At 38.6% G+C, this 223,768-nt stretch carries 183 protein-coding genes, 1 tRNA gene and 3 pseudogenes (1 of these 187 running past the window's edge); 120 read left to right on the top strand and 67 right to left on the bottom strand.

Going from position 1 to position 223,768, the window contains the following annotated elements:
• Positions 1-104 precede the first annotated feature (104 nt).
• The 4 genes from HRT55_RS16865 (at position 105) to HRT55_RS16850 (ending at position 3,749) form a co-directional block, all read left to right on the top strand.
• Positions 105-581, top strand: coding sequence for a hypothetical protein (locus HRT55_RS16865; RefSeq protein WP_291623080.1), 477 nt, complete (start codon positions 105-107; stop codon positions 579-581).
• 109 nt (positions 582-690) lie between these two features.
• Entirely contained in the window at positions 691-1,092 is a 402-nt protein-coding gene (locus tag HRT55_RS16860; protein WP_291623078.1) for a hypothetical protein, read from the top strand.
• Between the two features lie 967 nt (positions 1,093-2,059).
• Complete coding sequence (locus HRT55_RS16855) at positions 2,060-2,998, top strand: hypothetical protein (protein WP_287206680.1); 939 nt, start codon at positions 2,060-2,062, stop codon at positions 2,996-2,998.
• 118 nt (positions 2,999-3,116) lie between these two features.
• Positions 3,117-3,749, top strand: a complete 633-nt coding sequence (locus tag HRT55_RS16850; RefSeq protein ID WP_287206679.1) for a hypothetical protein — start codon at positions 3,117-3,119, stop codon at positions 3,747-3,749.
• Between the two features lie 362 nt (positions 3,750-4,111).
• On the opposite strand, the gene HRT55_RS16845 is transcribed toward HRT55_RS16850, so the two are convergent.
• Both HRT55_RS16845 and HRT55_RS16840 read right to left on the bottom strand, forming a co-directional pair.
• On the bottom strand, positions 4,112-6,943 hold the full coding sequence (locus tag HRT55_RS16845) for a choice-of-anchor U domain-containing protein (RefSeq protein WP_291623074.1): 2,832 nt from the start codon (positions 6,941-6,943) through the stop codon (positions 4,112-4,114).
• A gap of 471 nt (positions 6,944-7,414) precedes the next feature.
• The gene (locus tag HRT55_RS16840; protein WP_291623072.1) at positions 7,415-8,959 is read right to left on the bottom strand and encodes an alpha-L-fucosidase; all 1,545 of its coding nucleotides are present in this window, start codon (positions 8,957-8,959) and stop codon (positions 7,415-7,417) included.
• Between the two features lie 480 nt (positions 8,960-9,439).
• Between HRT55_RS16840 and HRT55_RS16835 the strand changes: the two genes are divergently transcribed.
• Complete coding sequence (locus tag HRT55_RS16835; protein ID WP_291623070.1) at positions 9,440-9,796, top strand: hypothetical protein; 357 nt, start codon at positions 9,440-9,442, stop codon at positions 9,794-9,796.
• Positions 9,797-10,046: 250 nt separating this feature from the next.
• On the top strand, positions 10,047-13,229 hold the full coding sequence (locus HRT55_RS16830; RefSeq protein ID WP_291623068.1) for a DNRLRE domain-containing protein: 3,183 nt from the start codon (positions 10,047-10,049) through the stop codon (positions 13,227-13,229).
• A gap of 328 nt (positions 13,230-13,557) precedes the next feature.
• Here HRT55_RS16830 and HRT55_RS16825 read toward each other — a convergent pair whose 3' ends face one another.
• A complete protein-coding gene (locus tag HRT55_RS16825; RefSeq protein WP_291623066.1) occupies positions 13,558-13,827 on the bottom strand; it encodes a hypothetical protein in 270 nt (89 codons plus the stop codon).
• A 91-nt stretch (positions 13,828-13,918) separates the two neighbouring features.
• On the opposite strand from HRT55_RS16825, the gene HRT55_RS16820 reads away from it, so the two are divergent.
• Positions 13,919-14,815, top strand: a complete 897-nt coding sequence (locus tag HRT55_RS16820) for a GntR family transcriptional regulator (RefSeq protein ID WP_291623065.1) — start codon at positions 13,919-13,921, stop codon at positions 14,813-14,815.
• 198 nt (positions 14,816-15,013) lie between these two features.
• Entirely contained in the window at positions 15,014-15,412 is a 399-nt protein-coding gene (locus HRT55_RS16815) for a PAS domain-containing protein (protein WP_291623063.1), read from the top strand.
• Between the two features lie 147 nt (positions 15,413-15,559).
• Here the strand turns inward: HRT55_RS16815 and HRT55_RS16810 are convergent, their stop codons facing one another.
• From HRT55_RS16810 to HRT55_RS16760, 11 genes are all read right to left on the bottom strand, one after another.
• Entirely contained in the window at positions 15,560-17,080 is a 1,521-nt protein-coding gene (locus HRT55_RS16810) for a sulfatase-like hydrolase/transferase (protein WP_291623061.1), read from the bottom strand.
• Between the two features lie 104 nt (positions 17,081-17,184).
• On the bottom strand, positions 17,185-18,678 hold the full coding sequence (locus HRT55_RS16805; protein WP_291623059.1) for a sulfatase-like hydrolase/transferase: 1,494 nt from the start codon (positions 18,676-18,678) through the stop codon (positions 17,185-17,187).
• Between the two features lie 365 nt (positions 18,679-19,043).
• On the bottom strand, positions 19,044-19,397 hold the full coding sequence (locus HRT55_RS16800) for an L-rhamnose mutarotase (RefSeq protein ID WP_291623057.1): 354 nt from the start codon (positions 19,395-19,397) through the stop codon (positions 19,044-19,046).
• A gap of 211 nt (positions 19,398-19,608) precedes the next feature.
• Positions 19,609-20,586, bottom strand: coding sequence for a sugar kinase (locus HRT55_RS16795; protein ID WP_291623055.1), 978 nt, complete (start codon positions 20,584-20,586; stop codon positions 19,609-19,611).
• Positions 20,583-21,233 (bottom strand): bifunctional 4-hydroxy-2-oxoglutarate aldolase/2-dehydro-3-deoxy-phosphogluconate aldolase, encoded by a 651-nt coding sequence (gene eda, locus HRT55_RS16790; protein WP_291623053.1) that lies wholly within the window; start codon positions 21,231-21,233, stop codon positions 20,583-20,585. Before eda ends, HRT55_RS16795 begins: the two co-directional genes overlap by 4 nt.
• Positions 21,227-22,753, bottom strand: a complete 1,527-nt coding sequence (locus HRT55_RS16785; protein WP_291623051.1) for a mannitol dehydrogenase family protein — start codon at positions 22,751-22,753, stop codon at positions 21,227-21,229. Before HRT55_RS16785 ends, eda begins: the two co-directional genes overlap by 7 nt.
• A 21-nt stretch (positions 22,754-22,774) precedes the next feature.
• Entirely contained in the window at positions 22,775-24,289 is a 1,515-nt protein-coding gene (locus HRT55_RS16780; RefSeq protein ID WP_291623049.1) for a UxaA family hydrolase, read from the bottom strand.
• A gap of 183 nt (positions 24,290-24,472) precedes the next feature.
• Positions 24,473-25,303 (bottom strand): amidohydrolase, encoded by an 831-nt coding sequence (locus HRT55_RS16775; RefSeq protein WP_291623047.1) that lies wholly within the window; start codon positions 25,301-25,303, stop codon positions 24,473-24,475.
• A 112-nt stretch (positions 25,304-25,415) separates the two neighbouring features.
• Positions 25,416-26,432: a zinc-binding alcohol dehydrogenase family protein gene (locus tag HRT55_RS16770; protein WP_291623045.1), complete on the bottom strand. Its 1,017-nt coding sequence runs from the start codon at positions 26,430-26,432 to the stop codon at positions 25,416-25,418.
• A 302-nt stretch (positions 26,433-26,734) separates the two neighbouring features.
• Positions 26,735-27,229, bottom strand: coding sequence for a carbohydate-binding domain-containing protein (locus HRT55_RS16765; protein ID WP_291623043.1), 495 nt, complete (start codon positions 27,227-27,229; stop codon positions 26,735-26,737).
• A gap of 28 nt (positions 27,230-27,257) precedes the next feature.
• The gene (locus HRT55_RS16760) at positions 27,258-27,557 is read right to left on the bottom strand and encodes a hypothetical protein (protein WP_291623041.1); all 300 of its coding nucleotides are present in this window, start codon (positions 27,555-27,557) and stop codon (positions 27,258-27,260) included.
• A 302-nt stretch (positions 27,558-27,859) separates the two neighbouring features.
• Here HRT55_RS16760 and HRT55_RS16755 point away from each other — a divergent pair, with 302 nt between their 5' ends.
• The 3 genes from HRT55_RS16755 to HRT55_RS16745 all read left to right on the top strand — a co-directional run bounded on the left by HRT55_RS16755 (position 27,860) and on the right by HRT55_RS16745 (position 31,867).
• Positions 27,860-29,569, top strand: coding sequence for a sulfatase (locus tag HRT55_RS16755; protein WP_291623040.1), 1,710 nt, complete (start codon positions 27,860-27,862; stop codon positions 29,567-29,569).
• A gap of 193 nt (positions 29,570-29,762) precedes the next feature.
• On the top strand, positions 29,763-30,524 hold the full coding sequence (locus HRT55_RS16750) for an ABC transporter substrate-binding protein (protein ID WP_291623038.1): 762 nt from the start codon (positions 29,763-29,765) through the stop codon (positions 30,522-30,524).
• Positions 30,525-30,781: 257 nt separating this feature from the next.
• The gene (locus HRT55_RS16745; protein ID WP_291623036.1) at positions 30,782-31,867 is read left to right on the top strand and encodes a family 20 glycosylhydrolase; all 1,086 of its coding nucleotides are present in this window, start codon (positions 30,782-30,784) and stop codon (positions 31,865-31,867) included.
• Between the two features lie 548 nt (positions 31,868-32,415).
• Here HRT55_RS16745 and HRT55_RS16740 read toward each other — a convergent pair.
• Together HRT55_RS16740 and HRT55_RS16735 are read right to left on the bottom strand one after the other, a co-directional pair.
• The gene (locus HRT55_RS16740; RefSeq protein ID WP_291623034.1) at positions 32,416-34,029 is read right to left on the bottom strand and encodes a transporter substrate-binding domain-containing protein; all 1,614 of its coding nucleotides are present in this window, start codon (positions 34,027-34,029) and stop codon (positions 32,416-32,418) included.
• Between the two features lie 15 nt (positions 34,030-34,044).
• Positions 34,045-34,689 (bottom strand): response regulator transcription factor, encoded by a 645-nt coding sequence (locus tag HRT55_RS16735; protein ID WP_291623032.1) that lies wholly within the window; start codon positions 34,687-34,689, stop codon positions 34,045-34,047.
• 493 nt (positions 34,690-35,182) lie between these two features.
• Here HRT55_RS16735 and HRT55_RS16730 point away from each other — a divergent pair, with 493 nt between their 5' ends.
• The 3 genes from HRT55_RS16730 (at position 35,183) to HRT55_RS16720 (ending at position 40,979) form a co-directional block, all read left to right on the top strand.
• Positions 35,183-37,936, top strand: coding sequence for a TonB-dependent receptor (locus tag HRT55_RS16730; RefSeq protein WP_291623030.1), 2,754 nt, complete (start codon positions 35,183-35,185; stop codon positions 37,934-37,936).
• 98 nt (positions 37,937-38,034) lie between these two features.
• Positions 38,035-39,039, top strand: coding sequence for a LacI family DNA-binding transcriptional regulator (locus tag HRT55_RS16725; RefSeq protein WP_291623028.1), 1,005 nt, complete (start codon positions 38,035-38,037; stop codon positions 39,037-39,039).
• Positions 39,040-39,281: 242 nt separating this feature from the next.
• Positions 39,282-40,979 carry a beta-N-acetylhexosaminidase gene (locus tag HRT55_RS16720; RefSeq protein WP_291623026.1) on the top strand — a complete coding sequence of 566 codons (1,698 nt, stop codon included), beginning with the start codon at positions 39,282-39,284 and terminating at the stop codon, positions 40,977-40,979.
• 164 nt (positions 40,980-41,143) lie between these two features.
• Here the strand turns inward: HRT55_RS16720 and HRT55_RS16715 are convergent, their stop codons facing one another.
• A complete protein-coding gene (locus HRT55_RS16715) occupies positions 41,144-42,073 on the bottom strand; it encodes a DMT family transporter (protein WP_291623024.1) in 930 nt (309 codons plus the stop codon).
• Positions 42,074-42,221: 148 nt separating this feature from the next.
• On the opposite strand from HRT55_RS16715, the gene HRT55_RS16710 reads away from it, so the two are divergent.
• The 6 genes from HRT55_RS16710 (at position 42,222) to HRT55_RS16685 (ending at position 47,868) form a co-directional block, all read left to right on the top strand.
• Positions 42,222-43,100 carry an AraC family transcriptional regulator gene (locus HRT55_RS16710; protein WP_291623022.1) on the top strand — a complete coding sequence of 293 codons (879 nt, stop codon included), beginning with the start codon at positions 42,222-42,224 and terminating at the stop codon, positions 43,098-43,100.
• A gap of 147 nt (positions 43,101-43,247) precedes the next feature.
• On the top strand, positions 43,248-43,517 hold the full coding sequence (locus HRT55_RS16705; protein WP_291623020.1) for a hypothetical protein: 270 nt from the start codon (positions 43,248-43,250) through the stop codon (positions 43,515-43,517).
• Positions 43,518-43,815: 298 nt separating this feature from the next.
• Positions 43,816-44,301 (top strand): hypothetical protein, encoded by a 486-nt coding sequence (locus HRT55_RS16700; RefSeq protein WP_291623018.1) that lies wholly within the window; start codon positions 43,816-43,818, stop codon positions 44,299-44,301.
• Positions 44,302-44,500: 199 nt separating this feature from the next.
• Complete coding sequence (locus HRT55_RS16695) at positions 44,501-45,202, top strand: hypothetical protein (RefSeq protein WP_291623016.1); 702 nt, start codon at positions 44,501-44,503, stop codon at positions 45,200-45,202.
• Positions 45,203-45,257: 55 nt separating this feature from the next.
• A complete protein-coding gene (locus HRT55_RS16690; RefSeq protein WP_291623014.1) occupies positions 45,258-46,256 on the top strand; it encodes a transposase in 999 nt (332 codons plus the stop codon).
• A 754-nt stretch (positions 46,257-47,010) separates the two neighbouring features.
• On the top strand, positions 47,011-47,868 hold the full coding sequence (locus HRT55_RS16685; protein ID WP_291623013.1) for a helix-turn-helix domain-containing protein: 858 nt from the start codon (positions 47,011-47,013) through the stop codon (positions 47,866-47,868).
• Positions 47,869-47,991: 123 nt separating this feature from the next.
• On the opposite strand, the gene HRT55_RS16680 is transcribed toward HRT55_RS16685, so the two are convergent.
• Positions 47,992-48,648 carry an HDOD domain-containing protein gene (locus HRT55_RS16680; RefSeq protein ID WP_291623012.1) on the bottom strand — a complete coding sequence of 219 codons (657 nt, stop codon included), beginning with the start codon at positions 48,646-48,648 and terminating at the stop codon, positions 47,992-47,994.
• A gap of 622 nt (positions 48,649-49,270) precedes the next feature.
• The gene (locus tag HRT55_RS16675) at positions 49,271-50,320 is read right to left on the bottom strand and encodes an HD domain-containing phosphohydrolase (RefSeq protein ID WP_291623011.1); all 1,050 of its coding nucleotides are present in this window, start codon (positions 50,318-50,320) and stop codon (positions 49,271-49,273) included.
• A gap of 578 nt (positions 50,321-50,898) precedes the next feature.
• Here HRT55_RS16675 and HRT55_RS16670 point away from each other — a divergent pair.
• Together HRT55_RS16670 and HRT55_RS16665 are read left to right on the top strand one after the other, a co-directional pair.
• Positions 50,899-51,498 carry a sulfatase/phosphatase domain-containing protein gene (locus HRT55_RS16670; protein ID WP_291623010.1) on the top strand — a complete coding sequence of 200 codons (600 nt, stop codon included), beginning with the start codon at positions 50,899-50,901 and terminating at the stop codon, positions 51,496-51,498.
• Positions 51,499-51,692: 194 nt separating this feature from the next.
• On the top strand, positions 51,693-52,907 hold the full coding sequence (locus tag HRT55_RS16665; RefSeq protein WP_291623009.1) for an EAL and HDOD domain-containing protein: 1,215 nt from the start codon (positions 51,693-51,695) through the stop codon (positions 52,905-52,907).
• 66 nt (positions 52,908-52,973) lie between these two features.
• Here the strand turns inward: HRT55_RS16665 and HRT55_RS16660 are convergent, their stop codons facing one another.
• The 5 genes from HRT55_RS16660 to fucP form a co-directional block, all read right to left on the bottom strand.
• Positions 52,974-53,777 carry a hypothetical protein gene (locus HRT55_RS16660; protein ID WP_291623008.1) on the bottom strand — a complete coding sequence of 268 codons (804 nt, stop codon included), beginning with the start codon at positions 53,775-53,777 and terminating at the stop codon, positions 52,974-52,976.
• A gap of 76 nt (positions 53,778-53,853) precedes the next feature.
• Positions 53,854-55,263 (bottom strand): sulfatase, encoded by a 1,410-nt coding sequence (locus HRT55_RS16655; protein WP_291623007.1) that lies wholly within the window; start codon positions 55,261-55,263, stop codon positions 53,854-53,856.
• 272 nt (positions 55,264-55,535) lie between these two features.
• Positions 55,536-56,765 carry a malic enzyme-like NAD(P)-binding protein gene (locus HRT55_RS16650; protein WP_291623006.1) on the bottom strand — a complete coding sequence of 410 codons (1,230 nt, stop codon included), beginning with the start codon at positions 56,763-56,765 and terminating at the stop codon, positions 55,536-55,538.
• A gap of 359 nt (positions 56,766-57,124) precedes the next feature.
• Positions 57,125-58,645, bottom strand: a complete 1,521-nt coding sequence (locus HRT55_RS16645) for a sulfatase-like hydrolase/transferase (RefSeq protein ID WP_291623005.1) — start codon at positions 58,643-58,645, stop codon at positions 57,125-57,127.
• Positions 58,646-58,866: 221 nt separating this feature from the next.
• Positions 58,867-60,285: an L-fucose:H+ symporter permease gene (gene fucP, locus HRT55_RS16640; protein WP_291623003.1), complete on the bottom strand. Its 1,419-nt coding sequence runs from the start codon at positions 60,283-60,285 to the stop codon at positions 58,867-58,869.
• Between the two features lie 315 nt (positions 60,286-60,600).
• On the opposite strand from fucP, the gene HRT55_RS16635 reads away from it, so the two are divergent.
• The 5 genes from HRT55_RS16635 to hflX all read left to right on the top strand — a co-directional run bounded on the left by HRT55_RS16635 (position 60,601) and on the right by hflX (position 68,106).
• A complete protein-coding gene (locus HRT55_RS16635; RefSeq protein WP_291623002.1) occupies positions 60,601-61,995 on the top strand; it encodes a DUF1800 domain-containing protein in 1,395 nt (464 codons plus the stop codon).
• Complete coding sequence (locus HRT55_RS16630) at positions 61,995-63,260, top strand: DUF1501 domain-containing protein (RefSeq protein ID WP_291623001.1); 1,266 nt, start codon at positions 61,995-61,997, stop codon at positions 63,258-63,260. Before HRT55_RS16635 ends, HRT55_RS16630 begins: the two co-directional genes overlap by 1 nt.
• Before the next feature lie 165 nt (positions 63,261-63,425).
• Positions 63,426-65,630, top strand: coding sequence for a multiheme c-type cytochrome (locus HRT55_RS16625; RefSeq protein WP_291623000.1), 2,205 nt, complete (start codon positions 63,426-63,428; stop codon positions 65,628-65,630).
• Between the two features lie 377 nt (positions 65,631-66,007).
• On the top strand, positions 66,008-66,298 hold the full coding sequence (locus tag HRT55_RS16620; protein WP_291622998.1) for a hypothetical protein: 291 nt from the start codon (positions 66,008-66,010) through the stop codon (positions 66,296-66,298).
• 440 nt (positions 66,299-66,738) lie between these two features.
• A complete protein-coding gene (gene hflX, locus HRT55_RS16615; RefSeq protein ID WP_291622997.1) occupies positions 66,739-68,106 on the top strand; it encodes a GTPase HflX in 1,368 nt (455 codons plus the stop codon).
• 179 nt (positions 68,107-68,285) lie between these two features.
• Here the strand turns inward: hflX and HRT55_RS16610 are convergent, their stop codons facing one another.
• Positions 68,286-68,534, bottom strand: a complete 249-nt coding sequence (locus HRT55_RS16610) for a DUF3297 family protein (protein ID WP_291616507.1) — start codon at positions 68,532-68,534, stop codon at positions 68,286-68,288.
• Between the two features lie 410 nt (positions 68,535-68,944).
• Between HRT55_RS16610 and HRT55_RS16605 the strand changes: the two genes are divergently transcribed.
• The 3 genes from HRT55_RS16605 (at position 68,945) to HRT55_RS16595 (ending at position 71,684) form a co-directional block, all read left to right on the top strand.
• On the top strand, positions 68,945-69,778 hold the full coding sequence (locus tag HRT55_RS16605) for a MoxR family ATPase (protein ID WP_291622996.1): 834 nt from the start codon (positions 68,945-68,947) through the stop codon (positions 69,776-69,778).
• Positions 69,779-69,785: 7 nt separating this feature from the next.
• Complete coding sequence (locus tag HRT55_RS16600; RefSeq protein WP_291622995.1) at positions 69,786-70,958, top strand: VWA domain-containing protein; 1,173 nt, start codon at positions 69,786-69,788, stop codon at positions 70,956-70,958.
• 189 nt (positions 70,959-71,147) lie between these two features.
• Complete coding sequence (locus HRT55_RS16595; protein ID WP_291622994.1) at positions 71,148-71,684, top strand: DUF3750 domain-containing protein; 537 nt, start codon at positions 71,148-71,150, stop codon at positions 71,682-71,684.
• Positions 71,685-71,942: 258 nt separating this feature from the next.
• Here the strand turns inward: HRT55_RS16595 and HRT55_RS16590 are convergent, their stop codons facing one another.
• Both HRT55_RS16590 and HRT55_RS16585 read right to left on the bottom strand, forming a co-directional pair.
• Positions 71,943-72,716: a hypothetical protein gene (locus HRT55_RS16590; RefSeq protein ID WP_291622993.1), complete on the bottom strand. Its 774-nt coding sequence runs from the start codon at positions 72,714-72,716 to the stop codon at positions 71,943-71,945.
• 244 nt (positions 72,717-72,960) lie between these two features.
• On the bottom strand, positions 72,961-73,311 hold the full coding sequence (locus HRT55_RS16585) for a hypothetical protein (protein ID WP_287204355.1): 351 nt from the start codon (positions 73,309-73,311) through the stop codon (positions 72,961-72,963).
• 675 nt (positions 73,312-73,986) lie between these two features.
• On the opposite strand from HRT55_RS16585, the gene HRT55_RS16580 reads away from it, so the two are divergent.
• From HRT55_RS16580 to HRT55_RS16545, 8 genes are all read left to right on the top strand, one after another.
• On the top strand, positions 73,987-78,162 hold the full coding sequence (locus tag HRT55_RS16580; RefSeq protein ID WP_287204354.1) for a response regulator: 4,176 nt from the start codon (positions 73,987-73,989) through the stop codon (positions 78,160-78,162).
• A gap of 68 nt (positions 78,163-78,230) precedes the next feature.
• Positions 78,231-79,547, top strand: a complete 1,317-nt coding sequence (locus tag HRT55_RS16575; protein ID WP_287204353.1) for an AAA-like domain-containing protein — start codon at positions 78,231-78,233, stop codon at positions 79,545-79,547.
• Positions 79,548-79,559: 12 nt separating this feature from the next.
• Entirely contained in the window at positions 79,560-82,499 is a 2,940-nt protein-coding gene (locus tag HRT55_RS16570) for an AAA-like domain-containing protein (protein WP_287204352.1), read from the top strand.
• A 399-nt stretch (positions 82,500-82,898) separates the two neighbouring features.
• Positions 82,899-84,593, top strand: coding sequence for a sulfatase-like hydrolase/transferase (locus HRT55_RS16565; protein ID WP_287204351.1), 1,695 nt, complete (start codon positions 82,899-82,901; stop codon positions 84,591-84,593).
• A gap of 376 nt (positions 84,594-84,969) precedes the next feature.
• Complete coding sequence (locus HRT55_RS16560; RefSeq protein ID WP_287204350.1) at positions 84,970-85,728, top strand: hypothetical protein; 759 nt, start codon at positions 84,970-84,972, stop codon at positions 85,726-85,728.
• Between the two features lie 106 nt (positions 85,729-85,834).
• A complete protein-coding gene (locus HRT55_RS16555; RefSeq protein ID WP_287204349.1) occupies positions 85,835-86,356 on the top strand; it encodes a DUF4136 domain-containing protein in 522 nt (173 codons plus the stop codon).
• 63 nt (positions 86,357-86,419) lie between these two features.
• Complete coding sequence (locus HRT55_RS16550; RefSeq protein WP_287204348.1) at positions 86,420-86,785, top strand: hypothetical protein; 366 nt, start codon at positions 86,420-86,422, stop codon at positions 86,783-86,785.
• Between the two features lie 127 nt (positions 86,786-86,912).
• Entirely contained in the window at positions 86,913-87,083 is a 171-nt protein-coding gene (locus HRT55_RS16545; RefSeq protein WP_291622992.1) for a hypothetical protein, read from the top strand.
• Between the two features lie 415 nt (positions 87,084-87,498).
• On the opposite strand, the gene HRT55_RS16540 is transcribed toward HRT55_RS16545, so the two are convergent.
• Together HRT55_RS16540 and HRT55_RS16535 are read right to left on the bottom strand one after the other, a co-directional pair.
• Complete coding sequence (locus HRT55_RS16540; protein ID WP_291623096.1) at positions 87,499-89,580, bottom strand: S9 family peptidase; 2,082 nt, start codon at positions 89,578-89,580, stop codon at positions 87,499-87,501.
• Positions 89,581-89,887: 307 nt separating this feature from the next.
• Positions 89,888-91,846: a DEAD/DEAH box helicase gene (locus HRT55_RS16535; RefSeq protein WP_291622991.1), complete on the bottom strand. Its 1,959-nt coding sequence runs from the start codon at positions 91,844-91,846 to the stop codon at positions 89,888-89,890.
• 240 nt (positions 91,847-92,086) lie between these two features.
• On the opposite strand from HRT55_RS16535, the gene HRT55_RS16530 reads away from it, so the two are divergent.
• Positions 92,087-92,776 (top strand): hypothetical protein, encoded by a 690-nt coding sequence (locus tag HRT55_RS16530; protein WP_291622989.1) that lies wholly within the window; start codon positions 92,087-92,089, stop codon positions 92,774-92,776.
• Positions 92,777-92,952: 176 nt separating this feature from the next.
• On the opposite strand, the gene HRT55_RS16525 is transcribed toward HRT55_RS16530, so the two are convergent.
• A complete protein-coding gene (locus tag HRT55_RS16525) occupies positions 92,953-93,891 on the bottom strand; it encodes a LysR family transcriptional regulator (protein WP_291622988.1) in 939 nt (312 codons plus the stop codon).
• A gap of 201 nt (positions 93,892-94,092) precedes the next feature.
• Here HRT55_RS16525 and HRT55_RS16520 point away from each other — a divergent pair, with 201 nt between their 5' ends.
• Both HRT55_RS16520 and HRT55_RS16515 read left to right on the top strand, forming a co-directional pair.
• The gene (locus tag HRT55_RS16520; RefSeq protein WP_291622987.1) at positions 94,093-94,644 is read left to right on the top strand and encodes a DUF4136 domain-containing protein; all 552 of its coding nucleotides are present in this window, start codon (positions 94,093-94,095) and stop codon (positions 94,642-94,644) included.
• A 59-nt stretch (positions 94,645-94,703) separates the two neighbouring features.
• Positions 94,704-95,441: a hypothetical protein gene (locus HRT55_RS16515; RefSeq protein ID WP_291622986.1), complete on the top strand. Its 738-nt coding sequence runs from the start codon at positions 94,704-94,706 to the stop codon at positions 95,439-95,441.
• Between the two features lie 74 nt (positions 95,442-95,515).
• On the opposite strand, the gene HRT55_RS16510 is transcribed toward HRT55_RS16515, so the two are convergent.
• Positions 95,516-95,656, bottom strand: a complete 141-nt coding sequence (locus HRT55_RS16510) for a hypothetical protein (protein WP_291622985.1) — start codon at positions 95,654-95,656, stop codon at positions 95,516-95,518.
• Here HRT55_RS16510 and HRT55_RS16505 point away from each other — a divergent pair.
• Positions 95,651-95,902 (top strand): hypothetical protein, encoded by a 252-nt coding sequence (locus HRT55_RS16505; RefSeq protein ID WP_367241222.1) that lies wholly within the window; start codon positions 95,651-95,653, stop codon positions 95,900-95,902. The genes HRT55_RS16510 and HRT55_RS16505 overlap by 6 nt on opposite strands.
• Before the next feature lie 319 nt (positions 95,903-96,221).
• Positions 96,222-96,890, top strand: a complete 669-nt coding sequence (locus tag HRT55_RS16500; RefSeq protein ID WP_291622984.1) for a hypothetical protein — start codon at positions 96,222-96,224, stop codon at positions 96,888-96,890.
• Between the two features lie 169 nt (positions 96,891-97,059).
• Here the strand turns inward: HRT55_RS16500 and HRT55_RS16495 are convergent, their stop codons facing one another.
• On the bottom strand, positions 97,060-97,764 hold the full coding sequence (locus HRT55_RS16495; RefSeq protein ID WP_291622983.1) for a DUF3334 family protein: 705 nt from the start codon (positions 97,762-97,764) through the stop codon (positions 97,060-97,062).
• Positions 97,765-98,329: 565 nt separating this feature from the next.
• Between HRT55_RS16495 and HRT55_RS16490 the strand changes: the two genes are divergently transcribed.
• The 4 genes from HRT55_RS16490 (at position 98,330) to HRT55_RS16475 (ending at position 102,348) form a co-directional block, all read left to right on the top strand.
• Positions 98,330-99,229, top strand: coding sequence for a diguanylate cyclase (locus tag HRT55_RS16490; protein WP_291622982.1), 900 nt, complete (start codon positions 98,330-98,332; stop codon positions 99,227-99,229).
• A 219-nt stretch (positions 99,230-99,448) separates the two neighbouring features.
• Positions 99,449-99,586, top strand: coding sequence for a diguanylate cyclase (locus HRT55_RS16485; RefSeq protein ID WP_291622981.1), 138 nt, complete (start codon positions 99,449-99,451; stop codon positions 99,584-99,586).
• 345 nt (positions 99,587-99,931) lie between these two features.
• On the top strand, positions 99,932-102,136 hold the full coding sequence (locus HRT55_RS16480; protein WP_291622980.1) for an EAL domain-containing protein: 2,205 nt from the start codon (positions 99,932-99,934) through the stop codon (positions 102,134-102,136).
• A 65-nt stretch (positions 102,137-102,201) separates the two neighbouring features.
• Positions 102,202-102,348, top strand: coding sequence for a hypothetical protein (locus tag HRT55_RS16475; RefSeq protein WP_291622979.1), 147 nt, complete (start codon positions 102,202-102,204; stop codon positions 102,346-102,348).
• 61 nt (positions 102,349-102,409) lie between these two features.
• On the opposite strand, the gene HRT55_RS16470 is transcribed toward HRT55_RS16475, so the two are convergent.
• Positions 102,410-103,021 (bottom strand): TetR/AcrR family transcriptional regulator, encoded by a 612-nt coding sequence (locus HRT55_RS16470; RefSeq protein WP_291622978.1) that lies wholly within the window; start codon positions 103,019-103,021, stop codon positions 102,410-102,412.
• A gap of 154 nt (positions 103,022-103,175) precedes the next feature.
• Between HRT55_RS16470 and HRT55_RS16465 the strand changes: the two genes are divergently transcribed.
• A complete protein-coding gene (locus tag HRT55_RS16465) occupies positions 103,176-105,242 on the top strand; it encodes an NADPH-dependent 2,4-dienoyl-CoA reductase (protein WP_291622977.1) in 2,067 nt (688 codons plus the stop codon).
• A 70-nt stretch (positions 105,243-105,312) separates the two neighbouring features.
• On the opposite strand, the gene HRT55_RS16460 is transcribed toward HRT55_RS16465, so the two are convergent.
• Both HRT55_RS16460 and HRT55_RS16455 read right to left on the bottom strand, forming a co-directional pair.
• Positions 105,313-106,515 carry an iron-containing alcohol dehydrogenase gene (locus HRT55_RS16460; RefSeq protein WP_291622976.1) on the bottom strand — a complete coding sequence of 401 codons (1,203 nt, stop codon included), beginning with the start codon at positions 106,513-106,515 and terminating at the stop codon, positions 105,313-105,315.
• A 98-nt stretch (positions 106,516-106,613) separates the two neighbouring features.
• Positions 106,614-108,140, bottom strand: coding sequence for an aldehyde dehydrogenase (locus HRT55_RS16455; RefSeq protein ID WP_291622975.1), 1,527 nt, complete (start codon positions 108,138-108,140; stop codon positions 106,614-106,616).
• A gap of 223 nt (positions 108,141-108,363) precedes the next feature.
• Here HRT55_RS16455 and HRT55_RS16450 point away from each other — a divergent pair, with 223 nt between their 5' ends.
• The 10 genes from HRT55_RS16450 (at position 108,364) to HRT55_RS16405 (ending at position 121,327) form a co-directional block, all read left to right on the top strand.
• Positions 108,364-109,404 (top strand): AraC family transcriptional regulator, encoded by a 1,041-nt coding sequence (locus HRT55_RS16450; RefSeq protein ID WP_291622974.1) that lies wholly within the window; start codon positions 108,364-108,366, stop codon positions 109,402-109,404.
• Positions 109,405-109,606: 202 nt separating this feature from the next.
• Positions 109,607-109,697 (top strand) — tRNA-Ser (locus tag HRT55_RS16445).
• Positions 109,698-110,195: 498 nt separating this feature from the next.
• Positions 110,196-112,238: a CTQ-dependent lysine 6-oxidase LodA gene (gene lodA, locus HRT55_RS16440; protein ID WP_291622973.1), complete on the top strand. Its 2,043-nt coding sequence runs from the start codon at positions 110,196-110,198 to the stop codon at positions 112,236-112,238.
• Position 112,239: 1 nt separating this feature from the next.
• Positions 112,240-113,415, top strand: a complete 1,176-nt coding sequence (lodB, locus tag HRT55_RS16435) for a lysine-epsilon-oxidase maturase LodB (RefSeq protein ID WP_291622972.1) — start codon at positions 112,240-112,242, stop codon at positions 113,413-113,415.
• 352 nt (positions 113,416-113,767) lie between these two features.
• Entirely contained in the window at positions 113,768-114,748 is a 981-nt protein-coding gene (locus HRT55_RS16430; RefSeq protein ID WP_291622971.1) for a DUF1186 domain-containing protein, read from the top strand.
• A 116-nt stretch (positions 114,749-114,864) separates the two neighbouring features.
• On the top strand, positions 114,865-116,643 hold the full coding sequence (locus HRT55_RS16425; protein ID WP_291622970.1) for a DUF885 family protein: 1,779 nt from the start codon (positions 114,865-114,867) through the stop codon (positions 116,641-116,643).
• Positions 116,644-116,838: 195 nt separating this feature from the next.
• On the top strand, positions 116,839-117,360 hold the full coding sequence (locus tag HRT55_RS16420; RefSeq protein WP_291622969.1) for a tRNA-uridine aminocarboxypropyltransferase: 522 nt from the start codon (positions 116,839-116,841) through the stop codon (positions 117,358-117,360).
• A gap of 113 nt (positions 117,361-117,473) precedes the next feature.
• Complete coding sequence (locus HRT55_RS16415) at positions 117,474-119,186, top strand: B12-binding domain-containing radical SAM protein (RefSeq protein WP_291622968.1); 1,713 nt, start codon at positions 117,474-117,476, stop codon at positions 119,184-119,186.
• A gap of 177 nt (positions 119,187-119,363) precedes the next feature.
• On the top strand, positions 119,364-120,011 hold the full coding sequence (locus HRT55_RS16410; RefSeq protein ID WP_291622967.1) for a redoxin domain-containing protein: 648 nt from the start codon (positions 119,364-119,366) through the stop codon (positions 120,009-120,011).
• Between the two features lie 398 nt (positions 120,012-120,409).
• Entirely contained in the window at positions 120,410-121,327 is a 918-nt protein-coding gene (locus HRT55_RS16405; RefSeq protein ID WP_291622966.1) for a LysR family transcriptional regulator, read from the top strand.
• A 171-nt stretch (positions 121,328-121,498) separates the two neighbouring features.
• Here HRT55_RS16405 and ppiC read toward each other — a convergent pair whose 3' ends face one another.
• The gene (ppiC, locus tag HRT55_RS16400; RefSeq protein ID WP_291622965.1) at positions 121,499-121,777 is read right to left on the bottom strand and encodes a peptidylprolyl isomerase PpiC; all 279 of its coding nucleotides are present in this window, start codon (positions 121,775-121,777) and stop codon (positions 121,499-121,501) included.
• Between the two features lie 107 nt (positions 121,778-121,884).
• Positions 121,885-122,007, bottom strand: a complete 123-nt coding sequence (locus HRT55_RS16395; protein ID WP_291622964.1) for a hypothetical protein — start codon at positions 122,005-122,007, stop codon at positions 121,885-121,887.
• 73 nt (positions 122,008-122,080) lie between these two features.
• Here HRT55_RS16395 and HRT55_RS16390 point away from each other — a divergent pair, with 73 nt between their 5' ends.
• The 3 genes from HRT55_RS16390 (at position 122,081) to HRT55_RS16380 (ending at position 125,511) form a co-directional block, all read left to right on the top strand.
• Complete coding sequence (locus tag HRT55_RS16390; protein WP_291622963.1) at positions 122,081-123,094, top strand: DUF1611 domain-containing protein; 1,014 nt, start codon at positions 122,081-122,083, stop codon at positions 123,092-123,094.
• A gap of 6 nt (positions 123,095-123,100) precedes the next feature.
• Entirely contained in the window at positions 123,101-124,108 is a 1,008-nt protein-coding gene (gene dgcA / locus HRT55_RS16385; protein WP_291622962.1) for an N-acetyl-D-Glu racemase DgcA, read from the top strand.
• A gap of 401 nt (positions 124,109-124,509) precedes the next feature.
• A complete protein-coding gene (locus HRT55_RS16380; RefSeq protein WP_291623092.1) occupies positions 124,510-125,511 on the top strand; it encodes an isoaspartyl peptidase/L-asparaginase family protein in 1,002 nt (333 codons plus the stop codon).
• 193 nt (positions 125,512-125,704) lie between these two features.
• On the opposite strand, the gene HRT55_RS16375 is transcribed toward HRT55_RS16380, so the two are convergent.
• Positions 125,705-126,418: a hypothetical protein gene (locus tag HRT55_RS16375; protein WP_291622961.1), complete on the bottom strand. Its 714-nt coding sequence runs from the start codon at positions 126,416-126,418 to the stop codon at positions 125,705-125,707.
• A 663-nt stretch (positions 126,419-127,081) separates the two neighbouring features.
• Here HRT55_RS16375 and HRT55_RS16370 point away from each other — a divergent pair.
• The 6 genes from HRT55_RS16370 (at position 127,082) to HRT55_RS16345 (ending at position 132,444) form a co-directional block, all read left to right on the top strand.
• Entirely contained in the window at positions 127,082-128,575 is a 1,494-nt protein-coding gene (locus HRT55_RS16370; protein ID WP_291623090.1) for an acyloxyacyl hydrolase, read from the top strand.
• A 166-nt stretch (positions 128,576-128,741) separates the two neighbouring features.
• Positions 128,742-129,938 carry a tetratricopeptide repeat protein gene (locus tag HRT55_RS16365; protein WP_291622960.1) on the top strand — a complete coding sequence of 399 codons (1,197 nt, stop codon included), beginning with the start codon at positions 128,742-128,744 and terminating at the stop codon, positions 129,936-129,938.
• A gap of 29 nt (positions 129,939-129,967) precedes the next feature.
• Positions 129,968-131,005: a M20/M25/M40 family metallo-hydrolase gene (locus HRT55_RS16360; protein WP_291622959.1), complete on the top strand. Its 1,038-nt coding sequence runs from the start codon at positions 129,968-129,970 to the stop codon at positions 131,003-131,005.
• Between the two features lie 13 nt (positions 131,006-131,018).
• On the top strand, positions 131,019-131,153 hold the full coding sequence (locus HRT55_RS16355) for a hypothetical protein (RefSeq protein WP_291622958.1): 135 nt from the start codon (positions 131,019-131,021) through the stop codon (positions 131,151-131,153).
• A gap of 185 nt (positions 131,154-131,338) precedes the next feature.
• Positions 131,339-131,794, top strand: coding sequence for a disulfide bond formation protein B (locus HRT55_RS16350; RefSeq protein WP_291622957.1), 456 nt, complete (start codon positions 131,339-131,341; stop codon positions 131,792-131,794).
• A gap of 8 nt (positions 131,795-131,802) precedes the next feature.
• Entirely contained in the window at positions 131,803-132,444 is a 642-nt protein-coding gene (locus tag HRT55_RS16345; protein ID WP_291622956.1) for a thioredoxin domain-containing protein, read from the top strand.
• A gap of 28 nt (positions 132,445-132,472) precedes the next feature.
• Here HRT55_RS16345 and HRT55_RS16340 read toward each other — a convergent pair whose 3' ends face one another.
• From HRT55_RS16340 to HRT55_RS16325, 4 genes are all read right to left on the bottom strand, one after another.
• Entirely contained in the window at positions 132,473-133,363 is an 891-nt protein-coding gene (locus HRT55_RS16340; RefSeq protein ID WP_291622955.1) for a LysR family transcriptional regulator, read from the bottom strand.
• A gap of 34 nt (positions 133,364-133,397) precedes the next feature.
• On the bottom strand, positions 133,398-135,155 hold the full coding sequence (locus HRT55_RS16335; protein WP_291622954.1) for a Na+/H+ antiporter NhaC family protein: 1,758 nt from the start codon (positions 135,153-135,155) through the stop codon (positions 133,398-133,400).
• Between the two features lie 367 nt (positions 135,156-135,522).
• Entirely contained in the window at positions 135,523-136,734 is a 1,212-nt protein-coding gene (gene gltS / locus HRT55_RS16330; protein ID WP_291622953.1) for a sodium/glutamate symporter, read from the bottom strand.
• Between the two features lie 136 nt (positions 136,735-136,870).
• Positions 136,871-138,148 carry a diaminopimelate decarboxylase gene (locus HRT55_RS16325; RefSeq protein WP_291622952.1) on the bottom strand — a complete coding sequence of 426 codons (1,278 nt, stop codon included), beginning with the start codon at positions 138,146-138,148 and terminating at the stop codon, positions 136,871-136,873.
• A 336-nt stretch (positions 138,149-138,484) separates the two neighbouring features.
• Here HRT55_RS16325 and HRT55_RS16320 point away from each other — a divergent pair, with 336 nt between their 5' ends.
• From HRT55_RS16320 to HRT55_RS16300, 5 genes are all read left to right on the top strand, one after another.
• Positions 138,485-143,245, top strand: a complete 4,761-nt coding sequence (locus HRT55_RS16320; protein ID WP_291622951.1) for an NAD-glutamate dehydrogenase — start codon at positions 138,485-138,487, stop codon at positions 143,243-143,245.
• Positions 143,246-143,653: 408 nt separating this feature from the next.
• Positions 143,654-146,554 (top strand): TonB-dependent receptor, encoded by a 2,901-nt coding sequence (locus tag HRT55_RS16315; protein ID WP_291622950.1) that lies wholly within the window; start codon positions 143,654-143,656, stop codon positions 146,552-146,554.
• Positions 146,555-146,685: 131 nt separating this feature from the next.
• On the top strand, positions 146,686-147,972 hold the full coding sequence (locus HRT55_RS16310; protein WP_291622949.1) for a M14 family metallopeptidase: 1,287 nt from the start codon (positions 146,686-146,688) through the stop codon (positions 147,970-147,972).
• Between the two features lie 8 nt (positions 147,973-147,980).
• Positions 147,981-149,639, top strand: coding sequence for an amidohydrolase family protein (locus HRT55_RS16305; protein ID WP_291622948.1), 1,659 nt, complete (start codon positions 147,981-147,983; stop codon positions 149,637-149,639).
• 393 nt (positions 149,640-150,032) lie between these two features.
• The gene (locus tag HRT55_RS16300; protein ID WP_291622947.1) at positions 150,033-152,516 is read left to right on the top strand and encodes a response regulator; all 2,484 of its coding nucleotides are present in this window, start codon (positions 150,033-150,035) and stop codon (positions 152,514-152,516) included.
• 86 nt (positions 152,517-152,602) lie between these two features.
• Here the strand turns inward: HRT55_RS16300 and HRT55_RS16295 are convergent, their stop codons facing one another.
• Positions 152,603-152,851: a hypothetical protein gene (locus HRT55_RS16295; protein ID WP_291622946.1), complete on the bottom strand. Its 249-nt coding sequence runs from the start codon at positions 152,849-152,851 to the stop codon at positions 152,603-152,605.
• A gap of 197 nt (positions 152,852-153,048) precedes the next feature.
• The gene (locus HRT55_RS16290; RefSeq protein WP_291622945.1) at positions 153,049-153,975 is read right to left on the bottom strand and encodes a LysR family transcriptional regulator; all 927 of its coding nucleotides are present in this window, start codon (positions 153,973-153,975) and stop codon (positions 153,049-153,051) included.
• A gap of 129 nt (positions 153,976-154,104) precedes the next feature.
• Between HRT55_RS16290 and HRT55_RS16285 the strand changes: the two genes are divergently transcribed.
• The 6 genes from HRT55_RS16285 (at position 154,105) to HRT55_RS16260 (ending at position 162,885) form a co-directional block, all read left to right on the top strand.
• Positions 154,105-155,562, top strand: a complete 1,458-nt coding sequence (locus HRT55_RS16285; protein WP_291622944.1) for an NAD-dependent succinate-semialdehyde dehydrogenase — start codon at positions 154,105-154,107, stop codon at positions 155,560-155,562.
• Positions 155,563-155,666: 104 nt separating this feature from the next.
• On the top strand, positions 155,667-156,956 hold the full coding sequence (gene gabT / locus HRT55_RS16280; protein ID WP_291622943.1) for a 4-aminobutyrate--2-oxoglutarate transaminase: 1,290 nt from the start codon (positions 155,667-155,669) through the stop codon (positions 156,954-156,956).
• Positions 156,957-157,215: 259 nt separating this feature from the next.
• A complete protein-coding gene (locus HRT55_RS16275; protein ID WP_291622942.1) occupies positions 157,216-159,378 on the top strand; it encodes a CapA family protein in 2,163 nt (720 codons plus the stop codon).
• A 329-nt stretch (positions 159,379-159,707) separates the two neighbouring features.
• Entirely contained in the window at positions 159,708-161,246 is a 1,539-nt protein-coding gene (locus tag HRT55_RS16270) for a PAS domain-containing methyl-accepting chemotaxis protein (RefSeq protein WP_291622941.1), read from the top strand.
• Positions 161,247-161,536: 290 nt separating this feature from the next.
• On the top strand, positions 161,537-162,358 hold the full coding sequence (locus tag HRT55_RS16265) for a zinc-dependent peptidase (RefSeq protein ID WP_291622939.1): 822 nt from the start codon (positions 161,537-161,539) through the stop codon (positions 162,356-162,358).
• Positions 162,359-162,525: 167 nt separating this feature from the next.
• Positions 162,526-162,885: an STAS/SEC14 domain-containing protein gene (locus HRT55_RS16260; RefSeq protein WP_291622937.1), complete on the top strand. Its 360-nt coding sequence runs from the start codon at positions 162,526-162,528 to the stop codon at positions 162,883-162,885.
• A 159-nt stretch (positions 162,886-163,044) separates the two neighbouring features.
• Here HRT55_RS16260 and HRT55_RS16255 read toward each other — a convergent pair whose 3' ends face one another.
• Positions 163,045-164,250, bottom strand: a complete 1,206-nt coding sequence (locus HRT55_RS16255) for a LanC-like protein (protein WP_291622935.1) — start codon at positions 164,248-164,250, stop codon at positions 163,045-163,047.
• Positions 164,251-164,438: 188 nt separating this feature from the next.
• Between HRT55_RS16255 and HRT55_RS16250 the strand changes: the two genes are divergently transcribed.
• The 11 genes from HRT55_RS16250 (at position 164,439) to HRT55_RS16200 (ending at position 171,670) form a co-directional block, all read left to right on the top strand.
• Positions 164,439-164,816, top strand: a complete 378-nt coding sequence (locus HRT55_RS16250) for a VOC family protein (protein WP_291622933.1) — start codon at positions 164,439-164,441, stop codon at positions 164,814-164,816.
• 466 nt (positions 164,817-165,282) lie between these two features.
• Positions 165,283-165,507, top strand: a complete 225-nt coding sequence (locus HRT55_RS16245; protein WP_291622931.1) for a hypothetical protein — start codon at positions 165,283-165,285, stop codon at positions 165,505-165,507.
• A gap of 152 nt (positions 165,508-165,659) precedes the next feature.
• Positions 165,660-166,031 (top strand): VOC family protein, encoded by a 372-nt coding sequence (locus HRT55_RS16240; protein ID WP_291622929.1) that lies wholly within the window; start codon positions 165,660-165,662, stop codon positions 166,029-166,031.
• 67 nt (positions 166,032-166,098) lie between these two features.
• Complete coding sequence (gene folE, locus HRT55_RS16235) at positions 166,099-166,641, top strand: GTP cyclohydrolase I FolE (RefSeq protein ID WP_291622927.1); 543 nt, start codon at positions 166,099-166,101, stop codon at positions 166,639-166,641.
• Entirely contained in the window at positions 166,641-167,441 is an 801-nt protein-coding gene (locus HRT55_RS16230) for an SDR family NAD(P)-dependent oxidoreductase (protein ID WP_291622925.1), read from the top strand. Before folE ends, HRT55_RS16230 begins: the two co-directional genes overlap by 1 nt.
• Entirely contained in the window at positions 167,414-167,764 is a 351-nt protein-coding gene (locus HRT55_RS16225; protein WP_291614618.1) for a dihydroneopterin aldolase, read from the top strand. The genes HRT55_RS16230 and HRT55_RS16225 overlap by 28 nt, the downstream gene beginning before the upstream one ends.
• The gene (gene folK / locus HRT55_RS16220; protein ID WP_291622923.1) at positions 167,764-168,177 is read left to right on the top strand and encodes a 2-amino-4-hydroxy-6-hydroxymethyldihydropteridine diphosphokinase; all 414 of its coding nucleotides are present in this window, start codon (positions 167,764-167,766) and stop codon (positions 168,175-168,177) included. Before HRT55_RS16225 ends, folK begins: the two co-directional genes overlap by 1 nt.
• A 140-nt stretch (positions 168,178-168,317) precedes the next feature.
• Positions 168,318-169,535 carry an EAL and HDOD domain-containing protein gene (locus HRT55_RS16215; RefSeq protein ID WP_291622921.1) on the top strand — a complete coding sequence of 406 codons (1,218 nt, stop codon included), beginning with the start codon at positions 168,318-168,320 and terminating at the stop codon, positions 169,533-169,535.
• 105 nt (positions 169,536-169,640) lie between these two features.
• Positions 169,641-169,931: a DUF3817 domain-containing protein gene (locus tag HRT55_RS16210; RefSeq protein WP_291622919.1), complete on the top strand. Its 291-nt coding sequence runs from the start codon at positions 169,641-169,643 to the stop codon at positions 169,929-169,931.
• Positions 169,932-170,164: 233 nt separating this feature from the next.
• Positions 170,165-171,109, top strand: a complete 945-nt coding sequence (locus HRT55_RS16205) for a carbon-nitrogen hydrolase family protein (RefSeq protein ID WP_291622917.1) — start codon at positions 170,165-170,167, stop codon at positions 171,107-171,109.
• Positions 171,110-171,265: 156 nt separating this feature from the next.
• Positions 171,266-171,670 carry a hypothetical protein gene (locus HRT55_RS16200; protein ID WP_291622915.1) on the top strand — a complete coding sequence of 135 codons (405 nt, stop codon included), beginning with the start codon at positions 171,266-171,268 and terminating at the stop codon, positions 171,668-171,670.
• Positions 171,671-171,708: 38 nt separating this feature from the next.
• Here the strand turns inward: HRT55_RS16200 and HRT55_RS16195 are convergent, their stop codons facing one another.
• Positions 171,709-172,710 (bottom strand): tRNA (adenine(22)-N(1))-methyltransferase TrmK, encoded by a 1,002-nt coding sequence (locus HRT55_RS16195; protein WP_291622913.1) that lies wholly within the window; start codon positions 172,708-172,710, stop codon positions 171,709-171,711.
• Positions 172,711-173,102: 392 nt separating this feature from the next.
• Here HRT55_RS16195 and HRT55_RS16190 point away from each other — a divergent pair, with 392 nt between their 5' ends.
• From HRT55_RS16190 to HRT55_RS16170, 5 genes are all read left to right on the top strand, one after another.
• Entirely contained in the window at positions 173,103-175,037 is a 1,935-nt protein-coding gene (locus tag HRT55_RS16190; RefSeq protein WP_291622912.1) for an EAL domain-containing protein, read from the top strand.
• 667 nt (positions 175,038-175,704) lie between these two features.
• Positions 175,705-176,667, top strand: a complete 963-nt coding sequence (locus tag HRT55_RS16185; RefSeq protein WP_291622911.1) for a hypothetical protein — start codon at positions 175,705-175,707, stop codon at positions 176,665-176,667.
• Between the two features lie 281 nt (positions 176,668-176,948).
• Positions 176,949-178,238 carry a sphingomyelin phosphodiesterase gene (locus HRT55_RS16180; protein ID WP_291622910.1) on the top strand — a complete coding sequence of 430 codons (1,290 nt, stop codon included), beginning with the start codon at positions 176,949-176,951 and terminating at the stop codon, positions 178,236-178,238.
• Positions 178,238-179,194, top strand: coding sequence for a chromosome segregation ATPase (locus tag HRT55_RS16175; protein ID WP_291622909.1), 957 nt, complete (start codon positions 178,238-178,240; stop codon positions 179,192-179,194). The genes HRT55_RS16180 and HRT55_RS16175 overlap by 1 nt, the downstream gene beginning before the upstream one ends.
• Positions 179,195-179,506: 312 nt before the next feature.
• Positions 179,507-179,671, top strand: coding sequence for a hypothetical protein (locus tag HRT55_RS16170; RefSeq protein WP_291622907.1), 165 nt, complete (start codon positions 179,507-179,509; stop codon positions 179,669-179,671).
• A 263-nt stretch (positions 179,672-179,934) separates the two neighbouring features.
• On the opposite strand, the gene HRT55_RS16165 is transcribed toward HRT55_RS16170, so the two are convergent.
• Positions 179,935-180,843, bottom strand: a complete 909-nt coding sequence (locus HRT55_RS16165) for a LysR family transcriptional regulator (protein ID WP_291622906.1) — start codon at positions 180,841-180,843, stop codon at positions 179,935-179,937.
• 91 nt (positions 180,844-180,934) lie between these two features.
• On the opposite strand from HRT55_RS16165, the gene HRT55_RS16160 reads away from it, so the two are divergent.
• From HRT55_RS16160 to HRT55_RS16150, 3 genes are all read left to right on the top strand, one after another.
• The gene (locus HRT55_RS16160; RefSeq protein ID WP_291622905.1) at positions 180,935-181,309 is read left to right on the top strand and encodes a nuclear transport factor 2 family protein; all 375 of its coding nucleotides are present in this window, start codon (positions 180,935-180,937) and stop codon (positions 181,307-181,309) included.
• Positions 181,281-182,180: an alpha/beta fold hydrolase gene (locus tag HRT55_RS16155; protein ID WP_291622903.1), complete on the top strand. Its 900-nt coding sequence runs from the start codon at positions 181,281-181,283 to the stop codon at positions 182,178-182,180. The genes HRT55_RS16160 and HRT55_RS16155 overlap by 29 nt, the downstream gene beginning before the upstream one ends.
• A gap of 102 nt (positions 182,181-182,282) precedes the next feature.
• Positions 182,283-182,672 (top strand): RidA family protein, encoded by a 390-nt coding sequence (locus tag HRT55_RS16150; RefSeq protein ID WP_291622901.1) that lies wholly within the window; start codon positions 182,283-182,285, stop codon positions 182,670-182,672.
• 630 nt (positions 182,673-183,302) lie between these two features.
• On the opposite strand, the gene HRT55_RS16145 is transcribed toward HRT55_RS16150, so the two are convergent.
• From HRT55_RS16145 to HRT55_RS16100, 10 genes are all read right to left on the bottom strand, one after another.
• Positions 183,303-184,580, bottom strand: coding sequence for a tyrosine-type recombinase/integrase (locus HRT55_RS16145; RefSeq protein WP_291622900.1), 1,278 nt, complete (start codon positions 184,578-184,580; stop codon positions 183,303-183,305).
• 349 nt (positions 184,581-184,929) lie between these two features.
• Positions 184,930-185,670 (bottom strand): hypothetical protein, encoded by a 741-nt coding sequence (locus tag HRT55_RS16140; RefSeq protein ID WP_287204332.1) that lies wholly within the window; start codon positions 185,668-185,670, stop codon positions 184,930-184,932.
• Positions 185,671-185,673: 3 nt separating this feature from the next.
• Positions 185,674-186,453, bottom strand: a complete 780-nt coding sequence (locus HRT55_RS16135) for an AAA family ATPase (RefSeq protein ID WP_287204333.1) — start codon at positions 186,451-186,453, stop codon at positions 185,674-185,676.
• Between the two features lie 245 nt (positions 186,454-186,698).
• The gene (locus HRT55_RS16130; protein WP_287204331.1) at positions 186,699-187,250 is read right to left on the bottom strand and encodes a hypothetical protein; all 552 of its coding nucleotides are present in this window, start codon (positions 187,248-187,250) and stop codon (positions 186,699-186,701) included.
• Between the two features lie 109 nt (positions 187,251-187,359).
• Positions 187,360-188,196 carry a hypothetical protein gene (locus tag HRT55_RS16125; protein WP_287204330.1) on the bottom strand — a complete coding sequence of 279 codons (837 nt, stop codon included), beginning with the start codon at positions 188,194-188,196 and terminating at the stop codon, positions 187,360-187,362.
• 115 nt (positions 188,197-188,311) lie between these two features.
• Positions 188,312-188,509, bottom strand: coding sequence for a hypothetical protein (locus HRT55_RS16120; RefSeq protein ID WP_287204329.1), 198 nt, complete (start codon positions 188,507-188,509; stop codon positions 188,312-188,314).
• Positions 188,510-188,545: 36 nt separating this feature from the next.
• Positions 188,546-189,766 (bottom strand): protein kinase, encoded by a 1,221-nt coding sequence (locus tag HRT55_RS16115; protein WP_287204328.1) that lies wholly within the window; start codon positions 189,764-189,766, stop codon positions 188,546-188,548.
• Positions 189,767-189,769: 3 nt separating this feature from the next.
• Complete coding sequence (locus HRT55_RS16110) at positions 189,770-190,912, bottom strand: HNH endonuclease (RefSeq protein WP_287204327.1); 1,143 nt, start codon at positions 190,910-190,912, stop codon at positions 189,770-189,772.
• Between the two features lie 3 nt (positions 190,913-190,915).
• On the bottom strand, positions 190,916-191,449 hold the full coding sequence (locus tag HRT55_RS16105) for a cold shock domain-containing protein (RefSeq protein ID WP_287204326.1): 534 nt from the start codon (positions 191,447-191,449) through the stop codon (positions 190,916-190,918).
• A gap of 56 nt (positions 191,450-191,505) precedes the next feature.
• Entirely contained in the window at positions 191,506-192,114 is a 609-nt protein-coding gene (locus tag HRT55_RS16100; protein WP_287204325.1) for a bifunctional 2-polyprenyl-6-hydroxyphenol methylase/3-demethylubiquinol 3-O-methyltransferase UbiG, read from the bottom strand.
• A 173-nt stretch (positions 192,115-192,287) separates the two neighbouring features.
• Here HRT55_RS16100 and HRT55_RS16095 point away from each other — a divergent pair, with 173 nt between their 5' ends.
• Positions 192,288-192,593 carry a hypothetical protein gene (locus tag HRT55_RS16095; RefSeq protein WP_287204324.1) on the top strand — a complete coding sequence of 102 codons (306 nt, stop codon included), beginning with the start codon at positions 192,288-192,290 and terminating at the stop codon, positions 192,591-192,593.
• A gap of 6 nt (positions 192,594-192,599) precedes the next feature.
• On the opposite strand, the gene HRT55_RS16090 is transcribed toward HRT55_RS16095, so the two are convergent.
• From HRT55_RS16090 to HRT55_RS16075, 4 genes are all read right to left on the bottom strand, one after another.
• Positions 192,600-192,806: an antitoxin Xre/MbcA/ParS toxin-binding domain-containing protein gene (locus tag HRT55_RS16090; protein WP_287204323.1), complete on the bottom strand. Its 207-nt coding sequence runs from the start codon at positions 192,804-192,806 to the stop codon at positions 192,600-192,602.
• Positions 192,755-192,943 (bottom strand): hypothetical protein, encoded by a 189-nt coding sequence (locus HRT55_RS16085; RefSeq protein ID WP_287204322.1) that lies wholly within the window; start codon positions 192,941-192,943, stop codon positions 192,755-192,757. Before HRT55_RS16085 ends, HRT55_RS16090 begins: the two co-directional genes overlap by 52 nt.
• Positions 192,944-193,013: 70 nt before the next feature.
• On the bottom strand, positions 193,014-195,062 hold the full coding sequence (locus HRT55_RS16080; protein ID WP_287204321.1) for an ATP-dependent helicase: 2,049 nt from the start codon (positions 195,060-195,062) through the stop codon (positions 193,014-193,016).
• On the bottom strand, positions 195,059-196,033 hold the full coding sequence (locus tag HRT55_RS16075) for a hypothetical protein (RefSeq protein ID WP_287204320.1): 975 nt from the start codon (positions 196,031-196,033) through the stop codon (positions 195,059-195,061). Before HRT55_RS16075 ends, HRT55_RS16080 begins: the two co-directional genes overlap by 4 nt.
• A 704-nt stretch (positions 196,034-196,737) precedes the next feature.
• On the opposite strand from HRT55_RS16075, the pseudogene HRT55_RS16070 reads away from it, so the two are divergent.
• Positions 196,738-196,899, top strand: a pseudogene (locus HRT55_RS16070) (ATP cone domain-containing protein); the annotation flags it as partial.
• Positions 196,900-198,219: 1,320 nt separating this feature from the next.
• Here the strand turns inward: HRT55_RS16070 and HRT55_RS20970 are convergent.
• Positions 198,220-198,387 (bottom strand): annotated as a pseudogene (locus tag HRT55_RS20970) (phage/plasmid replication protein); the annotation flags it as partial.
• Between the two features lie 332 nt (positions 198,388-198,719).
• Here HRT55_RS20970 and HRT55_RS16065 point away from each other — a divergent pair.
• Positions 198,720-198,848: a hypothetical protein gene (locus HRT55_RS16065; protein ID WP_287204319.1), complete on the top strand. Its 129-nt coding sequence runs from the start codon at positions 198,720-198,722 to the stop codon at positions 198,846-198,848.
• A 121-nt stretch (positions 198,849-198,969) separates the two neighbouring features.
• On the opposite strand, the gene HRT55_RS16060 is transcribed toward HRT55_RS16065, so the two are convergent.
• Complete coding sequence (locus HRT55_RS16060; RefSeq protein ID WP_287204318.1) at positions 198,970-199,206, bottom strand: hypothetical protein; 237 nt, start codon at positions 199,204-199,206, stop codon at positions 198,970-198,972.
• Between the two features lie 492 nt (positions 199,207-199,698).
• Here HRT55_RS16060 and HRT55_RS16055 point away from each other — a divergent pair, with 492 nt between their 5' ends.
• The gene (locus tag HRT55_RS16055; RefSeq protein WP_287204317.1) at positions 199,699-199,863 is read left to right on the top strand and encodes a hypothetical protein; all 165 of its coding nucleotides are present in this window, start codon (positions 199,699-199,701) and stop codon (positions 199,861-199,863) included.
• A 370-nt stretch (positions 199,864-200,233) separates the two neighbouring features.
• On the opposite strand, the gene HRT55_RS16050 is transcribed toward HRT55_RS16055, so the two are convergent.
• The gene (locus tag HRT55_RS16050; protein WP_291622895.1) at positions 200,234-200,821 is read right to left on the bottom strand and encodes a YopT-type cysteine protease domain-containing protein; all 588 of its coding nucleotides are present in this window, start codon (positions 200,819-200,821) and stop codon (positions 200,234-200,236) included.
• Between the two features lie 385 nt (positions 200,822-201,206).
• Between HRT55_RS16050 and HRT55_RS16045 the strand changes: the two genes are divergently transcribed.
• From HRT55_RS16045 to HRT55_RS15955, 19 genes and pseudogenes are all read left to right on the top strand, one after another.
• On the top strand, positions 201,207-202,040 hold the full coding sequence (locus HRT55_RS16045) for an SGNH/GDSL hydrolase family protein (protein ID WP_291622893.1): 834 nt from the start codon (positions 201,207-201,209) through the stop codon (positions 202,038-202,040).
• A gap of 410 nt (positions 202,041-202,450) precedes the next feature.
• Positions 202,451-203,932 carry a class I adenylate-forming enzyme family protein gene (locus HRT55_RS16040; protein ID WP_291622891.1) on the top strand — a complete coding sequence of 494 codons (1,482 nt, stop codon included), beginning with the start codon at positions 202,451-202,453 and terminating at the stop codon, positions 203,930-203,932.
• A gap of 1 nt (position 203,933) precedes the next feature.
• Positions 203,934-205,064, top strand: coding sequence for a hypothetical protein (locus HRT55_RS16035; RefSeq protein ID WP_291622889.1), 1,131 nt, complete (start codon positions 203,934-203,936; stop codon positions 205,062-205,064).
• Between the two features lie 8 nt (positions 205,065-205,072).
• On the top strand, positions 205,073-206,119 hold the full coding sequence (locus HRT55_RS16030) for a hypothetical protein (protein WP_291622887.1): 1,047 nt from the start codon (positions 205,073-205,075) through the stop codon (positions 206,117-206,119).
• Positions 206,116-207,003 (top strand): hypothetical protein, encoded by an 888-nt coding sequence (locus HRT55_RS16025; protein WP_291622885.1) that lies wholly within the window; start codon positions 206,116-206,118, stop codon positions 207,001-207,003. Before HRT55_RS16030 ends, HRT55_RS16025 begins: the two co-directional genes overlap by 4 nt.
• Positions 206,996-207,496 carry a hypothetical protein gene (locus tag HRT55_RS16020; RefSeq protein WP_291622883.1) on the top strand — a complete coding sequence of 167 codons (501 nt, stop codon included), beginning with the start codon at positions 206,996-206,998 and terminating at the stop codon, positions 207,494-207,496. Before HRT55_RS16025 ends, HRT55_RS16020 begins: the two co-directional genes overlap by 8 nt.
• On the top strand, positions 207,496-208,557 hold the full coding sequence (locus HRT55_RS16015) for a hypothetical protein (protein ID WP_291622881.1): 1,062 nt from the start codon (positions 207,496-207,498) through the stop codon (positions 208,555-208,557). Before HRT55_RS16020 ends, HRT55_RS16015 begins: the two co-directional genes overlap by 1 nt.
• A complete protein-coding gene (locus HRT55_RS16010; RefSeq protein ID WP_291622880.1) occupies positions 208,554-210,491 on the top strand; it encodes an NAD(P)/FAD-dependent oxidoreductase in 1,938 nt (645 codons plus the stop codon). Before HRT55_RS16015 ends, HRT55_RS16010 begins: the two co-directional genes overlap by 4 nt.
• Complete coding sequence (locus HRT55_RS16005) at positions 210,491-211,444, top strand: alpha/beta hydrolase (protein WP_291622878.1); 954 nt, start codon at positions 210,491-210,493, stop codon at positions 211,442-211,444. The genes HRT55_RS16010 and HRT55_RS16005 overlap by 1 nt, the downstream gene beginning before the upstream one ends.
• Positions 211,441-212,742: a hypothetical protein gene (locus HRT55_RS16000; RefSeq protein ID WP_291622876.1), complete on the top strand. Its 1,302-nt coding sequence runs from the start codon at positions 211,441-211,443 to the stop codon at positions 212,740-212,742. Before HRT55_RS16005 ends, HRT55_RS16000 begins: the two co-directional genes overlap by 4 nt.
• A gap of 78 nt (positions 212,743-212,820) precedes the next feature.
• The gene (locus HRT55_RS15995; protein ID WP_291622874.1) at positions 212,821-213,069 is read left to right on the top strand and encodes an acyl carrier protein; all 249 of its coding nucleotides are present in this window, start codon (positions 212,821-212,823) and stop codon (positions 213,067-213,069) included.
• A gap of 101 nt (positions 213,070-213,170) precedes the next feature.
• On the top strand, positions 213,171-213,896 hold the full coding sequence (locus HRT55_RS15990) for a hypothetical protein (protein ID WP_291622872.1): 726 nt from the start codon (positions 213,171-213,173) through the stop codon (positions 213,894-213,896).
• A complete protein-coding gene (locus HRT55_RS15985; RefSeq protein ID WP_291623086.1) occupies positions 213,896-214,627 on the top strand; it encodes an ABC transporter ATP-binding protein in 732 nt (243 codons plus the stop codon). The genes HRT55_RS15990 and HRT55_RS15985 overlap by 1 nt, the downstream gene beginning before the upstream one ends.
• Complete coding sequence (locus tag HRT55_RS15980; RefSeq protein ID WP_291622870.1) at positions 214,620-215,381, top strand: hypothetical protein; 762 nt, start codon at positions 214,620-214,622, stop codon at positions 215,379-215,381. The genes HRT55_RS15985 and HRT55_RS15980 overlap by 8 nt, the downstream gene beginning before the upstream one ends.
• A gap of 4 nt (positions 215,382-215,385) precedes the next feature.
• On the top strand, positions 215,386-216,612 hold the full coding sequence (locus tag HRT55_RS15975; RefSeq protein WP_291622868.1) for an FtsX-like permease family protein: 1,227 nt from the start codon (positions 215,386-215,388) through the stop codon (positions 216,610-216,612).
• A gap of 14 nt (positions 216,613-216,626) precedes the next feature.
• A complete protein-coding gene (locus HRT55_RS15970; protein WP_291622866.1) occupies positions 216,627-217,439 on the top strand; it encodes an outer membrane lipoprotein-sorting protein in 813 nt (270 codons plus the stop codon).
• Positions 217,440-217,448: 9 nt separating this feature from the next.
• Positions 217,449-218,726 carry a hypothetical protein gene (locus tag HRT55_RS15965; protein WP_291622864.1) on the top strand — a complete coding sequence of 426 codons (1,278 nt, stop codon included), beginning with the start codon at positions 217,449-217,451 and terminating at the stop codon, positions 218,724-218,726.
• A 53-nt stretch (positions 218,727-218,779) separates the two neighbouring features.
• A complete protein-coding gene (locus tag HRT55_RS15960) occupies positions 218,780-220,666 on the top strand; it encodes an acyl-CoA dehydrogenase (RefSeq protein WP_291622862.1) in 1,887 nt (628 codons plus the stop codon).
• A 138-nt stretch (positions 220,667-220,804) separates the two neighbouring features.
• A pseudogene (locus HRT55_RS15955) lies at positions 220,805-220,876 on the top strand (YaiI/YqxD family protein); the annotation flags it as partial.
• Between the two features lie 38 nt (positions 220,877-220,914).
• Here the strand turns inward: HRT55_RS15955 and HRT55_RS15950 are convergent.
• The 3 genes in view from HRT55_RS15950 to HRT55_RS15940 are tightly spaced (at most 25 nt apart) and all read right to left on the bottom strand, a layout consistent with a single transcriptional unit that may run on beyond the window.
• Positions 220,915-222,171: a hypothetical protein gene (locus tag HRT55_RS15950; RefSeq protein WP_291622860.1), complete on the bottom strand. Its 1,257-nt coding sequence runs from the start codon at positions 222,169-222,171 to the stop codon at positions 220,915-220,917.
• Between the two features lie 25 nt (positions 222,172-222,196).
• Positions 222,197-222,820 carry a hypothetical protein gene (locus tag HRT55_RS15945; RefSeq protein ID WP_291622858.1) on the bottom strand — a complete coding sequence of 208 codons (624 nt, stop codon included), beginning with the start codon at positions 222,818-222,820 and terminating at the stop codon, positions 222,197-222,199.
• A protein-coding gene (locus HRT55_RS15940; protein WP_291622856.1) for an ATP-binding protein crosses the window boundary here: on the bottom strand, positions 222,813-223,768 show its end. It continues 2,824 nt past the right edge of the window; 956 of the gene's 3,780 nt are visible here — the last part of the coding sequence; its start codon lies off the right edge, out of view — the gene reads right to left on this strand; the stop codon is at positions 222,813-222,815. The genes HRT55_RS15945 and HRT55_RS15940 overlap by 8 nt, the downstream gene beginning before the upstream one ends.

Below are 223,768 nucleotides of genomic sequence, written 5' to 3'. Positions count from 1 at the left end.
CACATATATTATGGCTCTGGTTTGTAAAACTAACCCACGGTCAGAGGCTAGCACCTCGTGGGGAGTCATTGTGTCTATGTGTCACATCTAACACGGAGAGTAGTTTGAAAAATCCTACAGGGACAAAAAATAATCATCGTGGCACTTTTTTAATGAATGGTGGTTTAACCCATGTGAGGTATGATCACAAAAGTCGTCCATCCAAAATTGATATTAAATGCCCAAATTGTAGTTCTTTAGCAATTGCTAAAGATGAAGAAGTAGGTGACTCTTTATTTGTCGGTGATATGTCATCAAGCTTTAAAGGCTCACCATTTTCAATTACATGCACATCATGTATGTACCGCAAAAAGAGGTTAGCGTATGAAGAGCTAACTGAACCTTACTTTCAGTTTGAAGGGCGCGGTGAGATTCTTTGGGCATGGAATCGTGAACATTTAGATATGATTTATAAATATTTAAATGGCGTACCGATCAAGGAACATGACTATGAGTTTTATCACACATATATTCATGGTGATTGGAAAAAATATAAAACAACTTATTTAAAAACAATTAGTAAAGGTTTAAGTGACACATAATAAACAAGTCATTAAAGCAGGACAAAAAACAGTTGGTTTTTGCTCGTGCCTCGCTTATTTTAACCCACTATTTTATTGCCTCTTAATGAGGCGTTGGTAAAGGATTATCGTGAATTATTCTAGGATAGTGTTATTTTCAATAAGTATTTACTTTTTATTGGTACTAGCATCAACAATTGCCACATTAGCAGTTGGGGCTGGTGATGCGACTCAAAACACTTCTTTTCTTGTTACACTAGAGATTTTAGGTTTCATCATATCTTTGCTCGTGTATGTATATCTTGCTTATAAGCAAGCAGCTAAAACCTATCAACATGCTTTTTACGCTTTTCTCCTTTTCTGGATTATTAATTTAGGTTCTAGTTGGTTAATGAATATCTTTCTAGACATACCTCTTTTGGCACTAGCGTTCTTATTTCCTTTTTTACTTAGTGTAATTGCGGTTTTATTGGGTACAGTTCTAGGCATTCAGTTACGCCAGAAATTAAGTAATGGAATGGTCCAACTATAAGTCATTCAAAAGGACAAAAAACAGTTGGTTTTTTCTCCTTCGTCGCTTATTTTAACCAACTATTATTTGCCTCTTAGTGAGGCTATATTTTTCTCAAGGATTGTGAAATTTGAAACTTTTGGTGATCATACTAGGTATTGTTACTTCTGTATTTCTAAATGGTGAATGGTTAACTATTCAAAATGAAAGTTGGGTTTTATTATTTGTCGACTTTACTAACTTAGTATTCGGTCATGACGGTTTAAGCAGAAATATAGAAACAGTCCTCTTAATTATTTGGTTACAGTTACCCCTTATTTTTGTTTTTACATTAATGTGCGCGTTTCTAGTAAATAAACTACAAAATCAACGGTATTATATATATTCCTTTTTAGGCACAACAATTTTAGTTTTCTTCATACTACCTAGTTTACCTATTTTAAGCTCTTTGCTACCTAAGTTAGGCGGTATGCGTTATTTCAATGTATTTACCAATATGTTTTTATATCTGGTATTGTTTGTAAGTATCAGTTTTGTAATACAAAAATATAACAAGAAAATCAACAAGGACACGTAACAGTTGGCTACGTTTCGCTTCGCTACACATTTTAGCCAACCATTACTTAGCCTGTTATTTAGGCGTTATCGATACAAAATCTAATCCAAAGCGTTATTTTGTGCCTTTAATCTAATGTCCGCAATGTGGTAAAAGTGAGCCTTAGATTTTAACCAATGAATAGTGACAAAAAGTTTACCGCTAATGACTTCTTGGTGCGCATTCCAGACGTTATACTTTAAATCTTTGCCATATATTTTCTAATGCTTACTTCTATATTGCATTGATTCGTTTCAGTAACAAAAAATAAAGGCGTTAGCGTTTTAAATTAAAGAGTTTTACGATAGGGTGTAAAATAATCGAGTAGATGGGGATTACTGAGACATTTACATAATATACTGTTTACTGTTATGAGGATCGCAATTAGCTACTATGGCAAATAAAAAAATCAGGGCATATGCCAAGAGTGACTCAGACAACTTCATTAAAGATGAGCGTGGACGAACAAAGTTTTTCTATATTTGGCAAGTTCTGAAACTAAAAGAAAACGATATATTCGAATTTAATAAGTTAACTTTCTTTAGTACTCAAATAGACGAAAGTAAGCGTGCTCGAATGACGCCTGTCATTAAAGGTTTCTTTAGATATATTGAAAATTCAAATGGAGGAGTCGTTTCTGGAGATGGAGAATCTTTATCTCATTCTATTGCGATACTTGTGTTATCTGAATTGGATTCGATTAATTTTGTTTTTGGAAAAGTTGAATCAACGTTTCACTTTTCCGAAATCAAGACAGAAGATCTGAAAATTAGATTTGAAAATGGTCGATTCTATTTCCCTGATCTAGTAGGTTTCTTCTCCAATAACAGTGAGTATAGTGAAAAATGGGGAGGGAAAGTAGCAATCGAGGTTAAAGTTACTCATGGTTGTGAGCCTGAAAAAACGCAAGATTTCTTGAACCATAACATTCCTATCATTGAAATATACATAACTGAAAAGCTTAGATTCCAAAAGGAGTTGAGTAAGCAACCTTTTGATGAAAATGATTTAGAGCGCTACTATAATTTTTTAACCGGAATCTTTAGCAAAAAAGTATACGGTAAGGTGTTAGTTGATCCTTCCTCTGAATCGTACAATAAAAAATTAATTTCTTATGAACAACAGAAGAATATTAAAACAAAAAAATTACTCGCTAGTGAAGCAGAAAAATCTGACTTGTTAAATCAAAAATTAATTATTAGTAATGATGGTATTCGTAAATACAAAGATACCTTAGATGCCAAAAATATTAAGCTCAAAGAATACGAAGTAACACTTAAAAATTTAGATAATCGCACTTTGTTACAGAAGTTCTTTGATGTGTTTAAATAATCTCATAACAAGTTCCTTAAACGGAAAATTGATAGTGGGCCATCGTTTCGCAATTATAGCCAACCATTTTTATCCGCTTAACGAGGCGTTGGTACATTATTGAGTTCAGGAAATACAGATGGGCGAAAAAATTTCAGAAATCGAATATGCACACTATACGAGTAGATTTGGCCCAAATATGTTTTATGGGCTAATTGAAGTGATAGAAAGCAATATTAAAGACTATAACAATTTGGTATGCCACGATTATCCCGAAGGAAATGTTAGTTCAACAAAAAAGGACTACATAGACGCAACAGTTTTTGAAATTGCGGTAAGTATGTCTTATACCAACCTGCATTCTTTCTTTGTTGAAGAATATAATTTTTACGTTGAAGGTAAAAAACCAAAGCATTTGAAGACTGTAATTTCTAAGCTTATTGAATGTCACGGTATAGAAGTTCAAGATCAAAGTAAATTCTTAAGAGGTTTAGAGTTACTTAGAAGACTTAGAAACAGAATCTGCCATGATATAGGCCGTGTAGAAAGTGATATGGGCGACTTTGGTGGGGATTCAGATTTTGACCTAAAAAAGGAGTGCGATAAATTTTTTGGGGCTGAGTTTTTTTACAACGAAAAGTCCTATTTTACCAGCTCTCCTGAAAATTCAGTTAGGTTAGTAAAGTACTTTTCAAACTTTGTTGTTAAATATTGTGATGCTGTCGTTGATAAAAAGAGCTCTTTAAGAGAGTGTACAAGTGTCAGCGCATAAAATTCCTAACACATGCAATCTGACCTCCGGCACTGTTACTTTTTGTACAAAACAAAACAAAACAAAACAAAACAAAACAAAAAACGCCAGTAGCCTCCGGCAGTTGATGTGGGCGTTATCTATACAAAATCTAATGCAAATCAACTTATTCCTTACATAGCTTAATGTCCGTTTTGTGGTAACAGTGAGCCTTAGCTGGTAATCAAATGACCAACTAAAAACAGGACACTGCTAAGGACTTCTTGGTGCTACAGCTGCCTTAAGCTAAACCCATTTAAACATAAATTACAAAGCAAAAAAAAGCTGGTGAATAAATTCTCCAGCTTTAATACTTTTATGTTGGTTAAGAAATAATATTTACCTTATTTTTTTAACTTTCTTCTACCTAACGAGATTAAACCTAATAAAGCTAATAAGCCTGCAGAGAATGAACCACCGCCACTTGCTCTAACTTGTGAATCTGCAACTGGAATATTAAAGGTTACTGCATTTGCTGCACCTTTGTCATCAGTCAACTCAACAGTAATGTTATTGTCACCAATATTGGCTTTAAGTGGCGTACCAGATAACTGACCCGTTTCACTTACTTTTAACCAGTGTGGTCCACCTACTTTAGTAACTGTGAAACTGTCACCATCAGCATCAGTGATTAGTTCAGCAAGACTTGCAGAATAAGCTTCATTTCGTGAAGCTGCGGCTAATTCCACTGCTGCAAGTTTCGGTGCATTGTTAAATGCTACTGAGACTTTAACTTCAGTTTGAGCTGTTTGCGCTTTGTTATCCATAAAGCTAATCGTGGCAGTGTAATCACCACTCGCGACTTTAGATAAGTTTGCTGAAAGAGCGCCAGTCTCATCAACGGTTAACCAAGCAGGACCTTCATCTTTAGCAAAGGTCAATGTGCTTATATCTGCACCACCAACATGCGTAGTTAGGTCAGCTGTTAAAATAACATTACTGCCTTCGTTAACATTAGTTGCGGGCAATTCAATGCTGTCAGCACTCCATTCAATCACAGTATAAGATTCAGCTAAAACACCTGGATCTTCAATGATGCCATTTTCAGTGCCATCAGCATCATAAATATCGCCATCTTTAATGGTTAATTGAATACAGTTATCGTTCTCTTGTAAGCCTAAACCATGGTCATAAAGTGCATCATTTGGGGCAGGGCAATTACCATTCTCATCTTTAGCTGCAGAGGCTATGGTGTTGTCTGCATCACTAATAAAGGTTACCCAGCCACCTTTTGGTGTGTATTTACGGTACTCAGTCTCTTTGGTGATAATAATATTTTTAGGTAATGGATAAACAACCGGAACAGCAGCACCACTAGCTAAACCATTAACGGTAAAGTTAAATAAACTAGTACCTTCAACGGGTAAAAAACCTGAATCTGAGGTATCTAAATCACTATAACGAATTGCTAAGTCTTCAGAAGTAATAATGGCTGAGTCAGCTGAAATACCTTTAGCATTTGCAACAGTACCAAGAGAAAGTGTCAAGCCGGGTAAAGTTTGTAGAGGCTTTTGTTCTGCTGATAGCGGTAACTGCGTTGTATCTGGGTTGCCATCCAGGTAATCAACAATGCCGTCGCCATCAGTATCGTTAAAACCTTCATCAGTATCTAGGATACCATCACCATCAGTATCTTCACCGGCCACTAGTTCAGGAAAAACTTCTTTGATTATTCTGATATTTGCAGCAAGTAAAGTAGCGAATTTTTCTGATGTATTATCTTCAATTGCACTCACATTTAAGGCGTAATCACCAGACAGCTCTTTCGGAGAAAATACAAAGTCTTTAGCTGTTGCGCCTAAATCAACACTCGTTTCTGGCCAAGTAACAGTATGTAAATCTTCATCATTAAAATCGAAAACATCGACAGTTACCGTTACGTCACCTTTAGCTGCATCAATAGAAGGAATGGCTACCACATTAGCAGCACTAATCGTTGCTATAGTTACACCGCCTTGCGTTAAGGTTAACGTTAAACTTGGAGGTAAATTACCATCAAATGTGGTGACAGTAACGGTTTCATTATTTGCTTGCACGTTAGATACGGCAGTTAGTGTTAAAACGGCTGTTTGTGTACCTTGTGCATCATTAGCAAGGGTAATAGCAACACTTTGTCCATCAGCATAATTATCAGCTGCAAAGGTTAATGTACCGTTAGTATCACTAGTGGCATCACCAGCAATGGTATAACCAATACTGGCTGGGTAACTTACTGCAGGGCCTGACAAAGCCACACTCGCACTAGCTGTTTCACCAGGTGGTAGCTCTAATGTCACAGGCTGAGTTAATACAACCAGTGGCGTAATATTAACCGTAACTTCTTTGGTGGCTTGGTTACCGGCGATGTCGGTTGCTTGTAAAGTTACCGTATGAGCACCTGAAATAAAGCTGCTGTTGCCAATAATTGTCGCAGTAATCGCGCCATCGGTATCATCGGTAGCAGTAATATTTACTAAAGAGCTAATATCTGTATTTGTACCCGTGGCATTTATTTCAATTGGGGCAATGTCGGTAAATACTGGTGGTGTTGTATCGCTGGCAGGGGCAAGTTTAGTAGTAATTAATAAGTGGGGTCTAACATTCGCAGTATTCACAAATTTACCGCCAACATATTTTCTATCAACAAGTTCTGTTTTTTCTTCCATATCAATGTTGAAGGTATAAGTGCCTGCGCCAGAGACAGCTGAAGTAATATCAAACTCAGGAGTATCACCGGGTTGAATTGGAAAATTAGACTCGTCAGCAGGTAAAAAGGATGTTGTGGTTGCTTCTATCTCAGCACCTGGAATTCTGTTCCCAACTACAAAAGGGTAGGTATCTTCATTAACTACAGCTTCATCCCACACTACATCAGGTTCGGTAACCTCAGAAATATAAGTATCAGGTATTGCTTTACCGCCACCAGGCACTTTAAGTTTTAATATAACCTTATCAATAACTTCACCGACAGGTAAGGTGGGAATAACAAATTGAACGAATGCTGAAAAGTGCTTATCAATTTTTATTGATGATTTACCACCGTGGACACTTTTTTTGTCAACGCTTGGTAAAGGAAGAATTACCCAAGTATCTTGTACACTACCAATAGGTGCTAATTCGGTAGCCATAGCGCCTTGTTGAGATAGGCCTGTTAAAATAGCCGCAGCCACCAGTGATTTGTAATGCATTTTCTTCATGTTGTTCCCCAATTCATTAGTAATTTCACGCAGTTTACTTTGGTGAAAAATTTAAATTCTTTAGGCAGCTAAGTTAATTATAACACTGCCGTAAACTTCTTTTTATTATTAGGAGGCTAACTTTCGTTAACTTTATACTTTTGTTTTTTGCTACTTGATTATATTTGCATGAGGTGTTTTTTGTAAATAAAGTTCAAAATCAGGTTAACCATAAACAAAACAACTGTCAATAACAAAGCTGGCGTAAATTTACATAATCTTTACGTATCTTTACAAGTTCCTTGTATTTTAAAGCTTTATTATTAGTATGTTTTTATGCATGTATCGGGAATGCTTCTGTTTAAAGTAAATAATAACCTTTAAATGGCTGTGTATTTGGCAGGGGGTAATAATGAAAATAGAAAAAGCCAGTAAAATACTGGCTTTTTCTTATTCTGCAGAGAGCTTCTTGCTAGCATATTATAAGCAGCGTTAGTTAATTTTAAATACCATCGCCATACTCTCTATTTGGTTTGCAGGTACTGTGATCTGCAAACCTTTATCAGTTAGTGTCCATGTTAACGTTTCATCAGCGCCTAATGCCGTTACTTTTGAAATATTGGTGGTATTTGGTAACTTACCTTTAGCAAATGCGGTTAACGTTATTTTTTTATTAGACTCAGGTGAGCCTAATATGATGGCATAAATGCTATCGCCTTTGCTGGTATAGCGAACATCTTGGTTAGTATATTTAACCTTGGCAAATTCTCTATGGTTTTTAAAGTGGCCTACTGGCTCTTTGGTTGGTCCTTCCCCAAAAGTATACCAAGGGCGGGTTGCAAATATTGCTTCACCGTATTTATCTAACCAAGCGCCCATTTTTAAAAGTACCGCTTGTTGATTTTCAGGGATTATGCCATCGGATTTTGGTGAAACATTTAACAGCATGGTGCCGTTTTTACTGACCACATCAATAAGTACATGCAAAACATCTTTTGCTTTTTTTACACGTAAGTTTTCAGTGTATGACCAACTGCCTTTACTGATGGTTTCATCGGTCATCCACGGTTGAGCGCCGATGTGATTCTTGCGCGACTTTTCTAAGTCATCAACACTAAACGACAAGGGTAAATCGTTTTGCTTGCGGATAATCACCACTTCTTTATTTAACTTTTTCGCTTCATTTAAATAATAAGCAACAAACTTTTTTCGGTATTGCTCGGGTACTAAATGTAACCAAGAATCAAACCAAATAATGTCGGGCTGATAGTTATCGATAACTTCTTTTAACTTACCAAACCAAATTTTCTCATTCCACTCTTCTTCCACGATATTGCCATACAGTAAAGCAAGCTCTGGATCGGTACTGGCTGGTGGTGTGTTTTCATAATAAGGGTAGTGAGTGCCGCCAAATCGTTCACCAGGCTTGTTTTCTTTTTTGTTAGTTATGGAATTGTAACGTTGTAAGTTTTTTGAATGGTGAAAGGTGGTAATAAACTTCATACCTTGTGCGGTAATCGCCTCTTTTAGCTCGCCAGTCACATCAACTTTTGGGCCTCTGTCCATTGAGTTCCAGGGTGTTATTTCACTGTCCCACATGGCAAAACCGTCATGATGCTCAGTCACTGGACCGGCAAATTTAGCGCCGGCTTTTTTAAATAATTTTGCCCAGGCTACCGCATCGAAATATTCACCTTTAAATAGGGGGACAAAATCATGGTAGCCAAAGTCATTTAATTCACCATAAGTCTCTATATGATGTTTATACTCTTTACGATTTTTAAAGTGCATGTTTCTTGGATACCATTCACTGCCAAATGCTGGTACTGAATAGACGCCCCAATGCAGATAAATGCCGAGTTTAGCATCTTGATACCACTGTGGTGCCGCTTCATGTTTTGCTAAAGAGTCCCAGCTTTGTTCATAACTAGGCGGTAAGTCAGGGCTATTTATTTGTTGTACTTTAGTGGTTGCTGAACACGATAGCATTGTGCAGCATAACAGAGTGCTTGTTATTGTTTTTATTTGGTTTTTCATATTTCACCTGAGTAAAAATAGGGGGGGGTGTAAGGCAGTTCACGCCATTTATATAGCGCTACCATTTGTGCAAAAACACACTTTAATCGGTTATTATAGGTAAAAAACATAACTTATTTAAGGTTGAAAAACTAGACCAGATAGGATGAATAATGATAAATAAATGCGATGGGCCAATTAATTGTTACTGGTTGGGCGAAATTTGAGCAGAAAGCCTATGCAACCAGAAAAATTAAGAGGTATGCAATAAGCAGCTCGAGAATGACTAAAGCATAATTAAACCATCATTAAGGTAAGGCTAGGTAACTGATTGATTTAACTGAACCTCTAATGTTCTATGTAATCTATTTGGTAAGTCACCCATAGTCTTATGGTGTGTTTTATATTTAAAAAGCACTTTTTAAAGGTGTTTTTATTTGTTAAGTTAACAGTGTTTACATTAAAACTATTATTCTTAAAAACATTATTAACAGGTGTACCATGGCTAAGATTACAACATTATTACTAAGCGCATTATTATTTATTTCAACCGCAGTTTTTGCTGTTTCTACATCAGATAAAGCAGTGAGTAGCGCTAAGAAAAAAACCGCTGACTTTGTTCAGGTTGTCGAGTTAAATGCAGGTGAAGAAGCGCAAGTTTATAAAGTATTGTTAGCCAAAGAACAAAATACTTTAGCTGCAATGACAGATTATAAAGGTGATAAACAGGCCTTTAAGGCGGCAACTAAACCTTTTAATAAAAATAGTAATCGTCAAATAAAAGATATAATTGGCAAGGATAAAATGCAAACTATGAATCAATACTATAAAGCGCAAAGAGCTGCTGATAAAAATTAACTGATCATTATTTATCGATAACCCGAATAACTAATAAAAACCTAGCTTATTAAGTAAGCTAGGTTTTTTTATGTTTGTTTACTCATTTTATCTGTTTTAAAGCATTACATAGTTAATGACATAGTAAGTTTTGTAGACATTAACTTTACAATAACTCACAACTGATTATTATATATAGGAGTCACTTTGTGTTTTTTGTTAATAATTACCATCAGCAAAAAACAATCGTAATAGTTAAACCGAGGTAGATATGATAATCAATAAGAATGCCGCTAATAATAAAGAAAGCGGTCGACATAAGAACCCAGTCAATAAATATACTTTCACTGAATACGGTAAAGCTGTTATCTGTGCTGCACTTTTCTTTTCTACGCCGTCATCGGCCGGTGAGTTATTTGTTGCTAGTAACGGTGTCGATAACCTAACCAGCAATGATGGCTCTATTCTCCAACCTTGGGCATCATTAAACTTTGCCTTAACTCAGGTAACAGCTGGCGATAGTATTAATATTCGCAAAGGTAGTTACCATGAGAAAATCACTCAAGGCAGCATTAGTGGTACAGCACTTAATCCTATTATTATCCAGTCTTATAACGGTGAAAAAGTCACCTTTGATGGCACAGTTGCAGTGAGTACAATTGCGACTGGCAGCTGGGTTCAACATGCTGGTGACATCTATAAGTTACAGCTCAACGAGCCAACATGGCAGTTGTTTGTTAATGACGAAATGATGGTGAATGCTCGTTGGCCCAATGCCCGTTTTGATGATGACAGTGTTTACAGCCGAGCTGTCTGGGCTAAAGGCCTTGATGCCAGCACTACTAATGGTCATATAGATACCGATCCAAGTGTTCATAACTTAGCGGCTGAAAATATCGATGTTACTGGTGCTGTTGTTATTGCTAATACTCGCCATTTTGACACTTACACCCGTGAAGTTACTGCCCATAGCGCTGGCAGTAATGCTTTTGATCATGGCACTACAACGTTTTTTTGGGGTAGTAAAAGTTATTATTTCTTGCAAGGGGCGCTAAGCCTACTCGATCAAGATAAAGAATGGCATATCGATGCAGGTAACAATATGGCTTATCTTTGGGCGCCAAATGGCGGTATACCTACCGGTGACATTCGTGCCCGTACGCAACAATTTGTTATTGATGCCAATAACTGGAACTATGTAACTATTAAAGGTTTGGATTTCTTTGCAACTACCATAGAGCTGACCTCGAGTGAGTCAATCACCATCGAAGATTGTAACTTTAATTACAGTGGTGTTTCTAAGCGCGCTTTAGGTGAATTTAACGCTAAAGCCTCAATGTTGCGTTTAACCAATGGCGCAGGGCAGGGTAACTTTGTTTTGCACAATATTTCCATAACAAACTCTGACTCGCAAGCTTTTCTAATAAAAGGTGATAACAGCCTAGTAGAAAACTCTTTGTTTGAAAACATAGATTGGGCAGCAACAGAAGCATACTCGCCCAGTGCGAGTATTGTTTTTCATGGTAATAATACTCTGCTTAGTCGAAATACCATTCGTAATGCGGGTACTTCAGAAACTATTGCTACAGCACTTAATGGCTCAGGTACTAACAGCAGTATTACCGCACAATACAATGACATTTATCATACTGGATATGCGCAAAGTGATGGCGCACAACTACAAATCCGCATTGATGCCCAAGATGGTACAGTAGTTCACCATAATTGGCTGCACGATACACCTAAATATGGCTTTCGTTTTGATGCGCCCATCCCGCCACCGTCATGGGGTAAAAATGGCTTTTCACATCATAACGTAGTGTGGAACAGTAGTGGTGCAAACCCTAAAGGTATAGATGACAGGCATTATAATAATCTATTATTTGATAACACTAATATTGATTTAATCGTCTTAGATGATATTGCTGATAATGGCGATAAAAGTAATGAATTCACTAAAACCATTAACAATGCTTCGGACTCTATTTCAGGGCACCGTATCAGTGAACTTGCTATTCCCGGTATTGTGACGAGTAATTTTAATGGTGTTAACGAAACCACAGTGTTAAAAACCTTGTTACGTGACCCAACGAACCACGATTTCCGACCTGTAGCTGGCTCTAGTTTAATAGATGCAGGTGAAGTAATTAGCGACGCCGACTTTAGTCACCCTACCCAAGGTGGAGCACCCGATATTGGTAGCTACGAGGCAGGAAATGACAACTATTGGATCCCGGGTCGTCAGTTAAACTCAGCCACATATCCCATTCCATTTGATGCAGGTAGCACTACAAAAACAGATGCTGATTTAATGTGGCGTCATAGTTATACCGCAATGTCTTATGATGTCTATTTTGGCACGAGTGCAGATTCATTAACCGCAAAAGGTAAGCAAACTAATAATATTTTTTCTCCTGGTATTTTAACTGTTGGCGAAACCTATTACTGGCGAGTTGATGCTGTTACTCCAAGTGGCACAATAACCGGTGATGAATGGAGCTTTACCGTTGAGGCCTCGCCAGTATTTACTTCGTTTAATCCAGTTGCTGATGCTTATGTTGATGATAATGCTCCAGATAGCAATAAGGGTAATGACTCTGTAATTCGCCTTGTAACTCCACTAGCCGCAGGAGGTGCTTATGAACAGCGCTTTGGTTTCTTGAAGTTTGATGTTGATGTGCCGGGGACTATTATATCGGCCAAACTTAAGCTTTATAATGAAGGTACTAAAAGTCGTGGTGTTAATGTTCATAGTGTCAGTGATACCCGTTGGGATGAGGCTAGCATCACTTGGAATAATCAACCTGTTATCGGGGCTGCTATTGTCAGCGCAGATGTTCTGGAAAACAGTTGGCAAGAATTTGATTTAACAGGGCAGGTTACTAGCAACGGATTGTTATCTTTAGCTTTAAAACGTGATGCCAATGATTCGCGTCGAGAGCTGGTATCTAAAGAAGGTGGTAATAAACCTGAGCTGATCATTGAATATAAAGTGCCTGTTGCTAATGTTAATAGCGCGCCAGCATTTACTGATGCGAGCTTTAGTAAGGTAAACGGTACTGAAGCAGCCGCATATTCTGCCTCTCTTGCTGATGATGCCAGTGATATGGATGGAGACTTAATCACTTTTGTTATAGTTTCAGGACCCGAGTGGTTGCAAGTTTCTGCTGAAGGAAGCTTGTCTGGGGTACCTGCGTCAACAGATATTGGAGAAAATAGCTTTGTTGTTAAAGTGACTGACAGTAAAGGCGCTTCGGCAACAGCCACCTTGACTATTACCGTAGCAGCTAGCGAAGTTGACACAGGCACTGATGACGGAACGGGCTCAGGCACTGATGATGGAACGGGCGTAAGCACAGACGATGACAGTGCTAGTGAATCTTCAGGTGGTAGTATTTATTACTTAGCTGGTTTGTTGTTGCTTATGTGTGTATACCGTCGTCGTATTTATTAACCAACTTATTGGGCTTGGCATAATCGATATTTAAAATTGTATAGAGTTTTAGATCTTTAGTGTTTTAACAACTAGAAGGCCAGGCTAGTGATAGTCTGGCCTTTTTACTTTTATGGCACGGGTAGTTATAGCTTATTAAAGTTGTTGCTAGGCTAAGGAATATCGCTATAAAAATTAATTTAAGCGAATAAAAAAGCCATGCACTAAATTAGTGTATGACTTGTTAATAGTATTTTCTCAGTTAAGGGAAGTTACGTAACTTAAATCGCTTAGCTCAAGAAAAGATTAAGTATATATAGCTTAAGCTATTTAACGCCTTTACCCGCAGCTAACGGCTTTCTTCTATAAGCAAAACAGCAAAGGCAAGTGAAAACATTGCCATGCTTGTTGGCTCTGAAACAGTAGCATCAACCTTTGTTCCTGCAAAATTTTCCCGCTGACGGTAGTGTGGAATTATCAAACTAATAAAGGTCAGCTGCAAATCGATGGTGCAAGTATTCAACTTTGACCAAAAGCAGCTGATGGCTAAATCAATCGCTATACCTGACTTATTGATAATAGTTAGTTGTTTTTGTCTAATGCGAGATAAAAACAACAATTATTATCAATACATTCATATTTATGATGTTACTATTAATAAACAACAGTAAGTTTAGATAAATTGTTTTTATAATACATAGGATATGATAATGCAAAGTCACCTGATTCAAACCACTACTAACAATATCTTAAAGTCGATTTCAGAGTTTGATGATGTTAATGCCATCATATTAAAAGACAATACCTTAGCTAAAAAGCTAAATGTTAGTCGTACTACCATTAGAACGTCATTAAAGGAACTTGAGAAAAAAGGTGTTATTGAAATTAATGATAATCACAAGGTTGTCGTGCGCGCTCCTGTTGAAACTGATTATTTTGATACCAGTGATGGTGTCTCTTCAAAAGAAGAAATTATTGAAAAGTACTTTTTAGACCTAATCAATCATGGAAAATTGTTGCCTGGTGATAAGTTTTCTGAATTAGAGCTAGCTAAGTCTTCGGGCTGTAATACCATTACGGTTAGAGAATTTTTGATTAAGTTTTCACGCTTTGGTTTGATCGAGAAAAAGCCTAGAGCTAAATGGAAAATGGTCAAGTTTGATGAAAAATTCGCTCTGGAGTTAGTTGAGTTCAGGCGTATTCTAGAAATGAGTTCGATAACTAAATTAATGGCTATGCCTACTGATGATGACGTATGGCAAGAGCTAGCAGAACTTCTTGATAGGCATGTTGAAGTATTAGCGGAGGTAGAAAACCGTTATACCGAATTGAGTGAACTAGATCGTAAATTTCACTTTATTGTACAACGGGCCTCGGGTAACCGATTTTTCATGCAATTTTTTGATGTGGTATCACTCATCTGTCATTACCACTACCAGTGGAATAAAGGCGATGAATTAGAGCGAAACAAAGTTGCTTTAGAAGAACATGTTGCCATTATTACCCAATTGTTAGCACATAATACTTCGGGTGTTTTAACTGCCATGGAAACTCACCTAAATACCGCCAAGAAAACACTACTACGTTCAGCTCATGGCTTAGAATAAATATTTTCAACAATATATTTTTAATGGTATATAGGTAAATAAAAAGGGCGTTCGCCCTTTTTTTGTGTCAGTCTAAAAAGACACAACGAATATAGTTCAACCCGCTAAGGTTTAACTGGGCTATTTGTTATTAGATTTACCCAGTAACCAATATTGAATATGCTTAATGTAGAGCAAATAATTAAGGTGGATGATCGAGTGATTACAGAAAACCCTACAGACTTTATTAAAAATTCCAATATTGGCATCCATACTGTTTCACCTGAAGGCATAATTAACTATGCTAACCAGCATGAATTAAATATATTGGGCTACACAGAAGAAGAATATGTTGGTCATCATGTGTCTGAGTTTCAATTCGACAAGTCATGCTTAGATCTAATGATGAATAAGCTGGCGAAATTAGAAGCTTTTACTAACTTTCCAGCCATGGTATATGGTAAGAAAAAAATAAAATATATCTTATATAATTCAAGTGTTTATGAAGCTGACGGTGAATTCATTCATACCCGATGTTTTGGTAACGAAATATCCGAAAATGTTTATCATGCCTGTGTACTTGAATATAAGAGATTACTTATCAATAGGACGGACTAGTTATTATCGTCTGCTACAAAAAAGCCCCTAGAGGGCTTTTTTTTCAAATAAAGAAAATGCTAGAGGGGGCATTAGCTGACCTAATCACAAATATGATAGGGCAGCACTCATATTTAAAGAATTAAATAAAACATGATCTACTACAGCTTAACCGCCAAGCTTCTTATCACCAAGATAGCTCTCATCGTAGCGTTTATAATCTTGATGATTATATAAATGCTTTTCGATGATTTTTGGTTTCGCTAATGATTTTAACACACGCTTACCTGACTTTGTCTGCCAGTGATCATGTTCACGTGTTAGTGGTGGCAAGTTCTTTAAAATATCATCAAACTTTGCTCGTGCTTTAGCATGCTCAGGTTTACCGTCTACTAACTCATAGCCAAAACCAAAGCGATTCTCACCTGTGTAATAAAAACGGCCACGGGGCATACTCATTATTGGATTGACTACTTCAAGCATGTAGCTTTTGGTACGTAATAATTGTGAGGTTGCCGCATAACCATAAATCCACTGACGGTGTTCATCCGTTTCGCCTTGGTAAAAAGGTACGAGACTTTTACCGTTAAATGTATGGCCTTTAGGAACAAAGTCCCATGCGTTTGCGTAATCAATTAGGGTAGGGGCAATATCAGAAAAATCTGATAACTCGTCAGTAAGGCCGCGTTTTTTGATACCTGCACCGGCGACAATTTGAACGACATGAGAGCCACGTTCTACACCACGCGTTTTAGCGGTTACCGCTGTGCCATTGTCAGATAAGAAAATAATAACCGTGTTATCCGCAATGCCTAGCTCATCAATTTTGTTAACAACTTCACCGACTTTTAAATCAAGGTATTCAATTAGAGAGACAAATCTTGCTTGGTTTTCACCTGGGATTTTGTCTTTTTTCTTGATACGACCTTGTCCTAAAAGACCTGGCTTACCTCTAAGTGGGTTAGTTGGCATACCGGTACGAGTGCCATGAGGCGCAACAGTTGGCCAGTAAGCTAAAAACGGTTTGCCCGCTTTTACATTTTTTTCCATAAATTCCATAATGAAATCAGCTTCAATATCAAGGCTGAAATCTAAAGGCTTGGTATCAAGTAACTTGCCATTTTTTACATAACCTGGGTGCCAGTAGCGAGAGGTGGTTTTTTTGTCTTCCATTAAACCAGTAAACTTAGGCGAGCCTTTAAGCTTAGCTATTTCATTTGGGCCTTCCCATAACGCATGCTCATCAAAAGCGAGTACGTCTTCATAAGGCATTTGCATGCCAGCATGCCATTTACCGGTAATGCCGGTAGCGTAGCCAGCATCTTTTAAAATACGACTAAAAGGCACGTTGTCGCTGTACACTTTTTTACGGGCATTGCCGAGCCAGATTTCGTTGGTATAAACGCCGGTAGTTTGGGCGTACCGCCCGGTCATAATTTCAACACGAGAAGAGCCACATTTTGCCGTAGCATAAGTGGTTTTAAACTGTATGCCACGCGCGGCTAGTTTATCTATATTGGGCGTATTAGCAGCGCCTTCATGGCCATAAGCACTAAACATATCAGGGCTAACATCATCAGCTAAAATAAGTAATATGTTAGGACGTTCATCGCTTGCGTGAGCGGCAATTGCTGACAGGCTCAGCACTAAAGCGCTAATGCCTGTTAAGGTTTTCTTTAGAAAATACATCTTGATTCCTTTATCTGACTCTCTTATTAACGTATAAAAAACTAATCGTTATTCGATATTATTTATTCGTGATTTTTATTCGATTGTACCTGGAAATCTAACCGCTACTGTTTCCACACTTGTGATTTTACTGTCACAGGTTTATCCCAACTTAATGCTTGTCTTTTACGGTATTTAGGATCGTTATCACGTTTAGGTTGCGCTTGGGCAACTTTAATTAATGCTGCTTTTGCGGCAATAATTTGTGGGTCATTACTGTTGATTAAGTTAATTTTTTCTTCAGGATCCGTTTGCAAGTCAACCAGTTTTTTATAAGTTAGTGGTTGTGTGGCATTAACAAATAGTTTGTATCGTTTATCGCGAATTACTCGGTCTCTAAAGACAAACTTGTTTTCAATACCTTGCTCTGACACTTGTGCTTCATTCATGCCACCCATAGAAAGTATAGAGCTACGTGAGCCGTCTTTTTGCTTGTTAAGAATATAGGGCGCGAAAGACTTGCCATCGAGTTGGTAATCGCTTGGGATTTTGGCATCAGCTAAGTCGGCAAAGGTTGGTAAAATATCAGTAAAATCGATTAAGGTATCACTAACTACACCTGTTGGTATTAGTCCTGGTGCACTGATGATAAAGGGTGAGTTAATACCATTTTCTGTGGTTTTTTGTTTACCACCGCGTACTTTACGACCATTAAGTGTGCCCACTAGGCTCTTATTGGTACCGTTGTCAGTTGTCCAAATAATAATAGTATTTTCACGTTCACCCATCTCTTCAAGACGTGTGATCATTTTAGCTAAAATATAATCAGCATACTCAACCATGGCTTTATGCTTGTCGAGCTTAGAGCCAAGCTTGCCTGCGAGCTCTGGTTTATGCGGGGTGCTTGTATAAGGCGCATGGGGTAAGTTCATGGCAAAATAAGCAAACCAAGGTTGCTCTTTATTTTCTTTAATAAAGTTTAATAAAAACTCTGAAAAAATATCTTCGCCAAATTCACCTGGATAAGTTTTGCTACCTTTTTTGGTGTGGATGTAAGGGTCCCAATAACGCTCGGCACTGGCAGGTACACCCGCTTCATAACCTGTCCACATGGCATAATCATCAAAACCGTGTTTGGTCATGGCTTCAGGCTCGATACGAAAATCGTTAACCTGCCATTTGCCCGCAGCCGCCGTTGCATATCCTGCACCTTTCATTATTCTTGCAACACTTTGGTTCTGCTGCCAATCTAAATAACCTTGGCCCCAGCGAGGTGAGTCCCAGTGGTTTACCCAACCATTGCGATAAGGATATTGGCCAGTGATTAAAGAAACACGCGACGGCGTACATTGTGGATGTGACCAAACATTATCAAAACGAATGCCTTGCTTTGCAAGTTCATCAATATTAGGCGTAGATATATCTTCAGCGCCATAAGCACTGATCCACTCTTTGCCTAAATCATCGGCCAGAATAAAAAGTATATTTGGTTTGTTGGGGGTCGTTGTTGCCTTGTTAGCGTTCTCTTGTGGATTAGCTTGTGCATTAACGCTTGATGAGAGTATCAATGAAGTGCAAATGCCTAATGAAATAATCAACTTGCTTTTGAAAGGGACCATTACCTTACCTTAATCATGTATAATATAGTGTGCATTATTTATAAAGTACATTATTGATTTGTGTGCATTTTGTCAATAGATGTTATTGAACTATACTTTTTGTTTGTCTCAAATTAGATGCTTGTAACTGATTTATATGGGTATTGTCTATTTTGTGGGTTATGTAAAGTAGTGTAAAGCTTGCTGGCAGTATTGCAGAAAAGTTAGATATTATGGCAGGAGAAGTCATTTGCTAGTAAAAATAGTGAAGATAAAAAAAAGAGAGTGCAATAGCACTCCCTTATATATGTTTAATCTCTTTAGAAAGCTTTAAGGCATTTAGAGCCTTTATTTTATAGGGCCGTTGCCAGTGAGCGGGAGCTAATTTATGGTTGCTCAGTAAGTTTAAATATCTCTTCCATCGGTAACCATTTTTCGCCATCTTTTGCCCATGGCAGTGCTTGTTGAAATTGCCACATCAAGGTTTCCCATCGTTGTACTTCTGGGCAAGATGCATCGGCTTTGGCTTTCGCTGCGCCGTCAAATGAATCATCAACATCCATAATCATAAATAAACGATTGTTGATTAAATAAATTTCCATCTGGACAATGCCGGCATCACGGATGCTCTTAGCAACAGCAGGGAAGCCGTTACCAGGCTGATGGTAATGTTTATATTTTTCGATTAACTCAGGGTTATCTTTTAAATCTGTCGCTAAACAATGGCGTGTGGTTTTCATATATTTTCCTTAGTCGCTTCCTTAGTAAAATAGTGAAGCTGTCTTTTTAGAGCAATAACAACTGCAGTTGTCATCTTCGAACCCTCTAACTGTCATCTTCGAAGTGTCCTGTCGAAGATCCATGGATTAAAAGGCTCGAAATATAAGCCTAAAAACTGGATTCTCGACTAGACACCTCGAGAATGACGAATTGACTTACCTAGTTCTTAACCTACATTGGATAATCTAGTAATTGCTGAGAAAATACCGCTTCATCAACAATGGCACCTTTATGCTGAATGATACATGCAGATACCTTAGCGGCAAACTTTGCTGACTGCTCAGCAGATCTTCCTAATAATCTTGCACTCAGGTAGGCACCATTAAAAGCATCACCAGCCGAGGTGGTATCAACGACATTTTTAACTGGGTCAACATCAATATAGCTGCGGATACCGTCAACACTTAATAACATGCCTTGAGAGCCATTTTTAATAATGATTTCACTAATAGCAAATTGCTCTAGAAAACCGGCAACATCTTCAGCGTTTTTGGCATTGTACAACACCATATGATCATCAACACCGGGTAGGGCAATATCTGCTAGTTCAAACGCTGTGGCGTAAGCGGCTCTGGTTTCATTGAGCGTACTCCATAACATTGGTCGGTAGTTAGGATCGAAGATGATTTTAGTACCCGATGCTTTAAGTTGAAAGATAAAGCGCCATAACTTCTGTCTATCACCTTCAGATAAAATGGCAATGGAAATGCCGGAAAAAAAGAAACTATCAACATTTTCCAGCGCTGAGTTATCTAAATCATCACTAAGAAACCTAACCACTTGTTTAGCCGCTGAGGTTTCACGCCAATAACTGAAGCTACGTTCACCTTCACTGTCGACATTAATTAAGTACAAGCCCATTTGTGCACTAGTCGATTTATAGACCAAGCTGCTATCAAGTGACTCTTTTTCCATCATGGCGAGCATTTCATTGCTATTTTCATCATTGCCAATAGCGGTTAAAAACTTAACATTGGCTTGCTCTTTAACGCAACGTTTGATGTAAATACCGGTATTGAATACATCACCGGCAAAGCTCTTTTTATAAAGATTATCTTCTCCAGTACAGCCGACACCACGGCCGAACTCGACCATGCATTCGCCCATTACTATGATGTTGCTCGTGCATTTGTTTACGACGGTGCTCATGCGCATCTATCCAAGTTATTAATCGCGTCAATAGCTTGTTTGCTTAAAAGTGTGATAGCAGCCCAATCTTTTTTAGCGATAAGATCTTTAGGTACCATCCAAGAGCCACCTACAGCAAAAATGCTCTTGTTGGAAAAATACTCAGCCATATTGTCAAGGCTTACACCACCGGTTGGGCAAAATTTTACCTGACTAAAAACACTCGATAATGCCTTAATGGTTTTTGCACCACCATATTGTGCAGCGGGGAAAAACTTCACTTCTGTAATGCCCAATTCTAATGCTTGAGTAATTTCAGAAGGGCTTACTACGCCGGGTAACATAGGCAAGCCAGTCTCAAGCATCGCAGTTGCTAAGGTTTTAGTAAATGAAGGACTTACTAAAAATTGAGCCCCGGCAGCGACTGAATCTGTTACTTGTTGTGGCGTGGTTAAGGTACCAACACCCACTGTCATCTCAGGTACTTGCTCACTGACGGCTTTAATACAATCAAGTGCAACTGGCGAGCGTAAAACGATTTCAGCACAAGTAATACCACCCTTGTATAAAGCGCGACTGACATTCACAGCGTCCTCAACACTTTCCATGTGTAATACCGGTAAAATAGGGCTGTTTTTAACTAATGCTGCAAAACTTGGATTTAACATAATTTCTCTACAATGTTGTTGATTTGACGAGCTTCACCAATGCGTAATGCAGATAAACTGTCAGCTAGTTGTGTTTTCAAAGCGCTATTATTTTTCAAATCTTGGCCGAAAACTGATTCAATACTTAAGAAGGCGGCAACCACCTCGCTGCTGTCATTACTAAGCAATGCTGGCATGCTGGCAAATTCTGCCGCTAGGGGATCAATAATCTCTCTGTTGTCTTTTAAAGCACGACAAATAAATTCAAACCAACAAGCAAGTGATAAAGATAGCAGTTTAGTTGAGCGACCTAAGGCCAAATTATCTTCTATGATTGGCAATATGCGCATTTGTACTTTTTGCGAGCCATCCCATGCTATTTGCGCCAATAAGTGACGGATCTCAGGGTTTAAAAAGCGTTCTATAATTTCTTTACTGTAGCTTTCTACATCAAGTTCTTTTGGTGGTACAAATGAGCCAATGACTTCTTCATTGGCAAGCTGACAAATAAACTGATAAAAAGCATCGTCACTGGTGACATCAAAAACAGTTTCAAAACCAGCAAGTGAGCCTGCATAGGCTAAGGTTGAATGTAAACAGTTAAGTAAACGTAATTTAGCTTTTTCAAAACCTTCAACATCAGAAGTAAACACTACGCCAACTTTATCCCAAGCAGGGCGTTCGCCGTTCCAGTTATCTTCAATCACCCATTGGGTGAACTGTTCACGTTGAATTGGCCATTCATCACGGGCACCAATAGCATTTGAGACACTATCAACGGTGTAATCTTCCGTTTTAGGGGTGATGCTATCTACCATGGCATTAGGGAAAGCAACGTTAACTTCAATCCAAGTGGCCAAACCGGCATCTAATTGCGTGGCGTAATCGATTACAGCTTGACGCAACTTATCGCCATTGCCAGAAACGTTATCGCAACTTAGTACGTTAAAGGCAGCAATACCGTTAATTTTTCGTTGTCCTAAGGCTTGGGTTATATAACCAATAGCACTGATAGGTTGACTACGATTGCTTAAATCGTGAACAATATCACCGTGTTGTAAATCAAGTCGACCATCAGCTCCAAGGCAATAGCCTTTTTCAGTGATGGTTAACGTTACTAATTTTGTCGTTGGCGCAGTTAAACGAGCCATCACTTGTGCAGGTTGCTCACTGGCAACGAGTACTTCTTTAATCGAGCCAATGATTTGATAATTAATTTCTTTATCTAAAATGGCTAGGGTATATAAGTTATCTTGTTTAGCCAATACATCACGCGCGGTAGCACTTCTTAGTGAAACGCCACAAATGCCCCAGTTGCCGCCGACTAAGTTCATGGCATTTTCTGTATATACCGCTTGATGAGCACGGTGAAATGCGCCAGGTCCTAAATGGACAATACCTATTTCGGTATTTTCTCTATCGTATTGAGGAGTGATTATTTTCGAGCCATTAGCGGCTGAGTTCTCAGCTACATTTTTTACAGTTTTGTTTGTTAATTTTATACTAGATTCTTTATTAGGTTCTTTATTAGATAAGTTCATAATTATTTATCGGCTTAGCCCTTACAGGGTAACGCCGCCTTTCCAAATTGAAATTTCTTTAAATTGATTAAGCTCGTTTTTAGTGGCTTTACCTGAGGCTATCTCGAGTAATAAATCAAAAAATTCTTGCGTACATTCATCTTGAGTTTTATCAAGACGTAGCAGTTGCCCGGCATCGAAATCAATCCAATGTTTTTTACGTGTTGCTAAGTTGCTATTTGAAGAAATCTTCACTGTCGGAACAGGTACGCCTAAAGGAGTACCTCTACCGGTAGTAAATAGCACCATATTGGCGCCACTTGCAGCTAAGGCAGTACAAGATACGGCATCATTGCCAGGGCCTTGCAATAAGGTTATGCCATTTTTAGCGGTAGCTTTTTCGCCATATTTGATGACATCTTGTACCGGTGCATTACCACCTTTTTGAATGGCGCCAAGCGACTTATCTTCTAAAGTAGTTAAACCGCCGGCTTTATTGCCTGGTGATGGATTTTCATAAACCGGTTGTTTGTTTGCGATGAAATATTGTTTAAAACCATTAACAAGTTTTACTATGTCGTTATAAACGCCTTCGTTAGCCGCGTTATTCATCAATACTTGCTCAGCGCCGAACATTTCCGGTGTTTCTGTTAAAATAACGGTCGCGCCATAAGCGGCCATTTTTTCACTGATACGGCCTAATAAAGGGTTAGCCGTTAAACCACTTAAACCATCAGAGCCACCACATTTCATCGCCAGTGTTAGTTTCGAAACAGGGCATGCAATGCGTTTATCATTAGCCATGGTGGCTAATAATTTTTCAATATGAGCCATACCTTCAGCTTCTTCATCATCTACTTCTTGGGCGTTGAAGTAAGATATACGTTCGCTCATTTCGCTTGGTAAATCAGCAACCAGGGCTGATAATTGGTTGTTTTCACAGCCTAAACCTAAAAACAACACGGCACCGGCATTGGGGTTACTTGCAAGTGATGCCAGTAGTTGTTTAGTTTGCGCTAAGTCATCGCCTAATTGTGAACAGCCAAAAGGATGGGTAACGGCGAGAAAATCATCGGCCAGTTCACTAAATTGTGCTTTACACTGGCGTACTAATGATTGTGCTAGGCTGTTAACACAGCCGACACTGTTGATTATCCATAATTCATTACGAATACCGACCAAACCATTGGCACGTGGGTAGCCCATAAAAGTTGGCATTTCTTCACTAACATTAGCCAGAACATGATTCGCTGGTTGGTAAGAAAATTTATCGTCATCACTTAGTAAAGTTTTTAAGTTGTGACTATGTACCCAATCACCAGCTTGAATAGCAGATGTTAGATAGCCAATTGAATAACCATATTTGATGATTTGTTCATTTTCCTGTTGATCGCTTAACGCAATTTTGTGACCACGACCTATATCTTCATTCAAGGTGATATTTTGATTGTTTACCGAAATAACCGAGCCTTTAGCTAAGTCCTCAAGCGCCACGGCAACAGTATCTTTACTATGGACTTGAATAAAGCTTCTTACTTCTGGTTGTTCTATGCTCATGATTTTGTACTCTTTACTTAGTTCTCAACACTTTATTATTTTCAAATAATTAGGTGTTTTCTAACGGACTAATCAACTAGCTTTTAGTGCAAGCGCACTGTTCATAACGCTTACTACTTTTGGCTTTTAGAAACAGCTGTTTAATATGTCTTGGTAATTTGGGCTTGGACGTTATAAGTGCTGTTAAAGCTGATAAAAACGCTGGGCATTTTCACCCATAATCAACTTGCTAGCTTGCGGGCTTTGTTCACTGACAAAATCAACAACCAGCTGTTTTACTTGTTGGTACTCGGCTGCCACTAAACAAACTGGCCAGTCTGAGCCAAACATAATTCTTTGTTGGCCAAATAAATCCCAAATCGTTTTCATATAAGGCTGCAGGTCAGCACGGGTCCAAGCTTGCCAGTCCGCTTCGGTGACCATGCCTGAAAGCTTGCAATAACAGTTTTTATTGTGCGCTAGTACCGCCATACCTTGTTGCCAGATATCAAAGTCATTTCTTGATTTGATGTTAGGTTTAGCAATGTGGTCGATAACCACGTGTAAATTTGGTACTTGCTCGAGCATTTCTGCTGCGGCAGGTAATTGTGAGGCTAAAATTAATAAATCGTAACGATAACCTCTATCGGCGAGCATTTTTAAACCACGAATAAAGTCAGGGTTTTGCATAAAAGTAGGGTCAGTTTCACCTTGGAGAACATGGCGAAAGCCTACTAATTTCTTGTATTTAGCAAGTTCATCTAATTGTTGTGCTAGCGTATCGCTTTGTAGATCTATCCAGCCAACAACGCCTTTAATGAGATCTGTTTGCTCAGCAAGCGTTAATAACCACAAGGTTTCTTCCATAGACTGGCGTGCTTGTATGGCAACACTCGTGGAAAAGCCATTTTGATAAAGCGTCTTTTCAAGATCTTTAATAAGAAAATCTTTCTTCAAAACAGCCATAGAATCATCAATCCAGTCATATTCAACGGGATCATAATTCCATAAATGGTGGTGGGCATCGATATACATACAGACCTCTGAGAGCTTCTTATACGCTTGAAACAAGTTGAGATTAATAATGTTAATTAATCTCAACTTGTTTAAGCTAAATTCAATGAGTGTTAACTAATTTCAGTTAATTTTAGTTAATTTCAATAACTGCTTTAACAACACCTGAGTCAGGTTTTACCCACTCAGGAAATATCGTAGGGAAGTCATCAAAGCTGGTTTTGTGAGTTACCATAGCTGTTGATTTTGCCGTGCCGTTACTTAAACAAGCAACTACGTGTTCAAAATCTTCTTTAGTGGCATTACGACTGCCTTTCAGGGTAGTTTCACGTTTGTGGAACTCAGGATCATTAAAGCTAATATCTGCTTTAACAACACTAACAAATACCAAAGTACCGCCATGTGCTAACCAACCGAAGGTCGACTGCATTGCGCCTGGATTACCAGTACAGTCAATAATCACTGTGGGGAAATCGCCATCAGTAAGCGCTGCAAGTTGTGCTTTTACATCGCCTTTACAATCAACTGTAGCATCAATGTTTAATTCACGTTTTGCAAAGGCTAAGCGATCTTCGTTTACATCAGCAACAAAGACTTTAGCACCGGCAACTTTAGCAAATTGAGCAGCGCCTAAACCAATAGGGCCAGCGCCTAATACCAATACGGTATCGTTTTTAGATACTTCACCACGGCGAACCGAGTGAGCGCCAATGGCTAAACATTCAACTATAGCCAATTGATCAAAAGGTACACCTTCAGTGATCACTACATGCGATGCAGGTAAACATAAGTATTCACACATACCACCGTCACGATGCACACCAATTACTTCAATATCAGTACAGCAGTTAGTTTTACCAGCGCGACAAGCAACACATTTGCCACATTCTAAATAAGGAATAACATAAGCGGCTTTGCCAAGAGGTAAATCAACACCTTCACCTAGCGCTTCAATTTCACCTGAAAGCTCATGACCAAGTACACGTGGGTAGGTAAAAAATGGTTGATTACCACCGTAGGCATGGATATCAGTACCACAAACGCCAATAGCGCGAATTTTAAGTAATACTTCACCAGCTTTAGGTTGTGGCTTTTTACTTTCTAAAAAATTAAGCTCACCGGGTTGTTGGCAAACGATTGACTTCATCATAGTTTATTCCTTTTGGCAGCTACAAATATCAGTATGCTCATAGCTTTAGTAAATCATCATAGTGTCTTTTAATGATAATGTACACCTTAACTTGATTTAAGGAAAGTGTTATTTATGTTTTTAAATGACGTAAGAGTTACTTAAAGCGTTAACTCATAAGGTGGTTGGCTTTTTAGCTGTGTCTATCTGTTTGATTTTTTGAGTTTTGTTTTCTTTAGTCACGGTTGTAACTGGAGAGGGTAAGTGTTGTTTAGTGTATTTTATATGTAAATGACATGGGGGCTGGTGAATTGCTATCTTATCTAGCGGCTGTTTTTTATTACTGTGGCCTTTAAGCCTTTGCTCATCACATAAAAATTTGGCAGTAACAAGGCATCTTTTAATTGTACGGCTTTAGCAGTTAATAAAATGCGGATAATTTTCTCTTGCTCAAAGCCCTTAAATTGTTCTTTTGGGTATAGACGGTGCAACTCACCATTTATTTTTTCAATAGCGAAATTGTGGCTTTCGGCCTTTATTATTAAGTTTTTCTGACTGAAGTATATTTCCCAGCCCTGTTTATTAAATGCCATAGGCATGGTGAGTGATAGCTGAAAGAGATAACATTTATCTAGTGATTTATCATTTAAGCAACCACAGTTTGTCTTTACCTCAATTAGCTCATAGTTAACTTTAAGATTGTCAGTGAGTTGTTGGATATCACTTTGTTGTATGTCCTTGTTTATCACGTCGCAGCCAGTGACAATAACTAACAATAGGATAATGAGACTATAGATACTAACTGGTATTTTTTTCATTTCTTTGCCTTAATTAAATGATTGAATATCAAGCGCAGCCTAATTTACCTAAGGATAATATGCTTGTTGGTTTTTTTGCCCAATGATTAAGCTGTTCTTGCCAGTGAGGTCGAATTAAAATCATTTTAGGAAGATAAATTTCGGTTAAAAGCAGCAGTGTTAATTTGTTAAAACTTCTGAAAAAAAACTCTCCTTTGACCAGCCATGAGATCCCTATAAAGTAAGTGCCTCCTTCATTTATAAGTTTTATTCCGATAAGTTCGCACTCTTCATGGGCTACTTGCATTAGCAGAGAATAAAGATCAAATTGAATCGTCTTATTATCCATAATTAATAAATACCAAGGGGGATTAAACACGGCTCACTTAGTGAACCTTGATTATTCTGTCTGGTATAACTCCTGCTAAAACCATTTCGGTAACGTACATTTAGTTTGTATTTTTTAAGCCTATAAAAATATAGGTAAATCCTGATTTAATCAGTGATTTATTATAGTAGGGCTTTCCCTATATCTACCTTCCTTATTCCCCACGGTTTTATACCGGATACGCCGATAGCACCATTGTTCATTAAGGTTCAAACTGATTGCAATTCGTTGATTAACAGGTTTGGAAATAGAAGGGTGAGCGTATGAATGTGAAAAATATAAAATTGGCAGGTGTAGGGAGAATGGCATTACTCTCTTTCATTATCATACCTGCATTGTCTGGTTGTCTTACCGGTGAACCACAAGTGACAAACGCTGCCAGTGAAGGATTAACAGAAGTGAGTGATGTTGAAAATACAGCGAAAAACACCCGTCCTAATATTCTATTTATTATGTCTGATGATCACTCTGAACGTGCCATAAGTGCTTATGGAAGTAAGCTCATTAATACCCCTAATATTGATCGCATTGCTAATGAAGGCGTACTTTTCAAAAACTCTTTTGTTGCTAACTCAATTTGTGGTCCATCACGTGCAGTAATGCTCACAGGCAAGCACAGCCACATTAATGGTTTTACCGATAACCACAGTTCTTTTGATGGTACTCAACCGACCTATCCACAGTATCTACAAAAATCAGGTTATCAAACCGCCGTAGTAGGCAAGTGGCATTTGAACTCTGAACCTGTTGGTTTTGATTATTGGGAAATTTTACGTGGTCAAGGCCATTACTACTCTCCTGTGTTTGTAACCAACAAACCAAATGAAATCACGGTTACCAAGGACATTAAAAATAAACATGGCAGGGTAATAAAAACTGAGTATGAAAATACCTATCTTGGTGCTTATGCCACGATAAAAACCGGCGACTTAGCCTTAGACTTTTTGCAGAACAGAGATAAATCAAAGCCGTTTGCCATGATTTACAACCATAAAGCGCCACACCGAAACTGGATGCCTAACGTTGATGATTTGGGCGTTATTGATACCTCAGATCTACAGGTACCCGATAATTTCTTTGATGATTATAAAAACCGACCAGCGGCTCAATTGCAAGAGTTAGAAATAAATGACATGTACTTATCCTATGACTTGAAGTTAAGCGAAGCCGATTATGCTGGTGACTTAGCCGATATATCCTTGGGTTGGGGCCATCAGTGGCAAGCTTTATATGGCCGAATGACACCAAGCCAAAAAAAGAAATGGGATGCTTATTATCAAGAATTAAACAAAGAGTACCAAAATGTCAAAGGCGATGCTAAAGCCTTATTAGTATGGAAGTACCGTCGATATATGCATGATTATTTAAGTTCAATTTATTCCATGGATAAAGATATTGGTAGAGTTTTAGATTATTTAGATGCACAAGGTTTAGCAGAAAACACCATAGTGGTTTACACCTCAGATCAAGGCTTTTATATCGGCGAACACGGTTGGTTTGATAAACGTTTTATGTACGAAGAAAGTATGAGAACACCTTTGGTTATACGCTACCCAGCAAAAATTAAAGCCAAGCAAGTTATTACTGAAATGGTACAAAACCTTGACTACGCGCCGACATTTCTAGACTTTGCTGGCATAGATATCCCTGCAGACATTCAAGGTGTTTCATTAAAAGATAGACTCGTTGAGCAAAAGCCGATTGACCGTGACTCACTTTATTATCACTACTATGAAGGCATAGAAAAAGAGCACAAAGTGGCTAAACAAGAAGGCATAAGAACGGATACTCACAAATTGATTCACTTTAAAGATGTGGGTGTTGATCACTTTGAACTGTACGACATTGCTGCAGACCCAAGTGAAATGCATAACTTATATGGGACTGAGGCGATAAGTAAAATTCAAAGTGATTTACACAGACAGTTGGTGAAAGTTAAAGAAAAGTATCAAGTACCATTTACCAAAATATAAGAGAAAACTATTTAAAGTTACCTATAGAAGAAGAGAACTTAAAAAGAGCGTTGAAAAGCACAGCATGATGGTCGGTATAACTTCCATCACAAGGTTTAGGCATTATTTGCCTCTTATGCTCTAGTATCACCTGACTGACATTGACTTGGTACTAGGGCTTTTTTATTAGAGCTGTTGGCTCAGCAGATAACGGATGAAGGGGAAGGTAATGCTGGAGCAGTGGTTGTCAAAACCCCGGTTAATTATTGCCTTAATGCAGTTCTCTGCGTTGGCAATAACATCGGCATCCGCCAAACCCATTATTACTTTTACTACCCATGTTGAGCCTCAAAGCACGGCATATAAATTTACTAATTTATTGCTTACCGAAGCCTTTAGCCGCATAGGGTATAAATTTTCAATGAAAACCCTGCCGGGTAAAAGGTCACTACATGAAGCAAATAAAGGCGTTTTTGATGGCGAGGCGCATCGTTTTTCCGGTTTAAATGATAATAATGAATTTCCAAACCTTATTAGGGTGCCAGAAATTCAACAAGTTATACAAAACGCTATGTTTTCAAAGCGAGTAAAAAACATAGCGATGCCTTGGCAAGCGTTAGCAAAGTACAGCGTTACAGTACCAAGAGGATCAGTATGGTTAACAGCAATGGCAAAACAATATGCAAAAGACGTTCAAGAGTTATCAAGCCCGGTGAAAATGCTTAATTTTGTTAAACACGGCAGAGCTGATATAGCACTGATGTCTATAGAGGCCGCAGAATTATTGACCTCTAAAGAGTTCCAAGAAAGTGGTGTTAAGCAAATAGGTCCCGTGCTTTCGACTTTAGCCATTTACACCTATCTTCATAAAAAGCATAAAAAATTAGTGCCTAAGCTTGCTTTTGCCTTACATCAAATGAAGCTTGATGGTAGTTACCAACGTCTTATAAAGCAAAGCAAAAAATCAGGCGAATAAATTACAGTATGAATTTTAAAGAATCACTGAAGTATTGGTGCCTCCCAGCCAATATTAGATGAGACGAGACGTCTCTATGTGGTGTTAAGGGGGAGGAAACTCCCCCTCTTTTTATGTTCAGGATGAACGGTATGTCGCGGTGTCATGGATGGCAAGGAGCGTATATGTTCAGAGCAAGCAGTAAGTTGTTCAAATTTATTGGGGGCAATGAAAATATAATTAAGAAACTAACTAATAAATATAATGCAGGTATCAATATGAAAAAATACTTTTGGCTAATGAGAAAATTGCTTGTTGCAGCCCTATTGCTGCTACCACTTAGTACTTGGGCTGTCACAGGAGCAGAGCAGTTACCTGTGCGTAGTTTTGCTATTGGTTCGCCAACACCAGACAAGTTAGATGACTTTCTACGTTTTATTGATGAAGACTTATCAAAAACCGCCGTTAATCAGTTATTTCTTCGCATTAATTATAATTATCAATTTAAATCACATCCTGAACTGGCTGATAAAAATGCACTTAGCGAGCAGCAAGTCAAAAGCTTAGTTAACACAGCAGCTAAGTACAATATTGAAATTATCCCTATTATTAATTTGTTAGGACACCAATCTTGGAAGCAAGACAATATCCGCTCATTGCTTACCGTTTACCCAGAGTTTGAAGAGCCGCCGGGTAAAAAACTACTTGATAAAGACTTTTACACCCGTGCTTATTGTCCTAATCACCCCGAAGTTCATGACGTAGTGTTTGCGCTTGTTGATGAGTTGGTTGAAGCTTTTGGTGCAAAAGGTGTGCATGTAGGTATGGATGAGGTATTTATTCTCGGTGAGGAGGGCTGTTCGCGTTGTAAAGGTAAAGATAAAGCCGAACTTTTTGCCAGTGAAGTAAACCGTATTCAGGCACATTTAGCTAAAAACAAAATTGCCATGTATATCTGGGGGGATAGATTACTCGATGGTAATATCACCGGCATAGGCAAATGGGCAGCCTCAAAAAATGATACTTATAGAGCAATCGATTTAATTTCTAAAGAGGTCATTATATGTGATTGGCAATATAAGTTTGCCCCACCAACACCAGGTTATTTTGCCGTGAAAGGTTTTAATGTTATTAGTGCTTCATATCAAGTACCGAGTGTCGCAAAGTTCCAGCTTAACAATATGATAGGTATGCGGGCTAACAGCCGAGATACCATTAAAAATCGCTTACAAGGCATCATGCATACTTACTGGGGCAGTTTTGAGAGTTTTTATCAATGTTATCAGGGCAAAGCATGTGAGAATGAGGTTAAGGCAGGTGCAGTGAAAACATTTATTAGTATCTATCCTAAAGAGAAAAGTTAATGCTTGATTGTCAGTTTAGTTATCAGTTCATCTAAAAAGTGTTGAGATTGAAGGCAGCTTTTGGCACAAAGATTAGGCCAATAAGTGTTCCAACCACGTTTTGTCAGTTACCTTGTCATTAGAGCTGAATTATTAAAAGCTGTCACTAATAAAGCTGAAATATAGATGAATTGTCTATATTTTCAGCATGTTCAATATAATCGTACTCCATCGGGGCTTGAGGACATTATTAAAACGTTATTCACAGAGTTATCCACAATAAATGTGGAAAGCCTTCGCTAAGTCACTGTTCAACCAGTGAACCGTGTTTGATTAAAAAATAAGCGGACAGTTGATTTTTTATTGAATTATTTAATATTTTCTTGAATAAACAGTGAAGTGTACTAGAATTTACCAATTGATTTTCTGCTTACTTTAGCTTTCCTTATTTCAAAAATCTTTTCCACAGCCTCTAGCCACGCTCTCAACCACCTGTTTTATTACCGGTTAAGCTCTTTGCTTTAATATGGTTTGAAATAGTGGCCATAAATTTAAATGGAAAGTTGAGTTCATAGCGGAATACGTACCAGTAATTGAACGCCTTGGTTTTTTTTGCTGTCTACTGTTAACTCCCCACCTAAAGCTAAAGCGCGTTCACGCATGCCTTGCAAACCGTACGAACCTTCTTTGGTTGACCAACCCAGCTTTAATCCTTGGCCATTGTCAGAAATAAGCAGTAGTAGCTCTTTGCCTTGAAAGGTCAGAATTATTTCTACTTGACTGGCTTTGGCATGTTTGGCGATATTGGTTAAAGACTCTTGGGTAATGCGAAACAGTGCTATTGATGCTTCTTCGCCAAGTTCTATTTGCGTTTCATGGGCGGTAACGTGACAATTAACCTCATGTCTAGATTTGAACTCATGGGCTAGCCATTCTATGGCGGCAACTAGACCTAAGTCCTCTAAAATACTGGGTCGTAGGTCGGTCATTATTTGTTTTGACGTTTGTGAAGCGCTTTTAACAAGTTGACTAAGCTCTTTCGATTTATCAATGCGCTGCTGCTCATCGTTACAGCTGCGTAGGCGTCTTATACCTATGGAGAGTGCTGTTAATGTATGGCCTAGCTCATCATGTATTTCTCTGGCTAGTTTGGCTTTTTCTTCTTCGCGTACTTGTTGCATGTGCCGAGCGAGGTTACGTAATTCAGTTGTTCTTTCGACTACTTTTTCCGCTAGTTGGCGGTTCCAATAGGTGAATAGGGCAATAATTAGCGTGACAATAATGGCCACTACCAGTAAAGATTGAATAACGAGTTTAATATCAAGTTTCTTTTCAATTTGAATGTTAATCCACTTATCAAAGATTAAGCGTTTTTCTCGCTCAGAAATGTCGCTAATAGCTTTTTCAATGATGGGAATTAGTGGTGCCATGCTTTTAGATGCTGCGAACATGATCTCATAGTCATAAGGGGTGGTTGCTAATATTTTTAGACCGGTAATACCTAACTTACGCTGGTGATACTCTGCTGAAAAAACATTGTGAATGAAAACATCGGTCTCATTATGATCCAGTGCTTGTAGTCCTTCAATGGTTGATTCGATAAAGGTGACTTCGACATGAGGATGATTTTTTGCTAAAAATGAATGCGCGAAGGAGCCATATTGCACCGCTACTCGTTCGTTTTGCAGAGAGTCTAGTCCTTGAATAATTGCGGCATTTTGCCTGCCAAGTAGCACGACTGGCATCTTGATAATAGCCTTACTAAAGTTAACGTCCTTTTGCAGGTTGGTCGTTTTTGGCAAGTATGAAGAAAAATCTATTTCCCCCGACCTAAGCGCGTTAGCTAAGGCCATAAACTTAGGGAAACGAAAGGTTGACCGTATTTCTATGCCTAACTTCTCACTGATTATTTTTAGGTAGTCAGAGGTTAATCCTTGGTGCTGACCGTAGTCATCAGTATATTCAAAGGGTTTGTGTCTCTTACCGCCGACCATACCGTGTATTATCACTTTATGTTGGCTGAGCCACTGTTGTTCTTGGGGGGTTAACCAGTTTTTTCGCCATTGCTTTGCCGTATCACTGGCTTCTTTTACCGGTTTACTCGCTTGGCAATTATTACAGTAAATAAAGCTACCGATGAACAGCAAGCTTAAAAGAAAAAGCAGCGGGGCTGATTTTATCATGGTCTAACCTACTGCTTAGTTAATCAAATCGTGACGATTGGCATATAAAACAATTTCGGCATTATTGCTAAAGCTCATTTTTTGTAAAATACGGGCACGATGGGTGGTAATGGTTTTAGCGCTAACGTTGAGTTTATCGGCAATAATATTTGGCCCAGAGCCTACGGCTAGTTCTAAAAATACTTGGTATTCACGGTCTGAAAGGGTTTCGTGTAAACAATCCATTTTATCATTTTGCACGCCTCGGCTAACATGGTTGGCTAATAGCTCGGCTACTTCTGCGCTTAAATAACGTTTGCCTTTAGCTGCAATTTTTACCGCCTTTAGAATTTCTTCATCATCAGCATCTTTTGACAAATAACCTGCTGCACCACCGTGAATAAGCCTTACCGCGTATTGAGATTCAGGGTAGGTACTTAAAATAAGCACAGGTAATTTTACTTTATCGGCTTTAATTAATTTGAGCAGCTCAACACCACTTCTATCGGGTAAACGAATGTCTAGTAGTACCAAGTCCCAGTCTTGTTGGCGGATCATTTTTAAGGCCGAAGCAGCGTCTGCGGCTTCACTTATGTCAACGGGAAAATCTGCCTCTTGCAGTATTTGTCTAATGCCTGCTCTGACAACAGAATGGTCATCAACTAATAATATTCTCAACATATCTACTACTCCAACTTGATACAACAAATAAGTTTTTATTGGCCTATTTACAGGTTTAGCTAGTAAGTGCCACTTAAGGTGTGTACTTTGCCTCTAATAGACACTTTTTTGGGGTTGATAGAAACTAGCATATATAACTTAGTTTATTATATACAGGCTTGTAAATAATTATCTTTGTATTGTAAATTATTTATCTCCTTATTTTTAATGGGGTGTAGGGTAATCCCTATAGCGTGTTACTAAAAACCTTACTGCTTGATGCCGGATACGCCGATAGAAAGAGTTTTATTCAAAGCGCATTGTATAAACAGAAATCAAAAGAACGCATTAAGAAGTTCAACTTACGATTTCGAAAGGAAGGCCAAATGGAGTTTGATGCAAAAGGTAGTAATAAGCCAAGATCGACAATGTTGATTTATGGATATTACCTTGCGTAAGTACAGTTATGTACGAGGTTTTCAACAAACAAAACATGCTTGGGAATAATACTAATATGAATAATAATATAATAAATTGTAGAAAAAATAGAGTCGCTTCAGCAGTAACTATTGCGTTAATGCCAATTGTCTTAAGTGCAAGTTTAACGGCTAGTTTTAGTGCTTTTTCTGCTGAAACTAGTGACGAAACTTCAATAGCAAAAAAGAAAAATAAAGAAATTGAAGTGATCGAAGTCACCAGTTATCGAGATAGTATCACCAGTTCTTTAAATGCCAAACGTAATGCCAACTCAGTGGTTGATTCAATTACTGCAGATGATATTGGCAGTTTCCCTGACTCTAATGTTGCTGAGTCATTACAACGTATTCCTGGTATCTCTATTACTCGCAGTTTAAGCGGAGATGGTGAAAGTGTCAGTATTCGCGGTTTCGGGCCAGGAAAAAACTTATCTTTAGTTAATGGTCAACAGCTTAGTAGTAGCTCATTTAACTTAGAAAATTCACTGAGCCGAGGATTTAACTATGGTCTGCTACCTTCAACCATAGTGCAACGTGCAGAAGTGCATAAATCTACCGAGGCTTATCTGCCTGAAGGTGGTGTTGGTGGTACGATAAATATTGTTACCCGTAAACCTTTAGCTCAAAATAAAGAACTGCTTGTGGTCGCTTCAGGCTCTGCTAGTTACAATACCCTATCAGAAGATACTGCACCAAAAGCCTCGGCATTAGTTAGTTGGAAACTGAATGATAAATTTGGCGCTTTAGTCAGTCTTGATTACTCAAATGTTGATACTAGGCGTGATGCAGTAGAAGTATTAAATTATAAAAAACAAAGTTTTGTTACCGCAGATGGCAGTGAGTACAACGATGTTTTAGTGCCCGGTGCTGTTGGTTCTGCTAACTTTAATCAAAACCGTGAACGCAAAACGGCCATGGTTAGTTTGCAGTATCAGCCAAGTGATACTATCGATATGAACTTTAATTACCTGACCAGCAATATGGAAGGTGATAACTTAAATACTAACCTGATCTCATTAAATCATGCCGGTTATTACAAACACGGCAAGCCAGGCACTGTGCTTGATGCAACACTGAATGAAACAACCAATACCATTACTAGTATTGATTATGCAGCACCTAAAAATGGTCGCGCTGGTTGGGCGTCAGCAATTCGCCGTGATGCCAAGTTAGCAAGTGAATCTTTTCAATATGATATTAAATGGTTAGGCGATAATTTAACCTTAAAAGCTGCTCTCGGTACTTCTAATTCTGCTGGTGGTGCTGGCGTTATTAAAAGCTCTAAAATTGCTTTGAGTGGTCCAACGACGGTGAGTATTGATGATGGCATTGGTTATGTACAATATCCGGATGTTAATACTGATGATTTAGGTAGCGCTACTGCCTGGGCTCATGGTTATGCAAGAAAAACCAGTGACAATGACAATAGTTATATTGCTTTAGATGGCGAGTATTATTTAGATGATAACTTTATAACTTCAGTTATGTTTGGTGTGCGTTATAGCGAAGCAACACAAGAGCAAAGGCACATTATTGCCAGTAATGATTACCATAAAGATACCGCTGCCCATGACAGCCTACGTGGTCCTGCGAGTAATATTGGTGTGCTTAGCTCAACACCGGATGATTTTCTTAGTGGCCTTGGCGGTAACGCTATATCCAGTTATCAATTTATAGACCCTAGTTTGCTCGATGGTTACGGTATTGTTTATACCGAACGTGCCCATCAAGGTAACTCTTATGATGTTACTGAGGAAATAGCATCGGTTTATGCACAAGCAAACTTTGAACATGATTTTGATAACATGCTACTTCGAGGTAACTTTGGTTTACGTTACAGTGACCAAAATACTGAAACATTTAACTTTTCAACTGATTTGAATTGGAAAAATGCCGACGATTTAGAAAAAATTAATAACTTTGATTTTGACTTTGTTCAAACAGGTGAATCAAGCGAGATACTGCCCAGCGTTAACTTAATCTTAGATTTACAAAACGATTGGGTAGTACGTGGTGCCTATTCAACGGTAATTTCTCGCCCAGCTTATGTGCAATTGGCCCAGCAACTATCGGTAAAAGATATTAAGGAAGAAGATCAAATTGATGGTGGCGCTACCCGTACCGCCAAAAAAGGTAATGCTGACTTAGAAGCCTTTGAGGCCGATAAATATGACCTCTCTACTGAGTGGTATTACAGTGAAGGTTCAAGTGTCAGTATCGGTCTTTTTTATTATGATATTAAAACCTTTGTTACCACCGAAGAATCGCTAGAAGATTTATTGGGTGATGGTGACTTATGGATTGTTACCCAACCTGTAAATAAAGACGGTGGCTCTGTTAAAGGTGTTGAAGTTGCGCTTTCTCATCAATTTACAAGTTTACCGGCACCGTTTGATGGCTTAGGTATTCAAGCAAACTATACTTATGTTGATAGCGACACCGAAGAAACCAACCCGTTAACCGGTGAGAAATTACCTTTAGCTGGCTTGTCTGAATCAACCTATAACGCAGTACTTTTCTATAGTACAGACCAATGGGATGCGCGTTTATCGTATAACTATCGCGATGCGTATTATGAACAAATTCAATTTACCTACCCTCGATTTAATGACTCAATTGCTCGTTTAACAGCGAAAGTTAAATATAGCTTTGATAGTGGTTTAAGTTTGTATCTGCAAGGTACTAACTTAACGGACCAACAAAACAAGCGTTATATTGGTGATGAATCTCGTCCATACCAAACAAGTGAAGTAGGGCGTAATGTTGTTGCCGGTTTTGACTTTGTCTTTTAGGTAGAACCATTCAGTTTCAATTGGTATAAGCCATTGATTAAATTTAATCAATGGCTTTTTAGGTTGTTGGTTAGTAATACTAAGACAAGGTAGAAGCTATGAGAGTAACTATGATGGATGTTGCACAGTTAGCTGAAGTTTCATCTAAAACTGTATCTCGGGTCATTAATAAAGAACAATATGTTTGCCCATTCAAAAAAGAAAGAGTGTGGCAAGCAATAAAAGAATTAAATTACCACCCCAGTGTGACCGCGCGTCAACTGTGTGGTGCTCCCTCATCAATAGGCTTTGTTTATGATAATCCCAATAGTCATTACATTATTGAATGTCAAAAGGGTATCTTAGAGATATGTTTGCAAGAGGGCTTGGAGTTATTTATTCGTCCTTGCCAAGCCTCTTCGAACACGATCTGTGATGACATTATCGCTATGGTTCGGCGAAGTCAGATGGCGGGTTTAGTGTTAACGCCACCTTTGTCCGAAATGCCAACGTTATTGACCAGGCTTGATGAAGAAAATATTTGTTACATTAAGATAATTTCAGGTAAAGGCTGTGATGATGATCGCACCATTTGCATAAATGATTTTAAAGCTGCAGCTGATCTTACCCAATACTTAATTGATTTAGGTCATAAAGATATTGCCTTTATCCAGGGAGATAAAGCTCATGGTTCGGCATTTCAAAGATTTGCTGGTTATTTAGCAAAACTTAATAAAAATAAAATATGTCCTAATGAAGATTTTATTTTAGATGGAATATTTTCATTTGAATCTGGTGTCGAAGGGGCTTTTCAGTTATTAACGGGTGAGAATAAACCCACGGCTATATTTGCTTGTAACGACGAAATTGCTGCTGGGTGCTTGTTTACCGCAGGTTTTATGGGTATATCAGTACCAGAGCAGCTGTCTATTGTTGGCTTTGAAGATAGCCCTTTTTCACGACAAACTCTACCAGGCTTGACTACCGCGAAGCAGTCAACTGAGCTAGTGGCAAAAACTGCGACACAATTATTAATTTCCCTAATCCGAAAAAATACTAAACCTCAATCTCGAGTATTTACCCCTGAGTTGGTTGTTAGGGATTCTGCTTGCCCAGTTAACTGAATTATTAGTTAGCACTTTTATCATTTATTAACTTTAAAAGTGCGAAATTCAAGCTTGCTTAAATCATTCGTTTTAGTATGCAGAGAAGCAATGAGTATTGTTGTTATGAAAAACGGGTAAGTACTAGTCAGCAGATAAGGAATTCCCTATATAGAGCAGAGTCTTACTGTGATTCAATAATAACGATGCGCGAGCAATTTTAATATTGCTTTCACGAAAACTACTGGTAAGGTTAAAAATATATGCAAATCTCTTATAAAGCATTCATTGTTTTACTGTTAAGTCTATTGATGCTCTCTAGCTGTGATGATTATGGTAACAACAAAAAAAACATTAATAGTAATCAGAATAAGCTTTCAACAGTAACAACATCTACGGCTAAGCTAAGCAGCGTAGATTACAGCAATATCATTCCCCTTCCTGTGGAAGCACAACAAGGCACTGGTTATTTTGTTTTAGCTAATACCAAGCAAATATTCATTAGTGCTAGCCAACCTAAGTTAATTGCCGTTGCGAATCAGCTAACAACAGCAATATCGAGCGTTGTTGAACAGTCAATTGAAATTAATGTTATCAGCGGACAGAAGCTGCTTGATATAAATTTATCAAAATTTTCTGTTGAAAAAAATCAAATTTTTTTATTGGTAGATAGTGAATTAGCCGGTGGCCCAGAAGCTTATTCAATGGTTATTGAAGAACAGTTAATAAGTATTGTCGGTGGCTCTGAGGCAGGTGTATTTCGAGGAATTCAAACCCTGAAACAGCTTTTACCCTTGGCAGATGATAATAAACTAGCGGTTCTTCAAACCGGTATTATTAATGACTACCCTCGTTTTGAGCATCGCGGTTTTATGTTAGATGTAGCAAGACATTTTTATACTGTAGATGAAGTGAAACAAGTAATTGATTACCTTGCCGCTTATAAATATAACGTCTTTCATTTTCACTTAACTGACGACCAAGGCTGGCGCATTGAAATTCCAAGTTGGCCAAAACTGACCGAAGTTGGCAGTAACTCTGCGGTTGGTCAACAAAGCTGTGAAAATTGTTTTTATAGCTTAGATGAATACCAAGAAATTGTTCAATATGCTGATGAACGTTTTATTACCTTAATTCCTGAAATTGATGTACCCGGTCATGTTAAAGCCGCGCTTGCTGCTTATCCTGATGAGCTTTATTGCGATGGCGATAAACCCGATTGGCCTTATACCGGCGTTGAAGTGCGTATTAGCTCGTTGTGTTTTTCTAATCCTAAAATTTATGACTTCTTTGAAGATGTTGTTAGCGAAGTTGCTAAAAGAACGACCGGACAATATATCCATGTTGGCGGTGATGAAACCCCTAAATGGGTTAAACATCAAGACTATGCTGACTTTATGTTAAAAGCCAGTGACATTATTAGCAAACATGGCAAAACTCTGATTGGCTGGACTAATGATCTAGGCAGTGTTGATGGCTTAAGTAGCGATGTAGTAGGTCAACATTGGAATAACAAAAATCACTGCTGTGAAAACACCGTAAATATGGCTAAAAGTGGTAACAAAATTGTTATGTCACCCGCCAATAAAACGTACTTAGATCTTAAATACGATAAAGACGCGCCAATTGGTTTGCATTGGGCAGGGTACAACAGTATTGAAAACTCTTACAACTGGGATCCTGAGTTGATGATTGAGGGACTTACCGCTAAAAATATTATTGGTGTTGAAGCGGCTCTTTGGGGAGAAACCATTAAATCAATGAGTGATGCGCAATACATGATATTCCCGCGCTTATTATCCTTAGCTGAAGTTGCTTGGTCACCACAAGAGCAACGCTCATGGTCAGCTTTTAGTAAACGATTAGCACAGCAACTTGATACTTTGGAGCAACAAGGTATTAATTATCGACCACTTGCCAAAGAAGGTTTATTAAGCAAGCAGGCTAAATCAAGGAATTAGTTCAAGCAGTAAATAAGGACAAATTAGTAAGAAAATTTGTCCTTATTTGTCAGTTTGTCATTGTCCTGCTCGTTATTGCTGTCAACCTCATCGAAAATTCGGCGTTATCGGCCATTACCACAACGTCGGTTGGTTTTGTGTCAGCAGCAGAGGCATTCATCTTGCTAACCTTTAATTTTCTTAGTTTTAAAATCAGAGATACGTCCCTTTATAAAATAAGAGAGTATAGGTTTTTTAACTTGAGTAATAACATTGCCTAATACAACACAGAGTAAACCTAAGGTTGAATATACTGTCCATTGGTAACTTTCAAATATACTTGAGATCATTAAAGCGACTATGGGTGTGATCACCAATAAGTAGGCCGCCTTATTTGCTCCTATTCTATCAACCAATATTAAATAAACGGTAAAACCAATAACAGATGCTGGTATAGCTAAATAGGCAAGGCTGGCTAAATAACGTGTGTTTAATGCAATTTCAAAACTTAAGTCTTTAAATAATATAATGATTAATAAGGTAATACAGCCATAAATCATAGCGTAACTTGTTGCAGTAAAGGGTTGGATTTTGTTTTTACTATTACGAATACTGATCATATTGCCAATTGAAAAGCACCAAGTACCAGCCAACGCATAAAACAAACCTAAAAATACTTCTTGAGACCAATCTGTTTGTAATAAATCACCCGCAAATAAGCTAGCAATACCCGTTAAACCTACCACTACCCCCAGCCAAAAATTATTATTGGTGGTAGTACCATATAAAAACCGGCCGTGAATGGCGTTAAAAATAGGTGCCGTAGCCATAATAACCGCCGTTAAACCACTGGCAATATAAGCGGTAGAGCTATAAAAAAATAAAAAATTACAACAAAATAAACAGCAGCCTTGTAGTGCAAAGTACTTTTGATCTTTAATACTCACCGATTGTAATTTATTAAATACTTTTCCGATCACAAACATCACTACAGCAGCAAAGATGAATCGATATAAAATAGAAACCTCCATGGCTACACTGCCTTGTTGCCACTTTATAGCAATCCAGGAAAACCCCCAGACAAAAATCATTAAAGCATATAAAAATGCAGTCATTTTTCACTCACTCAAACCAACATAAAGAATTCATTATTGACTTTAATACACAACATTTCTGTCATCATCTTTAGTAAACTAACACGATATTGCGGTTATTGTTGCTAGACTACTTGAGCCCTTTATTGTTAACAGTTAGTGTTAAGGTATGAACGCTATAATTGAAAATCATATCAACAAAAAGCCAATCACCTTTGAGCTTTCAAAAAAAACCTGTGTCAGGCAAAAGTCTTTAAGCCATGGTTTAACATGGGCGCATTACCGCAACAATAACGAACACTTATCTTATGTAAATAATAAGCAGCATACGTTAAGCATGTATTTAACGGGCGGTTACAATACATTTAGAACCGATATTAAGGCGAATAAAGGTGCACCAGGAAAATTCTGTTTAATGCCTAAAGGCGCTGATAGTCAATGGCAAGTTGGGGATACGCAGGAGTTTATGCACCTGTATTTTGATGATACCTATATCAAGCGATTAGCATTAAGAGTATTTGATATAGATCCCAGAACAATTGACTTGCCAGAACTTACCTTTACCGAAGATTTAGGGTTAGAAGCATTATTTCGCCATAACATGGCAAGGGCTAATTGGCATACCAATGATTTGCAATTAGCTCTTGAGCAAGTCACAGATACCATTTTAATTTCTATGCTGCAGCGCATGGGCAATAAACAATTAAAATCGCCATTAAAAGGCGGCTTATCTCCTAAAATTTGCGTTCTTGTTTGTGACTTTATACAGGCGAATTATCAAAGACAAATATACTTAGATGAATTAGCTGATTTAGCCCAATTGAGTGAATACCATTTTTGCAGAATGTTCAAAGAAAGTCTGGCACAAACACCACAAGAATATCTGACTAATGTCCGCATTGAACACGTTAAACATGCGTTAAGTTATTCTGAATTAAAATTGGCTGATATTGCCCTTAAAGTTGGTTTTTCAAACCAAAGTCATATGGGCCGTTATTTCAAAAAGCTCATAGGTGTATCCCCGAGAGAATTTCGCAGACAAGCATAATGCTTATTTACATAAGCAGGTCAGCTTTGGGCTCAGGTTATTGAATCGCTAAAGATAATGTTTTATGTAGATAGTTAGGGCAACTATCCTGGCACAGGGAGTAGTGTTTCTGTATGGCGTGAACTAAGACGATTACGCGCTAAGTTCATGGATAAAAAAGATACACTGTTAGAGCAAGCAAGGTTTGCGGCTGATAACAGCGATTGGCAAGGTTACACGCTTGCGATGGGCGGACTTCACATCATACAAAAAGATAGACCAATTCAATTGCATTACGACTTGAATATTAATGAGCAAATAGGCGAATGCTTACAAAGTTACTATGACGGTGAGCTGATACTCAAAGTTAAAGGGTTATGGTTCATGGGTAAAGCTCTCGTGACTCGTCATTACCAATGGAAAATAGAAAAATCATAATAGTCTTAAGCTAAAGCCCAAAGTCACCCAAATTTAGGCTTTAGCCTCATTTAATCGTAAAACTGCAAACATGAACAACTCAAGCACACCTCAAAAGAGCCTTTAGCTAGAAATTAGGCTTTAGATCAAAGTAAAACAATCACATGTCCGTATTCTTATCTTTAGTTAGTCGACTGCCAGAATGGCAAAGATGCTTTTACTTGGAGTTCTGTAAATAACTGTACTAGAGAAACACATAACATCAATTGACTTTTTTACTTAGATTACATGCACTTGAATTAATGGCTTAATTATTGATATGTCATACACAAAAAACACACTGATAGCTTTAATTGAAAACAATAATAAAATTCAGTCAACAACTCTTGATGACAATGATCTGACACATATTCTTGAAGCTTTAAATTCTATTATGGAAGTCGGTGAAATATTCTCAAGCAGTGACAGTGAGATTGGTTTTTATTGGAATGAGATTGTTTCGGAAGTTATAGCTGTTATACACGCCTCTATATCTGGATACAATCGGTTAGCGCTCTCTGGTCTTCGAAATATTATAGAGCTAGCATGCCACTCATTCTATTTTTTCGATCACAAAATTGAGTTTAATATAACTAAAAATGAAGATTCTAAAGCAAGTAAGTATGTTAGTGCTTTAATTAGAGATGACTCATTTTATATGACAAAATATATTACATCTTTTAATAATGGTTCTGAAAAATTAAAAAAAAGAAAGACTCTATCAGCTCATTTTTATCTTCTGAATATTCAACATTATGTGATGTAGTTCATGGAAGAAATAAAACTTTATTTAAAAAAGAATCGTTAGAAATATCTTACAAAAAGTTTGAATTTAAACAATTCGAAAAACATTATCTCAACATTATGAGTACGATAGCGATAATGTACATCTTAAGGTTTAATGATAAATCTAGCTCGGAAATTAATAAATTAGCCTCAAAAACACAATTATTAAAGGAATTATAATGAAGGAATCATTAGGTGATTATTTATTAGATCGGACAGAAAGCCTGACTGAAGACTTAATAACAAAGTACTTCATACAGCGTAATGACGATAAAATAACAAGGCTGTTAGATTCAGAACAATACCTATTGGAAGGAAGCAGAGGTGTTGGCAAGACAATGCTGATGAAAGCAGCAATGCTACAGTCAACTAAAGAGTTCGGAAAAAATAGTATTTTGCCTGTCTGGATAAGTTTTGAAGAATCTATTCGAATAGAAAGAATTACTGTAGTCGATAACTCCATAGATCCTTTTTTACAATGGACGATGGGGAAGATTCTTTCTGAAACTTTGAAAAAATTACAAGAACTAAAACCAGATTGCATTCCAAAGCTAAATAAGAGGCTTGAAGCTATTTTTGGCTCGACTATTGAGACAGATATAGAGAAGTACTCCTCTTTATTGAACGAATATATTAAGGTTTTAGAAAAAGCAGAAATTGAAACAAGCCAGGATCTAAAAGACAAAATACCATCAACGGAACTCACTAATATATTAGATAATCCACAGAACTTTAAAGAGTTTTTGCAAAATCTAATTACTGATTTCAACTTAAGTCGAATTGTATTCTTATTTGATGAAGCAGCTCATGTATTTTCTCACTCGCAACAGGAAAAGTTTTTTACATTTTTCAAGCAAAGTGGGACATCCATACTTTTTTGAATAAATAACGCCTTTTTACTATGGTTAAATAACAACCAAAGAAAGAGGTTTTATTATGACCCAGTCACGCAGTAAGCAAGTGTCTTTAGAAGATACCCGTTATTATCACTTAATTTCACGTTGTGTTCGCCGTGCCTACCTTTGCGGTGAAGATGCTTATACCAAACAAAGCTATGAACACCGTCGGCAATGGATGGTTGATCGTATTCGTTTTTTAACGTCCATTTTTGCGATTGATGTGGCTGCCTATGCTGTGATGTCGAATCATTATCATCTGGTTGTTTATGTTGATGAAAGTGAAGCTATGGCATGGAGTGATGAAGAGGTATGCGAGCGTTGGCAAAAACTTTACCATAACCACCCACTCGTTGAGCGTTTACAAAAAGGACAAAGTAGTTGCAAAGCTGAGATTGATAAGGCAAACGAGATTATTAATAAATGGCGTATGCGTTTAGCTGATTTATCGTGGTTAATGCGCAACTTGAATGAATATATCGCCCGCAAAGCTAATCAAGAAGATAATTGCAAAGGCAGGTTTTGGGAGGGGCGCTTTAAATCTCAAGCATTACTCGATGAAAAAGCAGTATTAGCCTGTATGGCCTATGTCGATTTAAATCCCATTAGAGCAAAAATGGCTGATTCAGTACAAAGTGCGCAATATACCTCTATCTTTGAGCGTATTCACGACAAAGCCAGCTTTATTGATAATAAAGCGCAGTTACCCTTTATTATTAAGCCTTTACTTGGTTTTATCGGTAATGAACATCAGCAATCACCAAAAGGAATTTCATTTTCATTGTTAGATTACTTAACCTTGGTAGAAGAGACGGTAAAAATAATCAGGGAAGATAAACGAGGGCACTTGAGTTATCGAACATTCCCACTATTACAGCAATTAGGGTTAAACAGTGAGGACTGGCTACAACTCGCACAACACTTTGGCAAACAATATCATCAAGCGGTCGGCACGGTAACTGAACTACCAACCTTTGCTGCTCACACAAATAAGCGATGGATAAGCGGTCACCGACAGCAGGCTGACATCTTCCAATAAGGAAACTATCATCAAAATTTAACATCAAAGCGATTTATCGTTAGCTTTTATGTGGCTAAAATTTAAGTTGTTCTGGTATTTTGAAGGGATTTTTCGCAACAAAGTGATAATCTAAGGATGTTAATTAGTTAGCCGATTTTTAAATAGTCATTTTTGCTGTTATCGCGATGACAATTTAGCCGTTTTAAAGCATGGATGTCCCACTTTCGTTAATGAACTCAGGCAGTAAAACTAGCCAGATAGAGTTAGGGCTAATCCACACCAAGCAGAACAAATGTATTGTTGAGGCATTTGTCTTGATAAATAGTAAGCACATTTGTGGCATTTACTAACACTGTTGAGTCAATTTAAAAAATAGATATTTACTTCTGCGTAATAAATTTTAAAATATCCCTGTACAAAATGACTGCTTTTTATACATGGTTAAAATTGCTTACTAAGATTACATAGAAGTAATCAACATGATTTTTTTTAGAAAATATTGGGTTGATATGTGTTTTTTTAATTTATTGAGCCATATAAAGGAATCAAGTGCTATAAGTAAATGTATCGGAATAACTCCCCATCAAAAACCTAATATACTTGGACTTGTTACATACATTTTAAAATTAATGAATATATATCGCTTGCTTTGAAAGAGGAGCCATCTGCGTTCCTCAACAATTATTGTCCATTATTAGATCGTTAGATTAAATGATGAAATAAAACGGAATTTAAATTAGCTAGAAGCTAAGAATAACAGGAGGTAAAATGTATGCAGACTGAAGGTAGACAAATAAAAGCAGCTTTAGGGATAAACGAAGAGCGTTATCAAGGTTTGCTAAATACCCTTGAAGCCGGCATTGTTGTGCATGCACCGGATACTTCTATTATTATGAATAATCTCAAAGCATCAGAACTTCTTGGTCTACATAATGGACATATGTTGGGTAAAGATGCTCGCGATTCTGCATGGGAATTTATAGATTTAGATAATAACACTTTATCACCCGAAGATTTCCCTGTAAATAGAGTGTTAACCAGTAAGAAAGCAGTTAAAAATCAAGAGTTAGGCATTTATAGGCCAATGTTCAAGGATGTCGTTTGGGTTACAGTCAATGGGTTTCCTATATTCAGTAGTACAGGTGACTTTTATGAAATAGTAATCAGTTTCGTCGACATCACCGCTCGAAAACTGGCCGAGATTGAGTTGAAGAGCCTAGGAGACATCCTTGAGGAAATGGTCGAAGTACGCACAACTGAACTCATTGCACGCAATAAGGCGAAAAATTTCGACAATGATTTTATCAATAAAGTGCGGAATTGTGTGCTCGAAAATATAGGTATCATTGGACTTGATATAGACACGCTAGCAGTCAAATTATTTATGAGTCGTTCTACCATACAACGTAAAATAAAACGAGAAAGCGGATTAACGGCAGCACAATTTGTTAGAACCATACGTCTTGAAAAAGCACATCATTATATTCAAAGTAAAACTCATCGTACTCTAGCGGAAACAGCCTATGCAGTCGGCTTTAAACATGCGGGCTATTTTTCCAAGGTATATAAGAAATATTGTGCAGAAAAAGTTACATCCTCTAACTCTTTGCAACTAGAGAAGACAAAATAAACTTCCCATAAGAATTAATTTTTGTTCTGTTACAAATACGATTGTGGAGTCGAAGCTTAAATAGTCATTAGTCTCATTTCTAACGTTCGACAATTATGTTCAGCTATTTTAATGCTGCGGAGTCTAATTGCTCATTATTACCCGATACTTTAGCTGTATAGCTAATTCCTTACGTCTTGAAATTAATGTACATAGTTCTTTAGGGAAATGCCAAGAAGACGCCAGATAATAACCTAAAATAGCATGATTCGGTTGATTTACTTGTTCCTCGAGTTCAAAATAGTTGGCCTTCATTAATGTTTTTTTATAGTTTTCAAATTTGATTGCTAACAAAGGGATACAGCAGTTTACAAATAAACCACTGGCAATTAACCTATCCATGGGTATTGTATTTTTTACTTTATTATCAGTAAATGTCATATCATTAGCCACATCAAGTGAGTCATCATCAAAACACTCTAAGGAAACGAATGCTTCATCTTGAATGGATGATTTCAATATTAACGCCGCTATTAGTCCATTAACGGCCCTTAACCCAATCACTTTAATAGCCTGTTTAATATCATAAATGTTCCCATTAATTCCATAGAAAGGTGAATTTGTTATTTTTAAGATCGCAGAAGAAATACCTGCATCAGCTGAAATCAGATCTGCAATATTATTGATATATGGCTTTTCTTTTTCTAAGCATAATTGGATATAAGTCAAAATTTGTGGTTTTAAGGAGGCTTGAAAACTAGATACGATTGGAGTTGTTTTGTGATTATCTAAATCATACATATACATTCCCCTAGACTTTAGCGTTTCATTATTTGCCAAATTGCTCGTTGCAACTTTTAGGACTCAGTTGAAATGTTTTTCTCTTGTAGCTAAAAACTAGTATTCGATGAATACCAATCGTACTATCCTGATAAATAAACGCCATATATGACAAAGGTAATAACACTAATCATTATTGCTTTTATCTTTGAATTGAATCCGTGAAATAAAAAACTACATCATCAACCCAATATCTTCTATAAATACTCATACTCATACTCATACTCATGAACAAAGTGTGATATTAGTTCGCACTTTAAATTTTTTTCTACTGAGGAAGTGTAGATTTTAGGAAATATATGTAAAGACTTAAGCTGTAGATTGACTCCTCATTGCTCGTAAATGCCACATATGTGCTTACGGCTTGGGCTAAGCAATATTAGCACCGAAAATGTCTACTTTTATTAGATACGTTAAGATAAATAACCTGCTTACAGGGCCACTTCCTAAATAAATAAATAAATAAATAAATAAATTCAGTTCATTGATATTTAGAGTATCCACATAGCGAGACAATAAGTAATTGCAAAGTTTTCCAGAATCGATTTATGATGGAATTCGTGTAATGTTTGAAAAAGACTATTTAATCAGCTAATTGTTTGCTTACCTCTTCGATATCTAGCAAGTTATTCATAAAAACCACAACTAATGAGGGATCAAAAGATTTATTTGATTGGTCTTTAATATAATGCACTGCTTCATCAAATGGCCATGCAACTTTATAGGGTCTATTTGATGTTAATGCATCAAAAACATCTGCAATGGCCGTAATTCTTCCTTCTATTGGGATTGACTCCTCCTGCAATTTATTTGGATAACCAGAGCCATCCCAACATTCGTGATGACTCATTGCGATAGATTTAGCCATTTGAATCAATGGTGAATCATGTTCCCCTATTATTAAATTCGCATAAGAAGTATGCTTGTTCATAATCTTTCTTTCTTGTTCATTAAGCTTCCCAGGTTTTAACAATATATTATCAGGTATACCAATTTTCCCTATATCGTGTAACGGTGCTGTAAGTTCTATCATTTTTGCAATATTTGATGGCAAACCATAACCATCTGCTATTATTCGAGCAAACTTCCCGACTCTAATTACATGCTTACCTGTTTCATTATCTTTCAGTTCTCCTGCTCTTGCTAAACTAGACAACAAACCTTTAATTGATTGATTTAGTTCAATTGTTCTCTGTTGTATCTTTTTTTCGAGTTGCTCATTAGACCTTTTATGTAGGATATAACTTTTTCGAATTTTGAGTAAGTTTTTGACACGTAATTCAACTTCAATCTGGTCTATAGGTTTATTCAGAAAATCGTTAGCACCATGGGTTAGCGCCCTATTCCTAGTTAATTTTCCAGCAAGACCTGTTATTATTATCACGGGTAATTGATCCGGTTTGTATGTTTTTCTTACACTTTCCATTACTTCAAAACCATTTATGTGCGGCATTTCTAAATCTAGTAACATTAAATCGATAGATTGCTCTACTAATGTTGGTTTGATTTTCCTAGGATCCGTAAGAGTTATAACATTAGCTCCCACTTCATCTTCCACTAACTTCGTCAATATTAATGCATTAGCTATAGAGTCATCGCAAATTAATACATTCATATTTGAAAAATCATTCATTTAGTTCTCATCCTTAATAACATATAAATAAAATTCTTCTGGGAGTAAACAATTGGCATTAATGAGGGTTAATTTACATTTTCAAATATAAAGGATAATTATTAACCGAGCAGGTGTTGCACAAAACCATCATCTCCCGAAAAACTAAGCTTATGTCGTTAAAACTAAGATGCCATTATTTGAATGAATCTGACTCACCTTTATAAAAGGATGAATCATGTTTGCTAATTTGAAACATAATAAACTCAACATCTCCTAATATTTTTGGTTGTTTTTTACTTATATCATTCAATTGTTGACTGAGCTGGGCGGCTAAATTCAGACAATAGGTCACAAATACTGTGGTGTTTAGTGATGAAGAGGTGTTTCTGGTATTTGGGTAATAATTTACCCTAGGAATAGAGTAAATCGACTATCAAATATCATAGCTACTTATTTCCCTACATAAATAACAGGGAAAACCTATTTTTTAGTTCTAGCTTAATGGCAAATTTTATAACTAATAATAGTCGTCTAAGTACGCTTAACATAAATAGAGTTAGCAAATATTTATTTGTTAACTTGCTGGAGAAAGTTGAATGGTGAAATACTGTCAGGTGCTCGTGGCTTTGTCATTGCCTGGTTTATCGGGATGTAGTAATTACGAAGGTGGTAATCGAGTACCTGGCGTCGTTAAGTGGCCAGCAGGCATTACCGCCAATATTACCAATACTGCGCCAGTGATGATTGAAGACATTTACAGCACAGTACTAAGTGTTGCGGGTGTCAATGTAGAGCAACGAGATGATATTGACGGCATGGATTGGTCGAAATTTTTTTCGAGTAAACAAGTACCAGAAATTTTTACCAATAGATCGCAGTTTTTCGCTATGCCTTATCAGTTTGAGGGCACATTTTATAATGGTGCTGATTTCATTGAAGGAGGCGTAGAGCCTGCCATTTCGGTGATTAGTGACAAGTGGAAATTGATTTATTTCTTCACTGATGAGCGATTTGAGCTGTATAACTTGGCTGACGATCGAGCAGAACAAGTAAACTTAATTAATCAGCAACCAGTACAAGCACAACGTTTAGTGACTTTGTTAGATAGCAAAATGAAGCAACATAACTTTGAGGATATTATGCCTAAGCGCAGTAATAATGCTCATAACATTGGTTATATTTCTCTTGCTGTGTAGGTTGGGTATTATTATCGAATATGATTACTTGATATTGATGCAGTTATGGAGGTTTATTTGTGGAATATACTGTATTTTTTATATAAAATGGTCACGTTTTTCATCTGAAAAAACAAGGTACTACGCTTTTCATCATAATTGTTCTTAGCTAGTTCTTATCTAATTTGTATTTAAGGGAATAATAACAACCAATCATGAAAGTTTATACCGCACGGCAGGCGATACTAAATCGTAAGGAAAATGTTGTAGCTTACGAGCTGCTGTACAGGGGCGGCCCTGAGAATGTTTTTCCAAATATAGATCCACATAAAGCAACATCAAAATTAGTCATGCGAACTCACCTCAGTCAAGGGTTAGCCGTTGTTACTTCTGGAAAACCAGCATTAATCAATTTTTCAGAAGAGTCTATTTTAACTGGCTTACCATTAATATTGCCGCCAAAAGAAGTCATGATAGAAATACTCGAAACAGTTACCCCATCTGATGAGGTCTATCAAGCATGTCTAACCTTGTACCACCAAGGTTACCATTTAGCTTTAGATGATTTCGTCTACAAGCCAGAGTGGAATCGCTTTCTCAAGTTAGTAAAACTGATAAAATTTGATATTCAAGCAACACCCCTTGATGAAATAGCGCCGTTAATTAATAAATTAAAAAAGAGAAAGAACTTAAAGATTCTAGCCGAAAAAATTGAAACGAAAGCGGAATTTTTACAGGCAAAGAAATTAGGTTTTCATTTTTTTCAAGGCTATTATTTTTGCAAACCTGAAATGTCGGAAAATCAAGAAATAGATTCAAGCCATGTTGTTTTGGTTAATTTAATGCAAGAATGTTTAAGAATGCAGCTAAATATTAATAACCTCACCGATTTATTTTCACGTGATGTCGGTTTGAGTTTTAAACTATTTAAGTATATTAATTCTGGCATTTTACCTTTAACTCAGAAGGTAACCTCGATTAAGAATGCGCTGGTCTATTTAGGTGAGGTTGAAACTAAGAAACTAATATTACTACTTAGTGCTGGGATTTTAGCAAAAGATAAACCTCAAGAGTTAATTCGTATCGCTATTATCAGAGCTAAGTTTTGTGAATTAATGACAGAAAAGACTATGCCTGAACTTGCGGATGCTGGCTTTATGGTCGGACTGTTTTCATTATTAGGAGCAATACTTGACGCACCTCTTGAAAAAATACTGGCCACTTTACCTCTTGCTCCGGAAGTTGTTTCGGCGCTTACTCATGACAGACCATCTTCGTTAAAATATATTCTTAATGCGGTTAGTTGTTATGAGCAAGGTAGTTGGTATAACACTAAGCGGAATGCCGAAATGGTGCGAGTGAATTATGATGAAGTTAGCGGTTTTTATCAAAGTGCGCTAGTGTGGGCGAATAAATATGATAGCTGTTAACAACAATTAATCATACTAGGTCAATCAATGTAAATTTACTTACCCCTGCTGCTATAGTGTCTACCTTTAAGGTGATGAAGTAATGTATAAGTTAGTCAGTGTAATGTCCAATTCATTAAAGATCTCAGTATATTCTTTAGGAAAACTAGTCGGTATATAGTTCCTAACGACCTTACTATTGCCGCTTTCTGCGACCAATATAAAACCTTGCCACTTTTGCGTAGCAACCTGAGTAACCAAGGCAGGCTCCTCTTGATAATTTTGTTGCCAGTAATAGTTGAGGTCTTCAGGTTTAATATTGATGGCATGCCAGTGCTGTTTTGAGTCAATATCTAATTTAAAGGGGTAGGCAGCATAGAGTGTTTTTTGTTTAGAGTTACCGTGATTTTCACCATAAAACATCAAGGTGAAATTTGCCTGAACTAATAAGATTACTTTATAATTATAGGTGTTTTTCAACCAGGTATTTTGTTTACTAAGCGTCTCTAAACTAGAGGTGATAATACTTTTTTCAGGCGACAGCTTAATCTTAAAGTGTAATTGATTTAGTTGTTCAACACTAAGGTTAAGGTTAAGGTTATCAAGTGATACTTCAAAGCCATTACTGTGTTGCTGTTCCCAGTTAATTAACTTCTTAACTAAGGTGAGTTCATATAGAGCTTTACCTGGGGAAGAGGCGAGTCGTTTGTAAAGCTGGTATTTATGTGCGGCTTGATTTAGCTCTGCATAAACACCGAGCTTTTCCCTAATGTGATTCCAACTGCTAATCTTACTAGCTTCAACGAAGGTCTTATCAGCCGCCGTTATTCTTTCTGCTTTACTGAAGAATGATATGCATAATGCCAGCAATACTAAGCTTGGTAATTTCATTTGGGAGGATAATTTTTCTATGACTTAATAAAAGTTATCCTACGTTTTCTTGTGCTTTGCTACAATAAGTTATCGCTTATTCTACTGCTATGCCCATATTGTCTTGCCAAGCTTGCAACTCTGTCATTAAACGTTGGGTTACTTTAGGTTTTTTATCCGCGATATTATTGGTCTCGCCAATATCTTTATTAACATTATAAAGTTCAATATTGCCTGAGTCGTACCAGTTTATTAACTTATGTTTTCCATCGTTGATAACCGTACCGCTAGGTGTGCCACAAACTCTAGCTAGATTGCCTTGTGTTCTAAAATGCCAGAACATTGCTGGGCGAGGTGTTTGGCTTTTATTAAGCAAGGTATTGGCGTAACTTTGCCCATCTATATGTTGTGATGCTTGTTCAGGTAATGATGCTAAATTTAATAAAGTAGGGTAGTGATCAGTGCCAGCAACAGAATGGTTGCTGGCAGAGTTAGGGGCAATTTTTCCTGGCCACTTCACTACAAGCGGTACCCGAATACCACCTTCGTATAACCAACACTTACCTGCCTTTAATGGTAAGTTTGACGTTGCTTTGCCGCCATAGGCGGTTGTTTTTGTGCTTTCGCCACCATTATCCGAGGTAAATACAATAATAGTATTATCGCTAAGATTTAAGGCATCGAGCTGTTTAACTATATTGCCTAAACTGTCATCTATGCTTTTAATCATGCCGGCATAAGTGGCATTATCTTGATGCATTTTTTGTTTTGCTGGACCTAACGCTTTATATGCGGGGCCGATAAACTCATGTTTATCTATACGCTGTTGGGCTTGTTGTTTATCAATTTCTTTTGACTCTATTGGTACATGTACCGCGTAATGTGACAGGTATAAAAAGAATGGTTTGTCTTGGTTTTTTCTAATAAAGGCGTTTGCTTTTTCGGTGAGTGAATCGGTTAGGTAGTCACCCTTCTTATCGACTAAGTCTAAGCCTGGAACTTTTCTGTCGTTGTCATTATCACCGTAAGGATAAAAATAATGGGCTGGAGCGCCTTTATCGTGGCCACCTACATTAATATCAAAACCTTGGTTTTCAGGGTAAGCACCTGGTTTACCTAAGTGCCATTTTCCGGCAAAAAAGGTCGAGTAACCTTGTTCTTTAAACGCTTCAGCCATGGTTTTTTCGTTTGGCGGCATGGTACCAAACTGTTTGCTTTTTTTGATGCGTGCCGGGTATTTACCTGTCATCAGAGCAAAACGTGAACCAATGCATAAAGGGTGAGCTGCATAAGCGCCAGTAAAAGACATACCTTCTTTGGCTAGAGCATCAATATTGGGCGTTTGATAAATTTTTGAGCCGTTGCTGGCAGTATCCGCCCAACCTAAATCATCAACTAAGAAAAACACTACGTTGGGTTTCTCTTGGGCGTTTGCGGAGATTGACTGACCAAACAAGCAAAGCGTTAAAAGCATGAGCTTTAAACTTGAGAATAACGGTACTTTCATTGTGCTTCCTACTGATAAGAAATAAATATTAATCAAACTATGATGTCAGGTAACAATTTGGCTGGCTATCAGGAAATCCTCATATTGCTGTAAGTAATAAATTGATCGGTAACTTGTAAGGATAAGTATGTGCTTTAAATAACTGAGCCAAGTAGATCGGGTAAGCTGCTTTTGAAGGTATTAAGAGATAATAAAAGGGTGGAGAAGAAATAGACAAGTAATGGGGAGAAATATGAACAGAATTCTGAATTGCAACTCTGTTCATTTTAAAATTATTTTTTAGCAGGAAGTCTTGCTACACCTGAATCTATTGCTGCTTTGGCCACAGCGCTAGCAACACGATCACATAACCTTGGGTCCATCGGTTTTGGAATGATATAACCTCTACCAAATGTTAGGCTTTCTTCACCACTTGCCGCTAATACTTCTGCAGGCACTGGCTCTTTTGCAATTGCACTAATGGCATAGACGGCAGCAATTTTCATTTCATCGTTAATGGTACTGGCTCTAACATCTAATGCACCCCGGAAAATAAACGGGAAACACAAAACATTGTTTACTTGGTTTGGATAATCAGAGCGACCTGTCGCCATAATTAAGTCATCGCGCACTGAATGAGCAAGCTCGGGCTTTATTTCTGGATCTGGATTTGAACAAGCAAATACAATTGGTTTGGCTGCCATAGTTTTTAGCAATTCAGGGTTAAGCAGATTAGGGCCTGAAACACCAATAAAGATATCAGCGCCATCGATAACGTCAGCTAAGGTGCGTAAATCAGTATTGTTAGCAAATAACTTTTTATATTCATTTAAATCATCTCGGCGAGTATGAATAACACCTTTGGTATCTAACATGTAGATTTTTTCTCGCTGAGCGCCACATTTAATCAGTAGCTCCATGCAAGCAATGGCAGCAGCACCAGCACCTAAACAAACAATTTTAGCTTGCTTGAGTTCTTTACCTTGTACTTCTAAGGCGTTGATAAGGCCAGCAGCGGTAACTATGGCGGTACCATGTTGGTCGTCATGAAATACTGGAATATTACAGCGCTCTATTAGGGCTTTTTCAATAACAAAACACTCAGGCGCTTTAATATCTTCAAGGTTAATGCCACCAAAACTATCAGCTATGTTAGCCACAGTGTTAATAAATTCTTCTACGGTCTTATGTGTTACTTCAATGTCGAAGGAGTCGATGTTGGCAAAGCGTTTAAAGAGCAGCGCTTTACCTTCCATCACGGGTTTTGAAGCCATAGGCCCAAGATTGCCTAAACCTAATACCGCGGTGCCGTTAGTGATTACGGCTACGGTATTACCTTTACCTGTATATTTATAAACGGCATCTGGGTCTTTGGCAATTTCACGACAAGGCTCAGCAACACCAGGGCTGTAGGCAAGCGATAAATCATGACTTGTTTCAGCGGGTTTGGTGATGGCAATAGCAATTTTCCCAGGGGTAGGGTAAGCATGGTAATCAAGCGCCTGTTGAGTAATATCTTTCATGTTAATGTCCATAAGTTGAATTATTAAGTTGGTAAATTATTGAATGCAGTGTTCTTGAAAGTAAGCTTGATACCTACAGGTAACCTTTTGTATGAATACATCAAGATATTCTCATGCAAAAGGGCACAGTTATCCTAGGTTAGCAGCCATGTGGCTGTTAGCCGTTCTCTTATCAGTGGTAAAGTCGGAAGTTAGCCTTGCCGTAGCTCAATAAGCTTAAGGCTGAGGTTAGGAAAAAAATGCTTACCCAGCAATGGTTGGGCCATAAGGGTAAGCACAGGTAAATTGTCAGCTCTGCCCAGCCATAGACTGGGAAATGTTCAGCTTCTTGTTTTGCTAGTGTTCAGCTTAATGTACGACTAATGCTCAGTGAATACCGTTTGCTTAATACCAATATTGTCTTTTTGAAAGCCTGGTCTAATTTTACCGGTAAATGGCTGATAGCTGTTGGCTGGATCATCATTGGTTAATGGATCGCCTACTTCAGCTTTCAATTCTTCCAATTTAGCCGTTAATTTTTTAATAATGATATCACTACCTGCTTGTTTTGAAATGTCGTGCATTTCACCTGGATCACTCATTAAATCAAACAAGACATTACGTTTAAGTAACGGGTAATAAACTAACTTGTATCTGTGGCTACGTGCCATACGTTGGAAGTGACGGTAACTACCGTAGATATAATCATTCATTACTGTTTTTTCACCGCGAACAATCGGCATTATACTTGGACCTTGTACAGAATCTGGTGTATCAATACCGGCAAGTTCTGTTGTGGTGGCGAAAATACTGTTTAAGTAAAACATGCCTTTAGCACGAGTATTGGCAGGAATACCATCACCGACCATAATAAACGGTGCGCGAATACTGTGGTCATAAACATTTTGCTTGCCAGCAAGACCATGTTTACCAACAGCTAAACCGTGATCAGAGGTGAAAATGATATAAGTGTTATTAGCATATGGTGATTTTTCTAAGCTATCAAGAATCCGACCAATTTGAGTGTCCATGTGTTCAACCATGGCGTAGTACTCACCAATAAACTCTTTGGTTTGTTTTTCAGTACGAGGAAAGGTCATTAGTGCTTCATCACGAATATTGTAATCACCGGCATCTATTTCAGGCATAGGTACAAAGCTTGCTGGTAAAATCATGCTCTCGGCAGGGTATTTATCAACATAAGATTGTGGCGATTGTCGTGGGTCATGCGGGGCTGTAAAAGCCACATACATCAAAAAGGGGCTGTCGTTTCTTTTTTCTTTTGTTTCGAGATAGCTAATTGCTGCATCGGCAAAGGCTTCACTGGTGTGTTGATTCTTTTGTTTTTTAGCCCATTTAATATTTTCGCCAAAATCAGTTAACCAAGGCTGCCATTGACCACCTTTGCTAATAGGAGCCATACCACCTTCGTGCACTGCGCGACCAATATTAAAAGAGCGTTTTAAGGCGTCGTTGCCAACATGCCATTTACCTGTGATAAAGGTTTCGTAACCTGCAGCTCTAAACGTTTCGCCCATTAAAGGGTGCGTTGTTTTGTTGGACTTGGGAGAAAAGCCAGTCATATGTAAATTACGGCCGGTATTAATCATTTGACGACTTGGCGCACAAACAGCGCCAGACCATGAACCCTGATTAAATACGTGAGTAAATGCCATACCACTGTGCGCTAATCTATCTATGTTTGGCGTATTGATAGCATCATTACCTAACGCATTAATGGTATCGATTGATTGATCATCAGTAATAATGAGCAATATATTAGGGCGCTCACTTTGTGCTGAAGCTGCTTTTTGTTCTGAGTGAGAGGGTAGAACAGCTAAAGAGCTGGTAGCGCACAATAATAAAAATAGTGATTTTATTGATTTAACGGCATTGCTCATAATAAACCTTATTGTAGTTATTTAGTTGTTATGATTATTATAAATAAAAAACACAGCTGCGCAATAGCTAAGTTTAACTTTATTAGTATAAATAAAAAAGAGCAGACTAAGCTGCTCTTTTTAATGATTTTTTAGTTAACTTTATAATTAATAAAACATACTTTTTATGAAAACTATGTCTTATGAAAACTATGTCTTATGAAGGTTATATCTTATAAAAGTTATGCTTTATGGATATTATGCGCTCTGTAACCGTAAATCGCGATAACAATAAAACAAACCAATGGTAATACAAATGAAGTTTGTACTGCTGGAATGCCAGCAACAAGTGAAGCGCTATCTATCATGCTACCTTGTAATGGTGGCATCAAAGCACCACCAACAATGGCCATAACTAAACCTGCTGAAGCTAAACTTGCATCGTTACCGGTATCTTTAAGCGCAATGCCATAGATAGTTGGGAACATTAATGACATACAAGCCGATGTAGCAATTAGACAATAAAGACCTGTCATGCCACCAATAAATATAGTACCAAACGATAAGGTAATACCACCAATCGCTAATAATAGTAATAGTTGTCCAGGGCGAATTTTAGCGAGTAAGAAAGTACAAATAAAGCGGCTTGCTAGGAAGATACCCATAGCAAACATATTATATTGTTGCGCCTCTGCAGCAGTTAAACCCACTGATGTCATACCGTAATGAATGATGAAGGTCCAAGACATGATTTGTGCCCCAACATAAAAAGCTTGAGCGATAACACCTTCACGATATCTTGCGTTCGATAATAAACGCACGAACGTTGCTTTTAATACTTTCGCCGTTAAAGGCTCATCGTGAGTAATGGTGTCAGGTAGTTTTCGGAATAAAAACACTACAAATAATAAGGCTACTACTGAAGCTATAGCTATATAAGGGCCACGAACAGTGATTAAATCAGCAGCTTGCATGGCTTGGTGTGCCATAGGCTCAGCAATAGAGAAATCAGCTAATGCTTGGGTTAATTTACCATCGACCACTGAAGGTAATAAATCGACATACTCAGGGTGTGCGGCTTTTTCAGCAGCGCGAAATTCTTCAACCTTAAGTTCACTTAAAATATAGTTAGAGGCAACAAACATACCGCCAAGTGAGCCAATAGGGTTAAATGCTTGCGCTAGATTTAAACGCTGTGTTGATGTTTCTGGAGAGCCCATAGAAAGAATGTATGGGTTAGCTGTGGTTTCTAATAAAGCTAGACCACAGGTTAAAACACATAAAGCCAGTAAAAAGAAGTTAAATTGTGCTGTCATACTGGCGGGTAAAAACAGTAAAGCGCCAATAGCATAAAGTGCTAAGCCTAATAATATTCCTGCTTTATAAGAGAAGCGGCGAATAAAAATAGCGGCTGGTATTGCCATAATGCCGTAGCCTAAGTAGAAGGCAAACTGCACCATTGAACTTTGTGCGTTACTAATAAGAAAGATATCTTTAAAAGCTTTGACTAACGGGTTAGTTATATCGTTAGCAAATCCCCATAACGGAAAAAGAGCGGCGACTAATATAAACGGGAGTATATATTCTTTAGCGATTATTGGTGTTTTAGCAACGCTTGATTGATTAATATCATCACCTGCTGTTTCGACTGCTGTTGTCATGTTGGCCTCTTAAGCTTTAGTTTATCACTTTATATTGTTTTTACAGTGCAAGGTTGCGCTGTATATTGCTTTTAGTGATTATTATATGTAATGTACATAAAGTACTTGCTTATCACCGTAGTGTCAATTGATAGCTGTTGATTATTAATAATAAGGACATTAAAAGTTATATTGCACTCAGAGGTAATTCAATAGATAGTTATTTAAATTGGCTTGTATAAAGTAAAGCTGTGTAAAGTTAGTGTGTTTTATAAATAAACAACTCTATATTGAAATGATGTTAACTCTATTTTTGTTACACACCTAAGGTGAGCTATGTCTGAAAACTCAATGTCATCAACAGTTATTAGTCCGGAAAATATTGCCGTTAATCGTTTTGGTTATGGCGCCCGTGGTGATGAACTCGCTCACGCCAAAGTGGATCCTAAAAAGTGGCTGTCATCTCAATTACAAGTCATCGAGTTTAGTGATAAGCAGCCCAGTTCAGATGATATTTTTGTCGCCCATGCTAAGTTTCAAAAGCAGAAAAAATTAATGAAACAGCAACAAAAACAAGCACAGGACAGCCAAGCCCAAGTAGTAGATAAAAATAAAATCAAAATGATTAAAAATAGCGCCCGTAAAACGTATGTGAAAATGAGTGCAGCTTCTTTAAAGCAAGCTATCACTTCAGATCATAGTGTCAGTTGGCGGTTACTTGATTTTTTCTCTAACCATTTCAGTGTCAGTACTAGTGGACGATTAATGGTAGGTTTATCGCCAACCCTAGAAAGAGAGGCTATAGCGCCTAACTTGCTGGGTAACTTTGCGGATATGTTACTGGCAGTAGAGCAACATCCCGCTATGCTTGTTTACCTTAATAATGAAAAGTCTTTTGGTGCTAATTCTCGTATGGCAAAAAAACGCAAGGTTGGTTTAAATGAAAACCTTGCCAGAGAAATTATGGAGTTACACACCTTAGGTGTAGATGGTGGTTATAGCCAGACTGATGTTATTGAGTTGGCCAAAGGCATTACCGGTTGGAGTGTTATAAGGCCTAAAAAAGAACACGGTACGGGTTTTGTTTTTCGCGCTTATGGCCATGAACCCGGTGCAAGAACATTACTGGGTAAAAAATATGCTCAGCGCGGCATAATACAAGGTCAGCAGATGTTACGTGATTTAGCCATGCATCCAAGCACGGCAAAGTATGTTTGTAGTAAAATAGCTCACCATTTTGTTAGTGAAAAACCACCAAAATCTCTGCTCAATAAAATGCAAAAAACTTGGCTTAACAACCAAGGTAATATCAAACAAGTGATGTTGACCCTGTTTGATGCTGAGGAAGCTTGGCTGGCAAGCCCACAGAAATTTAAAACGCCAAGAGAATTTGTTATTTCAACTTATCGGGCAATTGCACCGAATAGAATCAATGACAGGGCATTATTAAACTCATTGAATAACCTTGGTCAAATGCCTTTTAATGCTGGCTCTCCAGCCGGTTTTAGTGATGATGAAAGTGATTGGTTAGGCGCCAGTGCATTAATGGCAAGAGTAGAGTGGTCAAGCTTGGTCTCAACGCAAGTCAAAAGGATAAATGCTGAGCAAGTGATGGCTACGGCTTTAGGCAGTAGTATTAGCCAGAACACTTATCAAATGGTGATTAGAGCTGAAAGCCGTCAACAGGCAAGTACTTTGTTATTAATGAGCCCTGAGTTTCAAAGGAGATAATGATGATCGATAATAAAAAATCAAAAAATGACCCGTTAGCATCATCTTTTAGGTCAGCGTTAACATCAAAGTTAGAAAAGGCTGATACATTATCTCGACGCAAATTTATTAAAATGGCGGGTGCGGGTTTAGCGGTTTTATCTTTTCCGATGAGTCCAGCGTTTGCTTTCGAAGCAGGGAGCAAAGTAAAGAGTAACTTTAAGCATAAGCCTAAAATTGTTTGGGTAGTATTACGTGGTGCATTAGATTCACTACACACCATAGTGCCAACATTTGATGCGCAATATGCTCAGTTACGTCCTAAGCTATCAGCTAGTTTTAAAGGCCCATTGTTACCCTTAGAAAAAGGCTTTGCTTTACATCCATCATTAATAAACTTGCATCAGTGGTATCAGGAAAAGTCACTGCTGCCTATTGTTGCTGTTTCATCAGGCTACCCCAGACGCTCGCATTTTGATGGTCAAGATTTTTTAGAAAGTGGTAAAGATGAAATTGATCATGACAGTGGTTGGTTGGCTAGAGCTATAGCTGTTAAAAATAAAAGTGCCTTAGCGGTTGCTCGCTCAACACCCATTAGTTTGCGTAGCCCTTTTGCTAATTCTGAGCAAGTTAATACTTGGTATCCATCAAAGTTTAAAAGTGCAGATGAAGATATTTACGCCGCGTTAAATAAACTCTATCAAGATGATGAAGCATTAAAAGAAAAGCTAAACAGTGCCTTAGCAATAAAAGGTCTTGTTGATGATAATGGTCAGCATAAACAAAAAGGTAAGTTTAATGATTTAGCCAAATCATGTGCAAAATTGATGACAGCAGAGCAAGGTGTTGATTGCGCTATGTTAGAGCTAGGTGGTTGGGATACTCATAATAATCAGAGTGCACGTTTGGCGCGAAAATTAACTGAGCTTGATAGCGGCTTGGCTGAACTTAAAGCGGGCCTTGGTGATGAGTGGCAAAATACTGTGGTGATTATTGGTACTGAGTTTGGTCGAACAGCCAAAGAAAATGGCACAGGTGGCACCGATCATGGCACTGCCAGCGCTTTATTTCTTGCTGGTGGTGCGGTTAATGGTGGTAAAGTGAAAGGGCATTGGCCAGGATTAAAGCCCGATGAATTATTTCAGCAACGTGATTTAATGCCAACCTCTAATAGTTTTTCTTGGTTTGCGAGTGTGTTATCGCAACATTGGCAACTGTCTGAGCAAGAGTTGCAGCAAGTTTTTCCCCATATAAAATCGTATAGCGAAGTATTAATTAAAAGTTAATGGAATAAATTGAGTTGTTTAACATTAGTAAATGGCTGAATCGTTTAGCTTTATGATTTTTAGTCTCTAAGTATTATCTCTAGCCTCTTGTGACTAACACATGGGCTAGGGGATTTTTTAGTTTGTTTTTAAGTTTTTGAATTAAGTCATTATGGTAAAGGTATTGTGAAGTTTATTTATTGTTTGTCCCTTATTGTTGCAAGTTTTTTTGCTAGTTCTTTTATACAAGCAGCTGATAGTGTGGGGCATGACTTTCAAAAAGATCAGCCTATCTCGAACCAGCAATGCCTTTCCTGTCATCAGCAAACACATGATAAGTGGCAACAATCTGATCACGCAAAAGCTATGGCTATTGCCGATAAGAATTCAGTATTAGCCAATTTCGATAATGTAGATGTTAAGCACTACGGTCAAAAAGCGCATTTCTATATTAAGGATGAACGTTATCAGGTAAGGATTGCTTACGATGATAATGTTAATAATTATCAGATAAAATATACCTTTGGTCATTATCCTTTGCAGCAATATTTAGTAGAAACTGAACAGGGTAGACTGCAAGTATTGCCTTTTGCTTGGGACAGCCGAACAAAAGCCGATGGTGGTCAACGTTGGTATCATAACTATAGCCATGAAGAAATTCGTCCAGAAGATAGATTACATTGGCGCCAACCCTTACAAAATTGGAATGGCATGTGTGCAGACTGTCACTCAGATGGCCTAAAAAGAAATTATGATAGTGATAAAAATCAATTTGATACGATATTCGATAATATCAATGTCGGCTGTTTGTCTTGTCATGGTGATATGTCAGAACATGCTGAGCATAATAAGTCTAACAAGCGCAATGTTGCAAATGATGTTACCTCAATAAAACACCCAACAGGGCAGTGGTTAAGAGCGGTAGGAGATAAAACTGCTACATGGCAGGGAGTAAAACGTGATAACAGTTTTATGGATAACTGCTTTGCTTGTCATGCATTGCGCGCACCACTAACCGATGGTTTTAAACCTAACACGCCATTTTTACAACAATTTATGCCACAACTACCTACGGCACCTAATTACCATGCCGATGGACAAATCAAGGAAGAAGTCTATGTCTATGGCTCTTTTTTACAGAGCAAAATGTATGGTAAAGGCGTCAATTGTATAGATTGTCATGATAAACATACGATGAAATTGAAAATCGAAGGCAATGGCTTATGTTTGCAATGTCATGGCGGTGAAGTGTATAACGTAAAATCTCACCACCAACATCAGGAATCATCAGCTGGCGCACAGTGTGCTAATTGTCATATGCCAACTACACGTTATATGGGTGTAGATGACAGACGAGATCATAGTTTTAAAATTCCAAGACCAGATTTATCTACCCAGTTTAATACACCTAACGCTTGCATAAAATGTCATGACAATAAAAGCAATCAATGGGCAAGTGCCAATCTAGAAAAGTGGCATGGTAAGCCTAAAGCATTAGCAAAAAGTAAACCGTTTTTAATGGCGTTAAATAACGGCCAAGCTATTAACCTTGAAGATCATTTAAGTATTATTGCTGATAGCAAACTTGATGTCATTAGTCGAGCTAGTGCATTGCAAATGCTGAGTTTCACTACCCAAATGGTCACCATTGAAATTTTGAAACCCTATTTAACCCATCAAGAAGATTTAATTAGACTAAGTGCTGCCACTACGGCGTTATTGTTAACACCAAAGATAAGGGTTTTACACCTTAGTCCATTACTAACCGATAAATTCAAAGCTATACGAGTTGCAGCGGCAAGAAGCCTAGTTACTAGTAGAATCGCCGTAGAGTACCAACAAGCGTTTAATAGTGCTTTTAATGAGTTGCTTAGTAGTAATGACTTAACTAGCTGGCGCGGAGAAGGCAGAGCAAATCAGGGGTTATTAGCGTTAGAAACCAATCAAATATCAACAGCCGAGCAAGCATTTTTAGGGGCTATTACTGTAGAACCCTATTTTGATACGGGTTATATAAATTTAGCGGATTTATATCGCACGCAACAACGTTCAGCAGAAGTTGCTAGTGTGTTAGCCAAGGGCATGAAAAACTTACCAAACTCAGGCGCGTTAAAATACGCTTATGGTTTGCATTTAGTCAGAGTACAGCAGCACAGCAAAGCGTTGGGGTTTTTTGAACAAGCGACCATAGTTGAGCCACAATCACCGCAGTATTTATATGCCTATATTTTATCTCTTGATGGTCAGGGTGAAACAGTAAAAGCAGTCAATAAATTACAAAAACGGATAGGCAAGTATAGCGATAACCAGCAACTGAAAGAGCTGGGGTTGTATTTGGCACAAAAGAGTCAAAACAGGAAAATGTATGATTGGTTTATGGGTATTAAATAACTTAGTAGTAAGTGTTATAGATAAATAAAATGCAACAGGCTATGTATTGTTTGTTTGCTAATTCAGATGTAAATTTTAAATGACTGGTACATTTATAAAAGGCAATAATCTCTCGATTAGCGTCTTTTTGCCTTTAATAACTTGAAAAAGGGCAAAGGTTTTGTTGCGAAATATCTTCCCAGTAAAGTGAAAATCTGTCTCCCAGCCACAGACTAACAAACTGCAACTTAACCAAATGAGTGTAGTTCTAAACCTGCATCAGAACCCAAGCTACTATATTCGCTCAAAAATAAGGTTAATATAAGTACAATATCCTATAGACAAAGTATTTTATTGATGTAATCTAAAATTACAACTTAATTTTAATAAGAATAAATATGCAAAGATTAAAAGAATCTCAAGAAGCGTTAACTCTTATTTACAATACTTATAATGCAGTCGCAACTAAGCCTTTAACACCATTAAAAGTTAATGATGCAGAGGCATTAAAAAAATTACTTAATGCAGTGATGAACCGAGAATCGGTATCACATGTACAAAATAAAAAATCGCTTAAAGAAAGTACTGAACTTCGTAGCGCTTTAGCCGATGTTCTATTGTTACTTGATAACTGTGATATTAAAGAAATTAAAGCGAATATGAAAAAAGCTACTGCTGCAGCCGTATAAATAGCAGAATAAGTTATCGTTAGGCTATGTAAGACAAAGCCCGTCTAATAATATAAATAACTTAGCCACAGCTACATTAAGAAAAGCCCATTACCAAAGTAATGGGCTTTTTACTTTTCTAAGTTTGGTACTAAATCTCTGTAGCGTAATTTATTGCTCACTTGTGCTGATTAAAATACCCCAAGATTACATTGCTATCAATCCCAATAGCCAGCCATTGGTCAATCGGGCGCCTTGCTTAGATTTATTTTCTTGTGCACAACAAGATCACAAACTTAATCAAAATGGTATAATATCGGCATTAGTCTGCTATTGCCCTATAAAGCGCGGCTATAACAGCGTAGGATCAAATTACTTTAGATAAAAATTAGCTTTGCACTTATATCAATGAGTATTAGGTGCACTAATACCAACTTAATCAAAATGGTATACATAAATATATGCAACTAACAGCAAAAGCATCACTTACTAACGCTCTACTTATCTCTATTTGTACACCGGAGTTTAAAGGTGATGAGGCAACAGAATCACTGGCAGAGCTTGCACGTCTGGTGACTACACTAGGCTTTAAAGTGGTCGGCACTCAGTCGCAAAAGCAGAGTTCGACTAAAAAAGTTAATGTACTGGGTTTAGGAAAACTGGCAGAAATAGCACACCTCACCGGTAACAAAGGTGAAGTTGCCGTCGAAGCAGAAGAAGGCGATGACATAGTTGAAGGCACAGTTGAAGAAATAATCGATGAAACGTCATTTGCGGAGCTCCCGTCAGAGAACTTACCCTTTGCCTGTGCTGATGTGGTGGTATTTGATTGCGATTTAAGCCCATCTCAGCTACGTAATGTCGAGAATCAATTAGGCGTAGAAGTATTTGACCGTACCGGCATTATTATTGAAATATTTAGTCGCCATGCCCGTACTAAAACAGCAAAATTACAAGTTGAAATTGCGCGCTTAAATTATGTAGCGCCACGACTGCGTGAAACATCATGTGGTGATAAAGAGCGTCAAATGGGTAAAGGCGCTGGTGAAACAACACTAGAGCTAAACCGCCGTAAAGTACGTGACCAATTAGCAGAGCTCAAGCGCGAATTGGTGAGTGTTCAAAATGAAATGAAAGGCAGAAGAACACAACGTTCTGAGCTTTTTTGTGTCGCTTTGGTTGGTTATACCAATGCGGGTAAGTCATCATTGATGCGATCGATTACCGGTAGTGATGTCGAAGGTGAAAACAAACTTTTTGCCACCCTTGATACTACAGTACGCGCCTTGTTTCCAATAACTCAGCCTAGAATACTGGTATCTGATACAGTTGGTTTTATTAAAAAATTACCACACGACTTAGTCGCCTCGTTTCATTCCACTCTAGCAGAGGCACAGGATGCATCATTATTGTTATATGTAGTAGATGCTTCAGATCCTTCTTTTCGTGCGCAACTTGATGTAGTGCACGGAGTACTGGAAGAAGTCGGTGTTGAGGACAGTAAAAAATTACTGATACTGAACAAATCAGATTTACTAAGTTCTGAACAACAACAAGCACTGATGGAAGAATTTCCTGAAGCCATGATGACATCTGCTCGTAATCCGGCTGATGTAAAAAAATTGCATAAATATATCGTTGGCATTGCACAGGACGAGATGATCGAAGAAGAGATTATTGTCCCTTACACGGCTAACGGTATCATCGGTGAAATTCGCTCAAGAATGAGTGTCACCAAGGAAGAGTATGAAAGTGACCATATCAAACTTACGGTTAGGTCAAATGCGATTGATTTAGCAAGATTGAAAAAGCGGATGCTGAGTTCATAAAATAGTGGGAATTAAGCTGCCGTAGGCGTTTTAATAGAGTCAGATGAATTTAGATAAAGCTCATCTGACTCTGACTAACATCAGCTAAAACTAACTCATGCCGATATTACCTAGTAAACTGTACTGGAAAAGGGTAACCGGTTTTCATTGATAGCTGCTAGGTGATTTTTAGCTAACTCTTAACGATAAAACGCTGTAACAGTACCTTTCATCTTCATCATAAGCGGTTGACCGCGACGGTCTAATGCTTTTTTAGACGGCACTTTTACCCAACCTTCACTGATGCAATATTCTTCAACATCGAAACGCTCTTTGCCGTTAAGGGTAATGCCAATTTCGTGCTCGAAAACTTCTTCATCGTGGTGAGGGCTACGAGGATTACCTGAAAGGTGATCCGGTAAAGTTGGTTTTGATGTAGTGTCGTTCATGTTCGTGACCTGTAGTAAATAAATTATGCGCTATTGTAGGCAATATAGGACTGCCTCTCAATAGCTGCGGTAATAAATCTTGCTAAAACACTGCGACAACGGCACATCTTATGTGCATCACCATACAGGTTAAACTTGCAGATTCAATTTACGCATTATTTAAATAAAAACAGCTAATTAAAACGATTGTTTGATTTTGCTGTTTTTACTGGCATTTATTGGTGTTATTATTTCCTGCAGAAATGTTCTGAAATTAAAGACTGGTAACGAACAGCTTGCGTCTTTTCTTCAGAGCAAATAAATCATAAGTTAATTTACAATGATAATATCAATGACCTTTTACTTAAGATCTCTTGGTATAGCATGTCATTTCATAGATTATCATCAGGCTCTCAATAGGTAGTAACAACATGTTTAAAAGTACTGAAAATTACATTGCATCAGACGAGCTTCGTTTAGCCGTTAATGCCGCAATCACCCTTGAAAAACCTTTATTAATTAAAGGCGAGCCCGGCACAGGTAAAACACAATTAGCGGAAGAATTAGCTAAATCACTCAATTGTAAGTTGTACCAATGGCACATCAAATCGACTACAAAAGCGCAACAAGGTTTATACGAATACGATGCGGTATCACGCTTGCGTGACAGTCAACTTGGTGATGAAAAGGTAAACGATATTGGCAACTATATTATTAAAGGTAAGTTATGGCAGGCGTTCGAAGAAGAAGAACGCTGTATATTGCTCATTGATGAAATAGATAAAGCTGATATTGAGTTTCCAAACGATTTATTGCAAGAGCTCGATAAAATGGAATTCTTTGTTTATGAAACCCAACAGGTTATTAAAGCAAAACAAAGACCGATCATCATTATTACTTCAAATAATGAAAAAGAATTACCTGATGCATTTTTAAGACGCTGTTTTTTCCACTACATTAAGTTCCCAACAAAAACTGAAATGCAGCAAATTATCGACGTTCACCATCCCCATGTTAAACAAGATCTTTTAAAACAGACATTAGACGTGTTCTTTGAGTTAAGAGAATTAAAGGGCATGAAGAAAAAACCGTCAACGTCAGAGTTAATTGATTGGTTAAAACTGTTGATGGCTGATGATATTGCGCAAGAGGTATTAATGGATAATAAATCCGACATTATTCCACTATTTGGCGCCTTATTGAAAAATGAGCAAGACGTTTCGTTAATAGAAAGGCTCGCCTTTATGAGCCGCAGAAACAGGTAATATAGCTGTGTTTATTGATTTTTTTCTAGCACTAAAAAAGCACAAAGTACCGTGTAGCTTACGTGAGCTATTAGATTTAATAGCAGTGTTAAAGCAAGGGGTAATTTTTGCTGATGTCGATGAATTTTATAACCTTGCCAAAATAGTCATGGTTAAAGACGAAATTCATTATGATAAATACGATCGTGCCTTTGCTGAATATTTTAAAGGTATCGAACAAATTGATATCTTTGACAAGCTTCTACCGGAAGATTGGTTAAGAAAAGAGTTTGAAAAGCAATTAAGCATCGAAGAAAAAGAAAAGCTCAAAGCGCTAGGCGGTCTTGATGAGTTAATGAAGACGCTAAAAGAGCGACTTGAAGAGCAGAAAAAACGCCATGCTGGCGGCAGTAAATGGGTTGGTACCGGTGGTACATCACCGTTTGGTGCTTATGGTTACAACCCTGAAGGTATTAGAGTAGGGCAAGATAAAAACCGCAACAACAGCGCAGTAAAAATTTGGGATAAACGAGAGTTTAAAAACTTCGACCAAGACCGCGAACTAGGCTCGAGAAACGTCAAGCTAGCACTGAAAAAGTTACGTAAATTTGCTCGTACTGGTGCCAGTGAAAAGCTGGATATCAATACTACTATAAGCGCAACGGCAAAAAATGGCGGTATGCTCGACGTACACATGGAGCCAGAACGCCATAACGCAGTAAAAGTGCTGATGTTCTTTGATATTGGCGGCTCTATGGATGAATACATTCATACCTGCGAAGAGCTGTTTTCAGCGGCGCACAGTGAGTTTAAACATTTAGAATTCTTTTATTTTCATAACTGCGTCTATGAAAAGGTTTGGCGAGACAACCAAAGACGCCGTACCGAAACTATCGATATTGAAGAAATCATCAGAACCTTTGGCTCAGATTATAAAGTGATTTTTGTTGGTGATGCCACTATGGGGCCATACGAAATTACCTATCCAGGCGGCAGTGTTGAACATTGGAATGAAAAGCCAGGCTCGGATTATATGAATAGAATAACAAGCCATTTTAGTAAAATAGCCTGGTTAAACCCGCAGCCTGAAGCGCAATGGTCTTATTATCATTCAATAGGACTGATCAATGAGTTAATTGACAGTAAAATGTTTCCGTTAACGGTTGATGGCATAGGACGAGCAATTAAAGAGTTAAGCTAATTTGATTTGCCGTTCATTAGTTGTCGTGTCGTTAAATAATGGCTAGCTTTTCTTAAGTTAAACTAGTTAAGTCAAATTAGTTAAGTTAAAGAAGCTCAGGTGAAGCTAAGCCAAGTCTTGCTATAACCGCGCGATGTACGTGAGTTAAGGGTAATACATTCATAAGTCAGCCTAGGTATGGAAAGGTATATGAGATTTTTTAGAGTTCTGAGTATACTCTGCGTTGTATTATTTATCAGCGCTTGTTCTAATAATGACTGGCGCACAGCAAGTAGGCAGCCTGCCGGTATCGCAACGACGCCAAATGAAGACAACAGAGCAATCATTGAATTCTATGCTGCGGATGCTTTTAGCTGGCGTGGCTGGTTTGCTGTTCATCCTTGGATCGCAATTAAAGAAGAAAATGCCACGGAATATAGGGTCTATGAGGTTATAGGTTGGCAAGTCAGACAAGGATTACCTGCCATTAGGCAATATCAAACCTTAACACCTGATAGATACTGGTATGGCTCAAAACCTGAGTTATTACTGTCTATTAAAGGAGATAAAGCCGCAATGCTAATTCCAAAAATTCAAAAGGCTATCGCCCTTTATCCTTGGGCAAATGAGTATAGTGTTTTTCCAGGTCCTAATAGTAATACCTTCGTCGCTTGGATCGGTCTGCAAGTACCAGAGCTTGGATTAGAGCTACCCTTTAGCGCCATTGGCAGTGGTTACGCTGATTAACTGTGGTATGACAAAAGCTGGGGGAACTCCAAGCAGTGATCATAGGATGTTGTTAACTATAATGACCTAACATTTTACGCCATCACAGGCACAAGAAAAACCGATTACTGACAGTTTTTATACTTTTTGTTTTTGACATCATAGTCATAAATATTGCCGATTTTATCAATTTTAAAATGACAACAATCGTCAAATACCAGCTTAAGTAAACCTCTACTTTTTTGCACGCGGGATTTAAGAGTTGAGTAGCTTCATCATTTAGAATTGGTAGTTGAATTCAATACGGTGATCTCCGTCGCTAAAGCTAACGTGTTCATTCCAATTTGAAAAGTATCGTAGATTAAAACGAGGGGTGAACTGATAAGAGACAGCAACTTCATGGGTTAATATTTGACTATCCCCAGCATAATTTTCATTTTGGTATTTATCGCTACCGGTCAAGGTAGTTAACCATAACGGGTTATAGTTGACCCAAAGTTTATCGGTTAAGGTAAATTTTCCATAAAAACCAACAGCTGCAAAGGTGCCAGGTAATTTAAGGCCGTCTTCGCTATCGTTGGCAGCAGTTAAACCGACACCAGCAAGTGGATAAAGCTGGGCAAAGCCCCATTTGGGTAAAGCCTGAATAAGGCTATAGGATAAATCGACCGTTTCTTTGTCTATGTTAAAATTAGCATCGATTTGGCTGCCACGACCATTAGTCATATCAACTTCAAAGTTCCGATAGCGAATTGAATCCAATGAATTGTCTACCGTTTCGTACAATGGTTCATCATTGTCTCGGATACCAAGTGAATCTCCCGATAACCCCTTAAATTCAAAAATATTCATTCCCATCGTAGTGGCACTGCCAGTGTCATAGGATTGTCCTATTTTGAAGTTAATGCCTTTGTCTGTGATGCCAGCTCCTGCTTGGGTATAAACAGCCATAGGGTCGGACATGTCTTGATATTCTTTTTCTTGTGCTTGAACACTGCCATTCATAGCAGCTAGTGTGAAACCAAGGGCGATAAGGTTTTTGCGAAAGTTCATAATAATTTCCATCCATGTGCGTAATTGTGAGATGAAGTTTATCGTCAACGTGCCGTCCAGGCTGTGTACTTTGTTATTATTAATGTGTACTTTTCTTAGGGTGATGTGTCTTAGGAATGAAGCTAGCCATGGCCGTCTATTAACTTTGTCTGGTGCGCTAAGAAGGCAGGTTCGCCGGTTATTTAACAATGTTGAATCATGACTTAAAAGCTCACAAGGAATTATTGTTGGCCAAGGTGACTGGTTAGGCGCAGTGAGTATTGGTGACTTTGATTCGTCTATGGCTATTTAGCGCGATGCCATTTTGGTTGGTGACCAGAACGATTTCTATCCCATACCGTTTTAATTGCCCTTGATTTAACTTGATCAGCGAAGGCGAGGAAATATTTTTAGCTTGCTCTATATCACTAAAAATTGGCACGTAATGGCTCAAAATATCAGATGATTTATTCATTTGACGTGATTTTAATGAGGCACTTTTTGTTATTCGAATAGCGGCTTTACGGGCAATATTATTAAGAATGTCGACTTGAACTTCTATTTCGCTTTGGTACTCATGCCAAAAGTTTGTTAGGGAATAAAAAAACCATGACAACGAATGTAAACCACAGTTGATAACATTGTTTATTAGTCAATTTTAGCATGGCAATGATGCTCCGTTATAGTGGGGATTGACCCGCCCTGATGCATAGACACTAGCAAGAATAGCCAATTAAAATATAGATCAATTTGTCGGTAAAAAACTATGGTTCAAACCCAGAGGCTATAAATATAGCAAGGGGAATCATCATTCCGTTCACGGTGTAAGGAAAAATGCTGCCAATAACGGTTTGCAGAAATATGGACTTGCCAGCAATCACTGAAAGTTTGTTAGGGGGCGGTCACTTGAGTTTCATCATATCCAATAGTTAAAACATGTTTAAGAAGGTGCTTTCAGAAGCTGCAACGATCAATAGCAGTCCCCAGACCCACAAATAAAGAGTATCGATATTTTTTTTAATAGTATGCATAATTTCATTCCATATTTGTTGTTCGTTATTATGGAGTCATTGTATTAGCGATGAGCCAGTTAATATGTGTTTAAAGGTCAACTGAATGTGTACTCTTTTAGCAATAATGCCTTATTGACTACAGACTCTTTGAATTTATGATTAAGTGAACACAGTAATGAATATAACTTCGACTAAGTCTTTATGAAATATAACAATAAGCATTCAGCTATGTTAAATTACTCATTCGCAGCAATGATCATTTCTCACCAAGGCTTGGCATGAATCTTAAAAATATTTTCCATTACAGTACTTATTTTTTGGCATCTATAACCCTAGCTTTAGGTGCTGTAGTATTAGTGGGTTGGTATACTCACAACGCGAATTTTATTCAAATAAGTCCTGCTTTTGTGCCAATGCAATACAATACCGCGTTAGGTTTTTTTCTGTCAGGACTGGCGTTAATTGCTCTGTGTCAGCAAAAGAAATCTTGGCAACAGGGCATAGGATTAGCGGTGCTATGTATCGGTTTATTTACTTTAATTGAATATGTTTTCAAGCTTGATTTAGGTATAGATCAAGTGTTTATGGCGCATTATATTGACGTGAACACCTCACAGCCCGGTAGAATGGCGCCGAATACCGCGATTTGCTTTGCGCTAACGGGCTTCACCCTTTTAATGTCATGCTTTGGTTGGCAAGATAGAAAATATGTTGCTTTAGTCGGTACCTTGGGGGCAGTTATTAGTTCTTTGGGTGTGGTAGCCTTTGGCGGTTATTTAATTGGCATTGACACAGCATACGGTTGGGGCGAGCTGACCAAAATGGCCGTACATACTGCTCTGGGTTTTATAGTGATAGGTTTATGCTTTTTTAGCTATTCCTTGGCACAGCATTTAATTTATTTTCAGAAAAAAATTCCACCTAACTGGTTATCTTGGACCTTAGCTATTTTTGGTTTAACCCTGTCGCTAACGATTTGGCAAGCTATGTCTAGTTTCGAAGCACAGCAATTAGCAGCTTTAGGTGATTCACATGGCCGCTCTGTTGCTGATAGTTTATTGGTATTTGGAATTTTTGCGACTTTAGCGGGTGTCTTGGCCTTACGTACCAGCATTTTGAATAATTATTCCGAACTGAATGAGCAAGAACAGTTTTCGCCTCATTTAGCACCTTGGACTGTGATTGTTTTAGGCATAATCTTAGCCAGCTCAGTGCAGCAGTTATTACAAAACAATTTTAAAATAAACACCCGGCTAAAGTTTGAAGCCAGCGCGCAACAGTTTAGTCAAATTATTAGCCAAGGCTTGACTTCATATAGCGATACTTTAAGCAATATCCGTACTACTTATCAAGCGTCAAATGCTATTGACCATGAAGAATTCACCGTTATTGCCCAGCATTATTTAGCACAATCCCCTGGTATACTATCAATACAGTGGCTGCCCTTTATTGACCAAAACTCCCGTGCTGAATTTGAACAACAAGCCAGTGCTTTGTATCAACAGACGGTATTGATAAAATCGGTTGACGAGCAAGGGAAACAGCAGGTTTCAACCGAGCAAGATTACTACTTCCCAGTGTATTATTTACAACCTTATTTGCTTAATCATGCCGCGTTAGGGTTAGATATTCATAGCAGTGTTAGTAGGCGTTCGGTTTTAATTAATGCGTTTGAATCAAGCCAGGTGAGTGCGAGCAAACGGCTTAATTTAGTGCAAAATATAGATGATGGCTATGGACTTATTTTAGCTGTACCTATTAATTCATCAGGAACTAAACCTGGACAAAATCATGATATAACTCAGTTAGAAGGTTTTATTTTACTAGTACTTAATATTGGTGCTATGACTGAAGGTTTGGTCGATAGTTATCATCAACATGCCGGCTTGAACTTTTCTTTGCAAGATAACTCAGCGCCTGATAATGAGCGGTTTCTATATCAAAGTAATGAAATTGAGCTGACATTAGAGCAAGAGCAACAAGCATTGACTCACAATACTCGTTTGACATTTGCCGACCGTGACTGGCAAATTAATATTACCGCTGCCGATAGTAAGCGATACCCGCAAAGTTCGTTAGCGTCTTCCATTCCACCTTTTACCATTATGATTGTAGCTATTAGCTTAGCTATTATTTTACGTCATGCCGGTAAACGTGAAAGTGAGCGTAAAGCAGCTTCGAAGGCATTAGCTTTGGCAAAAGATACCGCAGAGCGAGCTACTCAGGCGAAATCTGACTTTTTGGCAAATATGTCTCATGAAATACGTACACCAATGAATGCCATTATTGGTATGTCACATTTGGCCATGCAAACTGGCTTAAATAACAAACAACGCAATTACATTGAAAAAGTACATCGTTCTGCGGCGTCTTTATTAGGAATAATTAATGACATTTTAGACTTTTCAAAAATAGAAGCGGGCGAGTTAACTACTGAACAGATTGATTTTCGTTTAGAAGATGTTTTTGATGATTTGGCTAATTTGGTTGGGTTAAAGGCGGAAGAAAAAGGTTTGGAATTAATGTATGACCTGCCGCTGGACTTGCCACGAGCCTTGATTGGCGACCCCATGCGTTTAGGACAAATATTAATTAATTTGGGTAATAATGCGGTTAAATTTACCGACAAAGGCGAAGTGGTTATTGCGGTAAAAGTGCTGCAGCAAGATGAACAGTCGTTAACATTACAATTTACCGTCCGAGATACAGGTATCGGCATTGCCACTGAACATCAAGCCAATCTATTTAAATCTTTTAGCCAAGCAGATTCTTCTACTTCAAGGAGATATGGTGGCTCTGGTTTAGGTTTAACCATCAGCAAGAAGTTGTCTGAACTTATGGGTGGAGAAATTTGGTTTAACAGTATCGAAGGTGTTGGCAGCGAGTTTCATTTTACTATTAAGTTAGGCATTCAATCAGCAGAAGGGGAGCAAAGTAGCCCATACTTTAGCGCTTTGGCGAAAAACACCGACAAATTAAAAAACATGCGTGCTTTGTTAGTAGATGATAATGCCAGCGCTAGGGACATTTTGTCTAACATTATCTCGGGCTTTGGCTTGCAAGTGGAGCAAACAGATAATGGCGCCGACGCTCTAGTGATGTTGCAACAAGCGGATAATACCTTGCCCTATGATTTAGTCTTTATGGACTGGAAAATGCCGACTTTAGATGGCGTCGCTACCATTAGCCAAATGCAGGAAAATACCAGTTTACAACATTTACCTACCGTGATTATGGTCACAGCGTTTGGTAAAGAGCAGCTGAGCCAAGCGGCCAAAGATATTAACATCAGTAGTTATTTAACTAAGCCCGTCACACCTTCTAGCTTATTTAATGCTATTTTGAAAACTACGGGGCAAGAGGTAGCAATAGAATCACGGTTAGCAAGTAAAAGTGAAAATATTGAAGCCGCAATCAAGAAACTACAAGGCGCAAAAATATTGCTAGTAGAAGATAATGAAATTAACCAAGAATTGGCTAGTGAGTTATTAAATAGCAATGGTATTGCCACGCGAGTGGCCAATAATGGCGCTGAAGCTCTGCAGTGGCTTGAACAAGAACACTTCGATGGCGTATTAATGGATTGCCAAATGCCAGTTATGGATGGTTATCAGGCGACAATAAAAATCCGTACTATGGAGAAGTGGCAAAACTTGCCTATTTTAGCCATGACCGCTAATGCTATGGCCGGCGATAAAGATAAGGTTCTGGCCGTGGGCATGAATGATCATATTGCTAAACCTATAGAGGTACATAAACTCTTTACCACCATGGCACGTTGGATAAGTCCTGTGCGGTTAGTTGATAGTCAAATTGTAGCCACTACTCAGCCTCAAGCAGCAGAACATCCTGAGTTAATCGATATAAATGTTGAGGCTGGCTTACGTACCTGTCAGGGCAATAGGCTGCTCTATAAAAAATTACTAACTAAATTCTATAATAGAGAACAGCAATTTGTTGAAAATTTCCAGCAAGCCTTAGTCAGTGAAGATAGCCAAGCCGCTTGTCGTTATGCCCATACCTTAAAAGGTGTCGCGGGTAGTTTAGGTGCCAGTCAGGTGCAATCAGCGGCAGCAGCGCTAGAAATAGCCTGCCAAACATCTCATGTAATGACGGAAATAAAGCCAGAGTTTGAGCAAGTTACACAAGCGTTATTTCAGGTATTAGCGGGCATTGCTACTATGCTTGAAAATGGCACTATTACAGAAGTCACCGCGGAAAATCAAACTGAGGCACCTGCGAAAGTTAAATTATCATCAGCCGATATTGCTGTCAAAATTAAGCAGTTAAATAATCTACTACTAGATTGCGATACCGAAGCTTTAGACTTAGTAACTGAGTTGCAGCAATATGACTTGCCTGAAGACTTAGTCAAAGTCTTGTTAGGTGTTGCTAGCTACGTCGATGAGTTTGATTTTGAGCAAGCGCAAACGTTGTTGGCTAAGTCAGTATAAGCCAACAGCACAGTAAAAATTAGCCAGCGTATTGACTTGAAAATCATAACGCAAACAAGGAAATAGTTATGAACCATCAAGAAGCGAAAGATTTATTGTTAACTCTTTTGCCCGAAGAGCAATTAAACTTGATTAAGATCGAAGTGTTTCGTCTTTCTTGGCAGGGAAAAGGTTATAACATTATTGCTGAAGAAAGCGGTTATGATCATGATTATGTAAGAAAATCGGGCTCTAGTTTGTGGAAGGCGTTAAGTGATGCCTTAGCAACCAATGTGACAAAGCGTAATTTCAGACCCTTATTAGAAACACGGTTAACGGAAAGTTCTTTGCAACGACCGTATGAGCTGGAATACCCCGGTGGTGCTTTGCCTTTTAGCTCACCATTTTATCTCGAGCGCAGCGGCGAAGAAGCGCGTGCTTATAATGAAATTAAACAACCAGGCAGTGTGCTACGCATTAAAGGCCCGCGTAAAATGGGTAAAAGTTCATTAATGCTTAGGGTATTAGATCAAGCTGAAAGCGAAGGTTACCAGATAGTTAAAATTGATCTATTACAAGCTGACAGGAAAATATTGTCTAACTTAGACTTATTACTGCAATGGTTGTGTTTACAAATTAGTACGCAACTTAATATCGCACCAGCGATGGACGATTATTGGAACCCCTTGATGGGCAGTAAACTCAGTTGTAGTAATTATTTACAACAGCATATTTTAGCGCAACTGGACCGGCCATTAGTGTTAGTTATTAATGAGTTAAATTTGATTTTTGACCATCAAGAAGTGAGTCAAGATTTCTTGCCTTTGTTACGCTCCTGGTTTGAGGAAGCTAAACACAATGCAATGATGCAAAAATTGCGGCAGGTATTGGTGTATTCCACCGAAGTGTACGTGCAACTTGACTTAAACTTATCACCTTTTAATGTTGGCTTAGCCATAGAGTTACAGGCCTTTGAAGACCAACAAATTGCCCAATTGGCAAAAAGTTATGGATTTAACTGGCAGGCCGATGGTATGGCTGCTAACCCTGTCACCTATTTACGAAGCACAGTCTCCGGTCATCCTTATTTAACACAACTGGCCTTATATTCGCTGGCCAGCAGTCAGGGCTTTATGGAAAGTCCGATGAATTCACTGAAAGATATTATTAAGACCGCTGCCGAGCCAAAAGGCATTTATAATGAATTTTTACAGCAACTATTGGCTGACTTAACGGCTAATTTGACCGCGGTAAGTGGTTTTAGAAAATTGCATGGCAGTAAGGGCGATGTCTTAAGTAGTATTGAAAGTTATCAATTAGAGCGCTTAGGTTTAGCCACCATAGTTAATGGTAAAACCTTAGCCTGCAATCAACTGGCAGCGAAATTTTTACTGAAGCAACTTTAGGTTATTTTTCCCATGACAGTAACAAGCAATTATCAAGTAGGAGGCAGTATAGCGGCCGATTCTACCCGTTATATTCAAAGAGAAGCGGATATAGCCTTGTTGTCTGCCTTGAAAAATAGAGAATTATGTTATGTCTTTAATTCTCGACAAATGGGTAAATCGTCATTGTTGCTGAAAATTAAATCACAACTTCAGCAAGAAAATTATCGCTGCTGTTTTGTCGATATGAGTCGTATTGGCAGTGTTAATATCACACTAGAACAATGGTATGGCGGCATAGTAGCCGAAATATGGCGTGGTTTTTCTTATGCCCCAGGTAATGCTGTTTTTCAATGGTGGAGCACATTAGGCGATATTTCCCCGGCGCAAAAACTGGCGGCGCTGCTCGATAAAATTATTGACGATAGTGAAGCTGGGCAGGAGTTTGTCATTTTTTTTGATGAAGTTGATAGCGTATTGAGTTTGCCTTTTTCTGCAGATGATTTTTTCTCGGTGATTCGTGCTTGTTATAATCAGCGTGCCAACCAGGCTAAAATGAAACGTCTACAGTTTGCGCTTTTTGGCGTTGCTTTACCTTCAGATTTAATGTCTGACCCACAACGTTCCCCCTTTAATATTGGTCGCGCCATTGCTTTACAAGGTTTTAAATTAGAAAAGTCACTGGCACTTGCTGTCGGGTTAAATGTTGCCCATCTTGATAGTAAGAAACTGTTAGCACAAGTTTTGGCCTGGAGCTGTGGTCAGCCGTTTTTAACACAGAAAATATGTCAACTTATTGCAGATAATAAAGACAATGCGTTGAGCCTAAATGAGCAAGACTGGTTGGCTGAGCTATTGACGGAAAAAATTATCGATGATTGGGTGCGCAAAGATAATCCCGAGCATTTACGCACCATCCGTGACCGCCTGTTGTTAGATGAAAATCAAGCGACATTTAATCTAGATATTTATCAGCAATTACTGTCCAGTGCTGATGAGTTGCTGATGGTCGATGAAAATATCGACTACAGCCGATTATTATTGACTGGCCTAATCAATATAGAGCAGGGACAAATTACCGTTCGCGCTAAAGTCTATCGGCAAGTATTTAATAACAGTTGGTTAGAACAGGCTATCGCTAATCGCCGTCCCTACGGTGAGAAATTAGCCTTGTGGCAGGTTGGGGAAGATAGTCGTTGGTTATTGGCCGGCGAGGAACTAAATAGTACAAATCACTGGGCAAAAGGTAAACATTTACCTGAACTTGACCATAGTTTTATTGCCGCTAGTCAAAGTCAGGAAAACCAACAAGTACAAGCTTGGAATCAAAAATTACAAGCTGAAATTCAACAACGGCAACAGGTCGAAGATGAATTAAAGCAAACTTTAGTGCTGCTTGAACAAGCAAAGGCCGAAGCCGAGCATGCAAACTTGGCCAAAACTAACTTTCTTGCCCGGGTAAGTCATGAAGTAAGAACGCCGATAAATAGCATTCTGGGTCTAAGTTATTTGGCTCTACAGCCAGATAACGCCAAAAAACAGCAAGATTATTTAAGCAAAATTCACCATGCCAGCACATATATGTTGGCTGTGGTGAACGATATTGTCGATATTGGTAAACTAGAGCGTAAAGAGCTGGTACTGAATCAACAAGCTTTTTTACTCACTGATGTTTTCGATAATATTAACGACCTGCTTGGAGCCAGATTACGCGATAAAAATTTACACTTGCGCAGTAATATTGCTGAAACGGGTTTGCCCATGCTTATGGGCGATGCCATGAGATTGCAGCAATTATTAATAAACTTAATTACCAATGCGATTAAACATACCGAGCAAGGCACTATCACTATTGCGGTTAATGCCAGCAATTCAGATCAAGAGCAGCTTAGTTTGACTTTTTTGGTTAGCGATACTGGTAATGGTGTAACCAATAAAGCTGTAGCGGGCCGGGTATCAAAACATGCTGATAGTGTTATTGCCGTTGGCTTAGGTTTAAGCCTGTGTTGTCAACTAGCGGAGTTAATGGCTGATGAAGCCGACAGCAGTGCTGGGCTTCAGGTAAAAAGTAGCCCAACAACAGGTTGTCAATTCAGCTTTACCTGCTGTTTTACTTTAGCAATTGATGCCAAACAATATATTGAGAAAACGCCCAACAGTAAGCCGTTCTTAGCTCAAGTTACAGCTACTGTCGGTGCCCAGTGTGCTAACAAACGCATTTTAGTCGTTGAAGATGATGATATTAATCAGCAAATTATGCAGGAGTTGCTTAGGCCGCTAGCTTTATCAGTAGAAATTGCCGTAAATGGCAAGCAAGCCATAAAGAGTTTAACGGAGCAACGTTTTGATTTGGTGTTAATGGACATAGAAATGCCCATTATGGATGGCATCACCGCAATTAAACAAATACGCAAACTTGCCAATCAGGAGCCTGAGGTCTATGCCAATTTGGTTAACTTGCCTGTCATCGCTATGACGGCACATGCTTTAATTGACGATCAACAGCGCTTTATCGACTTAGGTTTTAATGAATATTTAGCTAAACCTATAGATCCCATCGCCTTAACTCAGCGATTAATTCATTGGTTAGCTCATGCTGAGCAATCTCATCAGCATAAGACACCAGCGGTTAAAGATCGCATTATTTTAGTGGATAATCTAACGGATAATTTACGCTTGCTGTCGTCAAATTTAAAAAGTCACTACAGTATTCTCGCCACTACTAGTATTGAAAAAGCACTAGTTATCGCGCAAAAGTCACCATCGCCTGCAGCGATATTGGTCAGTGAGTCTTTTACCAAGCAAGCAGAAACCAGTGCCTTAGCTTTATATCGTCAGCTTCAACAGCTGGCGATATCTTTAAATATTCCTATGCTAGTTATTGTAGAACAAGCATGCACGCCATCCATAGAGACGGGTATTGATAAATCAGTATCTACAGAGCAGTTACGATTATTATTGGCGACAGAGTAATAACTAACCTGCGCAACTAAAAAACACTAGCAAGTAACACAATTAATCAACGGTGTAGAAAGTACACATTGGTCAGATTAAAACACACATACCTTAGAACACTTACTGGCTATTATAGCGATATCAACTAAACGAATTGCTCGCTATTTGATATATTTTCCTCCTTAGTGTTTTTGATAACACATTTTGCCGAGTACCTTAACGGGTACTCGGTTTTTTTGTTCTGCCGCTACCACCCCTCGGTAAATGCCAAGTATTCTGGTTACACACTTTACTTTGCTCTTTGTACACATTCAAAAGTCTTTAGTTCTCGTAAACTTGTTAGCAAGTTAAAGCAAACCGTTGTAGAAAACGTGATAACTCAACAACTAAACTAAACAAAAAAAAGAAGGAACTACCATGAAAATCAACACCGAAAAAACATTATTTAACAAACGATTAAAGCCAACGGTATTAGCAAGCTTATCTGTTGCGGCTATGACGCTATTGCCAAGCCTGAGCGCGACAGCAGCAACTAAAGCTAATTTAATTCATGATGCTGAACAAAATATTTTGCAAGAACAGTTCGGAGAAAAATGGGCCAAACAAGATGTAGGTTTGCAAAAGAAACTCGATGCTCTTTATAAGAAACACGGTAAACGACCAAATATCGTACACATAATGTGGGATGACACTAGCTTTGGCGAAGTCGGTATTAAAGCGTTCAATAAAATTCGTGGCTTTGATACCCCCAATATAAATCAGATGGGTGAAGAAGGGATTGTTTTTACTCGTTTCTATTCTGAGCCATCATGTACACCAACACGTGCAGCTGCCTTAACGGGCCGATTAGCCGTGCGAAGTGGTATGCATACAGTTTCTTTCCCGCCAGAAGGTGGTGGACTGCCAGCAGAAGAAGTAACCATAGCTGAGGTGCTGTCTGAAGCAGGTTATAGCACATCATTTGTTGGTAAAGGTCATATGGGCGACATCGAAGAAAGTTATCTGCACAATCAAGGCTTTGATGAAGCGCAATTCTCTATGTATAACCAGTTCCCTGCTATTATGTGGCATAAAACCGGGCAAGATGCGAATGGTACTATTGGTTACGGTCCCGATATGCATGAAAAGAAGTACTTAGTTGATGCCACTTGGCGTCCAGATGGCTACATTATGGATATTGAAGGCAAAAAAGGCGGTAAAGCGCGTGAAACATTGCCTGCTACTTATGATGATACCTTAGCTAACTATCGAAAACTCATTGATATACATCAAGCAAAAGCTGTAGATTATATTAAACGTAAAGCAAAAGCTGACAAGCCATTTTATTTAGCCTATTGGCCTAATGTTTATGACCTTAACCGCGATGGTCAAGTAACTACTACCAGTAATAGCTCGGCGTTTGCGCAAAACATGGAACGTTTAGATCGTCATATTGGTGAAATTTTTGCTGAATTAGAGAAACAAGGCATTGCTGAAAATACCCTAGTTGTTGCTATGGCTGATAATGGCCCTATGGAAGAGTTAAATGGTGCTATGTACCAAAATGTCTTTAATGGCGGCAAAGGTAGTTATAAAGAAGGCGGTATTCGAGTTTCAGCATTCGCTAAATGGCCAGGCACGATTGAAAAAGGTCAATATGTCGGTGACATGATCACCGTACATGATTTATATACTACTTTTGCCCGCATAGGTGATGCGATGGAGTATATTCCAACAGACAGAATAATTGATGGTATTGACCAAACTGCGGTATTTTTAGAAGGTGACGGTAACAGTCGTCGTGATTATTATCATGTTTATACTGGCCCCTTGCTTGCTGCAACCATTAAGCAACAATACAAGCGTGTTTGGGTTGGTGACCGTCCAGGTTTAGTTAAAAATAACTTCTTCGACTTATATCAAGATCCTCGTGAAATGCGTGGCATGATGGCTCAATTCCTATGGGCATGGGGACCTTTTGATATGGTGAAAATGCGTCATGAGAATATGAATGCGAAATATCCATTCACTTCGACTCGTCATGGTATTCCTTTTGAAGGTATTACAAACTTAAGACCTGAGAGTAAGGTTTATCAAGAAACAGTAAGAAGAACTTTTGCTAAAGTAAAATAGTGCTATTGATTAAAACGGTAATGAAAGGCGAGTTTAATAACTCGCCTTTTTGCATCTACTGAAACGCTGAATTCTAAATAATACTGTTTGGTATGATACTGAACTAAAGAGAATGTAATTAAAGAGGTGATAAGTTGTCGCCTCTTATTATTTTATCCCTTGTACGAGCTAATCAGAAAAACGACTCATCATAACCATTAGTTATCGCTTCACTTAAATTACAACACACATTGGTAACACTTTTGTACACATCAATAAATACAGTGTTCGCTAAACTAGTCCGTAAGTTAACACTAAGATGTTGAACGAAACAAATAAACAAAACACATCAAAAAAAACTAAATTTAATTATACCTAGGTATATATGGAGATAACGATGAAAAAGTTAATGAATAGTTCGGTACTGGCTTTAACACTACTTGTTTCAGCTAATGCTTTAGCTGATGTTTTAGTACTAAAAGATGGTCAAACCTTAAATGGCACCTTAGTTTCTCGTGATGCTAATAATTTAGTATTTGATATTGCCGGCCAACAATTAAGTTTTCCATCAGCCCAAGTTAAAAGTATTAGTTTTGGCGATGAGGTCACCGTGCCAACGGCCAATGCTAGTGCGAAGGCTAGTCAGGCGCAAGTCAGTGACGAAGTAATACCAGGGCAGGTAACAGTGCCTGCAGGTACTCGAGTTATGGTGAAAATGTCAACCGCAGTAGACAGTAAAAAACACAGCACAGGGCATCGATTTACCGCTAGATTAGAAGCCGACTTAATGGCTAATAATGTTGTGGTAGCGCCTCGAGGCAGTACCATTTATGGCATAGTTTCCGAAGCTAAACAATCAGGACGAGCTAGAGGCAATTCAAGTTTAGAGCTGACCTTTACCGATATCATGATCAATAACCAGATGAAACCTATTCTAACATCTGCTGTGAAAGCAGTTACCGAGAGCACAGGTAAAGCGACAGTGGGTAGAACAGCAAGGCTTGCCGCTGTCGGTGGTTTAGCAAATGGCTCTAAGGGTGCTAAAAATGCTGCGAAAGTTGGCCTTGGGGCTTCTTTACTTACCAGCGGAAACTCTATCAATATACCCGCAGGTACTTTATTAGAATTTCAATTGGCAGCGCCTTTAGCGAGCTAATTTAACGCATGCATCACGCCAATGAGTAATATCTTATTGGTAATTCAGCCTGTTTTCTTAAAGTAGCTAGCAGGCTACCAATAATTATTAGTTAAATGGAAAAGTAATGAAAAAATTAATTTTAGTTCTATTAAGTTCTTTTACTCTCTTGGCATGTTCTGCCGTACCTAAAGATATCAATATCGCAGCAGAAACGGACCCCAAGGTTAACCTTAGCGGCTACAAGACTTTTGCCTGGTTGGGTGATGCCACCATTATCTATGATGAAATAGGTCGCTGGGAAAGTCCGGGCTTTGATGCCGATAGTGAAGCCAGATTCAACATAGATAAAGAATTAAGAGCTAAGGGCTTTACAGAAAAATCAGACAATCCCGATATGCTAATCACTTTTATTGCCGGCGTTGATATGGACAATATTGAATTGATTATAAACGAGGAAACTCAGCTCAAAACGTTAGAAAACATCCCTAAAGGAGCCTTAGTTGTCGCCATTTTTGATGCCAGCACTGGTCAGTCTATCTGGGTTGGTATGGCTGAAGCAGATTTACAACAAGATGTCGGAAGTCAGGTAGCGAAAGAAAGATTGTATTTTGCGGTTAATGAAATGTTCAAGAAGATGAAAATATAAAACGATTAGTTCACAAAATACAATTTAAAAACTTATTTATTACCTTATATATAACAAGGAAGCATGATGAAAAAAATAATTTTACCTTTAGTATTCTTAAGTAGCTCAGTATTTGCCACACAGTCATCAACCGATAATCAGTACGGTGAAATCGAATTATTGTTGGCGGAAGCGGCGAGTAAATTAATTTACCTTAATAATGATTGTAATAAGCCTATAGATCCGCAGAAATTTAAAGAATTGGCAAAAATTAAGGCCTTTAGTGAAGGTCATATGACCATCGAAGGTATTAGCTGGGAGAACACCAAACGTAAAGCCAACAAAATGTATGGTGCTCTTAAAATAGAGGCGCCTTTAGGTGAGTATTGCCATGAATTTAGAGAAGATATCAGAGGTCATTATAAATTCCTTAAAGACACAAGTGCTTAAACGTTGAACGTTAGTCCTCAAGCCGCTAATCGAAAGTTTAGCGGCTTTTTTCATTATTTATCATTAATCATTCGTCTTTTTGACAGAACAATCGACTTATGGATAAACAAATTAACTGGAAATACATATGATCTTTTCAGAGTTCAAAGTCAATTTTTTCTCGACCGATATAGTAAGAGACGTGCCGAACAAGCTCAATTATGAGTTGTTTAATTTGAAAATAAACTATGACGTTACTGGCTCCAATACTGGCGAAAAAGAACTGACAATATTAATTGATGGCAGAGTTCATCAATGATTTTTTGCTAGCAGAGGTGCTTGTTAAGAAATAACCTCAAAATACCGACGATGCTTGAAAATAACAGGGTAAGCCAGTATCGCGTTACCTTCTCTTTGTTGTTTTACTTCTCTGTAGGCCTGTAATACCTGAAGATTCTAAGGAAATGAGTAAGTATAGGCTCAATAGGTAAATATCATAAAGAGAGCATTAAATTGTTGGAAACAGCGTATCTAATGAGGTTTTTTAGTTTGCTTTAATCGCCATTGAGCATGGCCTAAAATCGAAATACATAAGGTCAATTACCATAAACCATCAGTATATTTCTGAATTGTTAGCGGTACTCAATATGTTATTCGCAAGTGACAATACCACCTGAGAATAACAATTTTTTAAGTATGTTTTGCTAACTAAACTCGGCTATTTATTCAGTAATCTACTCGGGTAGTAAGCTGATAAAAAAGCTCATTTCCAAGGCTTTTTCTCTTAAACTTTTAAAACGACCTGATGCGCCGCCATGGCCCGCTTCCATATCAGTTTTAAATACCAGTAAGTTATCATCGGTTTTAAATTCTCGAATTTTTGCTACCCATTTCATTGGTTCAAAGTACTGCACTTGTGAATCATGTAATCCGGTAGTGACCAGTATATTGGGGTAGTGCTGCGCAGTGATATTATCAATAGGCGAATAAGCTAAAATATCTTGATAAGCCTCAGCTTCATTTGGGTTACCCCATTCGTCATATTCATTCGTGGTTAGCGGTATGGTTTCATCGAGCATAGTCGTTAATACATCTAAAAATGGCACATGCGCGCCAATGCCTAAATATAACTCTGGTGCTTGGTTTACTACCGCGCCCATTAATAAGCCACCAGCACTGCCGCCAGAAGCGAATATTTTATCTTTAGCACCATAACCTTGGGCAACTAATGCCTTGGTGACATCTATAAAGTCATTAAAGGTATTTTGTTTATGCTCTTTTTTACCTGTTTCGTACCACTCTCTACCTAACATTTCTGAGCCACGAATATGAGCGATAACGTAAACAAAACCTCGGTTGAGTAAACTTAACGTTGTACTTGAAAAATCAGGGTCTATAGTAATGCCATAAGCGCCATAACCGTATTGCAGTAGTGGGTTAGTACCATCCTTTTTAAACTTATCGCTGCGATAAACAATGGAAACTGGTACTTCTACGCCATCTCTGGCGGTAATAAATAAGCGCTCTGATTGATAATCGTCTTTGTTAAAGTCACCTAATACTTTTTGCTCTTTAAGCAGCTTGCGCTCACCGGTGGCTAAGTCAAACTCAAATAAAGAGCCAGGCGTGGTTAAGCTTGAGTAATATAATCTTGCCGTGGTGCTGGACGGCTCTGGATTATCACCAAGACAAGCAAAGTAACAGGGATCATCAAATGATAAGGGATACTGATGGCCAGAGTTTCTACCTCTTGTGGTGTGAACAATAAAACGAATTTGGCCATGTTCACGTTCGGTAATAACGATAAAGTTATGAAATAACTCAATACCCTCGAGTAGCACATCTTTTCTATGTGGGATCACTTCTTGCCAGTTACTTATATCATTAACTTTATCAACTGCAACTTTCATTAGTCGAAAGTTTTTAGCTTGATAGTTGCTGACAATAAAAAAGTGTTCGCCCATTTTATCAGCGTGATATTCATGTTCTTCTTGATAGGGTAGTAGCTCAATAAATTCACCCTCAGGGTCATCGGCACCGAGCACTAGGTAATGTGTTGATTCAGTGGCGTGTAAACAAATATAAATTTGTGAGTCATCTCTGCTCTTATCTAAGCTCATGTAGAAGCTGTGATCGTCTTCTTCATAAACAAGGACATCATCAGCTTGTGGCGTTCCTAGTTTATGACGATAAACTTGTGTACCTAACAAGGTTTCTAGATCTTTTTTTACATAAAATACCGTTTGATTATCACTTGCCCAAACAATTTGGCCTTCAGTTTCAAGCAGCACATCCGCTAAGTAAGTATCTTGATCGTTAGACGTTGTGTTTATCTTACTTAAGTCTTTAAAATTTATGGTGTAAATTCGGCGGCTGTCAGTATCTTCTGATATTGACATTAATTCATCATTAGGACTTATTGATAAATCTCCTAAGTCATAAAATTCATGGTCTTTAGCGCGCGCATTAACATCTAACAACAAGGTTTTATTGCCTCCCTCAAAACTTGTCGCGCGAAAATAATTTGAATACTCTTGCTCGCCATTAATTTCGCTGTGATACCAATATTTACCATCTTTTGCTGGCACAGTATTATCGTCTTTAACGATGCGTGCTTTAAGCTCTTCAAACAGTGAGTCTTGCAGCGGTTTTTGTTCGGCCAACTTAGCATCAGCATAACTGTTTTCATCATTTAGGTGTGCCAATATCACTTCATTGCTACGCTGGTCATCACGCATCCAATAATAATTATCTACCCGTTTATGATCATGCATCTGCATTTCATGGGGAATTTTTTTAGCTATGGGAGCAGTGATTTTTTTGTCTGATTCTTGTTTAAGTGAAGGCTTAGATGAAGACGTAGGTAAAGATGTTGGCACTAAGTGCTCCTAGATAAATGATGTAGTTCTAAATTAAGGGAATAAAAATCTCGATGGGTAATTCTATCGAGATTTTATCAATTTAGTTAGTTAATTATTGAAATATTTTTAAAATATTCTGGGTAAGTTTGTGTGTTAATTTTCATTAATATCTGCCTTGTTATAGCGCTTAATTGACATGATTCGATGTTACTATTTTCCAGCATTCGCCAATTTCTACTTGTTCATTTGAGCTTACTTGGGATTATTTAAGTTCATTGGCCTTTCGGTAGCGACCTTGATAGTCAAAAATTCTGTTTCTAATGCGCCAGTAATATTTTTGTTTTCTGGCAATGACAAAGTCAGGACAAGGTAATACGTTAGCTAGCTTTAATGCTTGTTGCAGGTTATCGACTTCGAGTGACTCAGTTGAGCCCAGTTGAACACCAATTTTAATACTAAGGCGTTTAGAAAAAATATCATTGAACGCTTTAACTTGATTTGGTTTAGAAAAATCAAAAGATTCATTGAGTTCAGTACCTTCTTCATCATGGTAAGTGATTTTTAACTTGCCAGCTCCAGTATCAGCTGCTTTGTCATTCCCTTTTTCAGGGACCTCTTCTAAACTCATTCCGGCACAGCGAATAATTTTTGAATCTTTAAGTTGTAGTGCCTTTTTTAACATGTCATCTGGGTCAACTAATACCTCAAAGCAGTGCAAACAGGTTCGAGCGGCAATATCATTTTCACCACTACAGTGAGGACATTCTTTAAAGACAAAGCGATAGTCACATTGACGCTCTTTTGACTGATCTTCACTGGGTTCAGCTACGAGGCCTTGGCAACGTCGACCGTAATGCTCAACTAAATAACCGTCATCATCACAGATGCCCCAAAATATATTGGGAAATTCACAACTTGGGCAAACAACTTGTACCGGCTGGCTTTTGTCATTCGGTTTTTTCTCACCCACTTCAGGGTGATAGAGGTCAAAATCATTGCCGGTATAATCAATCACCAAGCAATCTTTTTTGTTATCACTCAAACGCAGGCCACGACCGATTATTTGCTGATAGAGACTAACCGATTGTGTTGGCCGTAATATCGCGATCATATCGACATGAGGCGCATCAAAACCAGTGGTTAATACCGATACATTAACCAGGTATTTAATCTCTTTTTGTTTAAATGCCTTAATTAAGTTATCGCGCTCAGTGCTATCTGTGGCGCCGGTAATTAACGCGCTCTGTTTAGTGGGTAAGTAACTAAAAACTTCTTTGGCATGATCAACCGTTGCTGCAAATATCATAATGCCTTGACGTTTTTCCCCTAACTCAATGACCTGTTCAATAATGCCTTGGGTCACCCGGTGATTTTTAGTTAATAGATGATTAATATCCGTGGGACTATATTCGCCAGAGGAATTCTCTCGAAGACTACTAAAATCATAGTGTTCGATAGTGGCATCCACTAAATTGGGCTCGGTTAGGTACTGGCGTTTGATCAAGTAGCGCAGCGGTAATTCATAAATACAGTGTTTAAAGGGCCGTTCTTGTTCACTACGCATGAAACCACGATAATGCTTTTGATAAATCCAGCCCATGCCTAAACGATAGGGAGTTGCGGTTAAACCCAATAATTTAACCTCAGGATTAACCTGCATCAATTTCTCAATGATTTGCTGATACTGGTTAGTGCTTGCGGTTTCATGTGATTGCTCTTTTAACTCGTCTTTCAATTCAGCTTTTGATGTGTATTTTACTTTGTCTTTTAACCTGTCTTTTGCCTTGCCTTTTGACAGCTCAGGGCTGGCCAGGTTAACCCTATGACATTCATCAATTATAATTAATGAATAGGGCTCAGAAAAATCATTTAGATTTCGCGCCGCCGATTGTATGCTGGCGAATGTGACTTGGTGTTGAGTTTCTTTAAGTTTTAAACCTGCTGAATAAATACCCGCCGTTACACCATATGTTTCGTATTTTTGATGATTCTGCTCTACTAATTCTTTAACGTGAGTCAGCACGAGTATTTTTCGTTTTGCTAAGCGAGCAAGCTCAGCAATCACTAAACTTTTACCAGAACCGGTAGGTAAAACAATCACCGCAGATTCATTGGTTTTTCGAAAGTGTTTGAGCACCGCAGTAACGGCTTCTTGTTGGTAATCTCTAAGTTGAAAAACTGCCACGCAGTACTGCTGCCTATAGTGAAAGGAAAGAGCCATAATAGCAAAAGAGTGGCTAAGTCTAAAACTTAAAGAGAGAGTATTGTGTTTCTTTAAGATGATTTATCCATGTATGCCTATTAATTCTTTGTTGAATCTACTAGTAAACCACTCATGCACCCAGCCCAAGACGCCCTACAGGGAAAGAATGAACCAATATCCTATACTAACAATATGACTTAATTGGTTTTTTATATTTTTATGTGAGTTTTTAGCGCGGATATGCATTAAGGATGCAATATGAAACCAGATGAAGAATACGTTCTTGCGGCTTTAGCGTCTAAATTCGGTGGCAAGTATATCGACGGTGAAGACCCGCCGGACGGTTATTTACTACTAAATAACCGCAAGATTGCCGTGGAAGTTACCAAACTGGTCGAGCACATCAATGAAAATGGTAAACGGCGATCAAGGTTGGCCGATGATGTGCCAATCTCGAATATCGTTGCACAATTGAATGAAGAAATAGGCAACCTAATTCCTAACAACCGATGGATTCATCTGGTTATTCCGAGCCCAATTAAGGGCATCAATGAATTTAAAAAAGAGCTGACCCGTATAATTATCAATATGATCACCACCAAGACCTATGAAGCAGTGATAGACATTTTAGGATATGTGGTAGCAATCAATTTATATAAGTGTCAACAGCCGCCAAAGATAAAAGTGGTGCAAGCAATAGCCACTCAATTCGCTTCGACAAATATTGATGAAAACACGCTATTCCTGTTAGAAAATAGGATCAGTATTAAGAATAAAATATGCAATGCAAATGGCGAAATAGATGAATATTGGTTAGCACTCTTCAATACTTATTGCATGGCAGACATTGATTCATATCGGGGAGCTTATGAATCGCTACAACTAGATCATAACTTTAGTAAAATCTACATAATTGATGGCTATCGACGTGTTTATAAATTGTGCTGACGCCAGATAAAGTTTAATGAAACAACTAGGACAGCCATTGTTATCTTAGCTCAGATAATCATACTATTTATCACTGCTAATAGAGCTCGATAACCATGGGTTTTGTATTAGCAGGGCGCCTTACTAGTGAAAATATTTTATGCAAAACATTAAATCATCTATACATTAAACCCTCGTTACTCAATATTAATAGTTTTCAATAACTCGGCTTTAAACCATTGCGCGGCTTCACCATGTTTTGCTCTTGGTGACTCTAACAAGAGCAAGTCTAACATTTGCTCTTTTTCAATATCAAACTCATACACTGAAGTGAATTTATCAGAAAAGTCTTCGGCATTTAGCATGAAACTTGGTGCGATCAATAAACAATCACTTTGTTCCAATAATGAGGTAATTATACTCAAATGACTGCTTTGGCAAACAACTTTGGGACTAAAGTTAAATAGCCTTAAAATTCTCTCGGCGGGATTTTCAAAGCCTTTCTTTTCTTCAGAGCTAACTTGATAAGCGACAAATTTAAAGTCTTTGAAGTCAGTTAATGTATTGATAGCTTTAGTTTTTATTAATGGGTGATATTTTCTTGCAAAGATATTGGGTCGAAATTGGCCAAGTGATGTACAACCAAATTGAGGGCTTTTAGGTGTAGTTATATGAATAGCGAAGTCGTAAGTTCCTTTTTCAAGTGAAGGAAATGGGTCTGTTTCACTGGGTAAGTCGATAATACAAACATTGGGGGCTATTTTGTTAAGCTTTAATACTAATGGCATTAATATTGAGTGACACAAAATAGAAGGTATAGAAATTGAAAATGTTTGTGCACATGTCGAGGCATCAAAAGCGCTAGGCAATAACAAACTATCAACTTGATTTAAAATACTGGGTAATTTTCGCTCTAATTCAATGGCTTTCTCACTTGGAATGAGCCCAGAAGAGCAACGATGGAACAAGGGATCATCAAATAAAATTCTTAATCTATTCAGTGTTTTACTCATTGCTGGTTGGGTAACAAATAATGCCTCAGCAGCTCTACTGACACTCCTTTCATTTAACAAAACACTCAAAGCAATCAGTAAGTTCAAATCTATTTTTGTCAATTTTTGCTCTAAATTATTCATTTTAATTTCCCGCTGTCGCCAGTATATAACTCTAACTATTATAATCCGGAGCTATACCCATCAGAAATATATCCGGCAGAAATATAACTGCTAGTTATGTAGTTTATGAATATATGTCATTAGAATTCATATTTCAGTAAATGTAAAATAATTTCATCAATACAAATAAGCACAATAAATCCGATAGCTATCGGAGATCACATGAAACAATTCATCCTTATTTCTTTATGTTTATTATTTTTAGCCGGCTGTACAACAACCTATACCGCCAATACAGACTGTGATGAACAATACGATTTTCAAGCCGTACAATCTTACTTTGTTAGCGGTGATGCAGAGCATAAAAACCCTATGATTAGTGATATTGATAGAAACCGTTTAAATGATGCCATTGATAATGAATTTAACTTGCAAGGACTCATTGCCACGGACAAAGAAAATGCTGACGTACTCATTAGTTATTTTGTGGTAACAAAAGACAAAATGAAAGTAAGAGCTTCAGGTCACAGTCCTTACTATGGCTACAATTCAAGGTATGGACATACCTATGGATATAGTTACGGCGCAAGCAATATAAGCACTAAAAACTATACCGAAGGTACTTTTGTTATCGATATTGTTGATAACAAAACCAAGGAAACTGTATGGAGAAGCACACTAGTAAAGCCGATTAAATACTACAAAAATTCCGCACAAAGGGAGCAGGCGGTAACCGAATTAGTGAATACCATGTTTGCTGATATGCAAAAGTAATAAGAAAGTTGCTGAGCAATACAATTTGAGCAGCGTTATAAAAATTTAAAGGTACAACAATGAAACTTCAAACGTTATTTATCGTTAGCTTAATGGCTATATTCTCTACTAGTGCAATGGCTGACACTATCGTGTTAATGGATGAGCAAAAATTAAAGGGCAAAGTTATCTCAATCGATAATAAATATGCACTATTTGAACTTGGTGGACAACAGCTTAAACTTGAGCGAACAAAAATAAAAAGTATCAACTTTGAGCACGGGTCTGTTGAAAAGCTAGCTGTTGTTAAAACACCAACGACACCAAAGAGCCTTGCGGGTGTAGTTATTCCCGCATCTACCCCTTTGATGGTAAGAATGACCTCAACAGTTAATTCATCAAAACACAAGGTTGGCTATAAGTTCACCGCACGGTTAGAGGCGGCAATTGTCATTGATAATGAAATTATAATTCCACGAAGAACAATTGTTTATGGTGTTATAAGTGAGTCTAAGAAATCTTCAAGGCTGATAGGAAACTCAAATATGAGCATTAAATTTACTGCACTGATGATTAATGATCAATTGGTACCCATTAGAGCAAGTGATATTAAGTCGGTGAGCGAAAGCACAACAAAAGATACCGTTGCTAGAACGGCAAGGTTTGCTGCTATAGGAGGCTTAGCTAATGGCTCAGAAGGTGCTGGAAATATGGCAAAAGTTGGTTTAGGTGTATCACTTTTAACCGGTGGCAGCTCAGTAAATATTCCTTCCGGCACTCTGTTAGAGTTTGCACTGATAGCACCAATAAACTTCTAAAGTGATAGGTGAGTAATGTTAAAGAATTACTGTAGTGGCAACCATAACTACTTAACTAACTGAATATTAGCGGTTTAAACGGCACTTACTCGGTGAACAGCTTTCAGTAGCAAAAAAGCACGAGAAAAGGCACTGGCTTCGCTATAGGCTAACATAAGAGATATTTGTCTAAGCGGGACATCTTTTGGTACTAACAAACGTTTCGCTACATTCATTCTCACTTCACATCCCAACGTTATCGAAGCGGCCGCATAGGTGAAGCTGACGATAAAACAGGGGAAAGGGTATGTGCATACATTACTGTTAAAGATCCACAGACAGACGTTAATATCATGAGTTATTGCCGAGAACACTTAACCGCTTACAAGGTACCTAAAAGAGTGGTTTTTGTTAAGGTCTTACCTAAATCTACGGTAGGAAAAATTTTGCGCAGAGAATTAAGGGCACAAGTGAATAATTGATAAGGGCAATGACTTTATATGAGTAAAGCTTGTCGATGATAAATTCTGTCAGCTTACGGTCAGGGGGACACTATAACGTTACTGCTTAGATCAATAGTTTTTTAAAATAGACTGAGTTGTAACAAGGTTAAAAATCATTTGAAGACTGAAAAGATAAAAGAGAGAGCCAATAAATTAACTATAAAATAAATATAAATTATTGCTTATATAGGATTTTTTGCTTGAAGAAAGCATCTATAATGTAAAAATCGGATCTGGATTGTTGCTCGCTGAAATAGCTGCAACCTATATTCAATTTATATTAAATGAGAGTTTCCCTATGAAAAAAGTGTTCGTTGGTATTTTATTGTTATCTTTATTTAGTCAAGTGAGCTTTGCGGAGGACGAAGTTAAAAAGTTACCGCCATTAGATCCTGACTATATGGGCGTTCATGGTATGGTTTTGGTCAATCAGGGTTCTAGCATTTATGCATCCCATTTGCCGCTTTATAAAAAGCCTCATAACGTGCAACTACTGTATAAATTAGATAATAATGATTTAGCGGTATTACAAACGGTCAGAGATAGTGAATTCATTACTATTAAGCCTAAGCCATTCAATTTACAACGTTTAATGCGTGGCGAGAAAATGGTGATACAGGCTGATTTATATGCAGGGCATTTTGAGCGTGGTGGCATGTTAGTGTATAAAAATATTGAATTGTCTTTTGATAAACAACTATATGTTCGTACTTTTGATGACATTAAGCCTTCAAGTAAGAGACAAGAGTATGACGTTGTTTCATTAAAGCAAAACTATAAAATCTATATTCATAGGATTCAGCAGGCACCTAGCTTTGACCATATATTGGCTATTGATTTAGAAGCCGGTTGTTTAGGTCGATTTAACACCTCATCACCAGTACCAAAAGAAATAGAGCTTCAATATAAGTTTTTAAATTGTGGCACGATAAAGCCTTTATATTTTGAAACTGAAGATTTTCAGTAGTTAGTAGCTTTGGCATAGCGAATAAATAGCGCGACGGCGCGCAATTTTAATAAGTAGCTTAGCACTGACAAAAACGCTTTGTTAGTGCTGAGTCATTCAGTCTGCAGGCCTTGGGTAAAAGGCTTAGTGCAACATTACTCAAAGCCGCAGTGCTATTTTTTGTTTTGCCTTATAAACCAAGTGATGCCATAAAGTCATCGTCAGCGTCACCGTCATCTTCTTTTACTATAGGCTCTTCCGCATTTTCGGCATCAGTCATTTCCTTCGCTGAGCGTTCTAAAATCTCATCAGGGTCAATAGTTTCAGCGGCTTCAAAATCATGTAACTGAATAAATTCAGTTTTATCCATGGCAAATTCCAGATAAAAGATCTTGTTGGTTGCTGTTGAAAATGTGACTCTGCGCATTTGTGGCCTGTCCATGGCGGTATCAACAGAAATTTGCACTAATTTAGTGATAGCCATCATTTTGGGCTGGCTTTGGGTAATATGGGTTTGTAGTTGCTCCCTTACTTTAAAGGTAAAATCACCAACCAATTGGTTCATCAATTCGCCTAAAACATTAGCTACATCGTCAGACATATGGCTGTTTGAAATTTCCGATTCAGGCATGCCCATATTGCGCATATAATCCTGATAAATTTCCAAAGCAGCATCAGCGGTAAAGTTGGTAACAACTAAGCCATTAAATCCACCGTCAAACAGAACAAAACTAGAAACGTCTGGCCTTAGGCACGTTTTGGTGATTTTTTGCACCATAGCTGAGTAGCTAATAGTATTACCACTGGCTTTTGTTAGTACTTCACAAACCGATTCACACAGAGTAATAAGCACTTGGTCCGTGCTGATTATTTTACTTTTTTTAGTTTTACTCACTACGTATCATTCCTTAGATTTGAAATTGTTATTAAACCTACAATGATGTAATTCTAGCAGATTTCGTGCCGACGTTAACATAAATCATCTAATACAGTTTTGTAGCGAAAATCTCTAGGCATAAGAATCCGTGTGATAAGTATAATCATGATGTTTTTTCAATGGCACTTATTAGAATTTAGATCCGTTTTTTATAAAAAAAACCATATTTGTGGGTACTAGTTCAAAGAGCTTATCGATCCTCAAGCTTTCACCGAAGTGATTTCTAAGGTATTTTAGTACTTACAATAAGATGCGTAATATATATATAAGATTGCAAGGTGTGTGGCTGTTTTAGTTAGCTGGTTTTTATGTTTGATTTTCCATAATAGACAAGCCTATTAACGAAAACCTACTAATTTGGTAGGTGTCTTTTTCTCATAAAACAGTGTTCATTGACGAATGTGGTAAGCTAACTAAGCCTTTACGAAGAAAGGTAGACGTTTTCAATCTATGGACGTATTTATTTTTCCTGTTACTTGCCAAATCAAAAATAGAGTTAAATTCAAAAGGATGAGATATTTTTATGACATCACCTGTACATAATGAAACTAACTTTATGCAAGCAGTTATTAATGCTGCGCCAACACCCATCTTTTATAAAGATGCTGAAGGTCGATACCTAGGTTGCAATAAAGCATTTGAGGAATATATTGGCTTAAGACGAGACCAATTCATTGGCAAAAGTGTCTTCGAACTTTTTGATGATGACCTAGCTAGAGCTTACTTCGAAGCAGACAAAGCACTGTTTGATAGTAAAGGCACTCAAATTTATGAGTCTAGGGTTAGCTATGCTGATGGCTCAATACATGATGTTATGTTTCATAAAGCTTACTTTCACACTGAAGATGAGGGTATCGAAGGTATTGTCGGCTCAATACTTGATATTACCGAGAGAAAAAAAGCCGAAAGGTCTCTCAAGAAACTCGCATTAACTGATAGCTTGACGGGGTTAGATAATAGATATTCGTTGATGAAGAGTTTAGAACATTCATTGTTGCGTCAGCACAGAGAAAACTCCACATTGGCATTCATGATGTTAGATCTCGATGGATTTAAACAGGTTAACGATAGCTATGGCCATCCTACCGGTGATGCTTTATTAATAGAAGTCGGCAAAAAGTTAAAAAAATATTTTCGAGCAAGCGATATAATCGCTAGAGTAGGTGGTGATGAATTTTCTGTAATATTAGAGTCTATTTCTTTTACTGAGTCTCTAATACCACTAGCAAATAAAATTATAGCCGTCTTTAGTGAGCCTTTTATTATTGATAACAAAAAGCTCACTATCGGCATTAGCATAGGTATTGCGGTATCATCTGCTAGCGGATGTTCATCTGAAGAAATAATCAAACAAGCCGATGCAGCACTCTACCAAGTAAAAGAGAATGGTAAAGGCAGTTATCAGTTGGCAGTAGTTAATTAGGAAAATAATCTGCAAAATAAGACTAATTAAAAAGGTCTTTTGAAAATAGACGTTATTTTAAATGCCTATGCACATTGCAGAAGGAAGGAGCTAAGTCAAAGTTATCTAGGGTTTGATTTTTAGCGAAGCTAGTGAACAAGAAACATATCAACGGCGTAATCACATATCTCTTCAACATTGGCAACGTAAGTATAAATTCCATCAATAAGTAATTTAGCAATGCCATGCACAGTGCCCCAAAGCACACCGGCGTTAATATCTTTTGGTATTGCTATTTGGAAAACTCATGGCGATAAGTTAGGTGATTTAATCGGTTATGCTGACAAAATGATGTATCAGCAAAAGCAAGGTAAGTGATATGTTTGAGGGCTTTGCATTATAAGGGGGAGATCAATCGATCTTAGTCATTTATTGTTCTTCTGAGTACGTTGGCTAGCACCGCACAGCCACATCAATAATAGGTTGCTAAGCTCTTGCTACTTTCCATATTTAGCATTGTAAATGGGGCTACCAAGGCGGTAAACGAGCGTTATCGATAGCAAATTGAATCCCAAGTAATAGAGCTTATGAGTTGATGTCCGCTGTGTGGATTCACCTAACTAATTTGGCAATAAACTGCATGCTTTTACGTTAATAAATTAGCGAATACTCAATCAATACCTATAATTAGCCTTACTCCAGCGACAAAGGATTTCAGAGAGTATGACTAATCTAAGTAAAAGCAATGTTCTGATTGTTGACGACGTTGCCAGCCAGCGAAATATACTTCAGCACATACTTTCTCCTTTAGACATCACAATCATCCAAGCATCATCCGGAAAAGAAGCGCTTGGTAAAGTTCTTAATTATGACTTCGCCGTCATTTTAATGGATATCGAAATGCCAGGCATGAAAGGTTATGAAGTTGTTAGCCTTATTCATAACAATCAAAAGTTTAAACATATTCCTATTGTTATGGTCACAAGCAAAGATAACGACAGTGAGGCACTTTATAAATCATATGATGCAGGTGCAGTTGATTTTGTTACAAAGCCGGTTAACGACACTATACTCACCAAGAAGGTCGCCCAGTTTATTGCTTTGGATGAACACCGCCGGATTGCGGAGGACTCTACTGCACGATTAAACATATTACTCAATAACGTCAGTGAAGGGATTTTAGGAATAGATTTGGATGGCAAGATTACCTTCGCTAATCCTAAGGCTTTAGAGTTATTAGCAATTGATTCTGAAAAGTTCTCAACCAAACTACAAGACTTCTTAGTACTGCATAACCAAGATACTACAAGCCCTCCGGACGGCAAAGACTCTAATGGTGAGTTGATTGAATTACTGTCTACAAATTTTCATAACGCGACTAGTATAGGAAGAGTAAGCTTAAAAGGCCGTGGCGACTGGCAATCACTGACGGGCAATATATTTCATTCAGATTACTCTTGTGAGATCACCAGAAAGCTTAATGGGGAAATTGATGGCGCGGTATTAACATTTAAAGACACCACACATGAGAAAGAAACTGAAGCAAAGTTATTACACTTAGCCAACTTTGATTATTTAACGAATATTTCTAACCGCGCTTTTTTTTATGAGGCTTTGCAAAAATCAATCATCTACGCAAAAAAATCCAATACTTCACTGGCAGTGATGTGTCTCGATATTGACCATTTCAAATTTATTAATGACCAATACGGACACGATATTGGAGACCTATTACTGCAAATCATTAGTAAAAAATTGTCCGATACCTTAAATGAAGATGATCTCATCTCACGTATGGGCGGCGATGAATTTGCCATTATTTTACAAGAAGTTCCAACAAAAATATATGTTAAAAACATAGCAAAAAAAATTCTAAATTCCGTGTCCGAACCTCTCGAACTTAATAGTATAAAAATAGAAGTCAGTACCAGTATAGGTATTGCCTTCTTTGAGCCTGATTCGATGAATATGGATGATCTCTTAAAAGCGGCAGATACTGCCATGTATGAGGCAAAATCAGAAGGACGTAATCACTTTCAATTTTTTGCCATAGAAATGCAGGATAAAGCAGAGAAACATCAACGTGTTCAAATGCTGCTTTCCAAAGCCATCTTAAATAATGAATTAACGGTACTATATCAGCCTAAAATCTCATTGTTAAAGAAAAAAATGGTTGGTTGTGAAGCGTTAATACGCTGGTCTAGTGAAGAAGGAGACATGATCTCCCCAGATATATTTATACCGATAGCCGAACAGAGTGGGCAAATCATTGAACTTGGGAATTGGATTTTGAATAACGTTTGTCAGCAAATATCACACTGGCAAACACTGCCTTATTTTAAAGGTATGGTGACTGCCATTAATGTATCTGTTCGCCAATTAGGGACAAGTGAATTTAGACAAAACCTTGTTAAAGCGATGAATACACATGGTATAAAACCTGAAAATATAGAAATAGAAGTAACTGAAACCGCAACCTTTGATGACCATAAAGTATTTTTCTCTGAGCTCGATAAAATTCATGCACTCGGTGTTAAGATCTCTATTGATGATTTTGGTACCGGCCACTCATCACTTGATTACCTAAGGAAAATGCCGGTAGATATCATCAAAATCGACCGTAGCTTTATTAAAGATATAGGTAAGGATGAAGAAGATGAAGAGCTTATTCGTACTATATTGGCAATTTCAAGAACCATGTCTATCCAAGTCATTGCAGAAGGTGTAGAAACGGTAGAACAATTGTTGTTTTTACAGAAAAATCAAGTTGATAATATACAAGGTTATTATTTTTCTAAACCGATTCAGGCACAAGCGATAAGTGACGCACTAACTAGTAATGAAAGCTCCTTTAAAGAACAATTTGGGCGCTTTGAAAGTCACAAGGCAATGACTGTGAAGTTTAAACGACATACTCTAGTGATGTGACGGTCAGCTAATTTTACGATATAGACCAACACTTACTCGAATTAGAGATTACAGAAGGAACATTAATGAGTAGTGTAGATGGAGAAGTAGAAGATGAAAATCAACTTCAATTTCTATTAGACAACGGTTTTGACCAAATACAAGGTTATTATTTTAGCAAACTTATCCTTATCGATGACTTTGAGCAATACGTACTAACTAAAAACAAATAGCCTAAATCTTTGTTTGTGTTAAGCACTCGACTAGTAATCTCAAGGCTAAACTGATTCGTTGCTAGTGCACTAAAAACATATCAACGGCGTAATCACATATCTCTTCAACATGAGCTACATCAGTATAAATGCCATCAATAAGTAATTTAGCAATGCCATGCACAGTGCCCCAAAGCACTTGCGATGCGCGCAGGGCACTTTCTTCACCACTGTGATTGAGTAGTTTAAGTTGCTGCCACTCTCGGGTCATATTTACCTGATATTGAAAACAAGGGTAGGCGGCATCACGTAATTCTGATGTGCTGTTTTCTTGTTTCCAAATAGTACGGCCAAACATTAATTCGTAAAGATCTGGATTAGCCTTGGCAAAGTTTACATATTCATGGATAAAACTTGAGAACTTTTCTTTTGTTGAAGGTCCATCAGCATTAAAACTGCTTTTATTCATTTGATGTAGTTGCCTAAAACCTGATTCAGCAATACCACAGAGCAGAGCGTTTTTATCTTTAAAATGGTGATAAGGCGCAGTTCTTGAAACACCTACGCGGGCTGCTAATTTACGCAATGACAACTCTTCAATACCGCCTTCTTTGAGCATTTCCCCAGCAACGGTAAGTAAAGTCGTTCTTAAATCACCGTGGTGATACTTTGATTTTTCAGGAATATTTTTCATAAAGGCTAATTTAGCAAGCTATTGTTTATTAATCAATCTTGACACCGTCATATTTAGTCGCTATTTTAATTAACAATAAACTAGACAGTGTCTAAATTGATTCCTGAGTACATTGTCTAAATTAAATATCTGATAAATACAAAGAGAGTGAGTTATGTCCGAACTTAATACTGAAGCCAAAGAAAATATTGAAACTACAGGCAACACCCAGTTTTCAAAATTGTTAGCACCACTTGATCTTGGTTTTACTACCCTAAAGAATCGAATTTTAATGGGCTCAATGCATACCGGCCTTGAAGAGCACCCAGACGGCACAAGACGCATGGCAGCATATTTTGGTGAACGTGCTAAAGGCGGTTGTGGATTGATGGTTACCGGTGGTTACGGCCCAAGTAAACGCGGAGCGACTCACCCTAATACTCAAATAATGACCAGCGCAGAGGATATTGCCAAACATAGAGTTATTACCGATGAAGTACATAAATATGACAGTAAGATTTGTCTGCAAATACTTCATACCGGTCGTTACGCTTTTAATCACAAGCTTATTGCGCCGTCGGCTATTCAAGCACCTATCAATCCATATAAACCCGAAGCGGTAACGGTTGAAATGATTGAAGAAGAAATTCAATCTTTTGTTGATCTAGCCCTTAAAGCACAACAAGCAAATTATGACGGTGTTGAGGTAATGGGCTCAGAGGGTTATTTCATTAATCAATTTACCGCCTTAAGAACCAATCAACGTGATGATGAATGGGGTGGCTCGTTTGAAAATCGCATTAAATTTGGTGTTGAAGTGGTGCGCCGTATTCGCCAAGCGGTTGGTGAACATTTCATTATTATCTTTCGTCTTTCAATGATGGATCTTGTTGAAGGCGGCAGTAGTTTTGAAGAAGTGGTTAAGTTCGGTCAAGCCATTGAAAAAGCAGGAACAACTATTATCAACACCGGTATTGGTTGGCATGAAGCGCGTATTCCTACTATTCAAACCAAGGTGCCGCGCGCAGCATTTACTTGGGTAACTGCTAAATACAGAGAACATTTCAGTATTCCAGTAATCACCTCAAACCGAATTAATACCCCTGAAGTAGCCGAAGAAGTATTACAGCGTGGCGATGCAGATATGATTTCAATGGCCAGACCATTTCTTGCTGATGCTGAATTTGTTAACAAAGCGGCAACAGGGCGTAGTGATGAAATTAATACTTGTATTGGTTGTAACCAAGCCTGTCTTGATCACGTTTTTAACGGTGAAATGGCAAGTTGTTTAGTTAATCCTCGTGCTTGTTTTGAAACTGAAATAAATATTGTTCCAACAAAAACCATTAAGAAAATTGCCGTAGTTGGCGCAGGCCCGGCTGGATTGTCAGCCGCTACTGCGCTGGCTGAAGCTGGCCATGAGGTAACACTTTTTGATGGAGCAAGTGAAGTAGGTGGACAATTTAATATCGCCAAACAAGTACCAGGTAAAGAAGAGTTCAGTGAAACCATACGCTACTTCTCTCGCCAATTAGAGTTAACGGGCGTCACCGTAAAGTTAAATACTCGGGTTACCGCAAATGAGTTAAACAGCAGTGATTTTGATGAAATAGTCATAGCCACAGGTATTAACCCGCGTATGCCGCCCATTGAAGGCATTGAACATAGTAAGGTTTTAAATTATATCGATGTGCTTAAGCACAAAAAAGCGGTGGGCAAAAAAGTTGCTGTTATTGGCGCAGGTGGTATTGGTTTTGATGTATCTGAATACTTGGTACATTCTGGCACTGCAACCAGCCAGAATATTCCTGCCTACATGAAAGAATGGGGCGTTGATATGACGTTAACAGCTCGTGCCGGTATTGAAGGGGTAAAAGCCGAAGTCACTGCTCCAGCACGAGATGTTTACTTACTTCAGCGTAAAGACACTAAGGTGGGCGCCGGCTTGGGCAAAACGACCGGTTGGATACATAGAGCGGGTCTGAAAAACAAACAAGTTAAAATGCTGTCATCATGTGTTTATCATAAAATTGACGATGCTGGCCTGCATCTTTCTATTGCTGGTGAAAGACAAGTATTAGCCGTGGATAATATCATTATCTGTGCCGGTCAAGATCCTGCAAGAGAGTTGATTGAAGGGCTAAATAAACCCTACCATTTGATTGGTGGTGCTGATGTTGCCGCTGAGCTCGATGCAAAACGCGCGATTAAACAAGGGCTAGAAATTGCTACAATGCTTTAACGTTTAAGTTAATAAAAGTACAAATAAAAATGCCAGCATTAGATGCTGGCTTTTTTGTATTCAAGGATAATTAGCCGATTGTCTTAGCAATAATCGCTTGCACTTTATCTGTTGGAATTGGGTAGAAAATACCAGCGGGATCACTTGCTATCGCTTGAGTAATTCGCTCTGCATCAGTTGCTTGAACATTCCATTTTGCAAAGGTACTGTGACAAGCTAATTCTTGCTGTAAGCCATTAACTCTCGCTATTACTGCCTCTAATGCTTGCTCATTGCTTTCGTTTTCAGCAACCCTTAAGTTCAATGCTAATGCTAACCTATGGGCATTGGGTAAATAGAAATCAGCTAGCACTTCTAAACAAATAGGTAATAACACAGCGTTGGCGTCGCCATGTGGAATATGGAATAAAGCACCAAAAGCGTGAGAACAGTTATGTATAGGTGCCGCATTTAACGCTGCCATCATACCATTTATAGCCATTGAACTGGCTTCTAACATGGCCGTACGCGCCGCGGTATCTTGGCCATTGGTAACTACAATAGGCAGATTCTTTTCAATTAATTGTGCTGCGGTAATAGTATGCGCATCAGAAAAATGATTAGCCATAGGTGAAGCAATACCCTCAAGCGCATGAGTAAGCGCATCCATGCCTGTAGATGCAGTTAAAAACGCGGGCAAACCTTTGCTCAAATTTGGGTCAAGTACGGCAATATCAGGTTCAATATAAGGCACGATAAGTGCGCCCTTAATACCTGACTCTTCGTTATAAAGTACGGCAATGTTTGACACCTCAGCGCCTGTTCCTGCTGTTGTTGGTACACCGATATGAGGAATATTCATCGGTTTAGCCTGTGGCTCAACTTCAAATTTCGCCCCAGCTTGTACCGCATCTTTGATATCAAGCAGTTTATGGTGCAATGCGTATTTAACACCTTTAGATGCATCTAATACACTACCACCGCCGACGGCTAATATAGCATCAGCGGCAACTTCTCGAGCAAATTTAAGCGCACCATTTACCGTAGCACAGGCAGCATCAGGAGCAATGTCCGTATATGTACCGACTAGCTGTGCGCCTTTGCCTAATTGACCATAGGCAAATACTTGTTCAATTTGTGAGACTATGCCCACATCTTTTAAGCCTTGGTCACTTAACAAGACAACACGTTTTGCGCCTAAACTTTCAAATAACGCAGGAAGACGAATAATAGCCCCCGGAGCTGAGTGAACAGCGGTACGCATCTTGTAATGGGTATAACCTGTTTTAGACATAATAAACCTCTTTAAAACTATAATTTTGAATTAGATAATTGAATGAAAACTTAACTGGACTTAACTGGACTTAACTCGCTAAAGTTAAGTAAATTTAACTAAGCTAATGTTTTATGAACAAATTTATGGAAGGTTTTTTTCTCTTTATCGTGTTCAAATGAGGTAGTAATCGTTTTTGTTTCTAAATACGAAGTTAAACTGTACTTACCAAATTCACGGCCGTAACCACTTTGTTTGTAACCACCAAACGCGCCATCGGTACGCATCATATGCCAATCATTAATCCAAATAGAACCGGCACGTAATTTTTGTGCAATGCCTTGTGCTTGAACGACATCTTCTGACCATATACCTGCGGATAAACCGTAGATATTGTCATTTGCAATTTCAATGGCTTGCTCTGTTGTTGAGAATTTAATGATCGAAAGTACCGGACCAAAAATTTCTTCTTGTGCTACTTTCATATTGTTAGTGACATTGGTGATAATGGTTGGTTGTATATAAAATCCTTCTTCACAGCCAGCTACTTCCACACGTTCGCCACCACAGGCAATTGTTGCCCCTTGCTCTCTGGCTGATTCGATATAATCTAATACACTTTGACAATGAGCCGCGGTTGTCATTGGACCCATAGCGACGCCAGGGTCCATTGGATCGCCAATCACCATATCATTTGACAACGCAATCAGTTGGTCAACTAATTCATCATGAATGCTTTCATGCACAAGTAAACGTGTACCTGACTCACATGCTTGACCTGAATTTAAATACACACCAAATAAAGCGCCGTAAGCGGTACGTTCTAAATCTGCATCTGGCATTACTATGGCAGCACCTTTACCACCCAGCTCTAAGGTGACACGTTTAAGGGTTTTTGCCGCCATTTGTTGTACCGCAATGCCAACACGCGTAGAGCCAGTAAACGAAATTTTATCGACATCTTGGTGTTCGCATAACGCTTCACCAATTCGTTGACCTGGGCCGGTAACTACGTTGACTACGCCATCAGGTAATACAGTAGAGATAATTTCGATGAAACGAAGGGTAGAAGTAGGGGTTGTTGTCGCGGGCTTAACAACCACGGTATTACCGGCAGCTAATGCTGGCGCTACTTTCATAGCAAGCAATAATAATGGGAAGTTCCAAGCGGTAATTAAGCCACAAACACCAATTGGCTCTTTGCGAACTTGTGAATGCAGTGGCTCAGGTAATGGCGTTAAGGGTAAGTTTTCAACGAACTGAAAAGTTTTAATTTCTTCAGCCAGTTTCATAAATAAATCAGCAACGGCTGGGATATCTAAGCCCTTGATACGACTGATAGTACCACCAGAACATGCTACTTCGAGCGCAGCGAGTTCGTGGGCATTGGCAATAATTAGATTGGCAATTTTATATAGAACTTTAGAACGCTCATCAGGCGTGGTGTTTGGCCAATCACCTTGATCGAAACAAGTTCTTGCCGCAGCAACCGCTTTATCTACATCAACTTCACAACCATTAGCAACTTCGGCTATCACTTTGCCATTTGCAGGGTTGATAACCTCAATATATTGCTCGTGAGTAGGATGGGTGAGTGCACCGTTAATAAATAGCGGGTAACGAGTTAATTTATATTCTGACATCATTTATGACTCTCTGACTGACATTATGATTATGGCCTTTCGGCCGACATTCAATTCAGTGGCAGATGTTAGTTAGCGACTATTTCTGCTACTTGAATATGATGAAACTAACTTATATCATTTGAAATAGAGTTGATTTCCTCTTAACGAAATTCTGTTATCTTTTTGCGAAAATTTATTTAATTACTTAACTAGCTACCTATGCCAAAAAATAAAAACGCCAAATATGAAAAACAATAAAAAAACGCCTAAACACCAAGGTACTATTTCCACTTGGGGAAAAATAATTGTTGCTGCTATTGAAGATATGAATGGTGATGTTGAGTTTTTATTAACTAGCGTCGGGTTAAAGCTAGAAGATATTAATAAAGTTGACTCGAGAATTGCTGATATCCAGTTACGTGAGTTATATCAAGTGTGTAGTAATGAGCTAGGTATTGAGAGTTTCGGGTTATATCTAGGGCGTTATATCAAAACCTTCACTTTTCAATCCCTAGGTTTTGCACTTATGGTCAGTAAAGATATTCATGACTTTCTAATACGTATTGAAAACTATGGTTCTGTGATCAGCAACTCTGCTTATGCAAAATTACATCTGGTTGAATCTAAACAGCGTTTTACTGTGAATATTTATAAGGATCAAGAAGGTAAACCTTTGATCCCTCCAGCAGCGATTGAAGCTTTTTTTGTTGGTTTGTTGAATATCTTAAAGGAGCTAACCAACCAAGATTTGGCGGATGTAAAAGTCTATTTACCGATAGAAACCCCCACTAATCAACAAGTGTATCAAGACAGTTTCGCTTGCCAAGTGCAGTTTAATGCTGCGCAATTCGCCATAGAATTTGATCAACAAACCTTAGAGATTCCTATTATTTCAGCCAATCACGTCTTAGCTGAGCACCAAGATAAATTGGTAGAAATGTATCTAAGTAAAATTTCTAGCAACCTAGAGCAACAGGTGTATTATCGCGTGGTGAAATTACTCAATGCCGGCAACCTTTCACTTGACTCACTTGCTGAGGATATGCACTTAAGTACTCGTAACTTACAATTAAAACTTAAAGAGCATGATACAAGCTTTCAAGTATTGCGTGATAAAGCCCTGCAAAATGAAGCGCAATTATTATTAGGCAATAGCAACTATGGCATAACTGAAATTGCTTACATGTTGGAGTTTGCTAATGGCGCAGGTTTTACCCGAGCATTTAAGCGTTGGACAGGTTTGTCACCGGCAGAGTTTAGAAAAAATAATCAAGCAGATAATTAATCAGGCAACTAAGTTATCTTCTCTGCTGGCAAGATAAATGCTGATTTTTAAAACAACTTGTTCGTTAAATATTCGAACAAAGGGTTTGGATGAAATTATTTAACTATTTTTACATTTAACGCTTTACAAGTAGTGCGATAGTACTTAATATCCGCCTCGTTCTCAAGCAAGCATTGTTTCAACAGCTTATTTGTTAACTTCAGGTGAGATGGCTGAGTGGTCGAAAGCACCGGTCTTGAAAACCGGCAAGGGTTTGTAGCCCTTCTAGAGTTCAAATCTCTATCTCACCGCCACATTCTAAGAAACCGCTAATCGAAAGATAAGCGGTTTTTTTTCGCCTAGAATTTAGTGATTAATACAGATAGCGGGTTTGTAGCACATCTCCTTTAACAGAGTTCGAATCTATAACTCATTACCACATTTAGAAAAGGTGCTAATCGAAAGGTTAGCGCCTTTTTGCACTTTAACGTTTACAAAAGGAAAAGGTTGTAGAGCAACTCCTACAGTAGAGTTAAAATCTTGATTCACACCCCACATACTAAGAACCGGCAACTTTAACGAGTCGTGGCTTTCTTCGTCTTAAATTTAATGATTAAAATAAACCGAGTGGTATAGCACAATATTGTTTTTTAATTGGTGCGCATTTGATTTTTAATTAACACTAACCTAACATAAATCTAACATTTGTTGGCTAATCTAAAATTAACCCACAAATGTTACGGTGGCACATTAGGATGTTGTGCTTAGAGTAGGTAATAAGCGTAAACCAAATGGACAAGGAAGACAGTAATATGGAATTTAAGATCCACCCATCGATAGGAATTTCTCGTTTAGGTAACAGTCCTGAGCAATTTTGTTTATCTCCAGAAAAGATAGGTCAACTACCTTTTGAAGCAGACCAAAATGGCAATAAACAGGGGCCGATTATTTCGTTCAAAGATGACGCAGGACGCGTTAGAAGGCAAGGGCAGGTATTTAAAGTATTTTTAGATAATGGTAAAGAAGTTACTTTAGATACCCCTAATATTAAAGCCATGGAATGGTCTGTACATTTAGCCAACAAAAAAGCGACTTGGTACCAGTACAGTGAACTACAAGGTAACTTACTTTATGGTTCACAAAATAGTTATAGTAATCAAAATGTCCCTTTTAGAAACCCTGATGTTGACGGTGAAAGAGCACGCCAAAATCTAATCGTTGACCCAGGACCACGGACTATTGGTGGCCCATTGCAATCAGTTGGTTTTGAACAAGGTAGCGCTCCAGATGGTTATCCTGTTTCTTATCCACCGAAAACAGTAAAATATGGCACGCCAGTGCTTACCTTAGGTGATTTATATACTGATAATTTAGGGCGATTAATTGTAGTGGGCGGTTATGGACATGCTGGTGGTAATGAACCATTAACCAGTTACGGTGGTTCTAATACTTGGCACGACGATATTTCCGATGGTCCAGTTTATTGTACTGTTTCTTTTAAAGACAACATACCAGATGTTCAACTTCAAGCTTGGGTAGTGGTAGGTTCGCCTGACTTTGCACCTGAAATTGTTAATATTTCTACCTTAGACGATAGTGCTTTTGATGTTGGTATTAGAGAGTTCAATTTAGTACCTGACCTTTGCTTTGATAATGTTTTTAATGAAAGGTATCAAGCAAATTATCAGCGTGACATTTTACCTATTGTTGAACGTATTGGCCGATATCAATGGGTATCTAACGTACAATCTATGTCGGCATTTAGTACTAATGCGTTTGATTATGCAGACAATAGTGAAACTAACAAAGCCAATCGAGAAAGCTACTTTTCATATTTCAGAGAGCCTGACGATAAAGCTGATGCATCAGCCGAGCAACCTCAGCAAACGCTATTTAAAGACAAATTCCCTATGATGCCATTAAATTCGGGCAGCAATTCGGTAAGTAATCAAAATATTGTTAAATTCCTAGCACTTAACCAAACACAACAATTTTTATTAGGTCAATGGGCGAAAGGTTGCTTTGTTAACGATGAAAATTTCATACCGTATCCTATTAACCCGCTTGACCAAGGTAGTATAGGCAACTGTGTTGGTTTGCCTATGTGTCCGGGAATAGAGGTTACCTGGAGCGTGCAAAATAAGAATATTTATTCTGCACCTTATATTATTTCAGACCAAAAGGGTGCTGGCGGTTACGACACCACTGGATTAACGCCATCGCGTGATGAATGTGAAGGTGGTGGCTGTGAGCCTGGAGACTTGACCAAACGTATGGCCTGTCCTTGGCAAGCTGATTTTTTCCAATGCACAGTGCAAACGGTTAACTTTACTGTACCAGAAGTTAATAAAAGCAGTGATGGTGAAGGAGGTTTATCGCCATTACCACCAACCTATTATGCTTACTGGTGGCCGCCACAAAGTCCTTGGGATGTACTTACGGGTGAAGTAACAGAGGAAGGGCAGGCTGCTGCTCATGTGCCAGCAGGCCAGCAAATGAATTATGCTCGGGGCATTAATACTTTTGTACAAATGGTAGAGCATTGGTCGGCACTAGCCTTCATTCGTGATAACAACAATGAACACACCGATTATCCGTATTTTACTGAAACTGAACGGAATAATGAGCTCTTTAGTTATCAGGAAGTTGGCGTAGGAAGCATCAGTGGTAACAAGGATGATAACGAAACCACTATTCCTGTCTTTTACATCGAGCAGAATAAGAAACACATTAAACGGAAAAGTACCCGGGCAGCAAGAATGGTTAAAGGTCTTGAAACACGCAATTTCAAAGAAATTAAAATTGCAAAAGACGGTTTAGGTGTTCCACGTTCAGGCACGCGTGTACGTCGATAAGATGATGTCATTAAAAATTGAAACTGATGTAACTATACTAGGAGCAGGCCCCTCTGGGGCTTGTGCAGCACTCAGTTTATTAAACAATTCCACATTAAATATCACCCTAGTAGAACAATCCGATTTTTCCCAACAACGTGTTGGTGAACATGTTTCGGACAGCCTTTTTAACTTTCTAGACTTTTTAAACATTGAACCTGAATCTTTGGGGGAGGGTTGCTTTATTCCAACCTATGGTAGTACTGCTTATTGGGGATCAAATCGACCTGGGTTCAGAAATTCAGTATTTACTACGCAAGAATCCACCTATCAGTTAAACCGAGAGCTATTTGATTTAGGTTTAATTGAAACAGCCGTTGAACGCGGTGCACGAGTTTTACCTCGTACCCATTGTCTGGCAACTAATCAACTACCCGACGGTACTTGGCAGTTGATACTTTCACATCCTCATCAGGGTGAATTTGAAATCCATAGTCGCTTTATTGTTGATGCTACTGGTCGCAAAGCAAGCATTACAAGAGGGATCGGCGGGCTAAGCGATAAAACAGATGATTTAATGGGCGTTGGACGCTTCTTTCAATTAGCCAAGGGTCATAAAAAGACTCAAGAATATATTATAGAAAGTTGTGAGCATGGTTGGTGGTATGGTGCATTGTTACCCAATCATACTTATGTGGTCACTTTTTATTCTGATGTAGATATCATTGCAAAACTACGATTAAATCAGCAGGAAGGTTGGAATAAGTTATTAAGTGAAAGCAAGCACATCAAACATTGTGTCAATAATTGTAAAGTAACGGCTCCACATCCATGGTCACGCCCAGCATTTAGCCAAATAACTATGGCTGATAATGTTAACAACTTCTTAGCGATTGGTGATGCTGCCTGTGCTTTTGATCCTATCTCATCAATGGGTATAGGTTTTGCGTTTTCTTCAGCTTGCCATGGTGCAAATGCGATAATTGCGCAGTTGAATCCTAATAATTCTGATCCCAAAAGTAATCAGGCAATAAAACAGTATAATTTGGATTTGAAAAGTCAGTTCGATAATTACCGTTTACTCAAACAGAAATTTTATCAACAAGAGCTTCGTTGGCCTCAGGCACCTTTTTGGCAGCGAAGAGCCTTCAACAGCAGTGATGTTGAAGAATTGGCGCTTGATAATAGCATGACGTAATTTTATATGGACTAGATAAAGTAAAAATCTTGTTGCGAACGTAACGAGGTTTTTACTTTTTATATTTTTGGAACCTCTAATATAGTTTTTTCGAAATGCCTAAAATATGCATTGGCTATTTTGGAAAATATTCAAATACGAGTTCAGAATAAAACCAGTGCCCATACTCGTCCCATTTTTCCCGCCACATTATAAGAAACCGCAACTTTAACGGGTCGCGGTTTTTTTTCCTTGAGTTTAGCCTCGAATTTAGTTTTGAATTTGAGGCTTTCAATGGTAACGGGAAGTAGAAGTATTAATATATAATATTCGGCATATGCACTCATCATTAATTATTTAACGCGGAATTCACATGAATTTAGAACAAGCTTTATTGGATATAGGTAATGCACAAGACAACGAATTGCCTATTACAGGTCTCGAAGTGGTTAAAGCAAATTGGTCGGAATTTTATCCTGAATTAGAACGGGTGATAGATCAATTTATCGCAGATGATACCTCGTTAACCGACGAGCAGCAGGCCATTTTATTTTTTGGTACTTTATTATTAGCGGAATTAAAATATTCTCCAGCGTTAGAAAAGTGTTTGCAGTTATTTGCACGTAACGATACGTTTTTAACAGCTCTTGAAGCGGTGTTTGGTGATGCACTTACTGAATTAACTCCGACCTTATTTTATAATGTGGTCGATGGTAATACACAAGCATTGTGTAATTATATTGTTGATGGTCATCAAGCTATGTATTGCAAAGCATCGGCTATGGAAGCTGTATTTGCTCAGTACGAAACGGGTATTATTGATGAATTCGTATTAAGTGCACATGTAACTCGATGGATAACTGTATTTTCGGCTTTACCGAGTTCAACCAATAGCTTTTTAATTAGCGCATTAGCCGATTCTTGCATTGAATATCAACTTGATGACTTTAAACCTCAGTTTATTGACCTATGTGACAACGATTTAGGTGATAAAGGTTTATTTGATGAAGAACGCTTTAAACAGTGTGAAGTAAAAGCATGGCATAGGGCAGGTACGCCTAAGTTGATTGAGTCTGGCATGATTCAAACCGAATTTAATGTTGTTGATACCTTAAGTGCTTGGGCTGATGATGATTCTGACTCAGAAGGTGAAGAACTCGACAATATCTCAAGTGAAGACTTTGATGACTTTGCTTCGTTAATGGGGGAAGGCGGTTTATTGGCTAATATCCTGTACGACGAAAATACAATTTTAGAGAACAGTGTACCCGTTAGTTCATTACCTACGGCTGGCCGCAACGATCCTTGTCCGTGTGGCAGTGGCAAGAAATATAAGAAGTGTTGTTTACGTTAGGCACGTAAGCAGGCGTAGCCAATTAAGTTTTTATCAGTGAGCCGTAACTACTCTTTAAAAGTACTATAAAGCAGAAACAGAAACGAGAATGAATAATGATAAAAAAGAAAAATAAAATGTTAAAAACAATCCAAGGTTTATGTCTTGTTTTATCTACGCTTATCTTTGCTACAAACCTTATGGCTGCTGATAAAACATTACTAAATACGGATAAAAAATTAGAAGAGTTAATTGCCCAGCACTGGGATTACTCGTTAAAAGAAAGTCCTTTATCAGCAACATCTGAAGGTATTACCAAATATAATCATTTACTCGATCGTGTATCAAAAGTTGATAATGATAGGCGACTTGCAGAAGAAAAAAAATTACTTGGTCAATTAGTCAAAATAGATCCTGAGCAACTATCCGCCTCGAACCGTATAAATCATCAACTATTTAAGTGGGTGATTGAAGGTTCAATAGAAGCTTATCAACTTAATTTGTCACGTATTCCACTCAATACTTTCTATAGCTTTTTTTTACAAGTATTAAGTATGAGTAACGGCTTACCGATGAATACAACAAAAGATTACAACGATTACATAGCAAGAATCAACGAGATACCGCGCTATTTTAATGAAAATATAGCCAACATGCGTGAAGGTATTCATTCCAATTTTACCCTGCCAAAGATTGTTGTTGAAGGCATTCTTCCTACGGTACAAGCGCAAATATATGACAAGCCCACTGATAGCAGCATTTACAAACCTTTTTTGAAAATGAGCACCAGGATCTCAGACAAAGAGCAAGAACAGCTTAGAGAGTCGGCCAAGAAAGCTATTTCACAATCAGCCATACCCGCCTTTAGAGAATTCGCCGAGTTCTTTGGTGGAGATTATTTGCAGGCAGCAACAGTAACCCTTGGTGCAGAACAAATGAGTAACGGCAAAGCGTACTATGCTCATCAAATTAAAAAATATACCACATTACCAAATATTACGGCTAAAGAGATACACCAAACAGGCCTGAGTGAAGTAAAACGCATCCGAGCAGAAATGCTTGAAATAATCAAAGAAACCAAATTTGACGGATCATTTGAAGAATTTACCCAGTTCCTGAGAACAGATCCTCAATTTTACGCCAAAACACCAAAAGACTTGCTAAAAGAAGCATCGTATATTGCTAAACGCATTGACTATATTATGCCTGAGTTTTTTAAAACCCTACCTCGCACCCCTTATGGTGTTGTTGCTGTGCCAAAAGAAATAGCACCTAATTATACTACCGCTTCCTATAATTCAGCACTTGTAGGTGGAACGCGTGGCGGTGCTTATTGGCTCAACACTTATCAATTAGACCAACGACCGCTGTATGAACTTACTGCTTTAACATTACATGAATCAGTACCTGGACATCATCATCAATCGGCTATATCAAGTGAATTGAAAAATGTGCCTAAATTTCGCTTAGGCTTATATTTCAGTGCCTATGGTGAAGGGTGGGGCTTATATTCTGAGAAGTTAGGTGTTGAAATGGGATTATATGATACTCCTTATGATAATTTTGGCCGATTAAGCTACGAAATGTGGCGAGCTTGTCGCTTAGTGATTGATACCGGAATACACGCAATGAAATGGGATCGACAACAAGGAATCGATTTCTTATCAAGTAATACCTCATTATCATCAGCGAATGTTAGAGCAGAAGTAGACCGTTATATATCATGGCCTGGTCAGGCACTTTCATACAAATTAGGTGAATTACACATTTGGAAGTTAAGACAAAAGGCTGAAAAATCATTAGGCGAACAATTTGATTTACGTGAGTTTCATGATGTTTTATTGAGTAATGGGGCATTACCATTGGCTATGGTTGAGGCTGAAATAGATCGATACATTACTTTAAACAAAAAATAGCAAAGTGAAATATTTCAAAATGGCTTAAGGGATCATAATAAACCGCATCGTTAACACGTTGCGGTTTTTCTTCGTCTGAATGTGTAGGAGTAAAACTTATTTAGCTTCAATATTTTTAGGTTACCAACATCAGGTTTGGCGATCACGTTCAATAATCCCCCCGAAAAATAATCAAAAGCGGAACAAAGCATAGCAATGAAAATATTTTTACTAACCCATGAGCGTGAATTGCGCAGAGGAACCAATACCGGCGCTCTTGCTTTAGATCATGCTAATGAAATTGTTGAACGTATACTGTGGGAAAGAAAAAAGCCTAATAAAGACCTTATCAGGTTAATAGAAAATTATGAGGCGGTATTATTATATTCGAAGGGCGATTCGTCATCGGCACTGTCATCGGAAATAATAACGACAACGGAAACATCACCGTCTCTATCTCCGGCAGTACCATCGACAAGAATTGAAGAATATGAAAACATCATTATTATTGATAGCACATGGCAGGAAGCCAAAAAAATCTTCAATCACAGCCCTTATTTAAAAGAGGCTGCCCAATTCACCCTGAAAACGACAAATGATTCTTTATATAAACTTAGGGCCAATCAACCTAAAGGTGGCCTATGCACCATCGAATGTATAATCGAAGTCTTAAGACTTAAAGGGCAAGAAGAAATGGCAGCAGAATTAGCAATGAAATTTCAACAATTTAATGGCTAAAACTTAACAAACAAAAGCACAAATACAAACATAAACAATATTGCTGAATAAGCTCAGCAATCAAAGTATAATTGCGGCAATATTTTCTAAGGTTTCAGGCAGTAAAATCGAGCATGGCAGAGCAAAAAAGTAACCCCGAACTAACCATCACACAAGTTCCCCTAATTGAAGGCAATATTCCTGTTTCAACTTTTCCTGATTTAGTAAAGCCAGAGTCGCTAATACCTGAGCCAACAAAGTCAGATTCAATGAACAAGGGTACACTGGTTACTCAAGCTATTACTCATCAAAGCAGTAACGTAATAGATAAAGCTTCGCCTAAAATTGTCCTTGCTACGCTTAACGCACGATTTTTTCATACCAGTTTTGGTTTACGTTATCTTTACGCTAACTTAAAAGAGTTACAGCAATATTGTGAAATAAAAGAGTTTATTATCCAAACTCGCGCCCTTGATATCGTAGAACAAATATTAGCATCGAAACCCGACATTGTCGGTTTTGGTGTTTATATCTGGAACATCGTTGAAACAACGGCTGTTGTTAACTTATTAAAAGTGATCGCACCAGAAATTAAAGTTGTGCTAGGTGGCCCAGAAGTCAGTTATGAAACGGAACACCAAGCTATTGTCGCTTGTGCTGATTATGTCTTGACCGGCCCAGCAGATGTAAGTTTTTATCAACTGTGTAAAGATATACTCAATAACACACCACCGGATAAAAAGATTCTCAGTTCAAAGCCCGTCGCATTAGAAGACATAGCTTTACCTTATGAGTATTATACCGATGAAGATTTAAAGCACCGTCTGCTCTACGTTGAAGCATCGCGTGGTTGTCCCTTTAAATGTGAATTTTGCTTATCGTCTTTAGACAAAACATCCACGCCATTTGAGTTAACAGTATTTCTTGAACAAATGGAAATTCTCTATCAACGTGGTGCAAGAAACTTTAAGTTTATCGATAGAACATTTAATTTAAATATCAATACCACCATGCAAATTATGCAGTTTTTCTTAGATAGGATGACTGACGATCTCTATTTGCATTTTGAAGTGGTACCCGACCATCTACCAAGAAAGTTAAAAGCGGTATTGGCTCAGTTTCCTGAGGGAAGTTTACAATTCGAAATAGGTATTCAAACCTTTAATGTTGAAGTACAAAAGAATATTAGCCGCAAACAAAATAACGCCAAATCAAAAGAGAATTTAATCTGGCTAAAAGATAATACCAATGCCCATATTCATGCGGACCTTATTTTTGGTTTACCCGGCGAAACCTTTGAAACATTTAAAGATAGCTTCAACCAACTGTATCATTGTCGTCCTCATGAAATTCAAATGGGGATTTTGAAACGCTTAAAGGGTAGCCCGATAATAAGGCACACCGAAGCGTTTGACTTGCGGTTTAATCCTTTGCCACCCTTTGATATTTTAAGTACGGACAGAGTTAGTTTTACTACTATGCAGCGTATTAACCGCTTTGCACGTTACTGGGACATGATTGGTAATTCAGGGCGTTTTAAACACGCATTACCGCATATGTTGTCTGATGAGCCATTTGATGATTTTATGGCAATTACCGAGTGGATTTTTAACAAAACAGGCCAAATACATAAAATTAACCTGAAGAAATTATTTGAGCTGATTTCTCAAGCAGTAGAAGCGCTATTCCCTGAAAAACATCAAGTTGTTATTGAAAAAATTGAAATTGACTATAACGCCGCGAAATTGAAAAGCTTGTTTAGTGGACTCAATCTGTATGCAGTTGCTCAGGTGAAAACGTTAAGTAAAAATAAAGCATTAAAGCGCCAGCAACAACATATGAGCTAAGCGAAATTTAATTAAGTCTACTTCGTGGTTACGTTAATTCTATTGCTCTCGACACACACACTAAAAATCGCAACTTTAACGAGTCGCGATTTTTTTAGTTTTGAATCAACCGCAATATTGTCTAACAAATACTAACGATCTACACTTAAAGTAACTTTTAAATGAGAATCCTCTACTATGCCGACACTTACTGAGCGACTTAGAAAATACAAAAATTCTTTTGCCAAGTCAGTTTCTGCGGAAGTACTTGAAATTTTAAGTCGGAATATTTCTCTGCTGCAAAAGCATCAAGTGAGGGCTACTAAACTCAGTGTCGGTAGTTCAATTGAAGATGGCCTGATTTATGGAAGTAAAGGTAATGAGGTTGAATTAGATAGTTTATTGTCACAAGCACCACTAATTATTACTTTTGTTAGAGGAGCCTGGTGCCCTTATTGTATGTTAGAACTACAACAATGGAATAAATTTATTAAATCGATTCCTCAGCCGATAAATTTTATCGCCGTGTCTGGTGAATTATCTACTCTGTCGGACCAGGCTATAGAAGATAACAAGCTTGGTTTTCCTATCTGGGAGGATAAAAATTATCGCTTAGCAAGTAAATTTGGACTCACCTATCAAGTAGACCCTGAGATGAAAGCACTCATGTTAAAGTGGGGCATCGACCTCTCACTGCGAACATTTAGTGGTGATTTTGTTCTGCCAATTCCAGCCACCTATATTATTGATAAGAACCATGAAATTCGATACGCATTTTTAGAAGAGGATTACACTGAACGAGCAGAGCCACAAGACGTGTATGATGAATATAAAAAACTCATTTAATCAAAAGGATGAGTACTCAATATCGCTTATCATCATCCTAAAAGTGTAATTGATAACCGCTATCTCGACATGTTTTATAAAGCCGCGACTGTTACAAGTCGCGGTTTTTTGTCTTTAGTCACTTTAAAAATGCTGAAATAGCTTAATGAAGCTCTTTTTATATCTATCGGAGCTTTCCTGTGACCATCAATAAACTGCCGTTCTAAGTTAATAGCTTTACTTAAACGCTAAGACTAACGCTAACGCTAACGCAACGGCTAAGCAGGTTATTGTAATCGTCCAGTGACAAGTTACAACGGAGAACTAGGAAAATATCACAATAACCATTAACACCCGTAAATAGTTTTGTTTTACCATAACTGCTATTAATAATAGCCGTTAAAGAGAATAGAGAATCGATGCGAATTAGACATATTGAAGTATTTAACGCTATTTACAGCATAGGCTCAGTCTCGGGTGCTGCACGGTATTTAAATATTACCCAACCAACGGCCAGTAAAGTGTTAAAAAATGCTGAGCACTACCTTGGTTATCTCCTGTTTATTCGTGTCGATGGTAAACTGATTGCCACACCCGAAGCCGAAATTCTCTATAAAAAAACCGCTGAAATTAATAGCCAGCTTATTGAATTAAGACAACTGTCTGAAAACCTTAAAAAGACTGGCACCGGAAAAATTAAAATTGCTGCTATACCTGCCATAGGTATAGAGTTTTTACCGCGCGCAATGCAAGCATATCAACAACTACATGCTGATGTGCAATTTGAGATTCAGCTCTACCAAAGCCAAGACGTAGTGAAAGCCTTGTTTGCACACGAAAAAGATATCGGTATTATCTTCGCTGGCGAGTCTTATCCAGGCACAACACAATCCAAATTAACCCAAGGACAATGTGTTTGTGTCTGCGCGGAAGATATTTTTACCGATAAAGTCACAGTCACAATGGCAGATATCGCCGATCAAAAAATAATCAGTATGGAAAATAGTGGTCCGCTTGAGCAGTTATTTCACCATGAACTGGCCAATGAAACTCTGGCAAATAATTCAGCCAATATAACCGCGCAAACCTATTTAGTAGCCAAAAACCTGGCGGCTTTAGGCTCTGGTGTGGCGATTATGGATGAGTTCTCTGCGCGTACTAGCTCTTATGGCGCTGTAGCTATCAAACCCGTAGTACCACCACTTCACTATCAAGTGATAGCGGTAACCTTAGAGCAAACGTCATTATCTGTAGATGCCGAGCGCTTTGTTCGTTTTCTCGCTAAATTTTTAAGTGAACAAACCATAGCGGCACAAAGGTCTATTGACTGTGCTTAATGCCTGAGGGCTTAATAGCTGGTGTCTTAATCCATAGGGCCTTTAATACCAGCTAACTTGAGTCCAGTCAGTAAGTGCTTCGGCAATATAAGCCTGCCATAGAGCTGGCCTTCAGTGGATATTTGCTAATTTTACTGAAAGGGGTCGTTATATAAGAGAGGGTAAGTTTGTCTAGGTGCGGTACAAAACTTTAATAATATGCCAGCCGAATTTAGTTTTGATTAAATGTGGCGTTAGAATTTCACCATTAAAGGCAACTTTATCAAATTGAGGCACCATAGTGCCTTTAGCAAACTCACCTAAATTGCCGCCTTTTTTACCTGTGGGGCAGGTGGAATGTTTCTTGGCTAACGTTTGAAACTTTGCGCCTTTCTCTAGCTGTTTAAGTAAATCTTCAGCCTGTTCTTTATGCTTCACTAAGATGTGAAGTGCTGCTGCGGTACGAGCCATATGCCAACTTCTTTGTTATAACTATATGTGTGTATTTTACCCTGTTAAGCAATGGATTACAGCAAAAGGTTAATTGTCCTGTGCAAAATAACGGGGATTACTGCCCTCTATTCGTATAATTCTTTGGTAATTGTTTCTGGCAATATTTTCTTGTACGGGTCTCTGGCATTGTTTTCTGGCAATAAACTCAGGCCATAGCTTTTTGGCATAGCAACCATGATTCTTTTCATAACCCTGTTTAACCACAAGTAACATAAGATATCCATATTGAATTAATCAGCTGTTTACTCGTGGGTATGTATTATGAAATTTAGTCCTCCTTATCTATTATATCTTGGTGATGCCAACAAGCCTTTGGCGATAAAGACCTCTAGAGGTATTGCACAATGGCGACCGGAACTTTGTTTAGGTGAATACGCACATGCTGGAAATCCATTAACCTTATATTTAGCCAGATTAACGCCCAAAGAAGCTAAGAGTTTAGGGGCTAAAACCTTTGTTGTTGGCTTGGCCAACAGTGGCGGTATTATTGAACAAAGCTGGATTGATGACATTGTTGACGCCCTTGAGCAAGGCTTAGACGTTGCCTGTGGCTTGCACCAGAAATTAGCTGATATTCCTCGTATTTATGCGGCGGCAAAGTTACATGGCGGACAACTGTTTGACCTACGCCATCAAATTCCAGATATCCCGGTTGGTACTGGCAGTAAACGCAGTGGAAAACGTATTTTAACAGTGGGTACTGACTGCTCTGTTGGCAAAATGTACACCTCTTTAGCCATAGAGCGGGAAATGCACTTACAAGGCTTTGATGTCAGCTTTAAAGCAACGGGCCAAAGCGGCTTACTACTTGCCAATAATGGTATTTGTATCGACGCTGTGGTTGCTGATTTTATTTCCGGTGCTGTAGAGTTAATTTCCCATGCGGCGGATGATAATCACTGGGATATTATTGAAGGCCAAGGCTCTATGTTCAATCCATCCTGTGCCGGCGTTAGTATGGGCTTGCTACATGGTGCGCAAGCCGATTATTTGGTCATGTGTCATGAAGCCGGGCGTAATAATATTAAAGACATCCCAGACTATAATGTTCCTGATTTGGCTAGCTGTATTGAACTTAACCTTAGTGTTGCCCGTTTAACGAACCCTAAGGTGAAACTTGCCGGAATTTCACTTAACTGTCGCGTGGTGGGTGAAGAGCAGGGTAGAGCCTTGATTAAAGCACTTGAACAAGAATTTAATGTGCCTTGTTTTGATCCCTTAATAACGGGCTGCGAAAAATTTGTCGCTCAGTTAAAAACCACTGATCTTGGGTAAGCTACTATGAGTAACCTTAGCCTGATGATAAGGCGAGAAATATGGCCGCTGGCAAAACCTTTTGTTATTGCTCGTGGTAGTCGTAGTGAAACTGAAGTGGTACAAGTCACTATTGCTCAGGGTGTCTTATTCGGTCTTGGTGAATGTGTACCAACGCCGCGTTTTGGTGAAAGTGTTAGTGGCGTTATCGATGCTATTGAGTCTATACGTGACAAACTGATAACCTTTAGCGGTGAGCTAAGTCAATGCCGTCAGCAGTTGCAACATTGGCTCCCCGCTGGCGCGGCTAGAAATGCTCTTGATTGTGCTCTGTGGGATTTAGCTGCTAAAGCCGAGCAAACAAGTGTTGCTCAACAATTGAGTTTAATCGAGCCAAAAAATATCACCACAGTACAAACCATCAGTATCGACAGCCCGGAAAATATGGGCAAAGCTGCAGCCTTGCTTAAAAACTTGCCGCTGTTAAAAATAAAATTGAATGAAGAATTGGTACTTGAGCGATTAAATGCGGTGCATGAAAATGCTCCCAAGGCCAAGTTACTGATTGATGCCAATGAAAGTTGGAATATCGTACTGCTTGAACACGTGGCTAAATCGATAAAACATTTACCCATTGTTTTAATAGAGCAACCTCTCAAAGCTAATCAAGATGAAATATTAAAAGGTAAAAGTTTTTCAGTGCCTATTGGCGCCGATGAATCATGCCACACTTGTAGCGATATACCTTATCTCGCCCAGCGTTATGATGTTATTAACATTAAACTGGATAAATGTGGCGGATTAACCGAAGGCGTACAAATGGCCAAGTTGGCAAAAAGTAATGGCTTGCAAGTTATGGTTGGCTGTATGGTAGGTACTTCGTTGTCTATGGCGCCAGGCTTAATTTTGGCGACTCAAGCAAGTTATGTTGATTTAGATGCACCTCTGCTCATTAAGGTAGATAGACCTTTCGGTTTACAGATAAATAACGGTAATATAAAAAATTTACCCGTTGAACTTTGGGGTCACCCTTAAAGTCATAACAAGTTATTACTTATCAGGGTCTGTTGATCTTTCAGGGTTAAAATTTATTCAATTTAAAATGGGCTTAATCGCGGCTCGAGCTTTGTATCATAGTTATTCTATTAAAAAATCGAGCAACAAGGAGTAAGTTCGTTTTAAATGAACCCAAAGGGCAGCACTTGTTTGAAATTTATACGGCGTTATCGTATGTTCATGTAGCTCGCTACACTTCACATGCTCTGCTCTGCCTTGCCTAAATATCAAACATGTTGCTGTAAAAGTAATCTCGAAAGTTCAACAGACCCTAATGTTCGAATAAAAAATATAATAAAAAAGTAAATGAAAACAATAATTAAAGGAAATACATTTTGTCAAAATACAACATATCACTTTCAGTTTCGTTAGCGGCAATCATGATGATGTCATCAACAGCAGCTTTAGCACAAGCGACTGAAAGACCTTTTGCCATCGCTATCCATGGTGGCGCCGGTACTATCAAAAAAGAAAAATTTACCCCTGAACGAGAAAAAGCTTACCGCGCAAAATTAGCCGAAGCCGTTGAAGCGGGTTACTCGGTACTGGATAAAGGCGGAGCAAGCCTTGATGCGGTAACAGCAGCTATTAATGTTTTAGAAAACTCGCCATTTTTTAATGCCGGCAAAGGCGCTGTTTATACCCATAACGAGACCCATGAAATGGACGCCTCAATTATGGATGGTAAAAATCGTCAAGCAGGCGCTGTTGCGGGTGTTAAGCACATTGAAAATCCGATTGATTTAGCTAGGTTGGTAATGGAAGAGTCAGTTCATGTGATGTTAAGTGGCGATGGCGCGGAAGAGTTTGCCACTCAGCAGGGAGTTGCCTTGGTTGATAATACAATTTTTGATACTGAAGGCCGTTATAAATCACTGTTGCGCGCTAAAGCTAAAATGAAAAAATCCGAAGATGAATTAAAAGATTATCAAGCTGCTCACCAAGCGTTAGCGACTGAATATAAGGTAGGTACCGTGGGTGCTGTTGCCTTAGATAAAATGGGTAATATTGCTGCCGGCACCAGTACGGGCGGCATGACCAATAAACGCTTTGGCCGAATTGGTGATTCACCGGTTATCGGCGCTGGTACTTTTGCTGAAAATGAATCATGTGCAGTGTCTGCAACCGGTCATGGTGAGTACTTTATTCGCTATAATGTTGCTGCCGATATTTGTGCGCGAGTTAAGTATCAAGGCAAATCAATTGAACAAGCTGGAAATGAAGTCATTCATGATGTCTTGATGCCGGTAGGCGGCACGGGTGGTGTTATCATTATTGATACTAAAGGTAATATCAGCCTACCTTTTAATACTAAAGGCATGTATCGAGCAACTAAATCCAATGGTTCACCCACCTATGTTGGCATTTTTAAAGATGATTAATAGATCATTAATTTGGATATAAATCGTAGATATAACAGACAGGTTGTTAACTGATAAAATATAGTTATTGCAGGCTCTGTAACCAAGCCAGTGTCGCTGGCTTGGTAAAATATTAAACATGATAACTATAGAGGCGAATTTTGAGTACAGAGATTGATGAACCTTTATAAACTAAACTTACTATTTGTTAGTTCTAGTCTAATGGTGGCTCTAGTTCGCTTACCCCTTTACTGATGTAGTAGCGAATTCTTCCGTCCTCAAGCCAAGAAGTTTTCACTGCACGGTCCCATTGATTTTCACTGCCGCCGAGTCTCATTAATTTGTCCCGAAGTTCACTTCTTTGTGTATCCCAATCCGCTACATTGCCAGATATATGTTGAAAATCAATTTTACATAAGCTGCCGCGACACTCAAGGTCATCAACCGCTATAGCAGGGAATCTATTCACCCCCTTCTCAGCATCAAACAAAACTGAATCATTAATATCATTGGTCATTTTACTGGACCATTCAGCGTCATATTCGTCATTTTCAAAGGCGCCTGGGAAGTCTCGTATCTTCATGAAATATCCATAAGCTTTATCACGTGTTTCTATAAATTCTTTTTCTATCTCAAGCATTCTCTCATAGCTCATAGGCATATTATTTTGCTGAGCTAAAGGTGAATTATTACTTTTAAGGGGAGTTTCAGTCGCGTGTTGAGATGAAGTGGGTACCGGGCTTTCAGCGTTAATTTCACTTGATATTTTATCGCATAGCTTGCTCTCATGAAATGTAGTCGTTTTACTTTGATTTTCTGGTTTAACTGCTAAAGAAGTCTCAGTTGTTGAAGAGTAAAAATAAAACAATGTTAACAGTAGAATAAAATTTAAAATTATTGAAGAGGTTAGCTTTATTTTCTGATCCATATTTTAATGTTCCTTTTAAATATATAAATAAGCTAAGAAATCACAATTTATATTTCTCAGCTTATACATAGGGGTTTTTTACCTTTCAGCTTCGCCTGAAGGGCCCGTTTCTTCCTGCACGTCCCCCCAAATATTAACGCATCTTCCTCCAGCATCACAAGCCGAAATTGCCGCTAATAAACTTGAGCCGAAAACGCAGCCTCCCGTACAGGTTACGGTAGTTACACCATTTACGGTATCATTATTGATACCAAGGGCAATATCAGCCTATCTTTTTATACTAAAGGCATGTACCGAGCCACTCAGTCTAATAGTTCATACTGGTAATCAATTGTTAGTCGCTTCTTGCTCTGTTCAAGGTAACAGAATATAATGCGGCTCTTTAGAAGTATACTCTGGTTAGTAATTGGTTTTGTTGACATAAACTGTCATAACTAATTCGACATTGTGCTTTTAAGTTATTGATTTTTCAGTTGTTGGTGTTGAACTTTAACAGCGGTAGGTTTTTGTAATCCTGTTAGCTATCACCTCTCGATCGCACCGACAAAATCAAACAAGCCGTTAGCTGAAAAGTTAGTGGCTTTTTTCATAAATAAAGAAAGTAATTACTGCTTATAAAGTGATTATGTATTGTAAATAATTAAGGATCTGCGCTTGACCATTATGGACATGAATAAATATTCAAATAAGACCAACAATATTAAAACTATTGCTTTAGCCGTATCACTCGCGATCTCTGCATTATTACCTAGCCAATCTTTTGCTCAAGGCTTTACTGAAGACTCTGTTCAAGAAATTTCTCCAGATAAGAAGAATCCAGAGTCTAAACCACAAATTGCTGAGACAAAACAGCAGACTGAAAATGAACTTGTGCTTACCCCTGAAATTACCGTTGATAATCTTGATGAAATTTATCGAGAAATGGCGACCAATACTCTCTGGGAAAATTCAACACAACCCACTGACTTTTATGATTCACCTTTTCAAGTGTCGATTTTTTCAGACGCTAACGGTGAAGACAGTGACAGACTTTGGTCACAAACCAACTCGATTTTTGCCTACGGCTTTGGTGTTATCGGTTTAATTGCTTTATTACCAGAAGATATTTCTAACTGGGATAAAGAAGAAGGTATTTTCAGTAAATGGTCTGACAACGTCAAAGGTGGCCCGGTATGGGATCGAGACACCGGTATGTTAAACCTTATTGGTCATCCATATTTTGGTGGTGTTTATTATCAAGTAGCGCGTAAATCAGGGTACCGTCAATGGGACGCCTTTATGTACGCAACGATCATGTCGACTTTCTACTGGGAATATGGCATTGAAGCCTTCGCAGAAGTACCTTCTATTCAAGATTTAGTTATTACTCCGGTACTCGGCTGGGCATACGGTGAGTGGGCTTTTAATACTGAAATGGATATTAGAGAAGGGGGGAGCACTGTTTGGGGTTCAAGCATGCTAGGTAGCACCGCATTATTCTTTCTAGACCCTGTTGATAGTATGAGTGTTGGCATTAATAATATGTTTGGTAAAGAAATTATCAAAGCCGGTACAGGTTTTGTTAGCTTTAACGAAATCCCCTATGGTGATAGCGGTCAAACAGATACGCAAATAAACTTTAATATATCCTTACAAATTGGTGATGGTGGTAGTTATACACCAAGCACAATGAAAAGATCTTCATATCAAAAAGATCCTATTGATACGGGTATCATAGGTGTTAGTTATGGTGTGGGTCATACTACGCTAGATAGTTTATGGGAAATTGAAGGTGATAAAACCACTGAGTACAGTCTAGGTTTATATTTTACCCGTCAATTTTCAAGTCGAGTCACTTACTCTAAAGGTAAATTTACTGACGGTTTGAGCCCGATAGAAATTAACTATGAAAACTATAGTTTAGATAGTCAATTTTACTTTAATAGTGAAAACGACTTTAGACCTTACCTCACCACAGGTTTTGGCGAAACACTATGGAAAAGGGAAATCGATACTAAAAGATTCCAAGTGAATGCGGGTGCTGGTGTACATTACAAGTTAAATAGTAATTTTGCTTTGCAATTAGACTGGCGCTTTTACCATAGTACCAATGCCAATACTTCCGATCACAATACCAGTTTACGCTTAGTTTATTTATTAGGTAACGGTGAGCGCTAACGCTGTTAATAGCATTAGTTAATCATTAAAGAAGAGCATAAACAGTCAGAGACAAAACTGCATAAATTGTAATCAAATATGAATAGCTACTTAAGCAAGTAGCTAGTTTATCTTGTTTGTAATAGGCTGAGATCATTCCTAGCATTACTTGTGTAGTGGAGTGATCATGAAAAATCGATTTTATAGCCTATTATTCTGTTTACCTCTGTTACTTGCATGTCAAAGTAATCAAAACTTCCAAGCTACTCAAAACGGCCCTCAGGTAAATTTATACCTAGACAGTCATTTCTATCCCGAAAACCCCATTGTAATTGAAACAGAGCAAGAAATTTTTCAATTGGATGATGACATGCGCGCTATGGTGCAAGCTAAGTTAATGAATAATCTTCCTGCGCAGAAAAAAGCCATTATATTGCTTGAACACTTGTTTGATGAAGAGAATATAGCCATAAGTTACTCTGGAAATGCCAATGTTACTGCTAGTCAGGCATATCAAAGTAAAATAGCAAACTGCATGTCACTCACGATAATGGCCTATGCCTTGGCTGAAGAAGCCGGCATGAATGTTAGTTTTCAAGAGGTCGATGTGCCCGAATATTGGGTACGCAATGGTCAATATAATCTAATAGCAGGCCATGTAAATCTTTTGGTAAAGGAAGATAAAGGTATTAGTCGATATGTGATCTGGGGGGATAAAACCACCAGAATAGACTTTGACCCCTTTGTCGCTAAAAAGCACTTTCCATCACATGCGATTAAAAAGCACACCTTGCTGGCTATGTTTTATAACAATAAAGGTGCTGAGGCTATGGTAAATAATAATTACTCCATTGCCTATCAATACCTTAAAAAGGCTTCACAAACCGATAATCAATTTGCCTCAGCTTGGGGTAACTTAGGTATTTTATATAAGTTAAACGGCCATTATACTATGGCAGAAAATGCCTACCGTCATGCTATTAGTCTAGATAGTAAGAATTATACCTCATTGGGCAATCTCGCTTTATTACTTCATAAACAAGGGCGTGTTAGTGAAGCGCAGCCGATAGAGGAATTCATTTATAGAGCTAGGGTAAAAAACCCTTACTATCATGCCTTATTAGCTAATGAAGCCTATTTTAATCAGCTATATCCACAAGCAATAAAACATTACAAAAAAGCAATTCAACTTAATGACGAGCAGCATGAATTTTACTTTGGTCTGGCTAAAACCTATTACCAGCAAAACAAACTGCCGCTCGCTAAAAAAGCAATGAATAAAGCGGTAGCTCTAACCAGAGCAAAAGACACACAAAGACAATATATTGCTAAACTTAACTTTCTCCTATACCAAGGTTCTACAGACCATGACACAAGGCACTAGCAACCATTGTTAACATATTGAGAACCTTATTGAGAGTATTTGATAATAAAAAAGTTAATGTATTAATTGTACTGATCGGATTACTAAGCACACCTATTAGCTGGGGTGCTGCAAAGCTATCACCTTCATCGGCAATGGCGCATGAAGATAGCTTAATGATACTTGAACACTTACGGGTTTTATCTTCGGATGAATTTTCCGGGCGTAAATTTGCTAGCCAAGGCAGTTTGCACAGTCAGTCTTATCTTGTCTCTACGCTTAAAGCACTTGATATAGCGGGATTTAACCATCAATATCGCCACCATTTCGAGCAATGGGGATTTTTTCAATCAAAGCAGGGCACAAATATCATTGCCTACATACCTGGTACTCACCATGTTGATGAATATATTGTGCTAAGCGCTCACTATGATCATCTAGGTAATAAGGGTAATAAAGTCTATAACGGTGCTGATGATAATGCTTCCGGTACTGCAGCTTTATTGCACTACGCTAAACGGTTAAGTCAAACCCCTTTAAAGCATAGTGTTATCTTACTTTTTACTGATGGCGAAGAAGTTAACCTATTGGGCGCTAAAGCCTTTATTACCGAGCAGGAAAAATTACTCAGTAAATTTAAACTTAACATTAACTTAGATATGATTGCTGGTAGCAAACACACCAAGAGATTGCGCTTTATTAGTAAGGATCTGGATAAGGTGCTTACCTCGGCAAACCTTAGCGAATTCACTAAATTACAAAGGCACTTTAAAGCTCATTCCAAAGCGCAATTAACGGCTGGCTTTAAAAGCCATAGGCGGAGAAGTTTAAGCTTTAATAGAACAAATTGGCGCATGGCAAGCGATCATGGCATCTTCAGTAAGGCAGGCATTCCTTTTATATATTTTGGTGTCGGTACACATAAAAATTATCACAGTGAATTTGATGATTACGCTAATATTAATCAAGGTCTATTTTTATCCGCGACCGAGGTGATTTTTCAACAACTTATCTATTTAGATAACGCTATGTCAGCCAGTCCACTTGCTGATGAGGTGATTATTGGAAAGGTAAAATTGAAAAGGTGATAGTGATGAGGTCATGGTTCAAGTAGCAATAGCTAAGCCTAACCGCCGTATTATCGAATATGTGGAAAACACCAAAGCCAATCATAAGTGGTTTATCTCCTTAGCTCTTTCATTAACTTCTGCACTTACTCTATGGCAAAAATATTAAGCCGAACAAGCCATTTTTCTGACTTAAAACAAACTTAGCAGAAATTGCCAGCATAGTGATATAAATCATACTGATAACTGTCGTTAAAATTGTTATTATCTACCACACATTTAAACAGTTCAAATAAGCTATCTATCGACATTTGTTGCAGATAGCGCTCATTTATAATGGAAAGATAAAGGCAAATGAACAATAAAAAAACAATCGTAGTTAAGAGCAGCCATAGTTGGAATTTACTGTTCTTTGCTTGGATATTAGCTACCAGTGGCACCTTAATTAGCTTATTTTTTAGCGAAATAGTACAACTACCGGTCTGTGTATTATGTTGGTATCAACGTATTGCCCTTTACCCCTTAGTTATAATGCTGCCGTTAGCACTATTTCCTTTTGATATTAAGGTAATTCGCTATGTAAGCCCGTTAGTTATTTTTGGTTGGTTGGTGGCGTTATTTCATGTGCTAGTGGTTGCTGGATTAATTCCTGAATCAGCACAACCTTGTGTACAAGGAGTGCCTTGCTCTGAAGTACAATTTAGCATACTTGGCTTTATAAACATTCCAATGATGGCATTATTCACTTTCAGCCTTATAGGCTTTTTACTTTATTTATCTAAAAAACAATTTACCCAGGACACTTATTAGGAATCATCATGAACAATAAAACTCTTTTTATTAGCGTTACCGCCTTTATTGGCATTATTTTTATTGCGGCAGTGGCTATGTACAAAAGCCAACTACCATCAACAATAGCTAGCGATCTCCTACCAGCATTGGATCGTATTTCCGCACCAACAAAAGGCGGTAAAAATGCCAAGGTAACCATAGTAGAGTTCTTTGACCCTGCCTGTGGTACTTGTAGCCAGTTTTACCCGTTACTCAATAACTTAGTTAAAAAATACCAGGGTAAAGTGAAAGTTGTTATGCGTTATGCGCCGTTACACCAAGGCTCTGAAGATGTAGTTAAAATGCTTGAAGCAGCACATATGCAAGGCAAGTTTTGGCCAGCAGTTGAGTTGTTATTTGCCAATCAAGCGCGCTGGGTTGAACATCATGTATCAAATCCAAAAAGTGCTTTAGCGGGCATAAAAACCCTTGAGCTAGACCATGAACAACTTGATAACGATTGGCAAAGCAGTAAAGTGGCTAAAATTATTGCCCAAGATAAGCAAGACGGACAAATCTTAAAAGTACGTGCGACACCACAGTTTTTTGTCAATGGTAAGCCATTGCTTGTCTTTGGTTATGATCAGCTGGTCAACTTAGTTGAAGAAGCTATCGCGGAAGTTTATTAATAAAATTTCCGCTGTTATTTTTACTTCCTTATGCAGAGATTACGGCAAACTCGGCAACTAAATATGACAGGAATTCTTCGCTCACTTTAGACAGACTTTTGTTTTCAAGATACAAGGCGTTGACAGGAAAGCTTAATGGCGGATTAAAAGAGGCAATGGCGGTTTTGTCTGATAAATTACCTTCGGCGGTAAATCTATCGACTACACAAATACCGGCACCTTGGGCGACTAACCTGGCGGCGATAAAATAGGTTTGTACTTTTATTAGCGATTCTAGGGTGATGTTATCTTGCATCATTCTAGTCCAGAGTAGCTCGCCCAAAGGGCCACTGTCGCCAATATCAATGTATTCAAACTCTTGAAGTTGGTTTAGACTTAACTCTGTCGGGTCATCCGGAAAACTCGCTTTGGGGTAAACAATAACCAATTCTGATTGGGCCAACTCAATGGAGATTACGCCAGGCATGATATTTGGCGCAAACAAAATGGCTAGGTCGCATTTATGCTCTAACAAGGTTTGCATGACCGCATCGTTATGAACGGTTTGTACGTTAAAGTTTACCTGAGGATGTTTTTGGTGATATTTTGCGATGGCACTTGGCATAACATCGAAACCTAAAGCGGGACTGCCAGCTAAGCTAATTTGACCGTACTCAGATTTTTTAATGTTCTCTGCGGTATTCTTGATAGAACGCATTTGTTGGTATATTTTGTCTACTTCATCAAAAAGCATTTCTGCCTCATCGGTTGGGATCAAACGACCTTTAACCCGTTTAAATAAGTCAAAACCGAGTTGCATTTCCGCGTGAGATAACACTTTGCTGACCGATGGTTGGGAAACGTGCAAAATTTTAGCCGCATTCGTTATTGAGCCCGTGGTGTAAATGGCGTGAAAAATCTCAATATGTCGTAAGCGCATTTTTCTCTCCTAAGTGAGTGTATCAATAGTTACTTTAAGCAAAAAAGTAAACGGTGAGTGTCCATAAACAGCCAGCAAGCGTTGCCGCAAATGTCGCCGGTACTAACTGAGATTTAACATGGTCCATTAAATCACAACCAGTGGTCATGGCACTCAATATGGTGGTATCTGATATCGGTGAACATTGATCGCCAAAGACGCTACCATTAAGCACTGTAGCAAAACAAACCATCATAAATAGCTCGGGATTAGCCAGCCCTTGAGATTGGCAAACAGCCCAAGCTAAAGGCATAGCTAATGGAAACGCGATTGCATAGGTACCCCAACTGGTACCGGTAGAAAAAGCGATAACCATAGTAATTAACTGCAATATAAGCGGTAACAGCCAAAAGGGCAGTTGTTCACCAAGTAATGACACTAAATACAAGCCGCCGCCAATTTCTTTACTGATACTACCAATAATCACCGCGAGCATTAATATCACTGAAGCAAGCACCACGCCTTTTAAACCATTTCCAAAGCCGTCAACAACATCAGTTAAGGTCATGCCTTTGATTAAGGCAATGCCAGCAGACAAGAGTAAAGCTGCGCCAAAAGCCCAATTGATTTTAGGTGAGCCTAAATAGATAAAAGTGCTAACAGCAATAGCTATCAGGGTGACCAAAGGTAGGATGAATTCTAAGACATGGGAGTTATATCCCGACGGCACATTACAAGCTTGTAACTCTTTAGCACTTAATGGTCTTGCACCAGGAGCATCTAATTGACCTGTTTTTTGGGCTCTTTGTTGAGCATGACGAATTCTTTTACCGGAAAAAGTGGTGATATTTAAACATAATAATAAGGTGCCTATTACGGCGATAATGCCATAAAAACTAAAAGGGATACTGTTAAAAAAGAAGCTTATTCGGTCTGCTTCTGTCGCCAAAAAGGCTACTCCAGGAACAAAAATTAACGCTTGCACATAGGCAGGCCAAGCATTAAAAGCGATAACTAAGGCAATAGGAGAGGCGGTTGAGTCAACGATATAACTCATTTCTTCGTGGCTGACATTGGCTTTATCAGCTAATGGCCTAACTGTGGTACCTACTAAAACGGTACTCATAGTGCCGCCTTGGAAAAATAAGATGCCTAGCAGCCAGGAAATAAGCTTGGCTGAACGTGGGCCTTTAACAAAGTGCTCGGTCATATAATTAGCAAAAGCTTGGGCTGCACCGGTTTTAGACCAAATCCCTAATAAGCCGCCTAATAACCATAGATACAGTAATAACAGCCCAGCCGTACCTTCTTTAGCTAAATTGGGAATGATCACCGCATCGGTTAAATCGTATTGACCTAACATTATAGAGCCTACTACGATGCCAGAAAAAAGTGAGCTTAACGGCTCTCGAGTCAGCAGGCATAAAGCAATGGTGATAAAAGCAGGCAACAATGACCACAGGCCAAAGTGAAAGGCGGGTTTAAGCAGTGTTAATTGCTGGTCGTCCTTTTCTACCCACTGCTGTGTCAATAGTGGCGGGTGACTTAGCTCATTTGTGCTTGAATCTATGTTTAGGTTTAGGTTTAGGTTTAAGTTTTCTTGTTTTAGCGGTGATTGATGGTAGGGCACCACATCTTTGATGATGACTTCTTTGCCCTTATATATATAAGCATTTTCACCTGAGTCTGTTTGGTAAGTATCATAGAGGTAGGATTGCTCTAACCAGGTTTTATCAACAGTGTTATTTACATAGATAGCGAAAAATAATCCTAGGCTAATAATAACCAGGGCTAGACTATTATTTTTACTCATGAATGACCACCCCTAGTGATCAAGGTGCATATGTTTTGGGCACGGGCGTTATAGTAGGTTATAGCATGGCTATTAAAGCTTTGATATTGTTTAGTCATTGGCAAAGCCCTTGGCAATGTGGCTCAATTTAAAAGGATAAGAATATATAATTATCAGTAAACTTAGTTCTCAGTAAACATGGTTATCAGTAAAACAAGCTGATAGATATTCTTAGTTCTAAGCTATAACCTTAGGTTATAACTTAGTTAATAGGGTCAAGTTAACTTGATACAGCCGACATGTATACAATTTTATCTTTTAAGATGAGCACTGCAAACAATACTAAAGCGTAACTTAAGATGTAACTTAGGTACAAGTTAGGTACAAGTTAAGGTGTAACAAAAGGCAGGCTTAAATACAGTTGAATAACCAGGGCATTGGTAATATCTATAAAGAATGCGCCCACTAAAGGTACTACTAAGAATGCTTGTGGGGATGGACCATGTCGAGCAACCAGAGATTCCATATTAGCGACCGCCGTAGGCGTAGCCCCCAAACCAAAACCACAGTGACCGCCAGCAATAATGGCAGCATTATAATTTTTTCCCATGATCCTAAAAGTGATGAAATAAGCAAACATCATCAACATAATGGTTTGCACTAAAATAATGAGGATCATAGGCAGGGCTAAGTTTGCTAACTCCCATACTTTTAAAGACATTAGCGCTAAAGCTAAAAAGATAGATAAGGCCATGGTGCCCCATAAATCAATACAAGCTCTGCTGATGGTGTAACGTTTAGATAGTTCAGTTAAATTTGTCGCTAATACACCAAATAATAGTGGCATCAAAAAAGCGGGTAAAATGACATCATTACTTTTTAACTCTAAGTACACCACGTGGCCAACCGTCATGCATAATAAAATAATAAAGAGGGTTTCCATCATTTTTTTCGGGGTTACTAAATCGTGATCTTCCGGGTTGAAGGTTATCGTATCATCAAGCTCTTCATGATAACTATCAGCTTTTAGATTATAGCGTTTAATCAATCGTTTACTTACCGGACCACCAACCAAACCACCTAAAACTAAACCTAAGGTAGCAGCCGCCATAGCCAGTTCAAATACAGTGGAAGGCATATTGTATTCACTAATAAATAAATCGGCATAAGTAGCGCCATTACCATGACCGCCAGAAAGAGTGACTGAGCCGCCAATTAAACCCATTAATGGGTCCATGCCAGCACCTATGGCTAATGAAACACCAACCGCGTTTTGGACCAGTAGATATAAGGTTGCCACCCCTAAGAACAAGATAACCTTTGGGCCACCTTTGACTAATAACGAGTAACTTGCGCCAAGGCCAACCGTGGTAAAAAACACCGTCATTAACGGGTTTTTAAATCCCATTTCAAAATTAAAGTGAATATCAAAAAAGCTATGTGCTATGGCGGCTAATATTGAAAAGAGTATACCGCCAACAACGGGCTCTGGAATGTTATTGTTGCGTAAGAGGGCTACTTTGCTATTACAATAATAACCTGAAAATAGAATAATTAATGCAACCACTAATGTTTCTAAGATACCGACATTGATGTCCATGATTAAACTCACTTTATTGTTATGTGGCGCTATTCAAAGGGCACTCATTAACTGTGTATTAAAAAGTGCTTTGATTTAGGCTGTTTTAGTATGAGGTTTGCTACTGGCTATGTGTTGTTAGCTAAGTTGAAAAGCTTTACATTTTGTTTAAAACATCTTCAAGAGATTCTGCTGCGCGAATGCATGTCATTGATAAATCGTTATCTGCACCGCTAATGGTGTAGACAGCTACACGAGGCAGGCTGTTGTAATCAAAGTGATTACTAAAGTAATAGCCGCCGGTATCGTGCACCATGACATAGTCATTGAGCTTTAACTTGGGTAACTGTTGATTACTGCAGATTAGATCACCGGCAAAACAACAAGGTCCTGCAACATCTGTGGTGACAACTTCTGAGTTTTGTGGGGTTTTTTCTATGCCTTCAACGGTATAACCTGTGACTCTAATTGGCCATGATTTAGGTAAGAATGCCGTACGGGTGAGGATTTGTGCTCCGGCATGGGTAGTAGCAATATGACGGCCGCCAGAATTTTTGGTGTATTCCACACGTGTAATAATAACGCCATTTTTCGCAACAATGGCACGGCCAAATTCGGTTTTAACCTGGTACTTACCGGTAAACAATAAGGGTACTTCGGCTTTTAATAAGTCTGCGTAATCTTTAAAGCTTGGTTTTACCACTTCCGAGCTGAAATTAACCGGTAAGCCTCCACCAATATCAATACGTGTTATTTGCTGACTACCATTAACAGCGTTTATTTCTTCGGCCAGCTCAGTAATCACGTTAATACCATGAGCCATTAAAGTGAGTTCGCAGCCTTGTGAGCCCGTGTGAGTATGAATACTTGTTAACCAAGGGCGTGCCTTATAAATATTAATAAGGGTATTACGGTTATCATTATCCAGTAGGGCATAACCAAATTTTGACGTTGCTGTTGCTGTACTTGTTGAGCCTATTTTACCGGCGCCAATTTGTGGGTTAACACGAAAGCCAATGACAGATTTACTGTCAGGATATTCAAGCATTAGTGCATCAATGCGAGCAAGCTCTTGTAAGTTATCAATGTTAAGGGCTATGCCACTTTTTATACAGGTGCGTAAGTCCTGTAGTGTTTTTGCAGGAGAATCAAAGATAATGTTCTGTGCAGAAAAACCTGCGGTAAGGGCAATTAATAATTCCCCAGGGCTGGCAACTTCAGCGCCCATACCATATTCCCGTAAAGGCTTTAATACCTTGACTAAGGCATTAGCTTTTACCGCAAAGGTGTGGAAGAAATTAGCGGGGAAAGCGGCATAAGCATCAGCAACCGTTTTTTTCAAACCGTCTAAATCCATGACACCAATAGCGGTTAAATCATTATCGATAGCGTGTTCGTTGATAGCTTTTTTTATTATGTTTTGTTTTCTGTTCATATTGGTATCTTATTGAATTAAGGAAACATGACACTGTTGCAATAACAGATGATTCTTCTTCGATACCTTTAAGATAATGTAACAATATGAAAATGGGTATTAGTTAATCTTTGCTAGGTAATAACTTAGGGTTATGTGCTCTAGTTGAAAGCGCTTATAAGAAAATCACGCGAAGTAACTACAACGTTTGGTTATACCTTGGTCAACAAAATGAATTTGCCTGGAAATCAGCCACTGGCTAGGCTTTTGTTTATAGCCAGTGGATAAATCAACTGGCTATAGCATCTTTCTCCCTGAAGGGAAGGACTCTTATAATACCAATTAAGGCAATTTATCGTGACTGTCGCTACTGATTTAGAATTATGTCGTTATATTAATGAAAGCTACCTTGAGGCAGATATAACTGCTTTTGAACGTTTTTCTCAGCAAATTTTTAACAGCTTACTCAGTGTTGATTTACAAATGCTATCAACCTCACAGCGTTATCAAACCGCTTTAACATTATGGCAATCCTTTGCTGATCGTAACAGCAATGAAAATAAAGTTGTCATCGAGAATAGACAACAACAACAAGGTGTGTTGGTTGCAGGCTCAGTCATTCATATTATTACCGATGACAAAGCCTTTATTGTTGATTCTATTTCGGCGTTATTAAAAGCACAGGGTTATAAAATCAATGTGTTTTTACATCCGGTTGTTAATCGATCTCATATTTTCAAAGGTACCAGTAAAGCAGTAGATGCTGTTCAAGACGAGTCCATTTTATACATAGAGCTCGCTAATCAACTAGAGCCAATAGTGGTTGGCGAACTCGTTGAAACTACCCAACAATTATTGGCTGATATCGCTAGAGTAACGCAAGATTGGCCGTTAATGATGGTCAAAACTAAAGATATTAGCCATAAGCCAGCTGATTTAGTTGATAATGAACCTGAAACATTCCTAGCTTGGCTTTGCCAGCAACACTTTGTTTTTATGGGTTATAATACTATAAAAACAAATGAAAAAGGTAACGCGGAACCAGCCAGAGACTGTTTGGGCACCTTTCATGATGATGTCGCGATTAAGACTGAGGCTTTAACACTTTCATCGGTAGAATTTAGCCGATTTATTGCAGACAGCAAGCCATTGATGGTCAGTAAGTCATTAGTGAAATCAACTATTCATCGCCATGATTACCTTGATTTAGTCAGTGTTAAGGAATTTTCTCAGCAGGGTGATTTAATTGCTGTTCATCAGTTCTCGGGATTATTCACGCAAGTTGCTAATAATTTACAACCCAATAAAATCCCTTTTTTACAGGCTAAGTTAGCGCAAGTTTTACAACAGCTGTGCTTGAAAGTAGATAGTCACGACTATCGTAATTTCACCCATATTCTCGCGGTGTTACCCAAAAGAGAGTTATATGAAAGTAGCGTTGCGCAACTGCTTGTTTTAGCGAAGAGCATTCATAACCTTAATGTAAGAAGTAAATCAGGCGTTTTTATTAGGGATAATGATTTAAATGAACAAGTGTCAGTACTGGTATTTGTTTCTAAAGACGCATTTTGTACCGATTTACGCGATGAAATTGAAAGTGAGTTAGCCAGGGCTTATCAAGGTGAAATCTTATCTCGTCGTTCAATGCTTAATGATAACTACCTGGCGCAATGGCATTTTATTGTTAAAAAAGGTGATTGCCTTAAACATGAAGTCAATATCAGCACCTTGATAGCAAGTATTGAGTCTAAAACACAAAGTTGGAATGAGAATTTAACTACGCTGATCTCGCAATTATGGCAGGGCCAACAAGCAAACTTGTTAGTTAAGAAATATAGCAATGCTTTTTCAAAAACCTATAGAGAGCACTTTTCTGCTAAACAAGCCATCAGGGCAATAAAGAACATTGAGTGTTTAACTACTGACAATGTCTATCAGTTTCAAGTTTACCGCTCAGCACAAAGTAAAAGTGAGCTTACCTTAAATATATATACTTTAGAGCAAAGCATTGCTTTAAGTGATTCTATTCCTATTTTAGAGCAGTTTGGTTTCAGACCTGTCGATGAATTTAGCTTTCATGTCAGCTGTTCAAATAATAATACTAGTATCAGTACTCGTAGCAAAGTTTATAGTTATACCCTTGAGTATGCTAATGAAGATACCGATATTGATGCATTAAAAGTTAATCTTGAGTACGCATTGGCGCAAGTGTGGGACGGTAGTATTGAAAGTGATGGCTATAACAAGTTATTACTTAGTGCAGATCTTAGTATCAGGCAAATTGTTATTATTCGCGCCTACGGTAAATACCTACGTCAATTAGGTTTAGGTTATTCAGAAGAGTACTTCCAACAAGCGTTGCTTCAATACCCTGAGATTGTCCATGGTCTAATTCACTTATTCGAAGCACGCTTTGCCTTAACTGATGATTCAATTGATCAACGTAATGCCATGACTGAGGTTATCAAAGCTGAGTTATTAGAAAGCCTCAGCATAGTGACAAAAATGGACCACGACAGAATTCTTCGTAACTTTATCGCTGCCATTTCGGCAACCATAAGAACCAATTTCTATCAAGTTTCCCCAATGGGAGAGCATAAGCATTACTGTAGCTTTAAAATTCGCAGTGGTGAAATTGATGATGCGCCGCAGCCTAGACCTTATGTTGAAACATTTGTTTACTCGCCGCAAGTTGAAGGGGTGCATTTAAGGTTTGGTCCTGTTTCTCGTGGTGGTTTACGTTGGTCTGATAGACAAGAAGACTTTAGAACTGAAATTTTAGGCTTAGTTAAAGCCCAACAGGTTAAAAATGTTGTCATTGTGCCACAAGGCGCTAAAGGCGGCTTTGTCCCTAAGCAACTGCCCGTTAACGGCTCACGCGAAAGTGTGCTTAACGAAGGTATTAGCTGTTATAAGGTGTTTATCTCAGCGTTATTAGACCTAACCGACAATAATACCGCTAACGGCATAGTTAAGCCGAAAGATGTGGTTTGTTTTGATGGTGATGATAGTTATTTAGTTGTCGCTGCAGATAAAGGCACGGCAACCTTTTCCGATATTGCAAATGCACTCGCTAACGATTATGGCTTTTGGCTAGGGGATGCATTTGCCTCGGGTGGCAGTGTTGGCTATGACCATAAAAAAATGGGTATTACCGCCAAAGGTGCTTGGGTGTCAGTGCAGCGACATTTTAACGAGATGGATATTGATGTACAACAAGATGAAATCAGTGTTATTGGTATAGGTGATATGTCTGGCGATGTCTTTGGTAATGGCATGTTGTCTTCAAAAGCGATAAATCTAGTAGCGGCTTTTGACCACCGAGATATATTTATCGACCCAACACCGGATAGCGCCTTGAGTTATGGAGAGCGCAGTAGACTTTATCAGCTCGATCGCTCTTCATGGCAAAATTATAACAAAGCCTTAATTTCTGCCGGAGGTGGTGTTTTCAGTCGCTCAGTTAAACACATTGCCTTAACAGCACAAATTAAACAGTTACTTAATATAGATAGTAAGGTTGAACGACTGTCCCCAAATGACTTGATTCGTCATGTTTTACTCTGTCAGGCTGATTTACTCTGGTTTGGCGGTATAGGTACTTATGTTAAAGCCAGCAGTGAAATTAATACCGAAGTAGGGGACAAGGCTAATGACTTGTTACGTATTAATGGCAATGAATTACGCTGTAAAGTCATTGGCGAAGGCGGTAATTTAGGTTGTAGTCAACTGGCCCGAATAGAGTTTGCTAAAGGCGGCGGTAAAATTAATACCGATGCGGTTGATAACTCCGCTGGCGTTAATTGTTCAGACGCTGAAGTAAATATTAAAATATTACTCAATGGCTTAGTTGATAAAAAAAGTATGACTAAAGCACAGCGTGATGTCTTATTAGCATCGATGACCGACGAAGTTGGCGCTATGGTATTGCGCAATAATTATTATCAAGCGCAAGCGTTAAGCATTGATGAAGCGAATAGCCAATCTCATTTTGATAGTTTTACCCGGTTAAGCCAATACTTGGTGAATAGCATCGGTTTAAACCGTGAATTAGAGTACTTACCCGATGATGAAGAGTTGCAAGCGCGTATTGTTGCTCAACAAGGGCTCACTCGTCCAGAATTAGCTGTGTTGATGGCTTATTCAAAAATGGATGTCCACGATGCCTTATTAAAAGAACAGCAATTAATAACCGATAGCTACTTCGAAAAGTACCTATTATTGGCGTTTCCTGCCATCTTGGCTAAGGAATACCAAGGGGAGATTATTAATCACCCCTTGGCCAAACAAATTATTGCCACCAGTGTCGCCAATGAAATTTTCAACCGTGGCGGTATACATGCGGTAAGAGAGCAGACAGGCGCAACGATCGCCGAAATTGTCAAAGCGTTTATTATTGCCAAAGAAGTGTTTTCTCTAGATGATATTTGGCGTCAAATAGAAGCGCTACAAGGGTCTGTTTCAGCACAGATACAAATTAAGATGATGATAGAAGTGCAGCGTTTTTATCGTCTGATGGCTATTTGGTTTATTAACCACGCCAATGCAGATGAGAGTATCGCTAGCATAGTACAGCGCTTTTCACCTGGGTTACATACCTTACAGCAGCTTAATGGTGACGACATTAGCCTACCATTCTCACCGGTTGATGAATCACTCTATCAACTGGAGAGCGAGGGTGAAGCGCAAGCTTTGGTTGATAAAATCCATCAGTTAAAAGTTTCTAGCGTGGTTTTCTGCGACATTGTCAAAACTGCGTTTGAGCTCAAGTTAACGGTGACTGAAATTTTGCCTTGTTACAGTCAAATGAGTAACTTGCTTGGCCTTGCCTGGTTAATAGAGCAAACAGAGCGAGTGCCGACGAAAGATCATTGGTCGAGGTTAGCGCGCTTTAGTTTATTGCTTGATTTACTCGAAATCCGCGAAAAGCTGGTGGTTAATGTAATTAACAGTAACCAAGATATGCCGACTGATATCGCTATTGAGCTGTGGTCAAAAGACAAGTGCTCAGCGTTAAATAGAATAAACAGCGTGCTTGATGATTTAAAGAACAGCGGTAAAGTGCACATAGATAAACTCTATTTTGCTAACCGTCAATTAAGGACTTTACTTACTTAAGTGAGCGCTTAACTGACCGCTTAATTTGGAATTTTTCAACTATTATCTATCACTTGCTTGTTTAAGCAGTGATAGATATTGCCTAGTCTGCTATGGTGTTCTTAGTACTTTTTAATAGTTAAGTTCAATAGCGTTTAAATACGCATCCTCTGTTTATTAAATCCCCTATAAATTTATTTTGTTGATGCTATTTTAGGCTAAAGCAGGCCTTGTTACGCCGAGAACCAAACCTAGGATCACGTCGAGATAAAGTCAGGCTATAACCCAAGGTTATAGGGCAGCAATAAAGCGTTAATTGTTAACTTTGTAATTTAAGTTCATGGTTAAGGTGAATAAAACGTAACTAAATGATCGGGTAGCTAATAACCTGACAATTATAAAACAAGCTAAATTACAACGGTGGATGTCATGAGAGATAAATCAATATTTAAGTCTAAACTGTCACATTTGAGTTTATGCGTGCTAACAGCACTAAGTTCTCAAGTTGCCTTTGCTGCAGAAAAAGCAGAAGTTAAAGAGGAAGAAATCGAAAGGATTTCTGTTGTCGGTTCAAATATTAAACGTGCTGCGGATGTGAGTACTTTACCCATAACCGTAATGTCGGCATCTGACATTGAAAATTCCGCGGCAGTATCCGGTGATGAATTACTTCGCTCTATCCCACAAATGGGCTCAGTTAACTTTGGTGAAACAACTGGTTCTTCTAATGTCAATGATGCACGTGGAGATGTAGGCTCATTTAACCTTCGAGGTTTAGGCGCGGGTAATACGTTGGTATTGCTTAATGGCCGCCGCATGGTTAATCATCCAGGTACTCAATCTAAGTCAGGCGCTAATAAAGTTCCGGTCAATACGGTTAACTCAAATACTTTACCTGTTTCAGGCTTGCGTTCATTAGAGGTTTTACGTGATGGCGCTGCTGCAATTTATGGCTCTGACGCTATTGCGGGAGTGGTTAACTATGCACTTGATAGTGAGTATGTTGGTAGTAAGGTAAGTCTTAGATACGGTGAATCACAAGGCACGCCGCTAAATGAAACAACCTTTAGCTACTTAGGTGGTTTAGAACTTAACGAAGGCCGTTCAAATTTAGTTGGCTCGGTTACTATTTACAACCGAAATGGCATGATGGCAACTGAACGTCCTTATTCAGCAAGTCATGATAGACGTCAATACCCTGGTTTACCGGAAGAATTTGTTGGTGATAGTCAATTAGATAACCGCAGCAGCGATACCCCTTGGGGTGAGTTTAGTAGTTCTTCTTACGGAACATTTCATCTTCAACCAGAAAGTATGGGCGATTGTGATGCCGGTGGTGCAGGTGGAGCTTCTGCTGCGCTTGGTTTAGATGGTGTTTGTGTTGTTGGAGAAAGTGTTTCCGGTTCAGCTGGCTCTAAACCAGGTGGTGATGTGAAATTTGATCGTGGTACTACACGTCCATTATCTTCAGATGCACAAAGAATTAATTTTTACACACATTTCACCCATCAAGTTAATGATGATGTCGAATTTTTTGCAGAAGGTATTTATTACCAAGCGGAACTTACCAATCAGTCAGAGCAAAATCACAACGGTAGTAAACATCGATTTAATATAGCGGCAGATGCCTTTTATAACCCTTTTGACGAAAAAGTTACTTTACGAAAATATCGACCTACTGATATTGGACCAAGAACTGTTACCGTTGATGATACCAGTTACCGAGTATTAGCCGGTTTTAAAGGTTACATGGGCGAATGGGATTGGGAAAGTGCAGCATTTTATAGTGCAGCTGAAACGAATGATGCCAGTACACGTATTGATATAAATGCTTTTGAAAAAGCAGTGAACAGTACCGATGAAAGTACCGCCTACAATGTCTTTGGTGGTGGTGATATTAACAATCCAAATACGATTGGAACTAGATCATTAGTGTCGACATCAATTACTGACCAGTTTCTAATTAAAGCTCACACTGATTCAACCACGAGTTTAGCGTCAATCGATTTCAAGGCTTCTAATAGCGAGATTTTCGAAATGCCTGCTGGCGATGCTGGCCTTGCGCTAGGTGTTGAATACCGCTATGAAGATTATACCAGTGACCGTTCTAAGTATGTAGATGGTAGTTTGCCTTTTACCGACTATAAAGGTGTGGTTAATGAAAGTTCATTATATGGCAGTAGTGCAACAACGGACGCTAGCGCTAGCCGTAGTGTTACTTCCGTTTTTGCTGAGCTTATCTTGCCATTAATCGACAGTGGTGATCAATATGCTGAAGTGCAACTTGCTGCACGTTATGAAAATTTTTCTGACGGTGGTGATGCATTAAAACCTAAAGTCGCATTATTTTACAAACCGACAAATTGGCTTAGCATGAGAGCATCGTATGCGGGTGGTTTTAAAGTACCTGGCCTACAACAAAGTTCTGAAGAAGCAAGCATGCCACGTCGTAGCTCTAAGTATGATCCGGTATTAGATGACACTTATGCTGTAATTGATAATCGTCAAGGTAACTCTAATCTAGTACCAGAAGACAGTGTTAACACCTCTCTTGGACTTATATTTGAGCCACTTGAAAATTTAACATTTACTGTAGATTATTGGAATATAGAGCAAGAAAATTTGGTTTTTCTTGCACCTTATGAAACCGTTTTAGCACACGATTATGTTTTACGTGTAGATGGTGGTGCTGGTAATCCTAACGTGATTCGTGATGAAGATTTAGTCGCTAGCCAAGTAAATAATCGATATATCAATGCCTCAAGCCAAGAGTTGTCTGGTCTTGATTTCGGTGTGGTGTATGACTTTGAAACGTCATTTGGTGACTTTGAATTTAACGTAAATGCCGCCTATTTAACTAAATATGAAACATCAGTTGATAGTCTTTCTGCTACCGTACTTGAAGCGCAAAAAGATTTAGTTAAATATCCAAACCTTGAAGACGTAGAAGTTGCCGGTGTAGGTGACCTAATCAAACAAGATGGCAATCCTGAATGGCGAGCTAAAAGTTCACTTAACTGGAGATTCAACGGTTGGGGCGCTGGTGTTAGCTTAAATTATGTTAGTGAGTTTGTTGATACTAGTACAAACGCGACAGTTGACGATGAAAAAGTATTTTTACCTATAGATAGTTTTACTACTGTTGATGTATATGGTTCATACAAGGTTTCAAATGATACTATGTTAGATGGATCTTATATCAGAATAGGTGTTCGAAATATCGGTGATGAAGAGCCACCAGTAGCAGATAATTACTGGCATGGTTACTCAGGTGATTATCATTCAAACCGTGGTCGTTACTTATACATGAACTTGAGCAAAACTTTTTAGGTCATACCTTTGAGGTAATACCTTTTGGTATAAAACCTCAATCAGATATACGTAAGCGATAGACGTTATGGCTCGGTTAACAAGTGTTAGCCGAGCCATATTCATTTTAACCAACTAATAGTTTGAAAATTATGATTAAATTATTGAAAACTTCTCCGTTGTTATTACCTTTATTCTTGTTTGCATGTTCATCTGCTCATGTTATTGAAAAAGAAAGCCCTGCGGTTGCAACAACTAAAGAGCAATCAGCAGAAAAATCGGTACAATCTGCTGATAAGACACTCCTTGCAATAGTCAGCAAGCAAGTTAACCGTGAAAACATTGTCAATCAATCTTGTGATGTCGGTCCGGTAACATTAACCGCCAAATTTGCTGCAGGTCGCATGGATGAATGTAAACGCGTGGCTGAAAATGAATTTGAAATCATTCTAGTCCCTGAAAACACCCCGATAAACTCAAGCCCTTGGTACGCCTTTAAAGTACAGGCTGAGCAAAATACTGACATTAAAATTACCATGAGAGTTCGTGGTGATGAACACCGTTATCCACCGAAAATTAGCCGTGATGGGAAAACCTGGCAGCTGCAAGACTACAAGATTCGGGGCAAGCGCTTAATCATGAAGATAACAGCAACAACTAAGCCTATCACTATCGCCGCGCAAGAAATCATTAATAATGAATACTATGTAGATTGGGCCAAACAATTAACCGAGCAAAATACTTTTACTCACAGCATTTTAGGACAATCAACACAAGGGCGTCCTATTTATAAAATAGAGAGTCGAAATAAAAATGCTAATGAGTGGGTGGTTATTTTAGGCCGTCAACATCCACCTGAAGTTACCGGCGCACTAGCCCTTTTCCCGTTTGTCGAAACACTTTTATCAAGCAGCGAACTCAGTAATTATTTTCTAAGAAAGTATAACGTTTTAGTTATTCCCAACATTAACCCTGATGGTGTAGAGGCAGGCAATTGGCGAAGTAATGCTAATGGCTTAGATTTAAACCGCGACTGGGTAGATTTCAGCCAAGTTGAAACTAGCCTGATAAACGATTATTTGCAGGAATTGGTTAGCCAGGGGCAGAAAATACGTTTTGCGGTAGATTTCCACTCAACCAAAAGTGATATTTTTTACACCATGCCCGTTGATTACGGTGTTGAAAAAGCATATTTTGTCAGGAATTGGTTAGCTGAGCTTGACCGTCAAATGCCTAATTTTGACGTCGTGCTGAGACCCGGTAATAACCCTGACTTGGGTGTTTCAAAACAGTACTTCTCTGATAAATTTGGTGTTCATGCTATTACCTATGAAATGGGTGACAATACCGATCGCACCAAGATAAAGCGCATTGCTTTTAAGTCAGCTAACATACTGATGATTAATATGTTATCAAACGTTGATCACGATAAACAATAGGACCTATTATGAGTATATTTGATGTAAAATTTCTTGCTATGAAAGTGAATGCTAAAAAGTCACTTAATAAAAAAACAATCGCCATGGCAGTAAGTTTAGCGTTATTAGCGGCTTGCTCTGACGAAAGTGCCGTTCAAGGTGAAGTGTTAAGTAAAACGCCAAGTGAGTTACCGGGGAAGTTGGCAAGTAAAGTTGATCTGTTAATTACTAACGGCACGGTTTACACCGGTGAAAGTAATCAAGCTCAACATCTCGATGTCGCTATTTGCCAGAAAATTATTTGTGGTTTATATCCGAGTGGTGATCATACTATAAAAGCGACCAAAACAATTGATGCCACAGGTAAAATTGTTAGCCCTGGTTTTATTGACCCACATACTCATTCTTTGTCTGAGCTGTTAAGTAAAGATAAAAACCATAACTTAAATTACTTAACCCAAGGTGTTACTACCGTTATTAATGGTAATGATGGCGGCGGACCGGTAGATATTACCGCAATGTCTGAAAAGCTAACTACTAATGGCATAGGCACAAATACCGCGTTATTAGTCGGTCATGGCAGTTTAAGAGAACAAGTTATGGGTCGTGCTGAGCGTTATTCAACGCCAGCAGAGCTCAGTGAAATGTCGGCATTATTAACCAAAGCAATGCAAGCCGGCGCTATTGGTTTATCAACCGGCTTATATTATGTGCCGGGTAGTTATGCCAATACTGACGAAGTGATCAACTTAGCGAAAATAGCCAGTCACTATGGCGGCATTTATGACACCCATTTACGTGATGAAAGTACCTTTAATATAGGGTTTACCGCCGCACTTGATGAAGCTATTAATATTGCTGATAAAGCTGATATCCACTTACATTTAGCCCACATCAAAGCGCTTGGCGTTGATGTTTGGGGACAAAGTGAGCAAGCAATTGCTAAAATTGAACAAGCTCAGAATAATGGCACCTCAATATCAGCCGATCAATACCCATGGTTAGCATCAGGAACCAAACTGCGTAGTGCGGTGATGCCACAATGGGTAATGGCCGATTCTACAGAGGATTTTCATCAACGTTTAAAACAAGCTGATTTAGCTGAACAACTCGCTAAAGAAGTTACTGAGAATATCCGTAGAAGAGGTGGTCCAGACTCACTGTATATTACTGAGTTCACTGATACAGACTTAGTGGGTTTAAATCTATTACAAATAGCAGAATTGAAAAATCTATCTGTAATTGATACTGCCATAACATTAATACTGGAAGGAGATGTAAGAGTCGCGTCTTTTAATATGTCACCAAAAGACGTTGAACGTTTTATGGTACAACCTTGGGTGGTTACTTCATCTGATGGGACTAATGGTCATCCGAGAAAGTACGCGAGTTTTCCTAGAAAGTACCAGACTTATGTGGTTGAGAAAAAATTACTCACTATCGCTGACTTTATTAATAGAAGCTCGTCACAAACTGCCAAGATACTCGGTTTAACCGAACGTGGCATGTTAAAGGTGGGCTACAAGGCCGATGTCATTGTTTTTGATCAACAAGACTTTGCCCCTAAGGCAACTTTTAGTCAGTGGAATAAATACTCTGTCGGCGTAGAGCAGGTGATTGTTAACGGTATTTTGGTTATTGAAAATGAGAAATTCAACAATACCTTAGCCGGAGAGTTTATTCAGTAAGCTCACTCGTTAATATTGCTGTTATTGACGTTCGTTTTTCAAAAAACGAACGTCATATTCGCTCCCACCCCATCCATTATTGACATCATGATACCCATCAAGAAAAATTCAATCGGCTTTTCTGCTGTTATTAATAAATTAAGCGCCACTTTTGTTTATTGGAATACTTTTCTCCAACATGCTGACATCATCAAGTAACCTTTCCCCGAGTCAGCACTCGATGCCTTATTTATATAAATGGCCATGACAAAAAACTAAAGCTATACCCAAAAAGACTAAATCAATACCAAAGTAAATTTATCAATAGCTTAATGGCTAAATGCATCTATGCTGATTACTGGTGCATTTAGTTTCCTTTCTTCCCCTTGTCTTACAATGTTGAGAATATCAAATATGTTTGGCTTAGAATTCTTAGATAATAATACCGCGATTTTTCTAGCATTAACTACTGACTACAATTACTTCGTTGTTTTTGCTTCTTATATTGTTGCTTGGATAGGTGCTTATGCGGGTTTATCTACCATTCCCTCAATGCGTTATGCTGAATCTGTTACCGCTAAGCGCTTGTGGCATGTTGGTGGCTCTTTAGCCATGGGCAGCGCGATATGGTCGATGCACTTTGTCGGTATGCTAGCGCTATCATTACCTGTAGCCGTTCATCATCATCTTGGGCTAACAGCGCTGTCTGTTCTGCCCGCTATTGTGGCCAGTTATATCGCGCTATTATTTATTGAACGGGACAATTACACTACTTGGCACCTTATCGGGGCTGGTATTATCTTAGGCGCTGGCATTGGTATCATGCATTATATGGGCATGGAGGCAATGTATGGCAATTTCACTCTAGTGTACCAACCCTGGTTTTTCCTACTTTCTATTGTTGTCGCTGTGGTGTTAGCCATTATTGCGCTTTATGCCGGGAAGTTTAATGTAGATGCTGAAAGAGAACAAAATTATCAATTGCTACGTTCAGCTGCTTTAGTTGGTGCCGCCATTACCGGTATGCATTACATGGGTATGCAAGCATCGTATTTTTTGGCGATTGACCATATCAGCCACACCGAAGCTAATACTTCACACTCAATGATGACGGTTATATTGATTGCCAGCACACTATTTTTATCTACGTTAGCTGTGGTGTCTAACATCATCAACAAAATGTTTATCAAGCTTTTGCTAGCCAAAGTTGAAGCAGAAGCTTCAACTCAGGCAAAAGCCGAATTTTTAGCGAGTATGAGTCATGAAATTCGTACGCCGATGAATGGTGTTTTAGGCATGCTAGATTTATTGATCAAATCAAATCTCGATGAAAATCAAATGTATAAGGCAAAAATAGCGCGTTCAAGCGCTAAGTCATTATTAGCTTTGCTGAATGATATATTGGATTTTTCTAAAGTGGACGCGGGTAAACTAGATTTAGAAGTATTGCATTTTGATTTGCGCAGTTTGTTAATTGAATTTGCCGAATCGGTTGCCTTACAGGCTGAAATTAAAGGCTTAGAGTTCATTCTTGATATTACTCGCATTGAACATTCAATGGTTAAAGGCGATCCCGTTCGCATTAGACAAGTCATCTCAAACTTGGTTTCAAACGCGATAAAATTTACCGAAACTGGTGAGATTATAGTTAGGGCTGAGTTGGTAGAAGATGACAATTTAGATTTGATTTTTAATTGCTCAGTGGAGGATAGCGGCATAGGCATTCCGAAAAAATCCATTAAAAACTTATTTCAATTATTTACCCAAGTTGATTCATCCACTACACGAAAATATGGCGGTACAGGACTTGGCTTATCCATTTCTAAACAATTATGCGAATTGATGCAAGGTTCAATCTCGGTCACCAGTATATTGAACAAGGGCAGTTGTTTTAGCTTTAACATTACCTTATTAAAAAGTAGTCAGTCGAAACAGGTAGTTCCTCATATAGATGTCAGCAAGTTATCGTTATTAGTCATTGATGATAATGCCACAAATAGGGAAGTATTACGGGGACAATTGGAACATTGGGGCTGCTGTGTCGAAGAAGCGGACAGTGCTGCTGCCGCGTTTTTAAAACTGGAGAGCTATTTTGACAATAAAAGCGACCTCTTTGATGTGATTTTTGTTGATATGCAGATGCCAGATATGGATGGTGCCACCTTTGCGCGGAAAATAAGACAGGATAAGCGTTTTAATGCACTGCCTATGGTCATGATGACGTCGATGTCGACACAAGGTGATACAAAGTATTTTACCGATCTAGGCTTTAATGCCTACTTCTCAAAACCCGTTACCGGCTCAGATATTTTAGATGCGTTAGCGATAATAAAGTCTCCTGCCAGTGATATCGACTTATCTCAACCAATAATCACCCATCAATATTTGGCTTCATTTTCTCATGAAAATAGTGAGTTAGACAAACGTGAATTAGATGAAAATAGTAACTCAAGTGAAAGTAATATTGCAATCGATGAAATTGATGTGCCGTGTCAAAATTTCTCCAGCAAGATCAAGGTCTTGTTGGTAGACGATAATCGTATTAATACTGTAGTCGCAACTCACATGCTTAACGAGATTGGCCTCAATGTTACCGTGGCGAAGAATGGCCAAGAAGCCTTAGATACATTAGCTAACGCTTGCCCAGATAAGCCCTTTACTTTGGTGTTAATGGATTGCCAAATGCCCATTATGGATGGTTATCAAGCAACCAGAGGAATTCGTTCCGGCGAAGCGGGTCATCAGTATAAAGACATTCCAATTATTGCCATGACCGCTAATGCTATGGTCGGGGATGATGCTAAGTGTTTTGCTGCGGGTATGAGTGACTACTTAACTAAGCCAATAGATATGGACATATTATCTGATACGCTTAATAAGTGGCTTAAAACTAATTAGTGGCATCCTTATGGTAACCAGCACTATCGCTATTGTAAAAAATAACTGTCAGGGTCAACACTCGGTATAAACACTAAGTACCAGCATTAGTTATAACCTAATACATAGCTATAATTTGATTCGTCGAAATCAAAGTATCTTATTAAAGGCGAAGTTTCAGGGCTAGCAGTACTCTCTATTGCATCGTTATTATTTATGTTATTTGTAATAGCGTTAGTAACAGAGTCATTATCAGAACTAGCAACTGAGTTTTTCTCTATATTCCCCGGACAGTCACCTGCGGAGCTATTATTGCACTTTGTTACTTTCCCTTGAGCAGCGTCTGTACTAGCCATAATCATCACCTTGTTAAAACGTTATTTATCACCTTGGATAGCCATAATGTAATTTTATGTTTAAAAATGAAATGACTTAAGTTTTGTTCATCCATAGCGCAAGGTTATAGGCTGATGGACACGGTATTTCTAGCCTAATAAATGGCTTTTGCTGAGTATTTAGATAGCTAACTCTTATTGAGCTAACTTATATTAACTTAGCTTATTTTAAATACTTGCTTGAAAATATTGCTCAATAAATTGACCTTACTTACTTCACGGGGTGAGCTTTTTGTCACCAAGGATAAATTAAATTGATAGGTATGACTACTGGGTTTAATAATACGGATCTGACCTTGGTTTAATTCTTCTTGAATATAGCTTTGCGGCATATAGCCAAGGTAACGGCCTGATAAGATCATGGTTTTACGGGTATCAAATTGGTATGACTTAGCCGATAAATTAAGTTTCATTAATTGCTCTTTACCATCGTTATCTATATCGATACCGGGATGAATGGCAGCGACTTCTGCTAAATCTTGCTCCGAAATTGAGCTATCAACTTGACTAAAGAAAGGGTGGTCTTTGGCGCAACATAGAAAAATAGGCTCGTTTGACAGAGCGGTGTAACTTAACCCCTCTATCTGTTGGTAACTTGGAAATAGGCCAATATGGGCTTTATCTTTTAATAATTGCTTTTCAATAGTGGAAATTGAGTCACCGTCTAAGACAATATGTAAGTTAGGTGAGTCATCGTGTAGTTGTTGAATAACTTGCGCTAATTTTTGTTGTTTGAATGAGTCTAGTTGATCGGCGCACAAGATCACTAACTCACCACTAAGCTCTTTACCTAAGGAGCCCACCAGTAAAGAAAAGTCATTGAGTGAGTCAAATAACTCGATTATTGCCCGGTAAACCGCTTGCCCATCTTCGGTTAGGGAAAAGCCACCTCGGCCACGACGACATAAAGTTAGCTTCATCCGTGTCTCTAAGTTAGACATATGCACACTGATGGTTGAACGGGTAATACCTAGTGCTAGCTCTGCAGCAGAAAAACCACCGTATTCAACCACAGAGCTGAAAATTCTCAGTAACCTTAGGTCATACTCAGTTACTGGCTTGGGAATAATTGAGGTGTTTTTCATAAGTAATATTCTTTATAAGTTTGGTCTAGTCCAAACAATAGGTTTAATGTTTTATATTTAACCTGAGTTTGTTATGGGTTTCAATAGGGGCATATACTCAAACCACAGATAATTATTAAGGATCTCGTTATGTACGGCCTAGCAGATAAACAATTATTGAAAAACTTTTCTTATATAAACGGTAGTTGGCATAGCAGTGCTACTGAATTTTCCGTCACCAATCCAGTGAATGGCGCAGAGATTATCAAGGTCAGCAATGCTGGCGTGGTTGAAACTAAGCTGGCAGTTAAAGCCGCTAAAGATGCCTTAGCTATGTGGTCGGCAAAATCGGCTAACCAAAGAGCTACTTTATTACGTAACTGGTTTGATCTGATGATGGAAAATCAAGACGATTTAGGCCGAATTCTAACCTTGGAGCAAGGAAAACCTTTAGCTGAAGCTAAGGGCGAAGTTGCTTACGGAGCCTCTTTTATTGAGTGGTTTGCTGAAGAAGGTAAACGTGTTTATGGCGATATTATCCCTGGGCCATCAAACGACAAACGCATTATAGTGATTAAACAGCCAGTTGGCGTTGTTGCCTCTATTACTCCATGGAATTTTCCTAATGCCATGATTGCCCGTAAAGCGGCGGCGGCATTAGCTGCAGGTTGTACTTTTGTTGTACGGCCAGCAAAACAAACACCTCTTTCTGCGCTTGCCATGGCTGAACTTGCTGAAAGAGCAGGTATTCCTGCAGGTGTGTTTAATGTTGTTGTGGGTGAAGATGCTCGCGGCATGGGTGAAGTGTTAACTCAACATCCTGACATCTCAAAATTCACCTTTACCGGCTCAACGCCAGTGGGCAAAACATTACTGAGCCAATGTGCTACGTCAGTTAAAAAAGTATCAATGGAATTAGGTGGTAATGCACCTTTTATTGTTTTTGATGACGCCGATATTGATGCCGCAGTGCAGGGCGCTATGGCGTCTAAATATCGCAATGCCGGACAAACTTGTGTCTGTACCAACCGTATTTTTGTACAACAAGCTGTACTTGAACAATTTACTGAAAAATTCGCCCAAGCGGTCAGTGAATTAATCCTAGGTGATGGTTTAGTTGAGGGTGTAACTATAGGCCCGATGATTTCGGCGCAAGCGGTGAGTGATGTTGACAGCTTAGTGAGCAAGTCAATTGCCGCTGGCGCGACATTAATCTGCGGTGGTAAAAAAGATCCCGCGGGAGATAATTTCTACCAAGCTACTATTTTAACAAATGTGACTAATGATATGCCTATTGCGGCCAATGAAATATTTGGCCCGGTATCACCGATTATTGCCTTTGACACTGAAGCAGAAGTTATTGCTATGGCAAACGATACAGAATATGGCTTGGCCGCATATTTTTATTCTCGAGATATTGGCCGAATTTGGCGAGTAGCGGAAGGATTGGAGTTCGGTATGGTTGGTATAAACGAAGGTCTTATTTCCAATGCCGCAGCACCGTTTGGTGGCGTCAAACAATCAGGTAATGGCCGTGAAGGCTCAAAGTATGGTTTAGATGATTATCTAGAAATCAAATATTTATGTATGGGCGGCCTAGATAAGTAACTAAGAATTGAGTAAAAATTACAAAAACCAGCGCCATTAAGTGATGATGTTAATGACACTGGCCCATTGATTGATTGAGAGAAAAATTGAACTAGGTAAATAAAATGACAAATTTAGAATTACAAAAAAGAAAGACACAGGTAATTGCCCGCGGACAAGGCAATATGTACCCAGTGTATGTGGAGCGTGCACAAAACTCAGAGATTTGGGATGTTGAAGGTAAACGTTATATTGATTTTGGTACTGGCATTGCCGTGTGTAATACCGGCCATAGTCACCCAAAAGTTGTTGCTGCGGTAAAAGCACAACTGGATAAATTTAGTCATACTTGTGTAATGGTTAACCCTTATGAAGTAGCGGTTGAACTAGCGGAAAAATTAGTGGCTATTGCGCCAGGTGATTCAGAGAAAAAAGCAATTTTTGTTTCTACTGGCGCCGAAGCCGTGGAAAACTGCGTTAAAATAGCGCGCGCTCATACCGGGCGTCGTGGTGTTATTGCATTTAACGGTGGTTTTCATGGTCGAACCAATTTAACCATGGCGTTAACGGGTAAAATCACCCCTTATAAAAACTTATTTGGGCCTTTTCCTGGTGATATCTTCCACGCACCTTTCCCTATTGCTTGTCACGGCATTACCGTTGCACAATCCATTAAAGCGATAGAAAACCTCTTTAAAGTCGATATAGCGCCAACGGATGTTGCCGCCATTATTGTTGAACCTATCCAAGGCGAAGGTGGTTTCTATCAAGCGCCAAGTGAGTTTTTACAAGCGTTACGCCAACTTTGTGATAAGCACGGTATAGTTTTAATTGCCGATGAAATTCAAACCGGTTTTGCCCGTACCGGTAAAATGTTTAACTTTGAATATGCTAACGTAGAGCCAGATTTGATTACTATGGCGAAAGGCATTGCTGGTGGTTTCCCAATTGCAGCTGTTGTCGGGAAAGCTAACATTATGGATGCACCTTTACCGGGTGGTTTAGGCGGCACTTATGGCGGCTCTCCTATTGCCTGTGTAGCAGCTTTGGCGGTACTTGAAATTATTGAAGAAGAAAATTTGATAGAGCGCTCTAATCAAATTGGTGCATTATTTAACGAGCAGTTGTCACAATTACAAAATAAATTCCCCAATCTGATTCTAGATGTCAGAAACAAGGGCGCTATGATTGCCATAGAGCTTATTTGTGATGGTGATGTTGAACAGCCAAATACCGAGCTAACCCAAGCCATTATTGCCAATGCCGCTAAGTATGGCTTGGTACTATTAGCCTGTGGATTTTATGGTAATGTTATTCGTTTCTTACCAGCATTAACCATCAGTGATGATCTAGTGCATGAAGGTCTTAATGTATTTACCCGCTTATTTACTGATGTAGTTGCTGATATTGCCTAATAGCAGCTGAGCATTACCGAGTATCTGCTGAGTAGCGACTTAACTGTTTATTTATATCAGCTGAGTAATTGAGCCAAAATGTTTAGTTACTCAGTTTCTGCATTCAAACCATACCCTCAGGTTATACATAGCCAATAGATAAGAATACATCTATTTGTATTTGATGGCATTTGATTGTTTATACTCGTTAATATTCGGCAATACTCGATAAGTCATTGCTTAATTGGCCCCTTTATTTAGTAAAAAACTTGGAATAACTATGCGACAATTTATAACAATAATAATTATCTTAGCCGCTTTTGCTTTTCAGGCAAATGTTAATGCAAATCAAACAGTTAATATAACTGGTCGTTTGCTTGATGAATCACAAAATCCGCTCAGTGATGTAATAATCACCCTAAACAATAAAACGGTAACGAGTAATAAACAGGGCCGCTTTGTACTACCTGTTGAACGTTCAAGCACTGAACAAGCTATTTACCAACTCAGCTTTGTAAAAAAATACTATTATAAAAACATTCAAACTTTCAGTCATTACGAGTTGTTTTCACTGCAAACTAAAAAGAATCATGGTGTTATTGCCGATATGACCCTAGTTGCCAAAAAAGCTAAGCGTGTAATGCTAGCTTTTGGTGGTGATGTGATGATGGACCGACGTTATTATAAACCTTACTTTGGTGACTCTATTTTAATTCACCCAGAAACACGGTTAAAAGATAGCAAAGCTGTGGTAGAAAATATTAAACCCTATATGAGTATCGCTGATTACGCAGCGGTAAATTTAGAAACACAAATCGCCGATAAAAAACCCGGTGAACGTGCGCCTAAGTCAGTTACCTTTTATTCTCGACCTGAAATTCTTGACGCTTTAGCGTGGGCTGGCGTTGATTATGTCAGTTTGGGAAATAACCATACCTATGATTATTTAGAGCCTGGAATGCAGTCAACCTTAGCATTCCTGCAGCAAAGCCAATTAGGTTTTTCTGGTGCTGGAATGAATGAAGAACAAGCGTTAAAAGCACATCGCGATACCATTAATAATACTGAATTTTCTATGCTGGGTTATGTTGGCTGGGAAGGACGCTCTGAGCCAACACAAACCGCTAATCATCAACATGGCGGCGCTGCTTATGGTTCAATGGCTAACATTGTTAACTCAGTACAAAAAGAAGTCGCTAAAGATAGAATCACCATAGTGCAATATCATGGCAGCCAAGAATACGCCAACAGTCCAACCGGCGTTACCGAGCAACGATTAAAATCAGCACTAGTTAATGGCGCCGCGCTTGCCATTGCACATCACCCTCATGTTACTCAGGGCTTAGAATTATATGACAATAAGTTAATTGCTTACTCGATGGGTAATTTCATTTTTGATCAAAACTTTACTGCTACCCAACACAGTTTTATCTTGTATGTTTGGTTAGATGAAGGAAAATTCCATCGTGCGGAAATAGTACCTTTATATGTTAAAGGCTATAAACCAACCCCAGCCACAGGCGTCAATCGTTATACGGTGATGAAGCGATTAACAGAGCTTTCTAGGGTACGAAATACTCATATTCGTCAATCCGGTGGTCATGGTGTAATCACGCCAATAACTGCCTCAGTAACAGTTAAGGCTGTGAACACTAAAGCCGCTAATAACAAGTCAGCACACAAGTCTGTAAAAAAGACTGAAGTACAGCATAAGTTAACTTTCGCTCAGGGCAGTAACATAGCGAGTTTGTATCATTTACCTTGGCACCAACAAATAAGTGAAATATCTTTACTAAACAAGCAAGTAAAGTATCGTCTAGGGAAAAACTTAATCAATGGTAGTGACTTTGAAAGCTACTCAACCTTTAATAGCCCTGAACGTGGTTTGTTTTTTGACCGAAGTATCATGAGTTTAAATAATTATGGTGCTAGCGGTAATACCAGTATGTCTTTAGCACTGAATGACCAACAAACTACCACCTTTGGTGTGAAGAGCTTTTGGCGGGTATATTCTGCCAGTAGACCTATGACCATTAAAGTAAATTATCAAAGCAAAAATACCGTTAAATTACACTATTATTGGCAAGGTAGAAAAAGCAGACAAAAATTATTTGATGCTTTTAAAAACAGTCCTAAAAACTTAATAAAAACCGTCGACCTAGAAGGAACAGATAAATGGCAAAGTGTCGAGGTTGACTTTAATTCACCAAGAATTGGTTATAAAAGTTATCGCATTATGGTTGAAGCTGAACTTGTCGATGGCAGTACAGCCCAGTTAGCTATTGATGATTTTGCAGTGATCGAATGGCACAGCGCTTTTACCAATAGCTCAAAGCCACCATTCTTTACTCTTGATAGTCGCCAACCAGCTTATTTAGGTTTATCTAATACTAGTGAAACGGCTAAAGCCAGCTCCCAAGGGGTTGTTGTTAGTACAAAGTAAGTTCGACAGTTCAGTAGCCCGGCACCACGCTGGGCTTTTTAATGCATGGATTAAATTACTGGCTTAGAGTAACTCAATTATCTACTCAGCAACACCAATGGAACTAACACCTTTTGTGTTATATCTACAAACAACTTCCAACATCACAACTTTGCACGAAAGGCATTGATTCAAATTACATATTAGTACGTTAAATGTTGATCTATATCAAATAAAGGCGCCTAATGCGGAGTTTCCAACTATCTAAATTTGATTATCTTAAATTGACTGACTAATGTCATGCAAGCTTTCAAGTTACTTTACCGATTCACTTTTATGGATATATATTAATGCATAATACTTCAGCCAATGAAACAACCTTTCCTGACTCAGAGCAACTAGTCTCTATTACCGACCTTGAGGGCAGGATCACCTATGCCAATGAGGCATTTTGTCATATTGCCGGCTACACCTCGGCTGAGTTAGTGGGCCAACATCATAATATTGTCCGTCACAGGGATATGCCCAAGGCAGCATTTTCCGATTTATGGCAAAAACTAAAGCAGGGGGATTCTTGGCGAGGAATGGTTAAAAATCGTACTAAAAACGGCGGGTTTTATTGGGTTGATGCTTATGTAACCCCACTCTATGAAAATAATAAAGTTGTCGGCTATCAGTCAGTAAGAACTAGCCCATCGCAGAGTCAAAAGCAAAAAGCTCAGCAATTATATGACGGGTTAAATAATGGCAAATCTGACCGAGACTTTAATGCCAACACGGCTTTAAAACGTATCATTGCTGCAACTGTCATCCTGCTTGCTTGTCTAGCAAATTGGCAGTATTCAGCGCCGATAATGTCTACGGCTATTTTATTGACCACTATAGGGCTAATTTTTATCATTTTTACCGAGGAGCTATTGGTTTTTCCAAAGCTTGCGGCTAGGACCAAAACAGAACTTGATAGCCCATCTCGACTTATATTTTCAGGCAAAGGCTTAACCAGTATATTTAATTACCCGCAAGAATTATATAAAGCAAGAATAGGCACTATTTTAGGACGTAGTAGAGATTCAGGACAAAACTTAGTAAAAGTTGCTGCGGAACTTGAACAAGCTGCTAGTCATATGCTTGCAGGTATACATGAAGAAAACTCACATCTAGTACAACTTGCCACGGCCATCACAGAAATGAGTGCAACCATAGATGAAGTTAGCTTAAATACCACAAACACCCATGACAAAATGGTCAATATTCAAGAAGAATGTCTGCAGAATATTGAAATTACGCAAGTCACTCAAACTAAGATCGTTAACTTAGCAAATGAGGTTGGCGTTGTTGCTGAGAGTGCTCTTGATTTAGTAAAAGATGTCGATAAAATTTCAACCATCATGGCTGAAATACAAGGCATTGCCGATCAAACCAATCTACTGGCTTTAAATGCGGCTATAGAAGCGGCGAGAGCGGGAGAGCAAGGTCGTGGTTTTGCCGTGGTCGCCGATGAAGTTCGAACCCTAGCAAGTAGAACCCAAGGTGCTACCGTACAAATTCAAACCTCGGTGCAAGCATTACAAACAACCTTACAACAATGGAGTCAGGTAATGTTGACAAGTAAAGCCAACGCTGAGGAATGCTCACAAGATACGGTAAAAATAACGGCAGCAATGGAGAATGTTATTACTAATGTAAACCTAGTGAGTGATATGACAGCTCAAATAGCTACCGCAACAGAAGAACAAAGTGTTGTTGCGAATCAAATTAATCAAAGCGTGCATACCATAGACGATATTTCGCAAAGTAATGCTGCCTTAGCTGAACAGGTGAATAACTGTGGTATTGAAGTAAATAAAAGTGCCGAGTTAATCGATGGTTTAAGTACTACATTTAAATAATCAATAGCTCCGGAGGTAGTGCTGACTTTTAGTAGATAAAATCCCAAAGCAGCACGTTCTCTAACCCTTGTTAATTTAGCCGTACCGGATTACGCACCGATGACGTACGGGTGAATAAACAAGGGTGTTCTACATCATTTTCTGTTACGTCCTTAAGGACGAAATTTAACGCAATCCGCTGAATTTTCCTCTGTTCACCACCTTAGCCATGATGTTTAAATATTCCCATGGCTTGAAATTATCCCACATCGCACCAAGATATTAAGTAAGCTCACCCTATAAGGATGTTTATGTTACCTATTTTGTTACCTTTGTTTATTGCTATCGCCATCATTGGCTCTTTAATGGCAAAACCGTATTGGCGTGAATATAAGCGCGGTCAAGTAAGAAGTTTACCGTTTAAAAAACAATGGCGTAAAATAATCCAGCAAAGAATGCCATATTTTAGGCAAATGCCTACGGATTTACAGCTGCAGTTAAAGCAACATATACAAGTCTTTATCGCTGAGAAAAATTTTATCGGTTGTAATGGCGTTAAAATTACCGATGAGATAAAAATTACCATAGCGGCGCAAGCATGTTTATTGCTGCTTAATAGAAAAACTGATTATTATCCTAAACTAAAAACTATTTTAGTTTATCCCAGTGCGTTTGTTAAAGAGCAAAGCCAATTAAACCATGATGGTACTCAATACACCAAAAGAGTGGCTTTATCCGGTGAGTCTTGGGATTTTGGCAAGATAGTCTTATCGTGGCAAGACAGCGTACATGGCGCAGAATTACCTAACGATGGCCACAATGTGGTTATTCATGAGTTTGCCCATCAACTTGATCAAGAAAATGGTAAAGCGAATGGCGCGCCTATTTTAGGAAAAGGGCAAAGTTATCAATGCTGGTCTGAGGTATTTAGCCAACAATTTGACGAACTTAGAAAGCAAGCCGCAGCTGGCACACCGTCAATATTTGATTATTATGGTGCCACCGAGCCCGCTGAGTTTTTTGCCGTGGTCAGTGAGGTGTTTTTCGAAAAGTCTCAACAGTTCTCTCAACAACACCCTGAATTGTATGGTCAACTAACCAGCTATTATAAAGTTGACCCCATTCATTGGTAATAACTTGAATATAATAGGGTATATGTACCATTTAAGAGGTTTAATCTATAAAAATCATAATTTTAAAGTTATAATATATGCACTAAAAACATTAATGTTATCAACGATAGCAGTAAGTAGACTTATTTCGCTTAATAAGTCTACTTTATCAGGGATAGATTTATTATATGGATGTCCACCAAATATCATTTGCCAAGATCACTGTCTTGCGTAATGATCTTGCCGAAATAGTTGTCGATAATGGCGTCGATATTAACGTTAAAATGGTTGATGAAATCCATCATTGTTTACTGTCAATTTTTAGTCACACATTTTCACTACTCATTAATAAAACTAACTCCTACTCAACCCAACTCGATGCTCTGATGAAGTTTGGTACCTTGGCAGCAATAAATAAAATAGCGGTTTTTGCCCCCAATAAAATGGCCAGAATGAGCGCTGATTTTTCAGCGACTATCCCAAGCTCTAAAGCTTTAAATATTGAAGTGTTCATTGACCGTAATGACGCGCTTTTATGGTTGCACTAAGGGCTATATCACCCAAACGATACCCGGTAGCGGCGTATCATTATGGCAGGAGGAATAAGAGTAAGCTCTGTCAGCTTGAAGATATAATGGCGAATTGACTGCACACTGTATTTATATACAGCCACATCGGGGTGTGTGATATTTGAGCATTACGGGACATTAAAATAAATCTAAACCAGGAATCGCGGCCTCGTTAGGCTGTAAACAATGATATAAATAGATTGCTAGGCCAGCATCCCCGGTCCACAAAGTGTACCTTCCTTGGCCATAGTGTATGCGATCTTGTTGGCATTGTTTAATTGCATGCATGGCAAATTTTCTTGCTCTATCGAGCCAAATTGAATCCCCCGTCCTTTTATATAAATATAAAAACGCATAGCCGTTGCCGGCAGTGCCGTGGCAAATATTAGCGCCTTTGCTTAGTGGTCCGGCTTGCCAAACTAACTCTGCAGTTGTTGCTAATAAGTTATCCAGCTCTGTTGTATTTGACGATGCAGTTTTAGGGGCTCTTGCCATAGCAGTAACTATGCCTGCTGCGCCATGACACCACTGTACCAAGAGTTTATCAATATTTGGCTTGGTACATAGTGGCCAATTCTTTAGCTTTTTCTCGGTTTTAGCAGAGATAAGAAGTGTTGAAACTGTGCGATGAAGAATTTCCTTAATTGAAATGTCTGCTATTAAATCGGCACCTTGTAGCAGGATATTAGCATTACCTACTATGCCATGACAGGCACCATAATAGTGTCGCTTAGGGCCAAACACTTGACTTTGCCACAGCCATTCGCCGCTAGATTTATCTTGCTGCCAATTAGCTAGCAGCGATCTTGCCCCTTTAATGAACATTACCTTCCAGCAGGATTTTCCTGTTTTTTGATACAGAGCAAAGGCAGCATGCATCATGCCACTTTGTCCTGACGTTATTTCATGAAAAGGTAGCGCTAGTGTAGCTTCCATACACTTTAAAAGTTTTTTTGATACTTCATCATTATCAGGATCTGCTAATAGTCTAGGCATCAAAATACCGATTTCTCCTAGTTGTAAGCCAGGCTCGATTGCTACGTCTGGGTTTTGCAAAAATGATGAATACACCTGGACGAGTAAATGCGATAAGTCAGTCACTTGATAGCCGTAATTTTTTAAGATCTGTAAAGCATGAATAGTTCCTGCCGAGCCAGCATAAGCAGCCCATTTAGGCCCGATTTTAGCATAACCCTCCGCATCAAGTGGGTGTGTAGGCCAACTAGCATTGGCTAATAAAGATCGTTCAATATCATCAATAATTGTTAATATTTCTTGTTGAACGGTATGACTATGCCAAGGTGTTTTAGTGAGGGGCTGGTGACGCTTTGGTTCAAATAGCATAATTACTTCTTCCTATTAACTTATCTATGCCAGTCTTAATCTAAGCCATAACTTAAGCAATAAAAAAAGCCTGAAGACATACTTTGATATTTCTATTATTTATCATCAGTATACATTTACACCAAGACTGTGTTTATATACAGTGTACGTGCAATTATGCATTAAAATAGCTATTAAGGATAATTATTATGATAAAACTCTCAGTAAGTATTGACGTATCAGACTTAAAACAAGCCGAAAGTTTTTATATTGAAGCGCTTGGTTGTAAAAAAATTCGTGATCAAGGAGCTAAAATGGTGGTACTTGCCGTAGATAATTGCGATATCTATTTACTAGAAAAGTCAGCTGGCTCTAAGCCCCTACCAACAGAAAGTGATGTTAACCGCGACTATGGGCGTCATTGGACACCCATTCATTTAGATTTTCTCTGTGAAAATGTCGATGAACTGGTTGAGAGAATAGTGAAATTAGGCGGTGCTCATGAAGGAGGCGAGAGCGGTGACTGGGGCTCTATTGCTCATTGTGTAGACCCTTTTGGCAATGGCTTTTGTGTCATTAATGAGTAAATTTGCTAATAAGTAATCGAGTAAGCATCAAAGTAAATATTATAGAAAGTAAACTACAGAGGCATGTTCAATTATGGCTAGGTGTAAAATATACTGACTGAATTTAGTTCACCAATCAATTCAAGATCATCAACCTCCAGCTAAGCCACTATTTAGCTAGATATAATTGACAATCCTCACTAATATTCAATCCACACGCTCAACATAGCAATATAGTTAAAATAAGAACTTGAAATTTAAGGGCTTTAGGGTAAGTTATTAACTATGCAAGTAGATGGTATAACTAATACCAATTCCACTAAGTTATTGCCCATTTGTGCTGGTTAAAATAGCCCAAGACTACGTTACTCTCAATCCCAATAGCCAGCTATTGGTCAATCGAGCGCCTTGTCCTGAAATATTTTTCCTAAGCACAACAAGATCACAAACTTAATGGAAATGGTATAACACATGTTTAGGGGTTATTATGAACAACTCTGATATTACTAGTTCACAAGAAATACTACTGAAAGTAAGTAAGATTATTGAAACTGAGTGTGCGCAAGATGCAAGTGCCTTACTGGTCGATGGTTTCGTTTTGCTGGGTGTTGGCAACAGTTTTTTTGCCGATACCGAAAATCGTTTTGTTTATACAATGGGTTTTCCGAAACCCATTGAAGAGCTGAGTCACTGGGCTAGCTCTAATTTTTAATGATTATTTTTTGAAAGGTGTAGATATAAGCTGTTTTAGGCTCGTATTTTTGATCAATAATTATTGCCCTCGAACGCGGACTTACCGTCCTAAAAAACTTTATATAAACAAGCTATATAAAAATATTTTGTCCTGATACGAAGGAATGTAAAATGGAATTAGGTAAATTTTCAGTAAGTTTATCAGTGAGTGACATCGAAGCGTCAAAATGTTTTTATCATAAAATGGGCTTCGAGGTAGTTGGCGGAGAACAATCGCAAAACTGGTTAATCGTTAAAAACGGTGCACATACTATCGGTTTATTTCAGGGTATGTTTAGCGGCAATATCATGACTTTCAATCCTGGTTGGGATAAAGATTGTAAAACACTTGAATCCTTTACTGACATTAGAGCGCTATTAAAAGAGTTTCAGGCGCAAGGTATCGACATAATTGAACAATCTATTACTGGTGAAAGTGGTCCTGCAAGTCTCTCTATTAAAGACCCCGATGGCAATGCAATTCTCATAGACCAGCATGTGTAAACATGCCATAGCAAATTAATAAATTTAGTTGAAAATTCAGTTTAAAAATTAAACAGGTAACAAAAAAGTGGAACAAGATTTTAAAGCGATTATCGAAAAAATAGGTGAAGACCCACAACGTGAAGGTTTAGTCGATACACCTAAACGCGCAGCAAAAGCGCTAAAATTCTTAACTCAAGGCTATGACCAGGATTTAAATACTGTCATTAACGGCGCCTTATTCAGCTCAGATTGTGATTCTATGGTTGTTGTTAACAACATTGAATTATATTCGTTATGTGAACACCACATGCTTCCTTTTACTGGCCTCTGCCACATTGGTTATATCCCAAACGGAAAAGTATTAGGCTTATCTAAATTGGCTCGTATTGTTGATATGTACGCACGCCGTTTGCAAATTCAGGAAAATCTAACACAGCAAATTGCCGAAGCTATCATGGCGGTTACTGATGCCAAAGGTGTTGGTGTGGTTATGTCAGCATCACATTTATGTATGCGTATGCGCGGTGTTGAAAAACAGAACTCCCAAATGAAAACTTCATGTATGCTCGGTTCATTCTTGAAATGCAAAGACACTCGTGCGGAATTTTTACAGTTGATTAGAGATTAATGAATAGTAATTCTTGGGTATTAGTCACTGGTGGGGCAAAGCGCATTGGCGCGTTTATCAACCAAAAGTTTGCCAAAAGCGGTAAGAATATCGTCTTACATTACCATCAATCTGAAAGCGCCGCCTTAGCCTTAAAAGTGCAATTAGAAGCACACAATATCAAGGTGGTTTTATGGCAAGCTGATTTAGCTGACCCGGCTAGCATTGAGCAACGCTTTCGCGAGTTACTAACGCAGGTTACTCATATTGAATTGTTGATAAATAATGCCTCTGTGTTTGAGCAAGGCTCATTACTTGAAACTTCTTTAGAGCAAATTCAAAACAATTTGAATATTCACCTGACTAGCCCTTGGTTATTAATTCAGGCCATGACAAATCAAAAGATAAAACAGCGTAAACCTTGTCAAATCATTAATATTTCAGATGCGAATTTAGCACACCTTTACACCAGTAAAGCTGCCTATTTTATCTCGAAAAAAGCCCAAGAAACATTAACTGAATTGGCGGCTATCGAATGTGCACCTAATGTCAGAGTGAATGCCATAGCTCCGGGTTTTGTTTTAGAAGCTACGAGTGTAGCTAGTACAGAGGAAAATACTCAAGTAAGTAGCCAAACCAAATCTCAATTAGACACTCGATTAGATAATAAAGAAATCAATATTTTACAACGCCAAGTGCCGTTAGCTGATTTATATTCAGCAATAGAATTTTTATCAAATAATCATTCTATTACCGGACAAACACTGCAAATAGACGGAGGGAGTCACTTACAATGTCCATCATATATGTTGAACAACTAGAAATTTATACCATTCTCGGTATCACAGCAGAAGAACGTGAGAACAAACAAAAACTCATCATTGATTATTGGATTGACGCCGATATATCTAAGGCTATGATGTCTGATGATATCGCGGATTGTGTGAATTACCGCACCGTCAACAAAGAGATCTTGTCTGTGGTATTAAACTCCAGTTATAACACCATTGAACGATTATTAGGCATACTACTAGAGTTGATTCTATCCTTTGAAGGGGTCTTACACGCCAAGTTGAAAATTGCCAAACCAGGAGCCTTACGTTACGCAAAAAGTGTTTCGGTTACTGCGGAACGTTCCGCTTAATGCCATTTTATATTGTCGCGGCTGGCTCAAATATTGAGGCTGAAAAGCATATTCAACAAGCGTTTGAGCAACTTAAAAGAATGGATTGTCAGGTGAGTATCGCTACATTACTACACACCAAAGCGGTGGGATTTACCGAGCAGGCCGACTTTATTAATACCGCCTTTTCATTTGATTGTGCGCTTAATGCCACTGACTTGAAAGTCGAGTTGAAAAATATTGAAGCACAGTTGGGACGCGTACGGACCAGTAATAAAAATGGCCCGCGCACCATAGACTTAGACATTGTAAAAATAGACCACAATATTATTGATGATGATTATTACCAATACGACTTTGTTAAAAAATCAGTAGATGAACTGGTTGAGAGGCAGGCGATAAAAAATGGTGGTAATAAACTCGACGGTAATTAACTACGCAGCTTTAACTGCATTATAATTTTTGGTTTTAAACTTATTTCATTAAATACAAAGATGTAAGATATGTGAAATTTATGTAAACATGCTACGTGCTTAACGTTATAATTAAGCAACTAAGATAATTAGGCTTTGAAATGAAGAAGACTTACATAGCGCGACAAGCTGTTTTTGATAGGAATCTCGATACCATTGGCTATGAATTGTTTTTCAGAGATACTGCAGAAAATAAGTTCCCCGAAGTTGATCAAGATATTGCTAGCTCTAAGCTTATCATTCAAAACCATATACAAAGCGACATTCAAACCTTATGCATGGGGAAATTGGCCTTTATCAATTTTACCGAAAGTAATTTAATCCATAAGTTTCCATTAATGTTTGATAAAGACTTAATTGTTATTGAACTAGTAGGTCATAAAAAACCATCGGCAAACTTAGTTAAAATTGTCAGTTATTATCACAAACATGGCTATAAAATAGCGTTAACGGAATATGATTTAGCCATTCATTGGGATGTGCTATTTCCTTATATCGATATAGTTAAAGTTAATATAGAAAAAATAAATACCAAACGCTTGATTCCAGCAGTTGCCCGAATGAAAACCTTCGACATCAGTATTGTTGCAGAACGAGTGGAAACAAGAAACCAACAGCAAACACTCGCTGAAGTCGGTTTTAATTATTTTCAAGGCTATTTTTATCACAAAACTGAAATGATTGAGGGGCAGACCTTAACAACAGTAAAGACCATGATGATGCAGTTGCTGAGCGAAACATCTAAAAGCGTGCTCGATTTTGGCAAAGTATCACAAATTATTAGCCAAGACGTTAACCTAACCATAGGTTTATTGAAAATGGTTAATAACGTTTCAACAGGCGCCAATGTTGAAATAAACTCTTTAAGACAAGCCGCAACTTATTTAGGTGAAGAAAAGTTAAGGCAGTTAGTTGCTATTTTAGCCTTATCAAACCTAACTTCAGAAAGAGCTGATGAAGTCTGTAAACAAGCCTTGATTACAGGCAGGATGATGGAAACCTTGAGTACTAAAAATCACTTTGTTTCAGTCAAAGAATTTGCCTTTATTACCGGCTTACTGAGTTCTATTGAAGTTATTCTCTCCATGCCAGTTGCCGAAATTCTTAAAACGATGCCATTGGCTAGTCCTATTGAAAAAGCATTAATAGCGAATGATGGTGTATTAGGTGAGTTATTAAATTTAACTACGGCATTTATTTCAGACAATAATGAGAATATTCTTCAACTTATTACTAAGCAGGGTCTTAGTAAAGAGATTATCCAGCAAGAATTTCTTAATGCCTGTAAATGGTGCCAAACATTAGAATTAAACAGCTAATTATTTACCCAGCTAATAGCTAGGTTAGCAACTAACTACAATTATAAGTTTGACCCCATGCTCTTGGCACAGGATAATGCCGTTTTCGTTTTACCGGTAATAATAATGCTCAAGTATTTTCGTGTCATCAGTATTTTAGAAGGCTTATCTTTCTTAATTTTATTAAGCGTTACCCTTGGCTTTGTCAGCCGAGATTACGTGTCTCTATTAGGTATGAGCCACGGTGTATTATTCATGCTTTACCTTTTGTTATCTTTGATAGTTGCTAATAAGCAGCAGTGGTCATTACTCACTTGGTTGTCTTTATTTATTGCCTCAATTGTTCCTTTTGCTTTTATTGGCGTAGAAGTATTTCTCAGTAGAGTTTTGGGGCATCAAAAATTAGCTGAGGCATAGCACCGAGAAGAATGTTTCATTGCTATAAATTTTAAAGCCCTTTAAGGGCTTTTTTTATGTTCAAATTTACAGAATGATAAATATTGCTCAAGTTAAAATAAGTAGCATACTGACCTTAGTCATACATCTCTGGGTAGATTAGAGCAAGGAACAAAAGTTACTAATAAGCTAATAACGTTAGTATTCACCTATAATTATCTTTATGAGTTTGTTAGTTAACTATAGGGGCAGTTATGCACAAAGTAGCCATCATTCAAGAGGCACCTTATGTTCTTGATAAGATACGTACCATTAAAAAAGCGGCAGAGTTGATTAACTCAGTAGCTGCACAAGGCGCTAAACTCATTGTTTTCCCGGAAGCATTTATTCCAGGATATCCTGCTTGGATATGGCGACTCAGACCAGGTGGCGATTGGACTACCAATGAAGAGCTACATGTTAGGTTACTTAAAAATTCGGTTGATCTATCTTCTGATGACCTCAAACCAATGCTCGAAGCGGCCAAAGATAATGATGTGACTGTAGTTTGTGGTATTAACGAGCGTGATAACCTTAATAGCCAAGCAACAATTTTCAACGCAGTGATAACCATTAACGGCCAAGGTAAAATCATTAATAATCATCGTAAACTTATGCCAACGAATCCTGAACGCATGGTTTGGGGTATGGGCGATGGCCACGGCTTAAATGTACTTGATACCCCCGTCGGAAAAATTGGCAGCCTAATATGCTGGGAAAGCTACATGCCTTTAGCAAGGTATTCGTTATATGCTCAAGGCTTGGAAATATATATTGCACCAACCTATGACAGTGGTGAAGCATGGGTTGGCACTATGCAGCATATTGCCAGAGAAGCTAAGTGTTGGGTTTTATCATGTGGTGTTGCCTTAGAAAGAAAAGATCTCCCCAAGGACTTTCCTAAACTTGATGAACTTTATCCCATAGATGAAGAATGGATTAATCCAGGAGGCTCATTGATTGTATCTCCTAGTGGCGAAATCATCTCAGGGCCATTATCAAAAGAAAAAGGTTATCTCATCGCAGACATCGATGTTGAATTAGCCGCGAGTTCAAAGCGAGCTTTAGACGTTGCCGGTCACTACGCAAGACCAGATATTTTTACTCTACAAGTTGATAAATCGAGGCAATCATCAACGTATTTTAAAAATAATAGTTAATCATAGTTGTTGTCAATGTAGGCACTACTTTGAATAGCTAAAGCGTCAAAACCTTGTGTAATGAACAACGAGTATAAATTCTATATAGCTAAGTTTTAATATAAAATAGCTTAAGATAATTAATACCCTGAAGATGGGCGAAGTAAGGAATAGTGTGTGATTTCAAAGAAGGTAAGAGAGCTATTTGTCTCATTAATGGAAGCAGGGGCTGATGCTGAGGTTTCATATGATGTTGAAACTGAACAATACTGTGGTTATTTCAATAGTGCCGTGGTTGATAAATATATTGAATTGGGCGCACTAGAGCTTGTAGAAGAAGCCGGTGATGCTATAACCATTTTGATTAACAACCGCGATGATTTCTTAAGCTCTTTTGCTGCAGGAATTAGAGAGGCTAAACTTGGTAACGATCAATCTTATGCCGATTACAACGCCAATCCATTTGCCTTTTCCGTAGGTTTTGAGCATTTCCATAAAATAGCCAAGAAAAAAAGACCTGACCTCGACTATATCTGCCATGGTTTTGAAAATACTGAAACAGGTTTAACACACCAACAATAGTGCCGAAGGTTGCAGTTATAATAAGTAAAATTAAATCGTTAGTTTACTAAAACAGGTAAAATTACCGCACGATAAGCATCAATAATGTGTTGAACATCCACGTTAACATTGTTGGTCTTTGTTTGTTGATTATCTTGCTTATTGCTTTGCTGCAAACCCTTTTGCATACGTTGATAATGATTAAGGGTTTTATTTAAGTATTTATCTGCTATTTCAGCTTGGCTTAATGATACTTTTCTTGAATGCTCTTTTGAGTTTTTTATTGAAAGGCCGCTTGAATCTATAGTTAATTGTGTCCTTGGGTCTGACAACCAAATTTTATCGCCAACCGGATTTATTTTACTATTTACTCTACTTTCCGCTGCGCTGCTTGATGACACCAACAATACTTCATAAAAGCGTTGGTTTTCTTCCACCAACACTTCATCTATCAAGCTAAAATCTAACTCGATTAACTTACTACGTAATGAGAATTGGTGATGAACAGGGCACAGTAAGAAATCAATCGCTAAGCTTTTATGCTGCTGATTGATAGCCTCAATAAACTTAATCATCAAGTCTCCGCCAATCCCGGCAATAATAACCAGATGTTTTCCATCGTATTGATCTAATGGCAGCTTTGCCACATCTAAACAGTGGGTTTGCCAGTTTTTTGCAATGACTGTATTTAATGAACTTGAATAAAAACGCTGTAGTTTATTTTCTAGTTCAGCCATTAGCTCGGGCACGATATCAACAAAATGGATGTCGCTATCTTTGTTTCTAGCTGTGTTACTCACTATATTGACGGGCATATCCGAAGAAGTGTCAGAAATAGTAGCCTCAACTTGCCTATTTAATAAAGCGCAGCCAAGCAAGCCATGATCACAACAACAATCCCAAATATGGCCATATTCTTCTGAAGTCGCCATTTTTTCTATTTGCTGTAATCGCTTACCTAATTTAAGGCTATGTTTAGCGCTTTTCTTTAGGCTTGATTTCATGTTGGAACTTGCGCTGTCTTTCAAGAGGAATGCTTCGATGGTTATAAACATCGTCATTGTATAGCGATGTTCTTTAACCAACAAGCAGTTCAACTATGAAAAATAATGAGCGGCTAATACCAGTAGGGCATATTTGTACTTTTTAACTTCCTACGTAGAGACTTGTAAAACACTTTAGAACTGCTTATTACCACTTTTAGCTCTTAAAGCAGACGATTGAAGCAATATCACTTTGGTGATAAATACGACTAAAGACTAGACATAGAAAACTCAATAATAAGAAAGTAAGCCTAAATATAAATATCTATTTCAAAAATTTATCAGCTACGCCAATAAAACCATAATAATTGGATGCCTGTACAAAAGCCTAAAGGAGCTTTTTTACTTTTATCATTGCATATTGTTACAAGTTGTTACAATATGTGTTTTATTTTTGATGAGGTATGCTAATGGAGCAAATAAAAACAGGTACGTGGAAGTCAAATGCACTTTTCATGTCAGTATTCTTGTTGTTAACCTATGTTTTATTACTTGCTTCAATGGCAAAAAATAGCAATAAATTAGTGACTCAAAATAGCTTTATAACAGTTGATAAAGCTGAGCTGGTTACCTTAAGTCATTTTGACAAGTTGATAACAACAGTACTGTTAAATCCGCAAGGCTATTTATATCGAGATGAAGTTTTTATTATCTCAGGGCAACAGCATAATAAAGTTAACATACACTCATTTGAAGAGCATTTATTTGCCTCATTCATTGATATGGCTATCCCTTTTGCTGCGTTATTTCTTATCGCACTGACCACCATTGTAATTAATGCATTTTATTACCGTAACAAAGTGAGTAAAGAGATTGCACCGCTTTGTCGTAAAGTTGACAGTATTATCAGCAGCTATCAATTAAGTAACAATAACCATCAAAGCGCAGCGAATATAAATGGTTTAAATCACTCTTTAGATTTTTTACAGCAGATTAGCCATGAATACCAAGTGAAGGCAGAGGAACATAGCTTCTGTGACAAGCTAACTCACCTCGTTGACCGATATCACTTTTTAGAACATATAAATAAGCAGTTAACATTAACAGCTGCAGCAGGAACAAAGAGTGGTTTACTCTTTATTGATCTCGATGGCTTTAAGTCGGTAAATGACTCTTACGGTCACTCCTTTGGCGATGAAGTGTTAATCCAAGTAGCAGAGCGATTAAGGTCTATAGTACGTCGAAAAAACCTTAGTTTTAAGCAAGATAATAATGCCCTTGAATATAACTTATCGCGTTTAGGTGGCGATGAATTTACATTATTTATTCAACATTTAGAGGATCCGGAGCACTCCATCAGTGTAGCAATTGACATACTACAAGAATTAGAAAGAGACTTTATTTTAGGCAATAAAACCATAAAAATTAGTGCTAGTATAGGTATTGCAATATACCCGGATAGTGCTGCGACCCCACACGCTTTAATACAAATGGCTGATGTCGCTATGTATCGCGCTAAAACGGAAGGTCGGGGCGTTTATCGTATTTATTCCCCTGAAATGGGCGCTAAATTACGCCGTTATCATTATTTGCTTGATGAAATGCGTCAGGCGCTAGACTCATCTAATTTCTTCTTAACTTTTCAGCCAATAATTGAAATTAACGATTATGGAATTAGTTACTTTGAAGCTTTAGTACGATGGCAACATCCTGCTGAAGGGACTATTGGACCCGATGAATTTATTCCAATTGCAGAAGACTCTAATCTAATACTCGAGTTAGGGGATTGGATCCTTGATGAAGCTTGTCGTCAAATGGCGGCTTGGTATAACGCAGGAATGAAAAAGGTGCGAATTTCAGTTAACGTTTCACCTATTCAGCTAAAACATAAATCTTTGTATGATTGGATCACAGCGAGCCTTGCTAAATCGGGCTTGCCGGCACATTCATTAATGTTAGAAATTACTGAAAGCTGCTTTATTGAAGCATCAGATAAGTTGTTCAATGAGCTAGAAAAACTGCGTTCTGATGGAGTAATGATTGCTATTGATGACTTTGGTACTGGTTTTAGTTCATTATCTGTCTTAGCTAATTTACCTGTAGATGTATTAAAAATTGATAAGTTGTTTGTTACCGAGGCGATACATAATATTAAATATCATAAAATATTGCACTCGATTGTGGATATGGCTTTAAAACTTGAATTAAAAGTAGTTGCTGAAGGTATTGAGCATAAAGAGCAACTCGAGCTGTTAAGGACCTTAGGTGTTAAAAAGATTCAAGGTTACCTGATTAGTAGACCACAACGTTCTAATTATGTGGGAGATAAAATATTTGAACATGGTATAAATCATATGGCGCAAACAGGAACAAGCCGCTGGCCACCACAAATTAATGAATATTAAATCCATCTAATAGCTACAAATTCTTAAATATACCAGCCAAATGCTATCATTTGGCTGGCTTTTCACCTTAATAAATTACTCACCTTTATCCATTTCAATGAAGATAAACAAATCCGCGGCTTAAATTTAGCCTTAATTGACCCCAAACAAGTAAACAATGCGATAAAAAAACTGCCCACTAGTTAAATAAGTAAAGATTCTGGCTATCTAGCTATAAAAATTTGTTTAACATTGCCTCCATTGGAACATTTTATAGCGCATAAGCTTGCATATTAATCATGCTGTTTAACTAAGTCGGTCATTTATCGAACTATTTTGATCAAACAAAACTTTTAATATTGAATAAACACCCATTTAAGGTGTAACGAGATGCGTACGATTACAAGTAGTGTCGCTAGCTGAATTTTATAATGGTACTAAGGTACAACTAAGCTACAGCTTAGTTTTTTAACACAATGCTTACACATGTATCACACACAATAAATATTTATCTCACAGTCTGTTAACGAACTTTAACTTTTTTAAGTTTTGGTCTCTGTATATTAAGCACCAGTTGAACGGCAGAGGTATGTCCCTCCGCTCTACTATTATTTACTCACTAGCTAAGTTTGTTGTATTGGTTTTATAAAAATTAATCACTTAGCTCAAAATGTTTATGGAGATTTACATGAAAAAGATTCTTTCTATTACTTTAGCCGTTAGTGCAGCGCTTTCTACTTCTGCAATGGCCTCAGTTGGCGGTAACGGTATTTTCGGTGATGTAGCTTTTATTAATGACAAAGGCACCAACACTTCTGCAGCCATTTCACAAAATGATGTTAACGAAACCGTTATTGGCGCAACACACAGAATGGAAAACGGTGTATTCATCGGCGGAGAAACAACTTACGATTGGAACAGCGCAACTTCAGGTCATAAAGCAACAACAGTTGGTGCTGGTTACCGCTTCAACATTTCAGAAAATTTTTACATCATGCCACAAGCAAGTTACACATTCCGTGACCACGCCAGTGATTACAGCTATGGTTTAGACCCATTTGCCAGTATCCAAATGGACGATGGAACAAATTGGAACGCAGGTACTGACTACAATGTCGGCGATACTTGGTCAGTAGGTTTTCAATCGGCTTACCATTTAGACAACGGACTGTTTTTTGCGGCACGTTATACTTATGAAAAAAGTGATGATGATTTTAGTATCGGAAGTATTGTTACCAGTCCAATATCTGATAGTTCAATGAACCCAGTTATAGAAACAGCTCCTCAAGCCGGATTTAATGCTAATGTCGGTAATCATGAAATGGAATTAACTGTCGGTTACAAACTTGATAATGTTGCATTATTATCAGCTAGCTGGAAACAAACTAAGTTTAGTGATGTCTCGGGTTACAGCAACTCATACCCGGTTCCCGAGCAGCTCATGGTTCCTGTAAATACAAGCTCAACAAAGTTTAAAGGTAAGTCAGACGATTTCGAAGTACGTGCGGCATACTTAGGTTTTGAAAACGCCATGCCATTTGTAAGTTTTACCCGTGTTGGTGATCACACCATCAAATCAAATGCCATGCCAAGCAACTTAGTCGGTAGCTCGGAGAATGTTTTAGAAGTAGGTTTCTCTTACAACTTCTAAGTCATTCCTAGGTAAGACTTAGCAAATGCTAAATTTAAAAAGCAGCTCATTGAGCTGCTTTTTAGTGGGTGTCTGTTTAATTATTCATTTTATGGGGCCATTTTGTTTTATTGTTTTATTGTTTTAACTCACTTAAGTAAATATTTAATATTATTGTATTTTTACTGTCATATTGTTAATTTAATCTCATATTGGCTCGATCAACAATTAAAGGATTTGATGTGAATATACAAAAAAATGTAATAAAAAAGGTATTAACCACGACTTGCTTCAGCTGCCTTATGAGTGCAACAGCACTTGCCGACAGTGATATATATCTGACAAATAACTCCAACCAGACCATGTCGATTCAAGTGAACCATAGCGGTTCAGATATACTTGAGGAAGGCGTAGAATGGCAACAACATATCCAGACTCTCAAACCATGGGAAACAAAAATGCTATTAAGTTTTAATCGCTGGGAAGGGGTTAACTCGGGTGATACTTATCAGTTCGAAACTGTTGTGACTAATGAAAATGGCGAGTCACTGTCGTTGTTACAACAAGTAAAAGGATATTGGTATAAATCAACACTTGATCATAGTGCGAGTACCAATGATGTTTCTTTGAATTGGAGCAATGATCGTGAGATTCACCGTCATCAATCGCGCTATAACAGTAGCAGCAATAATACTGAAATTGCCTTTAAAGCGAGTGAAACTAAACGTTATGATGATATTTATTACAGCATCACACCGAAAAAGATTGATGAGCAGCCAGTAGCAGACGCAAACACTCTCAAAATTATGTCATATAACGTATGGGCTCTGCCAGTAATTGCAAAACACATCGATGACCGTTTTCAGGAAATACCGAAACATTTAATAGGCTATGATGTCTTAATGCTACAAGAGGTATTTGCTTCTGGGCGTGATGCATTTTTACGTGAGCTTGCTAAAGAATATCCATACCAAACCAAGATGCTAGATTCTCCTGGGGCTAATATTTATGACGGTGGTGTCATAATCGTAAGTCGCTATCCAATTGTTAATGAAGGACAATACGTTTACCCTGATTGTTCTGGTACCGACTGTTTTGCAGACAAAGGTCTGAATTATGCTGAAATTATTAAAAATGGTAAGGCTTACCACCTATTAGCAACGCACACGGCATCATTTGATACAGATACCGCCCGAGATTATCGTCAACGTCAATTCCGTCAGATGCGTGACTTTGCCCAAGCGCAGAATATCCCCGCCAGCGATACTGTGGTTTATGGAGGTGATTTTAATGTCAACAAACGTAAATTCCCAACTGACTATCAACAGATGTTTGCCAACCTTAGCGCTGATGAACCTCAATATGCGGGTTATACAGAATCAACGTTCGATCCGCGTATCAATTCTTTTGCCGGAAATGCGTTATCGGGTGGTGAAAATATTGAATATCTTGATTATGTTGTGGTGAGTAATGAGTTTGCCAAACGCAACGAAAACATTAACACAGTCAAAATACCCCGTAGCACGGTTGCTAGTTTATGGAAGCATTGGAATTTGTCCGATCATTTCCCGGTTAAAGCGGTGATCCGTTAATGCGAGTGACATTACTACTAATAAGCGTTGCCATTCTTGGCAGCGTTTATTTTTTTATTACCGATGAAAAAATAATGAGCTCAGCTAAGCCGGAAAAAACGATCTCTCAATTATCTAAAAATGCTGAGGCAACAGGACAACCGACAATAACGTCGAATCAAACAAACCCACAGGTAGACATTAATCAGGAGTTCCCCAAACAGAAAAACCTGTTAGCAGATGGACAAGGTCAAAAGATAATGACGGCGCTAACAACATTCTGGCAGCAATGTCGTCGCTATGATAACTGTGAGCAATTGCTAATACAGCAGCAATTATTACTTAATCAAGAACGTTATCTGCTTTTACTGAACTTTCCTGATAACCAACAGGAACAACAGCGCTTAATGGGGGAGTTATTAATCAGTAAGGACACTAGCTTGGCGGATAAAATAGCGAATGTTCAAGCGATTAGAACACAAGTGTGGGGTAAAGATGCCAAGTTATTTTTCGAGCTGGAAGATGCCTATTATGATTACCGCTTATCGTTAACTGAGCCGGATAATCGCTTTAACCAAACTCACAATGCCGATGACTTTATTGAGCAATATAACCAATTGTTACAAGAACACAGCGCTGACTTAGACAGCTTTTCATTAAACACTGATATAGCCAAATATGAAGCGGCGTTGCAGTTAATCCCTGAAAATATGACTGAAGAGCAAAGCGCTAACATCAAGGCTCAATTAGCGAGTAAATACCTCACTGCCAATGAGCAACAATCCATAACCAGCAGAGGAGAACAAGTTAATCAGCAAACACAGGAAATAACGAACTACCAACAGGGATTAAGTCAACTTGAGACAACACTAACTCATGAACGTGCAACTTCAAAGAAAATGATGAATGAGCAAGATTGGCAAGTTTATAAAACTGAGCGCTTCTATCAATTTCGTCTTAAATTCTTTAACTCTTAGTGATAATCAGAAGTGTATTTCATCTACGTTTTGGTAAATTTAGCTAAAAGATTCCTACAGGTCAATCCTTGCAGATAATAGCTTGCGATGTTTTACATGCTATTGGTACATCGTATGGTGTAGAAATTCTCAAGGACGCCCCGCATTGGTTAGCAAAATAAGGGAAGTCAGGTTGTTGATTCACTTAGAAATGTACCCGGAGGTGTGCAACTTGGCACCGAAGCTAGCAGCGTACCAAACAAACTAGGCTCAGCAAATTTTGATCTGGGTATTATTGCGGGAACTCGGAGTATAAATTTGGTACTTTCTACAATGATGCCGAAAGTAGATGACGGTAAGGGATCCGTCGAAAACAGCAAGTTTGATGGCATGAGAGATCATATATGTTTACCAGTGACACATCCGTTCATGATGAAAAACAATAAGGTAATCAAGCAAGTGTTTCATTATCTTAATCATGATCAATTTAATCGCTAGGATATTTGGTTCCAAAGTAATTGATTCCGGAGAGTGCTGCCACTTGTTTAGGATCGGAGTTTATGAGCATACAGGCGAAACGTTGAATAAATAAAAGTGCAAATTAGAACATAAAAACTTCAGCTAACTTGCACTTTGTTACCATATATTATTACAGTAGCTATTTACTCGTATAGTATTGAAAATAACGTTACATTGCATTTATAGTTACATCAACTTGCATCATTTTTTCGAGGGGATGGCCACAAAAATTATTTAAAGGGTTATGATTTATTATTCATAGTTTTTTTCAAAAACTCGATTAGCCATTTTACTTTTAATGGCACGTTTTCTTTGTATGCGTGGACATAATAGATGTTATCCGTTTTCCCTTTTAAGTGCTCTAAAACATGTTGTATTTTTCCTTCATAAATATGTTTTTTTACAAAAATATCAGGTAACAAAGCGATTCCTAATCCAAGTGAAACCAAATCAAGTGCAACATTTGCACTGTTTACTTCAAATTTTGGTTTTAAACAAATATCAAACTGCGTATTGTTATTATCTTGAAAATGATGGATTAGGTTTGTTGTCTGCCAACTAGTGGCTATAAATGGATGCTCTTCGATATTATTAAGAGTTACTTTTTTTTCCAACGAAGATAAATAGCTACTTGATGCCACTAATATTTCACGATGTTCACCTATCTTACCGGCTTTTAACTCGCTGTCCTGTAGTACTCCCACACGAATAGCAATATCGATGCCTCTTTTTATAATATCTAAATTACCATCATCCACAATAAGCCGTGGTTCGACCTGTGGGAATTGTTTGTTTAACAGTTTAATTGCGGGTAAAACAAGGGGCTGTGCTAATGCCTGAGGTACGGTAATACTCAAACTACCTGTAGGTTGCTGTTTGATATTATTAATTTCATCAATCGTAATATCTAGCAAGGTTTTTAATTCCTCGCTTCGTTCTAATAATTTGTGCCCTACACTCGTTAAGCTTAATGCTCTGGTTGAACGAGTTAATAGCTGCACACCAAGATGTTGCTCTAGACGAGTGACGTATTGACTAATAGCCGACTTTGTTAAATCTAATTTCTCAGCAGCGGCAGTAAAACTGCCTTGTCTTATAACTTCCCTGAACACCATTAATAAGTGAAATAGGTTTTTTTGTTTAATTTTCATAAACAATAAGTTAACAAAAGTGATGTTTATTAGCAAATAACTTAACTATAAACTTAGCGTACAGTTCATTTAACGAGAAGATAAAACAATTATGACGATAAGTACTACTAAGGCAGAAGTATTAAATGCCAGTAAAAAATGGATAGAAGCATTCAATAGAGGAGATATTAGATATTGCTCTGAACAATATTTGGAGCAGGCCGTCATGGACGCCAGACCTATGGGGCAATATACAGGCCGTACTGAAATTTATGATTTCTGGCTAAATTTTGTCAGTAGTACTGGTGCAACTAACCTCAGCTACACGGAAATTCATATTGAAGTGTTAGATAAAGACAGCGCTAAATTATCTGCCAAGTGGTCAATGAATGTCGGTAAGGGGTTTATCAGTAAAGAGTTCTGGGTCAAAAAAGAGGGGACTTGGTGTTTCGCTGAAGATGACTTTACCGTTGAAGAGCAATTTTAATATTTTAAGGATTGAGTTAATGAGAAAACAGATATCAATAGCATTCTGCAGCCTGATAATTACTTTAATAAGTTGTTTACCAGTTAATGCAAAAACAAATAATTCAACCAATAGAGATCATGCAATGATTACATCAGAAAAAGAAACGTATTTATTAGTCCACTTAGCTTGGTTAGGTGCGTGGCAATGGGAAGGCGTTGTTTCAATTCTAAAAGAAAAAGGCCATCAAGTTTTCGCTCCTGATTTACCTGGCCACGGTAGTGACAAAACATCCCCAGCTGAAATAACAATGGATTCTTATGTCAAAACATTAACTGATATTTTAGATCAGCAAGACCAGCCAGTTATTCTTGTTGGTCACAGCTTTAATGGTATCACTGTCAGTCGTGCAGCAGAATTAAGGCCAAACAAAGTAAAAGGTATTGTCTATCTAAGCGCCTTTTTATTGCCAAAAGGTGGTTCGTTTATTAAGGCGGTACAAGGTGTGAAAGGCTCTATCGCAGTAGATAACTTTTTTCTTTCAGAAGATAAATCTTATGCATTGGTTAAAGAAGATGAAATTCAAAATGCTTTTGCGCATGATATCTCTCAAGAAGCGTTTGCCGCAGCTAAACCTAATATAGTGCCAGAGCCAGCAGCACCTTTAATGTATGAGCTTGAAATTACAGATGATAATTTTGGTCAGTTACCCAAGTACTATATTGAATGTACACAAGATAGAGCAATACCAATTTCAGTTCAGCGTGCTATGTATAGCGGAAAAGTTAACAAAAGATATAGTATTGATAGTAGTCATACCCCTAATTTTTCACAGCCAGCCAAGTTAGCCTCAATTTTACTTTCTATTGCAAAAGAAGTAACAAAATTATAAAAAGCTAAATTATGGGTCCATTGGGCCCATATTTTTATTTATCACTTTTATTTGAAACGGCAAATTACCACTAACTCATTCATTATAATATAGGAGTCTTAAATGAATAAAATCTGGAATCCAAACAGCGTACATACCCCCAAAGCAGACTATAAGCACTGTGCTTTGATAGAAAAAGGCAGTCAAATCCTCAATATTGCCGGTCAATTAGGCATCAATCCAAGTGGGGAATTATTGACTAGTGTCGAAGATCAAATTGTTCAAGCCTGGGAAAATGTTCAGGCTGTGCTAGTTGCTAACGATATGAGTCTAAAAGATCTAGTTAGCGTAAGACTTTATCTAACGGATAGAGAACATCTATCCGATTATTCAAAAGCTAAACAAAGACTCTTTGATATCAGTGGATTACCAACAACATTGATTTTTGTTACTGGGTTATTTAATCCTTTGTGGAAGGTAGAGATCGAAGCGCAGGCTGCAAATTTAAATTAGCTTGCAGCTAAAATTAAAACATATGTAACTAATTCATAAGGAACAATATAGTTGACATAAAAATGGAGTTTGTTGATCTAATTATTAAGACCGCTTTGAGGTATTTAGCGACATTTTAGTGATATTATTCACGAAATAAATTTGCAAATAAAACAGTTACAAATAAAACTTAGCACTGGCCACAATTACATGCAAGTCATTGTATTTACTTGGTTAGTTTGTTTTTGTGCAAGTCATTTTTAGGGCGTTTTTTTTAGAAGGAGCGAAAGTTTGTACTGCTTGTGGACATTACACTCAAGAGTTGAAAAACTATACTTTAAGTTCCAAAGCAGCTGAATAACCAAGAATAGTAGTAGGGCATTTTAAACAGGATTTAAAGTATTTATTTTCTAGTTATTGAAGTTTTTTGGTTGTTTAATCAACAGTTTAGCGATATTTCAGATTGTTTAAATGATACATTAATCCGCTGTACCCCCATGTTATAAAGGCTTGTACGTCAGTTTGTTTAAATATCAAACTGACGCTACGTGAATTCTGATAAACATCGGCTGTCATTACTGGTAAATAATCACGTATAACGCTGTTTTGGTTACCATCTTTGAACGATTTATAAACTACAGGGTAGAGCGGTTAATCAACTTTTCTGCGTTTTCCACTTTCCGCACGCTTCTTGTTTTCACTTTGCACATAAACTGTATCGGTAGTTGCCATGCTGGCATGACCAAGATCTTCTGAAATATCTTTAAGAGGGCGCCCACGTTCAATTTCCATACTGGCACCAGTGTGTCTTAACCAATGGGCAGAGGCTTCTTTCAATTTTTGCGCTTTGTTTTCACCTTCAGATCTACGCATATTTTCATGGGCGAGATCGAAAACACTTTGCACTATGCGGCGTAAGTGCCGGGAGGTCATGCCGCCTTGGCCACGTACTTTTTCAACAAGTACCGAATTTTCATTTCTTGATGGCAAACCCAATAAACGACGGGAAGCACGATAACGTTCTAAAAAAGGTAAAAAATCGATTGGCACGGTAATATCACGAATTTTACGGCTTTTACCAAATATTTTAAGCCACCAGTTTTCATCATCATCTTGCCAAAAGTGTCCCATAGTTGGTGACCAATTAGGTCGTTCTGATAATTCTGAAATTCTTAAAAATAGAGTTTTCAATGACGCAATTACGAATAGGTTTCGTTCAAAGTTAGGATCTTCATCAGCCATTTCAACAGCAGTATCTAAAACATATTGCCATTGGCTAGCGGTTAAACGTTTTATTTCTTTAACTTGTGAATCGATTATAAAGTGGCGGCAATCTTTTTTAGCGATTTGTGCAGGGTTACCAATACAAAAATCTTCAGCCATTAAATAGTTATAAAACACGATAAGTGCGGTGAACATTGATGAAAGTGTTTGTTGTGATGGACGGTATTTTTTCTTATCTAACACATATTCAGATTTTTGACTTTTAGGTGCTTGAATCTTAAATGGAAACCAAAGTTCATTAGCTGCTGAATAACCATTAGTTATTTTGAAGCGTTCTTGATTAGATGTGCCAATCCAAGTAACTGGTGGCTGCCAACAAAAGTCAGCATATTCAAGTAAGTCAGATTTACGTAATTGGTCGATTGGTTTTTTCTTTTCAATAAAGGACCATAAAAGAAAACGTTCAACGTCATTTCTAAATCTGTCATAAGTGTGGGTAGATTTATTTCTACCTATATAGGTGAGGAATATTTTTCCCCAGTTAAATTGTTCAAGCCACCAAGGTTCATTATCTGAAAATATTTTATCTAGCTGAGGATAATCCTCAAGATCGAAATCACATAAATCTATGTATGGTGGATATAAAGGAACAGGTTTAGTTAAGGAGCTAATTAAGGTAGCGGTCGAATCTTTAGATGATGACATTTATTTGAATACCAGATTTTAAATTCTAATGAGGAAACGTAGGCTAAAGCCAGTATATTACACTACACCCACTATGTCCAATACTGAAGAGTATCGGACATAGTGAGCTTGTATATCTGTAGGGTGGTTATCCCTGTCGTTAATTGTTAATCCAAATTAAGCACTGGATCGGATCCAGTCTTCACTGGGAATTTATCTTGTTGAATTGTTTAGTCTATTTAGTGTTTTAGCTTACTGACATTTTACCGTTTGCAAGTTAACAACTAGATCCTATTTTGCGTAACGCTACGTGCGTTAAATTTATTTTTGCGACTATTTCCCTGCAGATTTTACGTAGCGTTATTAAAAACTATTTATACTTTGAGACAATTAAAGAATAGAAAGGATGCTGGTGAATACCTTGTTCATCTAAGGCTAGCCATTCATTGATTAAGCCTTCTATATCGTCTGGAGCAAATTCGAAAGCTTTATTAAACTCCGACTCCAAAATCGAACTAAACTTTTCTCGTATACCTCGAAGACGTTTGCTATCTAAATTTAGATCCTGGCTATGCTTACTTGCTAGTCTAACGTCAATTCCTAAAGCTCCGCATGCCTGTTCGTCAACTGATATAGAACCATCTGACTCATTAAATTTAAAAATAGAAAGGTCATTAGATAATAACTCAGGAGAAATAAAATTATTTTCTACTGGTTTATCTTCTTTACGTTGACCACAGGTTAATGCAGATTTGTTTTTTTTATTAGCGCCAGTTCTTTCAGTATGATCAACCTCTTCAGTTTTTCTCGCTGTACCGCCTAAACAACCTGGAAAAAGGTTCAACCATTCAATTGCTCTATTAGGTACACCATCGCCAAATTCTGAATTATCATTACCTAATTTAGGATGAAAATGTTCAATTTGGTAGTCAAGTTTTGGTATCAGTTTATGTTCACAATAAATACATAAACCACCTGTTTTTATAAAAGCGGCCCGTTTAACTGAGTTATTAACATCACTATTAGCTTTCAACTCGTTCCAAGTTGCTAAAGGGTTTTCAGAGGTAAAATCAATGAGCTCCCTAGGTTCATCTACATTATATAAAGGCATATTTTACTGCTTATTTCTTGATTTCATCCATTTTACTCGCTTAATAGCAAGATCTGCTTCATCGAGTTTTGGCTCAGTAGAATCTGTTAGTTCATTGAGCCGTTTCCTTAATTCTAGGGCATCTTCGCCCTCGCCTTTACCATCTTCAATTAAGGCAAAGTATCTAGCTTGTAACTCAGAAACTATAGTTATTGGCCTAGCTTCAACACCTAACACTTGTAAGAGAACTCTGTTACTTTCACCACCAAAAGGAGAAGATACAAGTTCAGCCTGTTCAAATGTGCTTGAAACAATACGAATTGCTTCACCTTTTACTGTTGTTAATATTTGTGGACTATGTGTTGTGACAATGAACTGTATATTTTTAAATAAGTTAGTTAAATCGGTGAGTACTTTTTGTTGCCACCTTGGATGAAGATGTAGCTCAATTTCATCTATCAAAACTATACCACTAATATTTAATGGATTTTCACTTTTAGGATTAAGCAAGTATGCTCTTCTAACTAGATCAATGGTTAAAGCCACCATATTTCTATAGCCTTCACTCAACTGCTCTAAACTCAGTGAAATCGTTTTGTCTTCTTCATTTTTCCAAGATACAACAACATCATTTGTGTTTTTATTAAAAGAAACGTTTTCGGTTCTCACTACAATTGCTTTAACAGTAGCCTGAATTAATTGTTTAGCTGGATGAATTAACTTGTGATTCTTTTGTTCATCACGCAATTTTAGTTCATCAACTTCAATCTTGGAGAACCAATTTTTTATAACGTTATAATTAATTTTAGCGTCTAAAGCAGAGTCATAGCCGTCACCACGAGTTTCTTTTTCAAATGGATTTATAAGTACTTTACCTGTATTGGCAGATAGTGTCCTATTTGTTCCGTAATAAGCAATTAGAGGATATTCTTCATCTAGCTCTACTATCTGTCTAGCATAATCAGAAAGTGCCGCTGTACCTACCTTCGCAATACTACTTTTATTCGCTCCTTTTGTAGCTAAGTCCCAACTTAAACTTGATACTGTGTCTATAGAAACCTGTGCGGAATCAGCAACACCTTTAGAACTGACATGAATACAAGACGATCATGTGCCTCTCTCTTTTCAGCTTTTGCTATTCCAATATATACGACTTTTAAAGGAATGATTGGAGGATTGATACCAAACTCACGTAAGAATGATAAATCACAAAAGAAACATTCATTTTTATGGCCAGGAACATTGAACTCAAACGAATCAGGTGTCAGTCCGTAAGTATAAGCCCTAACTTGATTAAAGGGTAAGATCGGAGTATTAAACTCAACATTGTGATTTGTTATTTCACCTTCATTTAACTCGACTTTAATCGTAGCTGAAAATTGTCGATCTGATATTTTTTTTACGGAATCAGGAATAATCTCAAACCTAGTATGATTAACTAGGAAGTAAATTTTAAATTTGCCAAATTCTCCCTTTAAAAATAAACGATGATCTTCACTTAATTGAATTGTTCTAACACCGTCTATCAAGCCGGCTTCTTGATCCATATATTCAATATATTCCGGCTCTACAATAGTACCTGGACCTGAATCATTCTGCATAGTTTTCCCCTTATCGAGATTTTCATACGCTTATTGCTATTGCTTAAATCTTCGCTCTCGATGATGAGCCAAGTAATCTTGATGCTGCTTAGCGAGTAAAACATTCATATCAGAATGAGTCTAGGCGCTCTTCATTATCAGTAAATCTTGACTCTAGGGATAAAAAAGCACTTTTTTCGTTAACTCCTTTAATGCTGTCAAAAATTTGTAAATCGTAGCTTACATTAAAACCAATAGCCTCTTCAATGATTGGGAAAGCCCTATTTACTGCTCGTTTAAGTAAAAACTTGTCGATTTTCTCATTAAGAAAGTGTCTTGACAGTAGATGCATAAAAAAAGATGGAATCAAAATGATGTACCAATCGATAAATATAATATTTATAACTTTACCTAAAGAAAATCCTAAAACAAAAAATGATAATGTTATGTCTAAACCGTATGTGCTTCTTATTATGCTCTTTTTGAGTTTTTTATATTTTGCAATCGTTTCTCTTGACACTTTTTGTTGATGAGATGAGATAGATTTACTAATATTTAATAGTTTTTGTCTAAGTTCAAATGATGCTTGTAATGTTTCTTTAGCCTGTTCTACTGTGTCGTCCAACGTATCAAATTTCTTTTCGTTACCACCCATTACCTTGGAACTAAGCTTGTCTGATAAATCATTGAACTTTATGATTTTCTCTTCGTGGATAATGCTGGCTTGCTCTAATTCGTTTACTGTATTTGACACCTGCTGAACTTCATTGCTTGAGTTTATTAACTCGCTAATTACTTCCTCAAATATAATCCATAAATCTTTTGTGTTTTCACAGGCTTCAGCTTTCTCCAAAATAGCCTTTCCATAATCAATATGCTTGGTAAAGACTTTTAATTTTTCATCGCTATTTAGGTTTTGTGTAGTCCACATGTCCTGTAACAAATCACTATGATTTTTTTTACACATACAATTTCCCTTCGTAATTATTTTGTGGTCGAACACTCAATATCTAATAAAGTTATAAATAGCCGAATGCACAATAAATATTTGTAGTGAACTAACCTAAGTAAAGGTACTTTTTTTATGAAGATTGTTTTCTTGAAGCAAAATATTCAGCCCCTTCTTTGATGAATTCTCTAAAATTACTTTCTTCTACGGTGTTGTGTTGGCCATCATATGCATCATACTTACCTCTAAGACCGTTATAAACTGATGCTTCACAAAAAAACACAAATGAACCGTTCATAAACCGGTTAATAGGTCTTGCTAATGTTGGCAAAGCCTTTCCCTTGTATTCACCATAATCCCAACAACTTTACTCAACATAAATGCCAGGTTCAATTTCTGTCACCTCTTGAGAGATCCCTTTAAATTCGTGTGCACCTTTAATCTCAAGCGGAGAGATGTTATCTGCTTCTAATCTAAAATAATTCCAGGAGGGCTCTAAACCAAAAGATTCATATGTTAATTTTTTAGGTTTGAGTAGCTCGGCTGCTTTTTCAGATACATGTAAAGCTAACATACCGCTTTCTTTAGCCTTGGATGCGCCGAGTAAATTATGTCCACCGCCTGTAGGATAAAACATATGGCTGAGGCCTTTGACTTGCGCTATTTCATTGAGAACACCAATAATGGAGTCTATATCGGTCCAAGTTGCATTTTCAGGACTACCTAAAGGAAATAGTATTTGTTGAATCTCAAACCATTCAGTAACATTTCTTTTTTGGAAGTCATCGTTTAATTCAAACCATTCCCTCAACTGAATTATAAATTGTCCAATTGTCGGTCGTGCTGCTGAGTCATTATCAGTAGCTTGCGATAACAGTTCATCAAGTTTCGTCAAGTAAAGATTCTTATGATAGTTTTTTAACCCCAAAACACTATTTGCAATATATTGTCCATCAAAACCTCTTTCTTCCCCGGTTAGAGCAATCCAAATAGTTTTGGCGAATGAATATACATCTGCTTTAAGACCATCAGCCGAGTCAGCATACCTGCGCATTTCTGGGGCCATTGTAAATTTAGCTCCAACATCTCGCCTTTCAGGTGTTATATTTTCTCTTTTTGGGTATTTAACAAGCCCGAAATCAGTAAAATACAGGCGTTCTTCATACAACAGGATATTAGATGGTTTTATGTCTCTATGTGAAATATTCTTGTTGTGTAATGCTTCTAATGTTTTAGCTAGCGGGAGGAACCCAGCAACGATATCTAATGCACTTTTATCTTTCTGGTATTTATCGAAGTCTTCCGCAACATCCATTACAAACCAAGGAAATTCAAGCTTTGTATTTTCAGGCAAATGCGATTCTAAAAGGCTCATAACTCCGTCAATATTTAATTTTGATAGAATGTGTACCTCAGCTTTAAACCTTTTATAGGAAATAGTATCGATATTTTTAAGTATTTTCATAGCAAAATAATCATGCTCTTCATTTGATACTTTCCATACATCTCCATTACCACCTGCACCAAGCCTAGTTAGCAGTCGATATTTCCCGAATTTTGCGCCTTTTTGAATTTTAGTTCTTTTCATATTTTATTGCCTAAATTGCTTTTCACGATGGTAAGCCAAGTAATCTTGGTGTTGCTTGGCAAGCAATACATTCATATCTGAGTGTATTCCAAGTGCGTTGTATTCTTCTAGGTGATCGGATATCAATATTCGCCCCCGATCATCGAAACTGATATAACCTAAATCAAAGGCTTTATCGATGTTGGCCAGAAGCAGTAGACCATTGAATGGATCTAATCGCTCTTCATTATCTGATTTAGACCATGGCTTGATATGCGATGCGATAAGAAACGAGTAGTTTTGAAACTTAGTTACTGCGCAGCCCTGCCAATGGTTAATCAAATCTTCTCTAAATCGTCCCTGCCCAACACGAGTATTTACCATGAGGGCTTTTTGCGTATCAGGGATGGTTTTATCTAGGATGATTTCATCAATATCGTGCTGTACTTCGGCTTGTGTGATGTCGGATAAAAAGGCTTTATAGCTGTTAATGGCTGCGCTATACATGCCATTGCCACGTTTATCTTTTTCTACAAACTCCCGCACTTCATAGGTTCTACTGACGATATTTTCGTATTCCACAAACGAACCAACGGTAAGTAAACTTTGCTTGGTAACACCTGCATCGCTTAACCAATTAGGGATAGAGTTTTTCAGCGCACCGACATAATTCTTAATCGTTTTATCAGACTTACCTATGGATTTAGCCCAGCGGCCATATTGATCTTCAAGCGTATCTAGGTTTGCTGTTAACGCATTTCTCAGTATCGGCGCTGTACTTGGGCTTTTTAGGTAATCAAATAGCGCTTCATCAAGGTATGCAAAATTAACAAGCTTTCGCAAATTAGCGTCTGTCGCTGATTTGATTGAATCAAACGCTGGTTTGTTTTCACTTGATACGTCTAAATGCCAAAGCCTTGAAGACTTTAAATGATAAAACGGTAAGAACGGACTATCTGCATCATTGCCTTGCTTTAATCGCATGAAATGCCAACTGAAGCGCTTTTTTAGTGTTTCATCATAGTAAATGCGGTTATCTTGAATATGACCTTGCTCAATCAAGTCCATGACAGCAAACATCATACAAACCTTATGTGGCTTAGCCCTACCAGATGATTTGTCAGGTCTGATACTTTGAAGTTTGTCATTATAGAATGCTAGTGTCATTAGTTAAAACCTTGAATCGTTTTCACAAGGTATACCATCGTTGTCACCGTCCATTTTTGTATTAGGACAATGTTTGGTAAAGAACTCAGCTTCTGCACGAGATGTCATTTGGCTACAATGCTGTCGTCCATCACAGGTAAACTGCTGTGTAGGAGTAATCTTTGTTGGAATTGGCGTTGGTGTAAATTGTGTTTGCGGCGTTTGGTTGCTATGGCCTAAATCAACGCGTTGAAACGTGAATGCAGCTATTGCGACAATAACGGCAGCATAGATAAATTTATTGCCTGAGCGTGGTTTATAACTTTTTGATACTTTAAACGGAGAATGGGCTTTTACACCTTCGATACGAGCATTGGTCGCTCTGGATTTGCCTTTATGCTGCTCAATATCAAAGTGAATGTAATCGCCTTGTTTAGGCTTTCGGCTCATATACTTGAGCGCAGAGATATGAATAAAGGTATCGCTACTTAATTCTGAAGACTTTATAAAACCAAAACCTTTGGCATTATCCCACTTCGTTAACTGACCTCGGTACATCACAATCCTTGTTTCACTTTTAATAACGAAATAGTACCAAGGAACAATAATAAAATCTAAGACTTACGGGTAAAAACTACCGTTTCCCAAAAAACATCGATACGATTCAGTTGGTCAGTGTCGTTATCTGTGTGAAGTAATGTAAGCCCATGAGTATTAGCTTCATTAATTAAGCGAGTAGCGTTTACATCAAAGGCCTTCCTACCATCTTTGAAATCACCATGGCGTATGCTAATAATGAGCACGCCATTGTCAGATAATAAACAGCGGATACGTTTTAAACTTTGGCTTTGTTGCTCTATCGTTAGGTGCATCCATACGGCGCTAATAAGAATTAAATCGAAGGTTTCAGAAGCTAACGTTGATAATTCAGGTAAAATATCTCTCTTCCAACGTACTTTATCCCCAGTTAGCTGTACACCTCTATCCATAAGGCTTTTTGCTGGCTCTATCGCGGTAACGCATAACCCTTTATCGCTCAATGCTAATGCATCACGGCCACTACCAGCACCAATATCGAGAGCAGATTGGTAATGACTTAATGTCAGTTTAGATAGCCAGGATTGGTGAACGTTTTCAAATGAAATGGACTGGTATTGCTCAAATAACGTTGCCGTATTTTCTTCATAAAACGAGATATTTTGATTCTTGGTAAGGTTTTCCACTGACTACTCTCGTTTATATTTCGTAGTAAATTTAATAAGCGCTTTGGCTCATAGTAAGGATAAAGTTGATGACTGTAAACTCAGTAAGCTGGTTATTATATGTGATAGGAATTTAGTACCTACACTGATAATATCTACGTTATAAAGCAACCAACCAAATACGTTGTAGTCTTATGAATATTTTGTTCCTTTGCACCGCCAACATTCAACGCTCTCGAACCGCTGAAGATCACTTTAGTGAAAACTATTGTAAGCAGCATGGTACAACAGTTTGCACTACAGATTTATTAGATTGGGCTGATAGAGTTTTTGTTATGGAGCCCATGCATATAGAAAGGATTGAAGATAATGCTGGTAAACACTATTTAGACGAGGTTGAGCATCTAGAGATTGAAGACATTTATCAATATATGCAGTCTGATTTAGTCGAAAGACTCGATACTCACAAAAGGCTTCAATTTTTAAAGTATAAAGAATAATACCAGTTACGACATATCGCCTGTTGCCAAGCGGTCCAGTAAATCAAACACCTTTTCTTTTCCTACATCTGTAGTAACTAATTCAATCGCGGCTTTACCTTGGAAGAATGCTCTCTTGCTATTTAACCACTGGAACACCACGTCATCTGTTTTAAAGATATCTAATAAGCGATTATAAATATCTTCTGGTACATCAATATGGTGCTTTTCCATAAATGAATCTGCTTACCAAGGCCAAACTCTGCGTTATCACCGTTTGAAACCGATAGCTTTTCAATCACTTGTGCCGGTAATTCTATGAACAACTTACCATCTAACTCCCTAATTTGGCCTTTCAGTTTGTTTTTCATAAGTTGTCCTATGATTAATTGGTTATAACTAATCATAGGACAAACCACCAGTACTGTAAATACACACAGCTCAATGAGTGATGCTAGATAGTTTTGCTAGATATAGCTTTGAACGAGGCGAAAGTTTAACGTTAGCTTTAGGGGCCTTTATTTTTTTTGTCAGCTCATTTGCAAAAGTTATATCCATTTCAAATATGAATCGTGTAGCTTCTATTTCCTTTTTTGGAGTTGAAGACCAGCCTTTACGATTCCAATCATCTAGAAGTTTGTCTTTGGGGACAATTAAGTGTAAATGCTTAATTGCTCTAGTTATTGCAACATAAAATAGTCGTCTCTCCTCTTTAAGTTCATCATGACCTTTTGAATTCAAAGATGCTAACTCTTTCATTACTGATGGTTCGGTGTTTGATCCAGGGTATGCTTTATCTTCTAAACCAATAAGAATAACATTATCCCATTCCAACCCTTTAGAACCGTGCATGGTCGTTAGGTGGTAACGCACGTCACTTTCTAGATGTTCTTTTGGAGTGATTAAGATAGCCAATAAATCACTAATAGTAATATCAAAGGTATTCAAAATCTGCTGCATAAGACTAATACCGCGTATTTGGTCGTTTGATTCTCTGCGCAGAATTGATGACTCACTAATATTTGAAAATAAGTCTTTATCATTAATGAATTTGTACGCATCTGAAGCATCATCTTCAGCTTTAAATGACTTGTTAATCTCTTTGAGCGAATTGAAAATTTTGTAGTTAAGTCTATGTTTTAAGTCGATAGAATCTTCAATTATTTTATAAAATTGGGCTTTATCTTTTGTAATGGCCTCAGTTAACTCATTGAGCATACCTTTTGGTAATCTAAAGCCGAGTTGTTTTAGAAAGCTTTTTATTAGAGACTGAAAATTCCTAACAGGATTTACCCTATTAAAATCACCATCGACAGCTAAACACATTAGTAACGTAAATAATGTAACTTCAGGTCGGGAAACAAGTTTCTGTTGAGATGTCTTTACGCTATAAGGCAAGTTTAGTAGCTGAAGGACAATTTCTGGCTCTATAAGGTCTGCATTAGATCTTGCAATAATAGCAGTAGAATCAGTTGTAGAAGTTTTTTCACAATGCTGTAGGATTTTTAATAGATTTACTCCTTGGTGAATTGATACCTCTGTGTCAGCATTGTTAGGATGGCTTATACAAAAACTACCATTTTGATCCTTGTTTTTACTAATAACAGAGTTAGCCACATAGGCCAATTGGTGCCCATATCTAAAGGTACATGATAGGTTGTAAACTTTGCTTTCTTTAAAGTCTCTTTCAAATATTCCTTCAATAAAATCAGGACGACTGCCTCGCCATTCATAAATGCACTGGTTAACATCTCCGACAACCATCACACTTGTTCGTTCCTGAGTTATACCCTTTATTAATTCATTCTGTATGTAATTAACATCTTGATATTCATCAACAATGACTTGGCTAAATATTGGTGTTGAAAATTGATTAGAACGAAGTAATTGAACAGCTTCAATCAATGAATCATCAAAGGTTCTAAGGTTATATTGCTCTAATAATTCACAGTATTTTCTATATGAACGCTTATTGCTTGCATCGACATCTTTGTAGTTAGGGTCATTTTCTAAATCATCAGGCGTTAATTCTTCTAAGCGCCAGTTTGAAATATTTAACTCTAACTTCTCGATATCATTATTATCAACGTAACTACCTTCCATTTTATTTCCGAATAAGTAGCATTCTCTTAATAAACCTTGGTATTGAAAATCTTCTGGCCTTATAAGCGTTTTCCGTCTTATTAATTTAGATTTTTGTGCTTGGTCAATTAACTTAAGAGCATAACTGTTGAATGTTCTCACCTCTGGTGAGTATGCTAAGTTATATTTACTAATTGCAATGTTTAGTTTTTCTTGAAAGCTGATTTGTGCAGCCTTGTTGTACATTAGGATGAGTATGCTTTGAGGAGGAACACCTTTCGTGAGCAAGTTGGTTACTCGCATTATTAAAGTAGTTGTTTTACCACTACCAGGTACGGCTTTAACTAGTGCATGACCATAGAAATGATCTACTATCTTTTTTTGTTCTTTTGTTAACTTCTTACTCATGCTTCTACTACTTTATAATACTTACAGACCTTAGATTCTGTATAAGGCACACTAGTGTATTTTATTGCGCAACTAACTTGTCCATCGTCCCAACCTGAAGCATTAATACACTTTAAGCAATTGGAATAGATATTTTTTGGGTCCATTTCCTTCACTAAATTGATGATTTTTTCTGTCTTAGTACGCTTATCTAGATTAATCGACCAACAATTGTTAAGCGAAAGATCTTCTTCTGATAAATGATTAAACGATTTTACAAGTTTGTTTAAGCGCCCACTGGCACTCAAGGTCCAAGTTTCAAACTTGTTAGAGATTAAACTACAGTTTTGGTGACACTCTTGAACTGATTTTTCTTTTGCACTGAAGTTATATAATGAGATATTAATATCATTTGTTGAAAAGTCAGATTCTTGAATGTATTTAATATCATTTTCATCATTAACTGATATTTCTATGATAGGGATACCAGAAGCTATTTTTTCTTCTGTGCATTCATGCGTAACAAAAATTTCGATATAGCATTTGCTGCCATTATCTGAATTAGACAACATGACATCCGGGGTGAAGCCAGTGCTCTTATCGTATAGTTCTAAAAAGGCTTCATTAAACAAATTCCTAAGGTTGTATTTTGCTTCAACCAAATTTGTACAGCTAATGCTGTCATCATTTAAAAACGATTTCTTTTTACTCTGGCAAGTTATAGCTCTTTCTAGCATAAGAACTATAAGGTCGGTAGATTCATTAAATCTATTATAAAAAGCGTTTTTTGCTGCATTGTGAAGATAACTCTCGTAACTACAGATAGCATTGTTATGACGAAAATGATGCACGTTAACTTTACCTTTAACCGCAACCATTTCTTCACAGCAACCAGGGCAAGTGTATGAGTTATGCTTTATAACATTTGATATGTGGGTCAACACACCTGAACAATCATTTGCATAGGCGTATTGAGCAGAAGAAACTACCATTAACTACTCTTCCATGAACAATGTATTTCTATAGAAGTTAATCTTTTCATTAAACACGGATTTTATCAACGGTAATAGTTACTAAAATCGCTAATTAAGAAAGAGTCTTCACCAAGAAAAACTTCAATTAAAACAAAATAGTCAGTTGTATTTATATCAACTGCCCCCATACCTATTATTAGCTCGTTCTCACTGCGAGCATGAAAATCAGTTAAAAACCTTTCCCCAATAAATAAGGCGAACATTCTTATGGGGAAAAATTTTATAACAAACTTAAAGAACACTCTTCTATACGCATTTAAAAGCTATGCAGCTTTCAGATTGATAGGACGAGTGACCGAAATGCTAATGGGAGCTGAAGATATTAATCATCTTTATATTTCATTAGGAATTTGGTGCTTTTACTTAATAGCCAAACGGAGGCCTTTATCGATTAGCAACATTAAACAGAAAAATATAAAACCAACCGACAAAAACAGTAGTTTTAAAAAGTAAGGAAGATATATAGAAGCAATTGGAAAGTAAAATTTATTTTAACGACTTATATTAAGTCACTATTTTTAAACATTAAATTCAGGATTTATTTATTTGATTGTAATAATTAAATAAACTGATTTTTATGGGAAAGGTTATAGCCTTTTCCGACGGCAGAGCGAGTATTAGTGTAGTTTACAAACTTTGTTATAAGTGAGGATAAACTTTAATTGAATAATAAACTTTACGTTACAAAGCGTAACGGGAATAAAGAAACAATAGACCTTGAAAAAATTCACAGAGTCATTGCATGGGCTGCTGAGGGGCTCGATCAAGTTTCCGTATCACAAGTTGAATTAAAGCAACATATACAATTTTATGATGGGTTAAAGGATTTTACTTCACCCGTAGGAATAATATCATCATTAAGTCGCTTTTTTAGATACAAAAAACTACCTAGTCGATTGTTAGTTGTTATTAAAGCCGTAAAAGACTACTTGTTCAATATTGGACGTAAAACCGAACATGTAGATATTTCAATTACATATCAAAAACTACTACAATTGCGTCTCCAATGCAGATCTCCTCCCTTGGAGTACTAAGTGAATTTGATCTCCTTTTGACAACCTCCAATGATTCCCCCCCTTTTAAACTTACCAATTTAACCTAGACATTATTAGCATTTGTATATATTGTATTTATATACCTGCGATTTCTCGCAGCCCTAGCTATGTATGAATTTCTTAGCCTGGAGTTGAAGATCTAGTCGTTAACTTGCAAACGCTATGAAGATCTAGCTGTTAGCTTGGAAATCCTAGAAAATGATCTTTGCAAAATCCACGTAACCTCTTGAATATAAAAAGCACAAGATCTAGTTCTTAACTTGGATTAACATAATCAGATGAAGTAAAGTTTATTAATGGCATCCGATCACCATTTAATTATACCAATCTATTGATACCAAAAAACCAATTAACTTTCTCCAGGTAAAAACAAATAAGTACTAAAGTAAGTTACCGGCTTAATGCCAGGATAAAACTTTGCTAGCATTTAGTTTAGCTAGGAACAATCACTGATTTCTATTTTGGTACCATTTAGCTTTCATCAACTTGGCGTTCGTACTTGGCCAATTAATTATCAAGGTACCAAAACAAAAAATACCTCCGTGTAGAAAAGTACAATATTGGTTAGACATAATAAACTCCAATTAAGTTTTTTTTGTTTAGAAGTTACGCAAAGCTATAACTTTGCCTAACTTCTATTACTTTTGACGACTCTGAGTTATGTAATAACTTATTTTTTTATTATTGGGTTGATACAGCAACATTATTTTTTTCTTCTGAACACCTTTCAATCATCTTATTTTGCAAGAATTAATAAGTGGATTAATCGTTCGTTTTTTAATAAATGTCTGCATAAGATGATTGCCATAAACTATTACGTTCACTTCTCATAAGAGTCATTTCTCCAGATGCATCTATTTTCCCTTGAATTCATTAGCTAGCTTCTGAAGTCTTTGAACATCATTATGGCCAACATCAATACTCATAACCTGAGTTTATTGAAAACCGTTACCATCTAAAAATGGATTGGTAAAAATATTTTATGGTTAAACTTTGATGGATCATTTCGCCATGGCTCTGACTTAATAACGTGCATTATGTAAACTGCTTAAAAAACATTATGTATTTATGTTTTTATTCTTATCAATTTTATGAAACTAAACGTAAAACTTTCGGCTGTCTATACCAACTAGGCGCTGACAAAACTGAAACTTCAATTACTTTTCGTTGGATTAAAACCGGAGGCATTCGAGTAACATCAAATGGCGAAGTAATATCTAATCCAATTTTATTTAAACGTGATTTATGTCTAAGCCATTGAGAGCGACCAAATTGGCTGTGAAGTGATTGCTATATACAAGTGCCCTACTTTTCCACGGCCATACTTTGGCTAGATAAGCCTCTAAGAAAGTGTTTAACATTTCCTTTACTAACATCATGATTTTTAGTCCAATCAGATACTGTAATTACAGCCCCATTCGGTCATCACACGCACTTTTTTACCATCAGGAGATTATCCAAATCAAACATTTTACACTTAGGAACTGGGAAAGAGATCTTACAGAGCCAAAATCGAGAAAAGCGACTCTTTTGAGTTTGTTAGAAAAGTAAGTATTTTTATGCAATAAGTTACACACACGGAGTTATTAGTGAGTATGCCGGAATTTATTGATGATGAAGATGTTTTTTTAAGGATGCTTGCTAAGGTATCTAACCACCCTTTTGATATTTTCAATGTAGAAAATGACAATGCTTCATTATTTTTTATCAATATATGAAAGCGGTAAAATTAAGTTTGATAGCAAAGAAGAAGTAATCCGGATGTCCGGACTTAGTTCGGGTGTCACTAGTACCCGAACTAAAAAAAGCACCGATCGGTGCTTTAATATCTCAGTATATCTATCCCAAGTTATCAGATGAAATACCATTCGGGTTTGAGACAGGCGTATCAACGCCATTTATACGTCTAATATGATAACCATCATATTCACCTTTTTTAATGGCTCTAACAAAACCTTTGTCTGTCATTTCTTTCTTGGTTTTTGTGTCTTTAAAACGAAGGTTGCGACCCGTTTCATTTTCTTTAATCGTTTTGACGCGGATAGTTTTTTTAGCTTTTGATGTAACTTTTTTCATAATATAAGTCCTATTGAGGATTAGTTTTCATTGAAATAATGGAACTTATAAACTAGAATTTGCATTGTTAATTACGGTCTAGTTATAAGTCTTTTGTTTATTCAAATAGAAACAGCTAACACCTAAAAAGAAGAACTTTTGAGTACTATTGGCGTAGTATTTGAGGGTTCTTTTTTTTATCTGAATTCTTTGTTTGAACAGGACAATTATACCACACTAAAATCATGTGAAAACTATTTGCGTCAATTTAAGGTACTTTAGGAGGTTTAATTTGGTTGAGCAAACAAATGCACTAAAATTAGATAAAATCGCTAGGAAAGACCCGTGGGCACCTGTATAATCCGCCGCACAAGAAATGAGCTTGTTTGACATAGCTATTCTAGTCATCTGTTGACTTAAATACAGTGTGATAAATCCATAACTTTCGTGATTCGCACCTCCTCTTCCTCGTCATTTGCTCAAATTAAGCTAAAAATAATATATGATGCACAAATGCTAATTAAAATACTTTCTGACGAACCTGAATTTCAAGAACGAATTAATTTACTCCGGTTAAAATATAAAACAGGTGAAAATTCCAAAGCAGCTAAAGCCGCACTAAATGAGTTTTATGAATTAGAAATTGAATGTGAAATATTGCGCGGACAAAATGAATAAATGTCAGATGAGATTGAAAGACTAAGAGAATTACTTAGCCATGTTTCAAAACAGAAGTACCACAAGCGATACCATACACGTCCCAAAAGCCCACAATAAAACTCAAATGGTATATTAAACCTGCTATGAAGAGTATCGGACATAGCGACCTTTATATCTGTAGGGTGGCTGTTGCTGCCATAACAGTTGTTTGCTGATTAAGGGTTTAACTTGATGTGGGGAGACATAACAACGTTTCAATAAGCGGTAATTTATAGTTGGATAAATTCTTCAAATAGTGAAAACAGCCAACTATATTTTTCTTGTTTAACAACTCGTATATCGGTCTTTCCATGCAGGTTCTTGAAAGCTTTCTACCGTTGAAAATATACTAATTTACATAGATTAAATCGAAAATAGTGTGTCCATATAATCCAAAACCAAAAAACTCTTTAACAAAAAGGACATATTTTAAACTACTGTCAAATTTTGCAAAACCAAGGTTAGGATCAAAAAAAACAAAGTTATTTTCACGCTTATTTGTAATAACTGCGCAAGCGTGACCTTTAACTTTAATAAAGGATCGTCCAGAGGGGCTCTTAAGGGAACTTTTAGCCATACCTTCAGGTGTTTGACATTTTATTAGCGTCGAATTTCTTGACATAGATACCTTTGATATAGATTGATCAAATCCTGTCATGCCTTCGCTGTAATTGCCACCAAATTGTGCTATTCGCTCAGCATAAACAAGTACACCTTTTTCCAAATGTGTATTTTTGTCATCCATTAAATTCTTTGAGTCAGGTATACTATCAAGCCCTAAAAAAGCTATTGATAGCCCTGCACAAACTCCGTCTTGAGCTTTAAGCCCCGTTTGCATACTAGCCCATCTCATACTCAGTCCGGCTCCTTGATCAAACTTTCTTGCTTTACCGCCATGACTTTTTACCAAATCTTGGAACTGTTTGAAACTACTCATAATAACTCTCCTTTAAGTGTTTTTTGAATATTGATAGCTCATATCACATAACGCCTTGTTAATAGGCAAAAAATTGTTGGCTAAGATAATCGACAATCGAGAAAAAGCCAACTGTTTTTTGTGATTTATTAACAAATTTTTAACTTTAGTCTATGTATGTTTTTTCGATGAACATATTTGATATTGCTAAATACGTTCATCTTCTACTTTTATATCTACTTCTTTGCAAAGAATTGCCGGTTACCTTACTTGTGTTATTTATATGTAAACCCACGATGGAATTAATATTTTAAATCCACCTTTTTAAGGCTTCATTATTGTTAATCCTTGGCAAGTCAAAAAAAACTGGTTAAGGTGTGAACGGTCAAATAACTGGACGGACAACATGAGCATCAAAGAAAAGTTACAACGACAAGTGCAATTTTTTCATCCTGAAAAGAAATATTCGTTTCTACGCGGCGGGTATTCAAGCTCCGCCCATGCTGCTCTGTTTGGCCTGCGAGAACAATTTTATAACTCCATGAAAGAAACTTTTTCCAACCGGGTTAACGACGCAGCCAAAGCATTATGCGCTGACAGTGACTACGTTCGGGCGATAAAATGCTTGCCACTTAAGACACAAGCTAAGATTGTAGTACTCGGCGATAGTTTAACCGACGATAGCCAATCATGGTTTTCGATTATCGAACGCTCTTTCGGCATTATCAGACCCGAAGACAATATCCGATTTATCAATCTTGCCGTATCAGGCGACACCACTACCCAGTTACTGGGGTCGGTGATCCCCGCAGCTCAATTGAAGGCTGATTTGTATTTTAGCTTTAGCGGCACTAATGATGCTCGAATTCAAGGGGGCAGTCGTTACAAACCCTGCACCAGTATTGATGAGGTTGAACGCAATCTCGCCAGTGTGATCGACTTTTCCAAACACCAAACCCATGCCCCTTGGGTTTGGCTAACACCGGTTGGCGTCGATCCTGCACGTGTCGAAAAGCATGATTTCTTTAAACCATTGATGGCCAGTTGGTGTAACGTTCACATCAACAAAGTAGCAGATATTGTTAACCGTAAGGCTGAAAATGTGATTGATTTGCGTTCACACTTCACAGATTTGGATAACAGCCATCTACTAGATAATGACGGCCTACACTGGTCCATTGACGGCCATCAACTAGCAGCTAAAATTATTATTGGACAATTGGTCAACATATTAAGCTGATAACTTTTTATTATAATTACCAACACGGAGTCATTTTCCTGATTGAAAATAAAGCGCTACCCTCAGCAATAACCCTGCTTTTTTTACCACCAATATGAGCATGTATATTGGACGAAAAAAAGTATAAACCTCTATAAAATTAATTTTTTAAATTATTTTCCCCATTGTTTAATTTATCAGTAAATGTAAAATAAATGCAGCATAAATGTAACATAAATGTTAATACCGATCAATTTTGTAACCTTAAGGTTAATAATAAGCCATTATCTTGTTAAAAAAAGTACAACGTAATGCTTGTTTTATTAGTTTTTCTCCAATATGCTGGTCAGACCAACATCAACGGCAAGGCAGCTAACGATATAAATTTTAGCAGCTTTTGACATAAGTGAAATTTGAGAAAAGGTGAAATTATGTTGTTCTCTCTTAGCGATTTATGCGTAAAATTACAACAGCAACGCTGGGGCGGACAGATTAATTTCTGTCCATCTGGTCAAGCCTTAACGCATGAAACGATGACCGCACATCAAGACTGGTTGGAGCAAAATATCCAATTTTCTTTTGGTGAAAAAATCATTGTGGTATCAACCCCTACACCTGAAACAGTTTCTACACTTTTGTGGTTGTGGCACAAAGGTGCGGTTGTCGTGCCAGTCAAACATGACATGCAAATGGACGCGATTCAAAAAATTGCTGATGATTGCTATGCGCATGCCGTGATCAAAGATCAAGACATCACTGAACTTGAGCCTTCACCGCAACCCCCGTTACTGTTTAGAGAAAACAGCACACGTCAGGTCTGCGGCACCGATCTGGCCTTGTTGATTTATACTTCCGGCAGTACTGGGAATCCCAAGGGGATCATGTTGAGCCATAACAATGTGATCACCGCGATTAATTCGATTGCCACTTATCTGAAAATCGACAGCGACGAGCATATTTTAGGCCTTTCTCCATTGTCATTTGATTATGGTCTGTACCAGCTACTGTTCAGTTTAGCGTTTGATTGCAAAGTCACCTTGTTTGAAGAAAATTTCCACCCAGTCAAAGTCATCAAAGCGCTCGATGAGCATAAAATTACCCTGCTGCCCGTGGTTCCGGCCATGGCCATTTCACTGTCTAGAGTCATCAGAGCGTTAAAATTCAAGTTGCCGCATCTACGTAAAATGACCAACACCGGCGGTCACCTTGGCGAAACCGTGATTGACGATCTTGTGAGTTTAATCCCGCAGTTAGACGTTTATGCCATGTACGGTTTGACTGAATGTAAACGTGCCTTGTATCTGCCACCTGATAAAACCCACAAAAAGCGAGGCTCTGTCGGTATTGCTATCCCCGGCCTCGAAGCCAAACTGTTTATCAGTGTTCAATGCGATGATGGCTTGCATTACCAGGAAGTACGTATCGGCGAAGTCGGTGAATTATTCGTTCGCGGCGCAACCGTAATGCAAGGTTATTACGGTAAAGCTAATGCTGGTGCGAATTTAATCTCCGGTAACTACCGTGACGATAATTGGCTGGCCACAAACGACTTATTTACTCAGGACGAAGATAGTTATTTCTACTTCAAAGGTCGTACCAAAGAGCTGATCAAACAAGCTGGTTTCTGTATTTATCCCACCGAAAGCGAAGCATTGATTGAGAAAAATACACTGGTACATCTGGCCGCCATCATTCAATCAAAAGACAAGTTCGGTGATGAAATAGCTTGTTTGTGTGTGCAGTTACATGACGACACCAAAGAAAATGAAGACGCTTTTAAAGACTGGCTTAAAGCCAACACCGATCCGGATTACCGCCCGCGTGAAGTGCGCTTTACCAATCAAATGCAACTGACCGCCAACACCAAGGTCGACAAAAAGTCCCTTGTGGCCAAATTAGCGCTGGAGAATTGAAGTGCAACAAATTATGCAAATGCTGGAACAAAATCCAGCACAAATTTCGACGCCCTGTTATTTTTACAGCATCAGCCGGCTGAAGAAGAATTTCGATTCGTTAAAAGCAGCCCTGGGCACACAGGTGATCCTTTCAGTCAAAGCCAACAGCAATACTGATTTATTGGTCCGCTGCACCAATTTTATGAATGACGGTTTTGAGGTAGCTTCAATCACTGAACTACAAACCATTGTCGGTGGCGATCGTATTCGTTACGTCAATAACCCTTCTGCCGACAAAAAGTTTTTTCGCGCAGCTATTTCGGGTAAAGCGCGGTTGATTATAGACAGTATTGATCAGCTTAACATTGTTGCCGAACTTGCCGAAAGGCGCCCTCCAATCGGGATTATCCTGCGACTTAACCCGGTAGTGTTAAAACAGTTTAATGACGCCCATCCCAAAGTTCGCCCGGATCAATTCGGCATGGACTGGGATACAACCTGTACTGCCATAGAGTTTTGTAAAGCGAAAAACTTACCGTTAATGGGGCTTCATTTATTTAAAGGCTCATACAGTTTTGAACGCAGCGCTATGGCTACCATAGATTCGGTCAAAGTTATCATTGCTGAAATGGAAAAACGCTACGGCCTGCCCTTGTCGTTTGCCAACCTTGGCGGCGGATTCAGTGAGCGCTGGCAAGATGCCAAATTTGATTACGCCGCTTACCGCGAAAAATTGGCTGAACTTCCGCAACACATAACCCTGGCACACGAGTCAGGACGTGGCCTGATGGCAAGTATCGGTAATTTTGCTGTACGGGTTCGTTATGTCAAACAAATTGAAAACGAATACTACGTTATTTGTGACGGGGGTATTGCACAAAACTTTCTGTTGGCACAAACCGAAAATACATTGCGTCGGCTAAGAACCCCAGCATTGTGGCAATCAAAGCCAAGCGAAAAAAAAGCCACATGTAAATTTGTCGGCAGTTCGTGCAGCAAAGACGATGTCATCGGCAAACAGTCCGCAGACCATATTTTGCCGCAACCGGGAGATATCTGCATTTTCGATCATTGTGGTGCTTATAACGCTAGCTATACCGTTGCGCCGTTTTTGCAATTGCCCGCTGCCACTACTTACATTGTTGAATAGGTGATCCCATGACCCAAGTACATAATATTTTTGGCCGCTGTATTACTTCATTTCTGGCCTTAAGCGGTGAAGTGCCTCCGCAGGTTGAGCGTTTAGTCAATGATGCCGTGATCAGGTTGATGGACAGTGACATGATCATCGAAGACACCTTTGCACCAATGGCCGAATTGCAAGAGCCACGGGTGCAGCAACCATTAGAAAGTTTTGAGCAAACGGTATTTATCGACGAATTGACCGACAAAGTAAAAAGCGAAGGATTCGGCCCGTATTTTCATCAAATCATAGGTTTGTTCGGTTCGATCATGCTCGGTTTATGTGCCAGTGATGAACAACGTCAACTGGTCGATGAATGGCTGGAGCAAGGCCACTTCGGCAACTTTATGATGACCGATACCGGTGGTTCTACGCTATCTCAGTGGAAATCTACCTTGACCACGGCTGATGATGGGCAGATCACCTTGAACGTTGATAAAAAGTGGGTGATCGAAGGACAAAACGTCGGTTTCGCCATGGTGGTTTGCCAGCAAAAAGGTCGACCTTTCCCAATGACTGTATTGTTGTCACCGGAGAAATCACAAGCATTGCAACAAACGGCCTGTGGCGGTAGTTTCCTCGATGGTAAATTACAATTGGGTGATGTTAAAGGTGAATCGCTGGTCAACAAAAGTGAGTTTCTTTCCAAAGGGGGCCTTGGCAGTGTTAACCGTTTTTTAACCATGGTTCGACCCCGCTTCGTTAAGTCGTTAATGCATCACCTGTTATGGTTAGAAGACCAGAACCGTCTGACCCTTGATGATGAGGATCGCAGTGCAATTGACTTTATGATCAACACAGCCAATTGGTGTACTGCTCAGGACAAATTCTCAATCCACTCGGTTGACCGTGTACTGGCATTAAAATTCACCAGCAACGAGTTGTTGCAATCACTGGTGGTCAAAGGTGCGGTCAATGACATTAACGATCAACGTGACTTACTCGGCTTTACCAAAATGGAAGGCAGTTCATATCGCTGTCTGTTTGAAATTTACAGTAAATTTAAACGGGCCAGACGATGAGCACAGATGTAAACCACCAAAAAGTATCAGGCTTGGTGGTTAAAGGCATCGCATTTACACCCTTACCTCAGCCATTATTTGACCAGCTTCGCCCTATTGAAGAGGTGATGTCTCTGTTAGTGCAATCGCTGGGTCCACAGGTCAACCAACTGATTGAGCAAACTGGGATCCCGGCCACCGAGTTTGAGCGACATTTTTTATGCTCAACCATGATTGAATTACCATTCACCACCCAGTCGGTCAAATGGCCGGACATTGCCGCCCAACTACAAGAATATGGTGTTCACCAACCGGATACTTTCGTCAATGCGTATGAATGTGCCTCATGGGGTTATTCGTTACGCCATTATATGAAGCAGGCTGAACTGGAGCAACGCCAAGCCAAATACATGATTTTCAGTATCATAGATGCCAACGTCTATGATTTTGAATTCTGGCGTTATAACGAACACTGGCAGCACTCTGGTTTTGGTATCACTACCGTAATCCTCGAAGTTGAATCCCCTTTGACGGACGAAATTACTATCGGCTCGGCAGTCACCCACAATGGCGTCGCCGAATTCGCGACCGTAGTACGTCGTACTATGATGAAAAAAGCCGGTGCCGTGGTTGCCTTGCCGTTTTTTCCGGTTAATGTGCAAATCATGTTTGAAAAATTATTGCGTGGTCAGCCGCGCCTGCCTGACTTACACGCCAAGCACGGTCACTGCTTCGGTGCCGATCCTTGGTTATCATTACTGACTCATGGTCTGAACAACAAAATTGAACAACCACAACGCTTTATGGCTTGCTCGGTGGCATTAAACGGTTATTACGCCATTGCTGAACTGATGCTCACGCCGGATACCATTTTAATCATGAATAAGGAGTGGTCGCGTGGCTAAAAAATTACAAAAATACTGCGGTACACTCAAGCGCATGCCGTTTGCCCACAAGCCTTCAATTGCCGAGGCACAGATGTTGCCATTGACTACCGACAGCGATTTTGCGGTATTTGCCAACTTCACGAGTTCACCCTATCCGGTATTGCTTAATGTCCGAGAACATTACCAAATTTTATCCGACCTGGTCGCCGAAGCCCAGCTGTGCTGGCCTGGGATCACCATACTGGTCAGACTATCAATGCCGGGCGGTATGCGTATACCGGCCAACCTATTGGCAGACAATATTCTCTTACTCGAAGATTTAGCATCCGAAGAGCAAAAACTAGTTACCTTGATAAAGCCACTGCTGGTGATCGAAGATCGTTTCACCCGCATTGAGATAGATAATAATGACAACAGCGTCAGCTTAAGGTTGTACAGCGATGATGGTTTACCGACTGATGCCTTGCAGCCTTTGATCGCCTGTCTGCATCAACGCGGTGTAACTGACTAATGAGTGCTCCACTGGTTATTTCACGATACTGGGCAAGAGACGCAGCCAATCCAAACATGGCAATTGAAGAATTGAAGCTTCGACTAAATGCGCTGGATGAATTACCAAGTCATGTCACTTTGGTCAGTGCCGGAGAGGTTTTTGTGCTGCTTGATCCCCTAGTGATTGAATTTCATCAGTGGTTGAGCGATCACTGTCAAGTGACTTTTATCAGTGCCGCCTGCACCAGTTTGCATGCGGGTATTTTAGATTTTTATCACAGCGATTTTTCCGCCACCGTGGTGATCTCACTTGACCTGAACAAATTGTTCCAACAGAGCTGCCTAAATTCTCTGGGCATAGGCAACGATAATACACAAGACGGTCTGGACGTCGTCCCGGGCGTTGGCTTTATTGCATTGAAACGTTCGGTGGTAGGCAAACAGCTTGCACCGGATGAGCTGGTTGTAGAAAAATGCCAATTGCTTAGCCAGCAACCCGGCATGACAGGCACGCAGATACTTATCCGTCAGCTTTATCAAGAGCTGAAATATTTACCTGATCATGTTTTACCGGTTTCATTTGATATTTGTGCAAACTGGGCGAAATCGCTGTTACGAGGCCTCGACAACCAGTTGGCAGTCAATCAGCAAACAGTCAACTGGTTAGCCAGTATCGAAAGTTGTCAACGCCATTATTTAAGTTTGAAACCTTTGTTTGAACTGCAGCTTTATAGACAAAAACTAAAACAAAACAGCTTGTTATTATTTACCCTCGGAGGCGGAGGCCGAGTCGGCATGTTGCAATTGGGTAAAAATAGTGAAGCCCCGATTAAACTACCTGAAGCCAGTTTTGATCATCAGTGCTTGGTTAATGATATCGACGGTTATGAATTAGCGCTGAGCTTGCTCCAGGGCGATAAATCAGCGTATTACCAACAAATAAGAACCACGCTGAAATACCCCCATTCCCGCTACCGTGGTAAAGAGAACCATTATTTCAAATGGCAAACACACCCTAGTATCGAACAAACGATAATCAAGCAAGCGATAAGAAAAAAAATAACAGGAGCAAATGCATGATAAACAGTCAATCTATAATGCCGAAATATGACGTCGCTATTATCGGCGCCGGTTGGTCAGGCCTTGCCTTGGCGCGCCAGCTAAAAAGAAATAACCGTGATATCCGAATTATTCAACTTGAAGTCAGTACCGAATTTAAAGCCAAAATCGGCGAAGCCACCGTTGAAAATACTGGTCATTATTTTTTAAAAAAACTGGGTTTAGCCAATTATTTGTACCGTAACCAGTTGCCTAAAAATGCACTGCGCTTTTTCTTTGACAATGAAGACCACAGCCTGCCGATTGAGCAGATGAGTGAACAGGGAACCACGTATATTCCCCCCCACCCTGCTTTTCAGCTAGATCGCGCCAGTTTTGAATCGGCTCTGACCGATATGAACCGCGAAGATGACATTACCGTTTTGCAAGGTGCCAAAGTGACCGGTTTTGAACTGGATCACCACAATGAGCACACCGTTAAATTCAACTACCAGAATGAAGCCCATCAAATTCGCTGCAAGTGGCTGGTTGATGCCAGTGGCCGTGCCGGGGTAGTCGCCAGGCGAATGAAGAGTTACAGCCGTGAAAACGTACCGAGCCATAGTTCTGCGTGGGGCCGTTTCAGCGGTGTTAAAGATTTTGATAGTGTCGGCACCCAGAAATGGCGTGACGGGGCTTCAAGCCGTTTCTTGTCAACGAATCATTTTAGTGGCCACGGTTACTGGATCTGGTTCATCCCGCTTAAAAATGGCCTAACCAGCATAGGTATTGTCTGTGACAAAACCAAGGTCAATAATCCGCCGATGAAGCAGGCAGATTTTATTGCCAAACTCAAAGAACATACTGCCATTGCCGATTTGATAGAAGATGCCAAAATAGAAGACTTTGAAGCATGGGGCCAGTTGGCTTATCGTGGTAAGGGCATAGTCAATCGCGAGCGTTGGGGGGCCACCGGGTTTGCTGCAATGTTCTTGGATCCCCTGTTAAGTGGCGGCGGTGATGTCATTGCTATGGCTAACGACAACCTCACCAAACTGATCCTCGCCGATCTGGGCAATCCAGACAGAGAAGCTGCGCAAATGGCGCTGGATGAAGCTGTGCCTTATGCCAATGAAGTGGTCGATTATTATTATCAGTTTCTTTATGCCCAATTGATGAACCTGTATCCGGTGCTCGAATGTGCTGAATTGTGTTCACCAGTGATGGCTTACATTAATGCCACCTACTTTATTACCAGTGCCTGGGATTACATGGCGGGCAATTTTTCAGATTATGATCATTTTTCCAAAAATGACTTTATCCGTCGTGGCAATTACGGCCTTGAAATGCTGATGCAGCGCCAGATCCTCGAAGCGCTGGCAATATTACAAAACGAAAATCGCGCTTTTGTGCGTAATAACGAAGGCTTCTTTGAGACAGGTGCCGACCTGTACAAATATTATATTTATCAGATGGGTGAAAAAGGTAAAGACGGTTACCGCATTGACTTGCGAGTGAAATTGTTTACCGAGTGTTTTGCCATTGTGACGGGTTCCAAGTTAGGGTTACCCAAATTTGGTCGCCGACGTATCGTGCAAAATGCCTTGAATCTGCCAATGATTCTGCAAAAACCAACATTCGGTCGTGACCAGCTACCGGAATTGCTGATTACCATGAGTCATAACCTCACCCAGGAATTGCAGCAAACCACAGAGCACACGGTTTTGGTCAAAATCACTGAAGCATCGTTTCGCGATGAAATGGTAGAAGTGACGATAGTCGACAATACAGCCGATGCCGACCAATTGAAGAAAATAAAGAAAACCGCCAACGGTATCTGGATGCATCAACAGGAATACATTGAGCAAACTAGCTTCGTATCAGTATTCCTGCAATATGCTAGACAGCAACCGCTGGATATCATGGATCCGAGCCACCCGGTTAGACTCGAAGCCAGCGAAATGTGCGAAGCCTGATGAATACGCTTATGATCCAGGCCAGAGACGGTGCAAAACTAGCTTGTCATCGCTACTGCCCAGAAGAGGGGCTCGACACTTATGCCCGCCTACTGTTTCTACATGGCGGTAGCTTTAACAGCCGTCGTTATGCCAACATCGCCAAAGCCTGTGTAAAAAGCGGCTTTGAGGTGATACTTTGCGATTGGCGTGGTCATGGTAACTCAGAAGGTACGCCGGGCACTTGCGATTATGTTGGACAACTTGAAGATGACATCAGTGACACTATCAGTTGGTTTGAACAAAGACAGCCGCTACCGCTGATCCTCGGAGGGCATTCATCAGGTTCGGTGGTGTGTCTGCGTTATATTGAGAAATATGGCCAGGACAAGCTTTCAGGTTGTTATTTTATCGCCCCTGCGATCAGTAACACCCTAGAGCCGTTGCGTTTTGATGCCCCCGGCAGCAAGAAAAGCTTTATGATGAATTACTGGCGTAAGAAACCCAGTTATCATCCAGCACCGGAAAGTAGCCTCAAGCACATTCCCAAAATGAATAATCGCAAGTTTTTGCTGGCTCTGGTATTGCCTTTTTTACGTCATCGCACGGTAATGCGTTTTCCCGGTTCAGCCAAAATGGCAGCACTTGAAGGCCGGGTGCTCAACTATTCGTTTAACCTAATGGCCTCGGTATCAATAGCCAAATACAGCAAAGCTTTCCGTCAGATCAAGGTACCCATCGCCTTAATCTGCGGTGAATCAGATGAAATCCTACATCCTTCATTTTTACCCACAGTTGCGCAATGGCATTTACCACCAACGCTGGATAAAGAAGTGTATATGCTGCCCAAGCTCAATCATATGTCAGTGCTCAGCGGTGCCGCTCGGGTTCTGCCGCAATGGTTGGCTCAGCGTTGGGTAAAATCAGCAGTGCCTCAAGCACAAGAAGAACACTTGGTGGAGCAAGTAGGATGAGTAAATATAACAAGCAAGGTTGTTTGTTCCGCCTGCTGTTAACCGATCAGCAATTGCCTAATCAACAAGAGCTGCAAGGCTTTGAACAAGAGCAGTGTTACATCAACGGTTATCTGACCAATGAACAGGCCATCTGTGCCCAACTCAAAATTGAAAGCGGCAATCAACAAGCCTTGCTTAATGCTGCACTCAAACGTTGGGGCGACAAGGTGAATAAACACCTTTGCGGCGATTATGTATTAGTTTGGCTTAATGGAGAACAACTGCTGGTGACCAGTAGTGCTCGTGCCAGCTTTACCTTGTACTATCAACAGCATAATGGTCTTGCTCTGGCTACCGATTTAAGTCATTTAAGTCATCAGGTTGAGGGGACACTCAATCAGGAGCAATTGTTACAGGCACTGACTCTGGGCCCGCTTGCAGGAAAATATACCTGCTTTGATCATATCAGCCAATTGCAAAGTGGCGAAACCCTGATCTGGCAATTGCAACAAACTATCAAACTGAGCCATCAGGCCAGGTTGTCTCATGCCGAACAATTGATACTGGCACAAGACAATAATCAGCCGACTGCCGAACCGATAGCCATCCGAGTTACTGACGACATTGACTTAACAGAGCTGTTCAACCAGATGCCATCGTTGGCTCATCGCCTCGGTGAACCGGTCATGGATGTGACGCTGGCCCATTTTGACAACATAGTGCAAGCCAGTGAAGCCAACAGCCTACTGCTTGACGACAGCTGGCTCACTGCCCGAAATATGATTGATGAACGATCGTTTTACCAGGGCTACAGCTGGTGCAAAGGCATTTTAAAACCTCCGTTGTTAAAACAGCGCGACCAGCTGAAAAAATTCCAGCAGCAGTTGACTACCACTTTTGAAGCGGCGCAGAACGAACAGCGCGAATCCTTGTCGTTCAGTCAATGGCTTGATCTGCATTATGTTATACCCGCCTGGTGCCAAATATTGCAGCGTATTTGCCAACATCACGGTAAAACGTTGATCAATCCATATATAGGATCTAAACAGCTCATGAACCTGGTGATGCAGGCTGACAATCAACCTACAGCCTATTTTTCATTACAACAAGTTAGTCTGGCCAATATCTATGATGCCATGCAGCGTTTGTTTCATGTTGGAGAACCCGACACCCTCAAGCTGTTCAACCTAAATCCGGCGATTACCGCCCGTTTGGTCAGACGCCAAACAGACCTCCCTCGCCGGGTCGAACAATTATCCGTGATACTGCTGACCTTTGATTATTTGGCTCGATTTCATCCGGGCCGCTTAAATTGATTTAGCTATAAATATAACGATATTAAAAAATAACTAAAAAACGTCTAAAGACATTAACTTAAAAAAGTAGAGAATATTATGATAGAACTAGGTCAAACATTACCAGAACTAAAAGCACAGATCGCAGAAATGCTTAATAAAGACGACGTTGATGTTGATGCCCCCTTAGGTGAATTGGGTGTTGATTCATTGAATATTGTTGAAGTGATTCTTATTGTTGAGCAGCTGTACCCCGATGTCACCGACCCGGATGCCCTGACTTTCGACGAACACACCACCTTGTCACAAATGGACGAGCAATTGGTAGAGTCTTCAGTAGAAGTCTGACCCCCTGTATCGCCCGTAAAGACTGCTGTTAACTTGAACAGCATTGGCGGGCGGCTAACCATGTAATGGCTTATTTTAGGCTACACATTTTGAGGCTAAATATGAAAAAACTGTTGGTTTTACTTTCAATAAACTTGCTGATCGGCAATATTATCGCGTGGTTTATGGGCGCGGCACCGATTGATTTCAAGATGGTGCCTTATTCACAGCAAGAGCAAAAGCTCGTCACAGAACTCAAAGCCGAGCTGGTACAAAACCCTAATGACAGTACCTTGCAAACCCAACTCGGTTCAATGTATTCATTGCATAATCAAATTGATGAAGCCGGGCAATTGTTAACAGGATCTTTCGCATCCGAACAGGATGCACTTACCTTAGCATGGTTAAGCGGCAACCAGGCCAAGCAGGCTGGTGCCATGTTCGACCCTTTAATGGGACTGTGGAAGCTTTATCATCTGTATTCGGCCTGCGCCGAAATGGATCGGGCTGTGACCATGGAGCCAGATAACTTTGAAATTCGCATGGTACGGTTGGCTACGTTTGCTCCCACCGCCCTGCTCAACTGCAGTCTCGACACCGCCTTTATCGACGAAGCTTGGTTCAAACAATATTTTGCTAACCAGGGTGCCTTCGCGCCACTGGAATTAAAACTGCAATTCAAACTGACCATGAGCATTGCCTACGCCAATGCTGGTGGCAGCGACAACCAACAAAAGGCCGCCCACTACATGACAGAATATCAGCAGCTGTCCCAAGGGACTAAGCAACCGCCGCTTGTTTTACACCAACTGGCTGCTGCCAACAAACTGCTGACGGAGGGTTCGTGATGGCTGTGGTCAAATTAAAGGGCGTATCCCGCTATTTCCCGGTAGGAAATAAACCTATCACTGCTCTCGACAAAGTGGATTTAACCCTTGAAAGAGGTGAGTTCGTTGTACTCAGAGGAGCCAGTGGCAGCGGTAAAAGTACCCTGCTCAACCTAATCGGTGCGATGGATGATCCTAACGAGGGTGAAGTGTTTATCCACGGCAAGGCGTTAAGCTCACTGTCGGACAAACAAAAATCACAATTACGCAGCCATTACATTGGCTTTATTTTTCAGTCGTTTAATCTTATTCCGGTATTAACCGCGTTGGAAAACGTGCAATACCCGCTGTCACTGCAAAGAATTGCTAATAATGAAGCTAAAGACCGCGCCGCCCAGGCACTAGCTCAGGTGGGTCTGGCGGATTTTATCCATCGACGTCCTAACCAATTGTCAGGTGGGCAAATGCAACGGGTCGCAATTGCCCGCGCACTGGTCACCAAACCCGATATCATTCTGGCGGATGAACCTACCGCCAATCTTGATTCCGAAACATCAAAGCAAATCATGGATCTGCTTGGCTCTCTCAATCGCGAAACTGGCGTAACTTTTTTATTTGCCACTCATCACGATTTCGTGTTGAGCCGAGCATCGAGAATATTGGAATTAAAGGACGGTCACATCGTCAAAGACGAGCAATTACAAAACTTAAACCTGGTAGATCAAATCGCCTCTGGAGAGAAAGTTGGATAATAAATTTAAAAATATCGGCGTATTATTGCTGACGATCGCACTTGGCGGCTGTTCAGAATCGGCCGCACAACACCAAAAAAGTGAAACCATAACTGTGGTTACAAGCAGGACGTTAAACTCTGCCGACTTTATCAAACCGACTACTGTTCCTACAACGAATACCGAGCGTGAGGCATTATTGAATTCGCTCAACATTAATGCCGACAGCTCTATCGATAAACGTCGTTTAGCATTGTTTGTCCGATACACTTATTTTGCGAATAGCCAAGATCGTCAGCTGAAAACCCTTGAGCAACTAGTTGAAGAGATCGCCGTGATGCGAAAAACCCGTCCGGACGATCATGAACTGACCGCGTTGCATGGCAGTGCGACCTGTCTGCAAGCTGTATTTTTCCTGAATAATCTTGGTAGAACTAACTTGTTGTCGAAAAAAGGCAGTCGTTATCTTGATCGTGCCGTGAAAAACGAACCCAACCACTTAGGTGTACGTTTGTATCGCGGTATTACCTATGCCGAAATGCCTGCATTTTTGGGTAAAGGCCGCCAGGCAGTGGAAGATTTTAGCCTTATCAAAAATGCCGCCGCCCCCGAAACCGATGACAAGTTTGCTGCAATGGTCGACTATTACTACGCCATGGCATTGATTAAAGATCAGCAAAAAAACAATGGCCGAAAACTACTTACTTCCCTGATCGGCAAAAACATTGTGCCCTGGTCTGAACGGGCAGCAGCACTAATAAAAGAGAAGGGCTAAAGACATGTTAAGGTTAAAACTGGCTTTATTGAACGTATTGCGTAACGGTCGGCGCAGTTTTATCACCTTGTTGGCGATCCAGTTTGGGGTGATCAGCCTTATTCTTATGGGCGGCTTCTTTGCCTCCATGTACGAAGGTATGCGTGAAGGCGTGATCCGCTCGCAGCTCGGTCATATCCAAATTTATCAGCAAGGCTTTAATCAGTTTGGTAGTCAACAACCAGAAGAATATCTGATTGATGCCGAAGTTCTGCAAAAAGTCACCAAATTGGTTGAAGAACTTGAACAGGTTGAACTGGTTACGCCAAGATTGAACTTTACTGGCCTATTAACTGACGGCAGCAGATCGTTGGCCGTGGTCGTTGAAGGCATCAACCCGGAAAAAGAAGCGCTGTTAAGCTCTGCTGTCAAATTAACCGCTGGTGAAGATCTGTTTGAAGAAGACACTGACGGTGCGTTAATTGGTGACGGCCTGTTTAAATCGTTAAACCTTTCTGTCGGCGCATCGCTGACTCTGATGGCGACGACGGCAGATGGAAGTTTTGACGCCCGAGATGTAACTGCCATTGGCGCAATATCCACTGGCACCCGTGAAGTAGATAACCGCTTTATGCGAATGAACCTGCAACACGCACAAGAATTAATGTATACCGAAGGTGTTACCCGTCTGGTGGTGTTGCTTAACGACACAAAACACACCGACGAAGTCATGGCTTTGTTATCCGAAGTGTTCCAAGAGCAAGGACTGGCACTGGAACTGCGCAGTTGGAACGATCTGGCCGATTACTACCACGAAGTAGTTAACCTGTTTGACGGAATTTTCTTCGTCGTACAGATAATTGTTTTGGCTATAGTCTTGCTAGGTATCGTTAACACCATGGTCATGGCTGTTATGGAACGCACGCAAGAGATCGGCACCATTCGCGCCATCGGCGGCACCCGTGGCGAAGTAATGGGCCTGTTTATCAGCGAAGCCTTTATTCTGGGTTTAATTGGCAGTGTGCTGGGTGTCATTTTTTCGATATTGCTGGCACAGGGAATTACCGCCGCAAGCATTATGATGCCGACTCCTCCGGGCAGCTCCCAAAATTATCCTATCCGCATATTTACCGAAGCAGATTTACTTTGGAAAAACGGCCTGTTCGGTCTGTTGATCGCCGTCATATCCAGCATCTATCCGGCGGTGAAAGCGTCACGTATGGTGATCACCAAAGCCTTAAGGTTTGCCTAATTGGAGTTATAAAAATGAATGCATTAATGAAAGTATCACTACCTCTGGGGCTAATTTTTGTTACCTTTTTTACTCAGGCAGACACAGTCAACGGCCAGAACACGGATAGCGTGAAAACAGCCGTTGTCGTTAAAGATAAAGACAAAGCTTCAGTAAAAATCCCTGACGCTCAACAACTGCTGGAATTTATCGATAGTCTGCGTGGTTACAAAGACCAGAGTTTTACCTTTGAATTGTCGAACATCAGCTTCAAAAATAACAAACAAAAGAATCGCAACAAACTGGCGGTAAAAGTGCTGAATGATGCTTCACTAATAGAGTTTACCGCTCCGGCCCGTTCTAAAGGCCGAAAAATTTTGAAGCAAGCGCAAAACATGTGGATCCGCTTCCCTGGTACTCGCAACGTATTACGGATTTCACCAGCCCAGCGTTTATTGGGCGAAGCGAGCAACGGAGATGTTACCGGCACTAACTTCTCACTTGATTACACCGCCACCTATGAAGGCACTGAAATGCTCGACGACAAGCGAGTGTTTAAACTAAACCTGAGGGCCAAGCACGACAAAACAACTTATAAGCATGTGGTGTTTTTCCTTGATAGTAAAAGCCACCTCCCCCTGCGCAGTAATTTTTATGCCCGCTCCGGCAAGCTGGCTAAACAAGCCTATTACACCAAATTTAAAGAATTTGACGGCGACTTGAAACTACACCGTATGAAGCTGGTTAATCCGATCATTGAAGGCAGTTATACCTGGATGATGTTTGACAACTATCAAAAGCAAGATCTGAACGCCGCCATCTTTCACAAAGATGCACTGTCGAGATAACGGAGGTAGATGATGTTACGAATCTGGCTACTACTCGCCTTATTATCCAGCCCATTAGCTCTGTCTAACAACTCCAACATAAGTGATGATCCGTTTGCTGACGACCCGTTTGAAAATGATGTAAGGGAAGTTAATAATAACCTTAATAACCGGATAGAGCTAAAAGGCTATTATCAGGATAACAACCTTCGCAGTGATCACCCATTTAACCCGGGAAAAGACCTGTTTTCCGATGCCGTCAAACTTATATCACTGGATGGTCAGTTAGAAAATGACTGGCAAAATCAGTGGAAAACCCGCGCCAGAATTTATCTCCGCTATTTGGACGATGGTAAAAAAAATGCTGGCGACAGCTACTTGCTTGAGGGACTGGCACAATGGCAAAGTAAAGATCGCAACCTGATAATTGAGCTGGGTCGCAGCAAACCACAGTGGAGTAACGGCTATAACTACGACATTGCCAACATGCTGCAACCCCAGCGCAGCTTACCTTATATCGATCAAGACAACCCGCTGCAAAGCAAAGGTTGGGACATGGTATCCGGGCAGTATTTTAATGGCCCATGGTCGTTTTCCGGTTACCTAGTAGCGAGCGAGAGTCCTTATGTTGATGCTAATACCGAAGCAGTATTACGACTGGGTTATCAACAAAACGACTCATTTTCATTATTATTGCACAAAGTCGAAGGACATAATCTGTCATTCGGTGCCACTTACAGTAGCTTATTGACCGACTCAATCACCTTTCGGGCAGAGTGGACCCGTCACAGCTATCGACAAATGCTCAGCACCTTGCAAATCAAGCAACAGTCCAATTACCAGCGATTAGTTCTTGGTTCCACCTATACAGCAGATTCGGGTTGGACGTTGACTGGCGAGTATTTTTACAACGAACACGGTGCCAATAAACAAGAATGGGAAGACCTGACTGTCGATGCCGCAGCCAGTGCCGAACGATTGCGCCAAAATCAGTCGACCAATCCAGCTGCTGACTACGAAAATACCTATGCAGGCCTGGATTTAATGAGCCAAGGCTGGGTACGTGAACGTTATTTTTCATTAATGTTTATGTCAATGGAAAGCGAAGACCTATGGCAATTACGGCTCAGTTCACAGATAAGTCTGGATGATGGCAGCCAATTGCATCGGATTGAGCTGCTCAAATCCTTTAGTGACAATTTTTCAGCTCGACTGCAGTGGCAAAATTTTAATGGCTGCGACTTGTGTGAATATGGCTTGAACCCCAGCAAAAACAATGTCCGTCTGACAGGCAGTTGGTTGTTTTAGCCTTGTTTTACTAAGCATAAATACCAAAAGAACAAAAAACAAAGAGAGATATCATGGATTTTAACAATAACTACCGAGTTGACTTGCGAGAACTTAACTTCCTGTTGTGGGAGCAATTCGACATCGAAAACAACTTGCTCGACCCGACAGTAAATGCCGAGTACAACAAAGAATTTATCCAGCAACTCTTATTTCATGCTCGCGATTTTGCTTATAACGAGCTAGGCCCCAATTACCAACGAGCCGATCGCGAAGGGTGTAAACTGCTTGACGATGGCACGGTAAAATTGCCCTCAAAATATCAGGAGATCTGGAAAAAATACACTGAAGCCGAATGGGGTCGGTTAAGCTCGCCACAGCACTATGACGGCTTGTCATCACCATATATTGTCGCTCAAATGATTTACGAAGTATTCCAAGGGGCTGACCCGTCATTTATGATCTACCCAGGATTTTGCGCCCCTGCAATGTATCTTATTGAAAGGTTTGCTACAGCGGAGGTAAAACAGCGTTTCAGCCATAAACTGGCCACCAACGAGTGGACCGCCTGTTTATGCATGACAGAACCGCAAGCCGGCAGTGATGTGGGTGCGATCACCACTAAAGCCATCCCGCAGGATGACGGCAGCTATCATATTGAAGGTGGCAAGATATTTATCTCGGGTGGTATGCACGAATTAACCGACAACATCGTCTACATGTTGCTGGCTCGGGTAGAGGGCGCGCGTCCGGGCACCACTGGATTATCTTGTTTTATCGTACCACGCTTTGATTTGCAGGATGATGGTTCTTTAGTAGACAACCATGTTCGCTGTGTTCGACTTGAAGATAAAATGGGGGTCCACGGCTGCGCTACCGCTCAACTGAGTTTTGGCGACAACGGTCCATGTAAAGCCTTCTTATTAGGCGAACGGGAAAATATCGGTCTACGACAACTATCAACCATGATGCACATGGCACGGATCTCAACAGGCATCTACGCATTAGGTTTGGCTGGACGGGCTTACATGAGTGCCGCCGAATACGCCGAAAATCGTGTTCAGGGCAGCAGCTTTAAAGAAGCATTTAACCCCAGGGCGAAAAAAGTCTCCATCATGGCCCACGTAGACGTGCGCCGTATGCTGCTTGAAATGAAATCCAAGGTAGAAGGCTGCCGGGCACTGATCCACAAGCTGACTTTCCATCAAAGCTGGGTCACCAACCTGCAGGCACTGGAAACACTTCACCAAGAAAAATCAGAAGAATATCAGACACTGAGTAAACACCACGAATCGCTGGTACATCTACTGACACCCATAGTCAAAGCCTATACCTCAGACCAGGCATGGCGAATCGCGGAATTGGCAATACAAGTCTACGGTGGACACGGTTACGTCAAAGACCATCCTGTAGAGCAGGTAGCGAGAGACGTGAAGATTCTGTCAATATGGGAAGGCACCTCGTTTATCCAATCGGCTGACTTGATTAAAGACAAATTGGCGATGGGCCGCAGCTCAAAGCTGTTGGTAGTCTATCAAGATCAGGTTAAAGCAAGCATTGCTCGTAACCGCGACGCTGGTATCTTGTTAGCCGAAACTGATGCATTGGAAGAGTCTCTGCTAATATTTGTCAAGACTCATGCTCTTATGGGCACTTGGGTAAAAGAACGTAAACTGGAGCTTATTTTTTCTATTTCAACCCGTTTCCTCGAAATGATGGCGGAAGTAACATTGTCATGGTTATTGCTGGATGGTGCGGTCATTGCAGTGCAGAAACTGAAAAACCTCGAAGACCCACAAGACGAAGCCTTCTATAAAGGTAAAATCGCTAGTGCTCAATTCTACGTGAACAACATCCTGCCAGGTGTTAAGTCGAAAGCCGAAATTATTGCCAAAGAAGATACTTCCGCGCTTGATGCTACCAGCGATATATTTTTGCAGCGAACTGACTTGTACGGTTAACAGTGTTTTCAGATTTTTCTAGGAGATATTTTCTAGTAATAAATAGCCTATAACTGCCAGTTTGTACTGCTCTGACAGAATTCATTACAAGTTTTAGGAAGTTCCACTGGCGTATGGGTTAATGCTGATGCTTGCCCTGTGGTGATACAAGATATTTTATACCGGGCAGCAGATCGTACCAAAACACCAAACACTTTTGTAGCTGATCATTTTAAAAATAGCAAAATCTAAATGTATGGTGTTTTTAGTTAGGCTCTTAATTCGCCTCTTAATTCGATAACTACATCACTATAACTGTAGTTATCAGTAGTGCCAGTAACTGCAGCACCTTTCATTTTTATATTCAGCGCCTTTTGTTGGGCACTGGTTAATTTACAGTAGCAACTAAATACTAACTCTATCCATTCTTTTGGTGTAATAACTTGTGACTTTGCCAACCAAATATTTTGGAACTCTTGGTAAAAGCTTAACGCTGAAACTGCGCAGTTATTGATGATCACACGTTCAAACAACAGCTCAGTTTGTTCTTCAAAAAAATCTTCTTTGGCGGCAATTCTCTCAATTGGCTTAAAACTGACTTCACTGGTAGTTCTGGCTTTTATTGGTGTCACTACTGCTTGTTTGCGTAATGACTGCACTAAAACCAGTAAATCTTGTTCAATATCAGTTTGCTTAGTATCGACATAACTGCGCAATGGCATTGCCGGTGAATATTTCAGTTGCTCCGGTAAATCTGGTAACTCATAGAGTTTTTCATCAAGATCAAATTCAGGATGTTTACGTAAAAAACGCGCCATATTTCGTAATTGACTGGCCTGTTTTTCATCTCGACGTAAGCGAAATAAACTAATACGCATGTTATCAATAATCAAACGCAGCTTAGGTAAGATTTGGTTATACCAATAAACAAAGCTCGATATTTTACGCGCAAACTCATTAGGACAAAGCCAATCTAACCACTGATAACAGTCATGTGGGTCAATTTTTTGCAGTTCATTTAACAGTTTTTGTGCATGCGATAAGTAACGTTCGTTTTGACGTATTTTGTTAGACAAGCTACTGACGAAACCAAATTGGCTAACAATAGCAAAGTGCATATTCTCCAAATTATTGTTTAGACTATCTTTTGTTTCATAAAGTAAATCATCGAGCTGATCTAAATAATACTCGGCATCTTCTTGCTCTTTGGCTATAGTCGCTAATTGATAATCTTTTACCACTTCTTCAATAGCTTCAATGACTTTACCCATGTCGGTAAGTTGACGATAGCTAGTTTGCTTGCGCATTAATCGGTTTAACATGCGCTTAAGATCTGTGGTTACTCGATATTCACCAGGAGAATCATCCGGTCTGATCAAGCCAGATTTATGCAACAAATTTATGGTGTTGGCGTCTTGTTCATCACTCGCGATTGAGCCAAAAACATAGGCACTGGCGAGTAAGTCATTGTAGGCACCAATTTGTCTGAGTAAAGTTGCGACTTGTGAAGAATCAAATCCTGCCATTAGAGCTCTCTATTAAAATTATCATTTAAAATAACAGCTCATCTTGTTGGCTTTTCTCTTGCTCAGGTAAAGTTACCAGTTCAGCATCGTTTAAAAATTCTATCAACAAATAAATTAAATCAAAGCGTGCGGTGGCATAATATCTACTGCTGCCAGAATTTTTACGAACAAAATAATGCATTTCTTCCAGCTTTTGAAATACCATGACTAATTGCTCACGGGTTTCCGTTTTATTGGTTTTGAAAGGCTTGATTGAAGTTAAGCGCCGTAATTGTTCACTCAAGGTTTGATCATGTTCAAAGGGTTCGAATAATTCATTGATATTCAAAACTGATTTAGCGCGAATAGGTAAATCCGCTTGTGTCGCCGTTAGCAGTAAATCTAAAAACTCCACCAGCGGTCTAAAAGTGCTACGCATCTCACTAAATAAAATACTGAGTTCGTGCTCGTTACTTTCATCAACCTGATTAAAAGTACAGTAATAGGCATCTGCGCTATCAAGATAGGTAAGTTTTCGATCTAAATTAGCTAAGAAGTCATTCACTTTATCGCTATGGCTTTCCGCTTTTAAATACAAATATTCGGCTTCATAAGCCGTTTGACAAATAACCGTACCACAAAGTAGTTTTTGAATACTTTCTTTAAACATTGCTTACTTCCTTTGCACTGACTTCTTGTGTACTTGCCTCAGTACTTCCCTTTACTTTTATCTCTGTACTTTCATCAGTACTCGTCGACACTTTATTACGTTGCGCGAGTAATTCATCTAAGCGAGATTGTGGAATTTCAGCATGATAAATCTTATTGTCTTTTAATTTATAATGACGGTTATACAAGGATAAAATATGACGGTCTGTTGATGGAGACGCTGATAACATACTAATATTGTTGTCATTAAACATTTGTAATAACAGGTCAATATTTTCTGCCGCGAGTTCACCGAGTTCATCAACAGGCAAAATTATTTGGCTGGCATGTTTACTGTCACCACGCAGCATGGCCAAAAGGCCAGCAAATAAAGACAACATAGCTAAGTAAGACAAGCCGGTTGAACTAACCTTTTTCAGTTGTTTTGCATTACGCGCATATTTTATTTGGCCTTTTTCAACAATGGTAAATTCTAAATCGAACAAATTATTGTGGGCTAAGACAAAACCTTCGTTAGGTAAATAACTGGCTAACTTTTGCATAGCGAAAACTAATTCGTCAGGAACATCGCCAAGGCCATCTCGCAATTGATCTTTATGTAATTCAAAAACTTCGGCAAACTTTTGTAATGGCCCCCAGTAATCGAGCTCTTCTTGCTTCATTACCGTAGTCACATTGATATCGGCTAACGCTTCAAAATGCGCTAAGGCCGTAACCTTAGTTGATAAACGTTTGCCGATTTCTTTTATCCGACGACCAAAGTTTTCTATATGCTGATAAAACTCGTTGATCATGGTGGCGTTAACGGTAACTAATTGATAAGTACTTTGCTGTTTTTGCTCGGCACTATTTAATAATTCGCTAATCGGCTCACGGTATTTAAACAGCGCTTGTGCACCAGAGTAATTATCGTTTTCAAGCAACAGGTTTTGCCAGTTTTCATAAAGCT

It is taken from the genome of Colwellia sp. (assembly GCF_013214175.1).
Classification (GTDB): Bacteria; Pseudomonadota; Gammaproteobacteria; order Enterobacterales; family Alteromonadaceae; genus Colwellia.
The sequence above is the reverse complement of the archived record's forward strand: the minus strand, read 5'-3'. Positions and strand labels throughout refer to the sequence as shown.

Excerpts from the sequence above, each read along its gene's own strand:
- HRT55_RS16855 (WP_287206680.1), top strand. The coding sequence starts at position 2,060 with ATGGCAAATAAAAAAATCAGGGCATATGCCAAGAGTGACTCAGACAAC.
- HRT55_RS16850 (WP_287206679.1), top strand. The coding sequence starts at position 3,117 with ATGGGCGAAAAAATTTCAGAAATCGAATATGCACACTATACGAGTAGA.
- HRT55_RS16845 (WP_291623074.1), bottom strand. The coding sequence starts at position 6,943 with ATGAAGAAAATGCATTACAAATCACTGGTGGCTGCGGCTATTTTAACA.
- HRT55_RS16840 (WP_291623072.1), bottom strand. The coding sequence starts at position 8,959 with ATGAAAAACCAAATAAAAACAATAACAAGCACTCTGTTATGCTGCACA.
- HRT55_RS16835 (WP_291623070.1), top strand. The coding sequence starts at position 9,440 with ATGGCTAAGATTACAACATTATTACTAAGCGCATTATTATTTATTTCA.
- HRT55_RS16830 (WP_291623068.1), top strand. The coding sequence starts at position 10,047 with ATGATAATCAATAAGAATGCCGCTAATAATAAAGAAAGCGGTCGACAT.
- HRT55_RS16820 (WP_291623065.1), top strand. The coding sequence starts at position 13,919 with ATGCAAAGTCACCTGATTCAAACCACTACTAACAATATCTTAAAGTCG.
- HRT55_RS16810 (WP_291623061.1), bottom strand. The coding sequence starts at position 17,080 with ATGTATTTTCTAAAGAAAACCTTAACAGGCATTAGCGCTTTAGTGCTG.
- HRT55_RS16805 (WP_291623059.1), bottom strand. The coding sequence starts at position 18,678 with ATGGTCCCTTTCAAAAGCAAGTTGATTATTTCATTAGGCATTTGCACT.
- HRT55_RS16800 (WP_291623057.1), bottom strand. The coding sequence starts at position 19,397 with ATGAAAACCACACGCCATTGTTTAGCGACAGATTTAAAAGATAACCCT.
- HRT55_RS16795 (WP_291623055.1), bottom strand. The coding sequence starts at position 20,586 with ATGAGCACCGTCGTAAACAAATGCACGAGCAACATCATAGTAATGGGC.
- eda (WP_291623053.1), bottom strand. The coding sequence starts at position 21,233 with ATGTTAAATCCAAGTTTTGCAGCATTAGTTAAAAACAGCCCTATTTTA.
- HRT55_RS16785 (WP_291623051.1), bottom strand. The coding sequence starts at position 22,753 with ATGAACTTATCTAATAAAGAACCTAATAAAGAATCTAGTATAAAATTA.
- HRT55_RS16780 (WP_291623049.1), bottom strand. The coding sequence starts at position 24,289 with ATGAGCATAGAACAACCAGAAGTAAGAAGCTTTATTCAAGTCCATAGT.
- HRT55_RS16775 (WP_291623047.1), bottom strand. The coding sequence starts at position 25,303 with ATGTATATCGATGCCCACCACCATTTATGGAATTATGATCCCGTTGAA.
- HRT55_RS16770 (WP_291623045.1), bottom strand. The coding sequence starts at position 26,432 with ATGATGAAGTCAATCGTTTGCCAACAACCCGGTGAGCTTAATTTTTTA.
- HRT55_RS16765 (WP_291623043.1), bottom strand. The coding sequence starts at position 27,229 with ATGAAAAAAATACCAGTTAGTATCTATAGTCTCATTATCCTATTGTTA.
- HRT55_RS16760 (WP_291623041.1), bottom strand. The coding sequence starts at position 27,557 with ATGGATAATAAGACGATTCAATTTGATCTTTATTCTCTGCTAATGCAA.
- HRT55_RS16755 (WP_291623040.1), top strand. The coding sequence starts at position 27,860 with ATGAATGTGAAAAATATAAAATTGGCAGGTGTAGGGAGAATGGCATTA.
- HRT55_RS16750 (WP_291623038.1), top strand. The coding sequence starts at position 29,763 with ATGAAGGGGAAGGTAATGCTGGAGCAGTGGTTGTCAAAACCCCGGTTA.
- HRT55_RS16745 (WP_291623036.1), top strand. The coding sequence starts at position 30,782 with ATGAAAAAATACTTTTGGCTAATGAGAAAATTGCTTGTTGCAGCCCTA.
- HRT55_RS16740 (WP_291623034.1), bottom strand. The coding sequence starts at position 34,029 with ATGATAAAATCAGCCCCGCTGCTTTTTCTTTTAAGCTTGCTGTTCATC.
- HRT55_RS16735 (WP_291623032.1), bottom strand. The coding sequence starts at position 34,689 with ATGTTGAGAATATTATTAGTTGATGACCATTCTGTTGTCAGAGCAGGC.
- HRT55_RS16730 (WP_291623030.1), top strand. The coding sequence starts at position 35,183 with ATGAATAATAATATAATAAATTGTAGAAAAAATAGAGTCGCTTCAGCA.
- HRT55_RS16725 (WP_291623028.1), top strand. The coding sequence starts at position 38,035 with ATGAGAGTAACTATGATGGATGTTGCACAGTTAGCTGAAGTTTCATCT.
- HRT55_RS16720 (WP_291623026.1), top strand. The coding sequence starts at position 39,282 with ATGCAAATCTCTTATAAAGCATTCATTGTTTTACTGTTAAGTCTATTG.
- HRT55_RS16715 (WP_291623024.1), bottom strand. The coding sequence starts at position 42,073 with ATGACTGCATTTTTATATGCTTTAATGATTTTTGTCTGGGGGTTTTCC.
- HRT55_RS16710 (WP_291623022.1), top strand. The coding sequence starts at position 42,222 with ATGAACGCTATAATTGAAAATCATATCAACAAAAAGCCAATCACCTTT.
- HRT55_RS16705 (WP_291623020.1), top strand. The coding sequence starts at position 43,248 with ATGGATAAAAAAGATACACTGTTAGAGCAAGCAAGGTTTGCGGCTGAT.
- HRT55_RS16700 (WP_291623018.1), top strand. The coding sequence starts at position 43,816 with ATGTCATACACAAAAAACACACTGATAGCTTTAATTGAAAACAATAAT.
- HRT55_RS16695 (WP_291623016.1), top strand. The coding sequence starts at position 44,501 with ATGAAGGAATCATTAGGTGATTATTTATTAGATCGGACAGAAAGCCTG.
- HRT55_RS16690 (WP_291623014.1), top strand. The coding sequence starts at position 45,258 with ATGACCCAGTCACGCAGTAAGCAAGTGTCTTTAGAAGATACCCGTTAT.
- HRT55_RS16685 (WP_291623013.1), top strand. The coding sequence starts at position 47,011 with ATGCAGACTGAAGGTAGACAAATAAAAGCAGCTTTAGGGATAAACGAA.
- HRT55_RS16680 (WP_291623012.1), bottom strand. The coding sequence starts at position 48,648 with ATGTATGATTTAGATAATCACAAAACAACTCCAATCGTATCTAGTTTT.
- HRT55_RS16675 (WP_291623011.1), bottom strand. The coding sequence starts at position 50,320 with ATGAATGATTTTTCAAATATGAATGTATTAATTTGCGATGACTCTATA.
- HRT55_RS16670 (WP_291623010.1), top strand. The coding sequence starts at position 50,899 with ATGGTGAAATACTGTCAGGTGCTCGTGGCTTTGTCATTGCCTGGTTTA.
- HRT55_RS16665 (WP_291623009.1), top strand. The coding sequence starts at position 51,693 with ATGAAAGTTTATACCGCACGGCAGGCGATACTAAATCGTAAGGAAAAT.
- HRT55_RS16660 (WP_291623008.1), bottom strand. The coding sequence starts at position 53,777 with ATGAAATTACCAAGCTTAGTATTGCTGGCATTATGCATATCATTCTTC.
- HRT55_RS16655 (WP_291623007.1), bottom strand. The coding sequence starts at position 55,263 with ATGAAAGTACCGTTATTCTCAAGTTTAAAGCTCATGCTTTTAACGCTT.
- HRT55_RS16650 (WP_291623006.1), bottom strand. The coding sequence starts at position 56,765 with ATGAAAGATATTACTCAACAGGCGCTTGATTACCATGCTTACCCTACC.
- HRT55_RS16645 (WP_291623005.1), bottom strand. The coding sequence starts at position 58,645 with ATGAGCAATGCCGTTAAATCAATAAAATCACTATTTTTATTATTGTGC.
- fucP (WP_291623003.1), bottom strand. The coding sequence starts at position 60,285 with ATGACAACAGCAGTCGAAACAGCAGGTGATGATATTAATCAATCAAGC.
- HRT55_RS16635 (WP_291623002.1), top strand. The coding sequence starts at position 60,601 with ATGTCTGAAAACTCAATGTCATCAACAGTTATTAGTCCGGAAAATATT.
- HRT55_RS16630 (WP_291623001.1), top strand. The coding sequence starts at position 61,995 with ATGATGATCGATAATAAAAAATCAAAAAATGACCCGTTAGCATCATCT.
- HRT55_RS16620 (WP_291622998.1), top strand. The coding sequence starts at position 66,008 with ATGCAAAGATTAAAAGAATCTCAAGAAGCGTTAACTCTTATTTACAAT.
- hflX (WP_291622997.1), top strand. The coding sequence starts at position 66,739 with ATGCAACTAACAGCAAAAGCATCACTTACTAACGCTCTACTTATCTCT.
- HRT55_RS16610 (WP_291616507.1), bottom strand. The coding sequence starts at position 68,534 with ATGAACGACACTACATCAAAACCAACTTTACCGGATCACCTTTCAGGT.
- HRT55_RS16605 (WP_291622996.1), top strand. The coding sequence starts at position 68,945 with ATGTTTAAAAGTACTGAAAATTACATTGCATCAGACGAGCTTCGTTTA.
- HRT55_RS16595 (WP_291622994.1), top strand. The coding sequence starts at position 71,148 with ATGAGATTTTTTAGAGTTCTGAGTATACTCTGCGTTGTATTATTTATC.
- HRT55_RS16590 (WP_291622993.1), bottom strand. The coding sequence starts at position 72,716 with ATGAACTTTCGCAAAAACCTTATCGCCCTTGGTTTCACACTAGCTGCT.
- HRT55_RS16580 (WP_287204354.1), top strand. The coding sequence starts at position 73,987 with ATGAATCTTAAAAATATTTTCCATTACAGTACTTATTTTTTGGCATCT.
- HRT55_RS16575 (WP_287204353.1), top strand. The coding sequence starts at position 78,231 with ATGAACCATCAAGAAGCGAAAGATTTATTGTTAACTCTTTTGCCCGAA.
- HRT55_RS16570 (WP_287204352.1), top strand. The coding sequence starts at position 79,560 with ATGACAGTAACAAGCAATTATCAAGTAGGAGGCAGTATAGCGGCCGAT.
- HRT55_RS16565 (WP_287204351.1), top strand. The coding sequence starts at position 82,899 with ATGAAAATCAACACCGAAAAAACATTATTTAACAAACGATTAAAGCCA.
- HRT55_RS16560 (WP_287204350.1), top strand. The coding sequence starts at position 84,970 with ATGAAAAAGTTAATGAATAGTTCGGTACTGGCTTTAACACTACTTGTT.
- HRT55_RS16555 (WP_287204349.1), top strand. The coding sequence starts at position 85,835 with ATGAAAAAATTAATTTTAGTTCTATTAAGTTCTTTTACTCTCTTGGCA.
- HRT55_RS16550 (WP_287204348.1), top strand. The coding sequence starts at position 86,420 with ATGATGAAAAAAATAATTTTACCTTTAGTATTCTTAAGTAGCTCAGTA.
- HRT55_RS16545 (WP_291622992.1), top strand. The coding sequence starts at position 86,913 with ATGATCTTTTCAGAGTTCAAAGTCAATTTTTTCTCGACCGATATAGTA.
- HRT55_RS16535 (WP_291622991.1), bottom strand. The coding sequence starts at position 91,846 with ATGGCTCTTTCCTTTCACTATAGGCAGCAGTACTGCGTGGCAGTTTTT.
- HRT55_RS16530 (WP_291622989.1), top strand. The coding sequence starts at position 92,087 with ATGAAACCAGATGAAGAATACGTTCTTGCGGCTTTAGCGTCTAAATTC.
- HRT55_RS16525 (WP_291622988.1), bottom strand. The coding sequence starts at position 93,891 with ATGAATAATTTAGAGCAAAAATTGACAAAAATAGATTTGAACTTACTG.
- HRT55_RS16520 (WP_291622987.1), top strand. The coding sequence starts at position 94,093 with ATGAAACAATTCATCCTTATTTCTTTATGTTTATTATTTTTAGCCGGC.
- HRT55_RS16515 (WP_291622986.1), top strand. The coding sequence starts at position 94,704 with ATGAAACTTCAAACGTTATTTATCGTTAGCTTAATGGCTATATTCTCT.
- HRT55_RS16510 (WP_291622985.1), bottom strand. The coding sequence starts at position 95,656 with ATGAATGTAGCGAAACGTTTGTTAGTACCAAAAGATGTCCCGCTTAGA.
- HRT55_RS16500 (WP_291622984.1), top strand. The coding sequence starts at position 96,222 with ATGAAAAAAGTGTTCGTTGGTATTTTATTGTTATCTTTATTTAGTCAA.
- HRT55_RS16490 (WP_291622982.1), top strand. The coding sequence starts at position 98,330 with ATGACATCACCTGTACATAATGAAACTAACTTTATGCAAGCAGTTATT.
- HRT55_RS16485 (WP_291622981.1), top strand. The coding sequence starts at position 99,449 with ATGCCATGCACAGTGCCCCAAAGCACACCGGCGTTAATATCTTTTGGT.
- HRT55_RS16480 (WP_291622980.1), top strand. The coding sequence starts at position 99,932 with ATGACTAATCTAAGTAAAAGCAATGTTCTGATTGTTGACGACGTTGCC.
- HRT55_RS16475 (WP_291622979.1), top strand. The coding sequence starts at position 102,202 with ATGAGTAGTGTAGATGGAGAAGTAGAAGATGAAAATCAACTTCAATTT.
- HRT55_RS16470 (WP_291622978.1), bottom strand. The coding sequence starts at position 103,021 with ATGAAAAATATTCCTGAAAAATCAAAGTATCACCACGGTGATTTAAGA.
- HRT55_RS16465 (WP_291622977.1), top strand. The coding sequence starts at position 103,176 with ATGTCCGAACTTAATACTGAAGCCAAAGAAAATATTGAAACTACAGGC.
- HRT55_RS16460 (WP_291622976.1), bottom strand. The coding sequence starts at position 106,515 with ATGTCTAAAACAGGTTATACCCATTACAAGATGCGTACCGCTGTTCAC.
- HRT55_RS16455 (WP_291622975.1), bottom strand. The coding sequence starts at position 108,140 with ATGATGTCAGAATATAAATTAACTCGTTACCCGCTATTTATTAACGGT.
- HRT55_RS16450 (WP_291622974.1), top strand. The coding sequence starts at position 108,364 with ATGAAAAACAATAAAAAAACGCCTAAACACCAAGGTACTATTTCCACT.
- lodA (WP_291622973.1), top strand. The coding sequence starts at position 110,196 with ATGGAATTTAAGATCCACCCATCGATAGGAATTTCTCGTTTAGGTAAC.
- lodB (WP_291622972.1), top strand. The coding sequence starts at position 112,240 with ATGATGTCATTAAAAATTGAAACTGATGTAACTATACTAGGAGCAGGC.
- HRT55_RS16430 (WP_291622971.1), top strand. The coding sequence starts at position 113,768 with ATGAATTTAGAACAAGCTTTATTGGATATAGGTAATGCACAAGACAAC.
- HRT55_RS16425 (WP_291622970.1), top strand. The coding sequence starts at position 114,865 with ATGTTAAAAACAATCCAAGGTTTATGTCTTGTTTTATCTACGCTTATC.
- HRT55_RS16420 (WP_291622969.1), top strand. The coding sequence starts at position 116,839 with ATGAAAATATTTTTACTAACCCATGAGCGTGAATTGCGCAGAGGAACC.
- HRT55_RS16415 (WP_291622968.1), top strand. The coding sequence starts at position 117,474 with ATGGCAGAGCAAAAAAGTAACCCCGAACTAACCATCACACAAGTTCCC.
- HRT55_RS16410 (WP_291622967.1), top strand. The coding sequence starts at position 119,364 with ATGCCGACACTTACTGAGCGACTTAGAAAATACAAAAATTCTTTTGCC.
- HRT55_RS16405 (WP_291622966.1), top strand. The coding sequence starts at position 120,410 with ATGCGAATTAGACATATTGAAGTATTTAACGCTATTTACAGCATAGGC.
- ppiC (WP_291622965.1), bottom strand. The coding sequence starts at position 121,777 with ATGGCTCGTACCGCAGCAGCACTTCACATCTTAGTGAAGCATAAAGAA.
- HRT55_RS16395 (WP_291622964.1), bottom strand. The coding sequence starts at position 122,007 with ATGAAAAGAATCATGGTTGCTATGCCAAAAAGCTATGGCCTGAGTTTA.
- HRT55_RS16390 (WP_291622963.1), top strand. The coding sequence starts at position 122,081 with ATGAAATTTAGTCCTCCTTATCTATTATATCTTGGTGATGCCAACAAG.
- dgcA (WP_291622962.1), top strand. The coding sequence starts at position 123,101 with ATGAGTAACCTTAGCCTGATGATAAGGCGAGAAATATGGCCGCTGGCA.
- HRT55_RS16380 (WP_291623092.1), top strand. The coding sequence starts at position 124,510 with ATGATGATGTCATCAACAGCAGCTTTAGCACAAGCGACTGAAAGACCT.
- HRT55_RS16375 (WP_291622961.1), bottom strand. The coding sequence starts at position 126,418 with ATGGATCAGAAAATAAAGCTAACCTCTTCAATAATTTTAAATTTTATT.
- HRT55_RS16370 (WP_291623090.1), top strand. The coding sequence starts at position 127,082 with ATGGACATGAATAAATATTCAAATAAGACCAACAATATTAAAACTATT.
- HRT55_RS16365 (WP_291622960.1), top strand. The coding sequence starts at position 128,742 with ATGAAAAATCGATTTTATAGCCTATTATTCTGTTTACCTCTGTTACTT.
- HRT55_RS16355 (WP_291622958.1), top strand. The coding sequence starts at position 131,019 with ATGGTTCAAGTAGCAATAGCTAAGCCTAACCGCCGTATTATCGAATAT.
- HRT55_RS16350 (WP_291622957.1), top strand. The coding sequence starts at position 131,339 with ATGAACAATAAAAAAACAATCGTAGTTAAGAGCAGCCATAGTTGGAAT.
- HRT55_RS16345 (WP_291622956.1), top strand. The coding sequence starts at position 131,803 with ATGAACAATAAAACTCTTTTTATTAGCGTTACCGCCTTTATTGGCATT.
- HRT55_RS16340 (WP_291622955.1), bottom strand. The coding sequence starts at position 133,363 with ATGCGCTTACGACATATTGAGATTTTTCACGCCATTTACACCACGGGC.
- HRT55_RS16335 (WP_291622954.1), bottom strand. The coding sequence starts at position 135,155 with ATGAGTAAAAATAATAGTCTAGCCCTGGTTATTATTAGCCTAGGATTA.
- gltS (WP_291622953.1), bottom strand. The coding sequence starts at position 136,734 with ATGGACATCAATGTCGGTATCTTAGAAACATTAGTGGTTGCATTAATT.
- HRT55_RS16325 (WP_291622952.1), bottom strand. The coding sequence starts at position 138,148 with ATGAACAGAAAACAAAACATAATAAAAAAAGCTATCAACGAACACGCT.
- HRT55_RS16315 (WP_291622950.1), top strand. The coding sequence starts at position 143,654 with ATGAGAGATAAATCAATATTTAAGTCTAAACTGTCACATTTGAGTTTA.
- HRT55_RS16310 (WP_291622949.1), top strand. The coding sequence starts at position 146,686 with ATGATTAAATTATTGAAAACTTCTCCGTTGTTATTACCTTTATTCTTG.
- HRT55_RS16305 (WP_291622948.1), top strand. The coding sequence starts at position 147,981 with ATGAGTATATTTGATGTAAAATTTCTTGCTATGAAAGTGAATGCTAAA.
- HRT55_RS16300 (WP_291622947.1), top strand. The coding sequence starts at position 150,033 with ATGTTTGGCTTAGAATTCTTAGATAATAATACCGCGATTTTTCTAGCA.
- HRT55_RS16295 (WP_291622946.1), bottom strand. The coding sequence starts at position 152,851 with ATGGCTAGTACAGACGCTGCTCAAGGGAAAGTAACAAAGTGCAATAAT.
- HRT55_RS16290 (WP_291622945.1), bottom strand. The coding sequence starts at position 153,975 with ATGAAAAACACCTCAATTATTCCCAAGCCAGTAACTGAGTATGACCTA.
- HRT55_RS16285 (WP_291622944.1), top strand. The coding sequence starts at position 154,105 with ATGTACGGCCTAGCAGATAAACAATTATTGAAAAACTTTTCTTATATA.
- gabT (WP_291622943.1), top strand. The coding sequence starts at position 155,667 with ATGACAAATTTAGAATTACAAAAAAGAAAGACACAGGTAATTGCCCGC.
- HRT55_RS16275 (WP_291622942.1), top strand. The coding sequence starts at position 157,216 with ATGCGACAATTTATAACAATAATAATTATCTTAGCCGCTTTTGCTTTT.
- HRT55_RS16270 (WP_291622941.1), top strand. The coding sequence starts at position 159,708 with ATGCATAATACTTCAGCCAATGAAACAACCTTTCCTGACTCAGAGCAA.
- HRT55_RS16265 (WP_291622939.1), top strand. The coding sequence starts at position 161,537 with ATGTTACCTATTTTGTTACCTTTGTTTATTGCTATCGCCATCATTGGC.
- HRT55_RS16260 (WP_291622937.1), top strand. The coding sequence starts at position 162,526 with ATGGATGTCCACCAAATATCATTTGCCAAGATCACTGTCTTGCGTAAT.
- HRT55_RS16255 (WP_291622935.1), bottom strand. The coding sequence starts at position 164,250 with ATGCTATTTGAACCAAAGCGTCACCAGCCCCTCACTAAAACACCTTGG.
- HRT55_RS16250 (WP_291622933.1), top strand. The coding sequence starts at position 164,439 with ATGATAAAACTCTCAGTAAGTATTGACGTATCAGACTTAAAACAAGCC.
- HRT55_RS16245 (WP_291622931.1), top strand. The coding sequence starts at position 165,283 with ATGAACAACTCTGATATTACTAGTTCACAAGAAATACTACTGAAAGTA.
- HRT55_RS16240 (WP_291622929.1), top strand. The coding sequence starts at position 165,660 with ATGGAATTAGGTAAATTTTCAGTAAGTTTATCAGTGAGTGACATCGAA.
- HRT55_RS16230 (WP_291622925.1), top strand. The coding sequence starts at position 166,641 with ATGAATAGTAATTCTTGGGTATTAGTCACTGGTGGGGCAAAGCGCATT.
- HRT55_RS16225 (WP_291614618.1), top strand. The coding sequence starts at position 167,414 with ATGTCCATCATATATGTTGAACAACTAGAAATTTATACCATTCTCGGT.
- folK (WP_291622923.1), top strand. The coding sequence starts at position 167,764 with ATGCCATTTTATATTGTCGCGGCTGGCTCAAATATTGAGGCTGAAAAG.
- HRT55_RS16215 (WP_291622921.1), top strand. The coding sequence starts at position 168,318 with ATGAAGAAGACTTACATAGCGCGACAAGCTGTTTTTGATAGGAATCTC.
- HRT55_RS16210 (WP_291622919.1), top strand. The coding sequence starts at position 169,641 with ATGCTCAAGTATTTTCGTGTCATCAGTATTTTAGAAGGCTTATCTTTC.
- HRT55_RS16205 (WP_291622917.1), top strand. The coding sequence starts at position 170,165 with ATGCACAAAGTAGCCATCATTCAAGAGGCACCTTATGTTCTTGATAAG.
- HRT55_RS16195 (WP_291622913.1), bottom strand. The coding sequence starts at position 172,710 with ATGACGATGTTTATAACCATCGAAGCATTCCTCTTGAAAGACAGCGCA.
- HRT55_RS16190 (WP_291622912.1), top strand. The coding sequence starts at position 173,103 with ATGGAGCAAATAAAAACAGGTACGTGGAAGTCAAATGCACTTTTCATG.
- HRT55_RS16185 (WP_291622911.1), top strand. The coding sequence starts at position 175,705 with ATGAAAAAGATTCTTTCTATTACTTTAGCCGTTAGTGCAGCGCTTTCT.
- HRT55_RS16180 (WP_291622910.1), top strand. The coding sequence starts at position 176,949 with ATGAGTGCAACAGCACTTGCCGACAGTGATATATATCTGACAAATAAC.
- HRT55_RS16175 (WP_291622909.1), top strand. The coding sequence starts at position 178,238 with ATGCGAGTGACATTACTACTAATAAGCGTTGCCATTCTTGGCAGCGTT.
- HRT55_RS16170 (WP_291622907.1), top strand. The coding sequence starts at position 179,507 with ATGATGCCGAAAGTAGATGACGGTAAGGGATCCGTCGAAAACAGCAAG.
- HRT55_RS16165 (WP_291622906.1), bottom strand. The coding sequence starts at position 180,843 with ATGAAAATTAAACAAAAAAACCTATTTCACTTATTAATGGTGTTCAGG.
- HRT55_RS16160 (WP_291622905.1), top strand. The coding sequence starts at position 180,935 with ATGACGATAAGTACTACTAAGGCAGAAGTATTAAATGCCAGTAAAAAA.
- HRT55_RS16155 (WP_291622903.1), top strand. The coding sequence starts at position 181,281 with ATGACTTTACCGTTGAAGAGCAATTTTAATATTTTAAGGATTGAGTTA.
- HRT55_RS16150 (WP_291622901.1), top strand. The coding sequence starts at position 182,283 with ATGAATAAAATCTGGAATCCAAACAGCGTACATACCCCCAAAGCAGAC.
- HRT55_RS16145 (WP_291622900.1), bottom strand. The coding sequence starts at position 184,580 with ATGTCATCATCTAAAGATTCGACCGCTACCTTAATTAGCTCCTTAACT.
- HRT55_RS16140 (WP_287204332.1), bottom strand. The coding sequence starts at position 185,670 with ATGCCTTTATATAATGTAGATGAACCTAGGGAGCTCATTGATTTTACC.
- HRT55_RS16130 (WP_287204331.1), bottom strand. The coding sequence starts at position 187,250 with ATGCAGAATGATTCAGGTCCAGGTACTATTGTAGAGCCGGAATATATT.
- HRT55_RS16125 (WP_287204330.1), bottom strand. The coding sequence starts at position 188,196 with ATGTGTAAAAAAAATCATAGTGATTTGTTACAGGACATGTGGACTACA.
- HRT55_RS16115 (WP_287204328.1), bottom strand. The coding sequence starts at position 189,766 with ATGAAAAGAACTAAAATTCAAAAAGGCGCAAAATTCGGGAAATATCGA.
- HRT55_RS16110 (WP_287204327.1), bottom strand. The coding sequence starts at position 190,912 with ATGACACTAGCATTCTATAATGACAAACTTCAAAGTATCAGACCTGAC.
- HRT55_RS16105 (WP_287204326.1), bottom strand. The coding sequence starts at position 191,449 with ATGTACCGAGGTCAGTTAACGAAGTGGGATAATGCCAAAGGTTTTGGT.
- HRT55_RS16095 (WP_287204324.1), top strand. The coding sequence starts at position 192,288 with ATGAATATTTTGTTCCTTTGCACCGCCAACATTCAACGCTCTCGAACC.
- HRT55_RS16090 (WP_287204323.1), bottom strand. The coding sequence starts at position 192,806 with ATGGAAAAGCACCATATTGATGTACCAGAAGATATTTATAATCGCTTA.
- HRT55_RS16085 (WP_287204322.1), bottom strand. The coding sequence starts at position 192,943 with ATGAAAAACAAACTGAAAGGCCAAATTAGGGAGTTAGATGGTAAGTTG.
- HRT55_RS16080 (WP_287204321.1), bottom strand. The coding sequence starts at position 195,062 with ATGAGTAAGAAGTTAACAAAAGAACAAAAAAAGATAGTAGATCATTTC.
- HRT55_RS16075 (WP_287204320.1), bottom strand. The coding sequence starts at position 196,033 with ATGGTAGTTTCTTCTGCTCAATACGCCTATGCAAATGATTGTTCAGGT.
- HRT55_RS16060 (WP_287204318.1), bottom strand. The coding sequence starts at position 199,206 with ATGAAAAAAGTTACATCAAAAGCTAAAAAAACTATCCGCGTCAAAACG.
- HRT55_RS16055 (WP_287204317.1), top strand. The coding sequence starts at position 199,699 with ATGCTAATTAAAATACTTTCTGACGAACCTGAATTTCAAGAACGAATT.
- HRT55_RS16050 (WP_291622895.1), bottom strand. The coding sequence starts at position 200,821 with ATGAGTAGTTTCAAACAGTTCCAAGATTTGGTAAAAAGTCATGGCGGT.
- HRT55_RS16045 (WP_291622893.1), top strand. The coding sequence starts at position 201,207 with ATGAGCATCAAAGAAAAGTTACAACGACAAGTGCAATTTTTTCATCCT.
- HRT55_RS16040 (WP_291622891.1), top strand. The coding sequence starts at position 202,451 with ATGTTGTTCTCTCTTAGCGATTTATGCGTAAAATTACAACAGCAACGC.
- HRT55_RS16030 (WP_291622887.1), top strand. The coding sequence starts at position 205,073 with ATGACCCAAGTACATAATATTTTTGGCCGCTGTATTACTTCATTTCTG.
- HRT55_RS16025 (WP_291622885.1), top strand. The coding sequence starts at position 206,116 with ATGAGCACAGATGTAAACCACCAAAAAGTATCAGGCTTGGTGGTTAAA.
- HRT55_RS16015 (WP_291622881.1), top strand. The coding sequence starts at position 207,496 with ATGAGTGCTCCACTGGTTATTTCACGATACTGGGCAAGAGACGCAGCC.
- HRT55_RS16010 (WP_291622880.1), top strand. The coding sequence starts at position 208,554 with ATGATAAACAGTCAATCTATAATGCCGAAATATGACGTCGCTATTATC.
- HRT55_RS16005 (WP_291622878.1), top strand. The coding sequence starts at position 210,491 with ATGAATACGCTTATGATCCAGGCCAGAGACGGTGCAAAACTAGCTTGT.
- HRT55_RS16000 (WP_291622876.1), top strand. The coding sequence starts at position 211,441 with ATGAGTAAATATAACAAGCAAGGTTGTTTGTTCCGCCTGCTGTTAACC.
- HRT55_RS15995 (WP_291622874.1), top strand. The coding sequence starts at position 212,821 with ATGATAGAACTAGGTCAAACATTACCAGAACTAAAAGCACAGATCGCA.
- HRT55_RS15990 (WP_291622872.1), top strand. The coding sequence starts at position 213,171 with ATGAAAAAACTGTTGGTTTTACTTTCAATAAACTTGCTGATCGGCAAT.
- HRT55_RS15985 (WP_291623086.1), top strand. The coding sequence starts at position 213,896 with ATGGCTGTGGTCAAATTAAAGGGCGTATCCCGCTATTTCCCGGTAGGA.
- HRT55_RS15975 (WP_291622868.1), top strand. The coding sequence starts at position 215,386 with ATGTTAAGGTTAAAACTGGCTTTATTGAACGTATTGCGTAACGGTCGG.
- HRT55_RS15970 (WP_291622866.1), top strand. The coding sequence starts at position 216,627 with ATGAATGCATTAATGAAAGTATCACTACCTCTGGGGCTAATTTTTGTT.
- HRT55_RS15965 (WP_291622864.1), top strand. The coding sequence starts at position 217,449 with ATGATGTTACGAATCTGGCTACTACTCGCCTTATTATCCAGCCCATTA.
- HRT55_RS15960 (WP_291622862.1), top strand. The coding sequence starts at position 218,780 with ATGGATTTTAACAATAACTACCGAGTTGACTTGCGAGAACTTAACTTC.
- HRT55_RS15950 (WP_291622860.1), bottom strand. The coding sequence starts at position 222,171 with ATGGCAGGATTTGATTCTTCACAAGTCGCAACTTTACTCAGACAAATT.
- HRT55_RS15945 (WP_291622858.1), bottom strand. The coding sequence starts at position 222,820 with ATGTTTAAAGAAAGTATTCAAAAACTACTTTGTGGTACGGTTATTTGT.